Source organism: Microbacterium sp. OVT16B (genome assembly GCF_019969705.1).
GTDB classification, from domain to species: Bacteria; Actinomycetota; Actinomycetes; order Actinomycetales; family Microbacteriaceae; genus Microbacterium; species Microbacterium natoriense.
Genome location: NZ_JAHXZA010000001.1, coordinates 962656 through 1189987 on the forward strand (window position 1 = coordinate 962656; position 227332 = coordinate 1189987).

232 protein-coding genes, 6 tRNA genes and 1 other RNA gene (2 of these 239 running past the window's edge) are annotated in these 227332 nt (G+C 69.0%); 181 read left to right on the top strand and 58 right to left on the bottom strand.

What is annotated here, in order from left to right:
- From LC438_RS04390 to LC438_RS04400, 3 genes are all read left to right on the top strand, one after another.
- Positions 1-255, top strand: partial view of an FAD-dependent oxidoreductase gene (locus LC438_RS04390; protein WP_105673758.1) — the final stretch only. The gene continues 1119 nt to the left of window position 1, outside the view; 255 of the gene's 1374 nt are visible here — the last part of the coding sequence; its start codon lies off the left edge, out of view; the stop codon is at positions 253-255.
- An 81-nt stretch (positions 256-336) separates the two neighbouring features.
- On the top strand, positions 337-1359 hold the full coding sequence (locus LC438_RS04395; RefSeq protein ID WP_146114281.1) for a hypothetical protein: 1023 nt from the start codon (positions 337-339) through the stop codon (positions 1357-1359).
- A 28-nt stretch (positions 1360-1387) separates the two neighbouring features.
- On the top strand, positions 1388-2398 hold the full coding sequence (locus LC438_RS04400; protein ID WP_223585973.1) for an alpha/beta hydrolase: 1011 nt from the start codon (positions 1388-1390) through the stop codon (positions 2396-2398).
- Here LC438_RS04400 and LC438_RS04405 read toward each other — a convergent pair.
- On the bottom strand, positions 2389-3021 hold the full coding sequence (locus LC438_RS04405; RefSeq protein ID WP_105673752.1) for a GntR family transcriptional regulator: 633 nt from the start codon (positions 3019-3021) through the stop codon (positions 2389-2391). The two genes, LC438_RS04400 and LC438_RS04405, sit on opposite strands and share 10 nt — an antisense overlap.
- Before the next feature lie 413 nt (positions 3022-3434).
- Here LC438_RS04405 and LC438_RS04410 point away from each other — a divergent pair, with 413 nt between their 5' ends.
- From LC438_RS04410 to LC438_RS04420, 3 genes are all read left to right on the top strand, one after another.
- Positions 3435-4118: a response regulator transcription factor gene (locus tag LC438_RS04410; RefSeq protein ID WP_181155862.1), complete on the top strand. Its 684-nt coding sequence runs from the start codon at positions 3435-3437 to the stop codon at positions 4116-4118.
- Positions 4115-5146: a sensor histidine kinase KdpD gene (locus LC438_RS04415; protein ID WP_105673750.1), complete on the top strand. Its 1032-nt coding sequence runs from the start codon at positions 4115-4117 to the stop codon at positions 5144-5146. Before LC438_RS04410 ends, LC438_RS04415 begins: the two co-directional genes overlap by 4 nt.
- 84 nt (positions 5147-5230) lie before the next feature.
- The gene (locus LC438_RS04420; RefSeq protein WP_105673748.1) at positions 5231-5767 is read left to right on the top strand and encodes a hypothetical protein; all 537 of its coding nucleotides are present in this window, start codon (positions 5231-5233) and stop codon (positions 5765-5767) included.
- Positions 5768-6655: 888 nt separating this feature from the next.
- On the opposite strand, the gene LC438_RS18910 is transcribed toward LC438_RS04420, so the two are convergent.
- Positions 6656-6874, bottom strand: coding sequence for a PLDc N-terminal domain-containing protein (locus tag LC438_RS18910; RefSeq protein ID WP_105673744.1), 219 nt, complete (start codon positions 6872-6874; stop codon positions 6656-6658).
- Between the two features lie 10 nt (positions 6875-6884).
- Complete coding sequence (locus tag LC438_RS04430; protein WP_223585974.1) at positions 6885-7520, bottom strand: hypothetical protein; 636 nt, start codon at positions 7518-7520, stop codon at positions 6885-6887.
- Positions 7521-7903: 383 nt separating this feature from the next.
- On the opposite strand from LC438_RS04430, the gene LC438_RS04435 reads away from it, so the two are divergent.
- Positions 7904-8041, top strand: coding sequence for a hypothetical protein (locus LC438_RS04435; RefSeq protein WP_181155861.1), 138 nt, complete (start codon positions 7904-7906; stop codon positions 8039-8041).
- Between the two features lie 187 nt (positions 8042-8228).
- Here the strand turns inward: LC438_RS04435 and LC438_RS04440 are convergent, their stop codons facing one another.
- Positions 8229-8663: a hypothetical protein gene (locus LC438_RS04440; RefSeq protein ID WP_105673740.1), complete on the bottom strand. Its 435-nt coding sequence runs from the start codon at positions 8661-8663 to the stop codon at positions 8229-8231.
- Between the two features lie 9 nt (positions 8664-8672).
- Positions 8673-8951: an antA/AntB antirepressor family protein gene (locus LC438_RS18915; protein ID WP_146114279.1), complete on the bottom strand. Its 279-nt coding sequence runs from the start codon at positions 8949-8951 to the stop codon at positions 8673-8675.
- Positions 8952-9059: 108 nt separating this feature from the next.
- Between LC438_RS18915 and LC438_RS04450 the strand changes: the two genes are divergently transcribed.
- On the top strand, positions 9060-9221 hold the full coding sequence (locus LC438_RS04450; RefSeq protein ID WP_181155860.1) for a hypothetical protein: 162 nt from the start codon (positions 9060-9062) through the stop codon (positions 9219-9221).
- Between the two features lie 273 nt (positions 9222-9494).
- On the opposite strand, the gene LC438_RS04455 is transcribed toward LC438_RS04450, so the two are convergent.
- Entirely contained in the window at positions 9495-9983 is a 489-nt protein-coding gene (locus tag LC438_RS04455; RefSeq protein WP_105673738.1) for a YajQ family cyclic di-GMP-binding protein, read from the bottom strand.
- A gap of 186 nt (positions 9984-10169) precedes the next feature.
- Between LC438_RS04455 and LC438_RS04460 the strand changes: the two genes are divergently transcribed.
- The 3 genes from LC438_RS04460 to LC438_RS04470 all read left to right on the top strand — a co-directional run bounded on the left by LC438_RS04460 (position 10170) and on the right by LC438_RS04470 (position 13948).
- On the top strand, positions 10170-11384 hold the full coding sequence (locus LC438_RS04460; RefSeq protein WP_223585975.1) for a maltose ABC transporter substrate-binding protein: 1215 nt from the start codon (positions 10170-10172) through the stop codon (positions 11382-11384).
- Between the two features lie 70 nt (positions 11385-11454).
- Positions 11455-13059 carry an ABC transporter permease subunit gene (locus LC438_RS04465; RefSeq protein ID WP_223585976.1) on the top strand — a complete coding sequence of 535 codons (1605 nt, stop codon included), beginning with the start codon at positions 11455-11457 and terminating at the stop codon, positions 13057-13059.
- A 1-nt stretch (position 13060) separates the two neighbouring features.
- A complete protein-coding gene (locus LC438_RS04470; protein ID WP_105673732.1) occupies positions 13061-13948 on the top strand; it encodes a sugar ABC transporter permease in 888 nt (295 codons plus the stop codon).
- 9 nt (positions 13949-13957) lie between these two features.
- Here the strand turns inward: LC438_RS04470 and LC438_RS04475 are convergent, their stop codons facing one another.
- Entirely contained in the window at positions 13958-15169 is a 1212-nt protein-coding gene (locus LC438_RS04475; RefSeq protein ID WP_223585977.1) for an ROK family transcriptional regulator, read from the bottom strand.
- Between the two features lie 186 nt (positions 15170-15355).
- Between LC438_RS04475 and LC438_RS04480 the strand changes: the two genes are divergently transcribed.
- The 9 genes from LC438_RS04480 (at position 15356) to LC438_RS04520 (ending at position 24655) form a co-directional block, all read left to right on the top strand.
- Positions 15356-17971, top strand: a complete 2616-nt coding sequence (locus LC438_RS04480) for a chitosanase (RefSeq protein ID WP_223585978.1) — start codon at positions 15356-15358, stop codon at positions 17969-17971.
- Between the two features lie 5 nt (positions 17972-17976).
- Positions 17977-19245 carry an MFS transporter gene (locus LC438_RS04485; protein WP_223585979.1) on the top strand — a complete coding sequence of 423 codons (1269 nt, stop codon included), beginning with the start codon at positions 17977-17979 and terminating at the stop codon, positions 19243-19245.
- Positions 19242-20198 (top strand): hypothetical protein, encoded by a 957-nt coding sequence (locus LC438_RS04490; protein WP_223585980.1) that lies wholly within the window; start codon positions 19242-19244, stop codon positions 20196-20198. The genes LC438_RS04485 and LC438_RS04490 overlap by 4 nt, the downstream gene beginning before the upstream one ends.
- A 56-nt stretch (positions 20199-20254) precedes the next feature.
- Positions 20255-20407, top strand: a complete 153-nt coding sequence (locus LC438_RS04495; protein WP_181155858.1) for a hypothetical protein — start codon at positions 20255-20257, stop codon at positions 20405-20407.
- Positions 20408-20522: 115 nt separating this feature from the next.
- Positions 20523-21500, top strand: coding sequence for an ABC transporter (locus LC438_RS04500; RefSeq protein ID WP_105673725.1), 978 nt, complete (start codon positions 20523-20525; stop codon positions 21498-21500).
- Between the two features lie 8 nt (positions 21501-21508).
- Positions 21509-22000: a hypothetical protein gene (locus LC438_RS04505; protein WP_223585981.1), complete on the top strand. Its 492-nt coding sequence runs from the start codon at positions 21509-21511 to the stop codon at positions 21998-22000.
- 54 nt (positions 22001-22054) lie between these two features.
- Complete coding sequence (locus tag LC438_RS04510; RefSeq protein ID WP_181155857.1) at positions 22055-22702, top strand: spermidine/putrescine ABC transporter substrate-binding protein; 648 nt, start codon at positions 22055-22057, stop codon at positions 22700-22702.
- Between the two features lie 127 nt (positions 22703-22829).
- Positions 22830-23825, top strand: a complete 996-nt coding sequence (locus LC438_RS04515) for an ATP-binding cassette domain-containing protein (protein ID WP_223585982.1) — start codon at positions 22830-22832, stop codon at positions 23823-23825.
- On the top strand, positions 23822-24655 hold the full coding sequence (locus tag LC438_RS04520; protein WP_374197865.1) for an ABC transporter permease: 834 nt from the start codon (positions 23822-23824) through the stop codon (positions 24653-24655). The genes LC438_RS04515 and LC438_RS04520 overlap by 4 nt, the downstream gene beginning before the upstream one ends.
- Before the next feature lie 27 nt (positions 24656-24682).
- Here LC438_RS04520 and LC438_RS04525 read toward each other — a convergent pair whose 3' ends face one another.
- Positions 24683-27883: a BTAD domain-containing putative transcriptional regulator gene (locus tag LC438_RS04525; RefSeq protein ID WP_223585983.1), complete on the bottom strand. Its 3201-nt coding sequence runs from the start codon at positions 27881-27883 to the stop codon at positions 24683-24685.
- Positions 27884-28108: 225 nt separating this feature from the next.
- Here LC438_RS04525 and LC438_RS04530 point away from each other — a divergent pair, with 225 nt between their 5' ends.
- The 39 genes from LC438_RS04530 to rplQ all read left to right on the top strand — a co-directional run bounded on the left by LC438_RS04530 (position 28109) and on the right by rplQ (position 56550).
- On the top strand, positions 28109-28585 hold the full coding sequence (locus tag LC438_RS04530) for a DUF2975 domain-containing protein (protein ID WP_105673716.1): 477 nt from the start codon (positions 28109-28111) through the stop codon (positions 28583-28585).
- A complete protein-coding gene (locus LC438_RS04535; protein WP_105673714.1) occupies positions 28585-28806 on the top strand; it encodes a helix-turn-helix transcriptional regulator in 222 nt (73 codons plus the stop codon). Before LC438_RS04530 ends, LC438_RS04535 begins: the two co-directional genes overlap by 1 nt.
- The gene (locus tag LC438_RS04540; protein ID WP_223585984.1) at positions 28803-32504 is read left to right on the top strand and encodes an SCO7613 C-terminal domain-containing membrane protein; all 3702 of its coding nucleotides are present in this window, start codon (positions 28803-28805) and stop codon (positions 32502-32504) included. The genes LC438_RS04535 and LC438_RS04540 overlap by 4 nt, the downstream gene beginning before the upstream one ends.
- Positions 32505-32713: 209 nt before the next feature.
- Positions 32714-33082, top strand: coding sequence for a 30S ribosomal protein S12 (gene rpsL / locus LC438_RS04545; protein ID WP_013584051.1), 369 nt, complete (start codon positions 32714-32716; stop codon positions 33080-33082).
- A 5-nt stretch (positions 33083-33087) separates the two neighbouring features.
- On the top strand, positions 33088-33561 hold the full coding sequence (gene rpsG / locus LC438_RS04550; protein ID WP_045256225.1) for a 30S ribosomal protein S7: 474 nt from the start codon (positions 33088-33090) through the stop codon (positions 33559-33561).
- A gap of 84 nt (positions 33562-33645) precedes the next feature.
- Complete coding sequence (fusA, locus tag LC438_RS04555; RefSeq protein WP_308116172.1) at positions 33646-35763, top strand: elongation factor G; 2118 nt, start codon at positions 33646-33648, stop codon at positions 35761-35763.
- A 148-nt stretch (positions 35764-35911) separates the two neighbouring features.
- On the top strand, positions 35912-37102 hold the full coding sequence (tuf, locus tag LC438_RS04560) for an elongation factor Tu (protein ID WP_105673709.1): 1191 nt from the start codon (positions 35912-35914) through the stop codon (positions 37100-37102).
- A gap of 179 nt (positions 37103-37281) precedes the next feature.
- Complete coding sequence (locus LC438_RS04565; RefSeq protein ID WP_105673707.1) at positions 37282-37494, top strand: hypothetical protein; 213 nt, start codon at positions 37282-37284, stop codon at positions 37492-37494.
- 867 nt (positions 37495-38361) lie between these two features.
- Positions 38362-38670 carry a 30S ribosomal protein S10 gene (gene rpsJ / locus LC438_RS04570; RefSeq protein ID WP_017201594.1) on the top strand — a complete coding sequence of 103 codons (309 nt, stop codon included), beginning with the start codon at positions 38362-38364 and terminating at the stop codon, positions 38668-38670.
- Positions 38671-38678: 8 nt separating this feature from the next.
- Positions 38679-39338, top strand: a complete 660-nt coding sequence (rplC, locus tag LC438_RS04575) for a 50S ribosomal protein L3 (protein WP_105673705.1) — start codon at positions 38679-38681, stop codon at positions 39336-39338.
- 2 nt (positions 39339-39340) lie between these two features.
- Entirely contained in the window at positions 39341-40003 is a 663-nt protein-coding gene (gene rplD / locus LC438_RS04580) for a 50S ribosomal protein L4 (RefSeq protein ID WP_105673703.1), read from the top strand.
- Positions 40000-40323: a 50S ribosomal protein L23 gene (rplW, locus tag LC438_RS04585; RefSeq protein WP_017201591.1), complete on the top strand. Its 324-nt coding sequence runs from the start codon at positions 40000-40002 to the stop codon at positions 40321-40323. The genes rplD and rplW overlap by 4 nt, the downstream gene beginning before the upstream one ends.
- A gap of 20 nt (positions 40324-40343) precedes the next feature.
- Positions 40344-41183, top strand: a complete 840-nt coding sequence (gene rplB, locus LC438_RS04590) for a 50S ribosomal protein L2 (protein WP_105673701.1) — start codon at positions 40344-40346, stop codon at positions 41181-41183.
- Positions 41184-41195: 12 nt separating this feature from the next.
- Positions 41196-41477 carry a 30S ribosomal protein S19 gene (gene rpsS, locus LC438_RS04595; RefSeq protein ID WP_017201589.1) on the top strand — a complete coding sequence of 94 codons (282 nt, stop codon included), beginning with the start codon at positions 41196-41198 and terminating at the stop codon, positions 41475-41477.
- Positions 41477-41875, top strand: a complete 399-nt coding sequence (gene rplV, locus LC438_RS04600; protein ID WP_105673698.1) for a 50S ribosomal protein L22 — start codon at positions 41477-41479, stop codon at positions 41873-41875. The genes rpsS and rplV overlap by 1 nt, the downstream gene beginning before the upstream one ends.
- Positions 41875-42630 (top strand): 30S ribosomal protein S3, encoded by a 756-nt coding sequence (rpsC, locus tag LC438_RS04605; protein WP_105673696.1) that lies wholly within the window; start codon positions 41875-41877, stop codon positions 42628-42630. The genes rplV and rpsC overlap by 1 nt, the downstream gene beginning before the upstream one ends.
- A complete protein-coding gene (gene rplP / locus LC438_RS04610; RefSeq protein WP_105673694.1) occupies positions 42630-43049 on the top strand; it encodes a 50S ribosomal protein L16 in 420 nt (139 codons plus the stop codon). Before rpsC ends, rplP begins: the two co-directional genes overlap by 1 nt.
- Complete coding sequence (gene rpmC, locus LC438_RS04615) at positions 43049-43366, top strand: 50S ribosomal protein L29 (RefSeq protein ID WP_017829202.1); 318 nt, start codon at positions 43049-43051, stop codon at positions 43364-43366. The genes rplP and rpmC overlap by 1 nt, the downstream gene beginning before the upstream one ends.
- On the top strand, positions 43366-43683 hold the full coding sequence (rpsQ, locus tag LC438_RS04620; protein WP_105673692.1) for a 30S ribosomal protein S17: 318 nt from the start codon (positions 43366-43368) through the stop codon (positions 43681-43683). The genes rpmC and rpsQ overlap by 1 nt, the downstream gene beginning before the upstream one ends.
- Positions 43680-44048 (top strand): 50S ribosomal protein L14, encoded by a 369-nt coding sequence (gene rplN / locus LC438_RS04625; RefSeq protein WP_017201583.1) that lies wholly within the window; start codon positions 43680-43682, stop codon positions 44046-44048. Before rpsQ ends, rplN begins: the two co-directional genes overlap by 4 nt.
- A gap of 2 nt (positions 44049-44050) precedes the next feature.
- Entirely contained in the window at positions 44051-44410 is a 360-nt protein-coding gene (rplX, locus tag LC438_RS04630) for a 50S ribosomal protein L24 (protein WP_105673690.1), read from the top strand.
- The gene (rplE, locus tag LC438_RS04635; protein WP_105673689.1) at positions 44410-45000 is read left to right on the top strand and encodes a 50S ribosomal protein L5; all 591 of its coding nucleotides are present in this window, start codon (positions 44410-44412) and stop codon (positions 44998-45000) included. Before rplX ends, rplE begins: the two co-directional genes overlap by 1 nt.
- A gap of 141 nt (positions 45001-45141) precedes the next feature.
- A complete protein-coding gene (gene rpsH / locus LC438_RS04640; protein WP_105673687.1) occupies positions 45142-45540 on the top strand; it encodes a 30S ribosomal protein S8 in 399 nt (132 codons plus the stop codon).
- A gap of 6 nt (positions 45541-45546) precedes the next feature.
- Positions 45547-46083, top strand: a complete 537-nt coding sequence (gene rplF / locus LC438_RS04645) for a 50S ribosomal protein L6 (RefSeq protein ID WP_105673685.1) — start codon at positions 45547-45549, stop codon at positions 46081-46083.
- A 2-nt stretch (positions 46084-46085) separates the two neighbouring features.
- Positions 46086-46445 (top strand): 50S ribosomal protein L18, encoded by a 360-nt coding sequence (gene rplR / locus LC438_RS04650; RefSeq protein WP_105673683.1) that lies wholly within the window; start codon positions 46086-46088, stop codon positions 46443-46445.
- A complete protein-coding gene (gene rpsE, locus LC438_RS04655) occupies positions 46442-47140 on the top strand; it encodes a 30S ribosomal protein S5 (RefSeq protein ID WP_105673681.1) in 699 nt (232 codons plus the stop codon). Before rplR ends, rpsE begins: the two co-directional genes overlap by 4 nt.
- Positions 47140-47325 carry a 50S ribosomal protein L30 gene (gene rpmD, locus LC438_RS04660; protein WP_067121122.1) on the top strand — a complete coding sequence of 62 codons (186 nt, stop codon included), beginning with the start codon at positions 47140-47142 and terminating at the stop codon, positions 47323-47325. Before rpsE ends, rpmD begins: the two co-directional genes overlap by 1 nt.
- Positions 47325-47957: a 50S ribosomal protein L15 gene (gene rplO, locus LC438_RS04665; RefSeq protein WP_105673679.1), complete on the top strand. Its 633-nt coding sequence runs from the start codon at positions 47325-47327 to the stop codon at positions 47955-47957. Before rpmD ends, rplO begins: the two co-directional genes overlap by 1 nt.
- Before the next feature lie 103 nt (positions 47958-48060).
- Positions 48061-49383 (top strand): preprotein translocase subunit SecY, encoded by a 1323-nt coding sequence (gene secY, locus LC438_RS04670; protein WP_223585985.1) that lies wholly within the window; start codon positions 48061-48063, stop codon positions 49381-49383.
- Positions 49380-49976 (top strand): adenylate kinase, encoded by a 597-nt coding sequence (locus LC438_RS04675; protein ID WP_105673675.1) that lies wholly within the window; start codon positions 49380-49382, stop codon positions 49974-49976. The genes secY and LC438_RS04675 overlap by 4 nt, the downstream gene beginning before the upstream one ends.
- 1 nt (position 49977) lies before the next feature.
- Positions 49978-50826, top strand: coding sequence for a type I methionyl aminopeptidase (gene map, locus LC438_RS04680; protein WP_105673673.1), 849 nt, complete (start codon positions 49978-49980; stop codon positions 50824-50826).
- A gap of 125 nt (positions 50827-50951) precedes the next feature.
- Complete coding sequence (locus LC438_RS04685) at positions 50952-51620, top strand: thioredoxin domain-containing protein (protein ID WP_223585986.1); 669 nt, start codon at positions 50952-50954, stop codon at positions 51618-51620.
- A gap of 161 nt (positions 51621-51781) precedes the next feature.
- The gene (locus tag LC438_RS04690; RefSeq protein WP_223585987.1) at positions 51782-53266 is read left to right on the top strand and encodes a choice-of-anchor A family protein; all 1485 of its coding nucleotides are present in this window, start codon (positions 51782-51784) and stop codon (positions 53264-53266) included.
- 161 nt (positions 53267-53427) lie between these two features.
- Entirely contained in the window at positions 53428-53649 is a 222-nt protein-coding gene (infA, locus tag LC438_RS04695; RefSeq protein ID WP_005050493.1) for a translation initiation factor IF-1, read from the top strand.
- Positions 53650-53713: 64 nt separating this feature from the next.
- Positions 53714-53830, top strand: coding sequence for a 50S ribosomal protein L36 (gene rpmJ, locus LC438_RS04700; RefSeq protein ID WP_005050492.1), 117 nt, complete (start codon positions 53714-53716; stop codon positions 53828-53830).
- A 186-nt stretch (positions 53831-54016) separates the two neighbouring features.
- A complete protein-coding gene (rpsM, locus tag LC438_RS04705) occupies positions 54017-54391 on the top strand; it encodes a 30S ribosomal protein S13 (protein WP_047524098.1) in 375 nt (124 codons plus the stop codon).
- A gap of 31 nt (positions 54392-54422) precedes the next feature.
- A complete protein-coding gene (rpsK, locus tag LC438_RS04710; RefSeq protein WP_050722515.1) occupies positions 54423-54821 on the top strand; it encodes a 30S ribosomal protein S11 in 399 nt (132 codons plus the stop codon).
- 124 nt (positions 54822-54945) lie between these two features.
- Positions 54946-55935, top strand: coding sequence for a DNA-directed RNA polymerase subunit alpha (locus tag LC438_RS04715; protein WP_017201565.1), 990 nt, complete (start codon positions 54946-54948; stop codon positions 55933-55935).
- Positions 55936-55998: 63 nt separating this feature from the next.
- Positions 55999-56550: a 50S ribosomal protein L17 gene (gene rplQ / locus LC438_RS04720; RefSeq protein WP_105673667.1), complete on the top strand. Its 552-nt coding sequence runs from the start codon at positions 55999-56001 to the stop codon at positions 56548-56550.
- Between the two features lie 158 nt (positions 56551-56708).
- On the opposite strand, the gene LC438_RS04725 is transcribed toward rplQ, so the two are convergent.
- Positions 56709-58286, bottom strand: a complete 1578-nt coding sequence (locus tag LC438_RS04725) for an AMP-binding protein (RefSeq protein WP_105673665.1) — start codon at positions 58284-58286, stop codon at positions 56709-56711.
- Between the two features lie 104 nt (positions 58287-58390).
- On the bottom strand, positions 58391-59611 hold the full coding sequence (locus LC438_RS04730; RefSeq protein WP_105673663.1) for a PAS domain-containing protein: 1221 nt from the start codon (positions 59609-59611) through the stop codon (positions 58391-58393).
- Positions 59612-59772: 161 nt separating this feature from the next.
- Between LC438_RS04730 and LC438_RS04735 the strand changes: the two genes are divergently transcribed.
- The 8 genes from LC438_RS04735 to LC438_RS04770 all read left to right on the top strand — a co-directional run bounded on the left by LC438_RS04735 (position 59773) and on the right by LC438_RS04770 (position 66278).
- Positions 59773-60801 carry a tripartite tricarboxylate transporter substrate binding protein gene (locus LC438_RS04735; protein ID WP_223585988.1) on the top strand — a complete coding sequence of 343 codons (1029 nt, stop codon included), beginning with the start codon at positions 59773-59775 and terminating at the stop codon, positions 60799-60801.
- 1 nt (position 60802) lies between these two features.
- Entirely contained in the window at positions 60803-61366 is a 564-nt protein-coding gene (locus tag LC438_RS04740) for a tripartite tricarboxylate transporter TctB family protein (RefSeq protein WP_223585989.1), read from the top strand.
- Positions 61366-62913, top strand: a complete 1548-nt coding sequence (locus tag LC438_RS04745) for a tripartite tricarboxylate transporter permease (protein WP_105673657.1) — start codon at positions 61366-61368, stop codon at positions 62911-62913. The genes LC438_RS04740 and LC438_RS04745 overlap by 1 nt, the downstream gene beginning before the upstream one ends.
- Before the next feature lie 123 nt (positions 62914-63036).
- Complete coding sequence (locus tag LC438_RS04750; RefSeq protein ID WP_105673655.1) at positions 63037-63834, top strand: sulfite exporter TauE/SafE family protein; 798 nt, start codon at positions 63037-63039, stop codon at positions 63832-63834.
- Between the two features lie 26 nt (positions 63835-63860).
- On the top strand, positions 63861-64316 hold the full coding sequence (locus tag LC438_RS04755; RefSeq protein ID WP_105673653.1) for a MaoC family dehydratase N-terminal domain-containing protein: 456 nt from the start codon (positions 63861-63863) through the stop codon (positions 64314-64316).
- A complete protein-coding gene (locus LC438_RS04760; protein WP_105673651.1) occupies positions 64316-64714 on the top strand; it encodes a MaoC/PaaZ C-terminal domain-containing protein in 399 nt (132 codons plus the stop codon). Before LC438_RS04755 ends, LC438_RS04760 begins: the two co-directional genes overlap by 1 nt.
- Positions 64714-65844, top strand: a complete 1131-nt coding sequence (locus tag LC438_RS04765) for a UDP-N-acetylmuramate dehydrogenase (protein WP_223585990.1) — start codon at positions 64714-64716, stop codon at positions 65842-65844. Before LC438_RS04760 ends, LC438_RS04765 begins: the two co-directional genes overlap by 1 nt.
- Positions 65845-65876: 32 nt before the next feature.
- Positions 65877-66278: a glyoxalase/bleomycin resistance/extradiol dioxygenase family protein gene (locus LC438_RS04770; RefSeq protein WP_105673647.1), complete on the top strand. Its 402-nt coding sequence runs from the start codon at positions 65877-65879 to the stop codon at positions 66276-66278.
- Positions 66279-66370: 92 nt separating this feature from the next.
- Here the strand turns inward: LC438_RS04770 and LC438_RS04775 are convergent, their stop codons facing one another.
- Complete coding sequence (locus tag LC438_RS04775; protein WP_223585991.1) at positions 66371-67570, bottom strand: pyridoxal phosphate-dependent aminotransferase; 1200 nt, start codon at positions 67568-67570, stop codon at positions 66371-66373.
- Between the two features lie 129 nt (positions 67571-67699).
- Here LC438_RS04775 and LC438_RS04780 point away from each other — a divergent pair, with 129 nt between their 5' ends.
- The 7 genes from LC438_RS04780 (at position 67700) to LC438_RS04810 (ending at position 75459) form a co-directional block, all read left to right on the top strand.
- The gene (locus LC438_RS04780) at positions 67700-68554 is read left to right on the top strand and encodes a PaaX family transcriptional regulator C-terminal domain-containing protein (protein WP_223585992.1); all 855 of its coding nucleotides are present in this window, start codon (positions 67700-67702) and stop codon (positions 68552-68554) included.
- A gap of 190 nt (positions 68555-68744) precedes the next feature.
- Complete coding sequence (locus LC438_RS04785) at positions 68745-69185, top strand: cupin domain-containing protein (protein ID WP_223585993.1); 441 nt, start codon at positions 68745-68747, stop codon at positions 69183-69185.
- Positions 69182-70048: an acyl-CoA thioesterase II gene (locus LC438_RS04790; protein ID WP_223585994.1), complete on the top strand. Its 867-nt coding sequence runs from the start codon at positions 69182-69184 to the stop codon at positions 70046-70048. Before LC438_RS04785 ends, LC438_RS04790 begins: the two co-directional genes overlap by 4 nt.
- Positions 70049-70083: 35 nt before the next feature.
- The gene (locus LC438_RS04795; protein ID WP_223585995.1) at positions 70084-71745 is read left to right on the top strand and encodes an AMP-binding protein; all 1662 of its coding nucleotides are present in this window, start codon (positions 70084-70086) and stop codon (positions 71743-71745) included.
- A 1-nt stretch (position 71746) separates the two neighbouring features.
- Positions 71747-74137: a bifunctional salicylyl-CoA 5-hydroxylase/oxidoreductase gene (locus LC438_RS04800; RefSeq protein WP_105673634.1), complete on the top strand. Its 2391-nt coding sequence runs from the start codon at positions 71747-71749 to the stop codon at positions 74135-74137.
- Between the two features lie 90 nt (positions 74138-74227).
- Positions 74228-74632 (top strand): RidA family protein, encoded by a 405-nt coding sequence (locus tag LC438_RS04805; RefSeq protein ID WP_105673632.1) that lies wholly within the window; start codon positions 74228-74230, stop codon positions 74630-74632.
- Entirely contained in the window at positions 74632-75459 is an 828-nt protein-coding gene (locus LC438_RS04810) for a fumarylacetoacetate hydrolase family protein (protein WP_105673630.1), read from the top strand. Before LC438_RS04805 ends, LC438_RS04810 begins: the two co-directional genes overlap by 1 nt.
- Before the next feature lie 91 nt (positions 75460-75550).
- On the opposite strand, the gene ald is transcribed toward LC438_RS04810, so the two are convergent.
- Positions 75551-76642, bottom strand: a complete 1092-nt coding sequence (gene ald, locus LC438_RS04815; RefSeq protein ID WP_105673628.1) for an alanine dehydrogenase — start codon at positions 76640-76642, stop codon at positions 75551-75553.
- 121 nt (positions 76643-76763) lie between these two features.
- Here ald and LC438_RS04820 point away from each other — a divergent pair, with 121 nt between their 5' ends.
- The gene (locus tag LC438_RS04820) at positions 76764-77273 is read left to right on the top strand and encodes an Lrp/AsnC family transcriptional regulator (RefSeq protein ID WP_105673625.1); all 510 of its coding nucleotides are present in this window, start codon (positions 76764-76766) and stop codon (positions 77271-77273) included.
- A 17-nt stretch (positions 77274-77290) separates the two neighbouring features.
- On the opposite strand, the gene LC438_RS04825 is transcribed toward LC438_RS04820, so the two are convergent.
- From LC438_RS04825 to aceB, 3 genes are all read right to left on the bottom strand, one after another.
- On the bottom strand, positions 77291-77722 hold the full coding sequence (locus tag LC438_RS04825; RefSeq protein WP_105673623.1) for a hypothetical protein: 432 nt from the start codon (positions 77720-77722) through the stop codon (positions 77291-77293).
- 106 nt (positions 77723-77828) lie between these two features.
- Entirely contained in the window at positions 77829-79424 is a 1596-nt protein-coding gene (locus LC438_RS04830) for an isocitrate lyase (protein WP_105673621.1), read from the bottom strand.
- Between the two features lie 30 nt (positions 79425-79454).
- Positions 79455-81101, bottom strand: coding sequence for a malate synthase A (gene aceB / locus LC438_RS04835; RefSeq protein WP_105673619.1), 1647 nt, complete (start codon positions 81099-81101; stop codon positions 79455-79457).
- A 140-nt stretch (positions 81102-81241) separates the two neighbouring features.
- Between aceB and LC438_RS04840 the strand changes: the two genes are divergently transcribed.
- From LC438_RS04840 to LC438_RS04865, 6 genes are all read left to right on the top strand, one after another.
- On the top strand, positions 81242-82693 hold the full coding sequence (locus LC438_RS04840) for a helix-turn-helix domain-containing protein (RefSeq protein ID WP_105673617.1): 1452 nt from the start codon (positions 81242-81244) through the stop codon (positions 82691-82693).
- Positions 82694-82870: 177 nt separating this feature from the next.
- Positions 82871-83977, top strand: a complete 1107-nt coding sequence (locus LC438_RS04845) for an ABC transporter substrate-binding protein (RefSeq protein ID WP_105673615.1) — start codon at positions 82871-82873, stop codon at positions 83975-83977.
- Entirely contained in the window at positions 83977-84774 is a 798-nt protein-coding gene (locus tag LC438_RS04850; protein ID WP_223585996.1) for an ABC transporter ATP-binding protein, read from the top strand. The genes LC438_RS04845 and LC438_RS04850 overlap by 1 nt, the downstream gene beginning before the upstream one ends.
- The gene (locus LC438_RS04855) at positions 84767-85615 is read left to right on the top strand and encodes an ABC transporter permease (protein WP_223585997.1); all 849 of its coding nucleotides are present in this window, start codon (positions 84767-84769) and stop codon (positions 85613-85615) included. Before LC438_RS04850 ends, LC438_RS04855 begins: the two co-directional genes overlap by 8 nt.
- Before the next feature lie 94 nt (positions 85616-85709).
- Positions 85710-87077 carry an NtaA/DmoA family FMN-dependent monooxygenase gene (locus tag LC438_RS04860; protein ID WP_105673609.1) on the top strand — a complete coding sequence of 456 codons (1368 nt, stop codon included), beginning with the start codon at positions 85710-85712 and terminating at the stop codon, positions 87075-87077.
- Positions 87070-87954: a ribokinase gene (locus LC438_RS04865; protein WP_105673607.1), complete on the top strand. Its 885-nt coding sequence runs from the start codon at positions 87070-87072 to the stop codon at positions 87952-87954. The genes LC438_RS04860 and LC438_RS04865 overlap by 8 nt, the downstream gene beginning before the upstream one ends.
- Before the next feature lie 29 nt (positions 87955-87983).
- Here the strand turns inward: LC438_RS04865 and LC438_RS04870 are convergent, their stop codons facing one another.
- Complete coding sequence (locus LC438_RS04870) at positions 87984-88595, bottom strand: PadR family transcriptional regulator (protein ID WP_105673605.1); 612 nt, start codon at positions 88593-88595, stop codon at positions 87984-87986.
- A 104-nt stretch (positions 88596-88699) separates the two neighbouring features.
- Between LC438_RS04870 and LC438_RS04875 the strand changes: the two genes are divergently transcribed.
- Both LC438_RS04875 and LC438_RS04880 read left to right on the top strand, forming a co-directional pair.
- Positions 88700-89212, top strand: a complete 513-nt coding sequence (locus LC438_RS04875; RefSeq protein ID WP_105673603.1) for a flavin reductase family protein — start codon at positions 88700-88702, stop codon at positions 89210-89212.
- Positions 89209-89604: a riboflavin kinase gene (locus tag LC438_RS04880; RefSeq protein ID WP_223585998.1), complete on the top strand. Its 396-nt coding sequence runs from the start codon at positions 89209-89211 to the stop codon at positions 89602-89604. The genes LC438_RS04875 and LC438_RS04880 overlap by 4 nt, the downstream gene beginning before the upstream one ends.
- A gap of 21 nt (positions 89605-89625) precedes the next feature.
- Here LC438_RS04880 and LC438_RS04885 read toward each other — a convergent pair whose 3' ends face one another.
- Positions 89626-90183, bottom strand: a complete 558-nt coding sequence (locus tag LC438_RS04885) for a TetR/AcrR family transcriptional regulator (protein ID WP_105673599.1) — start codon at positions 90181-90183, stop codon at positions 89626-89628.
- A 55-nt stretch (positions 90184-90238) separates the two neighbouring features.
- Here LC438_RS04885 and LC438_RS04890 point away from each other — a divergent pair, with 55 nt between their 5' ends.
- Positions 90239-90943 (top strand): MBL fold metallo-hydrolase, encoded by a 705-nt coding sequence (locus tag LC438_RS04890; protein ID WP_105673597.1) that lies wholly within the window; start codon positions 90239-90241, stop codon positions 90941-90943.
- A 2-nt stretch (positions 90944-90945) separates the two neighbouring features.
- Here LC438_RS04890 and LC438_RS04895 read toward each other — a convergent pair whose 3' ends face one another.
- Positions 90946-92454: a PucR family transcriptional regulator gene (locus LC438_RS04895; RefSeq protein WP_223585999.1), complete on the bottom strand. Its 1509-nt coding sequence runs from the start codon at positions 92452-92454 to the stop codon at positions 90946-90948.
- Between the two features lie 94 nt (positions 92455-92548).
- On the opposite strand from LC438_RS04895, the gene gabT reads away from it, so the two are divergent.
- The 6 genes from gabT (at position 92549) to LC438_RS04925 (ending at position 100810) form a co-directional block, all read left to right on the top strand.
- Positions 92549-93916, top strand: coding sequence for a 4-aminobutyrate--2-oxoglutarate transaminase (gene gabT, locus LC438_RS04900; protein ID WP_223586000.1), 1368 nt, complete (start codon positions 92549-92551; stop codon positions 93914-93916).
- Positions 93917-94061: 145 nt separating this feature from the next.
- Positions 94062-95426: an NAD(P)/FAD-dependent oxidoreductase gene (locus tag LC438_RS04905; protein WP_105673591.1), complete on the top strand. Its 1365-nt coding sequence runs from the start codon at positions 94062-94064 to the stop codon at positions 95424-95426.
- A complete protein-coding gene (locus LC438_RS04910; RefSeq protein WP_223586001.1) occupies positions 95426-96304 on the top strand; it encodes a universal stress protein in 879 nt (292 codons plus the stop codon). The genes LC438_RS04905 and LC438_RS04910 overlap by 1 nt, the downstream gene beginning before the upstream one ends.
- Positions 96305-96307: 3 nt before the next feature.
- A complete protein-coding gene (locus LC438_RS04915) occupies positions 96308-97918 on the top strand; it encodes an APC family permease (protein WP_223586002.1) in 1611 nt (536 codons plus the stop codon).
- 35 nt (positions 97919-97953) lie between these two features.
- Positions 97954-99420 (top strand): NAD-dependent succinate-semialdehyde dehydrogenase, encoded by a 1467-nt coding sequence (locus LC438_RS04920; protein WP_105673586.1) that lies wholly within the window; start codon positions 97954-97956, stop codon positions 99418-99420.
- 25 nt (positions 99421-99445) lie between these two features.
- Positions 99446-100810, top strand: coding sequence for an NAD-dependent succinate-semialdehyde dehydrogenase (locus LC438_RS04925; protein WP_223586003.1), 1365 nt, complete (start codon positions 99446-99448; stop codon positions 100808-100810).
- A gap of 140 nt (positions 100811-100950) precedes the next feature.
- On the opposite strand, the gene LC438_RS04930 is transcribed toward LC438_RS04925, so the two are convergent.
- A complete protein-coding gene (locus tag LC438_RS04930; RefSeq protein ID WP_223586004.1) occupies positions 100951-103746 on the bottom strand; it encodes a hypothetical protein in 2796 nt (931 codons plus the stop codon).
- 49 nt (positions 103747-103795) lie between these two features.
- A complete protein-coding gene (locus LC438_RS04935) occupies positions 103796-105610 on the bottom strand; it encodes an HSP90 family protein (protein WP_223586005.1) in 1815 nt (604 codons plus the stop codon).
- Positions 105611-105803: 193 nt separating this feature from the next.
- Here LC438_RS04935 and LC438_RS04940 point away from each other — a divergent pair.
- The 8 genes from LC438_RS04940 to LC438_RS04975 all read left to right on the top strand — a co-directional run bounded on the left by LC438_RS04940 (position 105804) and on the right by LC438_RS04975 (position 111092).
- Positions 105804-105876, top strand: a tRNA-Trp gene (locus LC438_RS04940).
- Positions 105877-105916: 40 nt separating this feature from the next.
- Positions 105917-106192 (top strand): preprotein translocase subunit SecE, encoded by a 276-nt coding sequence (gene secE / locus LC438_RS04945; protein ID WP_105673576.1) that lies wholly within the window; start codon positions 105917-105919, stop codon positions 106190-106192.
- A 40-nt stretch (positions 106193-106232) separates the two neighbouring features.
- A complete protein-coding gene (gene nusG, locus LC438_RS04950; RefSeq protein ID WP_105673574.1) occupies positions 106233-107264 on the top strand; it encodes a transcription termination/antitermination protein NusG in 1032 nt (343 codons plus the stop codon).
- A 249-nt stretch (positions 107265-107513) separates the two neighbouring features.
- A complete protein-coding gene (gene rplK, locus LC438_RS04955) occupies positions 107514-107945 on the top strand; it encodes a 50S ribosomal protein L11 (RefSeq protein WP_105673572.1) in 432 nt (143 codons plus the stop codon).
- Between the two features lie 11 nt (positions 107946-107956).
- The gene (gene rplA, locus LC438_RS04960; protein ID WP_105673570.1) at positions 107957-108646 is read left to right on the top strand and encodes a 50S ribosomal protein L1; all 690 of its coding nucleotides are present in this window, start codon (positions 107957-107959) and stop codon (positions 108644-108646) included.
- Positions 108647-108829: 183 nt separating this feature from the next.
- Positions 108830-109645 carry an amino acid ABC transporter substrate-binding protein gene (locus LC438_RS04965; protein WP_223586006.1) on the top strand — a complete coding sequence of 272 codons (816 nt, stop codon included), beginning with the start codon at positions 108830-108832 and terminating at the stop codon, positions 109643-109645.
- A gap of 3 nt (positions 109646-109648) precedes the next feature.
- Positions 109649-110323, top strand: a complete 675-nt coding sequence (locus LC438_RS04970; RefSeq protein WP_181155856.1) for an amino acid ABC transporter permease — start codon at positions 109649-109651, stop codon at positions 110321-110323.
- Positions 110310-111092 carry an amino acid ABC transporter ATP-binding protein gene (locus LC438_RS04975; protein ID WP_308116173.1) on the top strand — a complete coding sequence of 261 codons (783 nt, stop codon included), beginning with the start codon at positions 110310-110312 and terminating at the stop codon, positions 111090-111092. The genes LC438_RS04970 and LC438_RS04975 overlap by 14 nt, the downstream gene beginning before the upstream one ends.
- A gap of 128 nt (positions 111093-111220) precedes the next feature.
- Here the strand turns inward: LC438_RS04975 and LC438_RS04980 are convergent, their stop codons facing one another.
- Positions 111221-111874, bottom strand: a complete 654-nt coding sequence (locus LC438_RS04980) for a LysE/ArgO family amino acid transporter (protein WP_105673565.1) — start codon at positions 111872-111874, stop codon at positions 111221-111223.
- 71 nt (positions 111875-111945) lie between these two features.
- On the opposite strand from LC438_RS04980, the gene LC438_RS04985 reads away from it, so the two are divergent.
- On the top strand, positions 111946-112815 hold the full coding sequence (locus LC438_RS04985; protein ID WP_105673564.1) for a LysR family transcriptional regulator ArgP: 870 nt from the start codon (positions 111946-111948) through the stop codon (positions 112813-112815).
- On the opposite strand, the gene LC438_RS04990 is transcribed toward LC438_RS04985, so the two are convergent.
- The 6 genes from LC438_RS04990 to LC438_RS05015 all read right to left on the bottom strand — a co-directional run bounded on the left by LC438_RS04990 (position 112812) and on the right by LC438_RS05015 (position 119036).
- Complete coding sequence (locus LC438_RS04990) at positions 112812-113276, bottom strand: MarR family winged helix-turn-helix transcriptional regulator (protein ID WP_105673562.1); 465 nt, start codon at positions 113274-113276, stop codon at positions 112812-112814. The two genes, LC438_RS04985 and LC438_RS04990, sit on opposite strands and share 4 nt — an antisense overlap.
- A complete protein-coding gene (locus tag LC438_RS04995) occupies positions 113263-114972 on the bottom strand; it encodes an MDR family MFS transporter (RefSeq protein ID WP_105673560.1) in 1710 nt (569 codons plus the stop codon). The genes LC438_RS04990 and LC438_RS04995 overlap by 14 nt, the downstream gene beginning before the upstream one ends.
- Positions 114973-115199: 227 nt before the next feature.
- A complete protein-coding gene (locus LC438_RS05000; RefSeq protein WP_105673558.1) occupies positions 115200-116975 on the bottom strand; it encodes a choice-of-anchor G family protein in 1776 nt (591 codons plus the stop codon).
- Positions 116972-117727 carry a hypothetical protein gene (locus tag LC438_RS05005; RefSeq protein ID WP_146114278.1) on the bottom strand — a complete coding sequence of 252 codons (756 nt, stop codon included), beginning with the start codon at positions 117725-117727 and terminating at the stop codon, positions 116972-116974. Before LC438_RS05005 ends, LC438_RS05000 begins: the two co-directional genes overlap by 4 nt.
- A 5-nt stretch (positions 117728-117732) precedes the next feature.
- Positions 117733-118305 (bottom strand): signal peptidase I, encoded by a 573-nt coding sequence (locus tag LC438_RS05010; protein ID WP_105673554.1) that lies wholly within the window; start codon positions 118303-118305, stop codon positions 117733-117735.
- A gap of 11 nt (positions 118306-118316) precedes the next feature.
- Positions 118317-119036 (bottom strand): acyl-CoA dehydrogenase, encoded by a 720-nt coding sequence (locus LC438_RS05015; RefSeq protein WP_105673552.1) that lies wholly within the window; start codon positions 119034-119036, stop codon positions 118317-118319.
- A 272-nt stretch (positions 119037-119308) separates the two neighbouring features.
- Between LC438_RS05015 and LC438_RS05020 the strand changes: the two genes are divergently transcribed.
- The 5 genes from LC438_RS05020 to LC438_RS05040 are packed head-to-tail and all read left to right on the top strand — an operon-like array spanning position 119309 to position 122295.
- Positions 119309-119926, top strand: a complete 618-nt coding sequence (locus LC438_RS05020; protein ID WP_223586007.1) for a SipW-dependent-type signal peptide-containing protein — start codon at positions 119309-119311, stop codon at positions 119924-119926.
- Between the two features lie 7 nt (positions 119927-119933).
- Positions 119934-120551: a SipW-dependent-type signal peptide-containing protein gene (locus LC438_RS05025; RefSeq protein ID WP_223586008.1), complete on the top strand. Its 618-nt coding sequence runs from the start codon at positions 119934-119936 to the stop codon at positions 120549-120551.
- Positions 120552-120590: 39 nt separating this feature from the next.
- Complete coding sequence (locus LC438_RS05030; protein WP_223586009.1) at positions 120591-121181, top strand: signal peptidase I; 591 nt, start codon at positions 120591-120593, stop codon at positions 121179-121181.
- Positions 121178-121810, top strand: coding sequence for a hypothetical protein (locus LC438_RS05035; RefSeq protein WP_223586010.1), 633 nt, complete (start codon positions 121178-121180; stop codon positions 121808-121810). The genes LC438_RS05030 and LC438_RS05035 overlap by 4 nt, the downstream gene beginning before the upstream one ends.
- A complete protein-coding gene (locus LC438_RS05040; protein WP_105673545.1) occupies positions 121807-122295 on the top strand; it encodes a hypothetical protein in 489 nt (162 codons plus the stop codon). The genes LC438_RS05035 and LC438_RS05040 overlap by 4 nt, the downstream gene beginning before the upstream one ends.
- A 232-nt stretch (positions 122296-122527) precedes the next feature.
- On the opposite strand, the gene LC438_RS05045 is transcribed toward LC438_RS05040, so the two are convergent.
- The gene (locus tag LC438_RS05045) at positions 122528-123208 is read right to left on the bottom strand and encodes a YqaJ viral recombinase family protein (protein WP_105673543.1); all 681 of its coding nucleotides are present in this window, start codon (positions 123206-123208) and stop codon (positions 122528-122530) included.
- A gap of 288 nt (positions 123209-123496) precedes the next feature.
- On the opposite strand from LC438_RS05045, the gene LC438_RS05050 reads away from it, so the two are divergent.
- From LC438_RS05050 to rplL, 3 genes are all read left to right on the top strand, one after another.
- Positions 123497-124474 (top strand): hypothetical protein, encoded by a 978-nt coding sequence (locus LC438_RS05050; RefSeq protein WP_105677540.1) that lies wholly within the window; start codon positions 123497-123499, stop codon positions 124472-124474.
- A gap of 392 nt (positions 124475-124866) precedes the next feature.
- Positions 124867-125355, top strand: a complete 489-nt coding sequence (rplJ, locus tag LC438_RS05055) for a 50S ribosomal protein L10 (RefSeq protein ID WP_105674161.1) — start codon at positions 124867-124869, stop codon at positions 125353-125355.
- A 49-nt stretch (positions 125356-125404) separates the two neighbouring features.
- Positions 125405-125788 carry a 50S ribosomal protein L7/L12 gene (gene rplL / locus LC438_RS05060; RefSeq protein WP_105674159.1) on the top strand — a complete coding sequence of 128 codons (384 nt, stop codon included), beginning with the start codon at positions 125405-125407 and terminating at the stop codon, positions 125786-125788.
- Positions 125789-125902: 114 nt separating this feature from the next.
- Here the strand turns inward: rplL and LC438_RS05065 are convergent, their stop codons facing one another.
- Positions 125903-126910, bottom strand: a complete 1008-nt coding sequence (locus LC438_RS05065) for a LacI family DNA-binding transcriptional regulator (RefSeq protein WP_105674158.1) — start codon at positions 126908-126910, stop codon at positions 125903-125905.
- A 266-nt stretch (positions 126911-127176) separates the two neighbouring features.
- Here LC438_RS05065 and LC438_RS05070 point away from each other — a divergent pair, with 266 nt between their 5' ends.
- From LC438_RS05070 to LC438_RS05085, 4 genes are all read left to right on the top strand, one after another.
- A complete protein-coding gene (locus LC438_RS05070; protein ID WP_105674156.1) occupies positions 127177-128493 on the top strand; it encodes an ABC transporter substrate-binding protein in 1317 nt (438 codons plus the stop codon).
- Between the two features lie 104 nt (positions 128494-128597).
- On the top strand, positions 128598-129737 hold the full coding sequence (locus LC438_RS05075; RefSeq protein WP_223586011.1) for a carbohydrate ABC transporter permease: 1140 nt from the start codon (positions 128598-128600) through the stop codon (positions 129735-129737).
- Positions 129734-130690 carry a carbohydrate ABC transporter permease gene (locus LC438_RS05080; RefSeq protein WP_105674154.1) on the top strand — a complete coding sequence of 319 codons (957 nt, stop codon included), beginning with the start codon at positions 129734-129736 and terminating at the stop codon, positions 130688-130690. The genes LC438_RS05075 and LC438_RS05080 overlap by 4 nt, the downstream gene beginning before the upstream one ends.
- A gap of 54 nt (positions 130691-130744) precedes the next feature.
- Positions 130745-131899: a cystathionine gamma-synthase gene (locus LC438_RS05085; protein ID WP_223586012.1), complete on the top strand. Its 1155-nt coding sequence runs from the start codon at positions 130745-130747 to the stop codon at positions 131897-131899.
- 37 nt (positions 131900-131936) lie between these two features.
- Here the strand turns inward: LC438_RS05085 and LC438_RS05090 are convergent, their stop codons facing one another.
- The gene (locus tag LC438_RS05090; protein WP_223586013.1) at positions 131937-132443 is read right to left on the bottom strand and encodes a hypothetical protein; all 507 of its coding nucleotides are present in this window, start codon (positions 132441-132443) and stop codon (positions 131937-131939) included.
- A gap of 169 nt (positions 132444-132612) precedes the next feature.
- On the opposite strand from LC438_RS05090, the gene LC438_RS05095 reads away from it, so the two are divergent.
- From LC438_RS05095 to LC438_RS05110, 4 genes are all read left to right on the top strand, one after another.
- Complete coding sequence (locus LC438_RS05095; RefSeq protein ID WP_374197866.1) at positions 132613-133971, top strand: multidrug effflux MFS transporter; 1359 nt, start codon at positions 132613-132615, stop codon at positions 133969-133971.
- Positions 133972-133995: 24 nt separating this feature from the next.
- Positions 133996-134628, top strand: coding sequence for a phosphatase PAP2 family protein (locus LC438_RS05100; protein ID WP_223586014.1), 633 nt, complete (start codon positions 133996-133998; stop codon positions 134626-134628).
- A gap of 26 nt (positions 134629-134654) precedes the next feature.
- Positions 134655-135254, top strand: coding sequence for a GNAT family N-acetyltransferase (locus LC438_RS05105; protein WP_223586015.1), 600 nt, complete (start codon positions 134655-134657; stop codon positions 135252-135254).
- A 241-nt stretch (positions 135255-135495) separates the two neighbouring features.
- A complete protein-coding gene (locus tag LC438_RS05110; RefSeq protein WP_223586016.1) occupies positions 135496-136374 on the top strand; it encodes a hypothetical protein in 879 nt (292 codons plus the stop codon).
- Between the two features lie 266 nt (positions 136375-136640).
- Here LC438_RS05110 and LC438_RS05115 read toward each other — a convergent pair.
- Positions 136641-136728 (bottom strand) — tRNA-Ser (locus LC438_RS05115).
- A 59-nt stretch (positions 136729-136787) separates the two neighbouring features.
- Positions 136788-137144, bottom strand: coding sequence for a DUF4406 domain-containing protein (locus tag LC438_RS05120; protein ID WP_223586017.1), 357 nt, complete (start codon positions 137142-137144; stop codon positions 136788-136790).
- 56 nt (positions 137145-137200) lie between these two features.
- Here LC438_RS05120 and LC438_RS05125 point away from each other — a divergent pair, with 56 nt between their 5' ends.
- The 14 genes from LC438_RS05125 (at position 137201) to LC438_RS05175 (ending at position 148634) form a co-directional block, all read left to right on the top strand.
- Entirely contained in the window at positions 137201-137929 is a 729-nt protein-coding gene (locus LC438_RS05125) for a DeoR/GlpR family DNA-binding transcription regulator (RefSeq protein ID WP_105674144.1), read from the top strand.
- Positions 137930-138081: 152 nt separating this feature from the next.
- Entirely contained in the window at positions 138082-139140 is a 1059-nt protein-coding gene (mpaB, locus tag LC438_RS05130; protein WP_223586018.1) for a daptide biosynthesis RiPP recognition protein, read from the top strand.
- Positions 139137-140390, top strand: coding sequence for a daptide-type RiPP biosynthesis aminotransferase (gene mpaD, locus LC438_RS05135; protein WP_223586019.1), 1254 nt, complete (start codon positions 139137-139139; stop codon positions 140388-140390). The genes mpaB and mpaD overlap by 4 nt, the downstream gene beginning before the upstream one ends.
- 32 nt (positions 140391-140422) lie before the next feature.
- On the top strand, positions 140423-141586 hold the full coding sequence (locus tag LC438_RS05140) for an iron-containing alcohol dehydrogenase (RefSeq protein WP_223586020.1): 1164 nt from the start codon (positions 140423-140425) through the stop codon (positions 141584-141586).
- Entirely contained in the window at positions 141583-141711 is a 129-nt protein-coding gene (locus LC438_RS18450; protein ID WP_258132544.1) for a daptide-type RiPP, read from the top strand. The genes LC438_RS05140 and LC438_RS18450 overlap by 4 nt, the downstream gene beginning before the upstream one ends.
- Positions 141712-141754: 43 nt before the next feature.
- On the top strand, positions 141755-141880 hold the full coding sequence (locus LC438_RS18455; RefSeq protein ID WP_258132543.1) for a daptide-type RiPP: 126 nt from the start codon (positions 141755-141757) through the stop codon (positions 141878-141880).
- A 36-nt stretch (positions 141881-141916) separates the two neighbouring features.
- Positions 141917-142024 (top strand): daptide-type RiPP, encoded by a 108-nt coding sequence (locus LC438_RS18735; protein WP_308116174.1) that lies wholly within the window; start codon positions 141917-141919, stop codon positions 142022-142024.
- A 125-nt stretch (positions 142025-142149) separates the two neighbouring features.
- Complete coding sequence (gene mpaM, locus LC438_RS05145; RefSeq protein ID WP_181155880.1) at positions 142150-142935, top strand: daptide-type RiPP biosynthesis methyltransferase; 786 nt, start codon at positions 142150-142152, stop codon at positions 142933-142935.
- Positions 142932-144641 (top strand): daptide biosynthesis intramembrane metalloprotease, encoded by a 1710-nt coding sequence (mpaP, locus tag LC438_RS05150; protein WP_223586021.1) that lies wholly within the window; start codon positions 142932-142934, stop codon positions 144639-144641. The genes mpaM and mpaP overlap by 4 nt, the downstream gene beginning before the upstream one ends.
- Positions 144638-145516: an aminoglycoside phosphotransferase gene (locus LC438_RS05155; RefSeq protein ID WP_146114297.1), complete on the top strand. Its 879-nt coding sequence runs from the start codon at positions 144638-144640 to the stop codon at positions 145514-145516. The genes mpaP and LC438_RS05155 overlap by 4 nt, the downstream gene beginning before the upstream one ends.
- Complete coding sequence (locus LC438_RS05160) at positions 145513-146241, top strand: ABC transporter ATP-binding protein (RefSeq protein ID WP_105674131.1); 729 nt, start codon at positions 145513-145515, stop codon at positions 146239-146241. The genes LC438_RS05155 and LC438_RS05160 overlap by 4 nt, the downstream gene beginning before the upstream one ends.
- Positions 146234-146959: a hypothetical protein gene (locus LC438_RS05165; protein WP_223586022.1), complete on the top strand. Its 726-nt coding sequence runs from the start codon at positions 146234-146236 to the stop codon at positions 146957-146959. The genes LC438_RS05160 and LC438_RS05165 overlap by 8 nt, the downstream gene beginning before the upstream one ends.
- 32 nt (positions 146960-146991) lie before the next feature.
- Positions 146992-147711, top strand: a complete 720-nt coding sequence (locus LC438_RS05170) for a hypothetical protein (RefSeq protein WP_223586023.1) — start codon at positions 146992-146994, stop codon at positions 147709-147711.
- A gap of 29 nt (positions 147712-147740) precedes the next feature.
- A complete protein-coding gene (locus LC438_RS05175; RefSeq protein WP_223586024.1) occupies positions 147741-148634 on the top strand; it encodes a rhodanese-related sulfurtransferase in 894 nt (297 codons plus the stop codon).
- Positions 148635-148652: 18 nt separating this feature from the next.
- Here LC438_RS05175 and LC438_RS05180 read toward each other — a convergent pair whose 3' ends face one another.
- The 3 genes from LC438_RS05180 to LC438_RS05190 are packed head-to-tail and all read right to left on the bottom strand — an operon-like array spanning position 148653 to position 153072.
- The gene (locus LC438_RS05180; protein WP_223586025.1) at positions 148653-150893 is read right to left on the bottom strand and encodes a DUF3488 and transglutaminase-like domain-containing protein; all 2241 of its coding nucleotides are present in this window, start codon (positions 150891-150893) and stop codon (positions 148653-148655) included.
- The gene (locus LC438_RS05185) at positions 150880-152070 is read right to left on the bottom strand and encodes a DUF58 domain-containing protein (protein ID WP_223586026.1); all 1191 of its coding nucleotides are present in this window, start codon (positions 152068-152070) and stop codon (positions 150880-150882) included. Before LC438_RS05185 ends, LC438_RS05180 begins: the two co-directional genes overlap by 14 nt.
- A 12-nt stretch (positions 152071-152082) precedes the next feature.
- Complete coding sequence (locus LC438_RS05190; protein ID WP_105674175.1) at positions 152083-153072, bottom strand: MoxR family ATPase; 990 nt, start codon at positions 153070-153072, stop codon at positions 152083-152085.
- Positions 153073-153179: 107 nt separating this feature from the next.
- Here LC438_RS05190 and ffs point away from each other — a divergent pair.
- The 16 genes from ffs to LC438_RS05270 all read left to right on the top strand — a co-directional run bounded on the left by ffs (position 153180) and on the right by LC438_RS05270 (position 172590).
- Positions 153180-153276: signal recognition particle sRNA small type (gene ffs, locus LC438_RS05195), an RNA gene on the top strand.
- A gap of 42 nt (positions 153277-153318) precedes the next feature.
- Positions 153319-153912 (top strand): rhomboid family intramembrane serine protease, encoded by a 594-nt coding sequence (locus tag LC438_RS05200; protein WP_223586027.1) that lies wholly within the window; start codon positions 153319-153321, stop codon positions 153910-153912.
- Positions 153909-154628: a hypothetical protein gene (locus LC438_RS05205; protein ID WP_181155879.1), complete on the top strand. Its 720-nt coding sequence runs from the start codon at positions 153909-153911 to the stop codon at positions 154626-154628. The genes LC438_RS05200 and LC438_RS05205 overlap by 4 nt, the downstream gene beginning before the upstream one ends.
- Before the next feature lie 4 nt (positions 154629-154632).
- On the top strand, positions 154633-156750 hold the full coding sequence (pta, locus tag LC438_RS05210; protein WP_105674118.1) for a phosphate acetyltransferase: 2118 nt from the start codon (positions 154633-154635) through the stop codon (positions 156748-156750).
- The gene (locus tag LC438_RS05215; RefSeq protein ID WP_105674116.1) at positions 156747-157967 is read left to right on the top strand and encodes an acetate/propionate family kinase; all 1221 of its coding nucleotides are present in this window, start codon (positions 156747-156749) and stop codon (positions 157965-157967) included. Before pta ends, LC438_RS05215 begins: the two co-directional genes overlap by 4 nt.
- An 82-nt stretch (positions 157968-158049) precedes the next feature.
- Complete coding sequence (locus LC438_RS05220; protein WP_374197867.1) at positions 158050-158844, top strand: beta-phosphoglucomutase family hydrolase; 795 nt, start codon at positions 158050-158052, stop codon at positions 158842-158844.
- Entirely contained in the window at positions 158841-161321 is a 2481-nt protein-coding gene (locus LC438_RS05225) for a glycoside hydrolase family 65 protein (RefSeq protein ID WP_105674112.1), read from the top strand. Before LC438_RS05220 ends, LC438_RS05225 begins: the two co-directional genes overlap by 4 nt.
- A 212-nt stretch (positions 161322-161533) precedes the next feature.
- Positions 161534-163942 carry a DNA polymerase III subunit gamma and tau gene (locus LC438_RS05230; protein WP_181155878.1) on the top strand — a complete coding sequence of 803 codons (2409 nt, stop codon included), beginning with the start codon at positions 161534-161536 and terminating at the stop codon, positions 163940-163942.
- Positions 163942-164535 (top strand): recombination mediator RecR, encoded by a 594-nt coding sequence (recR, locus tag LC438_RS05235; RefSeq protein WP_105674109.1) that lies wholly within the window; start codon positions 163942-163944, stop codon positions 164533-164535. The genes LC438_RS05230 and recR overlap by 1 nt, the downstream gene beginning before the upstream one ends.
- Positions 164532-165455, top strand: coding sequence for a DMT family transporter (locus LC438_RS18740; protein WP_105674107.1), 924 nt, complete (start codon positions 164532-164534; stop codon positions 165453-165455). Before recR ends, LC438_RS18740 begins: the two co-directional genes overlap by 4 nt.
- Positions 165456-165569: 114 nt before the next feature.
- Complete coding sequence (locus LC438_RS05245; RefSeq protein ID WP_105674171.1) at positions 165570-166850, top strand: aspartate kinase; 1281 nt, start codon at positions 165570-165572, stop codon at positions 166848-166850.
- 198 nt (positions 166851-167048) lie between these two features.
- On the top strand, positions 167049-168122 hold the full coding sequence (locus LC438_RS05250) for an aspartate-semialdehyde dehydrogenase (protein ID WP_105674105.1): 1074 nt from the start codon (positions 167049-167051) through the stop codon (positions 168120-168122).
- A gap of 87 nt (positions 168123-168209) precedes the next feature.
- Positions 168210-169682 (top strand): malate:quinone oxidoreductase, encoded by a 1473-nt coding sequence (locus LC438_RS05255; RefSeq protein WP_105674103.1) that lies wholly within the window; start codon positions 168210-168212, stop codon positions 169680-169682.
- 7 nt (positions 169683-169689) lie between these two features.
- Positions 169690-170301, top strand: coding sequence for a thymidine kinase (locus LC438_RS05260; protein WP_105674101.1), 612 nt, complete (start codon positions 169690-169692; stop codon positions 170299-170301).
- Positions 170302-170609: 308 nt separating this feature from the next.
- Positions 170610-171308, top strand: a complete 699-nt coding sequence (locus tag LC438_RS05265) for a FadR/GntR family transcriptional regulator (protein ID WP_105674099.1) — start codon at positions 170610-170612, stop codon at positions 171306-171308.
- A gap of 22 nt (positions 171309-171330) precedes the next feature.
- Positions 171331-172590, top strand: a complete 1260-nt coding sequence (locus tag LC438_RS05270) for an alpha-hydroxy acid oxidase (protein WP_223586028.1) — start codon at positions 171331-171333, stop codon at positions 172588-172590.
- A gap of 59 nt (positions 172591-172649) precedes the next feature.
- Here LC438_RS05270 and LC438_RS05275 read toward each other — a convergent pair whose 3' ends face one another.
- From LC438_RS05275 to LC438_RS05295, 5 genes are all read right to left on the bottom strand, one after another.
- Entirely contained in the window at positions 172650-173405 is a 756-nt protein-coding gene (locus tag LC438_RS05275) for an HAD-IIB family hydrolase (RefSeq protein WP_105674095.1), read from the bottom strand.
- Entirely contained in the window at positions 173402-173866 is a 465-nt protein-coding gene (locus LC438_RS05280; protein ID WP_223586029.1) for a VanZ family protein, read from the bottom strand. The genes LC438_RS05275 and LC438_RS05280 overlap by 4 nt, the downstream gene beginning before the upstream one ends.
- Before the next feature lie 67 nt (positions 173867-173933).
- Positions 173934-174010, bottom strand: a tRNA-Pro gene (locus tag LC438_RS05285).
- A 91-nt stretch (positions 174011-174101) separates the two neighbouring features.
- Positions 174102-175043 carry a metallophosphoesterase gene (locus LC438_RS05290; protein WP_105674091.1) on the bottom strand — a complete coding sequence of 314 codons (942 nt, stop codon included), beginning with the start codon at positions 175041-175043 and terminating at the stop codon, positions 174102-174104.
- Complete coding sequence (locus tag LC438_RS05295; protein WP_181155876.1) at positions 175040-177628, bottom strand: transglycosylase domain-containing protein; 2589 nt, start codon at positions 177626-177628, stop codon at positions 175040-175042. Before LC438_RS05295 ends, LC438_RS05290 begins: the two co-directional genes overlap by 4 nt.
- A 78-nt stretch (positions 177629-177706) precedes the next feature.
- On the opposite strand from LC438_RS05295, the gene LC438_RS05300 reads away from it, so the two are divergent.
- Both LC438_RS05300 and LC438_RS05305 read left to right on the top strand, forming a co-directional pair.
- The gene (locus LC438_RS05300; RefSeq protein ID WP_105674089.1) at positions 177707-177931 is read left to right on the top strand and encodes a hypothetical protein; all 225 of its coding nucleotides are present in this window, start codon (positions 177707-177709) and stop codon (positions 177929-177931) included.
- Positions 177928-178386, top strand: a complete 459-nt coding sequence (locus LC438_RS05305; protein WP_105674087.1) for a RidA family protein — start codon at positions 177928-177930, stop codon at positions 178384-178386. Before LC438_RS05300 ends, LC438_RS05305 begins: the two co-directional genes overlap by 4 nt.
- 74 nt (positions 178387-178460) lie before the next feature.
- On the opposite strand, the gene acs is transcribed toward LC438_RS05305, so the two are convergent.
- Positions 178461-180428 (bottom strand): acetate--CoA ligase, encoded by a 1968-nt coding sequence (gene acs, locus LC438_RS05310; RefSeq protein ID WP_223586030.1) that lies wholly within the window; start codon positions 180426-180428, stop codon positions 178461-178463.
- 391 nt (positions 180429-180819) lie between these two features.
- Between acs and LC438_RS05315 the strand changes: the two genes are divergently transcribed.
- The 12 genes from LC438_RS05315 to LC438_RS05370 all read left to right on the top strand — a co-directional run bounded on the left by LC438_RS05315 (position 180820) and on the right by LC438_RS05370 (position 191241).
- Positions 180820-181833, top strand: a complete 1014-nt coding sequence (locus LC438_RS05315) for a TadA family conjugal transfer-associated ATPase (RefSeq protein WP_223586031.1) — start codon at positions 180820-180822, stop codon at positions 181831-181833.
- The gene (locus LC438_RS05320; protein WP_223586032.1) at positions 181827-182723 is read left to right on the top strand and encodes a type II secretion system F family protein; all 897 of its coding nucleotides are present in this window, start codon (positions 181827-181829) and stop codon (positions 182721-182723) included. Before LC438_RS05315 ends, LC438_RS05320 begins: the two co-directional genes overlap by 7 nt.
- Positions 182724-182756: 33 nt before the next feature.
- A complete protein-coding gene (locus LC438_RS05325; protein WP_105674079.1) occupies positions 182757-182954 on the top strand; it encodes a DUF4244 domain-containing protein in 198 nt (65 codons plus the stop codon).
- Positions 182954-183304, top strand: coding sequence for a TadE family type IV pilus minor pilin (locus LC438_RS05330; protein WP_223586033.1), 351 nt, complete (start codon positions 182954-182956; stop codon positions 183302-183304). Before LC438_RS05325 ends, LC438_RS05330 begins: the two co-directional genes overlap by 1 nt.
- Entirely contained in the window at positions 183304-183633 is a 330-nt protein-coding gene (locus LC438_RS05335) for a helicase (RefSeq protein ID WP_105674075.1), read from the top strand. The genes LC438_RS05330 and LC438_RS05335 overlap by 1 nt, the downstream gene beginning before the upstream one ends.
- A 78-nt stretch (positions 183634-183711) precedes the next feature.
- Positions 183712-186546 carry a type I DNA topoisomerase gene (gene topA / locus LC438_RS05340; protein WP_223586034.1) on the top strand — a complete coding sequence of 945 codons (2835 nt, stop codon included), beginning with the start codon at positions 183712-183714 and terminating at the stop codon, positions 186544-186546.
- Positions 186543-187172 carry a dTMP kinase gene (tmk, locus tag LC438_RS05345; protein WP_105674071.1) on the top strand — a complete coding sequence of 210 codons (630 nt, stop codon included), beginning with the start codon at positions 186543-186545 and terminating at the stop codon, positions 187170-187172. The genes topA and tmk overlap by 4 nt, the downstream gene beginning before the upstream one ends.
- Before the next feature lie 49 nt (positions 187173-187221).
- Positions 187222-188379, top strand: a complete 1158-nt coding sequence (locus LC438_RS05350; protein ID WP_105674069.1) for a DNA polymerase III subunit delta' — start codon at positions 187222-187224, stop codon at positions 188377-188379.
- Positions 188380-188414: 35 nt separating this feature from the next.
- Positions 188415-189932, top strand: coding sequence for an alpha/beta hydrolase (locus LC438_RS05355; RefSeq protein WP_223586035.1), 1518 nt, complete (start codon positions 188415-188417; stop codon positions 189930-189932).
- Between the two features lie 51 nt (positions 189933-189983).
- Positions 189984-190059: transfer RNA gene (locus LC438_RS05360), tRNA-Thr, on the top strand.
- 61 nt (positions 190060-190120) lie between these two features.
- The gene (locus tag LC438_RS05365) at positions 190121-190702 is read left to right on the top strand and encodes an isochorismatase family protein (RefSeq protein ID WP_223586036.1); all 582 of its coding nucleotides are present in this window, start codon (positions 190121-190123) and stop codon (positions 190700-190702) included.
- Positions 190699-191241, top strand: a complete 543-nt coding sequence (locus tag LC438_RS05370) for a DUF1697 domain-containing protein (RefSeq protein WP_223586037.1) — start codon at positions 190699-190701, stop codon at positions 191239-191241. The genes LC438_RS05365 and LC438_RS05370 overlap by 4 nt, the downstream gene beginning before the upstream one ends.
- On the opposite strand, the gene LC438_RS05375 is transcribed toward LC438_RS05370, so the two are convergent.
- A complete protein-coding gene (locus LC438_RS05375; RefSeq protein ID WP_223586038.1) occupies positions 191231-191431 on the bottom strand; it encodes a hypothetical protein in 201 nt (66 codons plus the stop codon). The genes LC438_RS05370 and LC438_RS05375 overlap by 11 nt on opposite strands.
- Positions 191432-191456: 25 nt before the next feature.
- On the opposite strand from LC438_RS05375, the gene LC438_RS05380 reads away from it, so the two are divergent.
- A complete protein-coding gene (locus LC438_RS05380; protein ID WP_223586039.1) occupies positions 191457-191978 on the top strand; it encodes a CGNR zinc finger domain-containing protein in 522 nt (173 codons plus the stop codon).
- A 30-nt stretch (positions 191979-192008) separates the two neighbouring features.
- Here the strand turns inward: LC438_RS05380 and LC438_RS05385 are convergent.
- Both LC438_RS05385 and LC438_RS05390 read right to left on the bottom strand, forming a co-directional pair.
- Positions 192009-192081, bottom strand: a tRNA-Lys gene (locus tag LC438_RS05385).
- Between the two features lie 129 nt (positions 192082-192210).
- The gene (locus LC438_RS05390; protein WP_105674057.1) at positions 192211-192870 is read right to left on the bottom strand and encodes a fasciclin domain-containing protein; all 660 of its coding nucleotides are present in this window, start codon (positions 192868-192870) and stop codon (positions 192211-192213) included.
- A 144-nt stretch (positions 192871-193014) separates the two neighbouring features.
- Between LC438_RS05390 and LC438_RS05395 the strand changes: the two genes are divergently transcribed.
- From LC438_RS05395 to LC438_RS05415, 5 genes are all read left to right on the top strand, one after another.
- A complete protein-coding gene (locus LC438_RS05395) occupies positions 193015-194727 on the top strand; it encodes a cytochrome c biogenesis protein DipZ (RefSeq protein ID WP_223586040.1) in 1713 nt (570 codons plus the stop codon).
- A gap of 30 nt (positions 194728-194757) precedes the next feature.
- Positions 194758-195357, top strand: a complete 600-nt coding sequence (gene sigK / locus LC438_RS05400) for an ECF RNA polymerase sigma factor SigK (RefSeq protein WP_223586041.1) — start codon at positions 194758-194760, stop codon at positions 195355-195357.
- Positions 195354-196205, top strand: a complete 852-nt coding sequence (locus tag LC438_RS05405; RefSeq protein WP_223586042.1) for an anti-sigma factor — start codon at positions 195354-195356, stop codon at positions 196203-196205. The genes sigK and LC438_RS05405 overlap by 4 nt, the downstream gene beginning before the upstream one ends.
- A 29-nt stretch (positions 196206-196234) precedes the next feature.
- The gene (locus tag LC438_RS05410) at positions 196235-196864 is read left to right on the top strand and encodes a DNA-directed RNA polymerase subunit beta (protein ID WP_223586043.1); all 630 of its coding nucleotides are present in this window, start codon (positions 196235-196237) and stop codon (positions 196862-196864) included.
- 181 nt (positions 196865-197045) lie between these two features.
- Positions 197046-197930: an aminodeoxychorismate lyase gene (locus tag LC438_RS05415; RefSeq protein WP_105674049.1), complete on the top strand. Its 885-nt coding sequence runs from the start codon at positions 197046-197048 to the stop codon at positions 197928-197930.
- A gap of 197 nt (positions 197931-198127) precedes the next feature.
- Here LC438_RS05415 and pstB read toward each other — a convergent pair whose 3' ends face one another.
- From pstB to LC438_RS05450, 7 genes are all read right to left on the bottom strand, one after another.
- The gene (gene pstB / locus LC438_RS05420; protein ID WP_105674047.1) at positions 198128-198907 is read right to left on the bottom strand and encodes a phosphate ABC transporter ATP-binding protein PstB; all 780 of its coding nucleotides are present in this window, start codon (positions 198905-198907) and stop codon (positions 198128-198130) included.
- A 23-nt stretch (positions 198908-198930) separates the two neighbouring features.
- Entirely contained in the window at positions 198931-200028 is a 1098-nt protein-coding gene (pstA, locus tag LC438_RS05425) for a phosphate ABC transporter permease PstA (RefSeq protein ID WP_105674045.1), read from the bottom strand.
- Between the two features lies 1 nt (position 200029).
- Entirely contained in the window at positions 200030-200980 is a 951-nt protein-coding gene (gene pstC, locus LC438_RS05430) for a phosphate ABC transporter permease subunit PstC (RefSeq protein ID WP_105674043.1), read from the bottom strand.
- 91 nt (positions 200981-201071) lie between these two features.
- Positions 201072-202181 carry a phosphate ABC transporter substrate-binding protein PstS gene (gene pstS / locus LC438_RS05435; protein WP_223586044.1) on the bottom strand — a complete coding sequence of 370 codons (1110 nt, stop codon included), beginning with the start codon at positions 202179-202181 and terminating at the stop codon, positions 201072-201074.
- A 162-nt stretch (positions 202182-202343) separates the two neighbouring features.
- Complete coding sequence (locus LC438_RS05440; protein ID WP_105674041.1) at positions 202344-203324, bottom strand: NUDIX hydrolase; 981 nt, start codon at positions 203322-203324, stop codon at positions 202344-202346.
- On the bottom strand, positions 203321-205486 hold the full coding sequence (locus LC438_RS05445; protein ID WP_223586045.1) for an RNA degradosome polyphosphate kinase: 2166 nt from the start codon (positions 205484-205486) through the stop codon (positions 203321-203323). Before LC438_RS05445 ends, LC438_RS05440 begins: the two co-directional genes overlap by 4 nt.
- Positions 205487-205538: 52 nt before the next feature.
- On the bottom strand, positions 205539-206222 hold the full coding sequence (locus LC438_RS05450; RefSeq protein ID WP_223586046.1) for a response regulator transcription factor: 684 nt from the start codon (positions 206220-206222) through the stop codon (positions 205539-205541).
- Positions 206223-206318: 96 nt separating this feature from the next.
- Between LC438_RS05450 and LC438_RS05455 the strand changes: the two genes are divergently transcribed.
- From LC438_RS05455 to LC438_RS05465, 3 genes are all read left to right on the top strand, one after another.
- Complete coding sequence (locus tag LC438_RS05455; protein ID WP_105674035.1) at positions 206319-206609, top strand: hypothetical protein; 291 nt, start codon at positions 206319-206321, stop codon at positions 206607-206609.
- A gap of 147 nt (positions 206610-206756) precedes the next feature.
- Positions 206757-207359, top strand: coding sequence for an FABP family protein (locus tag LC438_RS05460; protein ID WP_105674033.1), 603 nt, complete (start codon positions 206757-206759; stop codon positions 207357-207359).
- A 1-nt stretch (position 207360) separates the two neighbouring features.
- The gene (locus LC438_RS05465; protein ID WP_223586047.1) at positions 207361-208479 is read left to right on the top strand and encodes a folate-binding protein YgfZ; all 1119 of its coding nucleotides are present in this window, start codon (positions 207361-207363) and stop codon (positions 208477-208479) included.
- A gap of 162 nt (positions 208480-208641) precedes the next feature.
- Here the strand turns inward: LC438_RS05465 and LC438_RS05470 are convergent, their stop codons facing one another.
- On the bottom strand, positions 208642-209472 hold the full coding sequence (locus LC438_RS05470; RefSeq protein WP_223586048.1) for a class I SAM-dependent methyltransferase: 831 nt from the start codon (positions 209470-209472) through the stop codon (positions 208642-208644).
- 37 nt (positions 209473-209509) lie between these two features.
- Between LC438_RS05470 and LC438_RS05475 the strand changes: the two genes are divergently transcribed.
- Positions 209510-210259, top strand: coding sequence for a phosphoglyceromutase (locus LC438_RS05475; protein WP_223586049.1), 750 nt, complete (start codon positions 209510-209512; stop codon positions 210257-210259).
- An 83-nt stretch (positions 210260-210342) separates the two neighbouring features.
- Here LC438_RS05475 and phoU read toward each other — a convergent pair whose 3' ends face one another.
- Positions 210343-211053 carry a phosphate signaling complex protein PhoU gene (phoU, locus tag LC438_RS05480; RefSeq protein ID WP_105674025.1) on the bottom strand — a complete coding sequence of 237 codons (711 nt, stop codon included), beginning with the start codon at positions 211051-211053 and terminating at the stop codon, positions 210343-210345.
- A 199-nt stretch (positions 211054-211252) separates the two neighbouring features.
- Between phoU and LC438_RS05485 the strand changes: the two genes are divergently transcribed.
- Both LC438_RS05485 and LC438_RS05490 read left to right on the top strand, forming a co-directional pair.
- A complete protein-coding gene (locus LC438_RS05485) occupies positions 211253-212482 on the top strand; it encodes a cell wall metabolism sensor histidine kinase WalK (RefSeq protein ID WP_105674163.1) in 1230 nt (409 codons plus the stop codon).
- Positions 212479-213162 carry a response regulator transcription factor gene (locus LC438_RS05490; RefSeq protein ID WP_105674023.1) on the top strand — a complete coding sequence of 228 codons (684 nt, stop codon included), beginning with the start codon at positions 212479-212481 and terminating at the stop codon, positions 213160-213162. The genes LC438_RS05485 and LC438_RS05490 overlap by 4 nt, the downstream gene beginning before the upstream one ends.
- Positions 213163-213229: 67 nt before the next feature.
- On the opposite strand, the gene LC438_RS05495 is transcribed toward LC438_RS05490, so the two are convergent.
- Positions 213230-213766 (bottom strand): DNA modification methylase, encoded by a 537-nt coding sequence (locus tag LC438_RS05495; RefSeq protein WP_223586050.1) that lies wholly within the window; start codon positions 213764-213766, stop codon positions 213230-213232.
- Positions 213767-213901: 135 nt separating this feature from the next.
- Here LC438_RS05495 and LC438_RS05500 point away from each other — a divergent pair, with 135 nt between their 5' ends.
- The 7 genes from LC438_RS05500 to LC438_RS05530 all read left to right on the top strand — a co-directional run bounded on the left by LC438_RS05500 (position 213902) and on the right by LC438_RS05530 (position 221536).
- Positions 213902-214384: a CarD family transcriptional regulator gene (locus LC438_RS05500; protein WP_045255828.1), complete on the top strand. Its 483-nt coding sequence runs from the start codon at positions 213902-213904 to the stop codon at positions 214382-214384.
- 64 nt (positions 214385-214448) lie between these two features.
- Positions 214449-215627 (top strand): 2-C-methyl-D-erythritol 4-phosphate cytidylyltransferase, encoded by a 1179-nt coding sequence (gene ispD / locus LC438_RS05505; protein WP_263294796.1) that lies wholly within the window; start codon positions 214449-214451, stop codon positions 215625-215627.
- An 82-nt stretch (positions 215628-215709) separates the two neighbouring features.
- On the top strand, positions 215710-216300 hold the full coding sequence (locus LC438_RS05510) for a short chain dehydrogenase (RefSeq protein WP_223586052.1): 591 nt from the start codon (positions 215710-215712) through the stop codon (positions 216298-216300).
- Positions 216301-216372: 72 nt separating this feature from the next.
- Positions 216373-217779 carry a cysteine--tRNA ligase gene (gene cysS, locus LC438_RS05515; protein ID WP_105674015.1) on the top strand — a complete coding sequence of 469 codons (1407 nt, stop codon included), beginning with the start codon at positions 216373-216375 and terminating at the stop codon, positions 217777-217779.
- Complete coding sequence (gene rlmB / locus LC438_RS05520; protein WP_105674013.1) at positions 217772-218779, top strand: 23S rRNA (guanosine(2251)-2'-O)-methyltransferase RlmB; 1008 nt, start codon at positions 217772-217774, stop codon at positions 218777-218779. The genes cysS and rlmB overlap by 8 nt, the downstream gene beginning before the upstream one ends.
- An 11-nt stretch (positions 218780-218790) precedes the next feature.
- Positions 218791-219432 (top strand): NAD(P)-dependent oxidoreductase, encoded by a 642-nt coding sequence (locus tag LC438_RS05525; RefSeq protein ID WP_105674011.1) that lies wholly within the window; start codon positions 218791-218793, stop codon positions 219430-219432.
- Positions 219433-219634: 202 nt separating this feature from the next.
- A complete protein-coding gene (locus LC438_RS05530; RefSeq protein WP_223586053.1) occupies positions 219635-221536 on the top strand; it encodes a VaFE repeat-containing surface-anchored protein in 1902 nt (633 codons plus the stop codon).
- Between the two features lie 69 nt (positions 221537-221605).
- Here the strand turns inward: LC438_RS05530 and LC438_RS05535 are convergent, their stop codons facing one another.
- Entirely contained in the window at positions 221606-222913 is a 1308-nt protein-coding gene (locus LC438_RS05535) for a DUF4032 domain-containing protein (RefSeq protein ID WP_105674007.1), read from the bottom strand.
- A gap of 86 nt (positions 222914-222999) precedes the next feature.
- Positions 223000-224106, bottom strand: a complete 1107-nt coding sequence (locus tag LC438_RS05540) for an ABC transporter ATP-binding protein (RefSeq protein WP_105674005.1) — start codon at positions 224104-224106, stop codon at positions 223000-223002.
- A gap of 229 nt (positions 224107-224335) precedes the next feature.
- Between LC438_RS05540 and LC438_RS05545 the strand changes: the two genes are divergently transcribed.
- The 3 genes from LC438_RS05545 to LC438_RS05555 all read left to right on the top strand — a co-directional run bounded on the left by LC438_RS05545 (position 224336) and on the right by LC438_RS05555 (position 226425).
- On the top strand, positions 224336-225289 hold the full coding sequence (locus LC438_RS05545) for a thioredoxin domain-containing protein (RefSeq protein ID WP_105674003.1): 954 nt from the start codon (positions 224336-224338) through the stop codon (positions 225287-225289).
- A 40-nt stretch (positions 225290-225329) separates the two neighbouring features.
- Positions 225330-225402, top strand: a tRNA-Thr gene (locus tag LC438_RS05550).
- Positions 225403-225471: 69 nt separating this feature from the next.
- Positions 225472-226425 (top strand): aldo/keto reductase, encoded by a 954-nt coding sequence (locus tag LC438_RS05555; protein WP_223586054.1) that lies wholly within the window; start codon positions 225472-225474, stop codon positions 226423-226425.
- Here LC438_RS05555 and LC438_RS05560 read toward each other — a convergent pair.
- Together LC438_RS05560 and LC438_RS05565 are read right to left on the bottom strand one after the other, a co-directional pair.
- A complete protein-coding gene (locus LC438_RS05560) occupies positions 226422-227117 on the bottom strand; it encodes a response regulator transcription factor (protein ID WP_105675606.1) in 696 nt (231 codons plus the stop codon). The two genes, LC438_RS05555 and LC438_RS05560, sit on opposite strands and share 4 nt — an antisense overlap.
- A protein-coding gene (locus tag LC438_RS05565; RefSeq protein WP_105675608.1) for a sensor histidine kinase crosses the window boundary here: on the bottom strand, positions 227117-227332 show its final stretch. 1044 nt of this gene lie beyond the right edge of the window; only the last 216 of its 1260 coding nucleotides appear in the window; its start codon lies beyond the right edge, outside the window; the stop codon is at positions 227117-227119. The genes LC438_RS05560 and LC438_RS05565 overlap by 1 nt, the downstream gene beginning before the upstream one ends.

A 227332-nucleotide genomic window follows, 5' to 3' on the forward strand; every position in this document is an offset into this window, starting at 1 on the left:
ATCGGCCACACGAAGTCCGACGCCATGGAGACCGTGCGCCACATCATCAACGACCAGGGCTCATGGTGGCAGCCGGAGGATCCGTCTGAGGAAGCGATCACGGCGCTGCTCTCCGAGCGCGGCGTGAAGTGGACGGACCTCGAGGGCTGGCACCGCCTCGACGAGCACGAGATCGCCCTGGGCGCCCCGCAGGAGCGCGCCCGCGTCAAGGTCGTGCCGCGCGACGAGATGGTGCGGGTCTCCCGGGGCGAGTGATCGTCATCGGTTCGTTGCAGGGGTGCGGCGGGTCGACGGGGGAGCCACATCTAGCATGAAGTCATGCGTCACCCTCGATACTTGGTATTCGGCACGGCCGTGCTCTTCGCACTCGTCGGCTGCGCACCGACTCCTGAGCCCGTAGTGACACGGACGGCGTCGCAACCACCCACACCCTCCGCCACGCCTGCACTCGAGCCGGTGGTGGAGCCTGCGCCGGCCTTCGATGTGACGTGCGCCGATGTGGCTGACGCGGTAGCTGCGGTGATCGGCGAGCCCTCCACGCCTGTGCTGCCGGTCATGTCGACGGTGTCGACCATGGGCTGGATCGCCGGACCGGCGCAGTACATGTTCCAAAGGGCGGGAGGGATTGCGTGCTCTGCAGGCGGATCCGACGATTTCTGGGAGATCCTTCTGTTTCCCGGTGCCGAGGCAGTGATCGCCGGCGTGGACGCCCGCATCGGAGTGCCGATGAGCGAGGGCGGCAGTTGCTCTGCCGACGGATACTGCGGGTTCGAGATCACGGAGGGCGACGTCCATCTCTCCGCCCTCTTCGTGGATCCGGACCTCGATGACTCGACGAGCGCCGGGCTCGATGCGGCTCTGCGCGGCCTCGTCAGGAGCGCTGCCGAAGACACGCGCGACGTCGAGATCGCGAACAGCGACATCGAGGGAGCCCGTTGCGAGCGCTTCGTCACCATCGAGGAGCTGTCGGCTCTTCTGGGAACCGAGGTGAAGCAATTCGCCCACTTCGGAGGCTGGGGTGTGCCCGCAGAGGTCTACAACGTCGTGGACAGAGCGAGCCACTGTCTTTACACCTCACCGGGCGCGGGGTACGAGGTGAGCAACTATCTGCAGATAACCACGCTCCCGGCGGGTCGATGGGCGTTCGAGCGACAGGACGGGGTTCCGGTCGTCGTAGAGGGGGCGGACGAGGCGAAAGCCAGTTCAGGCGAGCTGGGAGAGAGCTTCTTGGACGTGCGTGTCGGCGATGACTGGATCAGGTTCACCACCTACGAAGGAGAGTCAGGCGCGAGGGACCCTCTACCGATCGCGACCAGGATCGTACGCAACCTCACCGTCGGTCACCTCGCTCCGCAGTAGACGGATCGCGGTCGGCTAGCCTGGCGGCATGGCTGACTGGATTCCCGACGTCCTCGGAGAGGAGTTCGCGCAGCTGACGCTCGAACTCGGCGACGACGACGAGGGGCCGGTCGTCGCGACCCTGGTGAGAGCGCTGCCGATCGAGGCGGGGTGGTGGGAGCGGATGCTCGGACGCCGCCGTCCGCTGGAGGACGTCGACGTGCTCTACGTGCACGGGTGGTCGGACTACTTCTTCCAGAAGCGCCTCGCGCGGTTCTGGACGGCGCGGGGTGCGCGGTTCTACGCGCTCGACCTGCGCAAGTACGGCCGCAGTCTGCGACCCGGACAGACGCCCGGATACATCACCGATCTCGCGACCTACGACGAGGACATCGCCGCCGCTCTCGACGCGATGGGTCGCGGGGCGGATGGCGCGGCATCCGCACGTCGCCTGGTGCTGTTCGGGCACTCGACGGGTGGGCTGACGCTGAGCCTGTGGGCCTCACGTCACCAGGGGAGTGCGGATGCCGTCATCCTGAACAGTCCCTGGCTGGAGTTCCAGGTGGCCTCCGTGCGCCCGCTGATCGCCCCCGTGGCGGAGCTGCAGGCGCGGTGGGCTCCCCGCGAGGTGGCTCCCCAGGTCGACCTCGGCTTCTACACCCGTGCGCAGCAGGAGGTCGCCGATCCCGACGACCCGGTCGAGGTGAACCTCGACTGGCGCCCCGTGCAGACCATGGCGGTGCACGCGGGGTGGTTCCACGCGATCCTCCGGGGGCACACGACCGTGGCCGCCGGCCTGACGATCGCGGAGCCGGTCTGCGTGCTGCTCTCGGCGCGGTCCGCGACTCCGACCAGGTGGTCGGACGACCTCACGCGGGCCGATACGGTGCTCGTCGTCGACGACATCGCCCGCGCGGCGCTGAAGCTCGGCCCGTCGGTCACCGTCGAGCGCATCGACGGCGCCCTGCACGACGTCTTCCTCTCGCGTCATGAGGCGCGCGAGGACGCGTACCGGCGTCTCGGCCGCTGGGTCAGCGGGTGGGCAGCGGCTCAGACGTAGTGCATCGCGCGGGTGAGCTGCTCGGCTCTGTCGCCGTCGGCGCTCAGCACGGCGTCGCGGAAGTCGCGGTAGACCTGCTGCATCCGCTCCTCGTCCTCCTGGGGGATCTGCCAGTCCCGGAGGTTGCGGAACAGTGCCATGCCCGTGTCCTGGATCAGCGCGCGGTGCTGAGCGTTGGCACTGCGATCGCTGAGGTAGGAGAACACCGCCCACCGCGACTCGGAGATGCTGCGCGGCTCCTGCGCCTCGTACATCTTCTCGATGAGGCCGGCCACGTGCTCGCGCTCCACCTCGGTCATGCGCGCGACGCCCATGCGCGCCGCGACGCCCGCCTGGTACCCGGCGAACTCGAGGGTCTGCGCCACGATCTCGGGTGTGACCGCGGTGACCTCCGTGTACCTGCTCGGGTACATCGTCACCAGGCCTAGGCGCTCGAGGCGCTGCAGTGCTTCACGCACCGGTGTGCGCGACACATGGAGCTCGTCGGCGACCTCCACGTCGCGGATGCGGTGCCCCGGTGCCAGATCGCCGTTGACGATCTGCGTTGCGATGTATTGGAACACCTCTTCAGCGAGCAGCTGCTTGCTCTCGCCGATGGTGCTGTTCGAACGCTTTCCGTTCATGGATTGCCCCCAGTTGCATGTCCAGATCCCGGACGCCCCCATGATGTGCCCGGAGGGCAACTACATCACGAACTGCGGCCGGATGCCAACACTCCACGCGCAGGCGCTCGGATTACGTCTGCGCGCGGGTTTTCCCCTGATATTTCGTAAAAATCATTTCTGTGGTCGGCGGGCGTTAGGGACGCCCGCCGACCACAGGCGATGGGCATGCACGGAGCTGTCGGGTGCCCGGTCCCCACAGGGCAGGATCCGCGATCCCGAGAACGCGAATCCGAGATCGGCAGCGCGTCGTGCACGCGAACATCGTTCGTCGCTTCCGGATGCGACAGCTTCCAGTCTTGAGCAACTAAACCCGTATATCAGTATGCGATCGCTGGGATCCCTCCATAGGCGCAGCGGAGCATACTGGGAGCGTGTCGAACTCACGTGACGGTCAGCCCGTGGGGCGGGCGCGGCTGCTCTACGTCGAAGACGAGCCCGACATCGCCGAGATCGCCGTCGAGGTGCTCTCCGACGACTTCGTCGTCGATCATGCGGCAGACGGCGAGGCCGGGCTCCGGATGGTTCTCGCCCGTCGTTACGACGTGATCGTCGTCGATCGACGGCTCCCCGGCATGAGCGGCATCGAGCTGATCCGCGCCATCCGGACCGCGCGGCTGGCGACCCCTGTGCTCATGCTCACCGCGCTCGGAGCGGTCGAAGATCGCGTCTCCGGCCTCGATGCCGGAGCCGACGACTACCTCGTGAAGCCGTTCGACTTCGCCGAGCTGCGCGCGCGACTGCGTGCGCTGATCCGCGGCAGGGGCGTCGGCGACCGCAGGGAGATCGGCGACTGGCTCTTCACCCCGGTCGCCCAGGCACTGTACTCGCCCGCGGGCGAGAGGATCCCGCTCACTTCGGCAGAGACCGAGCTCCTCGAGCTGCTCACCTCGAGCCCCGAGCACGTGTTCTCCAGGGAGGAGATCCTCGACAGCGTGTTCCCCGGTGGTGCGGCGGCGACGGTCGACGCATACGTCCACTACGTCCGCCGCAAGTCGACCCCCGAGATCATCGACACGGTGCGCGCTCGCGGCTACCGGACGGGGACTCCCCGATGAGCGGGCGGACGGATGCCGCGATCCGTGCCGACCGCCGCAGGGTGCAGCGTGCGGCGCTCCGAGCCGGAGTGTGGGTGGCGGCGGCATCCGCCGTGGTCGTCACGCTGCTCAGCGTCGTGACGATCGCCGCGCTGTCGGCGTCGTCGCGCCCGGAGCACCCGCCGGAGGGCCCCGGTCCCGGTGGGGGACGACCGCCGGGGCGCGTGATCGAGCTCGGCACGGCGATTCCGATCGCCGTCGCCGTGGGTCTGCTCGGCATCATCGCCCTCGGCGCGACGTCCTGGTATCTCGCGCGCCAGGCGGCCCAGCCGCTGGCCGCAGCTCTCGAGGTGCAGCGCTCTTTCGTGGCCGACGCCAGCCACGAGCTGCGCACTCCGCTCACCACCCTCACCAGTCGGATCCAGCTCGCCGAGCACCGCGCCGCACGCGGGGGCGACGTCGGCGGCGCCCTCGCGGATCTGCGTCGCGATGCGGCGGTGATGGATGCCGTGCTGACCGATCTGCTGGTCACCGCGGAGTCCGCCGGCACGACCGGGGCCGATGCGCACGCCGCCGCTTCCGTCGGGGCCGCCGCGCGCGAGGCGGCCTCCGTCCTCGCCCCGCGTGCCGCGGAGGCCGACGTCTCCGTGGCGGTCGAGGTCGCGGACGGGCTCGTGGTCGCGGCGGACGCCGTCGCCCTGCAGCGAGCGCTGACGGCACTGCTCGACAACGCCCTGCGCTTCGCGCCGAGGGGCTCGACCGTCGAGGTATCGGCGGTCGTCGTGGGGCGGCGCGTCGACATCAGGGTCGTCGACCACGGCCCGGGGATCCGCGGCATCGACCCCGAGCACGTCTTCGACCGGTTCGCGCGAGCGGAGGGCGCGGGGGACAGCAGCGGACGCCGCGGTTTCGGACTCGGGCTCGCCCTGGTCCGTGACCTCGCCCACCGGTTCGGCGGCACGGTCGCGGTCGAGGAGACCTCGGCGTCTGGCACCACCTTCCTGCTCTCGCTCCCCGCAGCGACCGCCACGGATGCGCGGAAGGGCTGAGGCTTTCTGATCACCGGGCTATGAATCCGCCGGACGGGGCCGATTCTTGGTCCTGTCTTGGGGGCGGGCGGCGACAGTGGCGTCATGTCCAAGAACTCAGACAACAGCACCGGTTCATCAGGTGCGGATGCCGAGGCGTCCGCACACCTCGGCTCCGATTCCGCGGCCACATCGCCCGAGCAGGAGACCGTGCCCCTGACGCCGACGGCCTCCGCGCCGCCACCGGCGGCGTCCTACGCCCCGGCCGCAGCGGCCCCGGCGGGCGCGCCGGTCGCGGTGGCCGCTCCACCCGCGGCTCGACGCAACGGGCTCCTCATCCTCGTCGCCGTGCTCTCCGGCATCCTTCTGCTCGGCATCGGGTTCGGGGCGGGCTGGGCGATCTCCGGCGTCGCCCACTCCCACTCCCAGGGCGGCTTCGGGCCCGGCGGAGTGTCCGGCCCCGGCGAACGCCCTGGCGGGTCGGAGGACGGCCGAGGCGGTCCTGGAGGAGGCGGCTCCGGCGGACAGGGGGGTCAGCAGAACGGGCCGCGCGGCGGTTCGACGGACAACGGCGGCACCGGGTCGACGGACGGCGGCGGCACCGGGTCGACCGAGGACGGCGGCAGCGGCACGAGCGGCTGAATCCCGCGCGCTCTTCGCGCGCACGAGAACGGCCGGATGCCGGGGCTCACCCCTCGACATCCGGCCGGTGTCGTCTGCGCGTCAGCGGTAGTTGATGAACTGCAGGTCGAGGTCGAGGTCAGCGCCCTTCGTCGGATAGGTGAAGGGGGTATCGGGCAAGTTTGGTCCTTAAGTTGGATTTCTATCAGCCTCGCTGTCCGAACGGCGGGGCTGTGATGCGGGATCGTTCGAGTGGATTCATGTGCGCGTGTTGCGGCCATTGTGATGACCATGGTGGGAGCGAAGAGTCGTTTCCACTCCCTCCCTGATCAAACGTCGCGCATGTTCATCGAACGGGCAATCAACATCGCGAACCGATACCCCGACTCGATCGCGATCACCGATGACTTCATGTCCTCAGGACCTATCAGCGGTGCCGAATCCATTCCGATCGCTGACCTGAAGGTCGGAAAGCTCCACACGGGCGAGGGAAAGCATCTGCGGGTCAACGGATCTGCGACGCGACACCAGCGAACTGGCTTACCTCGCCACCGCTCTGTAGGGATATCGACGTACTCGTCGGGATGATCCGCCCACGAGGCTCCCAGACGCCGACGTCACCGGCCCGTCTCGCGAAGATACGCAGCAGCAAGTAGGAGCGCTCCGCCCCACCGGGCTCGAGTTCATCACCGCGACGACCGAGACGATCAAAGGTTCCGCGCTGATCAAGACCACCGGCACCTACCAGCGCCGTGACGACGTCCGCGGGGTCGAGGCCGACGACGTGCCCGAGCTCCAAGCCAAAGTGCACGGCGGGTGGCAGCGGCTGCCTGTGCGTGACAGGTAGCCTTGGAACGTAGAAAGACCCCCACCCGCCTTTCCGGCGGTGGGGGTCTTTCTCTTCCCTGTTTAGGCAGAGTCTCTGCTAGGGGCCTTGGGTGCAGCTATGAGCACTGCGATTGCGCCGACTACTGGGAGCAGCAGGATGAGTAGGACCCATAGGATGACCCGCCCTGTGACCCCTTCACGCAACCGCACGATTCTGATCAGAGCCAGGACGTCCAGTGCGATGACTACGACGGCGAAGGCGATGATCAGGAGGACATGGAAAGCGGAAAGGCCGATCATGATCGTCAGCTTAGTTCGACCAGGCCGTGCGGTCCTTGACGAACAGGCTGAGCGTGACGCTCGTGTTGCCAGTCGCGAAGTTGTAGTTCGTCTTCAGGTTGATCTGAGCGGCGCTTTCGCCCGACTGGTACTGACGGACGAGCTCGAAGACGGGCTCAGAGCAGGTCCCCGGCCCGCATCCCCACGTCGTCTGCCCCCAGTTGTACACGCTCGCGTGCCGGTCGTTCTTGGTGTAGGAAGACCGGAACGACATCTCGACCGGGCCAAGCCAGCCGTACACCTTGCAGTTCGTTGCGTAGGTGGTGGCCACCGTCGTGCACCCGTCGACGCTGCGTGCGAGGCTGGACGAGTCAGGGGCGATCGAGCTGACCGCGACCGAGCCGTCGGAGAACCGCGACACGGTGACCTGCTTGGCGCCTTCCGAATGCTCCTCCTGCGAAACAGGAGCCAGCCCGAGCATGGAGTCCAGAGGCGTGCCCTGGTCCAGCTTGGCGAGGAGTTGATCCTGCGTTGCGGCCGGCACGTCGTACTCGGTCCAGACAGCGACCATCGCTGCCTCTGAGGTGCCGTAGGCGTCTTCGTCTGCAGCCGTGGTGTCTGCGAGTGCTGCGGAGGGCAGTGCGCTGGCGGCAACGGCTGCAAGCATGACGCTGGCGGCTGCCGCTGTGACTCGCCGCCACATTCTCTTGTTGTTCATGACGCTATCTCCGATCTGGCCCCTGTTCAGGGCCTCGCAACGAAGCTAACAATTCGACTGGACTAACTCTGTAGGATCTTCGGCCTACAGACAGATCCTGAGACGCCGCCTATACTCGCGCACACGTGGAACTCGCCGCCCGGGAGGGGCGAAGCTCGAGGCCAGGCAGGTAAGCATCGCGGTCACGCTGCGCGCCGCAGATGCCACACCTGGGCGTCCCGCAGCGCGATCATCCCGTTCACGCCCCTAGGCCTCGTGCGGCGCGGACTTCTGCTGTCCGCTGGCCGATGCTCCATGCCGGGCTCTCATCCCTGGATCGGGACATGAGAACGATGTACGACAACCTTGAGCCCGACATCGACATCGCAACAACACCCGACGATGAGCTCGGGCGCATTTGGGTCGAGCGTCACGAAGGAATGTCAGCCGAGCTGATTGAGACCGTGCTTGACGAGATCAACGGCCGATAGCCTCAGCATTTCCAACGGATGGCGAGAATCTGCGCATGAATGAAGAACGCGGCCCGACTGTCCGAGGGGACTGTCTACCGCGTTCACCACGATTTTACATCGTCCACCTGGGCGGTGGATGGACCATCCCGGCAGGGGTCAACGCGGGATCAAAGGTTCCCCGCGAAGGCTGCTCATGACGTGCGTCTTACCTTTCTGGCGCGAGGTAGACCTGCCCTTGCCGGGAGAACCTCCACGGACGGACGGTGCGCCGCGGCGCCCGCGCCACCAGTTCAAGCAAGCGCAGAAGGACGTCCTGACGTCGGTTGACTCGTCCGCTCGCCCAGAGCGCCCCCAGCAGGGCGAACACCACGACGACCCCGGCAACATGACCGATCAACGTTTCGGCTCCGAAGGAGGCGACGATAGCCCACAGAGCAGCGCCGAGGGCGGTCAAGGTCCAGAGGCCTGTCATTGTGTCTCGATCATCGGCCGCCGACAACTGCATCACGGAGATCGCGTAAGTCACGTCATCCAGACGGTACTCGTCATTCTCGTCGAGCCACCTTCGGACCTGGTCACGCCTTTGTTGCGCACGGACATTTGTGAGATCTCGCAGCTCGGCCGCCCTGGAATCGGTCACTCCCGAGCCCTACAAGCTCCGTGCCGTCGTTGGCCCTGCACTGCGGCGGCACGGTCTGACTCCTCGTACGCAGGGCGTCGAGGTAACCGATCCCGGCATGTCCAGCGTCAGAGCGTGATCGGTGGATGGTCGATCACCGGTGCTTTCCGTCAGAACTGACGAACAGTCCTGGCTGTCGACCAACCCATACTCGACCATGCGGGCGAACCACTTCGCGCACTCGGCTGCAAGCGGCCCGCGCCAGGCGCGTTTCTCGTCGAACGTTGCGCTTCGCGCTGATCCGGCCATGGTTTCACCTGGACGCGGTCGCGTGAGGCTACTGGTGCCGGTGTCGCTGGGGTCTGGGATGCTGTCGTTGTCCCGTGCGCAAGGTTCGGGCAGAGGAAGGAACAGGGTATGGCGAAGTTCATCATCAACGAAGACCACACAACGGAGCTGGAAGTCGAGGCACGGAACTACACCCTTGCAAGCGACTTCTTCTGGTTCGCTGCTGAAGACGGCGAGACCGTTCTGGCTTACTCGGCGTCGAAGGTCGTCAGTATCCGTCGCAAGGACTGAACTCGTTGAGCGAAGCCCCGGTGACCTCCATGAGGGCCGGGGCTTCGTTCTGGGCGAAGAGGTGCGCAGTCTCGGTTGCACGCGGCTAACGTACGTGCGCGTCAGCGCCTCGAACGTTCGAGCCCCCTCATCGGAATTCGCTTGCGCGCGGCCCGTGCGCGCACCATACGTGCGCGCGTCACAGGGTTCGACCGGTCGAAAGGTGTCCGCAGAGAGTGATTCTGCGGACACCTCGCGGACTGATTCAGGAAAACCCCTGTTCAGAGCACGTGCCTACCGGTAGTTGATGAACTGCAGGTCGAGGTCGAGGTCGGCGCCCTTGAGGAGCGCGATCACCGACTGGAGGTCGTCGCGGCTCTTGGACTGCACGCGCAGCTCGTCGCCCTGGATCTGGCTCTTGACGCCCTTGGGGCCCTCGTCGCGGATGATCTTGTTGATCTTCTTCGCGTTCTCCGAGGAGATGCCGTCCTTGAGGGAGGAGACGATGCGGAACTCCTTGCCGCTGGCGAAGGGCTCGCCCGACTCCAGGCTCTTCAGCGAGATGCCGCGCTTGATGAGCTTCGACTGGAACACGTCGAGCACGGCCTTGGCGCGCTCTTCGGTGTTCGCGATGATCAGCACCTGCTCGCCGCTCCACGCGATCGATGCTCCGGTGCCCTTGAAGTCGTAGCGCTGCTCGATCTCCTTGTGAGCCTGGTTGAGCGCGTTCTGCGCCTCCTGGTGATCCACTTTCGAGACGATGTCAAAGGAACTGTCAGCCATAGGGAGAAGTCTACCGACACCCTCATTTCCAGGGGAGTTGGAAGCGCTTTCATCTTGATCAGCGCGCAACGACACGGTCACAGGTTGGTATCGACGCACTTTTTCATTGCGGATCACGACGATCCCGGTGCATACTGTAAGCGCTTGCAGTACCGCAGGCCACAGCACTGAGAGAGGCTCACACCAATGAAGGTGAACAAGAGGAGCATCGCTGCCGTCGGCGCGATCGCCATCGTTTCGACCCTGACGCTCGCCGGTTGCTCGACCGGTACCAGCGGCGACTCGTCCAAGGGCGAAGACGCAGGCAGCACCCTGACCGTGTGGGTCGACTCCGAGCGCGTCGACGCGCTGCAGGGCGCAGCCGACTCCTACGAGGAGAAGACCGGCGTCAAGGTCAAGCTCGTCGGCAAGTCCGTCGACGACATGAAGGACGACTTCATCCAGCAGGTGCCGACGGGCAAGGGCCCCGACGTCGTCATGGGCGCGCACGACTGGCTGGGCGAGCTCTCCACCAACGGCGTCATCGCCCCGCTGGAGCTCGGCGACTCGGCATCCGACTACCTGCCCGTCGCCCTCCAGGCAGCGACCTACGACGGCACCGTCTACATGCTCCCGTACGCGGTCGAGAACATCGCCGTGCTGCGCAACGCCGACCTCGTCCCCACGGCTCCGACGAGCTTCGACGACATGCTCTCCAAGGGCACGTTCGTCGTCGAGCAGGGCGCCGAGGGCAACCCGTACCACCTCTACCCGTTCCAGACGGCGTTCGGCGCCCCGGTCTTCGGCACCGACGACTCCGGCAGCTACGACCCGACCGACCTCCAGCTCGGCAGCGAGGGCGGCTTCGCCTTCGCCGACTGGCTCGCGGCCAAGGGCAAGAACGGCACCGGCACGCTGAACACCGACATCGACGGCGAGATCGCCAAGCAGCAGTTCCTCGACGGCACCGCCGCCTTCTGGCTCACCGGCCCGTGGAACGTCGGCGCGGCTGTCGACGCCGGCATCAACGTCGCGATCGACCCCGTCCCCAGCCCCACCGGCGAGACCGCGTCGCCGTTCGCCGGCGTCAAGGGCTTCTTCGTCAGCGCCGAGTCCAAGAACAAGGTCGCGGCCAACGACTTCCTCGTCAACTACCTCGGCACCAAGGACGTCCAGCTCGAGCTCTTCAAGGCCGGCAACGTGCTGCCCGCGCTCACCGCTGCGGCCGACGAGGCGGCATCCGACCCGATCATCGCCGGCTTCCAGGCCGTCGGCGCCGACGCCGTCCCGATGCCGGCCATCCCGGCCATGGGCTCGGTGTGGCAGTTCTGGGGCGTCGCCGAGGCGGCCATCATCAACGGCGCAGACCCGAAGACGACGTGGCAGAAGCTCGTCGACGACGTGACCGCGGCCATCAAGTAAGACACACCCAGCACCATCCTGCCGGGGCGGACGTCACCGTCCGCCCCGGCAGCTCCACGACGGGGACGAGATGACAGACACCGCCGAGCCCACGGCTCCTCCGACCAAGCGCCAGCGTCAGGCCGCGAAGATCGCCGAAGCGGCGTCCACGCCGATCGGCTGGATGCTGCTGAAGATCCTGCTGCTGGCCATCGTCGACGCGATCGCGCTCTACGCGGCCTACGTGCTCTTCACGCACCAGGAATGGCTGATCCTCGGCATCGTGGTCGTGGTCGCCGTCCTCGTCAACTGGATCTACTTCTCCCGCAAGCGGATCCCCGCGAAGTACCTCACGCCCGGCATCATCTTCCTGATCATCTTCCAGGTGTTCACGCTGCTCTACACCGGGTACATCGGCTTCACGAACTACGGCACCGGTCACAACGGCACCAAGGACCAGGCGATCTCCTCGCTGCTCGCCTCCGCGCAGGAGCGCGTCGAGGACTCGCCCACCTACCCCGTGACCGTCGTCGAACAGTTCGGCACCTACGGCCTCCTGGTCACCGACCCCGACTCCGGCGATGCGCTCCTCGGCACCGCCGAGCAGCCGCTGCAGGAGGTCGACGCGGAGTTCGACGGCGACAGGGCCGTCTCGGTCGACGGCTGGACCACGCTCCCTCTCGCCAAGGTCTTCACGCTCTCGAGCGTCCTGGAGAAGCTCTCGGTGCCGTTCAGCGACGACCCCAACGACGGGAGCCTCCGGGCGCCAGACGGGCAGAAGGGGTATCTGTACGTCTCGACGCTCGCGTACGACGCGGATGCCGACACCATCACCGACACCGACACCGACACGGTCTACTCCGACGTCGGCACCGGCGCGTTCACCTCCGACAGCGGCGAGGAGCTGCTCCCCGGATGGCAGACGACGGTCGGCTTCGACAACTTCGTGCGCGCCGTCGCCGACGAGTCCATCCGCGGCCCGCTGATCTCCGTCACGATCTGGACGTTCGTGTTCGCCCTCGTCTCCGTGGCGTCGACGTTCTTCCTCGGTCTTCTTCTCGCGCTCGTGTTCAACAACACCCGGATGCGGTTCCGCAACGGCTACCGGATCATCCTGATCCTCCCGTACGCGTTCCCCGCGTTCCTCTCCGCCCTGGTCTGGGCGGGCATGATGAACGAGAGCTTCGGCTTCATCAACCAGGTCATCTTCGGGGGCGCGGAGATCCCGTGGCTCACCGACCCGAACCTCGCCAAGGTGTCGGTGCTGATCGTCAACCTCTGGCTCGGCTTCCCCTACATGTTCCTCGTCTGCATGGGCGCCCTGCAGGGCATCCCCGAAGACGTGAACGAGGCGGCGGTGATGGACGGCGCGAACCCGTGGCAGGTCTTCCGGCGCATCAAGCTGCCGCTTCTGCTCGTGACGGTGGCGCCGCTGCTGATCTCGTCGTTCGCGTTCAACTTCAACAACTTCAACCTGATCTACATGCTCACCAAGGGCGGTCCCCGCTTCGACGACGTGAGCATCCCGGTCGGGCACACCGACATCCTCATCTCGATGGTCTACAAGGTGGCCTTCACCGGTCAGAACCGCGACTACGGTCTGGCCTCCGCCTTCACCATCCTCATCTTCATCGTGGTGGCGACGATCTCGATCATCAGCTTCCGCAAGACCAAGGCACTCGAGGAGCTGAACTGACATGAGCACCGACATCCTCGCTCCGCGCAAGCGCAGCCTCGGCGCGTGGTTCGCCGACACCGGATGGCGCCACGTCGTCGCCATCGTGGTGAGCGCCTTCGCCCTGTTCCCGCTGCTCTACGTGTTCTCCGCATCGCTGAACCCGAAGGGCACGCTGACCGGATCCAACCAGCTGTTCTCCGCGATCGGCATCGACAGCTACGTGCGCATCCTCAGCGATCCGCAGAACCCCTACGGCCTGTGGTTCCTGAACACCCTCGTCATCGCCGTGGTTACGGGCGCATCGACCGTGTTCATCGGCGCGCTGGCGGCATATGCCTTCTCACGCATGCGATTCGCCGGGCGCCGCATCGGCCTCGTCACGATCGTCGTGGTGCAGATGTTCCCGCAGCTGCTCGCGGTCGTCGCGATCTTCCTGCTGATGTCCACGCTGGGGGACTGGTTCCCCGCGATCGGCCTGAACACGCACACCGGCCTGATCCTCGTGTACCTCGGCGGCGCTCTCGGCGTGAACACCTACCTGATGTACGGGTTCTTCAACACGCTGCCGATGGAGCTCGACGAGGCCGCGCGCATCGACGGCGCCGGGCACGCGCGCATCTTCTTCACGATGATCCTCCCGCTGGTGGCGCCGATCCTCGCGGTGGTCGCCCTGCTGTCGTTCATCGGCACGGTGAACGAGTACGTGATCGCGAGCATCATGCTCGTCGACGTCGACAAGCAGACGCTCGTCGTCGGTCTCACGAAGCTCGTCGCGAACCCCCGCTACGCGGACTGGTCGGCCTTCTCCGCCGGCGCCGTGATGGCGGCCGTGCCGGTGATGATCCTGTTCCTGTTCCTGCAGAGGTACATCGTCGGCGGCTTGACCGCCGGAGCGACCAAGGGCTGACGCGGCGGGTCAGTCGTCGTCGCCCGCAGGCTTCGACTGGCCGCCGCTCACGGTGCTCAGCACCTCGTCCTGCACCCGCTCGAGCGCCAGGCGCAGGGCGCCGTCGAGAACCGGGTTCTCGTCCAGCGCCGAGAGAAGCACGGGCGGCCGTGCGACGACGGCGGCGTGCAGATGGTGCTGCACCAGGCTGCGCAGACGCTCCCCGCCTGCAAGGGCGAAGTCGCCGGCCAGCACGATGAGGTCGGGGTCGACGATCGCGACCACCGCAGACAGGCCGAGGGCCAGTCGGCTGGCGATCTCGTCGAGGGCCGCTGACGCCGCGTCGCCGTCTGCGGCGACGGCATCCGCCACCGCATCCACCGGCGTGGGCGCGTCGAAGCCGTGCTCCGCGAGCACGCGGCCGAGCGCGGGTGCGCCGGCGAGAGCCTGCATGCCGCTCGCGCCGAACTCGTTGGTCAGGCTGCCGACCGGCGCTCCGGGGAGCGGCAGGTCGGAGATCTCGCCCGCGCCTCCCGTGAGGCCACGGTGCACGCGTCCGCCGAACATCAGACCCATGCCGATGCCGTCCGAGACCCAGAGCACCGCGAAGCTGTCGTTCTCCGTCGCGACGCCGTGGGCGCGCTCGGCGATCGTGACGAGGTTCACGTCGTTCTCGATGTCGACGGGGGCGCCGATGCGCTCCTGCAGGGCGGCGGTGAGACCGGCGCGCTGCCATCCAGGGAGGTGCGACGCGAAGCGGAGGCGGTCGGAGGTCGGGTCGATCGCGCCCTGGATGCCGATGACGACGCGGCGCAGGTCGGACGGATCCACGCCGATCGGGGCGCACGCGCCGCTGAGCGCCTCGTGCACCTGCAGGGTCGGGTCGCTGACGTCGCCCTCGGGGGTCGGCAGCGCGAACTCTCCGACCTTCCTGCCGGTGAGGTCGACCACGACGGTCGCGATGCGCTCGGGCGTCACGTCGACGGCGGCGGTGTAGGCGGCCTTCTCGTTGACGCTGAAGAGCTCGGCGGCGCGTCCGATGGCGCCGTCGCGGTTGCCCTCGCTCTTGACCAGGCCGCTGTCGCGCAGCTGCATGAGCAGGTGGGATGCCGTGGGCTTCGACACGGCGAGATGGGCGGCGATCTCGGGGCGGCTCAGCGGGCCGAGATCGAGCAGGAGCCGCAGCGCCGCGCGCGCGTTGATCGCTCTGACGACGCTGGTTCCGGTCGGGGCAGTGGGCACGGAGTCCTCGATGTTCGTGGTCGGGTACTCCGAATCGTACAGACCTTGACGACCAATGAACGCGAGAAGAAGTAATCATCCGACCATTGCGCACGGCAGGCGACTGGGGTATAACTCTTCGTAAAGAATGTTTCCTAACTTTCTGAACCGACCCCCATCGGAGGAACCATGCGTCAACGTCGACCAATGCTCGCGCTGCTGGCAGCCGCGATCGTCATACCCCTCACCGGGCTCGTGGCGACCTCGGCGCAGGCAGCGACCCCCCTCTCGCTGCGCGACCCCGTCAAGCGGGAGATCGCGCAGGAGATCATCACCTCCGCCGAGAACTCGCACCTGAACTGGTACGACTACTACGACTACATCGAGGACATCGACGACGGACGTGGATACACGGGCGGCATCGTGGGCTTCACCTCGGGCACGCACGACATGCTCGTGCTCGTCGAGAACTACACGAAGAAGTACCCGAACAACCCCCTCGCCAAGTACATCCCCGCTCTGCGCAACGTCGACGGCACCGAATCGCACGCCGGACTCGGCACCGCGTTCGAGACCGCCTGGAAGGCGGAGGGCAAGAAGCCCGAGTTCCAGCGGGCGCAGCGCGACGAGACCAAGGTCCAGTACTTCGACCCGTCCGTCAACCTCGCGATCTCCGACAAGCTCGGCCCGCTCGGGCAGTTCGCCTACTACGACGCGGCGGTCGTGCACGGCTTCGACGGCCTGGAGGACATCCGCACCCAGGCGAAGAAGAAGGCGACGACCCCCGCATCCGGCGGCAACGAGACCACGTATCTCAACGCCTTCCTCGACGCCCGCGTGGTCGAGATGAAGAAGGAGGCCGCGCACGAGGACGTCAGCCGCATCGAGAACGCGCAGCGCGTCTGGCTCAACGCCGGCAACCTCAACCTCAACACCCCGCTGAGCTGGTCCGTCTACGGCGACCCCTTCAGCATCCCGACCGACCCGACACCCCGCTGGCCCAACGACGACGGCACCACGCCGACGCCGACGCCGACGCCGACGAGCACTCCGACGTCGACGCCGACGCAGAACCCCGGCACCGCGACGCTGATCTCGAAGAACAAGCCCGTGACGACCTCGTCGTCTGAGGGGTCGGGCTTCGAGGGCGCGAAGGCGGTCGACGGCAACGCGACGAGCCGCTGGTCGAGCGTCGAAGGAGTGGACCCGCAGTGGATCCGCATCGACCTCGGCGCAGGCTCCAAGGTCGACAAGGTCGTCCTGAAGTGGGAAGCCGCGTACGCGTCCAAGTACCGCGTCGAGATCTCCGCCGACGGCACCACCTGGACCACCCTCGCCACAGAGGCCGCGGGGAACGGCGCCACCGACGAGTTCACCAACCTCAACGGCACCGGCCGCTACCTCCGCATCTACGGCACCGCACGCGGCACCTCCTACGGGTACTCGCTGTTCGAGGTCGAGGCCTACACCCTCACCAGCGGCGGCACCCCCACGGCGACGCCCACGCCGACCCCGACGCCGACGCAGACATCCACGCCGACGCCGACCCCGACACCGACCAGCACGGCGAACCCGGCGGCCACCCTCATCTCGAAGAACAAGCCCGCGACGACCTCCTCGGTCGAGAGCGCGGAGTTCGACGGGGCGAAGGCGGTCGACGGGAACGCGACCAGCCGCTGGTCAAGCGTCGAAGGCGTGGATCCGCAGTGGATCCGCATCGACCTCGGTGACGGCGCGAAGGTCAACAAGGTCGTCCTGAAGTGGGAGGCCGCGTACGCGTCCAAGTACCGCATCGAGCTCTCCGCCGACGGCACCACGTGGACCACTCTCGCCACCGAGGCCGCGGGCAACGGCGCCACCGACGAGTTCACCGGACTCAACGGCACCGGCCGGTACCTCCGCATCTACGGCACCGCACGAGGAACCGCCTACGGCTACTCGCTGTTCGAGGTCGAGGCCTACGGCACCGCGGGCAGCACCCCCAACCCCGGCACGGGCTTCACCGTGGTCGCCGCCGGCGACATCGCGGGCCAGGGCTGCACGACCCGAGGCAAGAAGGTGACGGGGGAGTTCCCCTCCGACTGCAAGCACTTCGAGACGTTCGACCGTGCGCAGGCGATCAACCCGGTGTTCTACATCACCCTCGGCGACATGCAGTACGACGACGCGAAGGCGAGCGATTTCTCGACCGTCTACGCCAAGTCCTGGGGCACGGTCAAGGGCAACACCTGGCCGATCCCCGGCAACCACGAGACGTACGACGACTACGACAACCTCGACCCGAAGGCCTACCGGGACTACTTCGGCAACCGTGCGACGCCCCAGGGCAAGATGTACTACAGCTACGACTACTCGAACTGGCACTTCATCGCCCTGGACTCGAACACCTTCACCGACCAGGCGCAGCTCAACTGGCTCGCGGCCGACCTCGCGTCGAACACCAAGCAGTGCGTCGTGGCGTACATGCACCACCCGGCGTTCAGCTCGGGCGATCACGGCAACGAGCCGGCGAGCCAGCCGGTGTGGAAGATGCTCGCGAACGCGAACGTCGAACTCGTGCTCAGCGGGCACGACCACGACTACGAGCGCTTCAACGCCATGAACGCCTCTGGTGCGGCATCCTCGTCGGGCACGGTCCAGATCGTCAGCGGTCTGGGCGGTCATGAGATGCGCGACTTCGGCAACACCAAGGCGAACAGCGCCAAGCGCATCAACACGGCGTACGGGGTGTCGAAGCTCGACTTCACCGACACGTCGGTCACGCACTCGTTCGTCGACATCGGCGGCACCGTGCTCGACACCAACACGATCACCTGCCACTGACGATCATGTACCTCGCCGGCAGCAAATCGCGGCAGGACGACGGAAGCACGGCGGTCCACCCTCAGGTGGGCCGCCGTGCGGCCGGAGTCGGCAGCACCGCGATCGCACTGGGGGCGGTGAGCCTGCTCACCGACCTCTCCTCCGAGATGGTCACGGCGGTCCTTCCGCTGTACCTCGTCATCGGGCTGGGCATGACCCCGCTCGCCTTCGGCTTCCTCGACGGCGTCTACAACGGCGTCACCGCCTTCGTCCGCCTTCTCGGAGGTCACATCGCCGACCGCTGGTCGCAGCACAAGCTCGTGGCGGGCATCGGCTATGCGCTGTCCGCCATCTGCAAGCCGTTCCTGCTGCTGTCGGGGACGTCGACCGTGGCGCTGTCGGCGACGCTCGCCGTCGACCGCATCGGCAAGGGCATCCGCACGGCGCCGCGTGACGCCCTGATCTCGCTCTCGGTGGACGACGCCCATCAGGGGCGCGCGTTCGGCGTGCACAGGGCGATGGACACGGCCGGCGCACTGCTGGGCCCCCTGGCCGCGTTCGGGCTGCTGTGGATGCTGGCCGACGCCTTCGACGCCGTCTTCATCGTGAGCTTCTGCGTCGCCACGCTCGGGGTCCTCGTCCTCATCGCCTTCGTCCCTGGCCGGGGAAACGTCCCCGTCGGGGCCCCGCGCCCGACGCTGCGGGAGACGGTGAAGATCCTCGGTGATCCGGCGTTCCGTCGTCTCCTCATCGCGGCGACGATCCTCGGTCTGGCCACGATCGGCGACGGCTTCCTCTACCTGGGTCTGCAGGACCGGATGCAGTTGGATGCCGTGTTCTTCCCGCTGCTGCCGCTGGGCAGCGCGCTCGTCTATCTGACGCTCGCCGTGCCGATGGGGCGTCTCGCCGATCGGATCGGACGTCGGCTGCCGTTCCTGCTGGGAAACCTCGCCCTGCTCGGCGCCTACTCGACCCTGCTGCTCCCGATCGACGGCCCCGTGCTGCTGGTGCTCCTGCTCCTGCTCCTCGGCGTCTTCTATTCGGCGACCGACGGCGTGCTGATGGCGCTGGCCGGTCCCGGCATCCCGCGCGACCGCCGCGCCGGCGGCATGGCGCTGCTGCAGACCGGGCAGGCCACCGGTCGGCTGTTCGCCGCTGTCCTGTTCGGCGCCGCCTGGACGTTCTGGGGCGTGACGGCGGCGTTCGCCGCGGCATCCGTCGTGCTCCTGGTCGTGCTCCTCGCCGCGGCCGTGCTGATCCGCCCCGAGCGCTCCACTGCGGAGGAGGTCGCGTGACCCCGATGACGAAGCGGATCGCGCTCGTGGGGTCTGCGGCGCTGGTCCTCGCGGTCGTCGGCGTCGGCTACTCGCTGTTCGCCGTGAACCGCGACGGCGCGCCCTCGCACGCCGAGGCCGCCGTCGCTCCGGCGACCGATGCGGGGCTCTACGTGCGCGGCACCGACGGATACGTCGTGCAGCAGGACGGACAGGACAGGAGCGGCACCGGTCTGGAGTGCAGCCGGTTCTACGCGGCCGCGGACACCGCCGTGTGCGTGAGCATCGAGGGCAGCCTGAAGCCGACGACCACCGTGTCGGTGAGGGATGCCGACCTCACGGAGGAGCAGACATTCACCTACAGCGGGGTGCCCTCGCGCGCACGGGTATCGCCATCGGGGCGGATGGTCGCGTGGACGGTGTTCGTGACGGGCGACAACTACGCCGGGACGAACTTCTCCACCAGGACCGGGATGTACGACCGCGAGAAGGACTTCCTCGTCGACTCGATCGAGGGGCTCCAGCTCTTCATCGACGGGCAGCGCGTGCACCGCGTCGACGCGAACTACTGGGGAGTGACCTTCACCGACGACGACAACACCTTCTACGCCACGGTCTCGACCGGCGGCAAGACCTACCTCGTCCAGGGCGACTACGAGAAGTGGACCGCGCACACCGTGCGGGAGAACCTCGAGTGCCCCTCGCTGTCTCCCGACGGGACGCGACTGGTGTTCAAGAAGCGCGTGAACGACAGCGTCGACGACCCGTGGCGACTGTACGTCCTCGATCTGGCGACCATGGAGGAGGAGCCGCTCGCCGAGGACCGCAACGTCGACGATCAGGCCGCCTGGCTCGACGACGATACGGTCGCCTATGCGGTCGGCGACGACGTCTGGTCCGTGCCGGCCGACGGCAGCGGGAAGCCCGTGCGCATCGCCGAGAACGCGTCGTCGCCGGTGATGGTGAGCCGCTGATCGTGATGTCGGCGTTGCGCCGCTCACCGGCGCATCAGCGGTCGTAGCGTGGAGTCATGGCGAAAGTGGGGGGACGCAACCTGGCGATCAGCTGGATCGCCGGGCTCCTGTGCACCGGGGTGATCGCCGTGCTCGTGTGGTTCGCGATCCCGATCGTCCCGGCGATGGCCTCGTTCGTCGGCGACAGCCTCCGCAGCGTCCTGCCCTGAGGTCCTGTCCCGGTACCGCGGAACCCCGGGTCGGCGACACGTCGGCACGCCTCCGGCAGCGCGTGAACACGCGGAGGTACCCTCGCACTGACCACATCCTATGAGAGGCGCCCCCATGAGTGACCCCGAGGTTCCCCGGCCCGAGCAGCCGAACGACGTCGATGACGTCGTCGACAGCGCGAACGCCGGTCTCGACGCCGCCGCAGCAGCGGGTGCGGATGTCCCCGGAGCGGCGTCCGACGCCGCGGAGACGACGGATGCCGCGGCCGACGCCGCCCCCGTCGCCGACCCCGATCTCGCCGCCTTCGAAGAGGCAGAGCGCGACCACCCCGGAACGTTCTCCACTCCCGCGCTGAACGACGTCTACGCCGCCGACGCGGACGAGACCGCGGTGTACACCGCGCCCGTCGCGCACGAGGAGTCGACGATCGCCGATTCCGCCTACGCGTCTGCGGACGACACCGAGACGCGCATCGTCCCGTCCGAGCCCGTGCTCGCCGAAGCTCCGGTCGTCGCCGCCTTCGCGCAGCAGCCCATCTTCGTGCAGGCCCCGGAGCCGCCTCGTGAGCGGGGCAACCGCGGCACGGCCGGCGCGATCGGCCTGCTCGCCACCCTCGCCTTCGCGATCCTCTACCTCGGGGCCACTCTGGGGCTCGGCGCGCTCTCCGGAGACGTCACGGGGAAGAACATCGGCGAAGCCGCCCTCGCCCCGCTGACGACGTTCGGCTTCTGGATCCCCGTCGTGGTCTTCTTCCTCGGCTTCTGGCTGCTGGGAGCGATCATCAACCGCGGTCGCTGGGGTCGCTGGGTGATCTTCGGCATCATCGTCGGCGCGATCGCGTACGGCGGGCACATCCTCGGCCAGCTCGTCGAGGAGCCGTTCTGGCGCCTCACGGCCTCGGAGGGCGCGGAGTTCGTCAACGGCCAGCTCCTGACCCCGCTGGCGATCGCCGCCTTCGTGTTCGCACGCGAGCTGACCATCTGGTTCGGCGCCTGGGTCGCCCGCAGCGGCGCCCGCAAGACCGAGCTCAACGCCGAGGCGCAGCGCGAGTACGAGCGCACGCTCGAGGCGGGCCCGACGCTCTCCCGCTAGGACACGAGATGTCATCGTCAGACCCCCGCAGGCCTCCGTCTGCGGGGGTCTCGGCCGTTCTGGCCCTGGTCATGGCCGTGATCAGCTTCTTCGCGCTCGCCGTGTTCGGGCTCGGGGCGCTGAGCATCACGACGGATGCCGACATCATCTCCATCCGGGGACTCGGCCAGGCACCCGGAGCGGTGGGGATGCTGTTCGGCGTGATCGCGTTCGCCGCGACCCTCGGCCTCGCGCTGCGGGCGCGGCATCCGTCCTTCCTCTCCGTGCCCGTGGTCGCTCTGAGCGCCGCTCTCGTCCACCTGCTCGCGGTGTGGGTCGCCGTGCTCCTCTCGACGAGCGATCTGATCGTCGCGACGGCGGTCGTCGGCGATCTGGTGCGCGGCGGCCCGAGCCTCGTGCTCCTCGCCGCCGCGGCCGTGGCCGCATGGGGTGGCATCGCCCTGCGGCGCACGAGGGCGCAGCATCCGCACTGGCCGTGGGAGGGCGACGACGCCGAGTGACGCCACGACCCGCGAATCTGGTCCGACACGCCCGGCGCGCCGTACGCTTGTGGTGTGGAGCGCTCGCTGGAGACGCAGGTCGACCAGGCCGTCGAGGCCTGGCTGCGCTGGGTGCCGCGCTGGGAGCCGGCCACCCACCGCGGACGCGTCGCGCCCTGTCGCCGGTGCCTCGGATCGCCGGTGCTCTCCGCCGCCGGGATCGCGGCGAACGCCCCGCACGGTGTGCAGCACGGCCTCTCCACCCGCATCAAGGCGATCGTCGACGCGGCGGTGGCCGAGTACACGGCACGCAACCTCCCGATGCTGCAGCGCGAGCTCGACCAGCAGTCCGCACGCAACAGGGCCCGCAGCTACCGGCCGTCGGAGGACCTCGATCCGGAGTTCGACGGACTGCCGCTCGACCCGGAGCCCGTGCCGGGTGCGCCGTTCCTGTTCACGATCGCCGGCATGGCCGATGACGCCGCCGAGGAGCTCCCTCCGCTGCCGCCGCTGAGCGACGAGGCCAAGGCCGCCCTCCGGCAGGAGGTGTCGCTGGCCGACGAGTACGCGAACATGGTCGGGCGGGAGATCTGCGGCATGCTCCTGCGCCACCGCCTGCACATCCAGGCCGCGATCTCTCAGCACGTCGAGCCGCAGATCGAGGCGATGCTCGCCGAGCTCACGCAGTCGCTGGACTCGCCCTTCGGCCCCGACACCGTCTGACCGCGGCCGGTCGGCGGAGCGCGTCGGCATCGCCGACGCCGCACCGCGACGTGCGCCGACAGTGCGCGACAGCGGACGACAGCGACGCGACAGCGCCCTGAAAGCGGGCGAGCGGATGCTGTCTCCCATGACAGAACGCAGCGCAGACTGGGCCGTCGAGGCCGATGGACTCGTGAAGGTGTTCGGGCAGAACCGCGCGGTCGACGGCGTCGACCTCCGCGTGAAGACCGGCACCGTCTACGGAGTCCTCGGCCCGAACGGCGCCGGCAAGACCACCACCATCAACATGCTCGCGACCCTGATGCGTCCGGACGGCGGATCGGGTCGGATCTTCGGCTACGACGTCGTGCGCGACCCGCAGATCGTCCGCCAGCTCATCGGCGTCACGGGGCAGTTCGCATCCGTCGACGAGACGCTCTCCGCCACCGAGAACCTCATGATCTTCGCCCGTCTGCTCGGCCTCGGCCGCAGCGAGGCGAAGACCAAGCAGGAGGAACTGCTGGAGCGCTTCGGGCTCGCGGAGGCCGCCCGTCGTCCGCTCAAGGACTTCTCCGGCGGCATGCGTCGGCGCCTCGACCTCGCGGCATCCCTCATCGCCCAGCCCCCGCTGATCTTCCTCGACGAGCCGACAACCGGCCTCGACCCCCGCACCCGCGGTCAGATGTGGGACACGATCCGCGAGCTCGTCGCGACCGGGTCGACCGTCCTGCTCACGACCCAGTACCTCGACGAGGCCGACCAGCTCGCCGACCGCATCGCCGTCATCGACCACGGCAAGGTGGTGGCCGAGGGCACCGCCGACGAGCTCAAGGCGTCCGTGGGCACGTCGAGCCTGCAACTGCGGCTCACCGACCCCGCCGACACGGCGGACGCGCTGACCGCGATCGAGAGGATCCTCGGGGTCCGCGGCACGCTGTCGCCCGAGGCTGCTCGCCTCACGGCTCCGATGGCCGATGCGAACCGCGTCGCCGACCTGCTCATCACCCTTCGCGAGAGCGGCATCGGCGTCACGGAGCTGAGCGTGCAGAAGCCGACGCTCGACGAGGTGTTCCTCACCATCACCGGTCGCCCGGCGACCGCAGACGAAGACGCAGACACGCAGAAGGAAGAGGTGCACGCATGAGCGCCACCGCCGTCGCGCCCGCCCGCATGATCGTGCCGGCATCCGAGCGCCGCCTGAAGAACCGCACGAGCCTCGGACAGACCGTGCAGAACACCCTCACGATGGCCTACCGCGGCCTCGTGAAGATCCGCCGCACGCCGGAGCAGCTCTTCGATGTGACGCTCCAGCCGATCATCTTCACGCTGATGTTCACCTACATCTTCGGCGGGGCGATCTCGGGCGACGTCGCGTCCTACCTGCCCGTGATCATCCCCGGCATCCTCGTGCAGACCGTGATCACCACATCCGTGGTGACGGGCACGCAGCTGCGCGAGGACATGGACAAGGGCGTGTTCGACCGGTTCCGGTCCCTGCCGATCGCCCGCATCGCGCCGCTGTCGGGTGCGCTGCTCGCCGACACCCTCCGCTACGCGATCGCGACGACGCTGACCTTCACGATGGGCTACATCATGGGCCTGCGTCCGGAGGGCGGCATCGGCGCGGTGATCGTGGCCGGCCTCCTCGTGATCGGCTGCTCGTGGGCGATCAGCTGGATCTTCGCCTTCTTCGGAGTGATCGCGCGCACTGCGTCGAGCGTGCAGGGCATCTCGATGCTCGTGCTGTTCCCGCTGACGTTCCTGTCCAACGCCTTCGTCCCGGTGGACACCATGCCGGACTGGCTGCAGGGGTTCGTGAACATCAACCCCGTGTCGCACCTGGTGACCGCGGTGCGGGAGATCATCAACAACGGCGTCTTCGGCGCTGACGCCTGGCTCTCGATCCTCGGCGCCGCGGTGATCGTCGCGATCTTCGCTCCGCTCACGGTGCGCGCGTACATGCGCAAGGCCTGACCCGGATCCGGACGGCCCCGTGCGGACTCAGTCCGTGCGGGGCTTCTCCAGCATCCGCAGGGCGCGCTCGGCGAGCTCGTCCGATGCGAGGACGGATGCCTCGGCGCGTGCCGCCGCGACCGCCTCCGCGCCCGTGACCTCCGCGGCGCGGGCGAACAGGGTCGTGAGGCTCAGGCTCGGCAGGTCCTGTCGGGCGCCGAGCCTCTCGGCCAGGGCCAGCGCGGCCAGCCCTCGATCCCGCTCCGGTGCGCTCGTGAGCGCCCAGGCCGCCCACCCCGCGAGCACGGTGCCCAGCACGGGGCGGTCGACGTAGACGGGGTTCATGCGGTGCAGCGCCCGCATCCGCGTGCGAAGCCGGGCCGCCCAGCGCGCGACGTCGGCGGGCGGCAGCAGCCCGTCGGAGGCGGATGCCGCGATCAGGCTCGCGACGAGCAGCAGGTACCAGGGGTTCGCGCGCTGGGAGCCGTGGGCGAAGGCGTCGAGGGAGCGCTGGTAGTCGGCGACGGCGCGGTCGCGCTCACCGCGGGCGCGTGCCACCTCCGCGAGCCCGAACCAGCCGAGCGCGGCGTACTCGAGGCCCTGCTGCGTGAGCTCGCCGGTGCGCGAGAGGTCGTCGAAGTAGCCCTCGGCCTCGTCGATGCGCCCGAGGCCGAGCAGCGCGATGCCGCGCGTCCAGTCCTGCTGGACCCGCTCCTCGGCCGCGTCGAAGTCCTCCGCGGCGCGCTTCGCCCTGTCGAGCCAGACGAGCGCGTCGGCGGGTCGGCCAGACTGCCCGGCGATCTGGGCGGACGAGCTCGCGGAGAGCGTGGCGATCCAGCGATCACCGGTCTGCTCGGCCAGCTCCCATGCGCGCTGCGCCGAGCGGGCGGCGCCCTCGGCGTCGCCCATGTTCTCGGCCGTCTGCGACGTCATGAACTCGCCGATGAGTCGTGCGGAGGGCTCGCTCGACCGGCGCAGCTCCTCCAGCGCCTGCATCATCCTCTCCGGCCGGGCGATCTGCACGGCCACCGAGGTGAGCGCGGCCCACCCTGGGCTCAGGACGACGGCGGGGGAGCGGTGCAGTCGGCGCAGCCTGCTGAACGCGCGCAGGCCGCGGGGGTCCTCGCCGAGCAGCGACATCAGCGCGCAGGGCAGGAGCACGCTGACGAGCACGTCGTGCGGCACCGCATGGTCGTCGAGGCGGTCGATCGCCGCGATCATCGCCGCCGCGAACCCGATGAACTCGGTGAAGGAGCCGCGCACGACCCACGACGTCGCGAGCGTCGCGAAGATCCGCACGGCCTCGGCGGAGCGGTTCCCGTCGAGTGCGTGACGCAGCGCGGCGACGAGGTTGTCGTTCTCCGCGCTCAGCTCGCGCAGCGCCTCGGCCGTCGCGGGGGAGTAGGCGCCCAGCAGGCTGGCGCCCGGCATCCGCGAGTAGGCGCTCGCCCAGGAGAGCACGGCATCCCAGGCGGCGTCCTCCGCACCGGAGGAGGCGAGCCTGGTGAGCCCGAACTCGCGCACGGTCTCCAGCATCCGGAACCGCAGGTCCGCGCCGTTGCCCGCCTCCGCGACGACGAGCAGCGACTGGGCGACCAGACGGTCGAGGAGGTCGTCGACGACGGGCTCGTCGAGCACGGCGGATGCCGTCGCCGCGGAGAACCCCGCAGGGAGGAGGGACAGCCTCGTCAGCGCGGTGCGCGAGTCGTCGTCGAGCAGATCCCAGCTCCACTCGATGACCGCCTGCAGCGTGCGGTGGCGCTCGGGGGCCGCGCGATCGCCGCCGGTGAGCAGGGCGAAGCGGTTCTCCAGCCTGGCTTCGATCTGCTCGGCGGTCATGGTGCGCACACGGGCGGCCGCCAGCTCGATCGCCAGGGGGAGGCCGTCGAGGCGCACGCACAGTCGCGCGACGGCATCCGTGTTCAGCCGGGCGTCGGGCCGCACGGCGCGCGCCCGCTGCAGGAAGAGCCGCACCGCCGGTCCCTCACCGTCGTCGGCGCTGAGGGAGGTCAGCGGGTAGACCGCCTCTGCCGCGATCGCCACGGGAGTGCGGCTGGTCGTGAGGATCCGCAGGGTCGGCGCGGACGCGAGCAGCTCCGTCGCCCAGCGCGCCGTCGCGTCGATGATCTGCTCGCAGTTGTCGAGCACCAGCAGCGTCGGGCGCTCGGTGAGCAGCGCGACGATGCGGGTCCGAAGATCGGGCTGGGCGCGCGCTTCGGAGAGACGGCCGCCGGTCGACGCCTCGCTGATGCCGAGGGCCGCGCCGATCGCCGGTTCAAGGTCGGCGTCGGCGCGGATGCTGGCGAGGGCGATGACCGCGACGACCGGGGCGTCGGAGGCCGCCGCCACCGCCTGGGCGAGCCGGGTCTTGCCCAGTCCTCCCGCCCCGAGGATCGTCACGAGGCGCGAGCGCACCAGCAGGTCGCCGATCCCCGCCACGTCGCCTTCGCGGCCGATGAGCTCGTTGGGCGCAGCCCGCAGACCGATGCGGATCGGTGCGGGGGAGCCGCCGGTCTCGCCACGGAGGATCCGCGCGTTGAGGGCGGTCGTGGTCTCACCGGGAGAGGCGCCGAGGTCGTCGCGCAGGCGCGTGCGCAGCGCGGCGAACACCGCGAGCGCCTCCTGCGGTCGACCGGAGTCGGCGAGGGCCGTCATCAGCTGCGCGTGCACGTCCTCGTCGTAGGGCTGCGCGGTCGCGATCTCGGTGAGCTGCGGAACGGCCTCCGCGGCGCGGCCGAGGGCTATGAGCGAGCGCGAGCGCGCGGACCGCAGTCGCCGGTGCAGCGCATCGGACGCCTCGGCGAGGTCGGCGGCCGCGGGGGAGAGCCCGAGGTCGGCGCCGGCGTCTCCCCGCCACAGGGCGAGGGCGTCGTCGAGCAGGGCGAGGCGAGCGGGATCGCCGTCGGGCAGGCGGAGCGCCTCGGCATCCGCCGACCGCGCGATCGTGAGGTCGCAGGAGCCCTGATCGCCGAGCGCATAGCCGATCGCGTCGCTGCGGATCACGTCGGCTCCGCCCGATGCGCGCAGGCGGGAGACGAGCGTCTGCAGCGCGCCGCGCGGATTCGCCGGCTGCTCGTCGCCCCAGACGTCGGCGGAGAGCGCCTCGATGCTGCGGGAGGCCCCGGCGCTCAGCGCCAGGGATGCGAGGAGGGCGCGGGAGGTCGCGCCGGGGATCTCGACCGAGGATCCGTCCGCTGCCGCGACCGTCACGGGGCCGAGCACGGCGACCCGGGGAGCGTGCTGCGTCACCTCGCCAGCATAGGCCGCGCGCGCCGCTCCGCGCGGTCCGTCGACAGGGAGGCGCGCCCTGGGTGCGCTCGCCGGTCCCGGAAGCGACGCCGCCCCGCATCGCGGAGGGGATGCCGGATCCGTATCCTGCGCATCCCCTGGGAGAAGCGCGGCGCGAGTGGAGCGTCGAGTCGGCGATGGCTATCGTTTTTCGATAGATATCCATTGCTGATCGATAGGGTCGTCATGCAGCCTCACGTCACTCGCATCCTCAAGGCGTTGATCGTCCTCCTGCTCGGGCTTCTGCTCGCGAGTCAGATCCTGGTGATCCCGGAGGTCGCGCGCATCACCGCGATCCGCAATCCCGACGTGGCCCAGCTGGAGGTGCCGGGCATCATCGGCGCGGTGCTGTTCCTCGGACTCGTCGAGGTGACGCTGGTGTGCATCTGGTTCCTGCTCTCCCTCGTGCAGGCCGAGCGCATCTTCCGCGTGGAGGCCTTCCGGTACGTCGATGTCATCCTCGCCGCCCTCGTCTCGGCCGGAGCCCTGATCCTCGCCTCGTTCATCGTGATCGTCGCGAGCCGCGCGGTGTCGCTCTCGCTCGTGCTCCTCGCCGTGCTCGGCATCGTGGTGAGCGCGGCGCTCGCCCTGCTCGTCGTCGTGCTGCGCGGACTCCTCCGCAAGGCGCTGGAGCTCGAGCAGGATCTGTCAGAGGTCGTCTGATGCCCATCGTCATCGACCTCGACGTGCAGCTCGCCCGCAAGAAGATGAGCGTGCAGGAGTTCGCCGACGCGATCGGCATCACCCCCGCCAACGTCGCCGTGCTCAAGAACGGCAGGGCCAAGGCCGTGCGCTTCACCACCCTCGACGCGATCTGCCGCGTCCTCGACTGCCAGCCGGGAGAGATCCTGCGCTGGATCCCCGATGAGGAGGAGCAGCGATGACCACGACGGGCACCATGCCGCTGTCGACCTGGGGCGAGTCCGTCGCCAGACACCTGCTCGACGACTCCAGCTGTCCCATCTGCCAGTGGACGCTGTCCGGCGGAACCTGCGCGCGCTGCGGCGCCGATCTGCGCGGGCCCATCTCGGGAGACGTGTGGAAGGCGTCGCAGTCCGCGGCCGCGGCGATGCGCGCCCGAGACGAGCTCCTCCGTCAGGTCCCGGTCCTCTCACTCGCACCGGTCGGCGCGATGCCGCGCCCAGCGGAGGATGCTCCGACCCCGGTCGTGGCCACGGACCTCTCCCCGGCATCCGCTCCCGATCCGCAGAGCAGCGCGACGCTGCAGTCGGTGCTGGCGACGGCGGGGGCCGGTCTGTTCGCCGTCGCGGCGATCGTCTTCACCTACTTCAACCCCGACCTCGCCGACCGTGCGCTGCGCGGGGTGATCGTCGGCCTGGTGACCCTGCTCTTCCTCGGGGGAGCGTGGATGCTCTCCCGTCGCTCGCTGCGCTTCTCGGCGGAGGCGGTCGGCGGCCTCGGCCTGGTGTTCGCGGGGCTCGACATCCACGCCTTCGCGCAGCTCGCCGCCCCCGCGGTGGATCCGTGGTTCACGGCCGCCGCCGTGACCGCCGCCGCCGGTGCGGTGATGCTCTTCGCGGGGCGTCGCCGCGGCATCCGGATCTGGGAGTGGACCGCGGTCACCGCGCTCGCGCTCACCCCGGCGATGCTGGGCCTCGCCGGGGGAACTCCGCTGTCGGCGGTGCTCGGCGCGATCGGCGTCGCCGTGGCCGGAGCAGCGCTGATCGAGTGGGTGCGGCCGCCTCTGGTCGAGCAGACCACCCTCACCGCGGTGCAGCTCATCGCCTCCCTGAGCGCCCTCGTCCTCATGTGGCGGGTGGATGCCGGGAGCGACACCGCGTTCTTCCTCACGATCAGCGGGGTGCTGCTGCTCGTCGCGGTGCACGCCGTCATCGCCGCACGGCGGATGCTCGCCGGTCTCTGGGCGTACGGCGCCGGAGGCACGGGAGCGGCGGCCGTGGTCGTCGCGGTCTTCGCGCTCACCGGGGAGGCGCTGCAGAGCACGCCGTGGCTGTTCGCGATCGTCCCCGCTGCGGCATCCGTCGCGCTCGTGCTGATCGGGGCGCTCGTCCCGCTGCCCCGTGCGGTGCCCCGCGGTCTCGTGGCGGCCGGAGCCCTCACGGTCCTCGCCGTGCCCTCCGCGGTGCTGCTCGGCTTCTCCGCCATGTCGGGCGTCGCCACGGTGGGCGAGTTCGTGCGGGGCGGCGACTCCGGCTACGCGCTGGGAGACACGGCGTGGGGTGTCGTCGTCGGACTCGCCGCGGTGTGCGCAGGGCTGGCCGTCTTCGGCAGGCTTGCCCGCGACCGTGACGGGCTCCGCGGGCTCTCGGTGCCCGCCGCGCGGCTGTCGCTCGTCGCCGCTGCCGTCGCGGTGCTCGTGCTGGGCTGCGCGAAGCTGGTGCCGCTTCCGGCCTCCGTCGCGGTGCTCGCCGCGGCCGTGGTGCTCGTCGCCGCCGCGCTCCGGACGCTCCCGACCTTCGTGTCCGCTCCGGGGGCCAGGCTCATCCTGCTGGTCGCGGCCCACCTGGCGCTCGTCGCCGCGGTGATGGTCGCGTGGCGCGAGACCGCGGCGGTCCCGCTCGCAGGGGCGGGGACCCTGGTCGCGCTGGCCGCGCTCGCCTCCGCGCGTCCGCAGCGGTTCCGCTTCCTCTACGTGGGCGCCGGCTTCGCGTACGCCCTGGTCCTCGTCGCCATCGCGCTCGGGCAGGGCGGCGTCTCCGGGATCGCGCAGCTGTGCCTGACGGCATCCGCCGGCCTCGGCGCCGCGATCGTCTGCACCTACCTCCCGCGGGTCGGAGCGCGCGCCTGGCAGGCCGTGCTGGTCGTCGCGACCGTGCCCTTCGGCATCGGCATCCTGCAGGTGGTCGTCGAGCGCAGCGGATGGACGGCGCTGTCCACCGGTCTGATGTTCGCCCTCGCGATGTCTCTGCTCCTCACACGGCGTCCAGGGCTCACCCTCGCCGTGCGCACCGCGGCCGCGGCGATGCTCGTGCCCGCGCTCGCCGTCGTCGTGGTGTGCCTCGGCGCGCAGCTGCTGACGTCGAGCGGATCCCCGGTGACGCTGCCGATCATCGCCGTGCTCGTCGCCCTGGTGCTGCCGTCGACGCCGATCGTGAGAGCCGCGCTCGTGACCAGGGGGCATCCGGTCGGAACGGCGGATGCCGCGCGCATCGCGATCGAGGCGTCCGCCCTGCTCACCGGGGTGATCGCTGTCGGGCTCGCGCTCTGGCGCGACGCCGCGGGGCTCGGGACGACGTTCCTCGTGCTGCTGATCCTCGGCATCGGCGCGACCGCCGGCGCGGTCTTCGCCGGCCGTCGCCTGCTGTGGTGGGTCGCGGCCGCGTCCTTCACCGGGGCGCTGTGGTGCGTGTGGGGGATGACCGGTGTCGACCTGCTCGAGGCGTATCTGCTGCCGCCGACCCTCGGCGCCGCGGCCGTCGCGACGGTGCTGACCCTACGGGGTCGGCCGGCGACCGGTCTGTACGCCGCGGGTCTCGCGCTCGCGATCGGCCCGCTGCTCGCCATCGTCGCCGTGGTGGAGCCGGATGCCGCGGGCCAGGTCTTCCTGCCCTGGCGGGTCGGCGGTCTGCTGCTCGCCGCCTGGGCGCTGCTCGGGCTCGCGGCTCTGCTCGGCCGCGAGGGCGCCGGGGTGCGGATGCGGCGACTGCGGAGACTGCGCATCCCGACGCTCCTCGCCGCGGGCCTGGCATCCACGGTCGGCACGATCCAGGCCATCCGGATCGGGCTCGGTCAGGACGTCCCGACGCTGCACGGCGCCGCTCTCCTCCTCTCCTGCCTCGGCGTGAGCGCGCTCGGCGCCGCCGTGCTGCTGCTCGCCGCCCGCGGCATCCGAAGGGCTGTCCCCGCGGAGTCCCCTGTGCGATCGAGTCGCTGGCTCGGCGCCCCGTCTGCGCTCGCGCTCGCCGCGGGGACGTGGTTCGCGATCGAGCGCGACTGGTTCTCGATCTGGGCGATGTGGTCGCTGATGCTCGTCTGGCTGCTCGCCGTGGTGGTCGCCGCATCCCGTGCGCGACGCGGGGGGACACTGCTCCCGCCGGTCTGGTTCCTCTTCGCGATCGCGTTCGTCACGGCCGTGGTCGCGTGGAGCCCGCGCGACCTGCGCGTGGAGTGGTTCTCGCTCCCGCTCGGCGCCTTCCTGCTCCTCGCCGGCGTGCTCGGCGGCTCCTCGACGCCGCCGAGCGGCGGTGAGGGGGAGGCCTCCACGAAGAGCCGGCCGACGCTGAACAGCTGGCCAGGGCGGTGGAGCGGATCCTGGGCGCTCCTCGCCCCGGGGATCGTCGTGATGATGATCGCGTCCATCGTCTCGACCTTCACCGATCCGCTCACCTGGCGGGCGATCCTGGTGATGGTGCTGGCTCTCGCCGCGATCCTCGTCGGATCCCGCGGGCGGCTCGCCGCGCCCTTCCTCATCGGACTGATCGTGCTGCCGATCGAGAACGTGTTCGTGTTCTCGGTGCAGATCGGGCGCGGCATCGAATCCATGCCGTGGTGGATCACGCTGGCGGTCATGGGAGCGGTGCTGCTCATCATCGCGGTCACGGCCGAGCGCAGGACGGGGGAGGGCGGTTCGGTGGCCGCGCGTATCAGAGACCTGCGGTGAGCGCACCTCCCATTTGACCGCCACGTTACGCGGCATTACACTTGGTCAGGTGTGTGCACGTCTTGACGTGCGCGCTGGGCGTCGGCTCCATAGCCGGTCCGCCCCCACGGCATACCCACCACCACACAAGCACGTCGGTTCCGGCGTGCCGGTGGGTCATGATGTGAAACCCATCACGCTGTCACCGTGCAGCATTATGAGGAGAGAACGTGCCAACCATTCAGCAGTTGGTTCGCAAGGGTCGCTCGCCCAAGGTCTCGAAGACCAAGGCGCCCGCACTGAAGTCGAACCCCCAGCAGGCCGGTGTCTGCACCCGTGTGTACACCACCACCCCGAAGAAGCCGAACTCGGCGATGCGCAAGGTCGCCCGTGTCAAGCTCCGCAACGGCACCGAGGTCACCGCGTACATCCCCGGTGAGGGCCACAACCTCCAGGAGCACTCCCTGGTCCTGGTCCGCGGCGGTCGTGTCAAGGACCTCCCCGGTGTGCGTTACAAGATCGTCCGCGGCGCCCTGGACACCCAGGCCGTCAAGAACCGTAAGCAGGCTCGCAGCCGCTACGGCGCGAAGAAGGGTTGAGTTAGATGCCTCGTAAGGGTCCCGCACCTAAGCGTCCCGTCGTCAACGACCCGGTATACGGCGCTCCGATCGTCAGCCAGCTGGTCAACAAGATCCTCGTCGACGGCAAGAAGTCCCTCGCCGAGTCGATCGTCTACAACGCCCTCAAGGGCGTCGAGGCGAAGAACGGCGGCCAGGATGCCGTCGCCACGCTGAAGAAGGCGCTCGACAACGTCCGCCCCACCCTCGAGGTCAAGAGCCGCCGCGTCGGTGGCTCGACCTACCAGGTGCCGGTCGAGGTCAAGCCGCACCGCGCGAACACCCTCGCGCTGCGCTGGCTCGTCAGCTACGCCAAGGGTCGTCGTGAGAAGACGATGACCGAGCGTCTCCAGAACGAGATCCTGGACGCGTCGAACGGCCTCGGTGCCGCGGTCAAGCGCCGCGAGGACACCCACAAGATGGCCGAGTCGAACCGCGCGTTCGCTCACTACCGCTGGTAACAGCTTCGCCCGCCCCCGGCCGCCCGCCGGGGGCGGGCACCCCCCTCTTCGCAGTTCGACTGCCAAAAAGATAAGGACACTCCTGTGGCACAAGACGTGCTCACCGACCTGAGCAAGGTTCGGAACATCGGCATCATGGCTCACATCGATGCTGGCAAGACCACCACGACCGAGCGCATCCTGTTCTACACGGGCGTCAACCACAAGCTCGGCGAGACGCACGACGGTGCGTCGACCACCGACTGGATGGAGCAGGAGAAGGAGCGCGGCATCACGATCACGTCTGCCGCCGTGACCTGCTACTGGAACAAGAACCAGATCAACATCATCGACACCCCCGGTCACGTGGACTTCACGGTCGAGGTGGAGCGCTCGCTCCGCGTCCTCGACGGCGCGGTCGCCGTGTTCGACGGCAAGGAGGGCGTCGAGCCCCAGTCCGAGACCGTGTGGCGTCAGGCCGACAAGTACAACGTCCCCCGCATCTGCTTCGTCAACAAGATGGACAAGCTCGGCGCGGACTTCTACTTCACCGTCGACACCATCATCAACCGCCTCGGCGCCAAGCCGCTCGTCATCCAGCTGCCGATCGGCGCGGAGAACGACTTCATCGGCGTCGTCGACCTCGTCGAGATGCGTGCGCTGGTCTGGGCCGGCGACTCCAAGGGCGACGTCACCATGGGCGCCTCCTACGAGATCCAGGAGATCCCGGCCGACCTCAAGGAGAAGGCGGACGAGTACCGTCAGCAGCTCCTCGAGACCGTCGCCGAGACCGACGACGCGCTGCTCGAGAAGTTCTTCGGTGGCGAGGAGCTCACGGTCGCCGAGATCAAGGGCGCCATCCGCAAGCTCACCGTCGCGTCCGAGATCTACCCGGTCCTCTGCGGTTCGGCGTTCAAGAACCGCGGTGTCCAGCCGATGCTGGACGCTGTCGTCGACTACCTCCCGAACCCGCTCGACGTGGGCTCGATCGAGGCGCACGACCCCAAGGACTACGACACGATCATCGAGCGTCACCCCGACGCCAACGACCCGTTCGCAGCTCTCGCGTTCAAGGTCGCCGTGCACCCGTTCTTCGGTCGCCTGACCTACGTGCGCGTGTACTCCGGCCAGCTCGACTCCGGCGCTCAGGTCATCAACTCGACCAAGGGCAAGAAGGAGCGCATCGGGAAGATCTTCCAGATGCACGCCAACAAGGAGATCCCGGTCCCCTCGGTCACCGCCGGCAACATCTACGCGGTCATCGGCCTGAAGGACACCACGACGGGTGACACCCTCACCGACCCCGCAGCGCCGGTCGTCCTCGAGTCGATGACGTTCCCGGAGCCCGTCATCGAGGTCGCCATCGAGCCGAAGACCAAGGCCGACCAGGAGAAGCTGGGTGTCGCCATCCAGAAGCTCGCTGAGGAGGACCCGACCTTCCGCACGGAGCTCAACCCCGAGACCGGTCAGACGACCATCAAGGGCATGGGCGAGCTGCACCTCGACATCCTCGTCGACCGCATGAAGCGCGAGTTCAACGTCGAGGCGAACGTCGGCAAGCCGCAGGTCGCGTACCGCGAGACGATCCGCAAGGCCGTCGAGAAGCACGACTACACGCACAAGAAGCAGACCGGTGGTTCGGGTCAGTTCGCGAAGATCCAGTTCAACATCGAGCCGCTCGAGCTCGACAACGACAAGACCTACGAGTTCGTCAACGCCGTCACCGGTGGGCGCATCCCGCGTGAGTACATCGGCTCGATCGACGCCGGTTTCCAGGATGCGATGAACGTCGGCGTCCTCGCCGGCTACCCGATCGTCGGCGTCAAGGCGACGATCGTCGATGGTGCGGCTCACGATGTCGACTCCTCGGAGATGGCGTTCAAGATCGCAGGCTCGATGGGTCTCAAGGAGGCTCTCCGCCGGGCGAGCCCGGTGCTGCTCGAGCCGCTGATGGCCGTCGAGGTCCGTACTCCGGAGGAGTACATGGGCGACGTCATCGGCGACCTGAACTCGCGTCGTGGCCAGATCCAGTCGATGGAGGATGCCGCAGGCGTCAAGGTCGTCCGCGCGCACGTCCCGCTGTCCGAGATGTTCGGCTACATCGGCGACCTGCGCTCGAAGACCTCGGGTCGCGCCGTCTACTCCATGGAGTTCAACAGCTACGCTGAGGTTCCCCGTGCAGTGGCCGACGAGATCGTCCAGAAGCACCAGGGCGGCGAGTAACACTTCTGGGAGCCGGGTTCCGACCCGGCTCCCAGGTCACCTACAACTTCACATTCCCTCTCTACTAAACTGAGAAACAAAACCCGTAGAGAACCGGTCGCAAACCAGTGCCCGGTCACCTCTACAACGACGTCCTGAGGAGGACCCAGTGGCTAAGGCCAAGTTCGAGCGGACCAAGCCGCACGTCAACATCGGAACCATCGGTCACGTTGACCACGGCAAGACCACGCTCTCCGCAGCGATCTCGAAGGTGCTTGCTGACAAGTTCCCGTCTGACACCAACGTGCAGCGCGACTTCGCTTCCATCGACTCGGCGCCGGAAGAGCGCCAGCGTGGTATCACCATCAACATCTCGCACATCGAGTACGAGACCCCGAAGCGCCACTACGCGCACGTCGACGCTCCCGGCCACGCCGACTACGTCAAGAACATGATCACCGGTGCGGCTCAGATGGACGGCGCGATCCTCGTGGTCGCCGCCACCGACGGCCCGATGGCTCAGACGCGTGAGCACGTGCTGCTCGCCAAGCAGGTCGGCGTTCCCTACCTGCTCGTCGCGCTGAACAAGTCCGACGCGGTCGACGACGAGGAGATCCTGGAGCTCGTCGAGCTCGAGGTTCGCGAGCTGCTCGCCGCTCAGGGCTTCGACGAGGACGCGCCGGTCGTGCGCGTCTCCGCTCTGAAGGCCCTCGAGGGTGACGAGAAGTGGACCCAGGCCATCCTCGACCTGATGCAGGCCGTCGACGACAGCGTTCCGGAGCCGGAGCGCGACCGCGACAAGCCCTTCCTGATGCCCGTCGAGGACGTCTTCACGATCACCGGTCGTGGAACCGTCGTCACCGGCCGCGCCGAGCGTGGCACGCTGGCCATCAACTCCGAGGTCGAGATCGTCGGACTCCGTCCGACCGTCAAGACCACGGTCACGGGTATCGAGATGTTCCACAAGCAGCTCGACGAGGCATGGGCCGGCGAGAACTGCGGTCTCCTGCTCCGTGGCACCAAGCGTGAGGACGTCGAGCGCGGCCAGGTCATCGTGAAGCCGGGTTCGGTCACGCCGCACACCAACTTCGAGGGCACCGCCTACATCCTCTCGAAGGAAGAGGGCGGCCGTCACAACCCGTTCTACACGAACTACCGCCCGCAGTTCTACTTCCGCACCACCGACGTCACCGGCGTCATCTCGCTGCCCGAGGGCACCGAGATGGTCATGCCCGGCGACACCACCGACATGACGGTCGAGCTGATCCAGCCGATCGCCATGGAGGACGGCCTCGGCTTCGCCATCCGTGAGGGTGGACGCACCGTCGGCGCCGGTACGGTCACGAAGATCATCAAGTAAGCATCCGCTTCCTTCGCACAGGGGTCGAGCCTTCGGGCTCGGCCCCTTTGTGTTTCCCGATTCGATGACACTCGGTGTCTCAATCGGTGCACGGGGTTCCGTATACCGGCGTCGACATGCAGAATGAGTGGGTCGGCCTGATCGGTCGGCGCAGAGCACACCTCAGAAGGGGATTCACCATGGGTATCGAGGACGCCGTCAACAAGGGCAAGGAACTCTTCGAGCAGAACAAGGACAAGATCGAAGAGGCGGTCAAGAGCGAGCAGGCCGAGGACATCAGCGACAAGGTCCTCGACGGTGTCGCCGACTTCGCCAAGAAGATCGCCCCCGGCGCGGCCGACAAGATCGACGAGATCCGCGACGGCGCCGACAAGGCCGTCGGCAACGAGTAACCCTCGCGCAGACTCGGAGCGGCGGTCCTTCCTGAGGGGAGGGCCGCCGCTTCTCTGCGTCCGGACGAGATCGGGGAGGAACCCAGTATTCCGGTCTCCGGTATCGCGTTCCTGCGGAGTCATCCCGTACAATGACATCTGACCGTCTGGGGAACTTGCGGTCTGGGACGTCGAAGGGGTTCGACCTCCCGCATCCACGCGGCTCGCCGCGTTCGAACTGGGGAACGATCTTGGGGATCATCGTGCGACGCGCGCACTCTGTGCGCCACAGCGTCTCCCTGCCTGCGCGGCAGGTCATCTGCCGCGCCCTCGGTCGGGGAGCACGGCGTCCCTTCACGCCGGGCTCCTCGCGTTCGGTGTGCCCCCTCGCACTGGACGCCCTCCCCAAGCGGGGCGAGGCATGGGGATGCCTCGCCCCGCTCTCCTGATCCGCCCGCGTCGCGGGCTGCAGAGGCCTGAAGAACGCCGTTGCGACGGCTGCGGCGGAAGCGCGACACGCCCGGGTTTGCAGAAGTGAAATCCGGCATGGCAGAATAGTCAGGTTCGACATTTCGGCGTGCTTCGCGTGCGCTGGATCACCATCACGAGTGTGCATAGGCGGCGTCGTCCCGAATGGGATGGGGCGCAGGGACCTAGGCCGCGTATGGCAGAACACCCCCGACACTCCTCATCGAGGCTTCATCATGCGTGATGGAGGTCGGCATCCGCACGTCGCGAGGCGTGCGGGATGACAGCAGAACAGTGGTGCAGCAGATCGACTCGCAAGAGCCGTTCTCGTGCCGAGGCGCAACCAGCGCCATCGTGCGTCCAATGCCCCAGGATCATCCGGTCCCGGACGGTACGACGCCTAAAGAGAGAGAGCAGACAATGGCGGGACAGAAGATCCGCATTCGCCTGAAGTCGTATGACCACGAGGTCATCGACACGTCCGCACGCAAGATCGTCGACACCGTGACCCGTGCGGGCGCGACCGTCGTCGGACCCGTGCCCCTTCCGACCGAGAAGAACGTCGTGTGCGTCATCCGGTCGCCCCACAAGTACAAGGACAGCCGCGAGCACTTCGAGATGCGCACCCACAAGCGTCTGATCGACATCGTCGACCCGACGCCCAAGGCCGTCGACTCGCTGATGCGCCTTGACCTGCCGGCCGATGTCAACATCGAGATCAAGCTCTGAGGTTCGACATGGCTGACATCAACGCAAAGATTTCCAAGGGCATGCTGGGCACGAAGCTCGGCATGACCCAGGTGTGGAACGAGAGTGGCAAGCTCATTCCCGTCACCGTCATCGAGCTCGCGCCGAACGTGGTCACCCAGATCCGTACCCCCGAGAAGGACGGCTACAACGCCGTGCAGATCGCGTACGGTCAGATCGACCCGCGCAAGGTGAACAAGCCGCTCTCCGCCCACTTCGAGGCTGCAGGCGTCACGCCGCGTCGTCACGTCACCGAGATCCGCACCGCGGATGCCGGCGACTACACCCTGGGCCAGGAGCTCACGGTCGACGCCACCTTCGAGGCCGGCCAGCTCGTCGACGTCGTCGGCACGAGCAAGGGCAAGGGCTTCGCCGGTGTCATGAAGCGTCACAACTTCAAGGGCGTCTCGGCATCGCACGGTTCGCACCGCAACCACCGCAAGCCCGGCTCCATCGGCGCATCGTCGACCCCGAGCCGCGTCTTCAAGGGCATGCGCATGGCCGGCCGTATGGGTGGCGAGCGCGTGACCGTCCTCAACCTCACGGTGCACGCCGTCGACATCGAGAAGGGTCTGCTGCTCGTCAAGGGCGCCGTCCCCGGTGCTCGCGGTCGCATCGTCTACGTCCGCAACGCAGTGAAGGGTGCCTGATCATGGCTGACTCGACTCTCGCGCTCGACGTCCTCAAGGCAGACGGCAAGAAGGCAGGCTCGATCGAGCTTCCCGCCGCGCTGTTCGACGTCAAGACGAACATCCCGCTGATCCACCAGGTCGTCGTCGCGCAGCTCGCTGCCGCACGTCAGGGCACCCACTCGACCAAGCGTCGCGGTGAGGTCTCCGGTGCCGGCCGCAAGCCCTTCAAGCAGAAGGGCACGGGTAACGCCCGTCAGGGCTCGATCCGCGCGCCGCACATGACCGGCGGTGGCATCGTGCACGGCCCGAAGCCGCGCGACTACTCGCAGCGCACGCCCAAGAAGATGATCGCCGCCGCCCTCCTGGGCGCGCTGAGCGACCGTTTCCGCGGCGACCGCATCCACGCCATCGAGTCCTTCGGCATCGACGGCACGCCTTCGACCAAGACCGCGGTGAGCTTCCTCACCAACGTCGTCTCGTCGAAGAACGTGCTCGTGGTGATCGAGCGCAACGACGACGTGACGCTGAAGAGCATTCGCAACCTGTCGAACCTGCACGTGCTGACGTTCGACCAGCTCAACGCCTACGACGTGCTCGTCTCCGACGACATCGTCTTCACCCAGGCCGCTCTCGAGGGCTTCATCGCCTCGAAGACCGGCGCCAACCAGGAGGTCTCCGCATGAGCGAGCAGGCATCTGTTCTCCAGACGGCCCTGAACAAGGACCCGCGCGACATCATCCTGAAGCCGGTCGTGTCCGAGAAGAGCTACGGGCTCATCGATGAGGGCAAGTACACCTTCCTCGTCGACCCCCGTGCCTCGAAGACCGAGATCAAGCTCGCCATCGAGAAGATCTTCGGCGTCAAGGTCGCGAGCGTCAACACTCTCAACCGCGTCGGCAAGGCTCGCCGCACCCGCTTCGGCACCGGCAAGCGCAAGGACACCAAGCGCGCCATCGTGACCCTGAAGTCGGGCACCATCGACATCTTCACGGCAATCGGCTGATCCGGGGGATAAGGACAATCATGGCTATTCGCAAGTACAAGCCCACGACCCCGGGCCGCCGCGGCTCGTCGGTGGCTGACTTCGCCGAGATCACTCGATCGACGCCGGAGAAGTCGCTGCTGCGCCCGCTCTCGAAGACCGGTGGTCGCAACAACCAGGGCCGTATCACGACCCGTCACATCGGTGGTGGCCACAAGCGCCAGTACCGTGTCATCGACTTCCGTCGCAATGACAAGGACGGCGTGAACGCCAAGGTCGCTCACATCGAGTACGACCCCAACCGGACCGCACGCATCGCGCTGCTGCACTACTTCGACGGCGAGAAGCGCTACATCATCGCGCCGAACAAGCTGAAGCAGGGCGACATCGTCGAGTCGGGTGCATCGGCCGACATCAAGCCGGGCAACAACCTCCCGCTGAAGAACATCCCCACGGGTACGGTCATCCACGCCATCGAGCTCCGCCCCGGCGGCGGCGCGAAGCTGGCACGTTCGGCCGGCGTGTCCGTCCGTCTCGTCGCCAAGGACGGCCCCTACGCCCAGCTGCGTCTGCCCTCGGGCGAGATCCGCAACGTCGATGCGCGCTGCCGCGCGACCATCGGCGAGGTGGGCAACGCCGAGCAGTCGAACATCAACTGGGGCAAGGCCGGCCGCATGCGCTGGAAGGGCGTCCGCCCGACCGTGCGTGGTGTCGCGATGAACCCGGTCGACCACCCCCACGGTGGTGGTGAGGGTAAGACCTCCGGTGGTCGTCACCCGGTCTCCCCCTGGGGTCAGGCTGAGGGTCGCACCCGTCACGCCAACAAGGAAAGCGACAAGTACATCGTGCGCCGTCGCAACGCCGGCAAGAAGCGCAAGTAGGAGTAAGAGAAGATGCCTCGCAGTCTTAAGAAGGGCCCCTTCGTCGACGAGCACCTGCTTCGCAAGGTGGTCGTGCAGAACGAAGCCGGCACGAAGAACGTCATCAAGACCTGGTCTCGCCGGTCCATGATCATCCCGGCCATGCTGGGTCACACGATCGCGGTCCACGACGGTCGCAAGCACATCCCTGTGTTCGTGTCCGAGACCATGGTCGGTCACAAGCTGGGCGAGTTCGCGCCCACCCGCACCTTCCGCGGCCACGAGAAGGACGACAAGAAGGGGCGGCGCCGCTAATGGTCGAATCCATCGCACGCGTGCGACACATCCGCGTGACCCCGCAGAAGGCTCGTCGTGTCGTTGCGCTCATCAAGGGCAAGCAGGCCCAGGAGGCTCTCGCGATCCTGAAGTTCGCGCAGCAGAGCGCCAGCGAGCCGATCTACAAGCTTGTCGCGTCGGCCATGGCCAACGCGCAGGTGAAGGCGGATCGCGACGGGGAGTTCCTCGACGAGCAGGACCTGTACGTGGCTAACGCCTACGTCGACGAGGGCACGACGCTCAAGCGTTTCCAGCCCCGTGCACAGGGTCGCGCTTTCCAGATCAAGAAGCGCACGAGCCACATCACGGTCGTGCTCTCGACGCCCCAGACGGCTCCGGCCGCCTCGGGCGACAGCAACAAGAAGGCGAGCAAGTAATGGGACAGAAGGTAAACCCGTACGGCTTCCGTCTCGGCATCACCACGGACCACGTGTCGCGCTGGTTCTCCGACTCGACGAAGCCGGGTCAGCGCTACGCCGACTACGTCGCCGAGGACATCAAGATCCGCAACCTGCTCAAGACGCAGCTCGACCGCGCCGGTGTCTCGAACATCGAGATCGAGCGCACCCGTGACCGCGTCCGCGTCGACATCCACACCGCCCGTCCGGGCATCGTGATCGGTCGTCGTGGAGCCGAGGCCGAGCGCATCCGCGGCGACCTCGAGAAGCTCTCGGGCAAGCAGATCCAGCTGAACATCCTCGAGGTCAAGAACCCCGAGGCCGACGCTCAGCTCGTCGCACAGGGCATCGCCGAGCAGCTCTCTGCTCGCGTGGCGTTCCGTCGTGCGATGCGCAAGGGTCTCCAGGGCGCGCAGCGCGCTGGCGCCAAGGGCATCCGCATCCAGGTCTCCGGCCGTCTCGGCGGCGCCGAGATGAGCCGGTCGGAGTTCTACCGCGAGGGTCGTGTGCCGCTGCACACGCTTCGTGCGAACATCGACTACGGCTTCTACGAGGCCAAGACCACCTTCGGCCGCATCGGCGTGAAGGTCTGGATCTACAAGGGCGACCTCACCGCCAAGGAGCTTGCCCGCGAGCAGGCCAACGCACCGAAGTCCCGTCGTGACGACCGTGGTGGCGACCGCCGCCGCGCGCCGCGCAACGAGGCACCCGTCGCAGAAGGAGCGTCTGCCTGATGCTTATCCCTCGTAAGGTCAAGTACCGCAAGCAGCACCACCCGGGTCGCTCGGGCCAGGCCACCGGTGGCACCAAGGTGTCGTTCGGTGAGTTCGGCATCCAGGCGCTCACCCCGGCGTATGTGACCAACCGTCAGATCGAGTCCGCTCGTATCGCGATGACGCGTCACATCAAGCGTGGCGGAAAGGTGTGGATCAACATCTACCCCGACCGTCCGCTCACGAAGAAGCCGGCCGAAACCCGCATGGGTTCCGGTAAGGGTTCCCCCGAGTGGTGGGTTGCCAACGTCAAGCCGGGTCGCGTCCTCTTCGAGGTCGCCGGCGTGAGCGAGGAACTCGCTCGCGAGGCACTGACCCGTGCCATTCACAAGCTGCCGCTCAAGGCACGCATCATCAAGCGCGAGGAGGGCGACGCGTAATGGCGATCGGCACCAAGGAGCTCGCTCCGGCAGAGCTCGACACGTTCGAAGACCAGCGCCTCGTTGAGGAGCTGCGCAAGGCCAAGGAGGAGCTGTTCAACCTCCGTTTCCAGTCGGCCACCGGCCAGCTGGAGAGCCACGGCCGCATCCGCGCCGTCAAGCGCGACATCGCGCGTCTCTACACCGTGATCCGCGAGCGCGAGCTGGGCATCCGTGCGACGCCCGCTCCCGTCGAGGCTCCGGCCAAGAAGGCGACCAAGTCGAAGGCGAAGAAGGCGGACTCCGCTGACGACGCCGTGAAGGAAGAGGCTGAGTGATGGCCACCAAGAAGGAAGCCGCCGTCGAGGCTGAGCACGCCGCTCACGACGTCCGCGACGAGGATGCCCGCGGGTATCGCAAGTCGCGTCGTGGCTACGTCGTCAGCGACAAGATGGACAAGACCATCGTGGTCGAGGTCGAGGACCGCGTGAAGCACCCGCTTTACGGCAAGGTCATCCGCCGCACCTCGAAGGTCAAGGCGCACGATGAGACCAACTCCGCCGGCATCGGCGACCTGGTCCTCATCAACGAGACCCGCCCGCTGAGCGCCACGAAGCGCTGGCGTCTGGTGGAGATTCTGGAGAAGGCCAAGTGATTCAGCAGGAATCCCGACTCAAGGTCGCCGACAACACCGGCGCCAAGGAGCTGCTCACCATCCGTGTGCTCGGTGGCTCCAAGCGTCGTTACGCCGGCCTGGGCGACACCATCGTCGCGACCGTCAAGGACGCGATCCCCGGTGGGAACGTCAAGAAGGGCGACGTCGTCAAGGCGGTCATCGTCCGCACCAAGAAGGAGGTCCGTCGTCCGGACGGCTCCTACATCAAGTTCGACGAGAACGCCGCCGTCATCCTGAAGAACGACGGGGAGCCCCGCGGCACCCGCATCTTCGGTCCGGTCGGTCGTGAGCTTCGTGACAAGAAGTTCATGAAGATCGTGTCGCTGGCGCCGGAGGTCATCTAATCATGGCGAAGATCAAGAAGGGCGACCTGGTTCAGGTCATCAGCGGTCGCAAGCAGGAGAAGGGCGGCGACCGCGGCAAGCAGGGCAAGGTCCTCGAGATCCTGTCCGGCCAGAACCGCGTCATCGTCGAAGGCGTGAACTACGTCACCAAGCACACCCGCGTCGGCCAGACGCAGCGTGGCACCAAGACGGGCGGCCTCGAGACTGTCGAGGCTCCCATCCACATCTCGAACGTCGCAGTCGTCGACCCCTCGACCAAGAAGCCGACCAAGGTCGGCCACCGGGTCGAGGAGCAGACCAAGGACGGCGTCAAGCGCACCGTCCGCGTGCGTTACGCGAAGAAGAGCGGTAAGGACCTCTGATGAGCAACGCCACTGCCGCGCCGGCTGGCAAGATCCAGCCGCGCCTGAAGCAGAAGTACAACGCCGAGATCAAGAAGGCTCTGCAGGACGAGTTCGGTTACTCGAACGTCATGCAGATCCCCGGTCTGGTCAAGGTCGTCGTGAACACCGGTGTCGGTGAGGCGGCTCGCGACAGCAAGGTGATCGATGGTGCGGTCGACGACCTCACCAAGATCACCGGCCAGAAGCCGATCGTCACGAAGGCCCGCAAGTCCATCGCGCAGTTCAAGCTGCGCGAGGGTCAGGCCATCGGCGCGCACGTCACCCTCCGTGGTGACCGCGCGTGGGAGTTCGTGGACCGCCTGGTCTCGCTCGCACTGCCCCGCATCCGCGACTTCCGCGGTCTGTCGGCCAAGCAGTTCGACGGCAACGGCAACTACACCTTCGGTCTCCAGGAGCAGAGCGTGTTCCACGAGATCGACCAGGACAAGATCGACCGGGTTCGCGGTTTCGACATCACCGTCGTCACCACCGCGAAGACGGATGACGAGGGCCGGGCACTGCTCCGTCACCTCGGCTTCCCGTTCCGGTCGGACGACGCCCAGGCGTAAGCCCGGCATGTGAGAGCCGGATGCTGTGTTCACCCGCAGCATCCGGCTCCCGGCATGCCGTACAATTGAAGATTGCGTGTTCATCGCAGGCCGTCTGTCGTGTAACGGCAGCCGGAACCTCATGACCAAAGGAAAACAACAATGACAATGACAGACCCGGTCGCAGATCTGCTGACCCGTCTGCGCAACGCGAACTCGGCGCATCACGACTCCGTGACCCTGCCGTCGAGCAAGCTCAAGACGCACATCGCCGAGATCCTCCAGCAGGAGGGCTACATCGCCGGCTGGGAGACCTCTGACGCTCGCGTCGGCAAGAATCTCACCCTCCAGCTGAAGTACGGCCCCAACCGTGAGCGTTCGATCGCGGGCATCAAGCGCGTGTCGAAGCCCGGCCTCCGCGTGTACGCGAAGTCCACCGAGCTCCCCAAGGTCCTCGGCGGCCTCGGCGTGGCCATCCTGTCCACCTCCTCCGGTCTTCTCACCGACCGTCAGGCTGAGCAGAAGGGCGTGGGCGGAGAAGTTCTCGCCTACGTGTGGTAATCCGAAATGTCGCGTATTGGACGACTTCCCATCGAGGTTCCCGCGGGCGTGACCGTTTCGGTCGACGGCCGTGAGGTCGCGGTGAAGGGCCCCAAGGGTGAACTCACCCTGACGGTGGCCAGCCCCATCGAGGTCGCGGTCGAGGAGAACCAGGTTCTCGTCACTCGTCCCGACGACGAGCGCGCGTCGCGGTCGCTTCACGGCCTGACCCGCACGCTCATCAACAACAACATCATCGGCGTGACCCAGGGCTACACCAAGGGTCTCGAGGTCGTCGGAACCGGTTACCGCGTGGCTCAGAAGGGCAGCTCGGTCGAGTTCGCCCTCGGCTTCTCGCACCCGGTCCTCATCGACCCGCCCGCCGGCATCACCCTGACGGTGGAGGGCACCAACAAGCTCACCGTCAGCGGCATCGACAAGCAGGCTGTCGGCGAGGCAGCTGCGAACATCCGCAAGATCCGCAAGCCTGAGCCGTACAAGGGCAAGGGTGTCCGCTACGCGGGCGAGGTCGTGCGTCGCAAGGCCGGAAAGAGTGGTAAGTAACCATGGCTCTCAAGTCAAAGTCTGACGCCCGCGCGCGTCGTCACGCCCGCCTTCGCAAGAAGGTCGTCGGCACCGAGGCGCGTCCGCGTCTCGTCGTCAACCGTTCGGCTCGCCACGTCTTCGTGCAGCTCGTCGACGACAGCAAGGGTCACACCGTGGCGTCGGCTTCGACGCTCGAGACCGACCTGCGCACGCTCGAGGGTGACAAGACCGCCAAGGCCCGCAAGGTCGGCGAGCTCCTCGCCGAGCGCGCGAAGGCCGCAGGCGTTTCCGAGGCAGTGTTCGACCGTGGCGGCAACCGCTACGCCGGTCGTGTCGCCGCCATCGCCGATGGCGCTCGCGAAGGGGGCCTGGCACTGTGAGTGACAACAAGGAGAACGAAGTGACCGAAGCGGCTGCTGCCACTTCCGAGACGGCCACCGGCACCACGCAGGCAGAGCCGTCTCAGCGCGACAACCGCCGCGGCGGTGGCCGTGGTGACCGCAACCAGGGTGGCCGTGACCGCAACTCGCGCGACCGTGGTGACAACCAGTTCCTCGAGCGCGTCGTCACGATCAACCGCGTGTCGAAGGTCGTGAAGGGTGGTCGTCGCTTCAGCTTCACCGCTCTCGTGGTCGTCGGCGACGGCAACGGTCTGGTCGGCGTCGGCTACGGCAAGGCTCGCGAGGTGCCCCTGGCCATCTCGAAGGGCGTCGAAGAGGCCAAGCGCAACTTCTTCCGCGTTCCGCGCGTCGGCAGCACCATCCCGCACCCAGTGCAGGGTGAGGCGGCCGCCGGTGTGGTCCTGCTTCGTCCGGCCGCTGCCGGTACCGGTGTCATCGCCGGTGGTCCCGTCCGCGCCGTGCTCGAGTGCGCCGGCATCCACGACGTGCTGTCGAAGTCGCTCGGCTCGTCGAACACGATCAACATCGTGCACGCGACGGTCGCGGCCCTGAAGCAGCTCGAGGAGCCCCGTGCGGTCGCCGCGCGTCGTGGCCTCGAGTTCGACCAGGTCGCACCTGCGCGTCTCGTCCGCGCCGAGGCTGAGGCCATCGCCGCACAGAAGGTAGGTGCCTGATGGCCGCCCGGCTCAAGGTCACGCAGATCAAGTCCAAGGTGAGCGAGAAGCAGAACCAGCGTGACACGCTGCGCAGCCTCGGTCTGAAGCGCATCGGTGACAGCACCGTTCGCCCCGACGACGCGCAGACGCGCGGCTACGTCAAGACCGTCGCCCACCTCGTGAAGGTTGAGGAGATCGACTAATGGCTGAGAAGAACGAAGCCGTCGAGGCTGAGAAGGCCCCGAAGAAGGCAGCGGCCCCCAAGGCTGCCGCCGCGAAGAAGCCCGCTGCGGCAAAGGCTCCGGCGAAGGCCGCGGTCGACGCCAAGGCCGAGGCTCCTGCGAAGAAGCCCGCCGCCAAGAAGGCTGCGCCGAAGAAGGATGCTCCGGCATCCCGCCCCGGCGTCCTGAAGGTGCACCACCTGCGTCCGGTCCCCGGATCCAACACCGCGAAGACCCGTGTCGGTCGCGGTGAGGGTTCCAAGGGCAAGACGGCCGGTCGCGGCACCAAGGGCACCAAGGCCCGCAACACCGTTCGCGTCGGCTTCGAGGGTGGGCAGATGCCTCTGCACATGCGCACCCCGAAGCTGCGCGGGTTCAAGAACCCGTTCCGCGTGGAGTACCAGGTCGTGAACCTGGAGAAGCTCGCGGAGCTGTACCCGGCCGGTGGCGACGTCACCGTCAGCGACCTGGTCGCCAAGGGTGCCGTTCGCAAGAACGAGAAGGTCAAGGTTCTGGGCAACGGCGACATCGCCGTGAAGCTCACCGTCGCGGTCGACAAGGTCTCGGGTTCTGCCGAGCAGAAGATCGTGGCTGCGGGCGGATCCGTCAAGTAACCACTGCAAGAGAGGGGTCGGAGAAATCTCCGGCCCCTCTTTTGAGTTACCCTGGTCTTTCAGCCATCCCTCAGGGATAGGCAACCTTTTCAGGAGGACGTCCTTGTTTAGCGCCATCGCGCGGATCTTCCGCACGCCCGACCTGCGTCGGAAGATCGGTTTCACTCTGGCGATCGTCGCCATCTACCGGCTCGGGTCCAACATCCCCGCTCCGTTCGTGCACTTCCCGAACGTCGAGGCGTGTCTCGCGCAGAACTCCGGTACGGAAGGCCTTCTGGGTCTCGTCAATCTCTTCTCCGGCGGTGCACTGCTGCAGCTGTCGATCTTCGCCCTCGGCGTCATGCCGTACATCACCGCGACGATCATCACGCAGCTGCTCCGTGTGGTGATCCCGCACTTCGAGGCGCTGCACAAGGAGGGTCAGGCAGGGCAGTCCAAGCTGACCCAGTACACGCGCTACCTCACCATCGCTCTCGCGCTGCTGCAGTCGACCACGCTGGTCACCGTCGCGCGCAGCGGGCAGCTCTTCGGCAACACCGACGTCGCCGCATGCCAGAACCTGCTGACGAACGACGTGTGGTGGGCGCAGCTGCTCATCATCGTCGCGATGACCGCAGGCACCGGACTCATCATGTGGTTCGCCGAGCTCGTCACCGAGCGCGGCATCGGCAACGGCATGTCGCTGCTCATCTTCACCTCGATCGCCGCGACCTTCCCCGGCGCGATGGCGCTCATCTGGCAGACCAAGGGCTTCGAGATCTTCCTGATGGTGCTCGTCGTCGGTGTGATCGTGATGGGACTCGTCGTCTTCGTCGAGCAGTCCCAGCGCCGCATCCCGGTCCAGTACGCCAAGCGCATGGTCGGGCGCCGTACCTACGGCGGCACGAACACGTACATCCCGATCAAGGTGAACATGGCCGGCGTGATCCCCGTGATCTTCGCCTCATCGCTGCTGTACATCCCGGCGCTGATCGCGCAGTTCAACACTCCGCAGGACGGTTCGACGCCTGCAGCCTGGGTGACCTGGATAACGGCGAACTTCACCAAGGGCGACCACCCGATCTACATGCTGGTGTACTTCCTGCTGATCATCGGCTTCACCTACTTCTACGTCGCGATCACGTTCAACCCGGTCGAGGTCGCCGACAACATGAAGAAGTACGGCGGCTTCATCCCCGGCATCCGCGCGGGGCGTCCGACCGCCGAGTACCTCGACTACGTGCTCACGCGCATCACGCTGCCGGGCTCGATCTACCTCGGTCTGATCGCGCTCATCCCGCTCATCGCCCTCGCCGTCGTCAACGCCAACCAGAACTTCCCGTTCGGCGGCGCCTCGATCCTCATCATCGTCGGTGTGGGTCTCGAGACGGTCAAGCAGATCGACGCGCAGCTGCAGCAGCGACACTACGAAGGGCTCCTCCGATGACCGCATCCGCTCGTCTCCTGATCGTCGGCCCTCAGGGCTCCGGCAAGGGCACGCAGGGTGTGCGCATCGCCGAGTCGTTCGGCATCCCCGTGGTGTCGACCGGAGACATCTTCCGCGCGAACATCAAGGCCGGCACCGAGCTGGGCCAGCAGGTGACAGCGATCCTCGACGCCGGCGACCTCGTGCCCGACGAGCTGACCAGCGAGATCGTCCGCGATCGACTCGCGCAGGATGACGCCGCCGCCGGGTTCCTGCTCGACGGATACCCGCGCAACACGCATCAGGTCGAGCACCTCGACGAGTTCCTCGCGGGCCGTGGCGAGAGCCTCGACGCGGTGATCCTGCTCGACGTGCCGCGCGACGAGAGCATCTCGCGTCTGGCGCTGCGTGCGACCGAGCAGGGCCGCACCGACGACACCCCCGAGGCCATCGCGCACCGGCTGGACATCTACGAGCACGAGACCGCTCCGATCCTGTCTGTGTACGGTCCTCGCGGCATCGTGGACACGATCGACGGCGTGGGCTCGCTCGACGAGATCACCGAGCGCATCTTCGCGGCGCTCGACGCCCGCGGCCTCCGCGTCGCGGTCTGAGATGTTCCGTCGCTCGATCTACAAGACCCCCGCGCAGCTGCGGTCGATGGTCGAGCCGGGGCTCATCACGGCCGCGGCGCTCGACGCCGTCGCTCCGCTGATCCGTCCGGGCGTCACGACTCTCGAGCTCGACACCGCCGCGAACAGGACGATCCTGGACCGCGGTGCGGAGTCGAACTTCCAGCTCGTCCGCGGCTACCGCCACACGCTGTGCGTGTCGGTCAACGAGGAGGTCGTGCACGGCATCCCCGGTGATCGCGTGCTGGAGGCGGGAGACATCGTCTCGGTCGACGGCGGCGCGCAGTACCAGGGGTGGAACGGCGACAGCGCGCGCACGTTCATCGTGCCCGGCGACGCGGATGCCGAGATCGTCGCTCGCCGCACCGAGCTGTCCCGGGTGACCGAGGGCTCGATGTGGGCGGGCATCGCCGCCATGGCGTCGGTCTCCCACATCGGCGACATCGGCGCGGCCATCCAGGGGTTCATCGAAGACCAGGGGCCTTCGGCCGTCTCCGGAGAGACCTATGGCATCCTTCGCGAGTACGTGGGCCACGGCATCGGCCGGAAGATGCACGAGGCGCCCAGCGTCTTCAACTATCGGACGCCCGACCCCGGCGCCGAGATCAAGCCCGGCCTGGTGCTCGCGATCGAGCCGATGGTCACCGCGGGTGGAGAGGCGACCTTCGTCGAGGACGACGACTGGACCGTCTCGACCGTCGACGGCTCGGACGGCTCGCACTGGGAGCACAGCGTCGCCGTGCACGACGGCGGCATCTGGGTTCTCACCGCAGCCGACGGGGGAGCGGCGGGTCTCGCTCCCTTCGGCGTGACGCCGACGCCGATCGCCTAGGCGCCCCGGACGCGGTCACAACAGCCGCATAGGTTTCTCCAGGCAGAATAGAGTCGTGTGGCGCATCTGCGCCCGAGGACTTCAAGGCGGACTCACGACAGTGGGCCTCGACAGATCGGAAAGCAATGGCAGTCGCGAAGAAGAACACCAACTGGTTCGCGGTCGGCGTGTCCGCGGCCGTGGTCGTCGTGCTGATCGCGCTCGGTGGCGTCGTGTGGTTCATGAACAACCAGGCGACCAGCCCGGGCGCGACTCCCACCAGCAACCAGACGTTCGACGCCAAGACCGGCGCGATCTCGTTCGGTGAGGGCAAGGATGAGATCGCGGTCTTCGCGGACTTCCAGTGCCCGATCTGCAAGAGCTTCGAAGACCAGTTCGGCGCCGACCTCGAGGCGGCAGCCGCCGACGGGCGCATCACGCTCTCGTACCACCCCATCGCGATCCTGGACCGCTACTCGCAGGGCACCGAGTACTCGTCGCGCTCGGCAGGGGCCGCGGTCTGCGTGGCGGAGTCGAACCCCGACAAGTACCTCGACTTCGCCAAGGCGCTGTTCGAGAACCAGCCGGCGGAGAACAGCACCGGTCTGACGAATGCTCAGCTCGTCGACATCGCGAAGCAGGTCGGAGCCGATGACGCCGCCTCGTGCATCACCGACGACACCTACCGCAAGTTCGGCGCGGCCCAGGCGAAGGCGCACGACATCAAGGGGACCCCGACCGTCGAGGTCAACGGCAAGCGCCTCAACCTTCAGGATGCCGCGGACATGAAGACGTTCACCGACCTGATCAGCTGACCGTCGTCCGGGCGCTCCGACGCCTGAACGCACACGTCCCGAAGCGGGCCCGCGAGTTATCGCGGGCCCGCTTCGTCGTGTGCAGGAGCGGCTCCGCCCAGGCGCCGCTCAGATTAGTTAGCTAAGATAACAAAAGTCCATCATGAACCGGGGAGGGAGACATGATGAAGAGCAATTTCGCGCGCCCGAAGCGCGCTGGAGGAGCGGCCGCCGTTGCCGCCGTGGGAATCGCGATGATCGCCGGAGGCGCCGCCCCCGCGGCGTTCGCCGCTCCGCTGCCTGGAGGCATCGGAGCACCGCTGGGGATGTGCACGCCGGACGGCGGGTTCCCGTGGATCGACGGGAGCGCTCCGTGGCAGCCGCAGGTGCATGATACGGGCATCAACACCTACGTCGGCGGCGATCTCACCGTGACCGGATCGGCCGAGGCCGAAGGGCTGGTCGTGGTCGGCGGTGACATGCACATCGACCGCAGCTTCATCGTCGGCATCGCGATCGGATCCGACATCCGCCCCGCGCCGGGAGAGACCCAGCTCCAGGTCGGCGGAGACGTGACGGCGGCCGACGGCGCCGTCCTGCACGTCGGCGACACGTCGAACCCCGGTGGAGCCGTCAGGATCGGCGGCTCTGCGGCTCCTGGCAGCATCCAGAACAGCGGAGCATCCCTGGAGACGGGACTGACCGCCCCGGTGGCGCTGGACCCCCACGGCTCCTTCCAGAGCCGTGTCGAGGGGTGGTCCTCCGCGCTGGGCGACGAGACCGCCAACGGCGTCGTCACCGTGCAGGGGGCCGGCTGGGTCGACATGGAGCTCAGGGGCACCGGCGCCGACGAGCTGCAGGTGTTCGACGTCACCGCGGAGCAGCTCGGATCCGCGAACGCGATCTACTTCCGCAACATCCGTCCGCATGCGCCGATCGTCGTGAACGTGAGCGGCGGCGCCGTCAGCCTGAAGGCCAACGCGTACGACTACAACGACCTGCGGGCGCCGTTCGGCATCGCGATGACGTCGCCGGGAGACGGCGACATCGCCGCATCCATCCTCTGGAACCTCGAGGACGCGACGACGGCGACGATCGGAGGATCCACGCAGATCCCCGGATCGTTCCTGGCTCCCCACGCCGACGCGGAGGTGATCGCCAACACCAACGGGCGCATGTACGTCGGCGGCGACCTCCTCGCCAGCGGCGGCGGCAACGAGATGCACGCCTACCCCTGGTCGGGGACATGCGGTGATGACCCCGATCCCGGTGTGGACGCGGATGCCGGTGCGGACGCGGATGCCGGTGCGGATGCGAATGGTGCGGACGCGGACGCCGATGCGAACGGTGCGGATGCCGGCGCGGATGCGAATGGTGCGGATGCGAACGGTGCGGATGCGGGCGCCGATGCGAACGGCGTGCACGCCGACGCCGGGGCGGACGGGGCGTCTGCGGGCGCGAGCGCCGCTGCCGACGCGAACGCGGCTGCCAGCGCCGCGGCCTCGGCCACGGCGGCAGCGAACGGCGATGCGAGAGGCGCTCACGACGGAGCGCTCGCGACCACCGGCGGCCAGGCGTCGACCTGGCTGATCGGGGGAGGCGCGGTGGTGCTCCTCGGCGGTGTCGTCCTCTTCCTCGCCGCACGCGCTCGGCGCGTCGCGGAGTGACGCATCGGCGGCGGGGGCGCCAGCTTGCCGGAACCCCCGCCGTCGGATACCATAGATCTTTGGTGCCTTGCGCCTTGATTCGGCGTGTCTGAATCGGTGCAGCACCGCAATCCAAATCACCCACCGCAGATCGACCGGTCTGCAGAAGCGTCAGCGAGGCTATGGCTAAGAAAGACGGTGTCATCGAGATCGAGGGCGTCGTGTCCGAGGCGCTGCCCAACGCGATGTTCCGCGTTGAGCTCACCAACGGACACAAGGTTCTGGCAACGATCTCAGGCAAGATGCGGCAGAACTACATCCGCATCATCCCCGAGGACCGCGTGGTCGTGGAGCTCAGCCCCTACGACCTCACGCGCGGGCGCATCGTCTACCGCTACCGCTGATCGGTCGAGAAGTAACACCCCAGGCATCGTGCCTGCCCGGTGAAGACAGCGAACAGGAAAAATCATGAAGGTCAACCCCAGCGTCAAGCCCATCTGCGATCACTGCAAGGTGATCCGCCGCCACGGCCGCGTCATGGTGATCTGCAAGAGCAACCCGCGCCACAAGCAGCGCCAGGGCTGATCCCTAGAGATCTGACACACAACTCAATACAGGTCGCGCGAGCGATGAGGCGTCTCGTCTCTCTTCGCTCGCTCACCGACCGCGACTAGCAGGCAGGATCAGATCCCACTCCGGTGGGGGACACCTCGGGGCGGAGGCCCGGGCACCGATCCTGTTCCACACCTCCACAAAACCCAGGAGAACCGCATGGCACGTCTTGCCGGCGTTGACATCCCGCGCGACAAGCGCGTGGTGATCGCCCTTACCTACATCTACGGCGTCGGCCGTACCCGCTCGGTCGAGATCCTCAAGGCTACGGAGATCGACGAGAGCATCCGCGTGAAGGACCTCAGCGACGACCAGCTGATCGCCCTCCGCGACTACATCGAAGGCAACTACAAGGTGGAGGGTGACCTGCGCCGCGAGGTTGCAGCAGACATCCGCCGCAAGGTCGAGATCGGCTCCTACGAGGGCATCCGCCACCGTCGTGGTCTCCCGGTCCGTGGTCAGCGCACCAAGACCAACGCCCGTACCCGCAAGGGCCCGAAGCGCACCGTCGCAGGCAAGAAGAAGGCCCGCTAAGCGCGGCCCCAGGGACTAGGAGAACATTTTCATGGCTGCACCCAAGGCCGCCGCGCGCAAGCCGCGCCGCAAGGAAAAGAAGAACATCGCGCTGGGCCAGGCCCACATCAAGTCGACGTTCAACAACACGATCGTCTCGATCACCGACCCGTCCGGCGCTGTCATCGCGTGGGCGTCGTCGGGTGGCGTGGGCTTCAAGGGCTCCCGCAAGTCGACCCCGTACGCCGCCGGTATGGCTGCCGAGTCCGCTGCCCGTCAGGCTGCGGAGCACGGTGTCAAGAAGGTCGACGTCCTCGTGAAGGGTCCGGGCTCCGGCCGCGAGACCGCGATCCGCTCGCTCCAGGCCGCTGGCCTCGAGGTCGGCTCGATCTCGGACGTCACCCCGCAGGCGCACAACGGCTGCCGCCCGCCGAAGCGTCGCCGCGTCTGATCCGGCTCATGCGAGGGGTGCCACGGCATCCCTCGCATGCCCGCGTGCGGGCATGACTTCCACAACTCAAGACCTCACCACACCACATGTCATATAGCGGGCATGTGATCGAAAGGAACACAGAGTGCTTATTGCACAGCGTCCCACACTGACCGAGGAAAAGATCGTCGAGAACCGGAGCCGGTTCATCATCGAGCCTCTGGAGCCCGGCTTCGGATACACGATCGGCAACGCGCTGCGTCGCAGCCTGCTGTCGTCGATCCCCGGCGCCGCGGTCACCAGCGTTCGCATCGACGGCGTGCTGCACGAGTTCAGCACCATCCCCGGCGTGAAGGAGGATGTCACCGAGATCATCCTCAACATCAAGCAGCTCGTCGTCTCGTCCGAGCGCGACGAGCCGATCACGGCGTACCTGCGCAAGACCGGTGCGGGCGAAGTGACCGCCGCCGACATCTCGGCTCCGGCCGGTGTCGAGGTGCACAACCCCGAGCTCGTCATCGCGACGCTGAACGACACGGCGAAGTTCGAGCTGGAGCTCACCATCGAGCGCGGCCGCGGCTACGTCTCGGCGACGCAGAACCGCAACGAGTACGCAGAGGCCGGTCAGATCCCGATCGACTCGATCTACTCGCCGGTCCTCAAGGTCAGCTACCGCGTCGACGCCACCCGTGCGGGTGAGCGCACCGACTTCGACAAGCTCGTCCTCGACGTCGAGACCAAGTCGGCGATCAGCCCCCGCGACGCCGTCGCTTCGGCTGCGAAGACGCTCACCGAGCTGTTCGGCCTCGCCCGCGAGCTGAACGTCGAGGCCGAGGGCATCGAGATCGGCCCGGCGCCGGTGGAGGCTGTGAACTCCAGCGAGCTGTCCATGCCGATCGAGGACCTCGACCTGTCCGTGCGCTCGTACAACTGCCTGAAGCGTGAGGGCATCAACACTGTTTCCGAGCTCGTCGCCCTGTCGGAGACGCAGCTCATGAACATCCGCAATTTCGGCCAGAAGTCGGTCGACGAGGTGCGCGACAAGCTCATCTCGCTCGGTCTGTCGCTCAAGGATTCGGTGCCCGGTTTCGACGGCGCCCACTTCTACGGCGGCAGCGAAGACGAGTCCTTCTGACCCACCCGGATTGTCATCTGGCAGAGGCCAGCTGACCCGACCTTTCCTGACCAGGAGTTAGATATGCCCAAGCCCACCAAGGGTCCCCGCCTCGGAGGCGGCCCCGCACACGAGCGCCTGCTGCTTGCCAACCTCGCGGCCCAGCTCTTCACCCACAAGTCGATCACCACGACCGAGACCAAGGCGAAGCGCCTGCGTCCGCTCGCGGAGCGTCTCGTGACGCTCGGCAAGCGCGGCGACCTGCACGCGCGCCGTCGTGCGCTCACGGTGCTGCGTTCCAACAAGGACGCCGCGCACATCCTCTTCAACGAGATCGCGCCGCTGGTCGCCGACCGTGAGGGTGGCTACACCCGCATCACGAAGATCGGCAACCGCAAGGGCGACAACGCTCCCATGGCCGTGATCGAGCTCGTCCTCGAGCCCGTCACCCCCAAGGCGAAGTCGACGAAGAAGGCTGCCGCGAAGGCTGAGAAGCCGGCCGAGGTCGTCGAGGAGGCTCCCGTCGAGGAGGCTCCCGTCGTCGACGAGGCCGCCGAGGCAGGCGCCGAGTCGCAGGCCGAGGGCGAGGCCGCCGAGGCTGCTGCCGCGGACGCCGTCGAGGAGAAGTCCGAGTAAGCACCCGCTTGCTGAAAGAAGCCCGCCGTCCCCTTCCGGGGCGGCGGGCTTCTTCGTGTTCCCGGGGGAACTGCTCCCCTCGCGGATCCGCCGTATGGAGACTGGGGATCGACGGAATCAGCGAGGGGAGCGTGGGGACCGGGCCTGGGGGACCCGTCTCAGGTGCGGATGCGGAGGTCCTTCCGGAGGATCTTGCCGGACGCGGACTTCGGGATGACGTCGATGAACTCCACCTGGCGCACCTTCTCGTGCGGGGCGACGTGGGAGGCGACATGGGCCATGACGGCATCCGCATCCAGCTCCGCGCCCGGCTGCACGACGACGAACGCCTTCGGCACCTCCTGGCCGTCTTCGTCGAACGCGCCGATGACGGCGGCGTCGGCGATGGACGGATGCTCCAGCAGCACGGCCTCGAGCACGGCAGGGGCGACCTGATAGCCCTTGTACTTGATGAGCTCCTTGAGGCGGTCGACGATCCGGTAAATGCCGTCGTGCGTCACGGTCGCGACGTCTCCGGTGTGCAGCCAGCCGTCGGCATCCAGCATCTCGGCGGTCGCGTCCGGGCGGTTCAGGTAGCCGACCATGACCTGCGGCCCGCGGACCCACAGCTCACCCGGTTCGCTCACGCCCTCGGCGGGGACTTCGACGTCGGCGCCGGACTCCGGGTCGACCAGCCGGGCCTCGGTGTTGGGCACGAGCGGACCGATGCTGGAGCGGTCGATGTCGTCTCGCGTCTCCGAGATGAGGTTCACGGCGGGGCTGGTCTCCGTCATGCCGTAGCCCTGCGTGACCGTGCAGCCCAGTCGAGAGGCGACCGCGGAGGCGAGAGCGCCGTCGAGCGGAGCCGCGCCCGAGAACACCACCTTGATCGAGGACAGGTCGTACTGGTCGACGATCGGATGCTTGGCCAGAGCCACCGCGATGGGAGGGGCCACGAACACCCAGGTCGTGCGGTGCTCGGCGATGATGCGCAGGAACTCGGCGAGGTCGAACCGGGGCATCGTCACGAGTCCGGCGCGCTGATGCAGCGCGAAGTTGAGCAGCACGGTCATGCCGTAGATGTGGAAGAAGGGCAGCACCGCGAGCACACGGTCGGTCTCGTCGACGCCGAGAACGGGCTGGCACTGCGACACGTTGGCGACGAGGTTGCGGTGCGTGAGCATGACGCCCTTGGGTCGACCTGTGGTGCCGGACGAGTAGGGGAGCACCGCGAGGTGCGTCGCGGGGTCGAACGACACCTCGGGGGCCGGATGCCCTTCGCCGAGGAGGGCGGGCAGCGAGGGGTGGCCGTCGGCGCCGTCGAGCACGATCACATGGTCGGCGTCGATGCCCAGCTTCTCCGCGGCCGCCTGGGCGCCGGGCAGCAGGGGCGATACCGTGACGAGCCAGGTGGCACCGGCATCCGTCAGCTGATTCGCGATCTCGTCGGCCGTGTAGAGGGAGTTGATGGTCGTCGCGGTGGCTCCGGCGCGCAGGATGCCGTGGAACACCGTCGCGAAGGCGGGGACGTTCGGGCACAGCACGCCGACGACGGTGCCGACCCCGACCCCGCGGGCGGCGAGGGCGCCGGCGAACAGGTCGATCTGACCGACGAGCTGACGGTACGTCGTCGTCGCTCCGCTCACCCCGTCGACGAGCGCGACCGCGTCCAGCCGAGACTCGTCGAGGCCCCCGAAGAGGAAGTCGTAGATCGAGACCTCGGGGATCTCGACATCGGGGTAGGTACTGCGAACCATGAGATCTCCTTCGATCCGGGTCTGCCGGTGGCGCCGTCTGATGCGATCCAGTGTCGCACATTACGGGACCGAGTCCCAGGGGTCAGGTGTTCTCGTCCCAGGGGTCAGTTGTTCTCGATGGTCCGATACCGCGTGCTCGGACGCCCCTTCGTCGAGTAGTCGAGCGCCCTGACCGCCCTGCCGGAGCTCGCGAGATGCTCCAGATACCGTCGCGCGCTGACGCGGGAGATCTGCAGGGCCTCGCCGATCTCGCTCGCCGACGCGTCGACCCGTGATCCCAGGGCGCCCGCGACGCGATCGAGCGTCTCGGCGCTCAGGCCCTTGGGCAGGCCGAAGCGCTGACGGAAGGCGATGATGGCGTCGGCGGCCTCCACGCGGCGCACGACATCGTGCAGCTCGGTGTGGTCGCGCAGCAGCAGCGTCGCCTCGACGCCGGCGCCGTCGACCTCACCGCCCGTGCTGCGGGCGACGAGCACGTGCGAGCCCACGATCACCGGCCGCCCCGTCGCCTCTCCCTCGCGCAGCACCGTGTACAGCTCGTCCCCGAGCATCTCCGCGGCGTCGGCGCCGTCGAGCTCTTCGGCATCCCTCCCGAGGAACCGTGCGGCGGCGTCGTTGGCCAAGGTGATCCGTCCGGCGCCGTTCACCGAGACGACCCCTTCGCTGAGCCGGTGCAGCGTCGTCTCCTGGTTCTTCACGAGCGCCGCGATCTGGTGGGGCTCCAGACGGTAGATGCGCCGGCGGATGACGGACGTCACCCACGCCGAGCCGAAGACGCCGAGCACGGCGGCCGCGAGCATCGCAGAGATCAGCCAGGCGAGCCCGCCGAGGAAGTCGGCGCTCAGATCCTCCTCCAGGATGCCGACCGACACCGTGCCGATGACCTCGCCGTCGTCGTCGCGGATCGGCACCTTCACCCGCCAGGACGGGCCGAGGGTCCCGGTCTGCGTCCCGACGTAGATCTTGCCGGAGAGGGGGATCGACGGATCGGTCGAGACGGGCTCTCCGATCAGGTCGGGATGCGGGTGGGAGTACCGGATGCCCTCCGCATTGGCCACGACGATGTACGCGAGGTCGGAAGCCTTGCGGATCACCTCCGCGACCGGCTGGATGGTCGCAGAGGGGTCCTCGTCGTCGAAGGCGTCGAGCACGGTGGGCAGCTGCGCGACGGACTGGGCGACGGCCTGCATCCTGTCCTTGTACGACTCCCGCAGCGCGTTCTCCTGGAACGCCCCCGCGATGATGCCCGTGGCCAGGGTCACCAGGAACACGATCAGCGCCTGCAGCGCGAGCAGCTGCATCCGGAGCGTCATCTTCGAGGCCACCGGACCATTCTCCTCGCTGCCCGCGTGCGGGGCGACACGGGGGAGGCGCCGCTCGCGACCAATAGTTTCAGAACCGCGACCAATGGTTTCCGAAGCTTGAGCGGCGGCATCCGTCCTTCGAAGGTGGACGGACAGCACCCGACGCTCAAGGAGGAGCGAAGATGAAGAAGACCCGTATCGGCACCCTGACGGCCCTGGCCGCCGCAGCCACCCTGGCCCTCACCTCGTGCGCCGGAGGTGGCGGCTCGACGGGAACCGGATCGGACGACGCCGGAGCAGACGAGGCCTCGACGATCAGCGACCTGAACATCGTCGTCCCCGCCGACCCCGGCGGAGGGTGGGACCAGACAGGACGCGCCCTGTCGCAGCTGCTCACGGAGGAGAAGGTCGTGAGCTCCGCGCCCGTCACCAACGTCGGCGGCGCCGGCGGCACGGTCGGTCTCGCCCAGCTCGCGAACGAGAAGGACGCGAACACCCTGATGGTCATGGGGCTCGTCATGGTCGGCGCGGTGGAGACCAACGCCTCCGCCGTCCGCATCGAGGACATGACCCCGATCGCCCGCCTCACCGACGAGCCGCTGGTCGTCGTCGTGCCGGCGGACTCGAAGTACGACACCCTCGAGGACCTCGTGGAGGACGTCGTCGACAACGGGCAGGGAGTGACCATCACGGGCGGCTCGGCCGGCGGCGCGGACCACATCCTCGCGGGGCTCATGCTCGAAGAAGCGGGGCTCGACGGCTCCGAGATCGCGCAGAAGCTCAACTACACGCCCAACTCCGGCGGCGGCGAGGCGACCTCGCTGATCCTCGGAGGCAAGGTCTCCGCTGGCATCTCCGGTGTCGGCGAGTTCCTGCAGCACATCGATGCAGGCACCATGAAGGCGCTCGCCGTGTCGTCGGAGGAGCCGGTCGAGCAGCTTCCCGACGTGCCGACCATCACGGATGCCGGCTACGACGTCGTGCTCACGAACTGGCGCGGCGTGATCGCCCCCGGAGGCATCTCCGACGGCGACAGGGACGAGCTCGTGCGCATCGTCACCGAGCTGCACGACTCGCAGGCGTGGACGGATGAGCTGGAGACGAGGGGCTGGGCCGACGCCTTCCTCACTGGCGCCGAGTTCGACGACTTCCTCACCGGCAACATCACGGAGGTCACCGCGACGCTGAAGAACATCGGGCTGGTGCAGTGACATGACCCCCTCCGGTTCTCTGGGGACGGGAGGGGACGCCGTGCGGGCGGGCGAGAGCCCGTCCGCACGATCGTCGTCGCTCCCCGTCGGCGAGCTGGTGTTCGCCGTGCTCATGGTCGGACTCGGCGTGTGCGCCGTCGCCGGCGTCTTCGCCATCCACGTGCCCCTCGGTGCGACCGTGGGCCCGAGGGTCTTCCCGATCTTCGTGTCGGCGATCCTGCTGGCCTCGGCCGTCGCGGTGCTCGTCGGCGTGCTCCGCGGCAAGCGGGGCGCCGCCGAGGAGGGCGAGGACATCGACACCAGCCTCCCGACCGACTGGCTCACCCTCGCCAAGCTCGCCGGCCTGATCGTGGCACACCTGCTGCTGATCGAACCGCTGGGCTGGGCTCCGGCCGCCGCCGTCCTGTTCGGCGGCGTCGCGTGGTCTCTCGGGGCGAAGAAGTGGTGGATGGCGTTCCTTGTCGGCATCCTCCTCGCGCTCGTCGTGCAGATCGTGTTCGGCGGACTCCTCGGGCTCTCGCTGCCGTGGGGCCCCGCTCTCGGCTGGCTCGGAAGGATGTTCTGATGGACAGCTGGTCCCTGCTCATGGAGGGGTTCGCGACCGCGTTGCAGCCCCAGTACCTCGTCTTCGCCTTCTTCGGCGTGTTCATCGGCACCGCCGTCGGCGTCCTGCCCGGCATCGGTCCGGCCATGACGGTCGCGCTGCTGCTGCCGCTCACGTACACCCTCGACCCGGCCGCCGCGCTGATCACGTTCGCTGGCATCTACTACGGCGGCATGTACGGAGGGTCGACGACGAGCATCCTGCTCAACACCCCGGGGGAGTCGGCCTCGATCGTCACGGCGATCGAGGGCAACAAGATGGCGAAGCTCGGACGAGGGGCTGCCGCGCTCGCCACGGCCGCACTCGGGTCCTTCGTCGCCGGCACGCTGGCGACGGTCGGGCTCACCCTGCTGGCCCCGGTGCTCGCGCAGTTCGCCGTGAACCTCGGGCCGTCCGACTACGTCGCTCTCATCGTGATCGCCTTCGTCACGGTCGGTGCGCTGATCGGCAGCTCGATCTCCCGCGGGATGCTGTCGCTCGGCGTCGGCCTGTTCCTCGGGCTCGTCGGCACCGATCTGCTCTCCGGACAGCAGCGCTACACGCTGGGGCTGCTGCCGCTGTCGGACGGCGTCGACATCGTGCTGGTCGCGGTCGGGCTGTTCGCGGTGGGGGAGACGCTGTACATCGCGGCGCGGCTGCGGCACGGCGGCGTGGAGGTCATCCCCGTCGCCAGAGGATGGCGCAGCTGGATGACCAAGGAGGACTGGCGCCGGTCGTGGAAGCCGTGGCTGCGGGGCACGGCCATCGGTTTCCCGATCGGCACGATCCCCGCCGGCGGTGCGGACGTCGCGACCTTCCTGTCCTACGCGACCGAGCGCAAGCTCTCGCGGCACCGGAACGAGTTCGGCCGGGGGGCGATCGAGGGCGTCGCGGGGCCGGAGTCGGCGAACAACGCGGCGGCGGCCGGCGTCCTCGTGCCGCTGCTGACGCTGGGACTGCCGACGACGGCGACCGCGGCCATCATCCTCACCGCCTTCCAGTCCTACGGGCTCCAGCCGGGACCGCTGCTGTTCCAGAGCCAGTCGAGCCTGGTGTGGGCGCTGATCGCGAGCCTGTACATCGGCAACGTGATCCTGATCGTGCTGAACCTGCCGCTCGTGGGCATGTGGGTGAAGCTGCTCCAGATCCCGCGGCCGTACCTCTACGCCGGCATCCTGCTGTTCGCCGTGTTCGGGGCGTACGCGCTGCACTACTCGCCCGTCGACATCCTCATCCTGCTCGTGGTGGGCGTGCTCGGCTACTTCATGCGGCGCTTCGGCTACCCGGTCGCCCCGCTCGTCGTCGGCATGATCCTGGGGCCGATGGGAGAAGAGCAGCTGCGCAAGGCGCTGCAGCTGAGCCAGGGCGATCTCACGACGCTCGTCGCGCAGCCCTTCGCGGCGATCGCGTACGGCGTGCTGGCGCTGCTGATCATCGGCGGGCTGTGGCTGCGGCGTCGGCAGCAGCGCTATGAGCAGGCGCTCACCGAGTCGATTGCCGTGCCGGTCAGAGCCGATTCGGAGATCTGACCGCCCAGGATGCCGCGTCCCTCCCTCGCCGATGCGCGATGCGCGTTGCACGGGAGAGACGCGGCGTCCGTCCGGCGCAGGGGCGGCGTCGGACGGAGCAGGGCCCGAGAGTAGGCTGGAACGGTGAACGACGTCCTGGCCCCGAACCGAGGGCCTCGCGCCTACGCATCCTTCATCGGCATCGGCCTCGTCGCCGGGCTCCTGTCCGGCCTCTTCGGCGTCGGCGGCGGCACCGTGATCGTGCCCCTGCTCGTGCTGCTGCTGCACTTCAATCAGCGGCTCGCCGCGGGGACGTCCCTGGCGGCCATCATCCCGACCGCGACCGTCGGCGTGATCTCCTATGCCGTGCACGACTCGGTGGCCTGGATTCCCGCGATCATCCTCGCGGCCGGATCCGTCGTCGGCGCGCAGATCGGCACGAGGCTGCTCCCGAAGATCTCGCAGACGGTGCTGCGGTGGGCCTTCGTCTCCTTCCTCATCGTCGTGATCGTGACGCTGTTCCTCGTGATCCCCTCCAGGGATGCCGTCTTCGACCTGAACTGGCTCAGCGGCGTCTCGCTCGTCGCCCTCGGCGTCGCGACCGGCATCATCGCCGGCCTCATCGGCGTCGGCGGCGGGGTGATCGTGGTGCCGGCGATGATGATCGCCTTCGGCACCAGCGACCTCGTGGCCAAGGGCACCTCGCTGCTGATGATGATCCCCACCGCGATCTCCGGGACGATCGGCAATCTCCGCAATCGCAACGTCGACCTCGTCGCGGCGGGCCTGGTCGGCGTCTCGGCCTGCACGACGACCGCGCTCGGCGCCTGGCTGGCGACCCTGATCGACCCGCTGACGGCCAACATCCTGTTCGCCGCCTACCTCGTCGTGATCGCAGCGCAGATGGCGCTCAAGGCGATCCGGGGTCGCAAGAAGAGCTGAGCACCCCCGAGAAGTAGGATCGAAGGGTGGCAGTGAATCAAGAACTCGTCGGACGGGACTTCCCGCCGACCACCCCGTACCTCGTCGGCCGTGAGAAGATCCGCGAGTTCGCGCGCGCCGTCTTCGCGGATGCTCCGCAGCACACCGATGTCGAGGCCGCGCGCGCCGCGGGCTTCGCCGACGTCGTCGCGCCGCCGACCTTCGCGATGGTCGTGCAGGATCACACGCTGCAGCAGCTGCTGAACCAGACCGACTCCGGCATCGTGCTCGCCCGCACGATCCACGCCGAGCAGCGCTTCACCTACTCGCGTCCGATCGTGGCCGGAGACGAGCTCACGGGCCAGTTGCGCGTGACCGGCATCCGCATGATGGGCGGCAACGCCATGATCACGAGCGAGGCCGAGATCACGGATGCCGATGGCGCCCACGTCGTGACCGCCACCAGCATGCTGCTCGTGGGGTCGGAAGAAGGAGCCGAGTGATGTCGTTCACCGTCGGAGACGTGATCGCCGAGCGCACCGTGCACCTGACCCGCGAGTCGCTCGTGCGGTACGCCGGAGCGTCAGGGGACTTCAACCCCATCCACTACCGCGACGACGTCGCCGCGGCCGTCGGCCTCCCCGGAGTGCTCGCGCACGGCATGCTCACGATGGGTGTGGCCTCCTCCGTCGTGGTCGCCGCCCTCGACCCCGCTGCGCGCATCCTCGATTACGGCGTGCGCTTCACGAAGCCCGTCGTCGTCGACCCGCAGGACGGCGCCGATGTGCACGTGCTGGCCACGGTCGGCGCTGTCGACGACGAGGCCGCGCGCATCGACCTGAAGGTCACGTTCGGCGAGACGACCGTGCTGGTCAAGGCGCAGCTGCGCGTCGCGATCTGATGCGCGAGGTCGAGCCGATCCGCCTGTCCGCCCTCACCACGCTGCACACGGGCGCCGCCCCGGAGCGGATGCTGGAGGCGTCGACAGCCGACGAACTCGTCGAGGCGCTCCGCGACGTGTGGTCCCGAGGAGACGACTGGTTCGTCCTCGGAGGCGGGTCGAACCTCTTCGTCGGAGACGCGCCGTTCGAGGGCACGGTCATCCGCATCCTCACGCAGGGCATCGAGGAGCTCCCGTCGCCGCACGCCGGGCGCATCCGCCTCCGCGCCCAGGCCGGTCATGCGTGGGACGACCTCGTCGCCTACGCGGTCGAGCGCGGCTACGCGGGGCTGGAGGCCATGAGCGGCATCCCCGGCACCGTCGGCGCCGCCCCCGTGCAGAACATCGGGGCGTACGGCCAGGAGGTGCAGGAGACGCTGGTCGAGGTGGAGCTGCTCGACGAGCACGCCGACGAGATCCTCACGGTCCCGGCCTCCGAGCTCGGCCTCGGATTCCGCACCTCGGTGTTCAAGCACCACTACGGCAGCGAACCCCACCGCAGGGCGGTCATCCTGTCGATCACGGTCGACCTGCTCGTGGCGGGGGAGCGCGTCGTGCGGGGCGAGCAGCTGCGTCGGGCGCTCGCGCTCGAGGGCGACGAGCCGGTGCCGTTGCGCTGGGTGCGCGAGCGCATCCTCGCGACCCGCGCCTCGAAGGGCATGCTGCTCGACGAGGACGACCCCGACACGCACGGAGTCGGCTCCTTCTTCCAGAACGCGATCGTGCCGGAGAGCGTCGCCCGTGCGCTCCCGCCGGAGTGCCCTCGCTGGCCCGTCTCGCCCGACCTCGACGCCGTGACCGTGATCCCGCTGGCCTCCTACGACGGGCTGGTCCCGCCGTCGAAGCCGGAGCGCGCGGAGGTCAAGGTGAGCGCCGCGTGGCTGATCGAGCAGGCCGGCATCCGCAAGGGATTCAAGCTGCCGCGGTCGCGGGCGTCCGTGTCGACCAAGCACGCCCTCGCCCTCACCAACCGCGGTGGGGCGACCGCCGCTGAGGTCTCGGAGCTCGCCCGCTTCATCCAGAGCCGCGTGCACTCCGAGTTCGGTCTCGTGCTGCAGCCTGAGCCGGTGCTCGTCGGCGTCGAGCTCTGACGAGCGTCGGTGCGTCGACGTACACTCGCGGGATGAGCGGACTGATTCCCTACCTCCTGTTCCCCGGCAACGCGGCGGAGGCGCTGGCCCACTATCAGGCGGTGTTCGGCGGCGAGCTGCAGATGTTCGACTACGCGACGGCGGGGCGCCACGACGGCCCGCCCGACGCCGTCGCTCACGGTCAGCTCTCCGGTCTCGTCGAACTGGCCGGAGCCGACGCGGGGGCCGATGACGACGCGGTGCAGATGGGCGGCATGTTCCTGTCGCTGCTCGGCACCGCGGATGCCGTCACGCTGACGCGCTGGTACGACGAGCTCGCCGCCGGCGGACGCGTCATCGATGCGCTGCAGAAGCGCCCGTGGGGCGACTGGGACGGCACGCTCGTCGACCGCTACGGCATCCGCTGGCTCATCGGATACCACCCCGAGGACTGAGCGGCCCGGCATCCCGACCCGCTGAACGACGACGCCCCTCCGGTCCACGTGGACCGGAGGGGCGTCGCGTTGCCGGGGAAGACCCCGCCGGCTCAGGAGAACAGGCGCTGGAGGCGCTGCACGCCCTCGAGGAGCTGGTCGTCGCCCAGGGCGTACGACATGCGGATGTAGCCCGACGGGCCGAACGCCTCGCCGGGGACGACGGCGACCTCGGCCTGCTCGAGGATGAGGTCGGCGAGCTCGAGGGAGGTGGTCGGCGTCACGCCGCCCCACGCGCGGCCGAGGAGGCCCTGCACGTCGGGGTACACGTAGAACGCGCCGAGCGGGTTCGGCACGATGAGGCCTTCGATCCTCGACAGCTCCGAGACGATGAGCTGACGGCGGCGGTCGAACGCCTCGCGCATCTTCTCGGCCTCGGTCTGCGGGCCGTTGAGGGCGGCGATCGCGGCCTTCTGGGCGACGTTGTTCACGTTGCTCGACAGGTGCGACTGCAGGTTGCCCGCGATCTTGATGGCGTCGGAGGGGCCGACCATCCAGCCCACGCGCCAGCCGGTCATGGCGTAGGTCTTCGCCACGCCGTTGACGAGGATGGTCTGGTTCGCGGCCTCGGGCACGGCCTCGACGATCGAGGTGGCCTTGACGCCCTCGTACGTGAGGTTCTGGTAGATCTCGTCGGAGATGATCCAGATGCCGTGCTCGACGGCCCATTCGCCGATCGCCTTCGTCTCCTCCGCGGTGTAGACGGACCCGGTGGGGTTCGACGGGGAGACGAACACGAGCGCGGTGGTGCGCTCGGTGCGCGCGGCCTCGAGCTGCTCGACCGTGACCTTGTAGTCCTGGTCGGCGCCGGCGAAGACCTCGACGGGCGTGCCGTCGGCGAGGCGGATCGCCTCGGGGTACGTGGTCCAGTACGGCGCGGGCAGCAGCACCTCGTCGCCGGGGTTCACGACGGCCTGGAACGCCTGATAGACCGACTGCTTGCCGCCGTTGGTCACGATGATCTGACTGGGCGAGACCTCGAGCCCGGAGTCGCGCAGCGTCTTCGCGGCGATCGCCTCGCGCAGCGCCGGAAGGCCGGCCGCCGGCGTGTAGCGGTAGCTCGCGGGGTCGGCCAGGGCCTCGGCCGCGGCATCCACGATGAACTGCGGCGTCGCGAAGTCGGGCTCGCCGGCGGCATACGAGATGACGGGCTTGCCCTCGGCCTTCAGAGCCTTGGCCTTGGCGTCGACCTTGAGGGTCGCGGACTCGGCGATGGCGGACAGCTTGCGAGAGAGAGGTGCGCGTTCGGTCACGGTAAAAGCGTACCCGTGCGAGCGTGGGGGATGAGCGGTCGGATCGCACCAAGAACCGCAGTTCTTTCGCTGCAGCTATCCCGAACGGGCGACGAGTCCGGAGACGCGGAGCCGCTAGGCTCCTTCGACATGAGCGCAGATCTCCCGGCCGTCCGCGCCGACGATGCGGATGACGCCGCCGGCATCCCCGGCGCGGCCGTCAGGCCTCAGCACCTCATCGTCACCGTCTTCGGGCGGTACGTGCGTGCACATGGCGGCGTCATCCAGATCGCCGACCTCATCGAGATGATGGCCGCGCTGGGGGCTGATTCCTCCGCAGTGCGCTCGGCGGTCTCGAGACTCAAGCAGCGCGGCGTCCTCGTGAGCATGCGCTCGGGCGGCGGAGCCGCCTACCGGTTGGCCGACTCGCTCGAAGGTGTGTTCTCGGCCGGAGACCGCCGCATCTTCGAGGAGCGCAGGGCGCAGCCGTCCGATCCGTGGCTTCTCGCGTCGTTCAGCGTGCCGGAGCGGGAGCGGCCGCTGCGGCATCAGTTGCGCCGTCTGCTGCAGCGGCTCGGATTCGGGCAGGTGAACGGCGGGCTCTGGATCGCCCCTGGGCTCATCGCCGACGAGACCCGCATGGCGCTGCGCAGGGCGGGACTGGACGGTTTCGTGGAGCTGTTCCTCGGCGACCGCCTGTCCGAAGACGACCTCGTGCTCGCCGTGCGACGGTGGTGGGACCTCCCCGCGCTCGAGCCGTTGTATCGCGACTTCGTCGAGGGCTTCAGCGGTGTGCTCGCCGAGAAGCTCACCGACGGCGAAGCCTTCGCGGCCCACGTGGGCGCGATCACCCGCTGGCGACGGCTCACCTATCTCGATCCCGGCATTCCCCTCGAACTGCTTCCCGACGGGTGGTCCGGTGTCGAGGCCGAACGGCTCTTCGCTGAGCTGCATCGCCGCCTGGAGCCCGCAGCGGAGCGCTTCGTCACCGCTGTGATGAGCTGAACGAACCTCGGGAGGACCCCGGACGCCGATCACGGCATCCGGGGTCCTCTTCGTTCGCTGTCACTCCGAAACCCTCACATATTGCACTTGTGTGACGATAGTCACGTATGTGACACTTCTTCCATCGGGTTCTTCGGGCCTGTTCGCGGCGCGGATGCCGCGCCCCTCAGACACGAGCGAAGGAGCTTTCATGAGTGAGAACGAACTGCGCTGGGACCGCGTGCCGCAGGTCACCCGGAGCGGTGAGGAGGACACGCACACCATGTCGTCCGGCGGATGCGTCCGCGTCTCGGGGGTGGGCCCCCAGCACACCGAGGCCACGAAGATCTGGTTCGGCAAGGTCTCCAACGAGCCCGGCTATCGCTCCCTCCCGCATCATCACGGCGAAGCCGAGACCGGCGGGTACGTGCTGCGGGGCACTGCAAGGATCTATTTCGGCGATGGCTACCGCGAGTACCTCGACATGACGGCGGGGGACTGGGTCTTCGTGCCTCCTTACATGCCCCACGTCGAGGCGAACATGTCGATCACGGAGGAGCTCGTCTGGCTTACCACTCGAACGCCCGACAACATCGTCGTCAATCTCGACGAGGTCGACGACTCGACGCTCGAGGGGTTCCGCCGCGCATGAACTCCTCTGCCGCGTTCCACCGCGCGATCGCCCTCACCGAGACGGCACCCGAGCACGCCGATCGCGCGTTCGAGGCGCAGCCGCAGCCGGTGCCCTGGCCCAAGGCCTACGGAGGCGACACTGTCGCGCAGAGCGTGGCGGCGGCACTCCGCACCGTGGACGACGACCGTCTGCTGCACTCGGTGCACAGTTCCTTCCTCCGCGGCGTCGATGTCTCGGAGCCGGTGCGGTACGAGGTGGAGCTCATCCGCGACGGCCGCGGATTCTCGACTCGGCACGTCCGCGGCCATCAGCACGGCAAGCTCGCCTTCCTGTCCACCGCCTCGTTCCACGTGCCGGAGGAGTTCCCCGAACACGGTCCCGCACTGCCCGAGGTGCCGTCGCCCGAGGAGCTGCGCTCTTCGGAAGAGGCGCTCGCGGGTCTCGACGGTCCTGACATCGAGTACTGGTCGCACGGACGGAGCTTCGACATCAGGCACGTGCCCGGACCGGTGTACGTCGAGATCGAGGGTGAACGGGTCCCCCACCAGGCCGTCTGGGTGCGCTCCTTCGAGAAGCTCGAGGACGACCCCCGCACGCACCAGCTCGCGATCGCCTACGTGTGCGACTACACGATCCTCGAACCGGTGCTGCGAGTGCTCGGGCTGCCGTGGCGCGCGGAAGGCCTCGTCACCGCGAGCCTCGACCACGCCATGTGGTTCCACGCCCCCGCCCGCGCAGACGAGTGGCTGCTCTACGTGCAGGAGAGCGCCGGCATCGCCGACGGGCGCGGTCTCGGTCTCGGCCGGTTCCACACCGTGGACGGACGGCTCGTGGCCACCGTCGCCCAGGAGGGGATGATCCGCCCGGGTCGTCCGCTCTGAATCCTCAGACCTCTCAACCACCGAAGGGACCAGCAATGGAGCTCTCCCCCTCAGCGCACGTCGACACCTTCACTCGCGACTCGCTGCCTGCGGCCGAACTGTGGCCGATTCTCGAGTTCACCATCCCCGATGTCCAGTATCCGAAACGTCTCAACGCCGCCGCCGAGCTGATCGACCGGGCGGTCGCGCAGCACGGCGCGCGGAGGCCGGCGATCCTCCTCGCAGACGGCGCCTCGTGGAGCTACGGGGATCTGCAGCTCCGAGCGAATCAGTTCGCCCAGGTGCTCACCGAGGATTGCGGCCTCGTGCCGGGCAACAGGGTGATGCTGCGCATGCTCAACGGCCCCTGGACGGTCGCCTGCTGGCTGGGCGCTCTCAAGGCCGGTATGGTCGTCGTCACCACGATGGTGGCCTGGCGGGCACAGGAGGTCGGCAACGTCGCGGAGCGCGTCTCGCCGCGGATCGCGATCGTCGACCACCGCGGCCTCGCCGACGCGGAGGAGGCCTTCGCCGCTCTGGGCGCGCCGCCGACCGTGCTCGTCGCTGGCGGGGAGCGCGACGAGCTCGCTGCGGCGTGCGACGCCAAGCGCGGAGAGTTCGCGGCGGTCGACACCGCCGCCGACGACGTCGCGCTGCTCGGCGCGACCAGCGGCACCACCGGTGTGCCGAAGGTCACGATGCACTTCCATCGCGACATCCTCGCCAACGCCGATACCTTCGCCCGCCACGTGCTGCACCTCGGCGCCGACGACGTGAGCGCGAGCACGGCTCCCCTCGCGTTCACCTTCGGTCTTGGCGGCAATGTCGTCTTCCCGCTCCGCACCGGAGGTGCCATGGTGCTCATCGAGCGCGCGACCCCGCTGGAACTCGCGAAGCTCATCCGTCCGCTCGGCATCACCGTGCTGTACACGGCGCCCACCGGGTATCGCGGCATCATCAAGGCGGGTCTCGCCGACGAGCTCGGCCGCCTCCGCATCGGCGTCGCGGCGGGAGAGCACCTCACACGTTCGACGTTCGAGGCCGTGGAGCAGGCGAGTGGTCTGCGTCTCGTCAACGGCATCGGCGCCACGGAGATGCTGCACGTGTTCATCTCGGCGTCCGGCGACGATATCCGTCCCGGTGCCACCGGCCGGGTCGTTCCCGGCTACCGCGCAGCGATCTTCGATGAGAACGGGCGCGAGCTCGGCGCAGGCGAGTCGGGACGCCTCGGCGTGATCGGCCCCACCGGATGCCGCTACCTCGACGATGAGCGCCAGAGCGTGTACGTGCACGATGGGTGGAACATCACCGGAGACACCTTCGTCAGAGACGAGGACGGGTACTTCACCTACCAGGCGCGCAACGACTCGATGATCGTGACGGCCGGGTACAACGTGGGCGCCCCAGAGGTCGAGGAGGCCGTGCTCGCCCACCCGGACGTGCTGGAGTGCGCCGTGGTCGGTCGGCCGGACGTCGACCGAGGCATGATCGTCGCAGCGTTCGTCGTCCCCCGTGAGGGCCTCGCAGGTTCGGATGCCCTCACCGCGAGCATCCTCGAACACGTCAGAGCGCGACTGGCGATCTACAAGTGCCCCCGCCGCGTCGACTACCTCACCGAGCTGCCCCGCAACCCCAGCGGCAAGGTGCAGCATTTCGTCCTGCGCGAGAGGGCGGCTCTCGATGCCGCCATCGCGCAACCTCTCACCCAAGGAGCCTGATATGCGCGTCGCCGTCATCGGCGGAGGTCCCGGAGGCCTCTACTTCGCCGCACTCATGAAGCAGCTGGATCCCGCGCACGAGGTCACCGTGTGGGAGCGCAACGCCCCGGACGACACCTTCGGGTTCGGCGTCGTGTTCAGCGATGAGACCCTCGGGGGGATCGAGAACGCCGACCCTGTGATCGCCGCGCGTATGGGTGCGCAGTTCGCCCGCTGGACCGATATCGACATCCTTTTCCGCGGGACGACGCACACGATCGGCGGACAGGGCTTCGCCGCGATGGGGCGCAAGGAGCTGCTGCAGCTGCTGCAGCAGCGCTGCCTGGAACTCGGCGTCCAGATCCTGTTCCGCACCGAGGCTCCGGATGCATCCGAGCTCATGGCGGAGTACGACCTCGTGCTCGCCGCGGACGGGGTGAACTCCCGCGTGCGCGCGCAGTTCGCCGATCGCTTCGGCCCCGACCTCGACAGGAGGGTGTCGAAGTACATGTGGCTGGGCACCGATCGCGTGTTCGAGGCGTTCACCTTCGCCGTGCTGCACACTCCGCACGGCATCATGCAACTGCACGGTTACCCGTACTCCGATCAGGGCAGCACCTTCCTCATCGAGATGCACGAGGACGTATGGCGCGAGGCAGGATTCGACGCTACCGAGCAGGAGCTGTTCCCGCCCGGCGTGAGCGACGAGTACGCGGTGGAGAAGATCCGCGGCCTCTTCGCCGACGTGCTGGACGGCCACGAGGTGCTCACCAACAACTCGAAGTGGCTGAACTTCACGACGGTGCGCAATGAGCACTGGCACCATGAGAACCTCGTCATCCTCGGGGATGCCGCCCACACCGCGCATTTCTCCATCGGCTCCGGAACGAAGCTCGCGATGGAGGACGCGCTCGCGCTCGCCGCGTGCCTGCACGAGCAGCCGTCGATCGAGGCGGCGCTCACCGCCTACGAGACCGAGCGGCGCCCCGTCGTCGCCTCCACGCAGCGGGCGGCGCAGGCCTCGCTCGAGTGGTTCGAGCGCATCGGACAGTACGCGGATCAGGAGCCGCTGCAGTTCTCGTTCAACCTTCTGACGCGCAGCCGCCGCATCACGCTCGACAACCTCGCCGTACGCGATCCGGAGTTCGCGCGTGACATCGTGCGCGGGGCTCCGCTCGTCTCGCGCGACGCCGACGAGCCGGCGATGTTCCGGCCTCACCGCATCGGCCGGCTGGAACTGAAGAATCGCGTGATCGTGTCGCCGATGGACATGTACTCCTCGGTCGAAGGTGTGCCGGGCGACTTCCACCTCGTGCACCTCGGTGGCAAGGCCATGGGAGGCGCGGGTCTCGTGATGACCGAGATGGTGTGCGTCTCCTCGGAGGGACGCATCACGCCCGGTTGCGCGGGACTCTACGCCGACGAGCAGACGGATGCCTGGCGCCGGATCGTGTCGTACGTGCACGCTCGGTCGACCGCGAAGATCGGCGTGCAGATCGGCCATGCCGGACGTAAGGGCTCGACCAAGCTCATGTGGGAGGGCATCGATCAGCCTCTCGACGAGGGCAACTGGACGACTATGGCCCCGTCGGCTCTCGCCTACGGGCCGGTGAACCAGGTACCGGAGCAGATCGACCGTGCGACCATGACGCTCGTGCGGGAGGAGTTCGTCGCCGCGACCCGTCGGGCAGCCGACGCCGGCTTCGATCTCGCCGAGCTGCACGCGGCGCACGGCTACCTCATCTCGTCCTTTCTCTCTCCCGTCTCCAATACGAGGGACGACGAGTACGGGGGCTCGCTGGAGAACCGGCTCCGCTACCCGCTCGAGATCTTCGACGCGATGCGAGCGGCGTGGCCCGCCGAGCGCCCCCTCGCTGTCCGGCTCTCCGCGGAGGACTGGATCGACGGCGGGAACACGGTCGACGACGCGGTCGAGATCGCGCGCGCGTTCATCGCACACGGCGCTCACGCGATCGATGTGTCGTCGGGCCAGATCGCCGCTCACGAGCGCCCGCAGTTCGGCCGCAGCTACCAGACCCCGTTCGCCGATGCGATCCGCAACCGTGTGGCGGCCGGAGCGGGTGTCTCCGTCATCGCGGTCGGCGCGGTGTCGAGTCACGATGACGTCAACTCGATCCTGCTCGCGGGACGAGCCGATCTCGTCGCGCTCGGCCGCACGCACCTGTGGGACCCGCAGTGGACTCTGCATGCCGCAGCCGACCAGGGGTACCGCGGCGAGGGCGCCGACTGGGTCGCCCCGTACCGTGCCGGGGCGCGCAAGCCCCCGACCGCGCGGACCGACGCCGTGCGCCCGCGTCTCTCGTTCGTGCGCGACACGTCGAGCGCCGACGAGGCTGTCGCACATCGTCGCTGGACACCCCGGCAGGCGGATGCGCCGGCCCTCGCCCGCTGACCGTGCCGCACGCCGCGGACTCCTCGGCATCCATCAACCTGCATCCGCACCGACACGACACGATCCGCACCGACCATAAGGAGGCCGCACATGCCGCGGCAGATCATCAACCCTGACTCGCTGGTGAAGCCGAGTGGCTTCGCGCACGGCGTCCGCGCCGGGGACTTCGTCTTTCTCGGCGGGCAGACCGCCATGGATGCCGAGGGGCGGATCGTACCCGGCGGCATCGTCGAGCAGTTCGTACAGGCGTTCTCGAACGTGCTGACGACGCTCGAGGCCGCAGGCGGACGTCCGAGCGACCTCGTCGACGCCACCATCTACCTCGTGGACGTCGACGACTACCAGCGCAACGGCCGTGAGATCGGACGGCTCTGGCGGGAGATGGCCGGCACCGAGTACCCCGCGATGGCGGGGATCGGGGTCACCAGGCTCTGGCAGCCCGAGGCGCTCATCGAGATCCAGGGCGTCGCCCACCTCGCAGCCGAGGAGGAGTGATGCGGCTCGCCACCGTGCGCCGCGGCGGCCGCACGCGAGCTGCGGTCGGAGACGACGCCGGCTGGGTGGTGTTGGAGGAGGACGACGTGCAGAACCTCATCGCCGCGCCCGACTGGCGCGAGCGGGCGGAAGCGGTGCTCCGGCATCCGGCCCGCACCGCCCTTGGCGATGAGGTCTTCGCGAATCCCGTGCCTCGCCCGGCGAAGATCTTCTGCTGCGGACTCAACTACCGCGACCACATCCTCGAGACCGGGCGGGACGTGCCCGAGTTCCCGACGATCTTCGCGAAGTTCGCCGACACCCTCACGGGGCCCGCCGATGAGATCCTCGTGCACGACACGGTGAAGCTCGACTGGGAGGCGGAGCTGGCCGTCGTAGTCGGCGCCGAGGTGCGCCGGGTGGACCGGGAGCATGCGCGCCTCGCCATCTTGGGGTACACGGTGTCGAATGACATCTCGATGAGGGACTGGCAGCAGCGCACCCTGCAGTGGCTGCAGGGCAAGGCCTTCGATGCCACGACGCCGATCGGGCCGTGGATCGTCACGGCCGACGAACTGGAGCCCCGCGAGGGGCTGCGCATCACGTGCACTGTGAATGACGAGGTGGTGCAGGACGGAGACACCGCCGAACTCGTGTTCGACGCGGCTGACCTCGTGGCCTACGTGTCGCAGCTCACCGTGCTCCGCCCCGGTGACATCATTCTCACCGGCACGCCGGGAGGTGTGGCACTGGGCATGGCTGAACCCAGATGGCTGCGCGACGGCGATCTGGTGACGACGTCAGTCGAGGGCATCGGCGCTCTTCGCAACACGGTGCGATTCGAATAGCGCCAGGTCGGGAGCGCGGGGTCGTGCGGGCGACGAGAAAGGGCCGGGGAGTCTGCTCCCCGGCCCTTTCTCGTGGTGCTGTGCGACGGTCTCAGGCCGGGAGGCCGTGCGCCTGGGCGACCGCGTCGAGCGCGATGCGCCCGCCCTGGACGTTCAGCCCCTTGGCGAGGGCGGCGTCGTCGGATGCCGCGCGGTCCCAGCCCTTGCCGGCGATCGCCGACACGTAGGGGAGGGTCGCGTTGGTGAGGGCGCGCGTCGCGGTCTCGGGCACGGCGCCCGGCATGTTCGCGACGCAGTAGTAGATCGAGTCGTGCACCGCGAAGGTCGGGTCGTCGTGCGTCGTCGGGCGCGAGCCCTCGAAGCATCCGCCCTGGTCGATCGCGATGTCCACGAGCACGGAGCCGGGCTTCATGGCGGCGACCATGTCGTCGGTGACGAGCTTGGGTGCCGCGGCGCCGGGGATCAGCACCGAGCCGATCACGAGGTCGGCCGTGGCGAGCTCCTCCGCGATGTCGTAGCGGTTCGAGGCCCGGGTCTCCAGAGCCCCGCCGTAGCGGTGCTCCAGCTCCCGCAGACGCGGCAGGGAGATGTCGATCACGGTGACCTTCGAGCCGAGGCCGAGGGCGTTGGCCGCGGCGTGCTCACCGGCGACGCCGCCGCCGATCACGACCGTCTTCGCACGCGGCGTGCCGGCGATGCCGCCGAGCAGCATGCCGCGGCCGCCGTTCGAGCGCAGCAGGGAGTACGACCCCATGGTGACGGAGAGCCGACCGGCGATCTCGCTCATGGGCACGAGCAGCGGCAGGCTGCGATCGGGCAGCTGCACCGTCTCGTAGGCGACCGCGGTGGTGCCGGCATCGACGAGCGCCGTGGTGAGCGCGCGGTCGGCGGCCAGGTGCAGGTACGTGAAGAGGGTGAGGTCGGGGCGCAGGAAGCCGTACTCCTGGGCGATGGGCTCCTTGACCTTGATGAGCAGATCGGCCTGGGTCCAGGCCTCCTCCGCGGTCGCGACGATCTCGGCACCGGCGAGGCGGTACGCCTCGTCGGAGATGCGCGAGCCGAGGCCCGCACCGGACTGCACGATGACGCGGTGCCCCTCGCGGACCAGGCGGTCGGCGCCGGCCGGGGTGAGCGCGACGCGGCTCTCGTTGTTCTTGACCTCAGTGGGCACGGCGATCTTCATCGATCGGATCCTTCCGGGTGGCGGCTGTTTCTGCGTCCACCAGAATCGCAGAAACATCGGCGTTCAGAAAGATTTCCTGAAGACTATTCGACAGGTGCCCCGATCCTGAATAATCATTCGGATGGAGACCTCTTCCGCGGCCCCGCAGCCGAACACTCTGCGAGCCCCCGCCCTCGACCCCGTCGACACGCAGATCGTCCGGCTGCTGGCGGCCGACGGGCGCATGACCAACGCCGAGCTCGCCGTCAAGCTGGGAGTCGCCCCGTCGACCGCGCACGCCAGACTGCGATCCCTGCTCGACAGAGGGGTGATCACCGGCTTCCATGCGAGCGTGGACGAGCGGATGCTGGGCGCTGGTCTCCAGGCGATCATCGGCGTGACGCTGCGCCCGAGCGGGCGGCGGGAGAGCATCGTGGAGTTCGCCGAGAGGGTGCGCGTGCTGCCCCAGGTGATCCAGCTGTTCTTCCTCGGCGGCGACGACGACTTCCTCCTGCACATCGCGGTCGCGGACTCCTCGGAGATGCGCGAGTTCGTGCTGGAGCATCTCTCGGCGCAGTCCAGCGTCGCCTCCACGCGGACGAGCATCGTGTTCGACTACCACCGGAACTCGGTCGCCGCCTCGTTCCGCTGAGGCGGAGCCCGCGGGCGTCAGGCGCCGTAGGAGGCGGGCGCCGCGCAGTAGTCGGCGAAGCGGCGGAACGGATGCCGCGGATCGGTCACCTCGACGAGGGCGTCCGCCACCGTGTGCGGGGGCTCGTCTCCGGCGAGCTGCCAGAGCGCGTAGTTCCACATGCCGCGTGCCGCCTCGCTCAGCAGAGCGCCGGGGCCCGACACGATCAGCACCCGCGGAGACCGCTCGGCGCGGAACGGGGCGACGACGTCCGCGCGGAGCTGCGCAGGGTCCACCTCGTCGAAGTGGGTGCGCACGACATCCTGGCCGGCCGCGCGCAGCGCATCGGCGAGCTCGTCCGCCGCGGCTCGCGAGCGCTCGGCATCCGCTCCCGCCACCGCGAGCAGGCGCGTGCCGCGGGGGTAGAGGTGCAGGAACTCGCCGGCGATGCCGGTCCACACGTCGCTCATCGCTCCAGGCTACGCCCGCCCGCCCCCGGCACGGCGATGCCCCTCACCGGATCGCGGTGAGGGGCATCGTCCTCGGGGCATCCGGATCTGTCGTCCGGACTGGTCGTCAGTTGAACTGGTTCATCGTGTTGTGCTGACCGCCGGCCTTGAGCGCGGCGTCCCCGGCGAAGTACTCCTTGTGGTTGTCGCCGAGGTCGGAGCCCGCCATGTTCTGGTGCTTGACCGTGGCGATCCCGCCGCGGATCTCGCGGCGCTGCACGCCCTTGACGTAGGCGAGCATCCCCTCGTCGCCGAAGTAGCCCTTCGCGAGGTCATCGGTCGACAGCGCGGCCGTGTGGTACGTCGGGAGCGTGATGAGGTGGTGGAAGATCCCCGCGCGGGCGGAGCCGTCGCGCTGGAACGAACGGATCTTCTCGTCGGCCAGCCGCGCGAGCTCGGTGTCGTCGTACTCGACGCTCATGAGCTTGTCGCGATCGTACGCCGACACGTCGCCGCCCTGCTCCGCGAGCAGGTCGTACGCCTGCTGGCGGAAGCTCAGCGTCCAGTTGAACGACGGGCTGTTGTTGTAGACGAGCTTCGCGTTCGGGATGACCTCGCGGATCGCGTCGACCATGCCCGCGATCTGCTCGACGTGCGGCTTCTCCGTCTCGATCCACAGCAGGTCGGCGCCGTTCTGCAGCGACGTGATGCAGTCGAGCACGACGCGCTCCTCGCCGGTGCCGGTGCGGAACTGGTACAGGTTGCTCGCGAGACGCTTCGGGCGCAGCAGCGCGTCGCCGCGCTTGATGACCACGTCGCCGTTGCCCAGATCGGCCTCGGAGATCTCCTCGACGTCGAGGAAGGAGTTGTACTGATCGCCGAGGTCGCCGGGCTCCTGCGAGACAGCGAGCTTCTGGGTGAGCCCCGCGCCGAGCGAGTCGGTGCGGGCGACGATGATGCCGTTGTCGATGCCGAGCTCGAGGAACGCGTAGCGGACCGCGTTGATCTTCGCGAGGAAGTCCTCGTGCGGCACGGTGACCTTGCCGTCCTGGTGGCCGCACTGCTTCTCGTCGGAGACCTGATTCTCGATCTGGATGGCGCACGCGCCCGCCTCGATCATCTTCTTCGCGAGCAGGTACGTCGCCTCGGGGTTGCCGAAGCCGGCGTCGATGTCGGCGATGATCGGGACGACGTGGGTCTCGTAGTCGTCGATCTGCGACTGGATGAACTCCGCCGCGGTCTCGTCGCCGGCGGCACGGGCGGCGTCGAGCTGGGTGAAGAGCAGGTCGAGCTCGCGGGCGTCGGCCTGGCGGAGGAACGTGTACAGCTCCTCGATCAGAGCGGGCACCGCGGTCTTCTCGTGCATCGACTGGTCGGGCAGCGGCCCGAACTCGGAGCGGAGCGCGGCGACCATCCATCCGGAGAGGTAGAGGTAGCGCTTGTTCGTCGACTTCAGGTGCTTCTTGATCGAGATGAGCTTCTGCTGCCCGATGAACCCGTGCCACACGCCGAGCGACTGCGTGTACACCGAGGAGTCCGCGTCGTACTCGTCCATGTCGCGGCGCATGATGTCGGCGGTGTACTGCGCGATCTCGAGCCCGGTGCGGAACCTGTTCTGCGCGCGCATCCGTGCGGCGGACTCCGGGTCGATGGCGTTCCAGGGGGAGCCGTGCTCCTCCTTCAGCGCCCGGATGGCGTCGATGTCGTCCTGGTACTGAGTCATGTCAAGTCCTTCGTGGTGGTGATGAGCGGGTCAGTTGTTCTCGATGAGGTAGCGCGAGTAGGCGCCCAGGGTGAGGAAGGTGGGGAACTCCTCGTGCAGCGCGACCTCCCGGAAGACGTCGGCGGCGTCGTCGAAGCGGTCTCCCGCCGACCGCGTGGCCTGGGCGAGGATCTCCCGGATCAGGCCCTCGACGTACTCCGCGGTGATCGCGGTGCCGTCCTCGGTGGTGCGGTCCTGGTGGATCCACTGCCACACCTGCGAGCGGCTGATCTCGGCGGTCGCCGCGTCCTCCATCAGGTTGTCGATGGCGACGGCGCCCTGCCCGCGGAGCCAGGCCTCGAGGTAGCGGATGGCCACCGAGACGTTGTCGCGCACGCCCTGCGCCGTGATCGGGCGCCCGATGTGCAGGTCGAGCAGGTCGGATGCCGAGACCGACACGTCCTCGCGGAGACGGTCGACCTGGTTCGGCCGGTCGCCGAGCACGGCGTCGAACTCGGCCTGCGCGGTGGCGATCAGGTCGGGGTGCGCCACCCAGGTGCCGTCGAAGCCGTCCGCGGCCTCGCGCTTCTTGTCGGCCGACACCTTCTCGATCGCCCGTGCGGTGACCTCGGGGTCGCGACGGTTGGGGATGAAGGCGCTCATGCCGCCGATCGCGTATGCGCCGCGCTTGTGGCACGTCTGCACGAGCAGTTCGGTGTAGGCCCGCATGAAGGGCACCGTCATGGTGACCTCGCTGCGGTCGGGGAGCACGAACCGGGCGCCGCGGCCGCGGTAGTTCTTGATGATGGAGAAGATGTAGTCCCAGCGACCGGCGTTGAGGCCGGCGCAGTGGTCGCGCAGCTCGTACAGGATCTCGTCCATCTCGAACGCCGCGGGCAGCGTCTCGATGAGCACGGTCGCGCGGATCGTGCCGTGCGGGATCCCGATGTACTCCTCGCTGAAGCTGAAGATGTCGTCCCACAGCTTCGCCTCCTCGCTCGACTCGAGCTTGGCGATGTAGAAGTACGGGCCGCGGCCCGACTCGATCAGAGCCAGCGCGTTGTGCACGAAGTAGAGGCCGAAGTCGACCAACGAGCCGGATGCCGACATCCGCCGACCTGCGCGGTCGGTGAACTCGATGTGCTTCTCGGTGAGGTGCCAGCCCCGAGGGCGCATCACGATCGTGGGCGTCCGCTCGGCGGTCACGCGGTACTCCTTGCCCTCGGGGGAGGTGAAGGAGAGCTCGCCGCGGATCGCGTCGCGCAGGGACAGCTGGCCCTCGATGACGTTCTTCCAGGTGGGGCTCGTGGCGTCCTCCTGGTCGGCCAGCCAGACCCGGGCGCCCGAGTTCAGGGCGTTGATGGTCATCTTCGGGTCGGTGGGGCCGGTGATCTCGACGCGGCGGTCCTCGAGGCCGGGTCCGGGGCCGGCGACGCGCCAGTCGGCGTCCTCGCGGATGTGCGCGGTCTCCTCGCGGAACCGCGGGTCGTGGCCGTTGCCGATCTCGAAGCGGCGGCGCATCCGGTCGGCGAGCCGGTCGTGGCGACGGCCGCCGAAGCGGTGGTGCAGCTCGGTGAGGAAGGCGAGCGCATCCGGAGTGAGGATCTCGTCGTAGCGATCGCGGATGGGACCCGCGACCGTGATCGCCGGACCCTGCTGCGCCGTCTGGATCGGCGCGGTGACGGTGGGAGTGCTCATGATCAGAAGTCCTTTCTTCGAACGATCCGGCTGCGATGCCGTCTGGCTTGAGACCACTCTGTGTGAAGTTCATGACCCGAACTCGCCAAATCCGTAGTGAAGATCGCCGGAAATTCTGTTTCTGTGACAGAATCGCCGACATGACCACCTCAGCCGTCGAAGAAGACGCCGACGCCCTCACGATCGGCCGCCGCATCCGCCAGCTCCGTACCGCGCGCGGGATGACCCTCGACGACCTCGCCGCGGCGGTCGATCGCGCGCCGAGCCAGATGTCGATGATCGAGACGGGCAAGCGCGAACCCAAGCTCACGCAGCTGCAGGCGATCGCGCGCGCACTGGGCGTCACGATCGACGCGCTGCTGGAGGGGGAGCCGCTCGACGAGCGCAGTGCGATCGAGATCGCGCTGGAGCGCGCGATGAAGGGGCAGACTTTCCAGGCGCTGGGCATCGAGCCCTTCCGCATCGCCAAGAGCATGCCGACGGATGCCCTCAAAGCGCTGCTGGCTCTGCATGGCGAGATCGACCGCCTCAAGGACGAGAGGGCGGCGACGCCCGAGGAGGCCAGGCGTGCGAACGTCGAGCTGCGCCACCTCATGCGACGGCAGGACAACCACTTCGCCGACCTCGAGGCCAAAGCGTCCGAGATCCTCACCGCCGTCGGCCACTCCGGCGGTCCGCTCACTCAGCGCACGGCATCCGAGATCGCCGCCTACCTCGGCTTCACCCTGCACTACGCCCCCGACCTCCCGCAGACCACGCGCAGCGTCGCCGACCTCGCCAACGGCAGGCTGTACCTCTCGAGCCGCGCGCAGGCGAAGGGCGATGCCCGCACGGCCGTGCTGCAGGCGCTGTCGAGCCGGATGCTGGGGCACGCAGAGCCGCGCAGCTACGCGGAGTTCCTCCGCCAGCGCGTGGAGACGAACTACCTCACCGGCGCCCTGCTCATGCCAGAGGGGCACGTCGTCCCGATGCTGACGGAGGCGAAGTCGCGCAAGGCGATCTCGATCGAGGACCTGCGCGACGCCTACTCGGTGTCGTACGAGACGGCGGCGCACCGCTTCACGAACCTCGCGACGCGCCACCTCGACATCCCCGTGCACTTCCTCAAGGTGCACGAGTCGGGCACCATCACCAAGGCCTACGAGAACGACGACGTGAACTTCCCGACCGACCGGTTCGGCGCGATCGAGGGGCAGATGTGCTGCCGGAAGTGGACCAGCCGCGTGGTGTTCGACGAGGACGACCGGTTCAACCCGTACTACCAGTACACCGACACCGGCAACGGGACGTACTGGTGCACCGCCCGCGTCGAGGCGTCGAGCGAGGGGCTGCACTCCGTGAGCGTCGGCGTGCGCTTCGACGACACCAAGTGGTTCGTCGGGCGGGACACCCCGCACCGCGGCGTCTCGAAGCACTCGGTCGAGGTGTGCTGCCGTCGCGCTCCCGCCGAGCTCGAGGAGCGCTGGCGCGAGAACGCCTGGCCGAACGTCAAGACCCCCCGCACCCTGCTCGCGACGCTGCCCACGGGTGCGTTCCCCGGCGTCGACACGACCGACGTGTACGAGTTCCTGGAGGCGCACGCTCCGCGCTGACCCGCTCGCGGCATCCCTCCCGTCTCGAAAGATCCCGGTATCGACGTCTGATACCGGGATCTTTCGCGACGGGAGGCGTCATCGCTTCGTCAAAGTTTAGTTTGATCTTGCTTAGTCAATCTTGACTATGTTACTTTCGACGAGCCATCAACGACGAACGGCCGAGAAGGGACCCTCATGGCTACTTCCCCCGCGGAAACCCGAATCCGCATCGCTGCCACCCTGACGTGCGTTCTCGCTGCCACGCTCACCCTCGGAGCATGCTCCGCACAGAGCCCCGGCAGCGGAACCGCCCCCGCAGACGCAGCTGTCGACGCCGACAGCTGCCAGCGGAATCAGGATGCCGGCACCATCACCTACATCTCCGGCTACGGCTACTCGGCCAGCGCCGGTCAGCTCGACGTGTTCCTCGCGAAGGAGCTCGGCTACTTCGACGACCTCTGCCTCGACGTCGAGATCAACGCCTCCGGAGCGAACGGGCAGCAACTCGTGGCATCGGGGCAGGCGCAGTTCACCGCGCTCGGCTCGGCATCCGACGTCATGCTCGCCGCCGCCAACAGCAAGAACCTCACGGCGGTGGCCACCTACGGAACCACCTCGCCCTTCTCGATCTTCGGCAACGAGAAGCTCACGAGCCTGAAGGATCTGGAGGGCGGGTCGCTGGGCTACTTCATCAACCTCACCCCGATCGCCTCCGCCATGCTCGACAACGCCGGCGTCGACGTCTCGAAGGTCGAGATGGTCAAGATGACCAACTACGACCCCACCGTCGTCGTGCGGGAGCAGGTCGACGCGATCGTCGGCTACGCCTCCAACCAGCCGGAGTCGCTCAAGGCGCAGGACCTCCCGTTCAGCGAGTTCCTCCCCGCCGACGAGGGCGTCGAGGGCACCTACAACGTGATGGAGGTCAACTCGCGCTTCCTCTCCGAGCACCGCGAGGTCGCCGCCGACTTCATGCGCGCCAGCCTCAAGGCCCTGCAGTACTGCCTCGACGAGTCGGACGCGTGCATCGACACCCTCGCGAAGCTCGCCGAGGACAACAACCAGGGCGCCGCGTTCCCGCGCGACCAGCTCGCCCGCACCTGGGCCGTCGAGTCGGAGTGGGTGCGCACCAGCACCGGCGGTCACCCCGGCGTGCAGACCGAGGCCATGTGGAAGCCCGAGTACGCGCTCGTCGAGAAGTACGGTGACGTCAAGGGCCTGCCGAAGATCGCCGAGATGATGGACGTCGACCTGGTGGCCGACCTCTACGACGGCGACGAGCTGATCTGGCCGGCGAAGTGATGGCCGCCTCGCAGGGAGCGGGCGTCGAGGTCACCGGCGTCACCAAGACCTTCGGAGTGGACGGGGCGCGGGTGACCGTGCTCGACGACGTCAGCCTCACCATCGGCATGGGCGAGTTCGTCTCCGTGATCGGACCGAGCGGATGCGGCAAGTCGACGCTCCTCAAGGTGGTCGCCGGTCTCATCGACGCGGACTCCGGAACCGTCACGATCGACGGGGAGAGCGTGAGCGCGGCATCCCGCGACAAGAAGATCGGGCTGGTGCCGCAGTCTCCCGCCCTGCTGCCGTGGAAGACCGTGCGCGAGAACGTCGAGCTGCCGCTGCGGATCAACCGCGGCGCCAACGGAGGGCGCGCGCTGCGCGACCCCGAGGAGCTGCTGTCGACGTTCGGTCTCGGAAAGGCGATGTCGAAGTACCCCGGTCAGCTCTCCGGAGGCATGCAGCAGCGCGCCGCCATCGCCAGGGCCTTCGTGTTCGACCCGGCCATCATGCTGATGGACGAGCCGTTCTCGGCCCTCGACGAGATGAACCGCGACCTCCAGCGGATCGCCCTGCTGGAGTTCTGGCAGTCGAACCGCAAGGCCGTCATGTTCGTGACCCACTCGGTGCCGGAGGCGATCATGCTCTCGGACCGCATCGTGGTGATGGCCGCCCACCCCGGCCGCATCGCGCAGGTGATCGACGTGAACCTGCCGCGCCCCCGCACCGAGGAGGCGTACGCGACGGACGAGTTCCGCGAACTGGAAGGCATCGTGCGCGGTGCGCTGCGCGCGCAGACGGAGAAGGCCCATGTCTGAGATGACGATCCGCGACACCACGGCGACCCTCGCCACCGCCCGCCTGCGGGAGACGCCGCGCCGCGGCATCCCCTCCTGGCTGCGGTGGGGAGCGTGGCTGCCCACCCTCATCACCTTCGCGATCGCGGCCACGCTGTGGCAGCTCGTCGCGTGGACGAACCCCTACGTCCTCCCCGCGCTGCAGGACATCGGCGCCAGCCTCGCCGGCGACGCGGGCATGTACTGGTCGAACTTCCTCGTCACGCTGCTCGAGGTCGTGGTCGGCGCATCCGCCGGCATCCTCGCCGGATTCCTGCTGGCCGTGGTGATGGCGGAGTTCCAGATCATCGAGAAGGCGGTGATGCCGCTCGTGATCATCGTGATGGTGACCCCGATCGTCGCCATCGCCCCCGCCCTGGTGGTGGCGTTCGGCTTCGGCATGGTGCCGAAGTTCATCGTCACCGGGCTCGTGGTGTTCTTCCCGATGCTGGTGAACTCGCTCGCCGGCCTCCGCGACGTCGACCAGCGCGCGCTCGACGTGTTCACGACGCTGCACGCCTCGCGGTGGGAGATCTTCCGCGAGCTGCGCCTCCCGGGGAGCATGCCGTACGTGTTCGCGGGGCTCCGCATCGCGCTCCCGCTCGCCGTCGTCGGCGCCGCGGTCGCGGAGTTCGTCGCCGCCGGTCAGCAGGCCGGTCTCGGCTCGCTCGTCACGACGTCGGCCGCGCAGGCCAACCTGCCGGTGACCTGGGCCAGCATCGCCCTGCTCTGCCTCCTCGGCGTCCTCCTGATCGTGCTCCTCGCGGTCGTGCGCAAGCGCGTCCTGTGGTGGAGCGACGGCGAGGTCACCGCGAAGGGCTGACGCCCGCGAACTCCGATCCGGGGGCGGATGCTCCGCTCCCGGGTTCCTCCGGCATGCCCGGAGACCCCTCATCACCCACAAGGAAGGCACGCACATGACCGTCAAGCAGCTGCGCCTCGGCCTCTTCGAGAACGCCCAGGCGAACGACTCCGGAACCGCGACCTGGCGTCACCCCGCCAACGGGCGCTATCTCTTCGACACGCTCGAGTACTGGCGCGACACCGCGCGCATGGCGGAGGACGCCGGCTTCGACTTCCTCTTCCTCGCCGATGCGTGGGGGTGGGCCGACGTCGCGGGGGAGCGCCCCGACATCTGCTCGGTGGAGGGACTCGACCTGCCTCGCCTGGATCCGGCGATCATCCTCGGGGCGCTGATCCCCGAGACCACCCGGCTCGGGCTCGTCGCCACCGGTTCGACGCTGCTGGAGCCGCCGTACTCGTTCGCGCGCAGGATGGCGACCCTCGACATCCTGTCCGGCGGGCGCATCGGCTGGAACGTCGTGACCACCGGCACCGCCGACACGGCCGTGCAGGGGTTCGGTGTGCCGATGGTCGGGCACGACGAGCGCTACCTCATGGCGGACGACTTCATGCAGGTCGTCTACAAGCTGTGGGAGCAGGCCTGGGAGGAGGGCGCGCTGGAGCGCGACAAGTCCGGCCGCTTCGCCGATCCGTCGAAGGTGCACCGCATCGCGCACGACGGCCCGTACTTCCGCTCGCACGGCTACGGCAACACCTCGCGCTCGCCGCAGGGTACTCCCGTGCTGTTCCAGGCCGGGGCGTCGCCCGCCGGTCGCGAGTTCGGCGGCAAGCACGGCGAGGCGATCTTCGTCGGCGCCGGCAGCGTCGAGCAGCTCCGCGCCCACTCCGTCGCGATCCGCGAGGAGGCCGTGAAGAACGGCCGCGCGGCGCGCGAGGTGAAGATCATGTCGGCGTTCGCCGCCGTCGTCGGAAGCACCGAGGAGGAGGCGCGGCGCACGTACGCCGAGGTCGCCGACGCGCAGAACCCCGAGGTCACGGTCGCCTCCTACGCGTGGTTCACGGGCCTCGACCTGTCGTCGTACGCGCCGGAGACGCCGATGGCGGAGCTGAGCACCGAGCTGTCGCAGACCCAGGTCGCGCGCTTCGCCGACAAGACCGTCGGAGACGTGCTGGGCGACTGGCACGCGCACGGCGTCGGAGCGCGGCCGATCGTGGGCACGCCCGAACAGATCGCCGACCGCATGATCGAGCTCGCCGAAGGGGCCGATCTCGACGGCTTCCTCTTCTCGCCGGTGATCCCGCCCGCCTCCACCGCGGACTTCATCGAGCACGTGCTGCCGATCCTCAAGGAGCGCGGCGCGATCGCGGAGCCCTCGAGCGAGCCGCAGTCGCTGCGCGAGCGGCTGATGGGCACGTCGAGCCCCGCTCTGGCGGAGTCGCACACCGGATCGTCGTACCGGGGGTCCCTCTCGCGTGTCTGAGAGCCTCTCCGGCGTCGCCGTGGTGGGGAGCGCGAACGTCGACCTCGTGGTCGAGGTGGCGCGCCCCCCGCTCGTCGGCGAGACGCTGCTCGGACGCGCGGGCGGCCGCTTCTCCGGAGGCAAGGGCCTCAACCAGGCGGTCGCCGCGGCCCGCAGCGGCGCGGACGTCCGCTTCTGCGGGTCGGTCGGCGCCGACGAGGCGGGAGACCTGCTGCGACGGACGCTCGTGGATGCGGGAGTGGCAGCGGGCCTCCGGAGGACGGATGCCGCCCCCACCGGCGTCGCGCACATCCTGGCCCTGCCTGACGGCGACAACAGCATCGTGGTCGCCGCCGGCGCGAACGAGGAGCTCACCGCCGAGGATGCCGTGTCCGGCGTCGCCGGGGCCGCCGTGGTGCTCGCCCAGCTCGAGGTGCCGGCGGAGACCGTCGACGCGGCGCTGCGGGCCGGGCGTCACGCCGGCGCGCGGACGCTCCTGAACGCGGCCCCGGCGGCGGAGTCCGCACTGGCTCTCCTGGCCCACGTCGACGTCCTCATCGTCAACGAGACCGAATGCGCGGAGCTCGGCGGCGCGGATCGACTGCACGCCGCGGGCGCCGAGACCATCGTGCTCACGCGCGGCGGCGACGGGGTCGAGCTGCACAGAGCGGGGGAGCCCGTGCTGCGCATCCCGGCGTTCCCCATCGACCCCGTCGACACGACCGGAGCCGGTGACGCGTTCTGCGGAGCGCTCGCCGCGGCGCTCGCCGCCGGCGTCGCCATCGAGGACGCCCTGGTCACGGCATCCGCTGCCGGGGCGATCGTGGCGCTGCACCGCGGGGCGAACACCGCCGCGCTCGCTCCGGCGGCTCTGGCCGCTCTCGTCGCGACGCGCTGAGCGCCGCGCGCTCAGCGCTGAGGCGCGGGCTATTCCGCTGCAGCCTCGGCCGGGGCCGCAGCGGCGGCCGCCGCGGGCTCCTCACCGGCGAACACGTACTCGCCCTGCCTGAGGCGGTCGAGGAGCTCGAGCAGCCACTGCTTCTCGGCGGTGAGCCGGGCGGTGGAGAGGTCGAAGATCTCGCGGACGTACTTCGGCGTCGTCTCCGAGCGGAGCGTGTCCTGCACGTCGAAGCCGTTGGCGGTGATGATCGCGTCGCTCTTGATGAGGCGGTGCTCGAGGCCCGCGATGACCTCCTGGCGGCTCAGCACGAACATGAACGAGGCGATCGTCATGATCGCCTGGGTGTCGAACGGAGCGACGTTCCAGAGGTTCTCTCGCAGCATCCGCTGCAGCTCCACCTCCCCGGCCGGGGTGATGCGGTAGGTGGTGCGAGCGGGGCGCTTGCCCTCGGTCTCGGTGCCGCTCTCGGCGACGTAGCCGTCGACCTCGAGGGCGCGCAGGGCGTTGTAGATCGAGCCGGGCTGGATGTGCGCCCACTCGTCGACGTGCCAGGTCATCAGCTCGCGTCGGAGGAAGTAGCCGTGCACGGGTTGGAACTGCTTCACGGCGCCGAGGACGACGAGGCGGGTGGTCGACATGCCCTCATGCTAACGGCTCGATCGTCGAGAATCGGCTTGTTTGCATGGTCAAAGTTACGTACAATCTGAACTAGTCAAAGTTGACTAAATGAAAGGAACCCGAAATGACGACTGCGGCGCCCGAAGTCCTTCCCCGCGATATCGCCCTGCGTCGGGCCTTCTCGATCTACCCGACCGGCGTCGTGGCGCTGGCCGCGGAGGTGGAAGGGCGTGCCGTCGGCATGGCGGTCAACTCGTTCACGTCGATCTCGCTGGAGCCAGCGCTCGTGGCGATCAGCGCCGCGCGCACGTCGAAGACCTGGCCGGTGCTGCGGGCCGTGCCCGAGCTCGGCATGAGCGTCCTCGCCGCCCACCACGAGCCGCTGAGCCGCATGCTCTCCTCCCGCGAGGGTGACCGCTTCGGCCAGCACGGGTGGCGCGCGACCGACGGCGGCGCGATCCTCATCGAGGACGCGGCGCTCTGGTTGACCTGCCGCCTGCACAGCACCTTCGACGGCGGAGACCACGAGATCGCTCTGTACGAGATCGCCGACATCAGCGTGTTCGGCGAGGTCGAGCCGCTCGTGTTCCACCAGAGCCGCTACCGCACGATCGCGACCTCCGAGACCGGGGAGTGAACCCGCCGCACCCCCGGTCGATCGCAGGCGAGGTGGTCCCCGGAGACGGCAGGGGGAGGGGGCTCGGCATCCCCACGGCGAACCTCTCCTGCGACGGCGCCGACCTGCCAGACGACGGCATCTACGCGGCCAGGGTGGGGATCGACGGCGCCGATCCGCGGATGCCGGCCACGGTCAGCGTCGGCACGAACCCCACGTTCGCGGGGGAGCGGCCCCGCAGGGTCGAGGTGCACGTGCACGACGTCGACCTCGACCTCTACGGGCGGCGCCTCGACGTCGTGCTGATCGCCGTCCTGCGGCCGACCCTGCGCTTCGCCGACGTGGCCGAGCTCGTCGCGCAGTCGGAGCGCGACATCGCCGGATGTCGGCGGGTGCTCGCCGCGCAGGACTGAGCGGATCCGTCCTGCCCGGGGTCACGCCCCGATGCCGCGCAGCACGATCTCGAGGCCGTGCTCGAATGCGGTGTCGACGTCGCCGCCCTGGCGGAAGCCGCCGTTCTGCTCCATCGTGCTGAAGCCGTAGGCCCACGCCGTGAGGGTGCGCGCGGACGACAGCGGATCGTCGGGGGAGATGCGGCGCACCGTGTCGAGCAGCATGGTCATGAGCGGAGCGATCGTCTCGGGCGAGGGGGTCGCGAGCGGTGCGGGGGCGCAGAACAGCAGCGTGGTGATGTTCGGGGAGCGCGCGGCCAGTGCCCGCAGCGCGCGGGCGGCTCCGGCCAGCACGTCCCGCGGCTCGTCCGACGCCGCCGCGATGGCCGAGATCTCCTCGCCCAGTTCGGTCGCCGCGTCATCGGCGGCGAGGCGCAGCAGCTCGTGCCGGTTCGCCGCGCGCTTGTACAGGCTCGGCGCGCGGACGCCGACGGATGCCGCGACCGTGCTCATGGTGACGGCATCCAGTCCGTCGCGCTCGGCGATGGATCGGATGGCGGCGACGAGCTCGGGAGTGCTCACTCTCTGCGGTGCGGGCATGCCTCCAGCATATGGCTATTGACTGTAGCCATCAAGGCTATGTATCGTAGCCAACATGACCGCACAGCTGCTCCGCATCGGCGACGACATCATCGCCATCCACGCCGTCGTGACCGACGAGGGTGTGACGCTCATCGACGCCGGGCTCTCCGGCGACCTCGGCATCCTCCGCGCCGCACTCCGCGACGCAGGGCGCTCGCTCTCCGACATCCGCGGCATCGTGCTGACCCACGGCGACGTCGACCACATCGGCATCGCCGAGCAGCTGCGCGCAGAGCACGGCATCCCCATCCACATCCTCGGTCTCGACGAGGACCTCGCCACGGGTCGCACGACCAAGAAGGTCAAGGCCGGGGAGTGGCGCCTCGGTCCGGTGCTGCGGTTCCTCTGGAACACGCTGCGCCGAGGGGGACTGCGCACCGTGCGTCCGCTCGAACTCCACGCCGTCTCCGACGGCGACGTGCTCGACCTCCCCGGGCGCCCCGAGTTCATCGCGACCCCCGGTCACACGCGGGGGTCGGCCGCGATCCGCGTGCCGGTCGTCGACGCGCTCTTCCTCGGCGACGCCATCACCACCCGCCACGTGCTCACGGGGGAGGGAGGGGCACGGCTCGCCCCCTTCAGCGAGGACACCGCCGAGACCCGCCGCAGTCTGGAGAGGCTCAGGGGCCTCCCCGAGACCCGCATCTTCCCCGGCCACGGCCCCGAGTTCACCGGCACGGCAGCGGCGCTGCTCGACGCCCTCGACGCGCGCGGCTGACCTCAGTCCCGCGCGGTCTGCAGCAGCGTCCACGCCTCCGCGCGGGCGGGGAAGGATCCCAGGTCGATTCCGAGCAGGACGCCGGCCTGCGAGATCCGCGAACGCAGCGTGTGGCGGTGCACGCCCAGCGCGAGCGCCGCCGGCTCGGCGCGGGCGTCGTGCTCGAGCCACGTCCGCAGCGCGTGCTCCAGGTCGCCGCCCGTCGCCGCGTCGTGGTCGCGCAGCGGTGCGAGCCGGGACTCGGCGACCAGCCGTGCCTCGTCGGTCGCGAGGGCGCTGAGGATGCTCGACCCCACCGTGTCCGCGTAGCGGAAGGCGCCGACGTCGCCCTGCTGGCGCAGCGAGGTCAGGGCCTGCGCGTGCGCACGGGTGAAAGCATCGTACGACTCCGGCTCGGAGACCCCGAGGCGGATGCCGAACCGCGAGGCCACGTCGTCGAACAGGTGCTCGTCTCCGGCGGAGACGCACATCACGACCCCCTCGACGGACTCGGCGACGAAAGACGCCGTGCCGTGGTCTGCGCGGCGGCGCTCCCACCAGTCGACGAGAGGCCCCGCGGGGGCGTCGGAGGCCACGGCGACGACCATCGGCGCCTGCGGGACGCCGCCGAGCACCCTCCTGGCGAGGGCCGGGTCGTCGGTCAGGAGCGAGCCGAGGAGCTGCGTGTGCAGGCGTCTGCGGCTGCGGGCGAGCTGCTCGCTCTGCTCCATCGCGAGGCCGGCCATGGCGATCACCGACGTCACGACGGTGCGCGCCTCGGAGTCGATCGCATCGACGGCGAGGGCGATCACCCCGCGGAGCTGTCCGCCCCGCCCCACGGTGAACAGCATGAACGTCTGTCCGTCGATGCTCAGCGACTGCCCGGCCTCGAGGCCGCGCGTGAGCACCTCGACGACCTGCCCGCCGAGCCCGGAGAGAACGTCGGGTGAGATGCCCTCGCGCGGATGCGACAGGGTGAGCGCGCCTGCGGCGTCGTACATGCCGACCCACGCGTCGAGCCGGCGGCCGAGCTCGGCGATCGTCGCGTCGAGTCCGTGCGGACGCAGCGCGGCCAGGGCCAGCGCCCGCTGCGTGTCGAGGGCCCACGAGCGGCGTGCGTACGCCTGGGCGGCGATCGCCTCCGAGTGCGCCCGCGCGACCGCGATGAACGGGGTGCGGTACGGGACCTCGAACAGCGGCATCCCTCGTGCGGCGCACGCCGCGATCAGCTCCTCGGGGATGCCGGCCCTGTGCACCTCGGTGCCGAAGCCGAGGCCGAGCACGCCGCGGTCGGAGAGTCGGCCCACATAGGTGTCGATGCTCGCCTCGTCGTCGAACTGCGTCCCCGTGGTCAGGAGCGCCAGGTCCTCGGAGAGGAACGGCGTGGGATCGGCGAGATCCGAGCTGTGGACCCAGCGCAGCGGACGGTCGAGCGCGCCCTCCGGCAGGGCCTCCTCGGCGGACACCAGGGCCAGCCCCAGGTCACGGCGGGCGAGCAGCGCGCGCAGCGCGGGGTGCTCCGTGGTGGGCACGGCGCTCCTTCGATGTACAGTCCGGAGAATCTTCTCCACAGATTGTACAGTTCGGCGAATGCAGCGGCATCCGGACCCGGAATACGCTCGCGGCATGGCACTCCTCGACACCGCAGCTGTAGCAGTTCCCCTCGGCGGACCCGAGCTCCCCCAGGAGCGTCGCCTCGTCACCGAGCTCCCCGGCCCCCGCTCCGCCGAGATCCTCGCCCGCAAGGCGGATGCCGTGGCAGCGGGCGTCGGACACACCGTTCCAGTCGCGGCCGTCGCCGCAGGCGGAGGCGTCGTCGTCGACGCCGACGGCAACTCGCTCATCGACCTCGGCTCCGGCATCGCCGTGACCACCGTGGGCAACGCGCACCCGAAGGTGGCCGCAGCCGTCGCCGCCCAGGCGGCGCAGTTCACCCACACCTGCTTCATGGTCTCGCCCTACGAGTCGTACATCGGCGTCGCCGAGGCGCTCAACCGCATCACCCCCGGTGACTTCGCCAAGAAGAGCGCGCTGTTCAACTCGGGCGCGGAGGCCGTCGAGAACGCGATCAAGATCGCCCGCAAGCACACCGGCCGCCAGGCCGTCGTGGCCTTCGACCACGGCTACCACGGCCGCACCAACCTGACCATGGCGCTGACCGCCAAGTCGATGCCCTACAAGAGCGGCTTCGGACCGTTCGCGCCCGAGGTGTACCGCGCCACCGCGTCGTACCCCTTCCGCGACGGACTCAGCGGCGCAGAGGCTGCGGCCCGCGCGATCCTCCAGCTCGAGAAGCAGATCGGCGCAGAGAACCTCGCCGCCGTCATCATCGAGCCGATCCAGGGCGAGGGCGGCTTCATCGTCCCCGCCGACGGGTTCCTCCCCGCGATCGTCGACTGGTGCCGTGCCAACGGCGTCGTCTTCATCGCCGACGAGGTGCAGACCGGCTTCGCCCGCACCGGAGCCATGTTCGCCAGCGAGATCTTCGGCATCGAGCCCGACCTCATCACCACGGCCAAGGGCATCGCCGGCGGACTTCCGCTCGCCGCGGTCACCGGCCGGGCCGAGATCATGGACGCCTCGCACTCGGGTGGCCTCGGCGGCACCTACGGAGGCAACCCGATCGCGTGCGCCGCGGCACTGGCCGCGATCGACGTGTTCGAGAACGACGGCATGATCGAGCGCGCTCGCGAGATCGGCGACATCCTGAAGGCCCGCCTCGCGGAGATCCAGCAGGGCGACGCCCGCGTCGGCGACATCCGCGGACACGGCGCGATGATCGCGGCGGAGTTCGTGGACCCCGAGACCAAGGCTCCGGATGCCGCGCTCACCGCCGCCGTCGCCAAGGCCTGCATCGCACAGGGCGTCATCGTCCTGACCTGCGGCACCTACGGCAACGTCATCCGCTTCCTCCCGCCGCTGTCCATCGGCGATGACCTTCTGAACGAGGGCATCGACGTCGTCGCAGCGGCACTCGCGGCCCACCCTGCGTGAGACGGATCGCGCTCTCGCGCGGTCCAGGCGCACAACGGGTCGCGCTCTCGCGCGGCCCAGGCGCACAACAGACGTCCGGTCGCGACTCGTGTCGGGGGATTTCGAGTCGCGGCCGGCATAACCGTTCCAACGAAGGAGTTGCACCATGGCTGAGATCACCCGTGACGTACTGATCATCGGAGCAGGAGCCGCCGGCACCACCGCCGCGAACGACCTGCGCAAGGCCGGCCTCTCTGTGGCCGTGCTCGAGGCGCGCGACCGCATCGGCGGCCGTCTCTGGACCGACGTCATCGACGGCGCCATGCTCGAGATCGGCGGACAGTGGGTCTCTCCCGACCAGGATGCGCTGAAGGACACGATCGAGGAGCTGGGCCTCGAGACCTACAGCCGCTATCGCGAGGGTGACAGCGTGTACGTCGGCCCCGACGGCCAGGTGCACCGCTTCACGGGGGAGATGTTCCCCGTGTCGGCCGAGACCGAGAAGGTCATCGCCGAGATCACCGAGCGTCTCGACGCCATGGTCGCCGAGATCGACCCCGACCAGCCCTGGGCGCACCCCCGTGCCAAGGAGTGGGACTCGGTCACGTGGGACGCGTGGCTGCGCCAGCAGACCGACGATGACGAAGCCGTGCGCAACCTCGCCTTCGCCACCGGGTCCGCGATGCTCACCAAGCCGACGCACTCGTTCTCGCTGCTGCAGTCGCTGCTGATGGCGTCCTCCGCCGGCTCGTACTCGAACCTCGTCGACGCCGACTTCATCCTCGACAAGCGCGTCGTGGGCGGTCTCCAGCAGGTTCCGCTGCTGCTGGCAGAGCGTCTCGGCGACGACGTCTTCCTGAACCAGCCGGTGCGCACCCTCGAGTGGAGCGACTCCGGCGTCGTCGCGACCACCGACGAGCTCACCGTCAAGGCCCGCTATGCGATCCTCGCCTTCGCGCCCGTGCTCTACAACCGCATCTCCTTCGTGCCGGCGCTTCCGCGCCGCCAGCACCAGATGCACCAGCACATCTCCATGGGCTTCGTCATCAAGGTGCACGCGGTCTACGACCGTCCGTTCTGGCGCGAGCAGGGCCTGAGCGGCACGGCCTTCAGCCCCTACGAGCTGTCGCACGAGGCGTACGACAACACCAACCACGGCGACGAGCGCGGCACCCTGGTCGGCTTCGTCAGCGACCAGAACGCCGACGACCTCTTCACGCTCTCGGCTGAGGAGCGCAAGGAGCGCATCCTCGAGTCGCTGTCGCACTACTACGGCCCCGAGGCCAAGAACCCGGTCGTCTACTACGAGAGCGACTGGGGCACCGAGGAGTGGACCCGCGGCGCCTACGCCGCCAGCTTCGACATGGGCGGCCTGCACCGCTACGGCGCCGACCTCCGCGCGGCCGTCGGACCCCTGCACTTCGCATGCAGCGACATGGCCGGCGCCGGCTACCAGCACGTCGACGGGGCGATCCGCATGGGCCACCTCGCCGCATCGAACATCGTGGCCGCGAGCCGCGACGCCGGCTGATGGCCGGAACCATCGTCGTCGGCTACACGGCGACGGACCAGGGAGCGGATGCCGCGGCTCTGGGCGCGCGCCTCGCGCGCAGCCTCGGCGCCTCCCTGCACCTGGTGATCGTGCTGCCCTCCGAGGGCACGCGCAGCCCCATCGTGCCGCCGGAGCGCGCCTACGAGGACCACATCCGCGCGCAGGCGAAGCAGTGGCTGTCGGAGGCCATCATGGCGCTGCCGCAGAACCTCACCCGCTCGGGGCACGTGCGGTTCGGCGAGTCGTTCGCCGAGGGGCTCATCGCCGCCGGTGAGGAGTTCGGCGCTCGACTGATCGTCGTCGGAGCTGCGGGCGGAGGCCTCTTCGGGCGTCATCGTCTCGGCAGCGTCGCCTCCGAGCTGCTGCACTCGTCCACCATCCCGGTGGCGCTGGCCACCGCCGGCGCCGCACAGGAGGACGACCACGTCGTCCCGCGTGTGACGGTGGCCGTCGGCACCCGGCCGGGCGCCGAGGTCCTGCTCGACGAGGCGACGTCCATCGCCGCCGACACCGGCACCGACCTCCGCCTCGTCTCCCTGGTGCCCTTCGACGTGCCCCCGGGGCTCGACACGGGCGCGATCCGCCTGGTCGGCAACGCCCACGCGCACGACGTGCTCGCGGTCGCGAAGGAGATCCTGCCCGACGACCTCGGCGCCGTGATCGAGGAGGCTCCCGGCGACAGCGTCGAGGACGCGGTCGCGAACCTGTCCTGGCTGCCCGGCGAGGTCATCCTCGTCGGATCCTCGCGGCTCGCGCAGCCGCGACGTCTGTTCCTCGGCTCCACGGCGGCGAAGATGCTGCACGTGCTGCCCGTTCCCATGATCGTCGTCCCGCGCACCCGCGCGGAAGGAGTGTGACCCATGAGCGAGTCGACGAAGCCTCTGCTCCCCACCGGCCCCGGATCCTCCGCATCCGGTGAGGCGGCGCCCGACGCCGAGCATCCGGTGACCGGCGGGATCTCGCGCAAGGGCCTGAGCGTCGGCACCGTGGGCGTGATGGGCGCCCTGGTGATGGGCATCTCGTGCATCGCCCCGGCGTACACGTACACCGCCGGCATCGGCGGCGCAGTGGGCGCCGTCGGATTCCAGGTTCCGGCGATCCTGCTGCTCGGATTCATCCCGATGCTGCTCGTCGCCTTCGGGTACCGAGAGCTCAACAACGCCATGCCCGACTCCGGCACGAGCTTCACCTGGGCGACCAGGGCCTTCGGCCCGTACGTCGGCTGGATGGCCGGGTGGGGTCTGATCGTCGCGACGATCCTGGTGCTGTCCAATCTCGCCGGCATCGCCGTCGACTTCCTCTTCCTGCTGATCTCGCAGATCTCGGGCAACGAGGCCATCGCCGAGATCACCCGCAACCCGTTCGTGAACGTGGCGGTGTGCCTCATCTTCGTCGCTCTCGCCGCCTGGGTGTCCTATCGGGACGTCTCGACCTCGCAGAAGCTGCAGTACGGCCTCGTGGCGTTCCAGATCGTGATCCTCGTGGTGTTCGCCGTGATGGCGATCGTCCAGACCGTCCAGGGCGGTGCCTTCGAGCCGCACATGCCCGAGCTCTCCTGGTTCAACCCCTTCGCGATCCAGGGCGGCCTGTCGGTGATCGTGATGGGGCTCTCCGCATCCGTCTTCATGTTCTGGGGGTGGGACGTCACCCTCACGATGAACGAGGAGGCCAAGGATCCCGAGCGCACGCCCGGACGCGCGGCCATGCTCACGGTGCTCTCGATCATCGCGATCTACCTGCTGCTCACGGTCAGCAGCCTGATGTACTCCGGCATCGGCGACAAGGGCCTCGGGCTCATGAACGAGGAGATCGGCGGCAACGTGTTCTTCGCGCTGTCGGGTCCGGTGATGGGCGGCCTCGCGTTCCTGCTCTCGCTGGCCGTGCTCACCTCCTCGGCGTCGTCGCTGCAGTCGACGTTCATCTCGCCGGCCAGGACCCTGCTGGCGATGGGTCACTACGGGGCGGTGCCCCAGCGATTCGCCGGGGTCAACCCGCGGTTCTTCACGCCGGGATTCGCGACGATCGCGTCCGCCATCGTCGCGGGCGGGTTCTACGCCGTGATGCGCTTCCTCAGCGAGGATGCGCTGTGGGACACGATCCTCGCGCTGGGCATGATGATCTGCTTCTACTACGGCATCACGGCGCTGTCGTGCGTGTGGTACTTCCGTCACCAGTGGTTCGACTCGGGCAAGGACTTCTTCTTCAAGCTCGCGAGCCCCCTCGTCGGCGGAGTCATCCTGCTGGTGCTCTTCGTGGTCACCGCGATCGACAGCCTCGCGCCCGACTTCGGATCGATCGCCATCGGCGCCGATGCGGACGGCGAGGGCGGCATCGGCATCGTGTTCTTCATCGGCGTCGGCCTGCTCGTCTTCGGCGCCGTGCTGATGATCGTCCAGCGGATCGTCAATCCCGACTTCTTCCGCGGCAAGACGCTGAGCGTGGACGCCCCGCCGAGCGCCCGTCGCCGCTGACACCCCTCTGCCCGCACCCCACAGAAAGAGAACCCATGAGCACTCAGACAGAGCAGGCGCTGCTCGACAGCATCCCCACCGGCCTCTTCATCGGCGGTCAGTGGATCGACGGCGAGACCGGAGCCACCTTCGACGTGCAGGACCCGGCCACCGGAGCGGTCATCCGCACCATCGCCGACGCGACGCCCGGCGACGGCATCCGCGCGCTCGACGCCGCCGTGGCGGCTCAGGACTCGTGGGCTGCGACCGCGCCCCGCACCCGCAGCGACATCCTGCGCCGCGCGTTCGACCTCGTGCAGGAGCACAAGGAGGACCTGGCGCTGCTGATGACCCTCGAGATGGGCAAGCCGCTCGCCGAGGCCAGGGGTGAGGTCGCCTACGGCGGCGAGTTCCTGCGCTGGTTCAGCGAGGAGGCCGTGCGCATCAGCGGTCGCTACGGCATCAACCCCGAGGGCACCGGGAACATGGTCGTCTCGCAGCGCCCGGTCGGGCCCTCGTTCTTCGTGACGCCGTGGAACTTCCCGTTCGCGATGGCGACGCGCAAGATCGCACCGGCTCTCGCCGCCGGCTGCACGGTCGTCATCAAGCCCCCGGCACTCACGCCGCTCACCACGATGTTCTTCACCTCGCTGCTCGAGAAGGCCGGTCTCCCGGCCGGCGTCGTGAACGTCGTGCAGACCTCGCGCTCGAGCGCGCTGTCGGCACCGATCATCGCCGACCCGCGTCTGCGGAAGCTGTCGTTCACCGGATCGACCGAGGTGGGTCGCAAGCTCATCGCCCAGGCCGCCGAGGGTGTGCTGCGCGTCTCGATGGAGCTCGGCGGCAACGCCCCGTTCGTCGTCTTCGACGACGCGGATCTGGACAAGGCCGTCGAGGGCGCCCTCGCGGCGAAGTTCCGCAACATCGGTCAGGCGTGCACGGCAGCCAACCGCTTCATCGTGCACAAGGACGTCGCCGCCGAGTTCGGCCGCCGGGTCACCGAGCGCGTCAACGCGATGAAGATCGGCCGGGGCACCGAGGAGGGCGTCGCGATCGGCCCGCTCATCGATGCGGATGCCGTCGCCAAGGCCGCCGAGCTCGTGGGCGACGCCGTCGACCGCGGCGCGACGCTGCTCGCTGGAGGCAAGGCGCTCGACGGCGCCGGCAGCTTCTACGAGCCCACCGTGCTCACCGACGTCGTCGCGGGCAGCGCGATCCTCCGTGAGGAGATCTTCGGCCCGGTCCTCGCGATCGCGACCTTCGAGACCGAGGAGGAGGCGGTCCGCCTCGCCAACGACACCGAGTACGGCCTGGTGTCGTACGTGTTCACCGAGAACCTGCAGCGCGGTCAGCGGATGATCGCCGACCTGGAGACGGGCATGATGGGGCTCAACGTCGGCGTGGTCTCCAACGCGGCCGCACCCTTCGGCGGCGTCAAGCAGTCCGGCGTCGGCCGCGAGGGCGGCCTCGAGGGCATCCACGAGTACCTGTCCACCAAGTACACGCTGATCCCGGTCTCCTGACCGGACGGCTCAGACGAGGAGAGAAATGGTCGACTACGCAGTCATCAACCCCGCCACCGGAGAGACGCTGGCGTCGTTCCCGACGCTGACGGACGCACAGGTCGAGGAGGCGCTCGCCGCCGCCGACAGCGCGCACCGGGAGTGGTCGCGAGGCACCACGGTCGCGGAGCGCGCTGCTCTGCTCCGTCGCGCCGCCGAGCTGCACCGCGAGCGTCGGGAGGAGCTGGCCGACATCTTCGTGCGCGAGATGGGCAAGCCCCGCGAGGCCGCGCTCGGAGAGGTCGACTTCGCCGCCGACATCGCCGAGTACTACGCCGACCAGGCCGAGGCGATCATGGCCGACCAGCCGATCGCGATCCTCGGCGACGGGTCCGCGCTCATCCGCCGTTCCTCCCTCGGTCCGCTCATCGGGATCATGCCGTGGAACTTCCCGGCGTACCAGATCGTGCGCTTCGCGGCGCCGAACCTGATCGTGGGCAACACGATCCTGCTGAAGCCGGCGCCGCAGTGCCCGGAGTCCTCGGCCGCTCTCGAGGCGATCTACCACGACGCGGGCTTCCCGAAGGGCGCGTACCAGAGCGTGCTCGCCACGAACGAGCAGATCGCGACGATGATCGCCGACCCGCGCGTGCAGGGCGTGTCACTGACGGGTTCGGAGCGCGCGGGCGCGGCGGTCGCTGAGATCGCCGGACGCAACCTGAAGAAGGTGGCGCTGGAGCTCGGCGGGTCCGACCCGTTCATCGTGCTGTCGACGGACGACATCGACGCGACCGTCGAGGCCGGCGTCGCCGCGCGTCTGGACAACAACGGTCAGGCTTGCAACGGCGCCAAGCGCTTCATCATCGTCGACGGCCTGTACGACGCCTTCGTGGAGAAGTTCACGGCGGCGATGGCCGCGGTCGAGGCGACCGATCCGACGCTCGACGACACGGTGCTCGGCCCCGTCGCCTCCGAGGTCGCGGCCGAGAACCTGCAGAAGCAGGTCGATCAGGCCGTGGAGCAGGGCGCGACCCTGCTCACCGGAGGCACCCGCGATGGCGCGTTCTTCGCGCCGACCGTGCTCGCCGACGTCACGCCCGAGATGAACGTCTACCGCGAGGAGCTCTTCGGCCCGGCGGCCGTCGTCTACCGCGTCGCGGATGAGGACGCCGCAGTGGCGCTCGCGAACGACACCACGTTCGGCCTCGGCTCGTACGTCTTCACGACGGATGCCGAGCAGGCGGAGCGCGTGGCCGACAAGATCGAGGCGGGCATGGTCTACGTCAACCTCGTCCTCGCCGACAGCCCCGAGCTGCCCTTCGGCGGAGTCAAGCGCAGCGGCACCGCCCGCGAGCTGGGCCACCTCGCCGCGGACGAGTTCGTCAACAAGAAGCTCATCCGCGTCGCCTGACCGGTGTGAGAAGGGGGTGGATGCCGGCATCCACCCCCTTTCTGCGTCTCTGAATGAGGGCGCGCGACGGTACGAGAGCGCGCGACACGACGAGCGCGCACGCCCTGGCACGCGTGCTCGGCCGCACCAGGACGCGCGACTCAGTCGAGGAGAGCGCGGACCTCGGCGGCCTCGGACGTGCGACCCAGGGACTCCAGCAGCGTGCCCAGCTCCAGAGCCGCGACCTCGCGCAGCTGCGGGAACTCCGCACCGTGATCGAGCGCGGCCCGGTACAGCGGCACGGCATCGGCGCCGCGCTCGTTGCCGGCGAGCAGCCGGGCGGCGAACAGCTCGGAACCGCCTGCGGACCCGACGTCTCCGAGTCCTGCGAAGCCGTCGGATGCCGTCAGCGCCGCGGCGACGGCCTCATCGATGCGCCCGAGGCTGCCGAGAGCCCGGCCGCGCGAGTCGGTCACGTCGGCGAGCAGCCATCCGGCGTCGTGCTCCTGGGCGAGCGCCGCCACCTCGTCGAACAGCGCGAAGGCGCGCTCGTCCTGACGTCCGCCGTAGGCCTGGCCGAGGTTGTGGAGCACGTCGGCGAGCGTGCCGATGGCCTCGGGGTCCTTCCGGACGATCTCGGATGCCGATTCGAGCAGCTCGATCGCATCGTCGTGCTCGTCGAACCGGGCCAGGATCTTCGCCCGCTCCAACAGCGACAGCGCCTGGTCTGCGTGCTGCTCGGCCTCGCCGTAGAGCTCGGCGGCGTATCCGTACGCGCCGACGGACTGCCCGAATTCACCCGCTGCAGCGAGCGCCCGCGCGAGCATGGAGGCGGTCATCGCGCGCGAACCCGCAGGGACCTCGCCCTGCTCCTCGCGCTCGAGCACCGTGCCGAAGAGCTCCGCGGCCTCCTCCGCGTCGCCGACCGCGAGCATGGCGCGCGCGAGGCGGAAGTCCGCCCCCGCGCGGTCGCCGTCCTCCTGCTCGGCGATCCGCGAGGTCACGCGGTAGCGGGCCAGCGCCTTCTCGGGGTCTCCTGCGTCCTCCCAGAGCGCTCCCGCGAGCAGGTGCGCCGAACCGAGCGCCGACGTCGCGCCGAGTCCGGCGAGCAGTCGGCACGCTTCGTCGGCGTCCGCCGCACCCAGCGCGTACTCCTCGTTGCCTCCGCGCAGCCTCGCCCGCGTCTGCAGGGCACGGGCGCGGTGGCCGATGCTGAGGTCGTCCTGCGCGAGGAACCGCTCGAGCAGCACGGACGCGGCCTCCAGGTCGCCCTTGCCCAGCACGGCGGACAGCGCGACCAGCGTGGTCGTGTTCGACAGGCGCGCGTCGTCGGCCGTGGCGAAGTGCCGCGCGGCGCGCTCGGCGAGGTCGAGCGCGGCATCCGTCTCGTCGGCCATGAGGTGCAGAGACGCGCGGCTGAGCGCGAGGTCTCCGCGCGACCAGGCGGGGAGGCCGTCATCGGCGCCGAGCTCGCGCTCCAGGCCCTCCGCGCTCTCCGGGGTGTTCAGGCCGAAGGTGGCGAGGCCGAGGCGCTCCTCCAGGTCGGCCTGCGCACTCAGACCCGCTGCACGCAGAGCCTCCAGCCGGGAGGGGAGCACCTCTGCGGCCTTCTCGGCGTGATCGAGGGCGACGAGGATGCCGATGCGCATCGAGAGCAGCTGGGCGCGTTTGGCGGGGTCTTCGCTCTCCAGCGCGCGGCCGAGTGCGTCGAGCGTCTCCTTCTCCGCCCCGTACTGCCCGAGGTTCATGGCGCGCTCGAACCAGCCGTCGGCGTCGAGCGGGGTCGAGGCGGGCGCCGTCTCCACGAAGGCGTCGGAGCGGATCGGCACGTCGTACTGCACGGAACCGAGGGCTCGCATGCGCGCGAGACTGCGGGCGTGGCCGTCGGTGCCGTCGCGCTCGTCGAAGGCGCTCCCGATGCGCTCGGCGGCGGCCCAGGACGCAGCGGCGAGCTCGGCGGCGCTCCAGACGCCCTCGCGCTCGCCGAACAGCGGCACCAGGGCGGCGGAATCCGCTCCCCGCACGGGGGTCTGTCCGTGGCCGGCCGCGGTGACGCGGTCGAGGGCGAGGGCGAACGCGGCCAGCGCGGCGAAGTGCGCATCGACGTTGAGGCCGTCGTGGGCGAGCCACGCGATGTGCCGCTCGACCATGGTGAGCGCACGGGCCTCGTTGCCGGTGATCGCGGCGAAGACGATGTTGTTCGCGACGATGCGGAGGTTGTCGGGGTTGTCCTTGGCGAGGCGGTAGCTGCGCAGGTGGGCGGTCTTGGCGTCATCGGGCCGTCCGGCGCGGAGATACGGCAGCAGTGCGCGCGATAGAGCGTGCTCGGGCTCCTCGCCGCAGGAGAACCCGCCCTCGATCATCTCCTCGACGAGCCGGATGGCCTCGTCGTCACGGTCGGTGTCGGCGAAGAACCCGGCGAACTGGCTGCGCCCGCACGCGTCGCAGTGGCTGTGCTCGTCGCGCGGGGTGGCCTCCAGCTGCACTCTGAGGGTCTCGGCGTCGTCGATGCGGCCGGCATCCCACGCGTCCTCGAAGCGCGCGGTGAGCACGCCGCTGAGGCCGAGGCCGGCCGTGCGGTAGTGCGCCTCCATGTCGTCGAGCACCGCGGAGATCTGCTCCACCGAGAACGCGGGGGAGGAGCGCAGCGCCGAGGCCATCCACTTGAACTGCCACATGAGGTCGGCGCCGCCGTAGTCGAGGTCGGAGGGGAAGCGCTGCGGGTCGGCGTCGTGGTGCGCGAGGCACCAGGCGAACGAGTTCAGCATCACGTCGGTGGCGCCGTTCATGTTCGCGGACGCGGTCTGCCGCATCCGCGCCTCGTACTCGAGCCGCTCGTCGCCGATCTCGAGCGCGAGCGCGACGGCATCCGAGACGAGGGCCTGCTCGGCCGGACCCCAGGGGGTGCGGTCGATCTCCTCGAGCAGCTGCTGGAAGCGCTTCTTGGGACGTGCCATGAGGGTGCCTTTCGGAGGTTCTCTCGATGTGTGCGCGGTGCGGAGGGGCTCAGTAGCCCTCGAAGGGGATCGCGTCGCCCTCGATGCCCGCCGAGAGCGAGACGAGATCGGCGAGTGCGCTGGTCATCAGTGCACGGTCCGCGTCGGACAGCGGATGGTGTCCGGCGAGCAGCGCCTGGATGTAGAGCAGCTGCACCGTGCGGGCGAAGACCGCGTCGTCGTGCACGCGCACGAGCGCCCGCACGACGCGATTCGACCAGTTCAGGCACAGACGCGCGCTGAGATCGTCGTCGCGGGTGGAGGACACGGTCGAGTCGATGCGGTCGAGCACTCCGCCCCACAGCGACCCGGTGATGCCCTTGGTGCGCTTGCGATCGATGGCGCGCAGCACCTCGGGGTCGGCGACGTACAGTCCGGTGAGGTCGGTGCGATCGATCGAGCGGACGACGACGGCGCAGCCGGATGCCGCGAGCACGGAGCCGGCGCGGGACTCCAGCGCCACCGCGGCCTCACGGTCGTCGAGCGGGGGAGGGTCGAGCCTGTCGAGCTCGCCCGTCACGTCCACCTGCTCGATCGTGACCCCCGGATAGAGCTCCGGGAGCAGGCGGACGAGGTCGGCGTCGAAGAGGTAGCCGCCGTTGACCAGGATCTCGGAGCTCGGCGAGATGCCCGCGACCTGGCGGAACTCGTCGACCGTGGCGGCGAAGCGCACGTGCGGATACCTCTCGGCGAGGTCGCCGATGCGCATGGTGCCGTGCGTGGTCTCCAGCGTGAGCCAGCGGGTGATGAACTTCGCGAGCTCCTCGTCGTGCCGCACGAGGGACTTCAGCCCGACCTCGTGGATCGCGACGAACTGCGCGAGACGGTGGGGCTCGCTGAGGCCGAGCTCGAGCACCCAGCGGCGGATGCCGGCGCCGAGCTGCTCCCGGACGCGCTCGAGGGCCGCGTCCTCCACGAGCGACTCACGACTCGCTGTGGGGGCGAGGCCGGTGGAGTCCACCACCGCGCGCACGAAGAACGCCCAGTCCGGCAGCACGTCGTCGACGCGCTCGGAGAGGAGCATGCGCCCCAGGTACATGCGCGTCGCCTGCCTGGCGCCCGGCGGCGGGGCGAAGGGGAGGACGTAGGCGAGGCCGCGGGTGCCGGTCGCGGGCTCCGCGAGCTCGATGACGTCGAGGGGGCCGGCGCCGAGCAGATCGCGACCGTACTGCACCGCGTCCTCGGGGGCTCCGTCGAGGAAGGGTGCAGGGCGGGTGATGTCGATCTCACCGGACGGGGTGTCGACCGTGACCCGCACCGGGAGGAACTCGCCGAACGTCGTCGCGAGTTCGCGCACGGCGGCGGGACGGAGCAGCTCGTCGGCGTCGAAACGCGGCACGAGGTGCACGCTGGTTCCGATCGGCAGCTCCTCATCGATCTCGACGACCTGGAAGGTGCCGTCTGCGCTGCCGGTCCACTCGACGGAGGCGCCGCCGCGCGCGCTGCGGGAGCGGATCACGATCGTGTCGGCCACCATGAAGCAGCTCAGCAGGCCGATGCCGAACTGGCCGAGGTAGTCGCTGCGGGGCATGTCGAAGATGTCGCGCTTGGAGGAGCGCCCCACGGTGGCGAGCAGATCGGCGACCTCGGATGCGGTCAGTCCCACCCCGTCATCGCGCAGGACGAACTCGCCCGTTGCATCCGTCAGAGGGGAGATCGTGATGCGTCCGCCCGCCCCGTCGACGTCCCTGCGGGCCGTGATCGCGTCGCGTGCGTTCTGGAGCAGCTCGCGCAGATAGACGCGGGGGCTGGAGTAGATGTGCCTGCTGAGCAGGTCGACGACGCCGCGCAGATCGACCTGGAACTGCTGCACCTCTGCGCTCACGTGGGCTCCCTCCGCATACACCCGCCTGCCGAGCCTAACAACAACGGCATTCGGAGCAGCGGTTCGAGAGCGCCGCGCGGATGCCGTATGCTGGTGGAGCAGTTGTTGTCTGCAATCTTTCGCTGTGCCCCGATCCACCGATCAGTGCGCGGAGGAGGGCGGCGGATGACGACCCCGAGACCAACCGGTCTCTAGGGCGGTAGCTCAATTGGCAGAGCAGCGGTCTCCAAAACCGCAGGTTGCAGGTTCGATTCCTGTCCGCCCTGCGCGTCAGCGCAACGCTGACACACGAAAGGTACATTCAGGATGGATCAGGACGAACCGCGCGGCGAAGTCGTCGCGGCCGGTGCCACCCGTGAGAAGAAGCGCGGCTTCTTCGCCAGGTTCTTCGGCGGCATCGCCCTGTTCCTCCGCCAGGTCATCGCTGAGCTCCGCAAGGTCGTCACTCCGACCCGCAAGGAGCTGATCAAGTTCACCGCGGTGGTGCTCGTCTTCGTTCTCATCGTCATGGGCATCGTCTACGGACTGGACACCTTGTTCGCGTGGCTGACGCACGTGGTGTTCGGGGTTCCCGGCACCTGATGCCCCGCGGCTTCGGCCGCACACTTGGAGAAGAAACAACGTGTCTGAACGCTATTCCGACGACGCCGACTGGGCGACCGCTGCAGAGCAGTCCAGCGAGGAGGACGAAGCCCAGGAGGGCAACGTCCTCGCAGCGGAGGAGTTCTCGGTCACCTCGGCCGAGCACGTCGCCATCCACATCGAAGATGAGGACGAGAGCGACGACAGCGCTGCAGACGACATCGACATCGACGACCCGGAGGCGGACGCGATCGTGAACGACGCTCTCAACCTGGACGAAGCGGCTGAGTCTGAGGCTGCCGCTGAGGTCCTCAACGATTCCGTGGCCGAGGAGGCCGCCGACCTCGAGGCCGCTGCGGCCGAGGAGGTCACCCCCTACGACGGCCCCGACCTCGGCGCCGACGACGAGCAGGGCGACGAGGACGAGGCATCCGACGAGGATGCCGAGGAGGACCCGTACGAGGCCTTCCGCATGGACCTCCGCATGCTCCCCGGCAAGTGGTACGTCATCCACTCCTATGCCGGCTTCGAGCGCAAGGTCAAGGCGAACATCGAGCAGCGCAAGTCGACGCTCGAGGTCGAGGACGAGATCTACCAGATCGAGGTCCCGATGGAGGACGTCGTCGAGATCAAGAACGGCCAGCGCAAGATGGTCAACCGCGTGCGCATCCCCGGCTACGTGCTGGTGCGCATGGAGCTCAACGAGGACACCTGGTCGGTCGTCCGCCACACGCCCGGTGTCACCGGCTTCGTCGGCAACGCGCACAACCCGACCCCGCTGCGCTTCGAGGAGGCCTTCAACATGCTGAAGGCGCTCGTCGAGGTCAAGGACGTCCCGACCGCCAAGAACATCGCGGCCAAGGGCGGCCTCGCCGTCGCACGCCCCGTGCAGGCCGAGGTCGACTTCGAGGTCGGCGAGACCATCACGATCAAGGAGGGCTCGTTCGCGGGTCTTCCCGGTTCGATCAGCGAGATCAAGCCCGAGAGCGGCAAGCTCACGGTGCTCGTCTCCCTCTTCGAGCGCGAGACCCCGGTCGAGCTGTCGTTCGACCAGGTCACCAAGATGATCTGACATACGCTTCGCTGCGAACGGCCGTCCCTTCCGGGGCGGCCGTTCGTGCGTGTGCCGGCATCCTCTCCGCACGTTCGCGCGCGGCCGAGGGGAGGGCGGAGCAGTCGAGTCGCGATGGGCGTCGGCATCGGGTAGACTCATGTGGTTTGTGTGCCGCTTCGGCGTGCGCGCAGACGACCACGATCCGGAGAGGCCGGATCTGTGGGAGAAGCGGATGCCTCGGCATCCGATTCGACGAAAGGAAAGAGAATGGCACCGAAGAAGAAGGTGACCGGCCTGATCAAGCTTCAGATCAACGCCGGTGCAGCCAACCCGGCGCCGCCGATCGGCCCCGCGCTCGGTCAGCATGGCGTCAACATCATGGAGTTCTGCAAGGCGTACAACGCCGCGACCGAGTCGCAGCGCGGCAACGTCATCCCCGTGGAGATCACCGTCTACGAGGACCGCAGCTTCACCTTCATCCTGAAGACCCCGCCGGCTGCGGAGCTCATCAAGAAGGCCGCAGGCGTCCAGAAGGGCTCTGCCACCCCGCACACCGTCAAGGTCGCGAAGATCACCAAGGACCAGGTCCGTCAGATCGCCGAGACCAAGCAGGCCGACCTGAACGCGAACGACATCGAGGCCGCCTCGAAGATCATCGCCGGCACCGCCCGTTCCATGGGCATCACGGTCGAGGGCTGAGGAGAATAATCATGGCTACCAAGTCCAAGGCTTACAAGGCTGCCGCCGAGAAGATCGAGGCAGACCGTTTCTACACTCCCGCTGAGGCTGTCGCCCTGGCGAAGGAGACCGGATCGTCGAAGTTCGACTCGACCGTCGAGGTCGCGCTGAAGCTCTCGGTCGACCCCCGCAAGGCAGACCAGATGGTGCGCGGCACCGTCATCCTGCCCCACGGCACCGGCAAGACCGCCCGCGTCATCGTGTTCGCCACCGGCCCCGCTGCCGAGGCTGCGATCGCCGCTGGTGCAGACGAGGTCGGCGGCGCCGAGCTCATCGAGAAGGTCGCCGGCGGCTGGACCGCGTTCGACGCGGCCGTCTCCACCCCGGAGCTCATGGGCCAGGTCGGTCGTCTCGGAAAGGTCCTGGGTCCGCGTGGACTCATGCCGAACCCGAAGACCGGCACCGTGACCCCGAACACGGCCAAGGCCGTCGAGGAGATCAAGGGCGGAAAGATCGAGTTCCGCGTCGACAAGCACGCCAACGTGCACTTCGTCGTCGGCAAGGCGTCCTTCACCGCCGAGCAGCTGAACGAGAACATCGGCGCAGCGCTCGAGGAGATCGTCCGCCTCAAGCCGTCCAGCTCCAAGGGCCGCTACATCCAGAAGGGTGCGGTGTCGACCACGTTCGGCCCCGGCATCCCGCTGGACGTCAACGCCATCTGAGCCTGATTCGCTCTCGAAGAGCCCCCGCCGTCACGGCGGGGGCTCTTCTGCGTCCTGGAGTAGGCTGGCACCCCGACACGGAACGTCACGAGATGCGACATATCGCGGACTCGTGCATAGGGTGAGATTCGCTCGAAAACGCGCGCACAGCATCCGCGCTCACGCACCCAGGAGGGTAAGCACATGTCCCGTCGCCTCATCGCCGTCACGGCACTCGTCCTCGCAGCATCCGCTCTCACCGCCTGCAGCGGCTCCACCGCACCGGCGTCGAGCAGCTCGTCGAGCGCGGAGGGCGCCGACTTCGGACTCGTGAAGGACGGCACCCTCACGGTGGCCACGGAGGGCACCTACCGCCCGTTCAGCTTCCACGCCGACGGCGGCACGGGCGACCTGACTGGCTACGACGTCGAGATCATCCAGGCCGTCGGCGACAAGCTCGGTCTCAAGGTCGAGTTCCAGGAGACGCAGTGGGATGCGATCTTCGCGGGGCTGGATGCCGGTCGCTTCGACGTGATCGCCAACCAGGTCACCATCAACGACGAGCGCGAGAAGCAGTACCTCTTCAGCACCCCGTACACGGTGTCGCCCGGGGTGATCGTGGTCAAGGAGGATGACGACTCGATCAGCTCCTTCGCCGACCTCAAGGGCAAGACCACGGCTCAGTCGTTGACCAGCAACTGGAACGACCTCGCCACGGAGTCGGGGGCGAAGGTCGAGGGCGTCGAGGGCTGGGCGCAGGCCGTCGCGCTGCTCCGCCAGGGCCGCGTGGACGCGACCATCAACGACAAGCTCACGTTCCTCGACTACGAGACCACCGACGGTCCCACCGGGCTGAAGATCGCCGCGGAGACCGATGAGGCCGGCAAGCAGGCCTTCGCGTTCACCAAGGACAAGAAGACCCTCGTCGCCGCCGTGGACAAGGCTCTCGACGAGCTCCGCGCCGACGGCACGCTGGCGGAGATCAGCAAGAAGTACTTCGGCGAAGACGTCACCGAGTAGCCGATGGACTCTCCCGACAGCGTCTGGCAGCTCTTCCTGGGTTCGCTGGGGCCGATCGCCCTCGCCGGGCTCACGGTGACGGTGCCGCTCGCGCTGATCTCGTTCGCGATCGGACTGCTGATCGCGGTCGGGATCGCGCTGATGCGGATCTCGGTCAATCCGGTGCTGTCGAACGCCGCGCGGTTCTACATCTCGGTCATCCGCGGGACGCCGCTGCTCGTGCAGCTGTTCGTCATCTTCTACGGGATGCCGTCGATCGGGATCACGATCGACCCGTGGCCCAGCGCGATCATCGCCCTGTCGCTGAATGTCGGCGGCTACGGTGCGGAGATCGTGCGGGCCGCGATCCTGTCGGTGCCGAAGGGGCAGTGGGAGGCCGCGTACACGGTCGGCATGAACCGCTCGCGAGCGCTCACCCGCATCATCCTCCCGCAGGCTGCGCGCGTGTCGGTGCCCCCGCTGTCCAACACCTTCATCTCGCTGGTGAAGGACACATCGCTGGCGTCTCTCATCCTCGTGACCGAGCTGTTCAAGGTCGCGCAGCAGATCGCCTCGACGACCTACGAGTTCATGGCGCTCTACCTCGCCGCCGCGCTCGTCTACTGGGTGTTCTGCCTCGTCCTGTCCTTCGGGCAGGGCGCCCTCGAGAGGAGGCTCGACAGTCGTGTCGCGCACTAGCGGATCCACGCCCCTTCTCGCCGCATCGCAGCTGTACAAGCGGTTCGGCGACAACGAGGTGCTCCGGGGCATCGACCTCACGCTGCACCGCGGCGAGGTCGTCGTCCTGATCGGTCCGAGCGGATCGGGCAAGACGACCGTGCTTCGCTCGCTGAACGGACTCGAGACGCCCGACGGGGGCACGATCCTCGTCGACGGCGGGCCAGAGGTCGACTTCTCCTCGAAGGTTCCGCAGAAGCTGAGGTTCGCACTGCGGGACCGCTCGGCGATGGTGTTCCAGCACCACAACCTCTTCCCGCACCTCACGGTGCTGGAGAACGTGATCGAGGGGCCGTGGCGGGTGCAGGGGCGCCCGAAGGCGGAGGTGATCGCCGAGGCCAGGGTCCTGCTCGCTCGCGTGGGTCTCGAAGACAAGGCGGACGCCCGCCCGCACCAGCTCTCCGGCGGGCAGCAGCAGCGCGTCGGCATCGTGCGCGCTCTCGCCCTCAAGCCCGATCTCCTGCTGTTCGACGAGCCGACCAGCGCGCTCGACCCGGAGCTGGTCGGCGAGGTGCTCCTGGTCATCAAGGAGCTCGCCGACGAGGGATGGAGCATGGTCGTCGTCACCCACGAGCTGAGCTTCGCCCGCGAGGCCGCAGATCACGTGCTGTTCATGGACGGCGGCGTCGTCGTGGAGGAGGGGCCGCCGGCCGAGGTGTTCGGGGCTCCCCGCGAGGAGCGCACGCAGCGGTTCCTGACGCGCATCCTGCGCCCCCTCGACGGCGCCTGACCGCGTTCCGGTCGCAAACCGCGTCGCGTTCCGGTCGCAAACCTGGTCGAGCTGAGGCTGGTTTCGGAGCCGAGTTCGCGACCGGAGCCTTCTGCGCGGCCGGTGGAATCCGAAGTGGAGACTGCGCGTCAGCCGCCCAGGACGGGCAGCACGAGCGAGACGGCCAGCGCGATCATCACGACCGCGATCACGCCGTCGAGGATGCGCCAGGACCGCGCTGTGCGCAGCCAGCGTCCGAGATAGCGCGCGCCGAAGCCAAGGGCGGTGAACCACAGGATGCTGGCCGCGATGGCCCCCGCCGCGAACAGCCACCGCTGCTCGCCGTGCGTGGCGGCGATCGAGCCGAGCATCAGCACCGTGTCGAGGTAGACGTGCGGGTTCAGCCAGGTGAGGGCCAGAGTGGTGAGCGCCACGGGTGCGAGCCGGGTCCGGGTGAGCGTGGTGGGGCCGGCGTCGGAGCCGGATGCCGCGGCGCCCGGTTCGTCCACGGTGAGGTGCTCGCCGCCGCGCCAGGCTCGACGGGCCGCGAGCAGACCGTAGGCCAGCAGGAACAGGGCTCCGGCCCACCGCGCGACGACGACGAGCCACGGCGCCGCCGAGATCACGAAGCCGAGACCCGCGACGCCGGCGGCGATGAGGGCGGCGTCGGAGGCGGCGCAGATGATGACGACCGCCAGCACGTGCTCTCGGCGGATGCCCTGACGCAGCACGAACACGTTCTGGGCGCCGATGGCGACGATGAGGGAGAGGCCGAGTCCGAGACCGGCGAGCACGGTGAGCATGGTTCCACGCTACGAACGCGCAAGCGAAAGCACCAGCGAAGATTCCTTGTGAACCATTAGCATCACTTACTATGCGAATCGATCCCGAACTGGCGGCCACCGTCGCGGCGGTGGCCGACGAGGGCACGCTCGATGCGGCATCCCGACGACTGCGGATCACGCCCTCCGCCGTGAGCCAGCGGCTGAAGACGCTGGAGCAGCAGCTGGGGCGGGTGCTCGTGGTGCGCACGAAGCCCGTGCAGCTCACCGAGGCCGGTGAGGCGGTCGTGCGCCTCGCCCGCCAGGTCGCGCTGCTGGAGCACGACGCGCTCTCGGGACTCGGCCTCGACGAGGAGGGCGCGCGCATCAGCATCCCGCTGGCCGTGAACGCCGACTCGATGGCGACCTGGTTCCTGCCGCCGCTCGCCCGGCTGTCGGCGGAGCACGCGATCGACTTCGACCTGCATCGCGACGATCAGAACTTCACCGCTCGCCTGCTGGAGTCGGGCGCCGTCATGGCTGCGGTCACGAGCGAGGAGGCCCCCGTCGCCGGATGCTCGGTGTCGCCGCTCGGCGTGCTCGAGTACCGGGCGATGGCCGAACCCTCTTTCGCCGCCCGCTGGTTCCCCGAGGGAGTCACCCGGGACGCGCTCGGCGCGGCGCCGTTCGTGGACTTCGACCGCAGGGACACCCTGCAGCACGAGTGGCTCAGAGCGATGAAGGTCTCGCATCAGTCGGTGCCGCGGCACTACGTGCCCGCCTCGCACGACTACGCCCTCGCGGTGGAGTTCGGCCTCGGCTGGGGGATGCTCCCGCTGCTGCAGGGCGCGCACGGGCTGGTCCCGCTCGGAGGCCCGACGCTGCGCGTGCGGCTGTACTGGCAGCAGTGGAACCTGCGCAGCACGCTGCTCGACACGATCGCGGCCGAGATCGCCGCCGAGGCCGGTCGGGTGCTCGGCTAGCGGTTCGGCGTCGCGCCCGAGACCAGAGCGTGCAGCAGGTGCGTGAGGTTGTCGATGTCCGTGACGCTCCAGTCGGTGAGCGTCGTCATGAGCAGGCCCTCCTGCGGCAGCCGGGCCTGGGCGAGACGTTCCTCCCCGTGCGGGGTGAGCCGCAGCAGGAAGGAGCGGCCGTCGCTCGGGTCGGCGGAGCGCTCGACGAGTCCGAGGCCCTCCAGCTCGCGCACCGTGCGGCTCACCTGGCCCTTGTCCGACAGCATCCGCTCCGCGAGCGTCGACACCGTGACCTGCTCGCACCGGGCGATCGTGGTCAGCGTCTTGTACGCGCCGGGGAGCATGCCCGGACTGACCCGGTTCGCGTTCTCCAGGAGCACCCGACGGAAGTTCGTGATGAGCTCGCTGAACTCCGCCTCGAGGGCGCGGACCGCGACGGCCCGCGCCTCAGAGGACTCAGACTCTGCCATCGGATGCTGCTTCGCCGGTGCGGTGGGACACAACCTGCACTGTACCGGTCGGAGCGCCCGCGAGAGCCTCGGCGTCGGCGATCGCGACGTCGGCGGCCTCCTCCACGACACGGTGCTCGTCGTCGGAGCCGGCCTCCGCCTTGGCGCGCTCGCTGGTCGTCATGCGGGTCAGCGGCCTGTTCGGGAGGAACAGGATCGCGATCAGGCTCAGCACGGCCAGAGGGATGCCGATGAGGAATGCGTGCGAGATCGCCTGGGCGTAGAAGTCCTCGACCAGGGAGCGCACGGGCTCGGGGAGCAGACGCACTTCGGGAACCGTGCCGCTGCTGAGCGCGGTGGCGACCTCCTGCGCCTTGTCGCCGGTCTGGGCGATCGCGGCCATCAGGTCTTCCTTGCCGTTCGTGAACAGATCGGTGATCTTGTTCGCGAGGAAGGCGCCCATGACCGAGACGCCGATGGTGCCGCCGAGGCTGCGGAAGAAGGTGACGCCGGAGGAGGCGACGCCGATCTCCGTGGGCTTGGCGACGTTCTGCACGATGAGCACGAGGTTCTGCATCGTCATGCCGACGCCGGCGCCGGTGAGGAACATGTAGACGGAGACGAGCGCGAAGTTCGTGTCGTAGTGCAGCGTCGAGAGCAGGGAGGAGCCGGCGATCAGCAGCACGGAGCCGAGGATCAGGTAGCCCTTCCACTTTCCGTAGCGGGTCACGAGCTGACCGACGACCATCGACGAGATGAGGAGTCCCGCCATCATCGGCAGCGTCATGAGACCGGCCTCGGTGGGCGAGGCTCCGCGCGAGAGCTGCATGTACTGCGCGAGGTAGACGGAGGTGCCGAACATCGCGACGCCGATGGAGATCGAGGCGAGCACGGAGAGGGTGAAGGTGCGTCCGCGGAACAGCGTCAGCGGGATGAGCGGCTCGCGCACCTTGAGCTCGACGATGATGAACAGGATCGTCGCGAGGAGGACCCCGCCGATCATGAGGATCGTCTCGATGCCCCACCAGTCGAAGTTCGTGCCGGCGTTGGTGATCCAGATCAGCAGGAGCGAGACGGCGGCGGAGAGCAGCACGATGCCGACGTAGTCGACCGAGACCTTGCGGGTGCGCTCGGCCTTGATGTGGAGGGTCTTCTGCAGGATGATCAGGGCCGCGACGGCGAAGGGCAGTGCGACGAAGAAGTTCCAGCGCCAGTTGATGCTGTCGGTGATCCAGCCGCCGAGCAGCGGTCCGCCGACGGTGGCGACGGCCATGACCGCGCCGAACAGGCCCATGTAGCGGCCGCGTTCGCGCGGGCTGATGATGTCGGCCATGATGACCTGGCTGAGGGCGGCGAGGCCGCCGGCGCCGAGTCCCTGCACGGCGCGGAAGGCGATGAGCATGCCGGTGTCCTGCGCGAAACCCGCGGCGGCGGTCGCGAGCACGAAGATCACGATCGCGATCTGGATCAGCAGCTTGCGGTTGAAGAGGTCGGCGAGCTTGCCCCAGATCGGGGTCGAGATCGCCGTGGTGAGCAGCGTGGAGGTGATCACCCAGGTGTAGGCGGCCTGGTCGCCGCCGAGATCGTGGACGATGACGGGCATCGAGGTGGAGACCACCGTGCCGGCGATCATCGAGACGAACATGCCGAGAAGGAGCCCGGTGAGGGCTTCGAGCACCTGGCGGTGCGTCATTCCGGCGGGAGAATCCGTGGTCATGCAGAAGGCCTTTCGCAGTCGGAGGGGGATGCTGCGACAGCTCTGGCGCGCACGAGATAGTTGAACTTCGTCAACTATACGCCGAATGGTTGAGATAGGTCAACTACATACGCGAGAGGCGTCGTTTCGTCTCGTCGCTGCGCTCCTCGCTCAACGACCGGGGCAGGGCCCGCGCCCCGCCGGTCGTTGAGCGAGCGCGGCGAGACGACACGTCGGAGGCGCGGGACCTAGGGCAGCGAGATCGGCCCGGCCGACGCGGTGCCCAGATTCACGCTCGTGGGCAGCAGCGCGTCGAGCAGCCCGATGCGCAGCGCCGTGACCTTGTACTCCGCTGTCGCTGTGCTCGTGGCAGGGATGAAGGGCGAGACAGGGGGCGCGTTCGGGCGATCGGGCTGCACGTTCACGTACAGCGAGAAGATCGGAGCGAGCGCGCCGAAGACCGCGGCGACGGCATTCGCGACGACGGGCACGCCGGCGGCGAGCACGCCGTCGAGGGCGGTGACCACGGAGAAGACGTCGTCGACGACGGCCTTGATGACGTTGCGGAGCGTGCCGACGAGGGGATTGAGCAGCGCGAGAACGGGAGTGAGCAGAGCCCCGAGCACGGGGGTGAGGATGCCGAGGTCGACGATCGTGACGCTCACGCCGGCGTTCAGCAGTGACGTGCCGGAGGTGTGCAGCGCGCCGAGGTTCGCGTCGAGGTTGATCTTCACATCGGCGACCTTGATCACCACGTCGGGGATGAGCGGAGGGATCCCGGCGACGGTGGCCTTGACCTCCGCGCTCACGTCGATCTTGACCCTCGGCAGGCCGGCGACCGTGGTGAGAGCGCTGATGACCTGGGTCCGCCAGGCCGTCACCAGGTTCGTCACGCGCGTTCCGATGTTCGTCAGCACCGCGGGCGTCAGCAGGAACTGCGTGTTCGGAGCGAGGTCGTTCAGCCCGTTCGCGCCGTTCAGCAGCCGTGCGAGGTTCACCCTGATCAGACCGTCGCGGGGGCTGAGGGTGACGATGCCGTCGGCATCCGAGAAGCCTGCGAGGAGGGCGGAGACCGCCGGCGCGACCTGCGGGATGTTCGTGACCGACACCCCGGAGCCCGCGGTCGACACGCTGAGGACGCCGAGGTCGAGATGGAGCTGATTGAGCACTCCGGTGATGCCGGACGAGAGGGAGGCCTGCAGTCCGTTCAGCTTGGCCTGGAGCTGGGTGACCGAGGTGTCGACCTGCCCGACGAGCCCGGAGAGCACGGGAGCCGTCAGCGTGAGGTCGAGCCCCGCGATGTCGTAGTCGCGGGCGACGGCGGTCGTTGCGGCCGGTACGTCCCACGTCGCCTCGCGCAGCACATCGCAGCCGTCGACGCGGGACAGGGCCGACACCGCGCCGATGTCGAGCGCGGCGTTCGTCAGGTTCGACGTGATCGCGCTGCCGAGCACGCCGTTCAGCGTCAGCGAGCCCGTGCGCGGCGGGGTGGATGATCCGTACTCGCCGATCGTCGCGATGCCGGACTGGTTGGTCACCGCTCCTGTCGCTCCGGTCGCGAGGCCCTTCGGCGTCACCTGCGAGTACTGCGACAGGGTGCCGACGGCGAAGTCGGGCACGGCTGCCTGGATGGTCGGCAGCGACACCGTCGCCAGGGGAGCGGGGAGGATGCCGACGTTGAGCGAGGTCGCCCTGGTGAACGTCGTCGTCGAACCGGGGTCGAGGTCGTGCGCGTTCTGCGCGGGGGAGTAGGTCTCGGTGAGCGCGCCGTCGATCGCGTCGCGGACGCCGTTGACGGCGGCGACGGTGTCGAGATCGGTGCCGAGCAGAGTGCCGCTGACCTGGCGGCCGGCGGATGTGGCCGAGAAGCCGGTGTCGGTCCCGCACCTCAGCGAGGACGTTCCGACGGGCGCGGCGTGCGCCCACTCGGCGTCCCGCCAGCTCGCCAGAGAGGTGGAGGTCGCCACGGGCACGGCGAGGATCGCGACGGCACCGACGGCGAGCCACGCGCGCAGGCGGTTCACGTCGCATCCTCCGTCGGCTCGGTGCGGCGCAGCATCCGGACTCCGATGCCCGCGCCCACGGCGGCCAGCGCGACCCCGAGCATCTGCAGCAGGGCGACCCCGTCGATGCCGGTGGCGGCGAGCGGTCCGCCGGCGGGCGGAGCGGCCGCGTCCGTGCGGGCGGCGGTGAGGCCGACGCCCACGGTCGCGTCGAGGCCCTTGCCCTCCTCGTCGGCAGGGATTCCGTCGAGCGTCGCCGTGACGAGCATGTGCTGCGCCGATCCGGCGGCGAGATCTACGAGGTAGGTGCGCGGGGAGGAGGCGGATGCCGTCGCCGGGGGCAGCGTCGTCGCACCGCCGGGAGCGGCGCACGTCGGAGTGCCGGACGGCATCCCGGTCCACTCCGTGAGGCACTGCTGGAACACGACCCGCAGACCCTGCGGGTCGCGGGCGAGCTCTCCCTCGGCCGTCAGCACGACCGACAGAGTCGCGGGCCCGGACGGGTCGTCGTGGGCGGCGCGGATCTCCCAGTACCCCCGATCGCCCGGAGACAGCACGAGGGACTCACCCGGGGAGAGCGCGTGGGCGCTCTGCGCGTCGCGGACGATCCACGGCGATGTCTCCAGCGTGAGATGTCCGGGTGACTGGCCGGGGTCGGTGAAGAACGGCGCCGCCTGGGCTGCGGCCGTTCCGGCGAGCACCGCCCCCGCACCCGCGCACACGACGATCAGGGTCCCGCCGACGATGCGGCGGAACCGGTCTCGACGTGTCATGACCGTCATCGTCTGCTCGGCCACAGCACCCAGAGGACGGCGCCGGCGAGCACCAGGCCCAGCACCGCGAGGCCGATCGGCGAGGTCACGGCCGAGAGCACGAACCCGAGTCCGGGGATCGCGAACAGCACGACCCCCGCACGCGTGACGACGTACTGCTCGGCGTCATCGGCGTCGTTGGCGTCCCCGCGCAGCGTGAGCGTCCTGCGGTCCGCCTCCTCGTCTCCGATCGCCACGATCCGGTGGGTCACCAGCTGGTCGTCATGGGCGCGAGGCACGCTGACGACGTCGCCGACGCCGAGGTCTGCGGCATCCGCGGTCCTCTCGATCACCGCGGTGCCCGCGGGCATGGTCGGAGACATCGAGCCGGTGGCGAGGATCACCAGATGGAGGCCGAGCGCCCACGAGGTGACGAGCCAGGCGATGGCGATCGCCCCGACGGCGCCCAGCAGCCACACGAGCACGTTCTGGATCGCGGGGAGGAGGGAGCGGCGCCGACGCGGCCGTCTGGAACGATCGCGTCGGCGCAGTCCCTGATCGACCTCGCGGTCTCGCAGGTCCTCTGCGGTGGAGGTCATAGTCCGAGGGGTCAGGCGGACGCGGCGTCGAACTTCCACGCGGGCGCGATGCTGCGGCCCATGTAGTCGTCGACCGTGGTGATGCCGGACGGCAGCACTCCGGGAACCGTGAAGGTCAGTTCGAAGCAGTAGAAGTTGACGTTGCCGGAGTCCGCCGCGTACGTCTGCGCTGCCGTGCCGCCGCTCGCACCCAGATCGCCGGTCGCGATCGTGGTGTTCGCCACGTTGCCGAAGGTCGCCGCGTTGCACGCCTTCGTGGCGGCGAGGTCGGCGCCGCTCCAGGTGGAGACGCGCACGTCGGTGGCGTTCCACAGGTGGCCGCCGGCATCCGCCACGGTCACGCCGGCCGCGGCGGTGGCGGCTGCAAGGGTGGCAGTGCCGCCCAGCGAGTCCGCCGAGGAGCGCACGGCGATGAGGGCATAGGTCGAGTCGCCGGGCGTGAGATCCGACAGCGTGAAGGTCACGCCGTTGCCCGGGTTCGTCTCGTAGTCCGCCCACGCGGTCGAACCGGGGGCTGCTCCGGATGCCGGAAGGGCGAGCTGTTCGAGCTCGAACGAGGAGGTGCTGATGCCGGGCTCCGTCCCGGCGCCGGCGAAGAGCCATTCGGTGTCGTTCCAGGCCGCGAGGCTCAGGGACGCTCCCACCCCTGCGACGGCGGCCGCGGCGACGATCGCGACGACCTTCCGCGTTCTGTTGTTCGTGGCAGCGCGGCGCGCTCGTCTCGGTTCCATACCGTCCCCCTCAGGACTCATGTGGGCGGAGACCGTGGGTGGGGGCCTCCGTTTCCCCTAAGTTCTAGTGCACCGTCACCGCCGTCGTCCATCGAAACCGGAATATTGGTGAGAAACAGATATTCCGGTGTGCAATCGTGACCTGCATCCCTTGTGGGAGGGCTCCCACTGGGTGATGATGTGGGGGACGAGCGGATGCCGGTCACTGAGGGGCGGCCGTCCACGATGCACTCCGCCGTCGTACACCCGGCATTCCTGAGGGGGAATCTGACATGGCAACAACGGCAACTCAGCGCAAGGTCCTGGCGGTGCTCGCAGGAGGTCTCGTGCTCGGCATCGGCACCGCGGTCACGCTCGCGGCATGGAACGACTCCGAGTTCGCGAACGGCACTTTCACGGCCGGCGCGTTCAACCTTGAGGGATCGGCGACCGGCGACGCGAACTACAGCGACCACAACGTCGACAAGGGCGACACCGCCGCGACACTGGCGTTCACCGTTCCCGTGAGCAACCTCGCTCCGGGAAACATCGTGTACTCGGGCTTCTGGGTGCGCCTCGCCGCCGGCACCACGACGGGCGCGAGCCTCTCGGCCAACGGCACCACGGCAGACGCCGCGGCGACGTCGAACAGCGACCACCTCTCGTACTCGGTGTACCAGCTGGCGCCGGGCGCGACCTGCAACGCGGCCTCCGCGACGGGCACTCCTGTCGCGACGGGTGCGACGCTCGACGTGCAGACAGGCGTGACGCCGATCGCTCTCTCGCAGGGGCCGAACGTGTCGACGGCCGGCACCGCGGTGCAGCTGTGCTTCAAGGTCACCGCCGACGCGAACCTGGAGCAGACCCTCGCGACGACGGCCACCTGGAAGTTCACGGCGACCTCGAACTGAGCCTCTGATGGTGACCCGCAGGGACATGCGGGACGCGAAGCGGCTGCGTTCCCGCCGAATCCGAGCCATCCTCGCGGGTGGACTCGTGCTCGGCGTGGGCGGAGCCGCGACGCTCGCCGCATGGAACGACTCCGAATACGGGGCGGCGACCTTCACGTCGGGCAGCTTCGATATCGTCGGCTCGACGACGGGCACGGGGACGTTCACGAACCACCCCGTCGGCTCGCCGGCCGCGCTGTCCTTCACCGCCCCGTTCAGCGGGATGGCACCGGGCAACACGGTGTACGCGCTGTTCAGCGTCAAGACGTCAGCGAGCTCCGTCAAGGGCAACGTGCAGGTCACGGCCGGCACCACGGGCGGCACGGGTCTCGCGCCCTCCATGACGTACGGGGTCAAGACCATCTCCGGCACCACGTGCGACTCCAGTGCCTACGCGGGCGGCACGGTGGTGGTGGCCGACGGCACGGCGCTGACGGTCGGCGCCGCCTCGGCGCAGGCGCTGCTCGCAGCCGGCGGCAACCAGATCAACTACTGCTTCGCCGTGACGCTGAAGTCCGACGCCCCGAACACGGCGCAGGGCCTCACGGCCATCCAGACCTGGATACTGCTGGGGACGTCGACCTAGCGGATGCCTTCGACGGGAGAGCGGCGGGAGGACGAGACGATGAGCACGGCGGTGACGAGGCGGAGCCTGCGGGGGCAGGAGCCGCCCCTCGGTGCGCCCGCTGCGGCATCCTCTCCCCGCCGCGGACCCGCAAAGGTGCTCGCCGACCTGCTGCTCTGGATCGCCGCGATCGGCGGCGTCGTCTGCATCGTGCTGGTGGTCCTCGCCTACACCGCCGGGATCACACTGATCATGTTCAAGACCGGATCGATGTCGCCGACCATTCCGGCAGGATCCGTCGCCGTCGTGCAGCGGATCCCCGCGGCCGAGGTCGAGGTGGGCGACGTCGTGACCGTGGACCGCGAGGGCGAGCTCCCGGTCACGCACCGCGTGACGACGATCGTCCCCGGGGCGACGGATGCCGAGCGCGTGATCACGCTGAAGGGCGACGCGAACGCCACGGAAGACCCCTTCCCGTACACCGTGAGCTCCGTGCGGACCGTGCTGTTCTCGGTTCCGGGCATCGCCACGGTCATCGTCGCGATGGGCAACCCCTTCGTGCTCGGCGGCATCACCGTGGCTGCGGCCGTGCTCGTCGTATGGGCGTTCTGGCCGCGCGACGGACGGCGGCGAGAGCGGATGCCGACATGAGGAGCCGTGTCGTCGCCGTCGCCGCGCTGGTCGTGCTCGGCTCGATCGGCGCGAGCCCGGCGTGGGCGGCCCCGTCGACGCAGGTCGTGCAGGGGCAGGTGCTGCGGCTGGTGTCCGTCGCCGACTGGGACGCCGCGGCATCCCTGCTGCCCGGAGCGCCCGTGCAGTGGGACGTCGCCGTCAGCGCGGATGCCCCCGACCCCGGCACCGTCACGATCGGGGTGAGCGCGAGCGGAGATGCCTCGCTGGTGGTCGACGCCTCGCTCTGCATGAGCGCGTGGACCCCGAGCGGATGCCCCGGTGGCTCGACGATCCTGCGCACCGGATGGAGCATCCCGCGCGACGGAGCGGAGATCGCGCTCGCACAGATGGCCGACACGGAGGTCGGGCACCTCAGGCTCTCCATCGCGCTCGCCGCGGACGACGAGGGCGGGCGCACCGAGGTCCGTGTCCATGCGCACGGGGCCGGCGAGTCGGCCGTCATCGGACCGGACGGCGGGCTCGCAACCACGGGTATGTCGCCCGTCGTGCTCTGGATCCTCGGCGGAGGGGCCGTGCTCGTCGTGGTCGGCGCGGTGCTCCTCGTCGCGCGTCGGCGGAGGCCGCGCGGAGAGGATGAGGACTCGTGAACGGCCGGCGGCTCACCGCGGGTCTCGCGGGTCTCGCGCTGCTCATCGGTCTGGCGATCGCGCCGCCGGTGCAGCAGACCGAGGCGTACTTCACAGACTCGGAGTACGCGACGGCGACGTTCACCGGCATCACCCTGGCGACTCCCGTCATCACGAGCTGCACGGTCACGAGCTTCCTGGGGACGTTCACCGGGGTCACGATCGTCTGGACCTCGCCGAACGACAAGGTCTTCCAGCGCCTCATGATCAAGACGGTGGTTGTGGACCAGGCGAACATCACGCAGAGCGGGACCGGACCGTACACCTACACCTCTGTCATCTCCTCCGGCCTGCTGAACACCCTCCTGGGGTCCCTCCTCGGCGCCACGAACCCCGTGAAGGTCGACACGTTCGCCGGCACGCAATGGGTCTCGCCCGGGGCGGCCACCAGGACGCTGTCGGTCGGCGGACTCCTCGGGCTCGGCGGCAACAACACCTGCACCTGAGCGACGAGCGATCGTCCGGTCGCGACGGCGCGGCCGGGGAGAGGGTGCGGGTCGACGTCCGTGCTCGCGCACGGCCTCGTCGGAGGACGCTCTCGTGCGTGACGTCGCCGGCGGGGCACGGTCGGCGTCGGATGATGCTGTCGTGCGTGACGCCGCCGTTGGGGCCAGGTCGGTGTCGGGGATGCTCTTGTGCGTGACGCCGCCGGCGGCGCGGATCAGTGCCGGAGACCGCTCAGTCGGCGAGGGCCAGCGCGCGGAACGCGTCGCGCTCGCGGAGCTGCTCGCGACGGCTGGCCGCGGCATCCATCTCCCTGCTCGGCACCTGCTGTCCGGTGGTGCGCCGGTACAGCTCGTCGATGAGGGCGGTGGCGAGTCCGACGAGCTTCGCGATCTCGCGGTCGTCGCGGTCGATCCACACGGACTTCGGCTCGTCGTGCACGGGCGAGAAGTCGACGTGCTCCTCCCACACGAACAGGGTGCGCTCGGCGCCCAGCACGTGCTGCTGCCACCAGATCTGTCGCAGGTAGGTGCGCGGGATGCCGCGGAACGGCTTGTTCGTGGTCTTGATCTCGGCGAGGCGGATGCGCCCGTCGCCGTCCACAGCGATGCCGTCGGGGGTCGCGAGGTGGCGATGCTCGACCTCGGCGCGGAACAGCGCGGACGAGGGGAGGATGCCGTGGGTCGCCGCGACCCAGGCGGCGATCTCGGGCTCGCGCCGACGTCCGTGATCGGTGTAGGCGTTGCCGCCGAAGCGGGGTCCTCCGCCGAGTTTGGAGTCCGCAGCGCGCGCGATCGACCTCTCGCTGGTCAGTCCGGCGACGTCGGTCGCGGTGATCCCGCGCGACCGGGCCCGCATCCACGCGACACGGTCGCGGGAGTCCGCGACGATGCGTGCCTGGAGTTCGGGATTCACCCTTCGACCCTAACCCCGACTTCCGACCCTCCGTCCCCGTACACGCCGCACCCCGGCATCCCTCTCTCGTTCCCTGCCTGTCCTGCCGCGCTGGCCTCGACTTCCCGTGAACTCGACGAGTGCACACGAGATTCACGTCAGGATGCCGTGCACTCGTCGACTTCACATGCACTCGACGGGGCTTCGTTGGTCCTCCACAGGAGTAGGGAGTGAGGGAGTTGTCCACAGAGCGTGAAGGGGTGGGCGAGAAAGGGGTGGGGGAGGGAGCGGAGGTGCGCAGCATGAGGCATGGATGGAACCGCCGGGCTCACTCTCTCGCACCATGTGCGTTCGCGCGCCGACCTGCTCGTGAACGGATGGACCGATCGGAAGATCGCCGGGGCGGTGCGCGACGGAGCTCTCCATCAGCTTCGTCGCGGGTGGTTCATCGACTCGGGGGAACGGGAGAAGCTCTGGGAAGAGGAACGCCACCGCGCTCACGTCATCGCTGTGGCGCGCGACGCTCGTGGCCCGGCCGTCATGTCGCACTCATCGGCGGCGGTGCTCTGGGGGCTTCCGCTCTACGGGATGCGGCTGACGCGCGTGCACATGACGACGGATGCTCCGCATAGGATCTCGAGCTCGCCGGATGTGCGGAGACACGTCTCCCCGTTGCGGGTCGACGACGTGAGTGTCGTCGGCGGCATCCGGTGCACCGGGCTCGCGCGAACGGTGTTCGACCTGATCCGGGAGCTGCCTCTCGAGGCTGCGGTCGCCGTGGCGGATGCGGGGGAGAGGCAGATGGCCTCGCGCGGCCGGGAGTGGGATCAGGATGCTCGCACGTCATGGCGGCAGGGCCTGCGGGAACGCCTGGAGCGCGGGGCCGGCGTGAGGGGAATCCGCCAGGCGCGGTGGGTGAGCGTGTTCGCCGACGGGCGCGCGGAGTCGCCAGGGGAGAGTGTCAGCCGCCTGCAACTGTTCCGTCTCGGGTTCGAGTCGCCCGAGCTGCAGGTTCGAGTCGACGGACCCGACGGCAGGGCGTACTTCGTCGACTTCGGCCTGCGGGGTCTCCGAGCGTTCGGAGAGTTCGACGGTCGGCAGAAGTACGTCGACGCTGCTCTGCGATCAGGGAAGCCCGTCGAGCAGGTGGTCCTCGAAGAGAAGCAGCGGGAGGATTGGATCCGCGGTACCACTCACTGGCGCTTCGCGCGCTGGGACACCTCGCACATCAAGACTCCTCGCGCTCTGGCATTGCGTCTTGCCGCCTTCGGTCTCTCCCCCTCCTAGCCCTTCTTCCTCCCCTCTTCCTCCTCTCCCTTCCTCGCTCCGCTGGCGTCGACTTCATGTGCACTCGTCGACCGAACGAGAAATCCGCGTTGAGAAGTCGTGCACTCGTCGACATCATGTGCACTCGACGAGGGGAGGGAGGGAGGGAAGGGGGGATTTGGGGGGAGGAGAGGGGGTGGGGTAGAGTGGGGGCAACCGAAGACCGCTGGTCATCGTCGTGCGCGTGAGTGCAAGACGGTCGAAGCTCTGCAATGCAGGGGCCCGCGCAGGTGTCACGAACTTCTCTGAGCTCCGTGCGCTTGCGCCGGAGCTCTTCTCATTTTCAGGGCACCGCGTGGTCGAGGCCGATGCTCCACCGTCGTGGAGCATCCCGAACACATCAAGGAGTGACCATGGCGCAGAAGGATGCATCGGTTGCCGAGCTCACGAAGTCATTCGAGAACTCGTCCGCCGTTCTGCTGACCGAGTACCGCGGTCTGACGGTTGCCCAGCTCAAGGAGCTGCGCAACAGCATCCGTCAGGACGCTGAGTACGCCGTGGTGAAGAACACGCTGACCAAGATCGCCGCCAACAAGGCTGGCATCACCGCGCTGGACGACGACCTCAAGGGTCCGTCGGCCGTCGCGTTCGTGCACGGTGACTTCGTCGCCACTGCCAAGGCTCTGCGTGACTTCGCCAAGGCCAACCCGCTTCTCGTGATCAAGTCCGGCATCTTCGAGGGCAACGCCCTGAACGCCGACGAGGTCAACAAGTACGCCTCGCTCGAGAGCCGTGAGGTTCTGCTGGCGAAGGCTGCGGGCATGATGAAGGCCACGATGGGCAAGGCTGCGGCCACCATCGATGCTCTTCGCGAAAAGCTGGAGACCGCAGAGGCCGCGTAAGCGACCGGCGATCTCGTTCAACAAAAACCATCTATCTAGGAGATACATCATGGCGAAGCTCACCACCGAAGAGCTGCTCGAGCAGTTCGCTGGCCTGACCCTCATCGAGCTCAACGACTTCGTGAAGGCGTTCGAGGAGAAGTTCGAGGTCACCGCTGCTGCTCCCGTCGCCGTCGCCGGCGCTGCGGGTGGCGCAGGCGCTGCTGAGGCTGAGGAAGAGAAGGACTCCTTCGACGTCATCCTCGAGGCCGCTGGCGACAAGAAGATCCAGGTCATCAAGACCGTCCGCGAGCTCACCTCGCTCGGCCTCGGCGAGGCCAAGGCTGTCGTCGACGGCGCTCCCAAGGCCGTGCTCGAGGGCGCGAACAAGGAGACCGCCGAGAAGGCCAAGGCTGCTCTCGAAGAGGCAGGCGCCACGGTTACCCTCAAGTAATCCGTCAGGGTCGGCGCTCGCGCTCCGACCCGATCGCGTCTCGACGCTTCAACGAAGGCCCCGGGTTCATCCCCGGGGCCTTCGTGCATGCCGGGGCCGGTTCGTCGACCGGGTTCAGGTGCGCGGCGCGGAGGTCGAGTTGCGCACCACGAGGGCGGATGCCGTGACCACGCGCTCGGGCGGGGAGTCAGGGTTCTCCATGCGCTGCTGCAGGAGTCGCACAGCCTCTGCGCCCTGCTCTCGCGGAGATTGCCTGATGGTGGTCAAGCTGAACATCGCGGCATGCTGATGATCGTCTACACCGATGATGCTCAGCTCGGTCGGCACGGCGATGCCCAGCCGGCGGGCTGCGATGGTGGCCCCGATAGCCACTTCGTCGCAGACTCCGACGATCGCGGTCGGGCGCCGTCTGCGGTCCCCGAGGAGCTCGACGGCGGTCTCGTATCCGCCGGGCATGTTCGGAGTCGCCTCCACGAAGCGCGCGGATGCCGACAGGCCCGCCGCGGAGAGAGCTTCTCGATACCCTTCGGCGCGGAGGGCGTCGCCCACGCTGAGGCGTGAGCTGTCAGCGGACCCCCCGACGAATGCGATGTGCGTGTGCCCGAGATCCAGCAGATGCTCGGTCGCTATACGGCCGGCTGAGACATCATCGATCGACACCGCGCTGGAGTCCTCGCTGTACGCGCCGACGCATACGAGAGGGCTCTCGGAGCGCTGCAGCCTCTCCAGCTCGTGGGCGCTCGGCTGGATGCCGACGGCGATGATCCCGTCGAAGCGGCGCCGCGGCAGCACGGTGTCGAAGAGCTGCTGCCGAGTGGTCGTGCTCTCTTTTATCCCGTAGAGCGCCAGGTCGTAGTCGAGTGCGAGCAGCGCGTCCTGGATGCCGGAGAGCAGCTCGAAGAAGAACCACCGATCCACAGGGGGCATGACCACCCCTACGGTTCCCGTGCGTCCTGTTGCGAGGCTGACCGCGGAGGAATGCCCGACGTAGGCGAGTTCGGATGCGGCATCCTGCACCCGCTTGCGGGTGTCATCCGAGACATAGCCGTTCCCGCTGAGAGCCCGACTCGCCGTTGCCTTGGACACGCCTGCGCGAGCCGCGACATCGGCGATCGTGCTCATCCCCGGTCCTCCTCGACCCTGGTCTGCGTCGGCAGACCCTTGACAGCGTAGCCTTTCGGAGTCCTCGAAGGGAACCGGTTCCACACTTTCGGCGAGGGAGCGCTCCCACAGATCTGGGGGATCCATCAGAAAGGTTGCGAGCTTGTGATAATTCCCGATTGTGTCGGGGCGTTCGCGGCCGGTAGGTTGTCCTGGAATCGGTTCCCGATCGCGCCGTGAGGGGCGCGGTCGAGGTGGGGGCCAGTTACTCGAAGAGGAGAAACCACATGGGTCTGTCACAGCGTTCACGGCGGTTCGCACCGCTGGCACTACTGGGGGTCGCTGGTATCGCGCTCGCCGGGTGTGGGGCACCCGGAGCACCGAGCGGCGGAGGCGGCGGATCGAGCGACAGCAAGACCGTCACGATCTACGGAACGATCGTCGACGACGAGGCGAAGCTCCTCCAGCAGTCCTGGGCCGACTGGGCCAAGGAGAACGACATCACCATCAAGTACGAGGGCAGCCAGGACTTCGAGACGCAGCTCGGCACCCGCGCACAGGGCGGCAACCCGCCTGACATCGCGATCTTCCCGCAGCCCGGCCTGTTCGCCGACTTCGCGAGCCGCGACTACCTCAAGCCGGCTCCGAAGGACGTTGAGGACAACGCCAACAAGTACTGGACGAAGGACTGGGTCAAGTACGGCACGGTCGACGACACCTTCTACGGTGCGCCGCTCATGGCGAACGTCAAGGGCTGGATCTGGTACTCGCCGACGAAGTTCAAGGAGTGGGGCGTCGAGGTTCCCAAGACGCTCGACGAGCTGAACACGCTCACCGCGTCCATCCAGTCGAAGACCGGCACCGCTCCGTGGTGCGCCGGCTTCGAGTCCGGCACGGCCACCGGCTGGCCGGGCACCGACTGGATCGAGGACTACGTGCTCCGCCAGTCGGGCGCCGACGTCTATGACAAGTGGGTCACCGGAGAGGTCCCCTTCACCGACCCCGCGATCAAGGGCGCGTTCGACTCCGTGGGGAAGATCCTGCTCGACCCGAACTACGTCAACGCCGGCTTCGGCGACGTGCGCTCGATCAACTCGACGGCGTTCGGCGATGTGGCTCCGAAGGTGGCGGACGGCTCGTGCGCTCTGACGCACCAGGCGTCGTTCCTCTCAGGCTTCTACCCGAAGGGCACCGACATCTCGCCCGAGGGCGACGTGTGGGCGTTCATGCTCCCGGGCGAGACCGAGGGTGAGACGACGGTCACCGGTGGTGGCGAGATCGTCGGCGCGTTCAGTGACTCCGAGGCCACGCAGAAGGTGCTGGCGTACCTGTCCAGCCCGGAGTGGGCGAACAGCCGCGTCAGCCTCGGCGGCGTGACGAGCGCCAACAACGGCCTCGACCCCGAGAACGCGAAGGACCCCATCCTGCAGGAGACCATCAAGATCCTCCAGGACAAGGACACCACGTTCCGTTTCGACGGCAGTGACCTGATGCCCGGCGCCGTCGGCGCCGGCACCTTCTGGAAGGGCATGGTCGCCTGGATCAACGGCGACTCGACCGATGCGGTCCTGACCCAGATCCAGACCGGCTGGCCCGCCAGCTGATCGGTGACGAGGGCCGCCCCCGTCGGGGCGGCCCTCGTGCTCTCACAGGCCCGTGCATCGTCGCCCGGACCTGACATTCTGTTCTGCGTCATGAAGGGGAATCCGTGACCGCGAAAGATTTCTTCGGATGGATCGGCATGCTCCCGCCGATCCTGCAGGCTGTGGTCGTCGTCATCGCATTCGCGGTGGTCGTCGCCATCATCCTGCTGCTGGTGGACATAGCTCCACGCAAGGGAGCCCTCTACACCGGCGTGCGTCTGGCCATGTGCCTTCTCATCCCGCTCGCCGTGATGTGGTTCTTCCAGTCCTACTACTGGGCTATGGGCGTCGCCGTCGTCGTCGGCGCCGTGTTCTTCCTCCTCGACTTCCGTTCGCGTGACGGGGCGGGGTACCTAATCCAGCTGGTGGCGTTCATGGCGCCGGCGATGCTGCTGCTGCTCGTGGGCCTCATCCTCCCCTCGATCCAGACGATGTACACGTCGTTCTGGAGCTCGACGGGCAAGGAGTTCGTGGGCTTCACCAACTACATCTGGATCTTCACCCAGTCAGACGGCATCACCTCCGTGATCAACTCGATCATCTGGGTGCTGCTCGTGCCGACCGTCTCGACGCTCGTGGGCCTCGCCTACGCGGTGTTCATCGACCGCACCCGCGGCGAGAAGATCTACAAGGTGCTGGTGTTCATGCCGATGGCGATCTCGTTCGTCGGCGCCGGCATCATCTGGCGGTTCATGTACGAGTACCGCGGCGCCGAGTTCAAGCAGATCGGCCTCCTGAACCAGATCCTGGTCTGGTTCGGCGGAACTCCGCAGCAGTGGCTGCTGAACCAGCCCTGGAACAACCTGTTCCTCATCGTGGTGCTGATCTGGGTGCAGACCGGTTTCGCGATGGTCGTGCTCTCGGCATCCATCAAGGGCGTTCCGCAGGAGCTCCTGGAAGCGGCAGAGCTCGACGGCGCGAACGCCTGGCAGCGCTTCTGGTCGGTCACGGTCCCGTCGATCCGCCCCGCCCTGATCGTCGTGCTGACCACGATCTCGATCGCCTCGCTGAAGGTGTTCGACATCGTGCGCACCATGACGGCCGGAAACTACGGCACCTCGGTGCTCGCCAATGAGATGTACACGCAGTTCTCGAAGTTCGAGGCGGGTCGGAGCGCAGCGCTCTCGGTGATCCTGTTCCTCCTGGTGCTGCCGATCGTCATCTACAACGCACGCCAGATCAAGAAGCAGCGGGAGATCCGATGAGCGCCGTGACCACCGATTCTCAGAGCACCCGCGCGATCACGACCGGGGGCAGGCTGGAGGCCTCCGCCGGGCGCGCCCGCAAGCGGCTCTCGCGCCCCTGGGCGTCCATCGCCTCGATCATCATCGCGGTGCTGTGGACCATCCCGACGCTGGGGCTGTTCATCTCCTCGTTCCGTCCGAAGGATCAGATCTCCTCGAGCGGATGGTGGGAGTTCTTCGCCAACCCGCAGGTGACGCTGGAGAACTACGTCGAGGTGCTGCAGTCGGGCACCACTCAGCTGACCATCGTCGAGTCGTTCGTGAACTCCATCGCGATCACGATCCCGGCGACGCTCATCCCGCTGATGATCGCGTCGATGGCGGCCTACGCGTTCGCGTGGATCGACTTCAAGGGACGCAACGCGCTGTTCATCTTCGTGTTCGCTCTGCAGATCGTGCCGATCCAGATGGCCCTGGTGCCGTTGCTCAGCTCGTTCTCGCGAGGGATCAACCTCTTCGGCGTGCAGATCACGACGCCGCTCGAGGCCTCCCAGGGTTACGCGCAGGTGTGGTTCGCGCACACGATGTTCGCGCTGCCGCTGGCGATCTACCTGCTGCACAACTTCATGTCGGAGATCCCCGGCGAGATCATCGAGGCCGCGCGCGTCGATGGTGCATCGCGCGGGCAGATCTTCTTCCGGGTGGTGCTGCCGCTGACGATGCCGGCGATCGCGTCGGTCGCGATCTTCCAGTTCCTCTGGGTGTGGAACGACCTGCTCGTGGCCCTCGTCTTCGCCGACGGGGCAGCGGCGCCGATCACGAAGCTGCTGGCCGAGATCACCGGAACGCGAGGAAACGACTGGTACCTGCTCACCGCGGGCGCCTTCGTGTCGATCATCGTTCCGCTGATCGTGTTCTTCTCGCTCCAGCGGTACTTCGTCCGCGGCCTGCTCGCGGGCTCGACGAAGGGCTGACCCGGACCGTAACGGTGGAGCTCGGGTGGCGAATGCGGACGTAGTCTGAAAGACATGTCCGATCACGCATTCGCCACCCGAGCCATCCACGCAGGTCAGGCGCCGGACCCCACGACGGGTTCGATCATCCCTCCGATCCACCAGGCGTCCACCCACGTCCAGGACGGCATCGGCGGCTTCCGCGACGGCTACGAGTACAACCGTGCGGGCAACCCCACGCGCTCGGCCCTGGAGACCCAGTTGGCCGCGCTCGAAGGCGGCGCGCACGCGCTCTCCTTCGCATCGGGCCTCGCCGCGGAGGACGCGCTGCTGCGCGGCATCCTCAAGCCCGGCGATCACGTGCTGCTCGGCAACGACGTCTACGGCGGCACGTACCGCCTGCTCACCAAGGTGCTGGCGCCGTGGGGCATCGAGACCACGACCGTCGAACTCTCCGATGCCGACGAGGTCGCCGCGGCGATCCGTCCGGAGACGAAGATCGTCTGGGTCGAGACCCCGAGCAATCCGCTTCTCAAGATCGTCGACATCGCCGCGCTCGCCGGCATCGCCCACGACGCGGGGGCCGTCCTCGTCGTCGACAACACCTTCGCCTCACCGGCGCTGCAGCAGCCGCTGTCTCTCGGCGCCGACCTGATCGTGCACTCGACCACCAAGTACCTCGGCGGGCACTCCGACGTGCTCGGCGGCGCCGTCGTGTTCGCCGACGATCGCTTCTACGACCAGATCAAGTTCCAGCAGTTTGCGGTCGGAGCCGTGTCCGCGCCTCTGGACGCCTGGCTGACCAGCCGCGGCATCAAGACTCTCGCGGTCCGGGTGCGCCAGCATTCCGAGAACGCCCAGGCCGTCGCGGAGTGGGCCGCGTCCCGTCCCGAGTTCGAGACCGTGTACTACCCGGGTCTGGCGTCGCACCCGGGACACGAGATCGCTGCCGCGCAGATGAGCGGATTCGGGGGGATGCTGTCGCTCGCCCTCTCCGCGGGTCCTGACGCGGCACGGGCGTTCGCGTCGTCCACCTCGGTCTTCCAGCTGGCCGAGTCGCTCGGGGGAGTGGAGTCGCTCATCAGCTACCCCTCCGACATGACGCACGCCTCTGTGCGTGGCACTGCTCTCGCGGTTCCGGAGAACGTCGTCCGCCTCTCGGTGGGCATCGAGGATGTGGCCGATCTGATCGCGGATCTGGAGCAGGCCCTGGAGAAGATCATCCGCTGAGGCTCTTGGCGCGCGGGTCGTTCCGCGCGGTTTCCGGCTAAGGTTCGACGGGACGAGGGGCTTCGAGGTCATCCTGCGTGGCCTGCACTCTCTGCAGGAACTCCCGGAACTCGCCGAAGCCTGACCCGAGCGCGTTCGCGAGTTCTTCCGGCGACTCGACCCAGACGGTGTCATCGGGTTCGGGGACGTCGTCCTCGCTGTGCGTGCGTCCGACGACGATGTACAGAGGGTCGCCCTGGGGGTTGACGATCATCATCCTCCCGGCGGAGCAGAGACCGTAGATGAAGGCGCACTCGGATGCCGTCAGGGTGGCGTGATCGATCCCACCGCTGACCGCATCCTCCTGGTCGAGCGGGTCGATGTGCAGATCGCTCCAGAATCCATCGAAGGCGAGCCGCTGACCGGACGAGTCGACGATGGCACTGTTGCCGGCCTCCCCCTCCACGTGGAGATCTCTGGCGGTGAGGAACTCTTCGATCCCTGTGCGGTCGGCATCGACGACGTCACCGTCGCCGAGGTTGAAGAAGTGCAGAGAGAAGCCCATAGAGAGATCATGCCAAGTCTCGGCGATGGAGGACCGACCTCGCCCGGGATCGACCATCTGCGACGGCCTGGACAGGTTTCTCGGTGATGAACTCACGGCTGTCGAGCGGTAACATGGAGTCTCGTTGTCGAATCGATTCGACGGCATCCGCTCCTCTCGAAAGCCCTCTGTGTCTGACGCGCCCACGACCGACCCCGCCTCGAACGACCCCGAGCGCACCGCAACGGGGAGCATCCGCGTCCCCTCGGCGACCGGCGCGATCCGCACCCTGGGGGCCAACCCGGCGACCGCGCCGATCATGCTGCACCCCGGGGATTCGATCTCGAATGGCCGTCGCCTTCTCTACATCGTGCTCCTCGGCGCGCTCACCGCGCTCGGCCCGTTCACGATCGATCTGTACCTGCCCGCGTTCCCCGTGCTCGAGCACGACTTCGACACCACGGCCGCGGCGATCCAGCTGACCCTCACGGGCACCATGATCGGCTTCGCCCTCGGACAGCTGGTCGTCGGCCCGCTCAGCGACAAGGTCGGCCGCAGGGTCCCGCTCATCGCCGTCACGGCGCTGCACGTGCTCGCGAGCGTCGGCGCCGCCTTCGCCCCCGATCTGCTCCTGCTCAGCGCCGCCCGCGTGCTCATGGGTGTGGGTGCCGCGGCCGGTGGTGTCGTCGCCATGGCGATCGTGCGCGACCTCTTCGGTGGACGTCGCCTCGTCGTCATGCTGTCGCGTTTGGCCCTGGTCTCGGGCGTCGCCCCGGTGATCGCCCCACTGATCGGATCGTGGCTGCTCACGCTCATGCCCTGGCGCGGCATCTTCGGCGTCCTCGCCGTGTACGGGGTCGTGATGCTGGTCTCCACGATCTTCTTCATCCCCGAGACGCTCCCCGTGGCGCGTCGACAGGACCGCGGCGGCGCCACCGTGCTGCAGCGGTACCGCTCGGTGTTCAGCGATCGGGTGTTCATCGGCGTGCTGATCATCGGCGGCATGACGTTCTCCGGGCTGTTCTCCTACCTCTCCGCCTCTCCCTTCCTCTTCCAGCAGACGCACGGGCTGGATGCGCAGCAGTACGGCCTCCTCTTCGCGGTGAACTCCCTCGGGGTCGTCGCGGGAGTCCAGGTCGCGGCGCGACTCGCCGCCCGGTTCGGGCCGCAGTGGGTCATGGCGTACTCCACCGGCGTGCTGCTCATCGCGGGCATCGCGATCATCGTGACCGACCAGCTGGGCCTCGGTCTGTGGGGCACCGTCATCCCGCTGTTCGTCTTCATGACGGCCTGCGGCTTCACGTTCCCGAACGTGCAGGTCCTCGCGCTCGACCGCCACGGCAAGGCGGCGGGCACGGCGGCATCCGTCATCGGAGCCACCAACTTCGGCGTCGCCGGTCTCATCTCGCCGGTCGTCGGCTGGGTGTCGAAGGGCGCGGGGATCACCGCGACCACGATGGCCTCCGTCATGGTCGGGTGCGCAGCGATCGGCGTGATCGCCCTGTGGCTCATCGTGCGCCCGCGTACGGTCGAGATGCTCGCCCCCTGATCGCCGCTCGGGGAGAATGGTCCGATGAGAAGACGGATGCTGCTGTGGTGGGGCCTCGGTCTGCTCGCCGCCGCCGTGCTGCTCGGAGCCGTGATCGTGTTCGGCTACTCCGAGCCGCCGGGATTCGACACGTGGTGGAACGACTTCGTCTCCGCGCACCGCGGAGAGGCGATGGTCGACTTCGCGATGGTGCTCAACGCCATCGGCGGGGGATGGATCGCGGTCCTCGCTGTACCGCTGCTCGCCGTGCTCGCGCTGCTGCTCGCTCGGCGATGGCGTGCCGCGGTGTTCGCGGCGCTCTGCTTCGCCGCCAGCGCCGGAGCCGTGCAGATCCTCAAGCACCTGTTCGGTCGGGCGCGACCCGACGACATGATCGTGGCGAGCGACTTCGGGTCGTTCCCCTCCGGGCACACCGCCAACGCCGCGACGATCGCGCTCGTCGTCTGGGTGCTGTTCCCGCGGGTGTGGACGGCGATCGCCGGAGCGGTCTGGATCGTCGCCATGGCGCTCTCCCGCACCTTCCTGTCGGTGCACTGGGCCACCGACACCCTCGGTGGCGCCCTCGTCGGAGCGGCGACCGTGCTGCTCCTCGCGGCATGGCTGCTGCCGTGGGTGCAGGGGCTGCGGTCCCCGCGCGAACCCGCGCCGATAGTCTGAAAACCCGAACCCGCTGAGGAGCTCCCGTGTCTGTCATCCGTCCCTATCGCCCGAGCGACCGTGCAGCGATGTACGAGATCTGCCTCAGGACGGCGGATGCCGGCACCGACGCCACCGGCATCCTCTCCGACGATGCGCTCTGGGGAGACCTGTTCGCCGTCCCGTACGTCGAACGGCACCCCGACCTCGCGTGGATCGTCGAGTCCGAAGACGGCCGAGCCATCGGGTACATCGTCGCGACCGACGACACCGACGCCTTCAACACCTGGTTCCGCAACGAGTGGTGGCCGGCGTTCCACGAGAAGCATCCGCGGCCCGACTCCGTCGTGACCCGTGAGGACCGCATGGTCGAGTACGGCTACGGCCGTGCCCCCGGCATCGACCCCAACGCCGCGGAGTACCCCGCTCATCTGCACATCGACCTGCTCCCAGAAACCCAGGGGCAGGGTCTCGGACGTGCGCTCATCGAGACGCTGTTCGCCGAGCTCCGCCGCCGCGGGGTGCAGGGACTGCACCTCGGCATGGACCCCGAGAACACCGGCGCCGCCGCGTTCTACGAGCGGCTGGGGATGACGGAGCTCCCCGCGGCGCCCGGCGGGAAGAGCTACGGGGTGCTGTTCGACTGACGGGGGAGGGCGGTGACGGCGGGACACTGCTCGTCGGTGCGCTCAGAGGTCTCCGAATCCCGCGGAATCAGATACGTGTGGCGGTCCCCAGCGTATGGCTTTCGAACCCGTCATGGGGGACGAAACGGCTGCTGGAGTGGGTGGTGGCGCGTCGATGATTTCGCCACGAACGCGTGTCGCGACTGCCCTCTACAATTTCCGTGAAACTGCACGACGCAACGCAGGTCACTGGATGAGGATCATGTCTACTGAATATGGGCCTTTGGAGCCACAGCCTATCGAGGTTGAAGAGACCAGGGCGTGGAATGAGGCTGCGGTTGGTGCACGCCTCAACGCGGAAGTACTCCTGCGCATCATGCCTCCTCGAGAGGGATCATTCCTGCGCCCTAACTCGGACGATCCGCTCAGGAACATGGCATGGTTCTGCCACGGCCTTCTTGAGTCAGCGGCCGACCACCTGGTCTTATGGGCGGACTACGCGGCTCCGTTGAAATTCCATCCCGACCACGTGACGGTACACGCGCTGCGACCGGTCTTCACGCTGGCGCGAGCCGCCATCGAGTCCGCCTCTCAGGCAATCTGGGTACTCAGCCCGGAGGACCCCAAGGTGCGAGGGGCGCGTTACATCATGCTCGCAACGTGGGACTTGAATGAACAGCTGAAAGCAGCGGTAGATGAAGAAAGCCGCGCCGAGTTGAAGAGCCGCCGAGACTCCATCTTTGCGGCGCTGGGTGTCACTGCTCGAACGTTCCGTCCGCCGAGATATCTGGACATGATTCGTGAGGCGACTGAGTTTCTGAGTCTTGCTGAGCCAGTCTCCATGACGAGCGCTGGCAATGTCGAGCGTGTTTGGAGATGCGCGGCCGCAGCCGCACATGGTAAGCACTGGCCAGAGTTTGAGCTTCATGACCGTACTGAGGTTGATGACGGGCTGTTCTCGTCGGTGCCGAAGATCGGAGCTATGTCAGAGGTCTTGGAGGTGGCAGATTGCCTCCTTAGTGCCAGCGTCGTCCTCTTCGCTATGCACGCTGGGCGTATCGACGACCACAAGAAGCTATGGGACGAAGCTGCCCAGCGGCTCGCCGCGAAAGTGACACCAGCCTCAACCGATTCCCCATAGGCCGCCCCGGAGAACTCCCGAATAGATACCGATCGTGTCGCCAGGGAGCTGGGAAGAGGTCAGCGCCGAGAGAGAGCTCATCCTGAACGGTAATTGGTTCAGCGGGACGAAAGCCCTCGCCCAAGCTCTCGCTTGCTGGGGGTTTGAGCGAACTGCATTAGCGGTGACGGCGGGACTCCGCTCTTCGCTGCGCTCAGGGCTCCCCGAATCCCACAGCACTCAATAAATGACTGAAGGGCCCCACTCCGTGAGGCCCTTCAGTCATTTGGCGGTGACGGCGGGATTCGAACCCGCGGTTGCTTGCACAACACACGCTTTCCAAGCGTGCTCCTTCGGCCGCTCGGACACGTCACCAGGGAACAACCTGAACAGTCTATCCGATCGGCCGGGTGCCCCGTGACACAGGCGAGAGGTCAGGCGGCGGGGACCTCGTCGATCGAGAAGTAGACGGGGATGCCGCGCTCCCGGGCGATCCGCACATCGTTGTCCGCGCCAGACGACTCTCCTGGCAGACGCAGCACCGCATCGCAGTGCTGCAGCAGGCGGGCGGCGACCTCGTACATGACGTCACCGCGCTCCGCCTCCTCATCCGACAGGCCGCGCAGAACCGGCAGCGCCACCCACTCGCCGATCATCGGCACGTGGCCGAGGCGGTGAAGGGGAGCGGCCGACTCCTCCAGACGTTCGAGGTTGCGCGCGATCGCATCCGGGTCTCCGCCCGTGCCGGAGCGATAGGGGCCGGCGATCAGGATCATCAGTGGATTCTTCATGTCGGACACTGTAGCGTTAACCGTGCAAGATCATGCAACAACAGGAAGAAGTGGGAATGCTGGGTGCGCAGCGCAAGGATCATCTCCTGACCGTCCTGCGGAAGAAGGGGAGGGTCGTCGCCAAGGAGGTCGCGGCCGACCTCGGCGTCTCCGAGGACTCGATCCGCCGCGATCTGCGCGAGCTGGCGGATGCCGGCGCCTGCATCCGCGTCTACGGCGGAGCGCTGCCCGTCCCCGAGGCCGACGCCCCGGTGGCCCGGCGGCTCGCTGTCGCGTCGGAGAGCAAGGAGCGCGTCGCGCGCGCGGCCGTGGCGCTGATCCAGCCCGGCTCCACGGTGGTCCTGGATGCCGGGACGACGACGCTCACGATGGCGAGGATGCTGCCGCACGGCGCCGACCTCACCGTGATCACCCCGAGTCCCACCGTGGCGCTGACCGCGCTGGATCATTCGGCCGCCCGCGTGCTCATGGTCGGAGGTGAACTCGATCGGCACTCCCTCGTCGCCGCGGGAGGATTCGCACTCGAGGCGATCGGGCGACTGGGAGCGGACGCGTTCTTCCTCGGCGTGACCGGCATCCATCCGGATCACGGCTGCACGACCGGGCGCCTCGACGACGCCGTCACCAAGCGCGCGATCGCCGCTCGATGCGCCGACGTGTTCGTGCTGGCGAGCGAAGAGAAGATCGGCGCCGTCTCGCGCTTCCCCGTGCTGGGGCTCGATGAGATCACGAAGGTCATCGCGGATCCGCAGGATGAGAACCCGATCCTGCGTGAACTCGGATGAGAGGCGGGATTCCCCTCTAAGTGCCGGTTAATCGACCACGTCCAAGTGCGTATAGTCCTCATATGAGGGGCTTCGACGGAGGATGCGGAGCCCCCTGAATCTGAGTCTCCGTGTTCACGCCCCACGGAGAACGCACTGGGGGGAGCGTGGACATGACGTCTTCGACGACGAGTACGAATCACCGGACGGCGGCCGCCTTCGAGCAGTACGTCAGCGCCCGGCGATCGATCGTGGAGGGAACCGTCTTCTTCCTGGAAGCCGGTGCCCACCTCGACGAGGTCCGCCGGATCTGCACCGGATCCGACATCATCTTCGCGCCGGGCGCCGACATCGGCTCGGACGGTCACGAGGTCGGATACACCGGCTCCTTCCAGGACGCCGGCGATGAGATGCTGCTCGACGGGCGACACGCCTTCGAGCTGCAGGACTACCTGGCGGCGCCCTTCATCTCGATCGTCGGGCTGACCGTCGTGCGGCAGAACTCGGCGGCCGGCCTCGACGCGTTCCTGCAGGACGCCGACACGGCCAGAGCATCCGGTGTGTTCGTGGAGCAGCTCCTCAGCGGTGCGGTGCTCCTGGACTCTCGGGCGTCGTTCTCGGGGCACGACACCGGAGCGGAACTCGTGCGGGTGCACGTGACCGCCGCGGGAGAGTACCGCGACGGCCCGGACGGCGTGCTGCTCGGCGTCATCGGCGATCTGCGGGAGGAACTCGACGCGGCAGCCGCGGCGTCCGCAGGACCCGGCCGAGCATTCGAGCGCATCGTCGCCAGGAGCGAGTTCGACGACGCGGTCGCATCCCGACCATGGCTCGGAAGGTACATCGCGGCGCTCGATCTGCTGCGGCAGTGGGACGGCGCGCGCACACAGCCCGCGATCTCCGGCTTCGGCGGTCATCTCGTCGGGGTGCTCGACGACCGCCGGCGCGCAGCGGCCTCGACGTCACCGGAGGCGCCGTTCCTGGTGACCGGGTTCGACGGCGACTTCGTCCTCGTCGAGCCGAGGACCCGTCGTCGCTTCCGGCTCGGAGCGGATGCCGCGCGCGGGGCCGAATGCCTCATCGCGACCGGAGACGAGGCCCTCGCCGCCGAGATGCTCGCCGAGGATGCCGGCAGCTCGCCCGCGTCGGCCGGCGCTGCCGTCTCCGAGATCAGGGCACGATTCGCCGACGCGGGCGTCGATCTCCTCTCCTTCTCCGGTGCGGTGGCATGACGGGCGGTGCACGGCACGCGGTCTGGCAGAGCCTGACGGCCCGCCGCGCCTGGAACGACCCGTCCGCGAAGGCGACCAGCGCGGAGGGCGTCCGCGTCCACGGCGCCGACGGCGTGGCGCGACTGTGCGCCACGAGCGGCCTGTGGAACGTGCCGCTCGGCTACGGGAACGCCGCCGTGGCGGACCGTGTCGCCGAGGCGCTGCGCTCGGCGTCCTATCTCTCGCTCTTCCGGTCGTCCCACACGTACGCCGAGGAAGCAGCGGAGGCACTGCTCGACATCACGGGGTCCGAGAGGTTCGCGCGCGTGCTGTTCTCGACGTCGGGGTCTGCGGCGAACGATCTGACCATGAAACTGGTCCGTCAGGCGGCCGCGCTGAGGGGGCGCCCCGAACGCACCATCGTCGTCGGTCTGCACGGGGGATACCACGGGCTGACGTACGGTGCGTTGAGCCTCAGCGGCGACGCACTCGGCCAGACGGTGTACTCGGCCGATCGCAGAGGCGTTCGACACGTGTCCGCGGTCGACGGAGGCGCGCAGCTCCGCCACCTGTTCGCCAGGGAGGGGGAGCGGATCGCCGCGCTCGTGCTCGAGCCGCTTCTCGGTTCGGGAGCGTTCCCGCTCGACGACGACTTCCTGGCAGCGGTGGCGGAGATCCGTGCGAGCCACGATATCGCCCTCGTCGCCGATGAGGTGGCCACCGGTTTCGCCCGGACCGGACCCCTCTTCGCCTCCTCGCGATGGCCGGTGGCTCCTGACGTCATGGTGCTCTCGAAGGCGTTGACGAACGGAGCGGCCGCGGCATCCGCCGTCCTCGTGTCCGCAGAGATCTGCGACCTCTTCGACCGTGCCGACGCGGTCTTCGTGCACGGCGAGACGCAGGCGGGAACCCCGGCATCCTGCGCCGCCATCCTCGCGACCCTCTCCGAGTTCGTGAGGATGGACGCCGCCGCGCTCGCCGGCCGTCTCGCAGCCCGACTGGATGGCGCCCTCGCGCGGATCGGCGACCATCCCGATGTCACGGGCGTCCGAGGTGCCGGGTGCTTCCGGGCCATCGTCCTGTCCCGCGACGGGGAGCCGCTGAGCGGCGAGGAGGTGGCCGGTGTCGTCACAGCCGTCCGGCGTGCGGGCGCTCTCGTGCAACCGGGGCCGAGCTGCATCCAGCTGATCCCCGCGTACGTCTACGAGCGTGCGGAGCTCGATGAGCTGGAGACCGCCGTGCTGCACGGCATCGACGAGGCCGCCGCGTGAGGGGCATCGTCGAATCTTCCGGCAGGGTGCGGGTGACCGCCGGCGCCGGTGCCACAGCGGCGGCCTTCACGCGCTTTCCGCGCGGAGACCGCCCGCTGGTCATCCGCGATGCCGCGGTCTCCCACGAGGGCCTCGCGCTGCCGCGGGATGCGATCGATGTCCCGCTGGAGGCTGCCGCCGTCGACTCCGCCATGATCGGGACCCTCGTGGCCGCGGGGAGGGGCGCGACGTCGATCGTCTCGCTGGGCGGAGGGTCGGTCATGGACGCCGCGAAGATCGTGCGGATGCTGCTCGTGACTCCGCAGCTGACCGGCCCGCTGCAGAGCCTCGCGCGGCGGAGCGGTCTGGTGCGGGTGCCGGAGCTGCTCGTGCGGAGGGGACCGGATCTGCCGCTGCTTCTGATCTCGACGACTTTCGGCACGGGCACGGAGACGAGCAGGGTCGCCTGCCTCGCGACGTCGTGGGGACGACGGCTGCTCTCCGGTTCGCGACTGCAGGCCGACGGCGCGGTGCTCGATCCCGTGCACACCGCGACGCTTCCGCGAATGCTGCAGGGCGAGGGACTGATGGAGGTGATCCTCCGCGTGCTGGGACCGGCGGTCGGGAGCGCTCCGAGTCTCGCGGCCGATCACGATGCCCGCGGCATCGTGATGGCCGCGACGGGGCTCGCAGAGCAGCTGCGGGCAGGACGCCTCTCCCCGGAGCAGCGTCTGTTCGCCTCTCAGCTGAGCGCTACCACGCATCGCTCCTGGGCGCTCGTCGGCCGGCGCACGTACGCGGCTCCGCACTGGTACCTCGCGAACGAGCTCTCCTGGGAGACGGGGACGCGCAAGATCCCGGCGACGCTCGCGATCCTGCCGGCGATCTGGCGGCGCATCGCCGACGGCGACACACGCTGGGGGTCGCCAGAGCGGCTGGCGATGTGCTGGACGTGGATGCGCGAGGCGGTGCCGGGGCTCCCGGAGGACGCCAGCGACGGGCTGATCGCCCTCCGATCGAGGTGGGGCCTGCAGACGATTTCCGCCCCGGCGCCGGCGGTCCTCGATGCCGTCGTGGAGCGATGCCTCGCCTCCTGGGGCGCGCCGCTGCCTGCGCTCGGACGCCTCGACCGCGACGCCGTCGCGAGCATCTTCGCAGAGTCCTTCGACGGCTCTGCGATTCGCCCGAGACAGGGAGAGGAGGTGATGGGGAGATGACGAACGACATGGATCTGCTGATCGAGGAGCTTCCGACGATGGACGCGCCCTCCGAGTGGTCCGACTTCGTGAACGGAGTCGGCATGGGGATCGCGATCGTCGTGATCGCCGCCGGCCTCACGTAGCCGTCGGCCGCCCGATTCGACCACCGGAGGGAGGTGAAAGCACATGGAGATCTCGAACGAGCTGCGCTTCGAAGAGCTGGAGTCGATGGACTCGCCCGATTTCTGGACCTGGTACGCCGCGGTCAAGATCGGCGTCGTCCTCGGCCTGATCGGCCTCGCCGCCACCTGAGTCCTCTCGAACGACACCCTCGAAGGAGGTGAGCACATGGACCTGAGTTTCGAAGAGATCGAGACGATGGACGCGCCCGAGCCCTGGTACATCATCGTCGGCGACATCGTCATCCTCATCGGCGCGGTCGTCGCCATCACCTGATGAGCATCACCTGAAGAAAGAAGTCGAGGGCGTAGCGGGTGACACACCCGCTCGACACGGAGAACCGTGCATCCGCTATGCCCCCGACCTCGCATCCAGCATCCCACGCCAGAAAGAAGGCCGCCATGACCACACAGGGTCTGAACCGCGCCGCGGCGCGACTCCTCGCGGTGATCGACCCCGACGCCGTCGTCTCCGACATCTACAGCGAGCGCGGGTCGGAGGTCTACGACGCGATGATCCGCGGGGACGACAGCGAGATCCGCGAGATCCTGCGGATCTCGCGCCGCAGCACCGGGCGCATCCTCGAACTGGCCTGCGGATCGGGGCGACTCAGCCTCCCTCTGGCGCGGTCGGGGCGGGAGACGGTGGCTCTCGACACCTCGCCGCGGATGCTCGCCCTCCTCGAGGAGAAGGCGAACCGGGCCGGGCTCCATGATCTGCGTCCGGTGCTCGGAGACATGAGCGACTTCCGGATCGACGGGGAGTTCGGGTTGATCGTGCTCGCGACGACCTCGATCTCGCTGCTGTCCGCCGCCCAACGACGGACCCTGTACGCCGCTGTCCGCGCGCACCTCGCGCCCGACGGCCTCTTCGTCGTCTCCGCCCACGTGGCCCGGCCCCGTGACGACGACAACGAGGCGCTCGTCGTGTCCACCGGAGACTCGGAGGTGGTGTTCCTCAGCGACGAGGTGGATGCCGCGGCCGGAGTGCGCGACGTGGGAGTCGTCCATCTGCGCCGCGAGGGCGGGGTGCTCCGGGCGGAGGCCTTCTCCTCACGGGTCGCGTTGATCGACGCCGGACAGCTCGAGGCGGAACTCCGGGAGGCGGGGCTCGTCGTCCGTGGCACGCATCCCGTGCGCTTCTCCGAGGGAGCCCGCCGCATCGCGATGATCGAGTGCTCGCTGTGACCTCCGTCCTGCCTCCGCTGCCCCTGACCGCCACGCCGAGGCTCGCGCCGGGGATCACGGTCGACGATCCGCTCGCCGACGCCGGGCAGTGGATCATCGCGCGCGACGGGGCGCCGGCCGTGCGCGTGTCGGAGCCGGTCGCCGTGGTCGCGCGGCGGTTCACGGGAGACCGGAGCATCGCCGAGATCGCTGCCGCACTCGGCGACCCGTGGACCGCCGACGATGTCGGCCTGATCGCTCGGCGTCTCGACGGGGCTGGACTGCTCGCCGCAGACGCCGACACCGGCGGATCGCGCGGCCGCCGCCCGCGTCGGCGCGGTCGACGTCTGCAGTATCGACCTCCGCTGACGCTGCAGTGGAGCGTCGGCGACCCGTCGGCGCTCTTCGCCGCGCTCCGTCCGCTGACGCGCGCCGTCGCGGGGGCGCCCGGCGTCGTCATCGGCGCCGCGGTCGTCGTCGCCGGGGTGGTCGCGACGGCACTCGGCTGGTCCGACATCGTCGCGGTTCTGGAGAGCCCGCTCCCGCTCTCGGTGATCGCGTGGCTTGGGCTGGCGATCGTGCTGACGACGATCGTGCACGAACTCGGACACGGCGCGACGCTCAGCGCCTTCGGCGGAAGCCCGCGGCGCATCGGCGTCATGCTGTTCTATCTCGCTCCCGCCTTCTTCTGCGACGTCACCGACGGCTGGCGTCTGTCGCGCCGCCGTCAGCGGGCCCTCGTCGCTCTCGCCGGGCCCGCGGTGCACCTCGTGTGCGCGGCGGCGAGCATCGTGGCCTCGCGCCTCGTGGTCGACGACTCCCTGCACGCCGGACTCGTCCTGTACGCCCTGTCGTGCCTGGCGATCGCGGCCCTCAACCTGCTTCCCTTCGTTCAGCTCGACGGCTACCTCGCGCTCATGTCCGCTCTCGACTGGCCGCATCTGCGCAGAGACGCGATGACGGCCGCGGGTCACTCGTTCCTCGGGCTCCTCGGAGGCGCCGCACGCTCCACGGGTGCAGCCGATCCTCGTCCCGAGTCCGACGGCCTCCACCGCGCTGGGCGGCATCGCGGCCTGCTCATCGCCTACGGCATCCTGTGCCGGCTCTTCCCCGTCGGGCTCGTCGGGTTCGTGCTCTACCGGTACGCCACGTCGGTCGCAGGTCTCGGGACGGTGCCGGCGCTCTGCTACCTCGCCACACTCGGTCTGGTCGCCGCCGTCGTCTTCCGGGCGCTCCTGCGCGGGGCGAAGGCGCTCGCCGCGTCCGCGCCGAATCCGTGGCGGGTGGCCGCGGCTGCCGTCGCCGGGACCGCCCTGATCGCCGCCGTGCTCATGATCCCGGTGTCGTCGGCCCGCACCGTCGGCTTCGTCAGCGAGGGCGGCGAGGTGCGGCTCGTGGCGTCCGCGGGGGAGACGCTCCCGGAGGCAGGGACCCCTGTGGTTCTCGAGAGCAGCGGAATTCTCATCCAGAGGCGTCTCGGAACCGCGGTGGTCGGCGACGGGGAGCCCCACCGGGGCGAGATCGACCTCGCCGCGCTCGTGCCGGTGACCCCGTCGACCCTCAGGACGGATGGCATCCAGGTCGCCCTGCCCGACGTCCGGAGCGGAGCCCTTCCGCGCTTCGGCAGGGCCCGCGTCGACGGCGATGCTCGATCGCTCGGCGCCTGGTTGTGGCGGACGTTCCTCGACCTCCCCCTCGCCGCGCTCGGATCGGAGGCGCGCGCATGACGGCCGAACCGCACACGTCAGCCCCGGAGAACGAACTGCGGGGGATGCTGCGCTCGGCCCTGGAGAGGGAGCTCGGCGTTCTCGGCGTCGAAGCGAGCGGGACGCCCGTCTTCGGCTGGCGCGACCGCTCCCTCGGCACCGCAGCGTCGCGGGGCGGGAAGGCGCTGTGGCTCCGACTCGTCTGGTCGAGGACAGAGTGGGCCCGCGGATCCTGGTGGACGGGCAATCAGGATGCCGGTGCGATCAGCGGCGTTCGGAAGCCGAGGGTGCTCGAGGTCCGCGAGCAGACCGACGGTCCTCTCACGGTGCGCGCCGAGCTGATGACGCTCGTTCCCGGGCACCCGGCCCAGTCGACCCCGGACCTCCGCGCGGCTCCATCGCTCGACGAGGCATGGTGGAACGCGCTCGCGGGCGGCCTCGATGCGCTCTCCGTGGCCCCGACCGCGCGCAGGGCCGTCGACCCTGACGGCATCCGCCGCCGCATCGCGGTGTTCTTCGGCCTCGACGTCGACACGGACGTCGGCGACTGGCGGGCGGCCCACGGCGACCTGCACTGGAACAACCTGCACGTGGAGCCGTTCGCGATGGTCGACTGGGAGGCGTGGGGGCTGGCGCCGCGCGGCTACGATGCCGCCTTCCTGCTCTGCCACTCCCTTGCGCAGCCCGACGTCGTCGCGCAGATCACCCGGCGCTTCGCGGACGACCTCGACTCCGACGACGGCGTCGTCTCCCAGCTCTACGTCCTGACCAAGCTGCTCACGAGGGCGGATGCCGGAGAGCATCCCCACCTCGTGGCCCCGATCCACCGGCACGTCGATCGTCTGATCGGTCGTGCCACACGCACCCGCCCCCTATCGAGAGGAGAAGGCTCATGACAGCGGTCATCAGCTTCGACGGATTCACCAAGAGCTACGGAGGGGATGCCGTCGTCAGAGATCTCAGCTTCACGGTCGAGTCCGGAGCGATCGTGGGCCTGCTCGGCCCGAACGGTGCAGGCAAGAGCACGGCGATGCGCGGTCTCGTCGGCCTGCTGCATCCGACGGCGGGTTCCGCCACGCTCTTCGGAGCCCCCTTCGCGGCCATGACGAACCCCGCGCGCCGGGTCGGCGTGCACATGGACGGCCTCGGATTCGAGACCGGGATCACCGCCCGTCGGCACCTCGACATCTACCGTCTCGCCGCGGGCATGCCGCGGACCCGTGTGGACGAGGTACTCGCGCAAGTCGACCTCACCGCCCACGCCGGCAAGAGGGTGAAGCGGTTCTCCACCGGCATGCGGCAGCGGCTCGGCCTGGCGACTGCGCTGATCGGGAACCCGGAGCTCCTCGTGCTCGATGAGCCGGCGAACGGGCTCGACCCCGGCGGCATCCGGTGGCTGCGCGGATTCCTGCGGTCCTTCGCGGAGAAGGGCGGCACCGTCCTCATCTCCAGCCACCAGCTGGCCGAACTGGAGCAGACGGTCGACGAGGTCGTCGTGATGCGCGGGCGCAAGCTGTTCGACGGTCCGCTGGAGGCGCTGACGGCCGACGGGGCGACGACTCTCGAAGAGGGGTACTTCGGGCTCATCGACGGCGCCGAGGGAGGGAACGTCCATGTCTGACTTCCTCCGGAGCGAGCTGCTGCGCGGCGTCAGCGGGCTCGCGATGCTCGGGATCTTCTCCTTCACGCTCCTCATCCCCGCGCTGATGGTGACGGTCGGCCCGTCGCTGGACGGACTGACCGATCTCGATGACGGGAACGCGACGCGGATCGTGTTCGGCCTGTTCGCCGCGATCGGCATCACGGCGATGTACCTCGGCAGCTACTCGGTGTCGAGGGAGTACTACTACCACTCCATGTCGCGATCGCTCGTCATCGGATCCATCCGGCGGGTGCTCCTTGCGAAGCTCCTCGCCAGTGCGGTCACCGCCGTGGTCCTGTGCCTCGTCGGGGCGGCGATCTGGGCGGCGGCGTCCGCGGTCCTGCTCTCCTCCGTGGGGCGGAGCCTGCAGATCGACGGGGCGTTCTGGGGGATCGTCGGAGGGTCGGTGTTCGCGGCGATCTTCGGCAGTGCGATCGGGGTGTCTCTGGGCTGGGTCATCAAGGGCTACTACGCGGTGTCCGCGATCGTCCTGCTCGTGCCGATCATGATCGAGCTCCCGCTGCTGTTCAACGTACCCGCCGTCGAGAGGTACCTTCCGGTCGGCGCCTTCGCAGGCGTCACCGGGGCGCCGGTCGACGGGCTGCTTCCGTGGTGGGGGAGCGCGCTCGTGCTGCTCGGCTGGAGCGCCGTCACCGTCGTGCTCGCGGTCGGTGCGGTGCGGCGGCGAGAGCATTGAGCGCCGGCGGGGCGAGGCCGTGGGGCGGCCCGATGCGCGGGCAGGTCGTCCGCGGGGTCTCCGCGGAGCTGCGACGGCTGCGCGGAGACCCCCTGCCCTGGGTGTTCCTCCCCGTCGCGCTGCTCTCGGCGCTGTCGATCGCGGCGTCGTTGCCGAGCGATGTGCGATCGGCGCCGCCCGCCGTCGTCGATGCGCTCGGAGCCACGATGAGCGCATCTCTCGTCGGCGGGCTGGTGATCCTCGCGGCGGTGCTGGGAGCGCTGTGCCCGGCGCTCGCCGACCGATCGGGCGTGCTGGCGCGCGATCATCTCTTCACCTCCGGCGTCGTGGTCCTCGGATCGCGCGCGGTCTCCGCCGTGGCCTCGACGCTCCTGTTCGGGGTGTTCGGGATCGCGATGATCGAGGCGGCGTTCCTCCTCGTCACCGGTCGCGCGCTGTTGAGCGTTCCGGAGGCTGCCGCCGCTGTCGGCATCCTCGCGGCGGCGGGGCTGTGGGGGTATCTCGTCGGTGTGCTGGTGCGCAGCCCGGTCCTCGTGCTGTTCGTCGTGCCCGCGACGCTGTCGCCGGCTCTGCTGCTGTCGGATGCCGCGCCTGACGTCGCGAGGATCCTTCCGCTCAGCGCGCTGCTGTCGGCCGCGGGCCTCGCCGACGGCGGGCTCGCCGCTCCCGTCGCGTCTCTCGTGGCGACAGGGTGGGCGGTCGCGCTCGCCGCCGTCGTGGTCCTGGTGCTGCGTCGCCGCGACCGTCTCTGAAGGGCGTGGTCACGACGTAGGATTCCCTGGTGGCAACCCCCAAGATCGTCCTGTTCTACGTCTTCACCCCGCTCGCCGACCCCGAGGCCATCCGGCTCTGGCAGCGTGACCTCGGCGAGGCGCTCGGCCTCCGCGGGCGGCTCCTGATCTCGAAGGACGGCGTCAACGGCACGCTCGGCGGCGACCTCGTCGCGCTCAAGAAGTGGGCGCGCTCGTTCCGCTCGTACGCGCCCTTCAACGGCGTCGACATCAAGTGGAGCGAGGGGACCGGAGTGGATGCCGAGGGCCGCAGCATCGACTTCCCCAAGCTCAGCGTGAAGGTGCGGGAGGAGATCGTGTCCTTCGGTGCGCCGGGGGAGCTCAAGGTCGACGAGCACGGCGTCATCGGAGGCGGCACCCGGCTCTCGCCGGAGGCCCTGCATGCGCTGATGGACGAACGAGGAGACGAGGTCGTCTTCTTCGACGGACGCAACGCGCTCGAAGCGCAGATCGGACGCTTCCGCGACGCGATCGTCCCCGATACGGAGACCACGCGGGACTTCGTGCAGCTCCTCGACTCCGGAGCCTACGACGACCTCAAGGGCAAGCCGGTCGTCACCTACTGCACGGGCGGCATCCGGTGCGAAGTGCTGTCGAGCCTGATGGCGTCGCGGGGCTTCGGCGAGGTGTACCAGCTCGAGGGCGGCATCGTCCGCTACGGCGAGCAGTACGGAGACGACGGCCTCTGGGAGGGCTCGCTCTACGTGTTCGACAAGCGCGGCTCGGTCGACTTCTCCGACCACGCAGCCGTGATCGGAGAGTGCGCGGGGTGCGGAACGGCGACGAACCGCACGGCCAACTGCCCCGACCTCTCGTGCCGGGTCCAGCTGGTCGTGTGCGACGCATGCGCCGCGGTGCCGTGCCCGGTCCACGTGCACGCCTGAGCGCGGCCGGCGCTCTCGTCAGACGAGCAGCGGGGCCTGCGAGCCGCGTCCGGCGAACAGCGAACGCGGAAGCAGCAGCGCCCTGAGCCGCGACGGCCGATCGACGCTGCGACGCAGCTGTGCGAGAACCTCGCCCAGAGCGGGGGCCAGATCCGCCGGGTCGGCAGAGCGCGCATAGGTCGCGCGCTCGACGGCATCCGTCAGCACCCGCATCGCCTCCGGATCCACGCCGTGCTCGGACACGAGGACGGCGCCGCGCGAGCGGGGCGAATCGGCATCCGACAGCGCGATGCGCAGGTCGATCAGCGTGGCCCGCAGCTCGGTCCACGCGGACGCCGCATCTCCCCGTCGCGCTCGGCGACGTCGCGCCGTGCCGATGCCGAGGCGGATCAGCGCGGGCAGCAGGAGCACGAGCAGCGCTCCGAAGGCGGTGAGCACGACCGGCATCGGGTCGAGCTGACGCAGGGCGCCGGCGCCGCCGGTGTTTCCGCCCGCATCTGTCCGATCGATCTCGGGGCCGCTCGTGGCCTCCGAGGTCGGGGCCGTCGTGGGCGCGGGGGTGGCCGCGCCCCCAGGGCCGGAGCCCGTCGTCGTCGCCGATGCGAACGCCGTGGGGACGCCGAGAGAGGCCGTCGGCTCGAACGGCACCCAGCCGATGCCGGGGAAGATGACCTCAGGCCAGGAGTGCAGCTGATCGCTGGAGACCGAGTAGATGGTCTCTTCGCCGCGCTTCTCGTCGGTGCGCGACCCCGGCAGGTATCCGACGACGATGCGGACGTCCATCCCCAGACTCTGCGCCATCAGGGCGAAGGCGCCGGCGAAATGCACGCAGTATCCGGATCGGACGTCGAGGAACTGCGCGACGGCGTCCGCGCCGGTGCCGTCGAAGCCTTCATCGACCGGCGTCTCCAGAGAATAGGAGAACTCGGTGCGGAACCAGGTCTGCAGCGCGATCAGCCGGTCGTAGTCGCTCGTGGCGTCCGCCGTGACCTCGCGCGCCGTGGTCGGGATGACGTCGGGGAGCTCCAGCGGCTCGTCGTCCGGGTCGACCACCGCCGCGGCCGCTGACACGGCTCTGATCTGCTCCAGCGACGGATTCACCCTGAGCGACGCGACCGTGTAATCGTTGCCGACGGCATCCGCCGTCTTCGAGACGATCGTGCGGTTCTCCGGCATCAGCTTCCAGGCGCCGCTCAGACCCTGGACGCTCGTCGCGGGGTAGGGAACGGGCAGCCACGAGCTCGACATGCGCAGCACGCGGATCGAGGTCGTGATGTCCTTCGCGGCGACGTCCTCCGTCCACTCCGCGGCCCCGAAGCCGTCGCTCAGGGATTGGGTGTCACCGCGATCCGGATGCCAGACCCTGCCGTCGAAGCGGGACAGGGTGGTCAGCCGGAGGTACGGCGCGGTGTTCTCCGCCGTGGCGAGCGTGAGCACCTCGACCGGGTCGGGCTGACGCAGGTCGTTCCCCAGGCGCAGTGACGCGTCGACGCTGACGCCGACGCCCGTGCCGGCGAGGGATGCCGAGACGGGCACGATGGGCGCGATGACGAGCGCCGCGGCGACCGCGGCGGCTCCGGCGCCCACCGCGATGCCCGTGGACACGCGGCGGGGGGACTCGGAGTTGCGTTTCGCGGACTGCCGGAACAGCAGCAGGATCAGGATGCCGAGCATCACGAACCACACGACGTTCGCGTCTCCGAGCGTGACGATCATCGGCGTCGCACCGACGACGGCCACGAGAACACTGGCCAGGACGGCGCTCCGCTGGGCGACGAGCTGGTCGAGGAGGAGCGCGACGAGAGCGAAGCCGGCGCCCATGATCACGCGGAGACCCGGCGTGCTGTCGAGCGGAGCGGTGCCGAACACGACCTGCTCCCAGGCCGTCGCTGCGAGGGCGCCGAACACGGTGAGGGTCGATGAGGTCGGCACGACTCCGAAGATCGCGGTGTCTCCGGCGACGAGCATCGTGAGGACGCCCAGCGCCGCGACCGCCTGCGCGATCATGGCCGCGGTCTCCCGGATCCAGCGCTTCCGGCGGATCAGCAGGGTACGCACGGCGACCCCGACCGCCGCGATGACGAGGACCACCGTGACGACGGCGAAGGACCAGGCGCCCGGCTTGATCACGGAGGTGTAGGGCCACACCGCGACGAAGGCCGCCGCGGCGGCGAGGGCGCCCTGGGCGATGCGGCTCTCGTTCAGCTCGTGGTCGCGGTGCCACGACAGGCGAGGAGCACGGGGCTCAGCGCGAGACATCGCCGACCCCCATCCGCTCGGGGAGCGCGTCCTCCCACGCTTCGGCGAGGTCGGGGCCGAGAGCGGCCACACGCCAGCCGTGGTGGACGGCGGTCTGCTCCACGCCTTCGTCGAGCTCGGCGGCGAAGAGCATGGGCGCCGCGGCGCCGGCAGGGCGCAGCCGTTCGGCCGTCTCCTCGTCGAGGCGCCCGGTGATGTAGACGAGCGGGCCGGGCGGGGTGCCTCCCATGACCGTCGCGAGGTCGCGCGGCTCGCCCCGTGGAGTGACCATCGCGAGAGCGACCAGCAGACCCTCCCTGTCCTCCTCGTGTCCGCGGAGGGTGCCGAGCAGGATGCCCGCGCTGTCGACCACGTCGACCCCGTAGCCCTCCTGCACGAGATGCACCGCGGCGGAGGCGCACAGCGAGACGGCTGCCTCGAAGGCCGGATCGGCGTCCTCACCGGGCGCGGCCCAGCGCGCCGAGCTGCGATCGAGCACGACGAGGGCGTCGGGACTCGACTCCTCCTCTTCCTGCCTGACCATCAGCTGCCCGCGGTGCGCGGTCGCACGCCAGTGGATGCGCCGCATGGAGTCGCCGGCGATGTACCGGCGCGGCGAGAGGTTGTCGCTGCCCTGTCCGAGCCGGCTCGAGGAGGTGTGGGCGGTGCCGCCCGCCGCCCCCACCTTGACGGCGAGCGGGGCGAGCGTGATGATCTCGGGCACGACGGTCACGGTGCGGGTCTCGCCGAAGGCCTGCTCGCGCTGCGCGATGCCGAAGGGGTCGACGGTGCGCAGCACCAGCGGTCCGATCGCCCAGACGCCGCGGCGCACGCCGGTGATGAGGTAGCTCAGCTGCCCGCTCTCGGGCGGGTACTCCCCGGCCGAGTCGCCCGACACCGCATCGGGGAGGACGTCGCGCCACAGACCGTGCGGGATGCGGATCGCGCGCAGATCGAACCGCAGCGTCACACGCGACGTCTCGGCCACCGTGAGGAGATCGGTGGAGATCTGCCGGGCGACCGCGCCGTTGCGCCTCGGCATGTGCACCGCCAGCAGCGAGAACACGGTGAGGGCGAGGAGGAGGATGCCGACGTAGATGAGGATCGGCGCCCCCACGAGGTTCGCCGCGAGCAGGCAGCCGAGACCCGCGATGAGCGCACCTGCGCCCCTGGCGGTGAGGGCTCGACGTCGTCTCATGCTGTCCGCCGCTCAGGCGCGGGACGCCACCGGCACGCGCACGCGCTCCACGATCTGACGCAGGGCCGCCTCCACCGGCTGGGCGCCGGCGCGGTGGGCTCCGCGCGCGGGGAGAAGACGGTGGGCGAGCACCGGGATCAGCAGGGCCGTCACATCATCGGGGATCACGAAGTCGCGGCCGTCGAGGGCCGCCCAGACCTTCGCGGACCTGATGAGCTGCAGAGTCGCGCGCGGGCTCGCACCCAGGTGGAGGTTCGGGTCGTTCCTCGTCGCCTGGGCGAGCGCGACCGTGTACTCCTCGATGGCGGGGGCGACGTGCACCGACCGCGCCCAGGCGATCAGGCCGGAGATGGATGCCGCATCGGCGACGGCCGTGACTCCCGCGAGGGGGCTCACCGCGTCGCGCTGTCGGATCATGAGCGCCTCTGCCGCGGCATCCGGATAGCCCATCGAGATGCGCATCATGAAGCGGTCGCGCTGCGCCTCGGGCAGAGCGTAGGTGCCCTCCATCTCCAGGGGGTTCTGGGTGGCGACGACGAGGAAGGGCTGCGGCAGGGGATGCGTGGAGCCGTCGACCGTGACCTGGCCCTCCTCCATCGCCTCCAGCAGCGCCGACTGGGTCTTCGGGGACGAGCGGTTGATCTCGTCGGCGATCACGATGTGCGCGAACACGGCGCCCTGCTTGAACTCGAACTCGCGATCCACCGGGTTGTAGACGCTCACGCCGGTCACGTCTCCCGGCAGGAGGTCGGGGGTGAACTGGATGCGGCGGACGGTGGCGTCGACGCTCGCGGCGAGGGCTCGCGCCAGCATCGTCTTGCCGACGCCGGGGACGTCCTCGATGAGCAGGTGCCCCTCGGCGAGCAGGCAGACGAGGGCGCTGCGCACGGCATCCGGCTTGCCGTCGATGACCTGACCCACCGAGCCGAGGATCGCGGCTGTCTGCTCCGCGAACTGCTCGGCGGTGATCGAGGTCGTACTCAGGGGGGAGTTCTCCAGCATGCGTTCCCTCTCGCGTGAGCGCAGCGTTGCGCGCGTGATCCGATCGTAACCTCTCTGCAGGTCCCTGAACCTGTTCATCGGCCCTGCTCTCGTCGGCTAGACTTGTCGACGGCTCTCCGCGCGGCGGCATCCAGGCCAATTCCCCCAGGGCGGAAACGCAGCAAGGGTAACCGGGCTCTGCTGGGTGCGCGGAGGGTCTTTTCTTTTGCCCGGCGACTCCTCAGGACGTCCTGCGAGAATCGACGGGTGAGCACCGTGGAGCAGCAGCAGCCGAGAACGCTGAGTCGATTCGCCTCTCCCGTGGCGCTGCTCGCCGTGATGTGGATCGTGCAGCTGGCCGACAGCATCCTCCCCGGCTCGTTCTCCGTCTTCGGCATCCGCTCCTGGGACCCGGCGGGACTCGGCGGCATCGTGCTCGCGCCGCTCCTGCACTCCGGGTGGCCGCACCTGATCGGCAACTCGGTGCCCTTCCTCGTCCTCGGCTGCATCGTCGCGATCGAGGGCCCCCGCAGGTTCTGGGCGGTCACCGCGTTCGCGACGGTCATCGGCGGGCTCGGCACCTGGCTCGTGAACGCCCCCGGCACCCTCACGGTCGGCGCCTCCGGTCTCGTCTTCGGCTACTTCGGCTACCTCGTCGCCAGGGTGTTCGCGCCGGGCCGCGTCTCGCACCGCATCCTCTACGCCGTGGTCGCGCTCGTCGTCATCGGGATCTACGGCGGCACCATGCTCACGGGCATCTTCGGCGCGGGTGCCGGCGTCTCCTGGCAGGGCCACCTGTTCGGGGCCGTCGGCGGTGCGCTCGCCGCGTTCGCCGGACGGCATCCGGACCGCCGCACATGACGAAGACGCGCACAGGGCGCAGGCCGACGGCCCGCCGCTCCTCCGCCCGTGCTCGCCCGCGTCGGCGCAGGCCGTCCCCGCGCCGCCGCGCCCAGCTCCGGTCGCAGCGCAGGCGGATGCTGCGCCGCATCTCGCTGTGGAGCGCGGCGATCGTCGTCGTGGTCGGCGCGGCCGTGCTGATCCCGCTCGGACTCGCCCACGAACCCGCCGTCTACTGCGCGACGGAGCCCGCCGGCTTCCCCGATGCGGGGATCGCCGGCTGGGAGGGGGAGCAGCTGGACAACGCCGCGACCATCATGCTCACGGCATCCGCCCTCGGATTCGGACGCGACGGGCAGATCCTCGGGGTGATGACCGCCATGGGCGAGAGCAGCCTGCGCAACATCGACTACGGCGACTGGGAGACGTCGGGATTCCGCAACCCCGACGGGACCAGGACCACCAGCATCGGGCTCTTCCAGCAGCAGGACTGGTGGGGCAGTGCCGAGCAGCGGATGGACCCGGCGACGGCCGCCACGCTGTTCTACGGCAAGCTCTCGACGCTCGAGGGCTGGCAGCAGATGCCGGCGTCGCACGCGATCCACCGCGTGCAGGTCAACACGGATGCCGACTACTACACGCGGTACCAGGAGGACGCGACCGCCGTGGTCGACGCCCTCACGAGCGGATGCACGGCGCCGGACGCGGGAGCCGCACAGGCGGCGCGTCTAGGCTGAGCCCGTGGCGCAGAGCATCTACATCACCTCGGCCGAAGGCCATACCGGCAAGTCGACGATCGCGCTCGGAGTGCTCGACGCGCTGATGCGCGTCAGCCCGCGTGTGGGCGTGTTCCGCCCGATCGCCCGCTCGGTGGCGGATCGCGATGAGATCCTCGAGCTGATGCTCGCGCACGACGGCGTCCATCTCGACTACGACCTCTGCGTCGGCGTCACCTACGACGACGTGCGCGACGACCCAGAGCGCGCGCTGTCGACCATCGTCTCCCGCTTCAAGGCGGTCGAGGCGCAGTGCGACGCCGTCGTGATCGTCGGCAGCGACTACACCGACGTGGCGAGCCCGGCCGAGCTCGGCTACAACGCGCGCATCGCGGCGAACCTCGCCGCTCCCGTGCTGCTCGTGCTCTCGGGCCGCGACGGTCAGCGCCAGGCGGAGCAGCTCGGCACCACCACGGCCCGCTCGGCCGCCGCCGTCGGGCAGATCGCCGCCCTCGCGCTCGCGGAGCTCGAGGCCGAGCGCGCCGAGCTGTTCGCGGTCATCGTGAACCGCGCCGACCCCGATGCGCTCGACGACGTCGCCGACGCGGTCTCGGCCGTGCGTCCGGCGCGGAGCACGCCGGTGTGGGCGATCCCCGAGGACCGCACGCTCGTCGCGCCGTCGATCCGCGGCATCCTCTCCGCCGTCGACGGACGCCTCATCAAGGGCGACCCCGACCGTCTCGCCCGCGAGGCCCTCACCATCGTGGTCGCCGGCATGTCGATGGTGAACGTGCTGCCCCGCATCACGGAGGAATCGGTGGTCGTGATCCCGGCCGACCGCACCGAGGTGCTGCTCGCCACCCTCCTCGCCGACGCGTCCGGCACCTTCCCGCGCGTCTCCGGCATCATCCTCAACGGTCCGTTCCCGCTGCCGGAGCCGATCGTGCGGCTGCTCGACGGCTTCACGTCGACGGTGCCGATCATCGCGACCGATCTCGGCACCTACGACACCGCGGTGCGCGTGATGGGCGCACGCGGGCGCATCTCGCCCGACTCGAGGGCGCGCTATGACCGGGCGCTCAGCCTCTTCCAGACGCACGTCGACGTCGCCGAGCTCACCACCCAGGTGGGCCTGGCCGAGTCGCGCGTCGTCACGCCGCTGATGTTCGAGTACGGCCTCATCGAGCGCGCCCGCGCCGACCGGCGGCGCATCGTCCTGCCCGAGGGCGACGACGACCGCATCCTCCAGGCCGCGTCCACGCTGCTCGCCCGGGAGGTGGCGGATCTGACGATCCTGGGCGACGAGGCCACGGTGCGCGCGAGGGCGATCGAGCTGGGCGCCGACATCTCGGCGGCGCAGGTGCTCAGCCCGCACGACCCCGAGCTCGTCGAGCGCTTCGCCGCCGAGTACGCGCGGCTGCGCGCGCACAAGGGCATCACGCTCGCGCAGGCCGCCGACACGGTCACCGACGTGTCGTACTTCGGCACCATGATGGTGCACACCGGACTCGCCGACGGCATGGTCTCCGGCGCCGCGCACACCACCGCGCACACGATCCGACCGTCGTTCGAGATCATCAAGACGAAGCCCGGCGTGAAGGTCGTCTCCAGCGTGTTCCTGATGGCGCTCGCCGACCGCGTGCTCGTGTACGGCGACTGCGCCGTCATCCCCGATCCGACGAGCGAGCAGCTCGCCGACATCGCGATCTCCTCCGCGGCCACCGCGCGGCAGTTCGGCATCGAGCCGCGGATCGCCATGCTGTCGTACTCGACGGGGGAGTCCGGTTCAGGAGCCGATGTCGACAAGGTCCGCGCGGCCACGGCCCTCGTGCACGAGCGGGCGCCGGAGCTGCTGGTCGAGGGTCCGATCCAGTATGACGCCGCGGCCGACGCCGCCGTCGCCAAGGCGAAGCTCCCCGACTCGGCCGTCGCCGGACGGGCCACCGTGTTCGTGTTCCCCGATCTGAACACCGGCAACAACACCTACAAGGCCGTGCAGCGATCGGCGGGAGCGGTCGCGATCGGCCCCGTGCTGCAGGGGCTGAACAAGCCGATCAACGACCTCTCCCGCGGGGCGCTGGTCGACGACATCGTGAACACCGTGGCGATCACGGCGATCCAGGCCCAGGGAGGGGCGGCATGAGCGCGATCCTCGTCATCAACAGCGGCTCCTCGTCGCTCAAGTACAGCCTGATCGACATCGAGGGCGAACACGAGCTCGCGAGCGGCCTGATCGAGAGGATCGGCCAGGAGTCGAGCCCGGTTCGGCACACGGTCCGACCGGACACGACAGCGGATGCCGTCGTCACGATGCTCGACGCCGACTATCGCAGCGAGCAGCACATCGTCGACCACGATGCGGCTTTCGCGGTCATGCTCGAGCAGTTCGCCGCCCACGGGCCCTCCCTCGAGGAGCATCCGCCCGTGGCCGTCGGTCACCGCGTCGTGCACGGCGGAGCGCGATTCTTCGCCCCCACGCTGATCGACGCCGACGTCGAGCGCCAGATCGAGGAGCTCGCGGTGCTGGCGCCGCTGCACAACCCGGCCAACCTCGCAGGCATCCTCGCGGCGGAGGCCGTGTTCCCCGATGTGCCGCACGTCGCGGTCTTCGACACCGCCTTCCACCAGACGCTCCCGCCCGCGGCGTACACGTACGCGATCGATGCGGAGCTCGCCCGCGAGCACAGGGTGCGGCGCTACGGCTTCCACGGCACCAGCCACCAGTACGTCAGCGAGGCCGCCGCGGCCTTCCTCGGGCGCGACCTCTCGACGCTCCGCCAGATCGTGTTCCACCTCGGCAACGGGGCCTCCGTCACGGCGATCGACGGCGGCCGATCCGTCGAGACGTCGATGGGGCTCACCCCGCTCGAGGGGCTCGTGATGGGCACGCGGTCGGGAGACATCGACCCCGCGGCGCTGGTGCATCTCGCGCGCCGGGCCGGGTACACGATCGACGCCCTCGACGCTCTGCTCAACACCCGCAGCGGACTGGCGGGGCTCGCCGGGCGCAGCGACATGCGCGACATCCTCGCTGGTCGCGAGGCGGGGGAGGAGGCGGCGACGCTCGCCTTCGACGTCTACGTCCACCGGCTCCGCGCCTACGCGGGCGCCTACATCGCGCAGCTCGGAGGGGTCGACGTGATCTCGTTCACCGCGGGAGTCGGGGAGAACGCGGCGCCCGTGCGCGCCGAGGCGATGGCGACGCTCGGATTCGCCGGAGTCGAGATCGATCCCGCCCGCAACACCGCCCGTGAACGCGGAATCCGGCGCATCTCCACCGACGACTCCCCGGTGACGGTGCTCGTCGTGCCGACGAACGAGGAGCTGCAGATCGCGCGTCAGACCGCCGAGATGCTCTGAGCATCCGCCCGCGCGCCCCACGAGTCCGACACCGGCGTATTCGGGGGTTACCTCACCCGGCCCTCCGCACTACGCTGGCACAGTGGCACGGAGAGGTGCCGACCCCCTCGTCCTTCTCCTGGAGGCTCCTGTGCCCGAAGCCCTTCCCGATCTGCTCGCCGCCGACGGCGTGCTCTTCGACCTCGACGGCGTGCTCACGCCGACCGCCGAGGTGCACATGCGCGCATGGAAGGTCGTGTTCGACGATGTCTTCGCGAAATGGAGCATCGAACCCCCCTACACGGATGCCGACTACTTCGACTACGTCGACGGCAAGAAGCGCTATGACGGCGTCGCCAGCCTGATGCGCAGCCGCAACGTCGAGATCCCGTGGGGTGCGGTCGATGACACCCCGGACGCCGACACGATCTGCGGCATCGGCAACCGCAAGAACGACGCCTTCGCCGCGTCGCTGCGCAGCGAGGGCATCGCGCCCTTTCCGGGCTCCCTCGCCCTGATCGAGCGGCTGAGCGCCGCAGGCATCCCGCTCGGCGTGGTGTCGAGCTCGAAGAACGCGGAGGAGGTGCTGGCCGCGGCCGGCATCCGCTCCTTCTTCCGCATCGTCGTCGACGGCGTCGTCGCCGAGAACGACGGGCTGGCCTCGAAGCCGGCGCCCGACATGTTCCGCGCCGGGGCCGTCGCCCTCGGCGTCGACCCTGCCCGCAGCGTGGCCGTCGAGGACGCGACGTCCGGTGCCGCATCCGCCGCGGCCGCAGGCTTCGCGACCGTGGTCGGCGTCGACCGCGGGACCGGCGCCGACGCGCTGCGCACCGCAGGAGCCACCGTCGTCGTCGACGACCTGTCCGCTTTCGCACCCGACTCCGAGGAGATTGCATGATCGACCGCGACCGCTTCCCCGTCGACCCCTGGCGCCTGATCGAGACGCGCTACACAGAAGACGGGGTGGGTGAGACGCTGTTCGGCGTCGGGAACGGCTACCTCGGACTCCGCGGCAACCACATCGAGGGACGCGGCGCGCACGAGCACGGCACGTTCATCAACGGCCTGCACGAGACCTGGCCGATCCGTCACGCAGAGCAGGCGTACGGCTTCGCCGAGGTGGGGCAGACGATCGTCAACGCTCCGGACGCCAAGGTCATGCGCGTCTACGTCGACGACGAACCCATCTCCTTCGACGATGCCGACGTGCGCGAGTACCGCCGCACGCTCGACATGCGCACCGGTGTGCTGGAGCGGGTCGTCGTCTGGGAGACCCCGTCGGGCAAGCGGGTGCGCATGCGCGACGAGCGCATCGTCAGCTTCGAGGAGCGCCACCTCGCGATCCTCCGGCTCGAGGTCGTCGTGGAGAACTCCGACGCCCCCGTGACGATCAGCTGCCAGCTGCTGAACCGGCAGGACGGCGCGGGCGTCTACGCCGGCACCCCTGTGGAGGCGCAGGGCGCGGGCTTCGACCCCCGCAAGGCCGAGAAGATCGCCGAGCGGGTGCTGCAGCCCGCCGAGCACTGGCAGGACGGCCTGCGCTCCGCGCTGTCGTACCGCGTCGCGGCGTCGGGCATGACGGTGGCCGTCGTCGCCGACCACATCGTCGAGACGGAGAACGAGTACAGCGCCCGCACGCTGATCGAGTCCGACATCGCCAAGAACGTGTTCCGCGTGCAGGCGAAGGCGGGCGTGCCGATCACGGTCACGAAGCTCGTCAGCTATCACACGTCCCGTGGAGTGCCCCCGCGCGAGCTGGTCGACCGCTGCCGCCGGTCGCTCGACCGCGTCGTCGTCGAGGGCGTGGCCGCGCAGTTCCAGCGTCAGGCCGAATGGCTCGCCGCCTTCTGGGAGCGCAGCGACGTGCAGATCGGCGGTCACGACGATCTGCAGCAGGCGACCCGCTGGTGCCTCCTCCAGCTCGCCCAGGCGTCCGCGCGCGCCGACGGCACGGGCGTCGCGGCCAAGGGCGTCTCCGGGTCCGGCTACAGCGGCCACTACTTCTGGGACACCGAGATCTACGTGCTCCCGTTCCTCACCTACACGTCGCCGCAGTGGGCACGCAACGCACTGCGTGCCCGTGTTCTGATGCTGCCCGCCGCGCGCCGCCGCGCCGAGCAGCTGAACGAGGCCGGCGCCCTGTTCCCGTGGCGCACGATCAACGGCGAGGAGGCCTCGGCCTACTACGCTGCCGGCACCGCGCAGTACCACATCAACGCCGACGTGAGCTTCGCGCTCGGCAAGTACGTGCGCGCCACCGGAGACGAGGAGTTCCTGCGCCGAGAGGGCGCCGACATCGCGATCGAGACCGCCAGGCTCTGGGCGACGCTCGGCTTCTGGCGGGTGTCCGACGGCCGGGAGACCTTCCACATCCACGGCGTCACGGGGCCCGACGAGTACACCACCGTCGTGAACGACAACCTCTACACGAACGTCATGGCGCGCTACAACCTGCGCTACGCCGCGAAGGTGGTGCGAGAGATCGCCGCTGACTTCCCGGAGGACTACGCCCTCCTCGTGGAGCGCACGGGCCTCGGCGCCGGCGAGGCCGACGAGTGGGAGCGCGCGGGGGAGGCGATGTTCATCCCGTACAGCGAGGGCCTCGGCATCCACCCGCAGGACTCGCTGTTCCTGGAGCGCGAGGTCTGGGACCTCGCGCACACTCCGGCGACCCAGCGTCCGCTGCTCCTGCACTTCCACCCCCTCGTGATCTACCGGTTCCAGGTGCTCAAGCAGGCCGATGTCGTGCTCGCGCTGTTCCTGCAGGGCAACCACTTCACGCCGGAGGAGAAGCGCGCCGACTTCGACTACTACGACCCGCTGACGACGGGCGACTCGACGCTGTCCGCCGTCGTGCAGTCGATCCTGGCGGCCGAGGTCGGCTACCAGGACCTCGCGCTGAAGTACTTCGAGCAGTCGATCTTCGTCGACCTGCACGACCTGCACCACAACGCGGCGGACGGTGTGCACGTGGCGTCGGCGGGCGGCGTGTGGACGGCGCTGGTGAGCGGCTTCGGCGGCATGCGCGACTACGCGGGCGAGCTCAGCTTCGACCCGCGGCTCCCGGCCGACTGGCCGTCGCTCTCGTACCCGCTGCAGTGGCAGGGCTCTGCGATCCAGGTCACGGTGGCCAGGGACGCGCTGACGGTCGAGGTGCGCTCCGGCGAGCCTGTGCCGTTCACCGTGCGCGGCGCCGCCTTCGTCGCCACGACGGAGGATGCCGTCGTCGTGGCGCTGGCCGATCAGGGGCCCGTCATCGCAGGTCGCCCGACGCTGCGTCAGTTCGAGGGTGCGCGCCGCGAGGACGGCACGCGCCTGTCGGCGTCGGTTCCCGTCATCACGACGTCGATCCCGGTGATCGAGCCGATCGACTGAGCCGCGCACTCCGTATCCGTCGACGCCCCCTCTGCTCGTCGGCGCCGCACCTGGTTGACGACGATCAGGTGGGGCGCCGGCGGCAGGGTGGGGCGTCGTCGTCGGCTCGGGGATGAGCGGATGCCGGGGCGCGGCTGAGCGGATACCGGGCGGGGCGCGAAGTCCCTCGAGGGGGAGCCCCGAGTGTCCGCGGTACGCCGTAGGCTGGTCTGGTGACTACAGCCCTCTATCGCCGCTACCGGCCCGAGTCGTTCGGCGAGATGATCGGGCAGTCCCAGGTGACCGATCCGCTGATGACCGCGCTGCGCGGCGACAGGGTCGGCCACGCCTATCTCTTCTCCGGTCCCCGCGGCTGCGGCAAGACGACCTCGGCCCGCATCCTGGCGCGCTGTCTGAACTGCGCCGAGGGCCCGACCGACGTCCCCTGCGGGAAGTGCCCGAGCTGCATCGAGCTGTCGCGCGCGGGCGGCGGATCCCTCGATGTCGTCGAGATCGACGCGGCGAGCCACAACGGCGTCGACGACGCGCGCGATCTGCGCGAGCGTGCGACGTTCGCACCGAGCCGCGACCGGTACAAGATCTTCATCCTCGACGAGGCGCACATGGTGACGCCGCAGGGCTTCAACGCCCTGCTCAAGCTCGTCGAGGAGCCTCCGGAGCACGTCAAGTTCATCTTCGCCACGACCGAGCCCGAGAAGGTGCTCGGCACGATCCGTTCGCGTACGCACCACTACCCGTTCCGGCTCGTTCCGCCCGCGGCGATGCTGGAGTACGTCGAGAAGCTGTGCACCGAGGAGGGCGTCGTCGTCGAGCAGGGAGTCCTTCCGCTCGTCGTGCGCGCCGGAGGCGGATCGCCCCGTGACACGCTGTCGCTGCTCGATCAGCTGATCGCCGGTTCCGACTCGCCCGCCGGCTCGGAGACCGTGACCGTCGCGTACGAGCGCGCCGTGGCTCTTCTCGGCTACACGCACGCGACCGTGCTCGATGAGATCGTCGACGCGCTCGCTGCGGGTGACGCGGCCGCCGCGTTCCCGGCGATCGACAAGGTCGTGCAGACCGGGCAGGATCCGCGTCGATTCGTCGATGACCTCCTCGAGCGGCTGCGCGACCTGATCGTGATCGCCGCCGTCGGCGCGGGTGCCTCCGCGGTGCTGCGCGGCATCGCCGCCGATGAGCTGGACCGCATGCGCGAACAGGCGGCCTCCTTCGGCTCGGCCCGTCTCTCGCGCACCGCCGACATCGTGAGCGCCGCTCTCGACGACATGTCCGGCGCGACCTCTCCTCGTCTGCATCTCGAGCTCCTGGTCGCCCGCGTCCTCGCCGGGGGAGGTGCGGATGCCGCGGCACCCGCGCCCGTCTCCGCCGCTGCTCGCCCCGCGGCGGCTCCGGCCCCTGCATCCGCGGCTCCCGCTCCTGCAGCCTCCGCCCCTGCTTCCGCTGCTCCGGCTCCTGCGACCCCCGCATCAGCTCCGGCAGCCCCCGCACCGGCGGCTCCAGCGGCACAGACGCCGGCCGTCCAGCCGTCGTCTGCGCCCGTGGTCGCCCCGCGAGGGAGCGGAGCGGGCGAGGCAGAGCGCGGTGAGATCTCCGTGGACTCGGCCGCTCAGCCGGCGCCGGATTCCCCGTCGACGTCTGAGGCTCCCGCCGCGGCATCCGCTCCGGCGCCGTCCGGCCCGGTCACCTTCGAGCGCATCTCGGGGTCGTGGTCGGCCGTCCTCAAGCGTCTCGAAGACATCAGCCGCACGTCCTGGCTGCTCGCCACTGCGGTGCAGCCGCTCGCGTTCGACACCGCGAGCGAGGTGCTGACTCTCGGCTTCACGAGTCAGCACGACGTACAGAAGTTCAAGGGGACGGTTCCGGGTTCCGGTCCGTCCGACCATCTGCGCACGGCGATCGAGCAGGAGCTCGGTGTGACGGTCAAGTACCGCCCGGCCCCCATGCCCGCCGGGGGTGCACCGCGACAGCCCGCGGCCGCCTCGTCGCCCTCTTCTCCGTCCGGCGATGCGCCCGCTTCGGAGCCTGCGTCAGCGGGGTCATCCCGTCCGCAGGTCCGCAGTGATTCCGCCGGTCCCGTCACGGAGTGGGCCGTCGCGTCGATCCCGTCGGCCGGCGGGCAGGGCGCGGCCTCGGGCGGAGGGGCGGAGACGCCGATCCCCGCAGCGTCGACGTCGGCTGCGCCGGTGCCGGTGACCGCGGCGTCGGTTCACGCTGCGCCGACTCCGGCTACTCCTTCTCCGTCCGCGCCGGGATCGACGGCATCCGCTGCCCCGTCCGCGCCCGCGACGTCGGTCTCCTCATCGCCGACCGCGGCATCGCCGATGTCCGTCGATGGGCCCCCGCTGCCCGATGAGCCGCCGTACTACGACGACGAGCCGCCCTACGACCCCGCCTACGAACCGGCGATGTCGAGCGCTCCGCCGCGGCGCCCCGAGCAGAGCGCATCGGCGCCGACAGCGGCATCCGCTGCGCCCGAACCCCGGCGCTCCGCGCCGGCGCCCGTCGTCACCGAGCGCACCCCCGCCGGGGGAGTGCAGCGCTACGGCGAGGCCGTGATCCGCCAGGTGCTCGGCGCGACGTTCGTGCGCGAAGAGCCCTACGAGCCCCCGACGAGGTTCTCCTGATGTACGACGGCATCGTCCAAGAGCTGATCGACGAGTTCGGGCGGCTTCCGGGCATCGGCCCCAAGTCCGCTCAGCGCATCGCGTTCCACATCCTGCAGACGCCGACGTTCGACGTCGCGCGCCTTGCGGAGCTGCTCACCGAGATCCGCGTGCGGGTGCGGTTCTGCGAGATCTGCGGCAACGTGTCCGAGCAGGACCGCTGCGCGATCTGCCGCGACCCCCGCCGCAACCCGGCGCTGATCTGCGTGGTCGAAGACGCGAAGGACGTGGCGGCGATCGAGCGCACCCGCGAGTTCCGGGGGCTGTATCACGTGCTCGGCGGAGCGATCAGCCCGATCGCCGGCATCGGCCCCGACGACCTGCGCATCGCACAGCTGATGACCCGCCTCGCCGACGGCAGGGTCCAGGAGGTCATCCTCGCGACCAACCCGAACCTCGAGGGCGAGGCCACGGCGAGCTACCTCAGCCGTCTCCTCACCACGATGCAGATCACGGTCTCGCGACTGGCCTCCGGACTCCCGGTCGGCGGCGACCTCGAGTACGCCGACGAGGTCACCCTCGGACGCGCCTTCGAGGGCCGGCGCGTTCTGTGAACGCCCACACCGGCTTCACCCGCCGGGGATGGCTCCTCTTCGCGGCGATGTGCCTCCTCTGGGGCGTGCCGTACCTGTTCATCAGCGTCGCTGTCGAGTCCATCTCGCCGCCGGCCATCGTCGCCGGACGCACCCTCATCGCGGCGCTCCTTCTGCTGCCGTTCGCGATCCGCTCCGGCGCGCTCAGAGCCGCTCTCAAGATGTGGCCGTGGGTGCTCGCCTTCGGTCTCGTCGAGATGGCCGGCCCCTTCCTGCTGCTGGGGCATGCCGAGATGACGCTGCCGTCGGGCATGACCGGGCTGCTCGTCGCCACGGTGCCGCTGTTCGCGGCCCTGATCGCCCTCGGCGGCGGCGACCGCGGCGTGCTGCGCCCCGCTCGCGCGATCGGTCTCGTCGTCGGCTTCATCGGCGTCGCGATCGTCGTCGCGGGACCGGGTCTGTTCGGCGGGCACGTGAGTCTGCTGGCGGCCGGCGAAGTGCTGCTCGTCGCGGTGCTCTACGCGATCGCGCCGTTCATCGTGGCGCGCAAGCTCGGCGATGTGCCGTCGATCGGCACCATCACCCTCTCTCTTCTGATGATCGGCATCCTGTACCTGCCGATCGCTCTGCTCACCCAGCACCGGATGCCGACCCTCCCGTCGATCGGAGCGCTGATCGCCCTCGCCGTCATCTGCACCGCGGTGGCGTTCCTCGCCTTCTTCGCCCTGATCCGCGAGGTCGGCCCGGTGCGCGCTCCGCTGTTCACCTACGTCAATCCGGTCGTGGCGATCATCCTGGGCGCCATCGTCCTCTCCGAGCCGCTGACGCTCGGACTCGTGATCGGCTTCCCGCTGATCATCGCCGGATGCTGGTTCGCCGGCACGGGCGGCCGACTCCGCCCCGCGGCATCCGCTCCCGCGCCGCTGCCGCCCGCGCCCTGACGGCCCCGTGATCACGGACGCCCCGAGCCCGGCCCCGTCACATGCGCGTCGGCGCATACGGGGTCTCCGTAGAATGGGCGTGGGCGGATCCGCCCGACATCCCAGGGAGTGAACGTGGCCCTCATCGTGCAGAAGTACGGCGGCTCCTCTGTCGCCGACGCAGAGAGCATCAAGCGCGTCGCCAAGCGCATCGTCGACACGCGTCGCGCGGGGCACGACGTGGTCGTCGCCGTCAGTGCGATGGGCGACACCACCGACGAGCTGCTCGATCTCGCCAACGAGGTCGCGCCGATCCCTGCGCCCCGCGAGCTCGACATGCTGCTGTCCAGCGGTGAGCGCATCTCGATGGCGCTGCTGGCCATGGCCATCCACTCGATGGGCTTCGAGGCGCGGTCGTTCACCGGCAGCCAGGCGGGCATGATCACCGACTCGCAGCACGGCGCCGCCCGCATCGTCGACGTCACCCCCGTGCGGCTGCGCGAGGCTCTCGATGAGGGGGCGATCGTGATCGTCGCCGGCTTCCAGGGCTTCAACCGCGACACCCGTGACATCACCACTCTCGGCCGCGGCGGCTCCGACACCACGGCCGTCGCCCTCGCGGCGGCGCTCGACGCCGACGTGTGCGAGATCTACAGCGACGTGGACGGCATCTTCACCGCCGACCCCCGCGTCATCCCGAAGGCTCAGAAGCTCGACCACATCACCAGCGAGGAGATGCTCGAGCTCGCCGCGAACGGCGCCAAGGTGCTCTACATCCGCGCCGTCGAGTACGCACGCCGCCACGGCGTCCTGATCCACGCCCGTTCGACGTTCTCGTCGTCCGAGGGCACGTACGTTCTGGGCGAGGGCATGAAGAACCCCCGCGAATCCGAGGGAGCAGACATGGAAGAGCCGATCGTCGCCGGAGTCGCCACCGACTTCAGCCAGGCAAAGATCACCGTCGCCGGCGTGCCGGACGTTCCCGGCAAGGCGGCCGAGATCTTCAAGATCGTCGCCAAGTCGGGCGCGAACGTCGACATGATCGTCCAGAACGTGTCCGCGACCGGGCGCACCGACATCTCCTTCACCGTGCCCAAGGCGGATGCCGCCGCGGCGCTCAAGGCCCTGGCGGGCGACCAGACCGAGGTCGGCTTCCAGAACCTCATCCACGACGACCAGATCGGCAAGCTCTCAGTCGTCGGGGCGGGCATGCGCACGCACTCCGGTGTCTCGGCGACGCTCTTCGAGGCGCTGTCGGCCGGCGGCATCAACATCGAGATGATCTCGACCTCCGAGATCCGCATCTCGGTCGTGCTGCGCGACACCGACCTCGCCGAGGCGGCGCGCACCGTGCACACGGCCTACGGGCTCGACGGCGATGCCGAGGCCACGGTCCACGCCGGCACCGGTCGCTGAGACGCCGCTCGCTCGCACGCAATCGCCGGGCCGTCGGCATCCTGACATCGACGGTGTGAAAACCGCCACGACGACCTGGGCGAGTTCCCCGCCGCGGTAGACTCGCGGAAACCCTGACATCGGCGCCAGGCGCGGCATCCGCATCCCGACGCTGCGCCTCGCGCTTCGCACGCAGTACGTACGACGCCAAGGAACATCATGACCCGCATCTCCGACTCAGGACTCTCCGTCGCCATCGTGGGCGCCACCGGCCAGGTGGGCACCGTGATGCGCGAGATTCTCGCCGAGAGGTCCTTCCCGATTCGCGAGCTGCGCCTGTTCTCGTCGTCGCGATCGGCGGGCACGGCGATCGAGTTCGGCGGAGCGACGGTCATCGTCGAAGACGTGGAGACCGCGGATGCCGCGGGCATCGACATCGCACTCTTCTCGGCCGGCGCGACCGCCAGCCGCGCCTACGCCCCGCGCTTCGCCGAGGCCGGCGCCGTGGTCGTCGACAACTCCAGCGCCTGGCGCAACGACCCCGAGGTGCCCCTCGTGGTGAGCGAGGTCAACCCGCACGCGATCGACGAGCGCCCCAAGGGCATCATCGCGAACCCGAACTGCACCACGATGGCCGCGATGCCGGTGCTGAAGGTGCTGGATGCCGAGGCAGGTCTCGAGCGCCTCATCGTCTCGACCTACCAGGCGGTGTCCGGATCCGGTCTCGCCGGAGCGCAGGAGCTGCTCGGCCAGGTCGAGGGCGTGCTCGCCCAGGGCGACACCCTCCGTCTCGTGCACGACGGCTCCGCGGTCGACTTCCCGCAGCCGGAGAAGTACGTGGCGCCCATCGCCTTCGACGTCATCCCGTTCGCCGGCAGCCTCGTCGACGACGGCGACAACGAGACCGACGAGGAGAAGAAGCTCCGCAACGAGAGCCGCAAGATCCTCGAGCTCCCCGACCTCCGCGTCGCGGGAACCTGCGTGCGCGTCCCCGTGTTCACCGGGCACTCGCTCTCCATCCACGTCGAGTTCGCGCGGGACATCACCCCTGCGCGCGCGACCGAGGTCCTCGCAGCGGCGCCCGGCGTCGTGCTCGAAGAGGTCCCCACTCCGCTGTACGCGGCGGGCAAGGACCCGAGCTTCGTCGGCCGTATCCGCGCCGACCAGTCGGCGCCCGAGGGCAAGGGCCTCGTGCTGTTCATCAGCAACGACAACCTCCGCAAGGGCGCGGCGCTGAACGCGGTGCAGATCGCCGAGGTCCTGGCCGAGCGACTGAGCGTCGCGGCGTCATAGCCCGAGAGCATCCTGGCCATGCGGATCCGGTCTGACCGGCCGGTCCGTGTGGTCAGCCGGGTCGTGCCCGCGAACTAGACTGTTCTGGTGACCGAAACCGTCGATGTCGTCTTGATCGGTGGTGGCATCATGAGCGCCACCCTGGGTACCCTGCTGCACCAGCTGCAGCCGGATTGGAAGATCGTCGCCTTCGAGCGACTCTCCGATGTGGCGCAGGAGTCGTCCAACCCCTGGAACAACGCCGGCACCGGTCACGCGGCGCTCTGCGAGCTGAACTACATGCCGCAGACGCCCGGTCAGCCGCTCGACCCGGCCAAGGCCGTCTCGATCAACGAGCAGTTCCAGCAGAGCCGCCAGTTCTGGTCGTCCCTCGTCGAGAAGGGCGTCCTGGACGCGCCGAAGACGTTCATCAACGCGACCCCGCACATGACGTTCGTGCGTGGCGAGAAGGACGTGGCGTACCTGAAGGACCGGTACGAGGTCCTCAAGAAGCAGCCGCTGTTCGACGGCATCGAGTACAGCGAGGACTCCCGGGTCATCAACAAGTGGGCGCCCCTGCTCATGCAGCAGCGCCGCAAGGGCGAGCCGTTCGCGGCGACCCGTGTGCCCGCAGGCACCGACGTCGACTTCGGCGCGCTCACCCACCAGCTCTTCGATCACCTCACCGCCTCGGGCGTCGACCTGCGTCTCAACCACGAGGTCAAGAGCCTGAAGAAGCAGAAGGACGGCGGCTGGCTGCTCGGCTACCGCAACACCCTCGGCCATACCCCGAACCAGATCAAGGCGCGCTTCGTCTTCGTCGGCGCCGGCGGCTGGGCTCTCAAGCTGCTGCAGCGCTCCGGCATCCCCGAGATCAAGGGCTACGGCGTCTTCCCGATCGGCGGCCAGTTCCTCAAGACCTCCAACCCGAAGATCGTCGCGCAGCACCAGGCGAAGGTGTATTCGCAGGCATCCGTCGGCGCTCCGCCGATGTCCGTGCCGCACCTCGACACGCGTGTCGTCGACGGCGAGGCCTCCCTGATGTTCGGCCCGTTCGCGACCTTCAGCCCCAAGTTCCTCAAGCAGGGCTCGATGCTCGACATCGTCACCCAGGTGCGCACGCACAACCTCTGGCCGATGCTGCGGGTCGCCTTCGCGAATCCCGACCTGATCACATATCTGGTGAGTGAGCTGCTGAAGAACCACCGCAAGAAGGTCGAGAGCCTCCGCACCTTCATGCCGACGGCGAAGGACGAGGACTGGACCCTCATCGATGCCGGTCAGCGCGCTCAGGTGATGAAGAAGGACGCCAAGAAGGGCGGGATCCTGCAGTTCGGCACCGAGGTCGTCTCCGCGGCGGACGGCTCGATCGCGGGTCTGCTCGGCGCTTCGCCCGGCGCGTCCACGGCCGTGCCGATCATGCTCGACCTGCTCAAGAAGTGCTTCCCCGAGGAGTACCCGAGCTGGGAGCCGGAGCTGCGTGCCCTCATCCCGACGTTCGGCGAGAAGCTGAACGAGGATGCCGCCGCTGCCGAGAGGTCCACGGCGGCGACCGCCGAGGTCCTCGGCATCAACGCGTAATCGCATCGTGGCGAAGCTCTACTTCCGCTACGGCGCGATGAACTCGGGCAAGTCCACCTCGCTGCTCCAGGCCGCGTACAACTACGAGGAGCGCGGCCAGCACGTGCTGCTCGCGAAGCCGGCGATCGACACCAAGGGCGCCTCCGAGATCTCCAGTCGCCTCGGCATGACGCGTGAGGTCGACTTCCTCGTCGGCGCCGACGACGATGCCCGCGCCCTGTTCGCCGCGCACAACCGCGACAGGGACATCGCCTGCCTCCTGGTCGATGAGGCGCAGTTCCTCACGCCGGCGCAGATCGACGACCTGTTCCGGATCGCGATCGAAGACGGCATCCCGGTGATCGCCTACGGCATCCGCAACGACTTCCTCACGCACGCCTTCCCCGGCTCTGCTCGTCTGCTGGCGATCTCGCACTCGCTGGAGGAGCTCAAGACGATTTGCCGCTGCGGACGCAAGGCGGTGTTCAACGGCCGCGTCGTCGGCGGCCGTTTCGTGTTCGACGGCGATCAGGTCGCGATCGACGAGGGCGCCGAGGGTGCGATCGCGCCCGAGGTCACGACGTACGAGTCGCTGTGCGGCGCCTGCTACCTCCAGGAGTCCGGCGGACGCCTGGGCTGACCGAGGCCCACGCCGTCTGACCCGGGCGTATGCCGGGCCGACGCGGGCCTATGCCGGGCTGTCGGGGTGTATGCCTGGGCTGACGCCCGCTCTGCTCTGCCCTGTTCCGCATCGTGCGCCTCGGTGGCGCCGTCCTCGCGTGATCTCGTCTTCGCGTTCATAACTCCTCATAGACGGCAGCACTCCTGCGCCCGACGGGGCGACAGCGTACGATTCGCGCGTTCTTTGAGGAGTTATGAACGTCGCTTGCGTGGTCTGACCACACGGGATACTGTGGTCAGACCACACACTCGACCTCGGGAGGACGGATGCCGGAGCAGCCGCGCGCCTGGCGCCTCGTGCTGGAGCACATCGAGCGCGGCCTCCTCGACGGTCGACTCGGCCCCGGCGACCGCCTCGCGTCGGAGCGGGATCTCTCCGCAGATCTCGGCGTCGGCCGATCCAGCGTCCGCGAAGCGCTGCGGGTGCTGGAGGTCATGGGGCTGATCCGCACGGCGACGGGCTCCGGGCCTCAGTCCGGGGCGATCGTCATCGCCACGCCGTCCGGCGGACTGTCGACGCTGCTGAGGCTGCAGGTGGCCGCCCACGGCTTTCCGATCGACGATGTCGTGCAGACGCGACTCGTGCTGGAGGCTGCGGTCGTCACGGCACTCGCCGCTGCGCCCGACCGTGACACGGAGGCCGCGCACCGCGTGCTCGAGGCGATGGATGCCGACGGCCTCACCGCCGAGGAGTTCCTCGCCCTCGACGCACAGCTGCACCTCGCCCTCGCCGAGGCGAGCGGGAACTCCGTGATCGCCGCCATGATGGCCGGACTCCGCACGTCGATCGAGTCGTACGTGCTGGAGGGGTCGGCATCCATCGGCGAGTGGAGCGCGATGGCCGACCGGCTGCGCGCCGAGCACCGCGCGATCGTGAAAGCGATCGACGGGGGAGAGGCGGATGCCGCCCGCGCCCTGGTGCACGCGCACATCACCGGCTACTACGAACACGTTCTGGGCCGCTGAGGCCCCCGACCGAAGGAGCACCATGGTCCAGCGCCAGATCCCCAACCCCGTGGAACTGCTCGAACTGATGAAGTTCAAGAAACCCGAGCTGAACGGGAAGAAACGGCGGCTCGACGCCGCGCTCACCATCGACGATCTGCGCACGATCGCGAAGCGACGCACACCCAAGGCCGCCTTCGACTACACGGACGGCGCGGCGGAGGGGGAGCTGTCGCTCTCCCGCGCGCGCCAGGCTTTCCAGGACGTCGAGTTCCACCCCGGCATCCTTCGTCCCGCACCCGACGTCGACACGTCCGTCGACATCCTCGGCGGCCCCTCGGCGCTTCCCTTCGGCATCGCGCCGACCGGGTTCACGCGTCTGATGCAGACCGAGGGCGAGATCGCGGGCGCGGGTGCGGCTGCCGCGGCGGGCATCCCGTTCACGCTGTCGACCCTCGGCACGACGTCGATCGAGGGCGTCATGGCGGCGAATCCGCACGGGCGCAACTGGTTCCAGTTGTACGTGATGCGCGACCGCGAGATCTCCTACGAGCTCACGCGCCGGGCCGCGGCAGCCGGCTTCGACACCCTGCACTTCACGGTCGACACCCCTGTCGCGGGCGCTCGTCTGCGTGACAAGCGCAACGGCTTCAGCATTCCGCCGCAGCTGACCCTCGGCACCATCGTCAACGCGATTCCGCGTCCGTGGTGGTGGTACGACTTCCTCACTACCCCCAAGCTCGAGTTCGCCTCGCTCAGCACCACGGGCGGCACCGTCGGCGAGCTGCTGGACGCGGCGATGGACCCGACGATCAGCTACGAAGACCTCGCCGTGATCCGCGACCTGTGGCCCGGCCGGATCGTCATCAAGGGCGTGCAGAACGTCGAGGACTCCGTGCGGCTGAAGGATGCGGGCGTCGACGGCATCGTGCTCTCGAACCACGGCGGTCGCCAGCTCGATCGCGCGCCGATCCCGTTCCACCTGCTGCCGTCGGTGCGCGAGGCCGTGGGCGACGACTTCACGGTCATGATCGACACCGGCATCATGAACGGCGCCGACATCGTGGCTTCCGTGGCGCTGGGGGCCGACTTCACGCTCATCGGGCGCGCCTACCTCTACGGTCTGATGGCGGGCGGTCGCGCCGGTGTCGATCGCACGATCGCGATTCTGCGCAGCGAGATCGAGCGGACCATGCGGCTGCTCGGCGTCTCGTCGCTCGCGGAGCTGGAGCCCGCGCACGTCACGCAGTTCACCCGCCTGGTCCCCGTCTCCCGCGCGGCCGTCGAGGTGAACGCTCGCTGACCGTCACCGGTCGTCGAGCGACCGGCCGAGATGACACGCGCTGTTGCCGACGCTCGTCCTCAGAGCGTCGGCAGCAGCGCGTCGAGCTTGTCGGCCGTGTCCTCCCAGCCGTCGACGGCCACGGACGGCACGCCGAGGGCCAGCACGGGGTAGTCGTTGCCGCCCTCGTCGAGACGGTCGCCGTAGAAGAGCATGGCGGACAGGGGGATGCCGGTGTGCTCGACGAGCTGCAGCATCCCGTAGGCTTTGTCGATGCCTGCGCGGGTGATGTCGATCGAGGTCGAGCCGCCGGCGCGCACCTCGAGTCCGGGCAGGCGGGCGGCCACGGCGTCGCGCAGGGCGAGGCGCTTCGCGCCGCTGGGGTCCCAGTCGTGCTTGGCGTCGCTCGGAGCCTTCTGCCCGAGGGCGGAGAAGGTGATCTGCGAGCCGCGGTCCTCCAGGATCTCGCCCCACGGCTCCGGCTCCCACAGGTTCAGCCGTTCGGCCTCCTCGCGCAGCGCCGTCAGCGCGGCGGACTTCTCGTCGTCGGTGAGGTCGTGCGCGTAGGCGGCGGCGAAGCCGGTGCCGTCGTAGCGCAGGTAGCGGGTGCCGCACGTGGGCAGCAGGTGCAGGCGCGCAAGGTCGGCGGCATCCGCATCGACCAGCTGTGCGATCACCTGGCTGCGGAACTGCTCCTCGTTGCCGCCGGAGATGATGGCGACGTCGACGCGGCGCAGCAGCGCGAGAAGGAGGTCGGCGATGCGAGGGCTGATGGCGCCCTTCGACGGTGCGAGCGTGTCATCGAGGTCGAAGGCGACGAGGGCAGGCGAGGTCATGATGCTTCCAGGGTAGACGGGCGCGCGGAGACGCGTGACGGGAACGCCCAGCTGCTCAGCAGGCAGAGCGCGACGCCGATCGTGGCGCCGATCGAGTTCGCGATGACGTCGTTGATCGACGGGTCGCGGTTCGGCAGGGCGAGGAGCTGTGTGAGCTCGATGGCGATGGATGCTGCGGGGCCGACGGCGAGCGCGAGCCAGCGCGCGCGGCGGGGGAGGAACACGTAGGCGACGATCCCCACGGGGATGAACACCAGGACGTTGGCTGCGACCTCGAGGGTCGTGAAGTCGAGCGAGGTCCAGCCCAGCCGGTGGACGGCGCCGAGGACCAGGTCGAGCACGTTCGGGATCGACTGCTCCACACGGCGGGGAGTGAGCGCAAGGAACCCGATGAGGGCGAGGAAGGGGATGCCGATCACGAGGGTCGTGATGCGCGCGATGCGGCGCCGTCGTGTACTCACGTGCGTTCCCCCTCGCGTGTGTGCCGTACAGAGAAGGCCGCCCCTGAGGGCGGCCTTCCGGTGTTACTGGTCGGGGTGACAGGATTTGAACCTGCGACCTCTTCGTCCCGAACGAAGCGCGCTACCAAGCTGCGCCACACCCCGTTTTGCAACCCTCCGAGTCTACAAGAGAAGGAGCGGAAACGGCGAATCGGGGCGATCGAATCGACGGGGTGGATCGTGACATGCCCTGCGTTCACGCGCCTTGACGAGCCGTCAGCGTCAGCAGCGTCGCCTCAGGACGGCACGCGAAGCGCACGGGGGCGTAGATCGAGTGGCCGCAGCCGGCGCTGACGTTCAGCGGCACGGTGCGGTGGTCGTGCGTCCACGTGCTCAGGCCCTTCGCCTGCTTCAGCGGGATGTCGCAGTTCGCGACCAGCGCGCCGAAGCCGGGGAGGCACACCTGACCGCCGTGCGTGTGTCCGCCGAAGATCGCATCGGCGCCGAGGTCGGTGAAGCCGTTGAGCACGCGCTGGTAGGGCGCGTGGGTCACACCGAGAACCGAAGTTCCGGCATCCCTCGGGCCGAGGGCGCCGATCGCGTCGGGGAGCACATCGAGGCGGTCCCAGTCGCGGTGCGCGTCGCTCACGCCGAAGAGGTCGACGGTCTCACCGGCGACGGTCAGGCGTGCGGCGGCGTTGTTCAGGTCGGTCCAGCCGAGCTCGTCGGTGAAGAAGCGGTCCATCGCCGCGGTGTCGAGCAGCGGCGACTTCTGGTGCTTCTTCGAGGGGCCCATGAAGTAGCGGAACGGATTGCGCGGAGAGGGTTCCGTCACGTCGTTCGACCCGTGCACGAAGACGCCGGGGATGCCCGCGAACGGCTCGAACGCACGGCGGATGCCATCGAGTCCGTCCCGGTGCCCGAGATTGTCGCCCGTGTTCACGATGAGGTCGGGCTTCAACTGGGCGAGGGACGCCAGCCAGTCCTGCTTGCGGTGCTGCCAGGGCGCCATGTGCGCATCGGAGATGTGCAGCACGCGCAGCGGAGCGGAGCCCGGAGCGAGCGCGGATGCCGTCGCCTCCCGCACCGTGAAGAGGTAGCGCTCGATGCCGATGCCCCAGACCGCGGCGGCAGCGCCAGCGGCCCCCACCGCGCCGAGCGCGATGAGGGCCGGGTGGACCGTGCGAGATGACGTCACTGGCACGAGACCTGGATCGTCGCGCTCTTGTTCGCCGCGGTGCCCGCTGCGGGGTTGGTGCTCGTCACCTTCGCGTTGGGCGGGTTGCAGGTGTTGTCGAACGCCACGGCGCTGAAACCTGCGCCGAACAGTGTGTTCTGCGCATCCGATCTCGACTGCCCGATCACCGCAGCAGGCACGGTCGCGCCCTGCCCGTTGCTCGGGGAGAGCGTGATGGTGGTGCCCGTCGCGGCCTGGCCCGAAGGGCTCTGAGCGGCGACGACGTTCGCAGGCAGATCGCTGTCGACGGGAGAGCTGACCGTCGCGGTGAACCCTGCCTCATCGAGGATCGCCGTGGCCTCCTCGATCGACTTGCCCACGACGTTCGGGACGTCGCTCTGCACCTGACGGGTGAGCTTGGTGTCGGGCTTCGGGAAGGCGTCGCCTCCGTACACCGCGTTGGCCGCGGTCTGGATGGCCTTCGCCATCCCGTAGCGGATGTCACCGAGTCGCGTGCCGTTGGCCCGGAAGTTGTTGAGCGTCTCGCGGCCGTCGATGTTTCCGACCCAGACGACCGTCGCGACCTTCGTGCTCGACTCCGCGAGCATGGTGTGCGACTTCTCGGCCGTACCGGTCTTTCCGATCACGGGGATGCCGTCATTCGGCCTCGCGTTGCCACCGGTTCCGCCGTTCATGACGCCGGCGAGAGCGAATGCTGCGGTCGCAGCCACTTCGGGAGTGAGCACCTGCGTGCACTTGGTCTCGGGGATCGCCTTGTCCTGGCCGTCCTGACCCACCACCCTGTCGATGGCCTTGGGCTCGCAGAAGATGCCGTTGTTGGCGACCGCCGCGTATGCGCCGGCCATCTGCAGGGGGGCGACGCTCTTGGAGCCGAGCACCGATGCGAAGGGAGAGTTGGGGGCCTGGTTGACGTCGGTGCCGCCGACCGTGATGTCGTCGCCGTTGCCGTAGTGGACTCCGAGGCTCTTGGCGACCTCGTTGATGTCGCACAGGTCGAGCTGCTGCGCCATGGCGAGGAATCCGGTGTTGAGCGACTGGGCGGTGAAGCGGGCCACACTGCTGACCGAGCCGCCGCCGTTGCCGAAGTTGTTGATCTTCGTGTTGTTCGTGATCTTGTCTCCGCACGCCGTGAAGGGCGTGAAGGTCTTCAAGCGGCCGTCCAGCACCTGGTTCACGGAGTGGCCCTTGTTGAGCCAGTCGAGCAGGGTGAAGAGCTTGTACGTCGATCCGGTCTCGAATCCGTAGGTGCTGCCACCGTGCGCACGGTCTGCTGCGAAGACCTGAGAGGACTCGCCGGCGGCGAGGTTGGCCGTCGCCGACTCGTTGAACGCAGTGTTCTGGGCCATGGCGATGATACGGCCGGTGCTCGTCTCGATCGATACGCCGGTTCCGCCCACGAGGATGCCGGGCATCGACTGAGGGACGCGCGACTTCACGGCCTCGATCGCCGGGTTCTGCACGCTCAGATCGAGTGTCGTGTAGATCTGCAGTCCACCGCGGCGCAGGTTGGCGCGACGGTCCTCGGGGGAGTCCCCGAAGGCCTTGTCGCTCTCGACGACCGACTTCACGTACTGGCAGAAGTACGCGTTGTCGCCAGCCGTGGCGCATCCCTGCGTGGCGTCGTGGAGCACAGGGGTGATCGGCGTGGCCTTGGCCTCGTCGTGCTGCGCCTGCGTGATCTTCCCATCGATGAGCATGCGCTCGAGCACGTAGTTGCGACGGGTCAGGGTGTCCTTGTAGCCGTCTTCCGCGCTGTTGTGCGCGACGCCGTCCTTGGTGGTGTAGGTGCCTCCGGGGAGGTCGATGCGATAGGTGTTGGGAGCCTGCACCATTCCGGCGATGGTGGCGGCCTGGGCGATGGTCAGGTTCGCCGCGGTCGTCGAGAAGTAGCGGTTCGCGGCGGCCTCGATGCCGTAGACGCGGCCGCCGAAGCTGGAGATGTTCAGGTAGCCGAGCAGGATGTCGTTCTTCGAGTAGTCCTTCTCGATCTGGAGGGCGTAGCGCATCTCGCGCAGCTTGCGCTCGATTCCGTCGCTGCCCGTGGCGACCGCGTAGTTCAGCCAGCACTGGTTGATCTGGTCGTCGTAGTCCTTCGCAGCGGTGTCGACCTTCTGCTCGCACTCCTGGATCTGCACGTTCTTCACGTACTGCTGAGTGATCGTCGACGCGCCGCGATCAGTCGAGCCGGTGACGTTTCCGAAGGCGGCCTTGATGGTCGCTCCGAGGTTCACTCCGCCGTGGGAGTAGAAGTTCTTGTCCTCACTGGCGAGCATGGCGTCGTACATCACCGGAGCGACCTGGTCGTACGAGACCGGGATGCGGTTCTGGTCGTAGAACGACGCGAGCGCGACCGGGTTGCCGTCGGTGCCCTTGGCGTAGATGGTCGACTGCTCCATGGGGGCGTTGACCTTGAGGTTCTCGGGGAGCTCCTCGAAGAGGGTGAGGGCCTTGGAACCGGTGATGCCCGTCATTGCGAGGACGGGGGTGGCGCTGGCCGTGACGAGGAGGCCGGCTACGACGCTGAGTCCGACGAGCCCGAGAAGGCCGCCGAGCACGCTCTTCACCGTGCGATTCTGTTGGGGCATACGCTTGATCGTAGGGGAGTTCCCTGAATACCGCCTTTGACGCGATACGGCACGGATGCCGTCAGAACGAGGAGTGCCATGACCACGTGGGAGTACCTGACCACGCCGCTGCTGATCCACAACACGGCGGCGATCCTGAACAACTGGGGCAAGCAGGGCTGGGAGCTCGTGCAGGTCGTGCAGGGGCCTGAGGGAGGGCTCGTCGCCTACCTCAAGCGCCCGGTGACGGCGGACGCCTCTGCGAACGCCGGTCTGGCCGCCGCGGCCGAGGCCGCCCGCCAGTTCGAAGGGGGCGCGGCATGACCGTCTCCGCCCGTCTCGCCGAGCTCGGCATCCAGCTCCCCGCCGTCGCGGCGCCCGTCGCCTCGTACGTCCCCGCCGTGGTGCACGCGGGCCTCGTCTACACCTCGGGTCAGCTGCCTTTCTCGGGCGGGGCGCTGCCGACGACCGGAAAGGTCGGCGCCGAGGTCACCGCCGAGGACGCGAACCTCTATGCGCGCACCTGTGCGCTGAACGCGCTCGCGGCCGCTGCGGATGCCGCGGGCGGCGTCGACCGCATCGCCGGCGTGCTTAAGGTCGGCGGCTTCGTCGCCTCCACTCCGGATTTCACCGGCCAGCCCGGCGTCATCAACGGCGCGAGCGAGGTGCTGGGCGAGATCTTCGGCGAGGCGGGCCGCCACGCGCGTGCAGCGGTGGGCGTCCCGGTGCTGCCCCTGGACAGCCCCGTCGAGGTCGAGGTCGTCTTCATCCTCGCCTGACGGCATCCGGCATCCTGACAGAACGAGAACGCCCCTCCTGAGCTTTCAGGAGGGGCGTTCTCTTTCCGTTCGGTCTACTTCACCTGCGCGGAGATGATGCTCATGACCGCGGTGTCGGCCAGCGTCGTGGTGTCGCCGACCTCGCGACCCTCCGCGACGTCACGCAGCAGGCGGCGCATGATCTTCCCCGAGCGCGTCTTGGGGAGTTCGCCGACGATGTAGACGTCGCGCGGGCGGGCGATCGCGCCGATCTGCTCGCCGACCCACAGCCGCAGCTGCTGGGCGAGACCCGCAGGATCGTGCGCGGCGAGGTAGCTCTCCTTGATGATGACGAAGGCGACGACGGCCTGGCCGGTCGTCTCGTCCGACGCGCCGACGACGGCGGCCTCCGCCGTGGCCTCGTGCGCCACAAGGGACGACTCGATCTCGGCGGTGGAGAGGCGGTGACCCGACACGTTCATCACGTCGTCCACCCGGCCGAGCAGCCACAGGTCTCCGTCGTCGTCGAGACGCGCGCCGTCGCCGGCGAAGTAGTACCCCTCGTCCTCGAACTTCTCCCAGTAGGTCTCGCGGTAGCGCTCGGGGTCGCCCCAGATGCCGCGCAGCATGCTGGGCCACGGTTCGGTGATGACCAGCAGGCCGCCGTTGCCGTTGCCGACTTCGACGCCCGACTCGTCGACCACGTCGATCGTGATACCGGGCAGGGGAACCTGGGCGGAACCGGGCTTGGTCGCGGTCACCCCGGGCAGGGCGGACACCATGATCGCGCCGGTCTCGGTCTGCCACCAGGTGTCGACGATGGGGGTCGTTCCGGCGCCGATCACCTCGCGGTACCACATCCACGCCTCGGGGTTGATGGGCTCGCCCACCGAGCCGAGCAGACGCAGCGACGACAGGTCGAACTTCGCGGGGATCGCGCGGCCGATCTTCATGAAGGAGCGGATGGCGGTCGGCGCCGTATAGAAGATCGAGACCTTGTGCTTCTCGATGATCTCCCACCAGCGACCCGGGTGCGGAGCATCCGGCGTGCCCTCGTACAGCACCTGGGTCGCGCCGTTGGCGAGGGGACCGTAGGCCACGTAGCTGTGCCCGGTGATCCAGCCGATGTCGGCGGTGCACCAGAAGACGTCGGTCTCTGGGTGCAGGTCGAACACGTACTTGTGCGAGTAGGCGACCTGGGTCAGGTAGCCGCCCGAGGTGTGCAGGATTCCCTTCGGCTTGCCGGTGGTCCCCGACGTGTAGAGGATGAACAGCGGGTTCTCCGCGGGGAAGGCCTGGGCCTCGTGCTCTGCGGATGCCGCAGGCACGACGTCGTGCCACCAGATGTCGCGGTCGTCGTTCCAGTCGACGTCATTGCCGCCGCGCTTGACGACGAGCACGTGCTCGACGGTCTGCTGCTCACCGTCGCCGCGGTCGGCGAGGGCCTGGTCGACGGCGGGCTTCAGGGCGGAGACCTTGCCCTTGCGATAGCCGCCGTCTGCGGTGATGACGAGCTTGGCTCCGGCGTCGTCGATGCGGGAGCGGAGGCTGTCGGCGCTGAAGCCGCCGAAGACGACGGAGTGGATCGCGCCGAGTCGGGCGACCGCGAGCATCGCCGCGATCGCCTCGGGGATCATCGGGAGGTAGATGGCGACGCGGTCGCCGTGGCCGATGCCGAGTCCTTCGAGGACGTTCGCCACGCGCTTGACCTCGTCGGTCAGCTCCGCGTACGTGATCGACCGGGAGTCGCCGGGCTCGCCCTCCCAGTGCAGGGCGACGCGGTCTCCGTTGCCCGCTTCCACGTGGCGGTCGAGGCAGTTGTAGGCGACGTTGAGCTCGCCGTCGTCGAACCACTTCGCGAACGGCGGCGTCGACCAGTCCAGGACCTGCGTGAACGGCGTGTGCCAGTGCAGCAGCTCGCGTGACTGTCCTGCCCAGAACGCCTCGCGATCGGCCGCTGCGCTCTCGTATAGAGCGGGGGAGGAGATGGACTGCGCCACGAACTCCTCGGACGGCGGGAACTGGCGGGTCTCATCGAGAAGATGGTCGATCTGGCTGCTCATCGGCAGGCGCTCCTTTGCGGCAAAGCTGTCGTGCACGGCAAGGCGGTGGGCGGCACGTTCAGGTCAACGAGAATCTAGTCTCGCGCATCTGCACCGCATACTGCCGAAAGTCGGTACTCGTCCTGGTTTTGTCAGGACGGTCGCCTTGCGTACACTCGACCACAGCCGAATTCTCATTCCGGCCTTGGCGTGCCAGATTCCCCCGATCGAGTGCCGCCGTGGGCGGCATCTCGTTCCCCCCGCGAGGTGCCGCCCTTCTTCGTTTGGGAGCGCTCCCTCGTCATGGTGGTCTTCTCTGCACCGATGCGTGTTCGGAGCAGTTGTGCACAGCTCCCGGGGATGAGACCTCTCGGGCGATCTGCGAGCACGACGACAGCCCTAGCGTCGGGGCATGAGCGATCCCTTCATCATCCGTCCACGCGGCGTCGAGCAGTCCGGTGCGGCCGCAGCGTCTACGCCTGGCGGTCCGCTGGTCGTCGATCCGCGGTTCGGTCCGCTCGTCGAGTACTGCGTCGACGAGGAGGTCACCGACATCTTCGTCAACGGCGCGTCCGGCCTCTTCGTCGATCGCGGACGGGGGGCGGAGGCTGCACCAGGATGGGCGGCATCCGAACGCGAGGTCCGCGATCTCGCCGTCGGGCTCGTGGGGCTCGGAGGCAGGCACCTCGATGATCAGGCGCCCTGCGTCGACGTGCGCCTCGACTCCGGCATCCGCGTCCATGCGGTGCTCGCCCCCGTCTCGACGTCGGGCACGGCGCTGTCGATCCGCATCCCTCGTGTGCGAGCAGCCGATCTCGACGCCCTCGCGGCGCTCGGCGCCTTCGACGCCAGGCTGCAGGCGTGGCTGCTGCGGCTCGTCCACGAACGAGCCAACATCCTCATCACCGGGGGCACCGGCACCGGAAAGACCACGCTGCTGTCCGCGCTGCTCGCCGCCGTACCGGAGACGGAGCGGATCGTGACGATCGAAGACGTCGCGGAGCTCCGCCCTCGGCATCCTCACCACGTCGCCCTCGAGGCGCGACAGGCCAATCTCGAGGGGGCGGGCGGTATCAGCCTCGCCAGGCTCGTGCGGGAGTCGCTGCGGATGCGCCCCGACCGGCTCGTGGTCGGCGAGTGCCGCGGCGAAGAGGTGCGCGAGCTGCTCACCGCTCTGAACACCGGGCACGACGGCGGGGCGGGAACCCTGCACGCCAGCGGGCTGAGCGACGTGCCCGCGCGGTTGGAGGCGCTGGGCGCCCTCGCCGGGATGGACGCCACCGCCCTGGCGAGGCAGACGGTCAGCGCGTTCACGGTCGTCCTGCATCTGGCGAGGGCGCCGGGAGGTGCCAGGCGCATCGCGCAGACGGGGAGATTCCTCATGAAAAATGATCGTCTCGACATCGAAGAGGTCATCCCGTGGTGAGGCTGCGGCGCAGGCGCCCCGTCGACACAGGGGCGGATGCCGCGACCTCCGTGCAGACTCTTGCGGTGCTGCTCCAGGCCGGAGCGGTTCCGCTCGTCGCCTGGAGGCACCTGGCGGAGACGGGCGACGCGCATGCGGCCGCCGTGGTGGCGAGGACGGATGAGGGCACTCCGCTCGTCGCGGCGATCGAGGCGGAGGGAGGGGCGTGGCTGGATCTCGCCGCCGCCTGGGAGATCGCGACCACCGTAGGGGCGCCGCTGGCCGAGGTGCTGCGGATGATCGCGGAGACGCTGCGCGACGCGGCTTCGGCCGCAGATGACGTGCGGATCGCGTTGGCCGAGCCCGCCGGCACCGCGAGGCTGCTGCTCCTCATGCCGCTGGCCGGTCTTCTCCTCGGATTCGCACTCGGCTTCGACACCGTGGGCGTGATCGTCGGCACTCCGATCGGCGCGGCGTGCGTCGCGGCGGGTCTGCTGCTGATGCTCGCCGCGCGCACCTGGACGAAACGGCTCCTCGAGCGGGCGAAGCCGGCACCCGGGACGCCGGGCATGGAGGCTGAGCTCGTCGCGGTGGCGCTGGCAGGCGGGGCCTCGGTCGAACGCGCACTGAAGCTGGTGTCCGAGAGTCCCGCCTCGCGCCACGGCGGTCGCGACCGCATCGACACGGTGCTCGCGCTGTCGCGCGCCGCCGGTGTCCCGGCCGGCGAGCTGCTGCGGGCGTCGGCCGCCCAGGAGCGTCACCAGGCGCGGATCGCCGGTCGGCTGCGCGCCGCGGCCCTGTCCACCAGGCTTCTGATCCCACTGGGCGTGTGCTCTCTGCCCGCCTTCATGCTCCTCGGCGTGGCGCCGCTGCTGCTGAGCGTGCTCACGACGACGTCGCTCTCCCTGTGAACGACAGGGACCACACAGAAAGAAAGGAACACCATGACCACCATCCCTCCTCTCACCCGTCGCCGCGCCGCGCAGCTGTTCGGCGACGACACCGGAGCCGCGACCGCGGAGTACGTCATCACGACGATGGCCGCCGTCGCATTCGCGGGCGCACTCATCTTCGTCCTGCGCTCCGACGAGGTGCGCGGCATCCTCACCGACATGGTGCGCCGGTCGTTGACGGTGTCGTGATGCCTCGTCGCCTCGGCGCCGGCTGCGATCGCGGATCCGTCGCCGCCGAACTCGCCCTCGCTCTGCCCGCGGTCGTCCTCACGATCCTGCTCGGTGCGGGAGCCCTGAGCGCCGCTGCGCGCCAGGTGTCGCTGCAGGATGCCGCAGCCGACGCCGCACGAATCCTCGGCCGCGGAGAGGGGGCCGGAGCCGCGGCCGGAGCGGTGACCGCTGCTGTTCCCGGTGCGGGGGTCGCCAGCCGCGACGACGGCGGACTGGTCTGCGTCACCGCGAGCGTCGACGTCGCGATCGGCGGCGTCCTCACGCTGCCGATGCGCGCGTCGAGCTGCGCCCTGAGCGGCGGCCGCTGATGGCCGGTTCGGTGCTGGCCGCCGGCGTCCTCGTCGTCGCGGCCGGGCTGTCTCTCGGGCTCGCCGCCGTCGGCGGGGCGGCTGTGACGGCGCAGCGCGCGGCCGGTGCAGCCGACGCGGCGGCGCTCGCGGCGGCGGATGCAGCCTCCGGCGCCGTCGCGGCGTCGGAGGAGCCCTGCGCCCTCGCCGCGCGCGTCGCGGCGGCCTCCGATGCTGTGCTCACCGTGTGCGTCCTGGAGGGGCTCGTGGCGACCGTCCAGGTCGAGGCGGCGTACGCTGGACTCGCTGCCGTCTCCCGAGCCCGAGCAGGGCCACCCGAGGGGAGTTGACGGCGGAACGTACACGAACCACTGCGACGAACCCATCGCGGTGGTGTGTATGGTGTGCTTCGAAGAAAGGACGCACCCTTGGCTGAAGGCAAGAAGCTCGTCATCGTCGAGTCCCCGACGAAGATGCGGTCGATTCAGGGATACCTCGGCGACGGCTACGAGGTGCTCAGCTCCGTCGGCCACATCCGCGATCTCGCGGACAAGAAGGACATCCCGGCCGCCGACAAGCAGGCGTACGGGAAGTACTCGATCGACGTCGACAACGACTTCGACCCCTACTACGTGGTGTCCGACCGCAAGACCAAGACGGTCGCCGAACTCAAGCGAGCTCTGAAGACGGCGGACGAGCTCCTGCTCGCCACCGATGAAGACCGCGAGGGCGAGGCGATCGCCTGGCACCTGCTCGAGACGCTGAAGCCGAAGGTTCCCGTCAAGCGCATGGTGTTCCACGAGATCACCAAGGACGCGATCCAGGCGGCCGTCGGCAACACCCGTGAGCTCGACATCGACCTCGTCGACGCGCAGGAGACCCGCCGCATCCTCGACCGCCTCTACGGGTGGGACGTCTCGCCCGTGCTCTGGTACAAGGTCAAGACCGGCCTCTCCGCCGGACGCGTGCAGTCCGCCGCGACCCGCATGATCGTCGACCGCGAGCGCGAGCGCATGGCGTTCGTGTCGGCGGACTACTGGGACGTCGAGGCTCTCGCGTCCTCGGCATCCGCCTTCAAGGTGCGGCTGGTGCGCGTCGACGGCGGACAGCTCGCCCGCGGCACCGACTTCGACGACCTCGGAAAGCTGAAGAAGGCCGTCGTCGTCCTCGATGAGAAGAAGGCCGCGGCTCTCGCGATCGCCGTGGACGCCGCCGGCGCCGGCACGGTGACCAAGGTCGAGGCGAAGCCCGGAACGCGCAGCCCCTACGCCCCGTTCACCACCTCCACGATGCAGCAGGAGGCCGGACGCAAGCTCTCCATGAGCGCGAAGCAGGCGATGAGCGTCGCCCAGCGCCTCTACGAGAAGGGCTTCATCACCTATATGCGCACCGACTCCACGGCGCTGAGCACCCAGGCGGTGCAGGCGGCGCGGAACCAGGCGGTCTCGCTCTACGGCGACGCGGCCGTGCCGCTCAAGCCGCGCGTCTACAAATCCAAGAGCAAGAACGCCCAGGAGGCGCACGAAGCGATCCGCCCCTCGGGCGAGACCTTCCGCACTCCGGCCTCGGTCTCCTCACAGCTCGACCGTGAAGAGCAGCGCCTCTACGACCTCATCTGGAAGCGCACCGTCGCCAGCCAGATGTCCGACGCGAAGTACGAGACCACGACCGTCACGATCGCCGTCGACGCCGCCGGGCAGAAGGCCGAGTTCACGGCATCCGGTACTGTCTACACCTTCAAGGGCTTCCTGGAGGCGTACGAGGAGGGGCGCGACGAGAAGCGCAGCGACAGCGACGCGGCCGACGACCAGTCCCTGCCGGCGGTCGCCGTCGGCGATGAGCTGCGGATGACGGACGCCGAGGCCAAGGGCCACCGCACCACCCCGAAGCCGCGCTACACCGAGGCGTCGCTGGTCAAGGCGCTGGAGGAGCACGGCATCGGCCGTCCGTCCACGTTCGCCAGCATCATCGGCACCGTGATCGATCGCGGCTACGCGACCAAGCGCGGACAGGCCCTCGTTCCGACCTGGCTCGCGTTCAGCGTCGTGCGTCTGCTCGAGGAGCACTTCGCCGACCTCATCGACTACGACTTCACCGCGGCTCTGGAAGACGACCTCGACGCGATCGCCAGGGGCGAGCAGAAGCGCGTCGAGTGGCTGAAGTCCTTCTACTTCGGTACGGAGTCGCAGGTGGGGCTGCGTCAGGTCGTCGACAACCTCGGCGAGATCGATGCGCGCGCGCTCAACTCCACGCGCATCACGGACACGGCGACGCTGCGCTTCGGGAAGTACGGCCCCTACCTCGAGGTCGCGAACCCGGAGGCTCCCGACGAGAAGCCGCGCATCGTGAACGTCCCGGAGGATCTCGCGCCGGACGAGCTCACCGCGGCCAAGGCACAGGAGCTCATCGAGGCCCCCGTCGCCGGCGACCGCGTGCTCGGCGAGAACCCGGAGAACGGCAAGATCATCGTCGTCAAGGACGGACGATTCGGCCCCTACGTCCAGGAGAACGACCCGGTGTCCGACGATGCCGGTGTCGACGCGTCGACCGGCGAGGTCGTCGAGGCGCCGAAGCCCACCCGCGGCAAGAGCGCCAAGAAGGACACGGCTCCCAAGCCTCGCACCGGTTCGCTGTTCCGCTCGATGTCCGTGGACACGATCGACCTCGACACCGCACTCCAGCTGCTGAGCCTGCCGCGCGTCGTCGGCGTCGACCCCGAGTCCGGCGACGAGATCACGGCGCAGAACGGCCGGTACGGTCCCTACCTCAAGAAGGGCGCCGATTCGCGGTCCCTCGAGAGCGAATCGCAGATCTTCGACGTCACACTGGACCAGGCGCTCGCGATCTACGCGCAGCCGAAGTACGGCGCCGGCGCGCGTCGTGCATCGAGCGCGCTCGCAGAGTTCGACGCCGACCCCGTCAGCGGCAAGCCGATCCGCATCCGCGACGGACGCTTCGGGGCCTACGTCACCGACGGGGAGACGAACGTCACGATCCCGCGGGGGCAGAAGACCGAGGACATCACGTTCGAGATCGCCGTCCAGATGCTCGCCGACAAGCGTGCGAAGGGTCCGGCCCCGAAGCGCGGCGCTGCGGCGAAGAAGGCCCCGGCGAAGAAGGCCCCCGCCAAGAAGGCGCCAGCGAAGAAGGCGGCGGCCAAGAAGGCGCCGACGGATGCCGAGAAGGCGGCCGCTCGCTCGGCTGCGGCGAAGAAGGCCGCGGCGACGCGCGCTGCCAACGCCGCGAAGAAGGCGGGCTCGTGACCGCAGGTCGCGGGGTCTGGATCACTCTCGAAGGCGGAGACGGCTCGGGCAAGACCACGCAGGCGAACCTGCTCGCGGGCTGGCTGACGGATGCCGGGCATGCGGTGCTGCGCACCAGGGAGCCCGGCGGCTCCGAGGTGGGCGAGCTGATCCGCAACATCGTGCTGCACCACCGCGGAGACATCGCCCCTCGGGCCGAAGCGCTGCTGTACGCCGCGGATCGGGCACATCATGTCGCGACGGTCGTGCGCCCGGCGCTCGACCGCGGAGAGGTCGTCCTGCAGGACCGCTACCTCGACTCGTCCGTCGCGTATCAGGGTGCAGGGCGCGTGCTGGACGGCGACGAGATCCGCGAGCTGTCCCTGTGGGCCACCGAGGGGGCGCTTCCCGATCTGACCGTGCTGCTCGACCTCGATCCGGAGGCCGCGCGAGAGCGGCTCGACTCGGACGACAAGCCGTTCGACCGGCTCGAGGCGGAGAAGACCGAGTTCCACTCCCGAGTGCGCGACGCGTACCTCCGCCTGGCCGACGCCGAGCCCGAGCGGTTCCTGGTGCTCGACGCCGCGGCATCCGCTGATGAGATCGCCGCGGCGATCCGCGTCCGCGTGGAGTCGCTCCTCGGCTGAGCCCTGCCTCCAGGGAGTCGGTGTCGGCGCCGCAGGTTACGCTGAGTACATGCCCCAGACCGTCGCCGCCGAGTTCCCGTGGGGCGATGTGTGGGGGCAGGATGCCGCCGTCGAGACGCTCCGCGGCGCCGCATCCGACCCGGCTGCGCTGTCGCACGCGTGGCTGATCACGGGCCCCCCGGGGTCGGGGAGGTCCACCCTCGCCCACGCGTTCGCCGCGGCGCTCGTGGCCGACACCCCCGAAGACGAGTCGTCCATGCGGCAGGTGCTGGCGGGCACCCATCCCGACGTGACCGCCCTGCGCACCGACAAGGTCATCATCACCATCGCCGAGGCGCGCGCACTCGTCGAGCGCTCCTACTTCGCGCCCTCGGCCGGGCGGTACCGCGTCATCGTCGTCGAGGATGCCGATCGCATGGTCGAGCGCACCTCGAACGTGCTGCTGAAGGCCCTCGAAGAGCCGCCGGAGCAGACCGTGTGGATCCTGTGCGCTCCGAGCGAGGCCGATCTGCTGCCGACGATCCGATCCCGGGTCCGCTCGCTGCGGCTGCGCGAGCCCGACGTCGCCGACGTCGCGCGGCTGATCAGTCTGCGCACGGGCGCCGACGCGGCCGTCGCCGAGCAGTCCGCCCGTCACGCGCAGCGTCACATCGGCATGGCTCAGCGCCTCGCCACAGACGACGCCGCTCGACGTCGTCGCGACGAGACGCTGCGCTCGGTGCTCAGCGTCCGAGGGGTCGGCGACGCCGTGGAGGTCGCCGGGCGCATCATCCAGGCGGCCACGGAAGACGCGAAGACCCTCACGGCCGAGCGTGACGCCGCGGAGCGCGCCTCACTGCTGCGCACCGTGGGCATCGCCGAGGGGCAGGCCGTGCCGCCGGCGCTGCGCTCGCAGCTGTCCGCGCTCGAAGACGATCAGAAGAAGAGGGCGACGCGCAGCCTGCGCGACGGCATCGACCGCGTGCTCACCGATCTGCAGTCGATGTTCCGCGATGTCGTGATGCTGCAGTTCGGTCGCGGCGACGACCTCATCAACCGCGAACTGCGCGCCGAGCTGAGCGCGCTCGCGGATGCCTGGCCGGAGACACGTACTCTGGTCGTACTTGACCACCTTGCCGAGACACGCCAGTCGCTGGAGCGCAACGTCGCACCGCTGCTCGCCCTGGAGAGCTTGCTCGTGACCGTCACGAGCGGGAGGACACCGTGAACAACAGACCGACTTCCCGTTTCCGACGCGCCGCGATGGTGGTCGCTGGGCTCGCCGCGGCATCCGTCATGCTGTCCGGCTGCCTGTACTCGATGATCCCCGAGCAGTCGTCGTCGAAGCCGTCGGCGACCAACGCTCCCGACACCGAGGGCGTCGCTGAGAACCTGCTGCGCTTCTACGGGCAGACCCTCACCTGGACCGAATGCGGCACGGGCTTCGACTGCACCGACGTCACGGCGCCGCTCGACTGGGAGAACCCCGGCGACGGCGAGATCACGCTGTCGGTGATCCGTCACCAGGCGTCGGGCACGGCGAAGGGCTCGCTGCTCACGAACCCCGGCGGTCCCGGTGCGAGCGGTGTCGACCTCATCCAGAACAGCCTCGACTACGCCGTCGGCGCCGACCTGATCGCGAACTACGACGTGATCGGCTTCGATCCGCGCGGCGTCGGCCGGTCGACCGCAGTGACCTGCTTCGACGCGGCGGGCATGGACGACTACCTGTACTCCATCCCCGCGGCTCCCCGCGGAAGCGCCGAGTGGGAGACCGAGCTCCTCGCCGCCCACAAGAAGTTCGCCGAGGCGTGCGAGGCGAACAGCAACGGCATCCTGCCGTTCATCACGACCATCAACGCGGCGCGCGACATGGACCTGATCCGCGGCGTCCTCGGCGACAAGAAGCTGAACTACCTCGGCTACTCCTACGGGACGTTCCTCGGCGCGACCTACGCAGAGCTGTACCCGGAGCGCGCCGGCCGACTCGTCCTCGACGGGGCGATCGACCCCGCCGTCTCCGGACTCGAGGTGAGCGCGACGCAGGCCATCGGCTTCGAGTCCGCGCTGCGTGCGTACATGAAGAGCTGCCTCGACTCGGGGAAATGCCCCTTCAACGGCTCGGTCGATGAGGCCATGACCGATCTCGGAGCGCTGCTCGCGAGCGTCGACGCCTCTCCGCTGAAGAACGGCGACGGTCGGCGGATGGGTGCGGATGCACTGATGACAGGGATCATCGCTGCGCTGTACTCGGAAGACAGCTGGAGCTACCTCACCGATGCGCTGAGCGGAGCGCTGCAGGGCGACCCGTCGATCGCGTTCCAGCTCGCGGACTTCTACAACGGCCGTGAGAACGGCACATACGCCGACAACTCCAGCGAGGCGTTCCGCGCGTACAACTGCATGGACTATCCGGTGGAGGATGACCCCGCGGCCGAGGCCGCGTCGACGGCGAAGATCGCCGAGGGCGCGCCGACCATCGCCAAGTACTGGGACGGCCCGGACTCCTGTTCGGTCTGGCCGTACCCGCCGACCGGCACGCGCGGGGAGATCCACGCCAAGGGTGCGGGGCCGATCCTCGTCGTCGGCACCACCAACGACCCGGCGACGCCGTACGAGTGGTCGGAGTCGCTCGCCAAGCAGCTCGACGAGGGCGTGCTGATCACCCGCGTCGGGGAGGGCCACACCGGCTACAACAAGGGCAACACGTGCGTGGACAAGGCCGTCGAGGCCTTCTTCCTGGACGACACGGTGCCCGAGAACGGCCTGCGCTGCGAGTGATGCCGGCTCGATTCGCGAGCGCGCTCCGAAACAGGTAATATCGGAGACCGCGCCGCTTTAGCTCAGTCGGCAGAGCATTTCACTCGTAATGAAAAGGTCGTCAGTTCGATTCTGACAAGCGGCTCCAGCAGGCCCCGTGATGAAGATCACGGGGCCTTTTGGTTTCCCGAGCGCGTACCCTCGGAATCATGAGCAGAGCGCTTCTCATCGTCGATGTGCAGAACGACTTCACCGAGGGCGGTGCGCTGGCCGTGGAGGGCGGGGATGCCGTGGCATCCGCGATCTCCACGTTCCTGACCGAGCACGCCGCCGACTACCGTGTCATCGTCGCGTCGCGCGACTGGCACGACGCCGACGGCGACAACGGCGGGCACTTCTCCGAACAGCCCGACTTCGTCGACACGTGGCCGGTGCACTGTGTCGCCGACACCGACGGTGCGGCCTACGACCCGCTCCTGGCGACGGATGCCGTCACGCATCACGTCCGGAAGGGGCAGGGGCGGCCCGCGTACTCGATGTTCGAGGGGACGACGGATGCCGGAGAGACCGTGTCCGCGGTGCTGACGGAGTTCGGCGTGCTGAGTGCGGACGTCGTGGGCATCGCCACGGACCACTGCGTGCGCGCGTCGGCCCTGGACGCGATCGCACACGGCGTCCAGGTGCGGATACTCACCGACCTCGTCGCAGGGGTCGCTCCGGAGCCCAGCGCCGCGGCTCTCGCCGAGCTCGCGCACGCCGGCGCCGTGCTCATCGAGAGCGCGGAGGCGTGACCGCGGAGCGCTGCGCACTGCTCCTGCGCGCGGTGAACGTCAGCGGACGCAACAGGGTGCCCATGGCCGAGCTGCGTGAGCTGCTGGGCGCGCGAACGGCTCTGACGACCGTCTCCACGTACATCGCGAGCGGCAACATCCTGTGCGACGCGCCCGCCGACCTCGGTGCGGCGTGTGCGGAGGTGCGGGCGCTGATCGCGGAGGCGTTCGGGGTCGACACTCCGGTGATCGCCCGGAGTCACGCCGAGCTCGAGGTCGCGCTCGCAGAGAACCCGTTTCCGGATGCGGCGCAGGACAAGATGCTGCACGCGATGTTCCTGGAGTCGGAGCCGGCCGAGGGTGCCGTCGACGCTCTGACGGAGCGGCTCGTCGCGGGGGAGCGGATCGCGCTGATCGGCCGGGACCTCTGGATCGACTACGACGAGGGCGGCGTGCAGAACACCAAGCTCACCAAGGCCGTCCTCGACCGTGCGCTCGGGGTGGCCGGCACGGCGCGGAACCTCCGCACCGTGCGCACGCTCACCGAGCTCACGACCTGAGAGCGCGGCTCAGCGCGACCGGCGGCGTCTGCGGATGCGCCTGCACGTCGACTCGACGGACGCCGCACCCGTCGCAGCGGACGTAGAGCACGAGGCCCTCGCTGGTCGGATGCCGCGAGTCGACGAGCCAGGCGTGCTCGTGAACGGGGGCGGTCTGGCGGGGGATCGGAAGTGTGTGCAGGGAGGTCATGCATCCAGCGTGATGTAATGGCCTTATGCATCTCAACCCTTACGGTGAGTACGCGGTCCTCCTGGCGGCATCCCTCGCCAACGACTGGCCGGCCGACCGCGCCGGAATCGAGGCGCGCACGCGGGAGTTCGGGATGACGATGGACTTCCCCGACGAACCCGACGACCACGAGCTGACGCGCAGGGTGATCGACGAGTGGCTGCGCGTCGTCGACGCCGAGCCCGGGCGGCCACGAGCGGAGCTGCTGAACGCGCAGATGGCGACGGCGGCCGCCTATCCGCGACTCACGGATCATCACGATGAGGGCTGGCACCTGCATTACCGAGACGACGGCCAGCGGCTCGCGTTCGTCCTGAGGGCGGTGATCTCCGTGGGCACGGCCCTGCACCTGTCGACCCGGGGCATGTCGCGTCTGCTCCGCTGCGAGGCCGAGCCCTGCACGAACGTCGTGGTCGACGTGACCCGCAACGGGCGACAGCGATTCTGCTCGGTGCGATGCGCGAACCGCGCCGCCGTGCGCCGCCATCGCGCACGCGGAGGAGACTAGTCGCCCGTCGCTTCGCGCTCAGGTTCACGGTGGGCCCCGTGGGGCTCGAACCCACGACCCGCGGATTAAAAGTCCGATGCTCTGCCAACTGAGCTAGAGGCCCGTGTCCTCTCAGTCTAGTGTGCGCGAAAAGGGCCGCCGGCGACTCCCCGCACCGGCGGCCCTTCTTCCCTCTCGTCGTCCTCCCCCGAGGGACGAGAGGCGCCGAGAACCCCGCTCGGCGTCCCGCGCCTTACTGGGCCGGGGGCATCAGCACGGAGTCGATCAGGTACACCGTGGCGTTCGCGGTCTGCACGCCGCCGCAGATGACCTTCGCGTCGTTGACCATGAGGTCGTCTCCGCTGCCGGTCACGGTGAGGTCGGCGCCCTGGACGGTCTTGTGCGTGCCGTCGATGTCGGACGGCTCGATCTGACCGGGGACCACGTGGTAGGTGAGGATCGACGACAGCGTCGCGCTGTCGGTCTTGAGTCCGTCGATCGTCGCCGCGTCGATCTTCGCGAACGCGTCATCCACCGGGGCGAAGACGGTGAACTCGCTGCCGTTGAGGGTGTCGACGAGGTTCACGTCCGGGTTGAGCTGACCGCTCACCGCGGCGACGAGCGTCTTCAGCATCGGGTTGTTGGATGCGGCGACCGCCACGGGGTCCTGAGACATCCCCTGAATGGATCCGGCTCCTGACGGAACCGCGTCGGCGTATGCCGCGCATCCGGGGCCGACGAGATTCGCCGCCGGGTCCATCGTCTCGGGTGCCGACGACTCAGACGACTCCGGCGCCGACGGCTTCGTCGTCTCCTCGGCCGGGGTGCTGCCCATGGTGCAGGCGGAGAGCAGGAATGCGCTCGCCAGCGTGAGGGTGACTGCTGCGGTGACCTTCTTCTTGGTGCTGAACATCTCGAGCTCCTTCAGAACTGGGCCACGGTCCGTCCGTGGCGTCGACATCTGTTCGGAGCCCCTCGCCGATCGGATGGGAGAAAGTTCCGTCCAATCCGAAACGGGGGTCGAGAGCGAACAGAGGGCGACAGAAGCGAGGACCTCATGGACCTGATCATCATCGGCCTGCTCGGCGGGCTCATCACCGGAATCTCACCGTGCATCCTGCCCGTGCTCCCGGTCATCTTCCTCACGGGGGGAGCGCAGTCGGCGAAGTTCGACGGTGAGGTCGTGCCGGCGAAGCGCAGCCGGCCGTACCTGGTGATCGCGGGCCTGGTGCTGAGCTTCACGCTCGTCACCCTCGGCGGATCGCTCCTGCTCGGGCTGCTGAATCTCCCGCAGGACATCATCCGCTGGGTCGGCATCGCCGTGCTGGTCATCATCGGCGTCGGCCTCCTCGTGCCGAGGTTCGAGCGGATCCTCGAGCGCCCCTTCCAGCGCTTCGGCCAGCGGGAGGTCAAGAACCGGGGCAGCGGGTTCGGCGTCGGCCTCGCCCTCGGCGCCGTGTTCGTGCCGTGCGCGGGCCCCGTGCTCGCCGCCATCATCGTGGCCGGCTCCACGGGCCGCATCGGAATCGGGACGATCCTGCTCACCGTGTCCTTCGCGATCGGCGTCGCGGTGCCGCTCCTGGTGTTCGCCCTGGCCGGAAGGGGCGTCATAGAGCGCATCCGCGCCTTCCGCACCCGCGAGCGCGGCCTGCGCATCGCCGCGGGGATCGCGATGATCGCGCTCGCCGTGGGGCTGGTCTTCAACGTCCCGCAGGCGCTGCAGCGCCTTCTGCCCGACTACACGTCATCTCTGCAGCAGGGGCTGGCCGATTCCGATCAGGTGTCGGATGCTCTCGATCTCGGCGGCCTCGTGAACGACGAGAACAAGGATCTCGACAAGTGCACGAACGGCGCCGCCGAACTCGAATCCTGCGGCACGGCGCCCTCGATCAAGGGGATCCAGCAGTGGCTCAACACCCCTGGGGGTGAGGCCGTGGATCTGAAGAGCCTCCGCGGCAAGGTCGTGCTGATCGACTTCTGGGCGTACTCCTGCATCAACTGCCAGCGCTCGCTCCCGCATGTCGTCGCCTGGGATGCCGCGTACCGCGACCTGGGGCTCGAGGTCATCGGCATCCACTCCCCGGAGTACGCGTTCGAGAAGGATCCGGGCAACGTCGCCGCGGGAGTCGCCGACTTCGGCATCGACTACCCGGTCGCCCTGGACAACAACCTCGCGACGTGGACGAACTACCGCAACCGGTACTGGCCGGCGCACTACCTCATCGATGCGCAGGGGACCGTCCGCCACATCTCCTTCGGCGAGGGCAACTACGCCGCGACCGAGAAGCTCATCCGAGAGCTGCTGAAGGACGCCGATCCCGCTGTCCAGCTGCCCGCGGCGACGGATGTGGTCGATGAGACACCGGACGTCGGCTCGACGACGCGGGAGACGTTCCTCGGCTCCTCGAAGGACGTGAACTACGGCGGCGGCACGGAGTACCGCTCCGGCACCCGCGACTTCGCGCTCCCCGACAAGCAGCCGGACGACAGCTTCGCTCTCGGCGGAGGCTGGACGGTGGAGACGCAGTACGCGACGCCGTCCGGCGGTTCCGGCAGCATCCGCCTGAACTATCACGCCGCCGAGGTGCGCATGGTCGTCGCCGGCTCTGGCGAGGTCGTCGTGCGGGACGACAAGGGCAACGAGCAGCGCATCCGCGTCGACGGCACTCCGCGCTCCTACGCCCTGGAGAAGGCGGATGCCGTCGCCCAGGGGTCGTTCACCCTCGAGGTGCCCACCGGAGTGCAGGTCTATTCCTTCACCTTCGGGTGAGGTCTGCACGGGATCGAGAGGAGATGCGGCATGCTGGTGGAGATGGTCATCGACGGGGTGGACGTACCCGAGGACGGAACGGCGCGGGATGCCGTCGCCGATCTCCTCGGGCGCATCGCCGACGGCGACCAGGCGGCGTTCGCCGCGCTCTACGACACCCTGTCGCCCCGCGTGTTCGGTCTCATCCTCCGCGTGCTCGTCAACCGCTCGCAGAGCGAGGAGGTGCTCCAGGAGGTGTTCCTGGAGATCTGGCAATCCGCCGACCGCTTCGCTCCGAACAAAGGGCAGGGACGGACCTGGGTGATGACGATCGCCCATCGTCGAGCGGTGGACAGGGTGCGTGCATCCCAGTCCAGTGCCGATCGCGATGTGCGGGCGGGACTCAGGGACATCGGGGTGGCGCACGACAGCGTCGCCGAGCAGGTCGAAATGGGCATCGAGGGAGAGAAGGTCGTCGATGCGCTCTCGGGGCTACCCGAGGCGCAGCGGGAGGCTCTCGTCCTCGCCTACTACGGCGGATACAGTCAGAACGAGATCGCGGTGCTCGTGGGAGCACCGCTGGGGACGATCAAGACACGGATGCGAGACGGGCTCATGCGTCTCCGCAGCGCGATGGGGGTGACGGCATGAACGAGCAGGAGTTCGCAGAGCTCTCCGCGGCGGCGGCGCTGCACGCGCTGTCTCCCGATGACGAGCGACGGTTCCGCACCGCCCTGGCCGTGCACCCCGAATGGCGGCGAATCGCCCGAGCGGATGCCGAGGCCGCTGCCGCGCTCGCGCTGCCCGTCCCCCCGGTGACGCCTCCGACGGACATCCGCTCGGCTCTCCTCTCCGCCATCCCGGACGCGCCGCAGGGCGACCGGGAGACGGCGTCGGCTCCTCCTGCTCCGACCCCGGCCGCCGAGACCCGTGACAGGACCGATGACGGCGGCCGCGATGCCGCGAGCCGCCCGCACTCTTCTGCGGCTCTCCCGCAGGACACGCCCGCGGGGGACCCCCAGCCGGCTCCCCGTGAACGTCGTCGCGGACTGCGGAACCTCTTCGCGCTCGCCGCATGCCTCGTGCTGCTGGTCGGCATCGGCATGGGCGCGACCGCCCTGAGCTCCTATCTGAACCGGCCGGCGGACGTCGTCGCCCTGGAGCAGATCGAGGCATCAGGCGATGCGCAGCAGGCGGAGGTGCCCGTGGCAGCAGGCGGCAGCGCCACGGCGCACTGGTCGGCATCCCTGGGCAGGGCCGTGCTCGTCACGGAGGGCATCGCCGCTCCGGCCGACGGGCAGACGTACGAGCTGTGGTTCGTGCGCGGGGACACGGCGGTGTCGGCGGGCACGTTCTCCGTGGACGACGGGAAGGCCACCGCGGAGCTGCGCGGTGAGATGAAAGCGGGCGACGCGATCGCCGTGACGGTCGAGCAGTCCGGAGGATCACCCACCGGCGTCCCGACCTCAGACCCGGTCATCGTCATCCCCACCGCCTGAACGCTGCTCGACGCGCGTACCCTGGAGGGATGCCCGAGCAGCACCATCGCCCTGTGCGCCGCCCCACCAGCGCCTTCGACAACATCGTCGGTTCCCACGACCCCGCCGAGGAGACGCGGGTCGCGCACGCGACAGCATCCGCCCTGCTCACCAGGGTGCGTGCCGACGAGAGCGGCGTCAGCGCCGAGCGTCTCGTCGCGTTCACTGCCGAGCACGGCATCGACGAGATCGCGGAGCTGTGGTCGAAAGCCCCCTCCCGCACGCTCCCGGGTGCGCTGTGGCGGCTCTACGTGCTGCAGCTGGCGATCCACGGCGACCCGCAGACGGCGGCGCTGCTCTACGAGCGCGGACGCGTCGAGCTCGCGTCGGCCGACGCGGTCATCGCCGGAGCGCCGGTCCCGGCGAACCCCGACGAGCTCGTCGCCTTGATCGACACCATCCTGCGCGGCGCCTTCCGGGGCGACTTCGCGGTCGCGCTCGACAGGGCGGCTGCGTTCTGCCGCGTGCAGGCGTCGGGCGCGACGCACCTGGCCGACGACTACGAGGTGACGGAACCGGCGAGGGCGAGCGAGCTCACTACGAGGGCGCTGAGATTGAGCGCCTACGGGCAGGACCTGTCCGCGGCCGCGGTGCTGTGGCGGATGGACGCGCTGGCCTGACCGGAGACGTCAGGGCGGAGGAGGTCCGATGGGCCCGGGTATGAGAAGACCGGGCCGCAAGAACGCCTCTCGGCGGAAGGCCGCTCGCAGCGGCAAAAATTGGAGCCCGGGGTTATGCGGCCCGGCCGATCAAGTGTAACGCGATCTCGCCTCCGCTATTCCCGACCTCTAGGCTCGGATCATGACCCGGCGCTTCGCACTCATGATCGATCCCGTCGCCGCATCCGAGGAGCGCGCCGACTTCGCAGACACCTTCACGTTGGTGGATGCCGCGGCCCCCGCGCTCAGCGTGGGCGAGCTCAGCACCCAGCGCGGAGACGGCGTGTTCGAATCGATCGGCGTGGTCGACGGGCACGCGCAGGAGGTCGTGCCGCATCTGGAGCGACTCGCGCACTCCGCGCGGCTGTGCGACCTCCCGGCGCCTCATCAGGAGCAGTGGCGGCAGGCGGTCGCGGTCGCCGCGGCGGAGTGCGGCGAGGGGGAGGCCGTGATCAAGCTCATCCTCAGTCGTGGCGTCGAGCACGGGCCCACGCCGACGGCCTGGGTGACGGCGGCGCCCGCGGCGGACTTCTCGGCCGCGCGCGTGCACGGCATCCGCGTCGTGACGCTCGACCGCGGGTACGACCTGCACGTCGCCGAGCGTGCGCCGTGGCTGCTGCTGGGCGCCAAGACCCTCTCGTACGCGGTCAACATGGCGGCGCTGCGCGAGGCGCACCGTCGAGGTGCGGATGACGCGGTCTTCCTCTCCAGCGACGGATTCATCCTGGAGGCGCCGACCGCCTCGCTCATCCTCCGCTTCGGGGACCGCTTCGTCACGCCGGCGCCGAACGGCGGCATCCTGCACGGGACGACGCAGCTCAGCGTCTACGACCACCTCACGGCCCGCGGTTTCGAGGTCGGGTACGCCGAGATCCCGGCATCCGACCTCGCCACGGCGGATGCCGCCTGGCTCGTCTCGAGCGTCCGTCTCGCCGCTCCGATCACCGCGGTCGACGGGGTGGAGCTGCCCGTCGACTCCGCCCTCACGGCCGAGCTGAACGCATACCTCCTGTCTCCCCGCGACTGACCCCGGGGAGGTCGGGGGCTGATCCCGGAGAGTCGTCGTGCCGATTCCGGGCATAGATTCGGAACCCGTGTCCGAGCACAGCTTCGGAGAGGAACGAAGAAACGCCGTGCAGATCTCACGATCGCACGGCGTTTCTCATCCGGACTCCGAAGCTGTGCCCCCCCCGAGACGGAGGACCGAGCCAGAGCGGCCGGGGCTTATCCGAAGCGGCCGGAGACGTAGTCCTCGGTGGCCTGGACGGACGGAGTCGTGAAGATGCTCGTGGTGTTGTCGTACTCGATGAGCTTGCCGGGCTTGCCGGTGCCGGCGATGTTGAAGAAGGCCGTCTTGTCGGAGACGCGGGATGCCTGCTGCATGTTGTGCGTCACGATGACGATCGTGTACTCGGTCTTGAGCTCGCCGATCAGCTCCTCGATCGCGTAAGTCGAGATCGGGTCGAGGGCCGAGCAGGGCTCGTCCATCAGCAGCACGTCGGGGGAGACCGCGATGGCCCGCGCGATGCACAGACGCTGCTGCTGGCCGCCCGAGAGGCCGGAGCCCGGCTTGTCGAGACGGTCCTTGACCTCGTTCCACAGGTTCGCGCCCTGCAGGGACTTCTCCACCAGCGCGTCGGCGTCGGACTTCGAGATGCGCTTGTTGTTGAGCTTGACGCCGGCCAGCACGTTCTCGCGGATCGACATGGTGGGGAACGGGTTCGGGCGCTGGAAGACCATGCCCACCTGGCGGCGGACGGTCACCGGGTCGACGGTCGCGCCGTACAGGTCGTCTCCGTCGAGGAGCACCTGGCCCTCGACGCGAGCGCCGGGGATGACCTCGTGCATGCGGTTCAGCGTGCGGAGGAAGGTCGACTTGCCGCAGCCCGAGGGGCCGATGAACGCGGTGACGCTGCGCGGCTCGATGTCGAGAGAGACGCCCTCGACGGCGAGGAAGTCGCCGTAGTAGACGTTGAGGTCGTTGACTTCGATGCTCTTGGACACGTGAGGTTCCTTCGGGTTGTGGCTCAGCGGCCGGTCTTCGGGGCGAACACCTTCGCGACGATGCGCGCGACCAGGTTCAGCACCATGACGATGACGATCAGTGTGAGGGCGGCGGCCCAGGCGCGGTCCACGTAGGCCTCGGCGGGGATGCCCTGGTACGCGTACTGCGAGTAGATGAACACCGGCAGCGTCTGCATCCGTCCGCCGAAGAGGTTGTAGTTCATCGCGTCGGTGAAGCCGGCGGTGAGCAGCAGCGGAGCGGTCTCGCCGATGACGCGCGAGATGGCGAGCATGACGCCCGTCGTGATGCCGGCGATCGAGGTGGGAAGCACGACCTTCACGATCGTGAGCCACTTCGGCACGCCCAGCGCGTACGACGCCTCGCGCAGGTCGTTCGGCACCAGACGCAGCATCTCCTCGGTGGAGCGCACGACGACCGGGATCATCAGCACCGACAGCGCCACGGAGCCCATGATGCCCATGCGCACACCGGGGCCGAAGATCAGCGCGAACACGGCGTAGGCGAACAGACCGGCGACGATCGACGGGATGCCGGTCATCACGTCGACGAGGAAGGTGATGATCTTCGACATCCGCGTGCCCCGGCCGTACTCGACCAGGTAGACGGCCGTCATGAGGCCGATCGGCACGGAGATGATCGTGGCGGCGAGCGTGACGAGCAGCGTGCCCATGATGGCGTGCAGCGCTCCGCCGCCCTCGCCGAGCACTCCGCGCATCGAGGAGTTGAAGAACAGCGGATCGATGCGCGCGATGCCGTTGGAGATCACGGTCCAGCCGACCGAGACCAGCGGCACCATCGCGATGAGGAACGCGGAGGTGACCACGCCCGTGACGAAGCGGTCCAGCGCCTTGCGCGGCCCCTCGACGATGCGCGAGGTCACGTAGACGATGATCAGGTAGAGGATGGCGCCGACGACGAGGCTTCCGGCGATGTTGAAGGCGGATCCGGATGCCGCGGCCATCACGCCGAACGGTGCGGCGGCGACGACGAGCGCGATGCCGAGGAGGGCCCAGGGGGTCCAGCGGGGCAGGTGGCCGGAGGAGAGCGATGCGCGCGAGGTCTGGATCGCGCGAGGCGTCTGGGGGGCGATCACGGTCATGTCAGTTCGCTCCCGAGAATTCCTTGCGGCGGTTCACGAACCAGCGCGCGACCGCGTTCACCGCGAAGGTCACGATGAATAGGATCAGACCGGTCGCGATGAGGACGTTGATGTTCGTCTTGTAGGCCTCGGCGAAGGTGAGCGCGATGTTCGCGGCGATCGTCGAGGGGTTCGTCGAGGTGAGCATCTCGATCGTGACGGCCTTGCTCACGGAGAGGACCATGGCCACGGCCATCGTCTCGCCGAGGGCGCGTCCCAGGCCGAGCATCGATCCTGACACGATGCCGGAGCGGCCGAAGGGCAGCACGGCCATGCGGATCATCTCCCAGCGCGTGGCGCCGAGGGCGAGCGCCGCCTCCTCATGGAGGCGGGGGGTCTGCAGGAAGATCTCGCGGCAGATGGCCGTGATGATCGGCACCACCATGACCGCGAGCACGATCGCGGCGGTGAGGATGGTGCGTCCCGTCGGCGAGACGACCCCGCCGAAGAAGGGGATCCAGCCGAGGTTGGTGTTGAGCCAGACATAGACCGGCTGCACCGCGGGGGCGAGTACGAAGATGCCCCACAGGCCGAAGACGACGGAGGGCACCGCGGCCAGCAGGTCGACGACATAGCCGATGGTCTGCGCGAGGCGGCGCGGCGCGTAGTGGGTGATGAAGAGCGCCACGCCGAGCGACAGCGGCACGGCGATGAGCAGCGCGAGGAACGCGGCCCAGAGGGTTCCGAACAGCAGCGGGCCGACGTAGTCCCAGAAGCCGGTCGTCAGCAGTGATGCGGTCTCGTGGTCGGCGGTGAAGGCGGGAATGGACTGCACGATGAGGAAGATCGCGACCGCGGCGAGCGTGATCATGATCATGGAGCCGGCGGCGACCGCCGTGCCGGAGAACCAGATGTCGCCGGCGCGCTTCTTCGCGACGATGCGGGCTGGAGCCTCCGCTGTCGTGGCTGTCATGGGAGCTGCTTCCTGCTCGGTGATGTTCGGGTATCGGGTGCGGACAGACGGTGTCCGGGATGCCGTGGCACCCCGGACACCGTCTACTGGGTCACTTGATGAGGTCGATCGCGGCCTGCGCCTTGGTGCGCAGGTCGTCGGAGATCGGGGCGCTGCCGGCGTTCTTCGCGGCGGCGTCCTGGCCCTCGGCGCTGATGGCGGTCGTGAAGAACGCCTTGGTCAGGGCGGCGACGTTCTCGTCCTCGTACTCGGCGCAGGCGATCAGGTAGCTGACGAGGAGCACCGGGTAGGCGCCCTTCTCGGTCGTGGTGCGGTCGATCGCGAACGCGAGGTCGCCCTCGGTGCGGCCGTCCTCGACCTTGGAGGCGTCGAGGGTGATCGCGGCGCCCTCGGCGGAGTGCGCGACGAACTCGTCGCCGACCTTGACGCTGACCGATGCGAAGTCGGCGGCCTGCGAGGAGTCGATGTAGCCGATGAGGCCCTGGCCGCCCTTGACGGCGTTGGCGACGCCCGAGGTCTTCTCCGCGGACTCGCCGCCGAGCTCGGTCGGCCACTCCTCGACGCTGCCGAAGGTCCAGGCGTCGGGAGCGGTCTGGGCGAGGTAGTCGGTGAAGTTGCCCGTGGTGCCCGACTTGTCGGAGCGGTGCACCGGCGAGATCGCCAGGTCGGGGAGGTCGACGCCCTTGTTGGTCGCGGCGATCGCCGGGTCGTTCCACTTGGTGATCTTTCCGGCGAAGATGCCGGCGATGGTCTCGGGGTCGAGGTCGAGCGAGTCGATGCCGTCGAGCGTGAAGACGATGGCGATGGGGGAGACGTACGCGGGGACCTCGATGAGGTCGGAGCCGTCGACGCAGGCGCCGAAGCCGCCGGCCTTGACCTCGTCGGTCTTGAACGCCCGGTCGGAGCCGGCGAAGTTCACTGCGCCCTGCTGGAAGGACTCGCGGCCTGCGCCGGAGCCGGCCGGGTCGTACTCGACCACGGCGTCGGGGTTGGTCTTCTGGAACTCAGCGGTCCACGACTGGATGGCGACCTGCTGGGCCGAGGAGCCCGAGCCGACCAGCGAGCCCGAGAGAGCGGGGGCGTCGGACGTGGGAGCGTCGGTGGAGCCGCCGGTGCCGCCTTCGTTCGCGGCACAGCCGGCGAGAGCGAGGGCAGCGACGGCGCCGATGGCGCCGATTCGGGCGATGCGGGAGATCTTCACTGTGGATCCGTTCGATCGGGAATGGGAATGGGCCCGGTGCAGGGCACACAGTGACGCTAAGCGCGGCGGTTAACGAGATTCTCCCGCCCAGGTGAACGGAAGGTGAACGGCGGGCGACTCTCTGGATTCCCCTCCAGACGGGTCGCGGCATCCGAACGGGGTTCAGACCTTGGGGATGTGCGTCTCGATCGCGATGATCCCGGAGCCGGGATTGGATGCCGAGAGGTGCACGACCGAGAACGCGGCCGGTTCGAGAGCGGCGGCGCTGCTCACGTAGGAGCCGCGGATGGTGCCGGTCGCCAGGGCGATCTCGGTCAGGAGTCCTGGCAGGACGGGACCGTGGCTGCACAGGACGGCGGGCTTGCCCGAGCGCACGCGCTTGCCGATCACGCTGCGGAGATCGTCGGAGCCGTCCTCCCAGGCGTCCTGGCTGATCTTCGCGGTGAGGATGGGCTTGCGTCCGAGCGCCTTCGCGAGAGGGGCGACGGTGGCGACGCAGCGGACCGCGTCGCTCGTGACGATGCGTCGGACGCCGAAGGCCCGCAGGGGGCCGACGATCGACGCGGCCTGCCGGCGCCCGCGCTCGGTGAGCGGCCGAGCGGCATCCGCCTCGTCCCACTCGGAACGCGAGAGGGCCTTCGCGTGCCGCAGCGCGATCACGGGGAAGGTGCGCAGCACGCCGTCGTCGACGAGCGTGGAGAAGAAGTCGAGGATCTCGTGATCCACCGGGTAGCTCAGACGCGCCCGCGCCTTCTTCACGCTCACCCACTCGATCGCGGCGATCTCGCGGTTCGGAACGAACGTCGAGGCGCGGATCGCGTCCTCCGTCGCCTCGGCCGCCCAGTAGTGCACGACCTTCTGCTTGTTCGAGGGGAGGTGATAGCGGCTGACCCCGACGGGAACTCCGAGCGAGACGCGGATGCCGGTCTCCTCGTGCACCTCGCGCACGGCCGTCTCCGCGAGCATCTCGCCGGGATCGACCTTGCCCTTGGGGAGCGTCACGTCACGGTACTTGCCGCGGTGGATCAGCAGGATGCGGAGCTTGCCGTCGACGATGCGCCAGACCACGGCCCCGGCCGCGTACACGGCCTTGTCCGTCCACTTCGCCCGCGTGGGCGACGACTTCGTCTGCGGAGACGTCATCGAACCGCCCGTGCGCGGCGGCGCCGCTGGATCAACCCCATGGTCATATCCTGCAGGTCGACGAGCGGGTTGCCGTCGGCGTCTTCGGCGTGGCGCTGCCACACTCCCTCGGCCCCGAGGTGCCACGAGCTCGTGCCGGGGTCCATGGCGAGGTCGAAGAACGCCAGCAGCTCCTGCAGATGCTGCGGATCGGTGACGCGCACCAGGGCCTCGACGCGACGATCGAGGTTGCGGTGCATCATGTCGGCGCTGCCGATGTACACCTGGGGGTCGCCGTCGTTCTCGAAGGCGAAGATCCGGGAGTGCTCGAGATAGCGGCCCAGGATGCTGCGCACCGTGATGTTGTCGCTGATGCCCTCCAGATCGGTGCGGAGGCTGCAGATGCCGCGCACCCAGACCTCGACCTTCACGCCGGCCGCGCTCGCACGGTACAGGGCGTCGATGACCTCTTCGTCGACCATCGAGTTGACCTTGATGCGGATGCGCGCCGGCTTCCCCGCCTCGGCGTTCTTGCGCTCGCCGTCGATCTGGCGGAGCAGCCCCTTGCGCAGGTGGAGAGGAGCGACCAGCAGACGCTTGAACTTCTTCTCGATCGCGTAGCCGCTCAGCTCGTTGAACAGGCGCGTGAGGTCCTTGCCGACCTGCGGATCCGTCGTGAACAGTCCGAAGTCCTCGTAGATGCGGCTGGTCTTCGGGTTGTAGTTGCCCGTGCCGATGTGCGAGTAGTGACGCAGGACGCCGTCCTCTTCGCGGATGACGAGAGCGAGCTTGCAGTGCGTCTTCAGTCCGACGAGGCCGTAGACGACGTGCACGCCCGCCTTCTCCAGCTTGCGCGCCCACACGATGTTGTTCGCCTCGTCGAAGCGGGCCTTCACCTCGACGAGGGCGAGCACCTGCTTGCCGGCCTCGGCCGCGTCGATCAGGGCCTGCACGATCGGGCTGTCGCCGGAGGTCCGGTACAGCGTCTGCTTGATGGCGAGCACATGCGGGTCGCGGGCCGCCTGCTCCAGGAAGGCGACGACGCTGGTCGTGAACGACTCGTACGGGTGGTGCACGAGCACGTCGGACTTGCGGATCGCCTTGAAGATGTCGGCGCGCGTGTTGCTTCCGGTGGGCTGGAACGGGACGGCCGTGGTCGGCAGGTGGGGCGCGTAGCGCAGATCCGGTCGGTCGACGCGCGAGAGGCCGAACAGGCCGCGCAGGTCCAATGAACCGGGAAGGCGGTACACCTCCTGGTCGGTGATGTCGAGCTCGCGGACCAGCAGCTCGAGCGTGACGTCATCCATGTCATCCGTGATCTCGAGCCTGATCGGCGGACCGAACCGGCGCCGCATGAGCTCGGCCTCGAGGGCCTGGATGAGGTTCTCGCTCTCGTCCTCCTCGATCACCATGTCCTCGTTGCGGGTGAGGCGGAACGCGTGGTGGTCGAGGACCTCCATGCCGGGGAACAGGTCGCCCAGGTGGTTCGCGATGAGCTCTTCGAGGCGGATGAACCGTGTGATCTCGCTCTTCCCCGGCACCTCGACGAAGCGGGGGAGCATCGGCGGCACCTTGAGGCGCGCGAACTCCTGACGGCCGGTCCGGGCGTTGCGGATGCGGATCGCGAGGTTGAGCGACAACCCGGAGATGTAAGGGAAGGGGTGCGCGGGGTCGACGGCCAGCGGCATGAGCACGGGGAAGACCTGCGCCTGGAAGTACTCCGACAGGGCGGCGCGCTCGTCGGCGGTGAGCTCGTCCCAGTCGGCGATCTCGATGCCGGCATCGGCGAGAGCAGGACGGACCAGGCTCGTCCAGGCCTCGGCGTGCCGCAGCTGCAGGGCGTGCGCCTCGCGCGAGATGTCCGCGAGCGCGTCGACGGGCGAGCGGCCGATGTTGGTGGGCACGGCGAGACCCGTCATGATGCGGCGCTTGAGCCCGGCGATGCGCACCATGAAGAACTCGTCGAGGTTGCTCGCGAAGATCGCCAGGAAGTTCGCCCGCTCGAGCTCCGGAAGGCTCGGGTCCTCTGCCAGCTCCAGCACCCGCTGGTTGAACGCGAGCCAGCTCAGCTCGCGGTCGAGGTAGCGGTGGTCAGGGAGGAGCGAGTCGGGGGACTCGATGGCATCGAAGTCGTCGTCTTCGGAGTCACCGAGACCTGCGTCGGCGAGGGCGGGATCGATCATGGGGTACATCTAAGCACCGAGAGGTGACGCGCGTGTGAACGGAACGGTTCCGTTACCGCGCGGCCACCACGCTGTCGTCGTCGTACACGTTGAACCGGTAGCCGACGTTGCGCACGGTGCCGATGATCTGCTCCTGGTCGCCGAGCTTGGCCCGCAGTCGCCTGACGTGCACGTCGACCGTCCTGGTGCCGCCGAAGTAGTCGTAGCCCCACACCTCGCTGAGCAGCTGCTCGCGGGTGAACACGCGGGAGGGGTGCGTGGCGAGGAAGTGCAGGAGCTGGAACTCCTTGTAGGTGAGGTCGAGCGGCTTGCCGCGCAGCTTGGCGGAGTACGACTGCTCGTCGATCGTGACGCCGGACGCCTGCACGCGCGAGGGCTCGGCGACCTCGTCGTGGCGGGCGAGTGCCAGCCGCACCCTGGCGTCGGTCTCGGCGGGCCCCGCCGTCGACAGCAGCACGTCGTCGACGCCCCACTCGCCCGACACCGCGCTCATGCCGCCCTCCGTGACGACCAGGAGCAGCGGGGAGTCCTGCCCCGCGGCGCGCAGCAGGCGGCACAGGGATTTCGCTCCGACCAGGTCGGCGCGGGCGTCGACGATGACGATGTCGTACTCGGGCGCGTTCACGAGATGGGCCGGCTCGGCGGGGATCTGGCGAACGCGATGGCTCAGCAGCTCCAGCGCGGGCAGGACGTGTTCTGAGTCGGGGGCGCTGGTCAGCACCAGGATCTGGGCCACGCGCTCTCCTCTCGGACGACGGACTTCGCCGTGCCGCCATGATACCGGGCGTCGAAGGTGACGACGTCTTCGAGACGGATGGGTGACAATAGAGCCATGACGGAACCCGCACTCGCGCCGCGCAACGCCTTCGTCGGCGTGTTCGTCGTCTGGGGGGCTGCGCTTCTCGCGTCGGTCGCCGTCGGCGTGTTCGTCCCGGAGGAGTGGCGGGTCTCCTGGCTCCTCGTCGCGTTCGGCGGACTCATCCTGCTCTCCTTCGCCGTGCAGCTCTGGTACGGCAGCACGCAGGGGTTCATCTTCCGCGTCGCGTGCAGCATCACCGGGGCGCTCCTGCTCACGGGGCTGATCTCGGTCGGATTCGGTCTGGCCGCCCTCGTCCCCGCCTGACCGGGGTGCGGTGGGGGTAGGCTGGACGCATGGATCTCGTCGCGCTCGAATTCTTCTTCATCGGCCTCCTGGGTCTCGCGAGCCTCGCCATCGCCTTTGTCTCGGTCGTGGTGCTGCGCAACCTCTTCCGCGGCCAGCGCTGAGCGCATGCTCGAGCTGCCCACCGACCTTCCCGCAGACCTCGCGCCCCTCGCCTGGCTGATCGGCGTCTGGGAGGGCACCGGCGTCATCGACTATCCGGTCGGCGACGAGCGCCTCCAGGGCGAGTTCGCTCACCGCGTGAGCTTCAGCCATGACGGCGGCCCCTTCCTCAACTACGCGGCGACGGCGACCTTCACCGGTCTCGACGAGGTCGCATCGATCCCGCTGACCGCCGAGAGCGGATTCTGGCGGCTGTCGCGACCGGCGACGGATGCGGATGCCGGACCTGCGCTGCTCCCGCCGACGGCGGAGCCCGTCGCTCGCGGCGTCGACGACGTGGAGTTGCTGCGATCGGCATCCGGAGGCTTCCCTCTCGAAGTGTCGCTCGCGCACTCGGACGGAACGCTCGAGCTGTACCTGGGCGAGATCAACGGTCCGCGCGTCGACATCGCCTCCGATGCGATCGTCCGCGGCGCCGGCGCCAAGGAGTACGGAGCGGCGTCGCGCATGTACGGACTGGTCGACGGCCACCTGCTGTGGGCATGGGATGTCGCCGCGCTCGGCACTCCGCTGCGCTCGCACGCCTCCGCGCGCCTGGCGAGGGTCTGAGATGACCGGCTTCGTGGCGATCGCCGGTGCGGTGTCGGGAGAGCACGGGATCGAGCACTTCGGAGACGCGTTCCGCGAGCAGCGGCGCCTCGCCTCGGGAGACGCGCTCGCCCCCCTGGGCGACCGCACCGTCATCGAGGTCTCCGGCCCCGAGCGGCTCGGCTGGCTCGACTCGATCACCTCGCAGGCCGTCGGGCGGCTCGCACCCGGCGACAGCACCGAGCTCCTGGTGCTCGATCCGCAGGGCCGAGTGGAGCACGCGGCCGGTGTGTTCGATGACGGATCGTCGACCTGGCTCATCGCCGACACGGCCGATGCCCAGCCCCTGGCGACCTGGCTCACCCGCATGAAGTTCCGCACACAGGCAGAGGTGACCGTCCGCGACGATCTCGAGCTGGTCGGCTTCGTCGACGGCGGTTCGGCTGCACAGGCGGCGGTGGCCGCGGCGGCAGCTCCGAACGACCTGCCCCTCGTCTGGGCCGACCCCTGGCAGCGCGTCAGCGCTGGAGGGCACCAGTACTCCGAGATCGCGGAGCATCCAGGAGCGGAGCTCGCCTGGCGCGTCGCGATCGTGACGACCGAGGGCGCAGAGGTGCTCGCCGCGTCCGTCGGACCGGATGCCGTGGCCGGCCTGCTCGCGACGGAGGCGCTCCGCGTCGCCGCCTGGCGTCCGCGCTGGGCCGCCGAGGTCGACGAGCGCTCGCTGCCGCACGAGTCCGACTGGATCCGCACGGCCGTGCATCTGAACAAGGGGTGTTACCGCGGGCAGGAGACGGTCGCGAAGGTGCACAACCTCGGCCACCCGCCGCGGCGCCTGGCCGCGCTGCACCTCGACGGCAGCGATGCCGTGCTCCCGGCCGTCGGAGACCCCGTGTTCGCGGGCGACGACGAGGTCGGGCGGATCACCTCGGTCGCTCGGCACCACGAGGACGGTCCCATCGCTCTGGCCATCCTGTCGCGCAGAGCTCCGGTCGGCGATCTCGTCGTGCGGACGGACGGAGCGGACATCGCCGCCTCTCAGCAGGTGATCGTCCCCGCGGACGCCGGCGCCACCGCCGACATCCCGCGGCTCACACGACTGTCGCGCCGCCCCAGCGCACCGGATCCGCGCGACGCCTGAGCCGCATCGTTGCGGGCGCTCAACCGTGGCACCGTTCGGGGCCGTATCGCCCCGGGTCGTTGAGCGAGCGGAGCGAGACGAGACGCGTCGGATGAGGGCTTTCCTCTCGGTCGCTGCGTTCCCTCGCTCAATGACCGAGGGGCGCTCGACGGCAGAGGCCGCTCAACGGGCGAGGAGCGGGGCCACGGCCTCCCAGGGCAGCGTGAGTTCGCCGAGACGCCAGCGGGTCTTACCGCCGAGAACGGGCCAACCCTGATCCTTCAGTGCCGACACCGCGGCGAGGAAGCGCTGCGTCGCGCCGAACGTCGACAGGGCAGCTGCACGGTCCCATTCGCGGTCCAGGTCGACGAGAAGAGCGTGCACGCGCTCGCCAGGGACGTTCCGGTGGATGAGAGCCTTCGGCAGCCGCTCGGCGACGATGCTCGGGCGTTCCAGCTCCGCCAGCCGCAGTGAGATCGTAAAGCGCACAGGCGCCCCGTCCTGCGTCACGTCGACCCAGCTCGCGATGCGGCCGATCTCATCGCATGTGCCCTCCACGAGCAGGCCGCCGGGGGAGAGCCGCGCCGCCATCGTGCGCCAGGCGTCCGGCACGTCGGACTCGTCGTACTGGCGCAGCACGTTCATCGCCCTGATCACGGCGGCGCGGCGTCCTGACGGCAGCGGCACCTCGAAGCCTCCGCGCCCGAACGACACGGCGAGGTCGCGGGGGAATGATGTGCGCCCCGCACGCACGTCATCGAGCTGCTCGGTCGCGAGGGTCACACGGGCGGGATCGATCTCGAGCCCTCTGACCTCGGCATCCGCCCTCACCCGCTGGAGGCGAGCGGCGAGCTCGAAGGCGGTGACGCCGCTCGCGCCGTAGCCGAGATCGACGACGAGGGGGTCGCCAGCGCGGCGGAAGGCGTCGCTCGCGGCGATCCAGCGGTCGTTGCGCCGGAGTCGATTGGTCCCCGTGGTGCCGCGCGTTGGCCGGCCGAGAGGAGATGACGCCATGAGTCAATCCTTCCAGCCCCGCCGATAAACTGGCTGCATGACTGCGACGCGCACCCTGATCCTGCTCCGCCACGGCCGGAGCGAGTGGAACGAACTGAACCTCTTCACCGGCTGGGTGGACGTCCGCCTGAACGAGCAGGGCAAGGCCGAGGCCCAGCGCGGCGGCGAGCTGCTCGCCGAGACCGGCATCCTCCCCGACGTGCTCCACACCTCGCTGCTGAGCCGCGCGATCCAGACCGCGAACATCGCGCTCGACGCGGCCGACCGCCTGTGGATCCCCGTGACCCGCTCGTGGCGTCTCAACGAGCGCCACTACGGCGCCCTGCAGGGCAAGGACAAGGCGCAGACGCTCGAGGAGTTCGGCCCCGAGCAGTTCCAGCTGTGGCGTCGCTCCTTCGACGTGCCGCCGCCCGTGCTCGACGACGACAGCGAGTTCAGCCAGGTGAACGACCCGCGCTACGCGGGCATCGACGGCGAGGTCCCGCGCACCGAGTCGCTCAAGCTCGTGATCGACCGTCTGCTGCCGTACTGGGAGAGCGCGATCGTCCCCGACCTCGAGGCGGGCAAGACCGTGCTCGTCACCGCGCACGGCAACTCGCTGCGCGGCCTCGTGAAGCACCTCGAGGGCATCAGCGACGAGGACATCGCCGAGCTCAACATCCCCACCGGCATCCCGCTGGTCTACGAGCTCGACGAGAACAACGTGCCGACGGGCCCCGGCCGCTACCTCGACCCCGAGGCCGCAGCCGCGGGCGCGGCCGCGGTCGCCGCCCAGGGCAAGAAGTAGCAGCAGCGGAGCTCGACGCCCCACCTGAACGACGACGCCCCACCTGAGTTGAGCACTCAGGTGGGGCGTCGTCGTGAACGGGGTCAGGCGTGGCCGAGGTCGGCCTGCTCCGCCTCCTGCTGCTCGACGGCGAGGGCGATGTCCTCTTCGTCGATCTGCCAGTCGCCGGTCGCGAGGTAGACGACCTTCTTCGCGACGGCCACCGCGTGGTCGGCGAAGCGCTCGTGGTAGCGGCTGGCCAGGGTGGCGTCCACGGTCGCGGTCGCCTCGCCCTTCCAGTTGTCGCTGAGCACCTTGTCGAAGACGTTCACGTGAAGCTCGTCGACATCGTCATCGGAGTTGCGGATGGCGTCCGCGAGGCGCAGATCCTGGGTGCGCAGCAGCTCGCTGAGCGTGCGCGCGATCTCGACGTCCAGCTCGCCCATGCGCTTGAAGGTGCCCTTGAGGCCCTTCGGGATGGCGCGCTCGGGGAAGCGCAGGCGTGCGAGCTGGGCGATGTGCTCGGACATGTCGCCCATGCGCTCGAGCGATGCGCTCACGCGCAGGGCGCTGACGACGATGCGCAGGTCGCGGGCGACGGGCTGCTGACGGGCGAGGATCTCGATGGCCTGCTCGTCCAGCTCGACGGCAAGCTCGTCGATCTTCGCGTCGTCGGCGATGACCTCCTCGGCCAGCGCGACGTCGCTCGTGGCGAACGCGCGGGTCGCCTTGTCGATCGAGACCGTGACGAGGTCCGCGATCTCCACGAGGCGGTTCTGCAGGTCCTCGAGGGACTGGTGGAAGACTTCGCGCATGTTGGGCGCAACCTTTCATTCGGATCTCGACGGCGAGAGCCGCGCGAGAGGGGAGGGCCGCACTCCCGCACAGGCCCGAAGCGATTGTGTGCCCCGAAGGTTAACGAACGGTGCCCAGCACGTGAATAGTACTTCTCCGGATGCCGTGGGCGCCCGGAAACCCGCCGAGCGGCCGGTGAACGCACTCTACGCTGGACTCATGACCCTGCCGCAGATCGCGCTGTTCTCGCTCGCCATCGGGCTGGCGATCGGCGTCGCGCTCTCGCTGCTCGTGGTCTGGGCCTACCGCGCTCGCGCCCGCGTCGTCGAGGAGACGTCGACCATCGTGCCCGACGGCGTCACCGATGTGCTGGGCAGCATGGACGACGCCGCGTGCGTGGTCGACACGTCGGGGCTCGTGCTCGCGGCATCCCACGCGGCGGCGCGCTTCGGCATCGAGGTCGGCGCCACCCTCGACAACGCCGAGCTGCGACAGCTCGTGCGCGGCGTGCGCAGCACCGGGGGCACGGCCACCGAGTCGCTCCGCATCACCCGGGGAGGGCTCAGCCTCGACCCCCGCCTCGTCTCCGCGCGGGCCAGCGTGATCAGCCCGCGGATGTCGCTGCTCATCATCCGCGACGTCACGGAGCAGGAGCGGCTCGATCAGATGCGTCGCGACTTCGTGGCCAACACCAGCCACGAGCTGAAGACGCCGGTCGGCGCGGTGACCCTCCTGGCCGAGGCGATCGAGTCGGCGGCGGACGACCCCGCTCAGGTGCGCATCTTCGCCGCTCGCATCTCCGCAGAGGCGTACCGGCTCGGACAGCTGACGGGGCGCATCATGAGCCTGTCGAGGCTGCAGGCCGACGACGGCCTCGGCGACGTCCGCCCCGTCTCGATCGACGAGGTGATCGCGGCATCCATCGAGGCGCATGCGGTCCAGGCGGACTCCGCCGGCGTCGACCTCGCCCGCGGCGGCGACCGCGGGGTGTGGGTGCGCGGCGACGCGCAGATCCTCATCGAGGCGGTCGGCAACCTCATCGCGAACGCCATCGTCTACTCGCCCAAGGGGTCGCGCGTCGGCGTCGGCGTGCGAGCCGACGGAGGCGTCGTGGAGATCGCGGTCTCCGATCAGGGCATCGGCATCGCCGAGGCCGACAGGGAGCGCATCTTCGAGCGCTTCTACCGCGCCGACGAGGCGCGCTCCCGGCGCACCGGCGGCACCGGCCTCGGGCTCTCGATCGTCAAGCACGCGACGCAGCGTCACGGCGGCGAGGTGCTGCTGTGGTCGCGCCCCGGCCGCGGATCAACTTTCACCGTCCGACTTCCCCGTATCGATTCGCCAGCTGCGGATGCGGGGAAGAAGGAGAAGAAGCGCAAGAAGAAGCGCGAGCGCAAGGCGGCCAAGGCCGCCGACGCGGTCCGCGTTCGAAACGGAGAGACAGTATGACCCGCATCCTCCTCGTCGAAGACGAGCCCGACCTCGCCGACCCCCTGGCCTATCTGCTGCGCCGGGAGGGGTACGAGGTCGAGATCGCCGAAGACGGACCCGGTGCGCTCACGGCGTTCCGCGAGCGCGGAGCGGACATCGTGCTGCTCGACCTCATGCTGCCGGGCATGCCGGGCACCGAGGTGTGCCGACAGATCCGCTCGACGTCCGCCGTGCCGATCATCATGCTCACCGCGAAGGACTCCGAGGTGGACATCGTGGTGGGGCTGGAGCTCGGCGCCGACGACTACATCACCAAGCCCTACTCCTCGCGCGAGCTCCTCGCCCGCATGCGGGCGGTGCTGCGACGGGTCGTGCAGGCCGACAGCGAGCTCGACGAGCGCGTCCTCGACGGCGGCCGGGTGTCTCTCGACATCGACCGGCACACGGTCTCCGTCGACGGAGAGCAGATCAACATGCCGCTGAAGGAGTTCGAGCTCCTCGAGGTGCTCATGCGCAACTCCGGTCGCGTGCTCACCCGGGGCCAGCTCATCGACCGGGTCTGGGGCAGCGACTACTTCGGCGACACGAAGACCCTGGACGTGCACATCAAGCGGATCCGCTCCCGCATCGAGCAGAACCCCGGCGAGCCGGTGATGCTCGTGACCGTGCGCGGACTCGGCTATCGGTTCGAGGGCTGAGCTCCGCGGACACGAGAGAGGCCGGCACCCGATGGGTGCCGGCCTCTTCTGCGTGCGCGGTGCTGCGTCAGTTCGACGGCGCGGGAGCCGCGGTGTCGGTGGGGACGGGCGTCGGCGACGGCTGGGGCTTGTCGGCGGAGGGCACCAGGTCGGAATAGTAGGGGAGCGAGCCGTCGAGGACGGGGATCTGCGCCTTGGTGCCGGTGCTGTCGCCGGACTGGAAGTGCACCTCGACCGTGCTGCCGGGCATGGCGCCGAGGTCGGAGATGCGCAGCGCGTCGTCGGCCTTCGTGCCGAGGCTCACGGTGCTGCCGCCGGGGACCGTCACGGCGAACGGATCGTTGCCGTCGAGCGTGATCGTCATGGTGGCCTTCTCCGTGGTCGGGTTGACGATCGCGGCGACCAGGTTGCCGAGCGAGCCGTCTTCGTTCGCGACGATGAAGGCGTTGCGGACGACCAGCGGGCCGGAGGCGTCGGAGACGTTCACGCCGTCGGACGCCGCATACTCGATCTTGGTCGACTGCGGGGTGATGAACGTGCACCCGGTCGCGCCGAGCAGAACGAGGGCGCTGATGGCGGCAGACGCGACGATGCGCGATTTCACGGGTCCTCCTGAGGTCCGGCGGGATATCCGCCTCCCATTCTATGGGTAAGTCGAGAGCGCCCGTGGATGAGGGGGCGCGAACCTTAGCGCATAATCCCTGTGGTATCCTTGAGGTTGCCGAAAGGACACGTTTTTATGCTTTTTGAGGTTGGCGAGACCGTCGTCTATCCGCACCATGGCGCTGCGACCATCATCGAGGTCAAGGAGCGCATCATCAAGGGTGAGGCGAAGAAGTATCTGAAGCTCAACGTCACCCAGGGTGATCTGATCATCGAGGTTCCTGCAGAGAATGTCGACCTGGTCGGCGTCCGCGACGTGATCGGCAAGGAGGGCCTCGACCACGTGTTCGAGGTGCTGCGTGCTCCGTTCACCGAGGAGCCCACCAACTGGTCTCGCCGTTACAAGGCGAACCTGGAGAAGCTCGCATCGGGTGACGTGATCAAGGTCAGCGAGGTCGTTCGCGACCTGTGGCGCCGTGACCAGGACCGCGGTCTCTCCGCTGGTGAGAAGCGGATGCTGGCGAAGGCTCGCCAGATCCTCATCTCGGAGCTGGCTCTGGCCGAGAAGATCGACGAGGACAAGGCGGGCGCGCTGCTCGACGAGGTCCTCGCCTCCTGAGACTCTTCGTGAAGGGCGGATGCTTCGGCATCCGCCCTTTTCTCATGCCCGGTAGCGTGTGAGCATGCTTCCCGTTCCGCACACCGCGATCATCGTCGTCGCCGCAGGCTCCGGCACCCGCCTGGCAGGGGGAGCGCCGAAGGCCTTCGTCGGCATCGACGCCCACTCGATCCTGCGCCACGCCCTCGACGGCGTGTTCGCGGCGGCTCCTGCGCAGGTCGTCGTGGTCGCGCCCGCCGGATTCGAAGGGGATGCCGAGAGCGAACTGCTCGCCGCCGCCGGCGAGCGGGCCGACCTCGGCCGTATCGTCACGGGCGGCGCGACGAGACAGGAGTCGGTGGCCGCCGGCCTCGCGGCCCTGTGGGGCGATGTGGAGACCGTGCTCGTGCACGACGCTGCCCGAGCGCTCACACCCGCTGCGGTGATCGACGCGGTCGCCGCGGCCGTCGACGACGCCTCGGGCGTGATCCCGGTCCTGCCGGTGGTCGACACCCTGAAGCGGGTCGACGAGCACGGGGTCACCGGAGCCGTCGACCGCTCCGAGCTCGCGGCCGCGCAGACGCCGCAGGGCTTCCCCCGTGCACTCCTGGAGTCGGCTTACGCCGAGGCGCGGACGGCGGGGGTCGAGTACACCGACGACGCCGCCCTCTTCGCGGCCGCCGGGCACGCGGTGCGCCACATCCCCGGGTCAGAGCGCGGCTTCAAGATCACCACACCGGCAGACCTCGAGCGGGCGCGGCATCTGCTCTCGGCACCGATCCGGTCCGCAGGCGCGGTCCGCGTCGGCATCGGCACCGATGTGCACGCCTTCGGAGGGGAGGGCGATCTGTGGCTGGCCGGGCTTGTCTGGCCGGGGGAGCAGCCGCTCTCCGGACACTCGGACGGGGACGCCGTCGCCCACGCGATCGTGGACGCCCTGCTCGGGGCCGCCGGCCTCGGTGACATCGGTGAGCACTTCGGCACGGCGCATCCGGAGTACGCCGGAGCGCATGCGCCGGTGTTCCTCGCCCGCACCAGGGAGATCCTCGAGGCGGCGGGCTTCGCGATCGGCAACGTGTCCGTCCAGTTCCAGGGCAACAGGCCGCGCTTCAGCGGACGCAGATCAGAAGCGGAGGCCGTGCTCTCGGCCGCCCTCGGGGGCGCCCCGGTGTCGGTGACGGCGACGACGACCGACGGCCTGGGCTTCCCCGGACGCGGGGAGGGCATCGCGGTCACGGCGATCGCGATGGTCCACGCCTCCTGAACCACGGGCGCCGCGCCGTGCGGGAATGCCGGACGGCGTCCCCTCGTTGCCCGTTAGCGTGACCACGGCAGAAGGAGTCGAGTTGAAGATCCTCATCATCGGAGCATCAGGGCATGTCGGGCGTGCGGCGCAGGCCGCGCTGGAGGGGCACGAGATCATCGCCGCCTCCCGGAGCGGGAACCCCGCCGTCGACGTGACCGACCCGGCATCCATCGCGCGCCTGTTCGACGAGGTCGGCGCCGTCGATGCCGTCATCGCGGCGGTCGGGAGCGTGCCGTTCGCCCCGCTGTCCGAGCTCGGACGCGACGCGTACGAATCGGCCTTCCGGGGCAAGGTGCTCTCGCAGCTCGACATCGTGCGGATCGGGACGCCCTTCGTGCGCGACGGCGGGTCCTTCACCCTCACCTCCGGCATCCTCGCCAGGGAGCCGATCGCGACCGGGGCTGCGGCATCCCTCGCCAACGGGGCGCTCGAGTCGTTCGTCCTCGGGGCGGCGCCCGAGCTTCCGCGCGGCATCCGCATCAACGCCGTCAGCCCGTCCGTGCTGGAGGACGCGCCGTCGTACCACTCGTCCTTCCCCGGATTCATCCCGGTGTCATCGTTCCGGGTGGGTCAGGCGTACGCGAAGAGCGTCCTGGGCGTGCAGACCGGGCAGGTCCTGCCGGTCGACTGAGGCCGCTCCACGCCGCGTGACGCATTGCGGCGCGCCCAGGCTTCGCGACGGCGCGCCCGGTAGGCTTGTGCGGTGACTCTCCGCCTCTACGACACCCGCGCACAGCTGCTGCGCGACTTCGTGCCCCTCGATCCCGAGAACGTCACGATGTACGTGTGCGGACCCACGGTGCAGTCGGGCCCCCACATCGGGCACGTCCGCGCAGCGCTCAGCTTCGATCTGCTGCGTCGCTGGCTGTCGTACGACGGCACACGTGTCACGTTCGTGAGGAACGTGACCGACATCGACGACAAGGTCCTCGCGAACGCGACGGATGCCGAGCCCTGGTGGGCGCTCGCGTACCGGATGGAGCAGGAGTTCACGAGCGCGTACTCCGCGATCGGCATCCTCCCGCCCACGTACGAGCCGCGGGCGACGGCATCCGTCCCGCAGATGCAGGAGCTGATCTCGACGCTCATCGAGCGCGGACACGCGTATCCGGCGCCCGACGGCTCCGGCGACGTGTACTTCGACGTGCGCTCGTGGGCGGAGTACGGCTCCCTCACGAACCAGTCCGTCGATGCGATGGAGGCGGCGGCCGACGCCGACCCGCGCGGCAAGCGCAACCCGCAGGACTTCGCGCTCTGGAAGGGCGCCAAGCCGGGCGAGCCGGCGGACGCCACCTGGGCTTCGCCGTGGGGACCCGGTCGCCCCGGCTGGCACATCGAGTGCTCGGCCATGTCGCGCCGTTACCTCGGCGACGCGTTCGACATCCACGGCGGCGGACTCGATCTGCGCTTCCCCCACCACGAGAACGAGCTGGCGCAGTCGACGGCCGCGGGCCTCGGGTTCGCGCAGTACTGGGTGCACAACGGTCTCGTGACCGTCGGCGGGCAGAAGATGTCGAAGTCCCTCGGCAACTTCACCCTGGCGTCCGACGTGCTGAAGACGCACGAGCCGCTCGTGGTCCGTTACGCGCTCGCCGCCGCGCACTACCGGTCGAGCCTCGATCTCACCGACGCGTCATGGGCCGAGGCCGAGGCGGCGCTCGGACGGATCCGAACCTTTCTCGAGCGCGCCGCGCGCGTTGTGGACCCAAGCGTGAGGCCCACACTGCCGCCACCCTTCGTCGCGGCAATGGATGACGATCTGAACGTGCCAAAGGCGCTTGCCGTCCTTCACGCGACCGTGACCGCCGGAAACACGGCTTACGGCTTCGCGGGAGATCCGGGTGTTGAGATCGAGAGCACATTCCAAGACGTTGTGGGCATGACCGATGTACTCGGTATCAACCCGCTTTCGTCCGAGTGGGGCTCGAAAGGCGAGGGTGCCACGGCATCCGCTCTCGACGCGCTCGTGCAGACGATGATCACCCAGCGCGCCCAGGCGCGTGCTGACAAGGACTGGGCGGCGGCGGATCGCATCCGTGACGCGATCGCCGCCGCAGGAATCACGCTGGAGGACTCTCCGGCCGGAACTCATTGGAGTATCGATGGCTAAGCCAGGCAACCCCTCAGCGGGCAAGGGCAAGAAGAAGGGCCCGAGCAAGGGCACGGGCGGACTCGGACGGAAGGCCCTCGAAGGCCGCGGACCGACCCCGAAGGCGGAGGACCGCGCCTGGCACCCGGCGGGCAAGCGCAAGGCCGCGGCCGAGCGCTACGCCGCGTCCGGAGGAAAGGGACGGCCGGGCCAGCGCCAGGCCGCTGGTGGGAACCCGAACCGCTCGGCGAGGGCGAAGGACAACACCACCGAGACCGAGTTCGTCACCGGCCGCAACTCGGTGCTCGAGGCGCTGCGCGCGAAGATCCCCGCGACGTCGTTCTACATCGCCCAGCGCGTGGAGATGGACGACCGCGTCAAGGAGATGCTGTCGATCGCCACGCACCGCGGCATCCCGGTCCTCGAGGTGACTCGCCAGGAGCTCGACCGCATGGCCGGGTTCGACGGCGTGCACCAGGGCGTGGCCATCAAGGTGCCGCCGTACGAGTACGCGCACCCGCAGGATCTGCTGGAGAAGGTCATCAGCCGGGGGCAGGTTCCGCTGTTCGTCGCTCTCGACGGCATCACCGACCCGCGCAACCTCGGCGCGATCATCCGCTCGACGGCGGCCTTCGGCGGACACGGCGTGATCCTTCCGCAGCGTCGCTCGGCCGGGGTCAACTCGGCGGCGTGGAAGACGAGCGCAGGAGCAGCGGCGCGCATCCCGGTCGCTCTCGCCACGAATCTCACGACCATGCTCAAGGAGTTCAAGAAGCAGGGCGTGTTCGTGCTGGGGCTCGACGGAGACGGCGACGTGATGCTGCCCGACCTGCAGCTGGCAGACCGCCCCGTCGTGATCGTCACCGGGTCGGAGGGCAAGGGGATCTCCCGCCTGGTCGCAGAGACCTGCGACCAGATCGTGTCGATCCCGATCTCGACCGCCGCCGAGTCGCTGAACGCCGGCATCGCGACCTCCGTCGCGCTGTACCAGGTCTCCACCACCCGCAACGCGAAGAAGTAGGAAGGCACCCCATGGCTCGCATCGTCGTCCTCGGAGGCACCGGCTACGCCGGTCGTCACATCGTCTCGGAGGCGGTGAGCCGTGGGCACGATGTGGTCGCCGTCTCGCGCTCCGTCCCGTCCGACCGGGTGGAGGGGGCCGACTACGTGCAGGGCTCCGCTCTCGACCTCGCGTCGATCGCCGACGCCTTCACCGGTGCCGACGCGGTCGTCTCGGCGCTGTCGCCCCGCGGTGACATGGCCGACAGGGCGTTGGAGGCCCTCGCCAACGTCGTCGCGCAGGTCAGCGGAACCTCCACCCGTCTCGGCGTCGTCGGAGGCGCCGGCGGCAGCCTGGTGGCTCCGGGAGGCCCGCGTCTGTTCGACCTCGACTTCCCCGAGGAGTACAAGCACGAGGCGCAGGTCGGCATCGACTCCCTCGCGCTGCTGGAGGCGACGGATGCCGGAGTCGACTGGTTCTTCATCCACCCGGCCGAGGTCTTCGGCCCCTGGGCGGAGGGCGAGCGCACCGGCAGCTACCGTGATGGCGGCGACGTGATCGTGCGCGACGCGGAGGGCAAGTCGTACATCTCCGGTGCCGACTTCGCGGTCGCCGTGGTCGACGAGATCGAGCAGGGCAACCATCACCGCGAGCGGTTCACCGTCGGCTACTGACGCGTCGCCGCCGGGTCAGCGGGCGGCGCCCATTACGTGATCTGCGTCCTTTGACCCCCAGAGGGGGTCAGGAACCCTTCGTCCGTTGCTGTCCCCTGTTCGCCGCTCCCAGACTGATCGCGAGGGCTCAGTCAAGGGGGAGCCCTCTATTCAGGGGAGAGTGCGCACTCGTGCGCCCGCGTGACAAGGATGCTGACCTATCGTGAAGACGACCGCTTCGACTCGTAAGACGAGAGCGGGGAGGGGCGCTGCGGCGCTGCTGCTCGCACTCACCGCTCTCATACCCGCTGCGTTCGCCGCACCCGCGGTCGCGGCGACCGACATCGCGCCGGGAGACCCGGTCTGGGTGGGGTCGGCTTCGCAGGGCTACTCGGGCACTGCCATCCACCCCGTGTACGTTCCCGTGCCGGCCGACACGGCCAACCCGGGGACGGCCGACTACTGGGCGTACTGCATCGAGCACGATGTCAGCCGCCGCACCGGCACCAGCGCGGTCGTCGGCGACTTCTCGTCCTATCTGGGGGCGAATCTCTTCACCGACCCGGCCGTTCAGGCAAAGGTCCACTGGGTTCTGACGCACTCCTATCCGGCGATCGACCTGGTCGCTCTGCAGACCGCCGCCGGAGTCACGAACCTCAGCGTCAGCGACGCCGTCGAGGCGACGCAGTATGCGATCTGGCGATACACCGACCTGGGTTGGGATGCTGCCTGGGCCTGGGAGACCCCCAACTCCGAGGCGGTGTACTGGTACCTGGTGAACGGGGCCAACGCCGACCAGAATCAGACGCCCCCGACCACGGCGGACATCGACGTCTCCGTCGCCGGCCCTGCGGGCGCCGGAGCGGCGGGCTCGCTCTTCGGACCGTTCACGGTCTCGACGAACCAGGCCACCGCGGCCGTGACCTCGAGCCCCGCCCACGCGTTCACCGACGCGGCCGGGAACCCGATCAACGCCAACGCCGTCGTCGACGGTCAGCAGGTCTTCCTCGATCTGCGCGGCTCGACGGTCGCCGGATCCGCCACGGTCACCGCGACGGTGGCAGGGGCCGACGGCACCGGTCTCCTCGTCTCGACCCCCGTCGTCGGCAGCACCACGCCCACGGCGGCGGCGCACCGTCAGTCGCAGATCCTCGTCGCGGCCTCGACCGCGACGACCTCGGCGTCGGCGCAGGGCGCCTGGGCCGCGGCCGCTGTTCCGGCCATCGGCACGACGCTGACGGATGCTGCGGACGAAGATCACGTCCTCGCCTGGAACGGCGGCAGCCTGATCGACACGATCGCATACACCGGACTGACCGTAGGCCAGCAGTACACCGTCTCCGGTGAGCTCATGATGAAGGCGGACGTCTCCGCGACGGGTATCACGGGGGCGACGACCTTCACGCCGACCGCCGCAGACGGCACGGTCGAGGTCTCGTTCACGGTTCCGAGCGGTTACGCAGGGGAGTCCCTGGTCGCCTTCGAGGCGCTGTACGAGGGGTCGACGGCGACGGGCACTCCGGTCGCGGTCCACGAGGACATAGACGACGTGGATCAGACCGTGGCCGTGGAGGCGCAGCCTCTCGTCCCCGCGATCGGCACGACGCTCCTCGACGGCGCCGACCAGGACCACACCCTGGCCTGGGGCGGAGGAACGGTGATCGACACGATCGCGTACACCGGACTGACCCCGGGCGTGGAGTACACGGTCGCCGGTGAGCTGATGCGCAAGTCCGACGGCTCTGCGACGGGCATCACGGCGACGGCGACGTTCACGCCGACCTCCTCGACGGGAAGCATCGCCGTGAGCTTCACGGTGCCCACCGGTTACGCGGGATCGACGCTCGTGGCGTTCGAGACCCTCTACCTCGGGGCGACGGCATCGGGAACCCCGGTCGCCGCGCACACCGACATCGAGGATGCCGCGCAGACCGTGGTCGTCGAGAAGCAGCCGGCGGCTCCTGCCGGTCCCTCGACCGGCTCGAACGGATCGACGGGCTCGACGGGAGGGCTCGCCGCGACCGGCGGAGCGCTGCCCGTGGTGCTGACGGCGGCGGGAGTCGTCGCGATCCTGCTCGGGACGATCGCTCTGATCCGCCAGCGCCGGACGCGCGACCAGGTCTGAGCACCTCCTGAGACGAGAAGGGCCGGTCGGTGACGAGACGTCACCGACCGGCCCTTCCGGTCTGCGCGGTCAGACGAGGTCGCGCCAGTCGACGTCGTCGTCCTCGTCGTCGGCGATGGGGGTGACCCCGGTGATCACGGGGAGGCTCATGGTCTCGGTCGGCGGACCCATGATGGTCGCCTCATCGCGCCGGTGCCTCAGGACCTCGTTGATGTAGCTCGTGAGCACCTCGGCGAGGGGGACCGACCGGCCCTGCGCCTGCGACAGGTACCACCGGTGCTCCAGAACCTGGTGGAACACCTCCGCCGGTTCGAGCTTGGCACGCAGCTCGTAGGGGATGGCCCGCACGACGGGCTCGAAGACGCGCGTCAGCCACTCGTGCGCGTACATCTCCTCATCCGCCCACTGCTTGGTCGAGCGGGCGCGGAACTCGTCGAGGTCGTTGAGGAGGCGACGTGCCTGGTTCTCCTCGACGTCGAGCCCGGTGAGGCGGATGAGCCGACGCTGATGGTGACCGGCATCCACGACCTTGGGCTGGATCTCCACGACGGTGCCGTCGGAGGTGGTCGACATCGACATCTCGTCGATGTCGAACCCGAGGGCGTTCAGCCGCTCCACGCGCTCGGTGATGCGCCAGGTCTCGGCGGAGGAGAACGACTCCTGGGCGGTGAGCTCGGCCCACAGCGAGCGGTAGGAGGACACGATGCCGTCGGCGATCGCGATCGCGTCGACGCCCCGCTCCAGGCGCCCTCCGGCGGCGAGGTCCATGATCTCCCCGGCGATGTTCGTGCGGGCGAGGTCGAGGTCGTAGGCGCGCTGCCCGTCGGTGAGGCCCTCCTCGTGCAGCTCGCCGGTCTCGGCATCCACGAGGTACGCGGCGAAGGCTCCCGCGTCGCGGCGGAAGAGAGTGTTGGAGAGCGAGACGTCGCCCCAGTAGAAGCCGACGTTGTGCAGGCGCACGAGCAGCAGGGCGAGGGCATCGACGAGCCGCGTGGCGGTGTCGGGGCGCAGCACGCGCGTGAACAGCGCGCGGTACGGCATGGAGAAGCGCAGGTGCGACGTCACCAGCGCCGCGGGGAGCGGCTCGCCGTCGGCATCCGTCCTACCGGCGATGACCGCGACCCGGTCGACGCACGGGACGGCGAGGCGGGCGAGGTTGCCGAGCATGTCGTACTCGCGCCGGGCCATCTCGTCGGTCGTCTCCTTGACCGCGACCACGCGCCCGGACAGGTCGGCGAAGCGCACCAGATGGCGGGAGAGGCCCTTCGGGAGGGACACGATGTGCTCGGACGGCCACTTGGCCAGCGTGGTCGACCAGGGCAGCCCGAGCAGTCCTGGGTCGACGGTGCTGGCGGTGATGCGTAGAGCGTCCTGCATGGTTCTCCTGAGGGGGATGGGTGCCGGGGGAAACGACGCGGCGCGGGGCGACCAGAAGGTCGACCCGCGCCGCGATGCTGCAGAACTCAGGAAGCCGAGACGACCGGCTTGTCGTTCAGACGCTCACCCGACTCGCTGTCGAACGCGTGCACGTGGCCCGCGTTCGCAGCCAGCGTGACGGTCTCGCCGGCGTTGGGGTGGCTGCGGCCGTCGACGCGAGCGACCAGGTCGGTGCGCTTGCCGTTGATCTCGGTGTGACCGTAGAGGTAGCCGTCTGCGCCGAGCTCCTCGACCAGGTCGACGACGACCGAGAGGCCCTTGCCGTCGGCCGGGCCCACGGTGATGTCCTCGGGACGCACGCCGACGGTGACCTGCGAGCCGTTCGCGCGGCCCACGGTGTCACGGTCGAGCGGGACGACCTCGGTGCCGAAGCGCACGCCGCCCTCGGCCAGGTCGGCCGTGAAGAGGTTCATGGCCGGGGAGCCGATGAAGCCGGCGACGAACACGTTGTTCGGCTTCTCGTAGAGGTCACGCGGCGAGCCGACCTGCTGGAGCAGACCGTCCTTGAGGACCGCGATGCGGTCGCCCATGGTCAGAGCCTCGGTCTGGTCGTGCGTGACGTAGACGGTGGTGACGCCGAGGCGGCGCTGCAGCGACGCGATCTGCGTGCGGGTCTGGACGCGGAGCTTGGCGTCGAGGTTCGACAGCGGCTCGTCCATGAGGAACACCTGGGGCTGACGCACGATCGCGCGACCCATGGCGACACGCTGACGCTGGCCGCCCGAGAGCGCCTTCGGCTTGCGGGTCAGGTACTGCTCGAGGTCGAGGAGCTTCGCGGCCTCAAGGACGCGGGAGGCGCGCTCCTCCTTGCCGATGCCGGCGATCTTGAGCGCGAAGCCCATGTTCTCGGCGACGGTCATGTGCGGGTACAGCGCGTAGTTCTGGAAGACCATGGCGATGTCGCGGTCCTTCGGCGGGACGTCGGTGACGTCGCGCTCGCCGATGAGGATGCGGCCGGCGTTGACCTCTTCGAGGCCTGCGAGCATGCGGAGCGACGTGGACTTACCGCAACCGGAAGGGCCGACGAGGACGAGGAACTCGCCGTCTCCGACCTCGAGGTTCAGCTTGTCGACGGCGGGACGCGTGCCGCCGGGGTACAGGCGGGTGGCCTCATCGAAAGTGACAGATGCCATTGCATTTCTCCTTCACCGGCAGGTACGTGCCGGACGATCCGTAGTGATAGAGCGGCGGAGCGACCCGCCGTGACCCGTCGTTGGGTCGGGATCAGTATGACAGACAAACCCGCACCTGGGTATTTCCCAGACTGGCTGGTTAGCATCGAATCCGGCCGCGTCAGCGGCGATCGTCGCGTGAGGCGGCGTTCGGGGCCACCCTGCCCCCGTGAGACTGTCAAGAGGAACGATGTCGAGCGACGAGACGCCGAACGTCCCCACCCCTCGCAATTCGCGTGAGGCCGTGCGGGAGAAGGCACAGCAGGTGCACGCCCAGCAGTCGAGGGCGCGCCTGATGCGACGGATCATCATCGGAGCGGTGGCCATCGTCGCCGTCGGCGCGATCGGCACCGCCGTGACGCTCGCCGTGTCCGCGCAGGTGACCAAGCCGCAGCTGACGCCGAGCGGGCTCGAGGGCGACGGCATCCTCGTCTCCGACGTGACCGCGGCGACCGTGTCCAGCGACGCCCTCGCGACGCCGAGCGCCGAGCCCTCCGAGACCGGCACCGAGGACGCTCCGACTCCGGAGCCGACCACCGCGAACACGGTCGACATCCACATCTACGTCGACTACCTGTCTCCCGACGCGGGAGTCTTCGAGCGCGCGAACGCCCGACAGCTCACCAACTGGATCACCCAGGGCGCGGCGACCGTCACCTACCACCCGGTCGCGCTGCTCACCGCCAGCTCGAACGGCACCAAGTACTCGCTGCGCGCGGCCGGCGCCGCAGCCTGCGTCGCGACGCACTCGCCCGCCCAGTTCTACTCGTTCAACCACGACCTCCTCGAGAACCAGCCCGAGGTCAACAGCGACGGGATCAGCGACTCCAAGCTCGCGGACGCCGCCGCCGCGGTCGGCGTGAGCAGCGCCAAGGCCGTGCGCTCCTGCATCGAGAACCAGGACTACGTGACCTGGGCGAAGGAAGCGACCTCGCGCGCGCTGGAGGGTCCGCTCGTCGGCTCCGACGACCTCGTCCTCACCGCCGCCCCGATGATCGTCGTGAACGGCGAGGCCTACGTCGGCGCTCTCGACGACCCGGCCGAGTTCTCGCAGTTCGTGCTGACCGTCGCCAGCGACGCCTACTACGAGTCGACCGCGACGCCGACGCCGACTCCCACCCCGACCGCCACCCCCGCGCAGTAGTTCGGCGCACCTCGCCGCCATCGCTAAGCTGGTGGCATCCGCCGACTTGGCGCAATTGGTAGCGCACCGTACTTGTAATACGGGGGTTACGGGTTCGAGTCCCGTAGTCGGCTCAGTTCACGGGGATCGCAACACGGCGTCACAGCGGAAATAACCGCCGCCCATCGCCGGTTGTGCCGAGCATGACCCGCATCGGAAACAGTGACCTCGACGTCCTCCCCCTCTCGCTCGGCGGCAACGTGTTCGGCTGGACCGCCGATCGCGACGCCTCCTTCGCCGTCCTCGACGCCTTCGCGGAGGGCGGCGGCGACTTCATCGACACCGCCGACGCGTACAGCGCCTGGGTGCCGGGCAACAGCGGCGGCGAGAGCGAGACGATCATCGGCGAGTGGCTCGCCTCCCGCAAGCCGGAGGGTGTCGTCGTCGCCACGAAGGTGAGTCAGCACCCCGACTTCCGCGGGCTCGCGGCCGCGAACATCCGCAACGCGGCCGAAGCCTCGCTGGGCCGCCTGGGCGTCGACGCGATCGACCTGTACTACGCGCACTTCGACGACGAGACCGTTCCGCTCGAGGAGACGGTGGGAGCCTTCGGGCAGCTCGTCGCCGACGGGCTCGTGCGTCACGTCGCCGTGTCGAACTACTCGGCCGAGCGCATCCGCGAGTGGGTGGAGATCGCGCAGCGCACCGGCGTCGCCCTTCCCGTCGCGGTGCAGCCGCACTACAACCTCGTGCACCGCAACGACGTCGAGGAGAGCATCATCCCGGTGGCGGAGGAGTTCGGTCTCGGACTCGTCCCGTACTACTCCCTGGCGAGCGGATTCCTCACGGGCAAGTACCGCTCGACGGATGCCGACGGCCAGGGGTCGCCGCGTGCCACGGGCGCCGCGAAGTACGCGACCGAGGCAGGTCTGCGCATCATCGACGCGCTGGAGGAGATCGGGAACGCGCACGGCGCCTCGATCGCGGCGACGTCTCTCGCGTGGCTGCGGGCGCAGCCCACGGTCGCGGCCCCGATCGCGAGCGCGAGCAGGGTGGAGCAGGTCGCCGATCTGCTCGCCGGCGCGCGGCTCGAGCTCGCCGCCGACGAGGTGGGGCTCCTGAACCGCGTCTCGGAGTGGACGCCCGCGCGCGCCTAGCTGCTTGGCGCCTCGGCATCGCCTCCGATGCCGAGGCGGTGGGCGAGGATCACCGCATGGATCCGATCGCGTGCCCCGAGCTTCGACAGCACGCGGCTGACATGCGTCTTCACGGTGGACTCGCTCACGAAGAGCGCATCGGCGATCTCGGCGTTGCTGAGCCCCCGCGCGATCGCGAGGAAGACGTCGTTCTCACGATCGGTGAGGGCGCGGAGCAGCTCGGCATCCTCCGCATGCGGTTCCTCGCTCTTCGACGCGCCCAGCTGCGGGGAGACGTGGTCGAGCAGCATCCGCGTGACCCGGGGCGACAGCGCCGCGTCTCCGCGGTGCACCGCGCGGACGGCGGCGATCATCTCGTGGCGCTGGGCGTCCTTCAGCAGGAAACCGCTGGCTCCGGCGCGGATCGCCCCGAAGGCGTACTCGTCGAGGTCGAACGTGGTGAGCACGAGCACGCGGGTGCCGGGATGATCGCGCACGATGGCCTCGGTCGCCGCGATGCCGTCGAGGCCCGGCATCCGGATGTCCATGAGGACGACGTCGGGCCGGAGCGCGGCGGTCTGGGCGATCGCCGTGCGGCCGTCGCCGGCCTCTCCGATCACGACGAGGTCGCTCTCCGCCTCGATCACCATGCGGAATCCGAGCCGGATCAGCTCCTGGTCATCGACGAGGAGCACGCTGATCTGCTCTGTCATCACTTCCTCTTCTCCGAATCGTCCGCTGTCCTGGTGTCGAGGGGAATCGTCGCGCGCAGCCGCCACCGGGAGCCCTCCGCGCGACCGTAGTCGATGCGGCCCTGCACGTGCGCGACCCGCTCGGCCAGCCCCCTGAGCCCGAACCCCGACGGCGCGGTGGAGGGCACGGCTCCGTCGTTGACGATCTCGATCGTCACGTCGTCGGCGGAGTTCTC

Coding starts and splice junctions, on each gene's coding strand:
- rplK (WP_105673572.1), top strand. CDS start 107,514: ATGGCACCGAAGAAGAAGGTGACCGGCCTGATCAAGCTTCAGATCAAC.
- LC438_RS05065 (WP_105674158.1), bottom strand. CDS start 126,910: ATGAGCACGATCGCCGATGTCGCGGCTCGCGCAGGCGTGTCCAAGGCA.
- LC438_RS04820 (WP_105673625.1), top strand. CDS start 76,764: ATGGAGACCTCTTCCGCGGCCCCGCAGCCGAACACTCTGCGAGCCCCC.
- LC438_RS05020 (WP_223586007.1), top strand. CDS start 119,309: ATGGCAACAACGGCAACTCAGCGCAAGGTCCTGGCGGTGCTCGCAGGA.
- ispD (WP_263294796.1), top strand. CDS start 214,449: ATGCTTCCCGTTCCGCACACCGCGATCATCGTCGTCGCCGCAGGCTCC.
- LC438_RS05180 (WP_223586025.1), bottom strand. CDS start 150,893: ATGTCTCGCGCTGAGCCCCGTGCTCCTCGCCTGTCGTGGCACCGCGAC.
- LC438_RS04460 (WP_223585975.1), top strand. CDS start 10,170: ATGAAGGTGAACAAGAGGAGCATCGCTGCCGTCGGCGCGATCGCCATC.
- rplC (WP_105673705.1), top strand. CDS start 38,679: ATGGCTGACATCAACGCAAAGATTTCCAAGGGCATGCTGGGCACGAAG.
- LC438_RS04925 (WP_223586003.1), top strand. CDS start 99,446: ATGGTCGACTACGCAGTCATCAACCCCGCCACCGGAGAGACGCTGGCG.
- gabT (WP_223586000.1), top strand. CDS start 92,549: ATGGCACTCCTCGACACCGCAGCTGTAGCAGTTCCCCTCGGCGGACCC.
- rpsS (WP_017201589.1), top strand. CDS start 41,196: ATGCCTCGCAGTCTTAAGAAGGGCCCCTTCGTCGACGAGCACCTGCTT.
- LC438_RS05365 (WP_223586036.1), top strand. CDS start 190,121: ATGAGCAGAGCGCTTCTCATCGTCGATGTGCAGAACGACTTCACCGAG.
- LC438_RS04805 (WP_105673632.1), top strand. CDS start 74,228: ATGCCGCGGCAGATCATCAACCCTGACTCGCTGGTGAAGCCGAGTGGC.
- rplQ (WP_105673667.1), top strand. CDS start 55,999: ATGCCCAAGCCCACCAAGGGTCCCCGCCTCGGAGGCGGCCCCGCACAC.
- rplB (WP_105673701.1), top strand. CDS start 40,344: ATGGCTATTCGCAAGTACAAGCCCACGACCCCGGGCCGCCGCGGCTCG.
- LC438_RS05185 (WP_223586026.1), bottom strand. CDS start 152,070: ATGAGACGACGTCGAGCCCTCACCGCCAGGGGCGCAGGTGCGCTCATC.
- LC438_RS04795 (WP_223585995.1), top strand. CDS start 70,084: ATGGAGCTCTCCCCCTCAGCGCACGTCGACACCTTCACTCGCGACTCG.
- LC438_RS04515 (WP_223585982.1), top strand. CDS start 22,830: ATGACAGAACGCAGCGCAGACTGGGCCGTCGAGGCCGATGGACTCGTG.
- LC438_RS04965 (WP_223586006.1), top strand. CDS start 108,830: ATGTCCCGTCGCCTCATCGCCGTCACGGCACTCGTCCTCGCAGCATCC.
- LC438_RS04480 (WP_223585978.1), top strand. CDS start 15,356: ATGCTCGCGCTGCTGGCAGCCGCGATCGTCATACCCCTCACCGGGCTC.
- LC438_RS05170 (WP_223586023.1), top strand. CDS start 146,992: ATGCGCGGGCAGGTCGTCCGCGGGGTCTCCGCGGAGCTGCGACGGCTG.
- rplL (WP_105674159.1), top strand. CDS start 125,405: ATGGCGAAGCTCACCACCGAAGAGCTGCTCGAGCAGTTCGCTGGCCTG.
- LC438_RS05335 (WP_105674075.1), top strand. CDS start 183,304: ATGGCCGGTTCGGTGCTGGCCGCCGGCGTCCTCGTCGTCGCGGCCGGG.
- rplE (WP_105673689.1), top strand. CDS start 44,410: ATGAGCAACGCCACTGCCGCGCCGGCTGGCAAGATCCAGCCGCGCCTG.
- LC438_RS04495 (WP_181155858.1), top strand. CDS start 20,255: ATGGCGAAAGTGGGGGGACGCAACCTGGCGATCAGCTGGATCGCCGGG.
- LC438_RS05050 (WP_105677540.1), top strand. CDS start 123,497: ATGGATGGAACCGCCGGGCTCACTCTCTCGCACCATGTGCGTTCGCGC.
- pstA (WP_105674045.1), bottom strand. CDS start 200,028: ATGACCGTGATCGCCCCCCAGACGCCTCGCGCGATCCAGACCTCGCGC.
- rpsK (WP_050722515.1), top strand. CDS start 54,423: ATGGCTGCACCCAAGGCCGCCGCGCGCAAGCCGCGCCGCAAGGAAAAG.
- rplW (WP_017201591.1), top strand. CDS start 40,000: ATGAGCGAGCAGGCATCTGTTCTCCAGACGGCCCTGAACAAGGACCCG.
- rpsG (WP_045256225.1), top strand. CDS start 33,088: ATGCCTCGTAAGGGTCCCGCACCTAAGCGTCCCGTCGTCAACGACCCG.
- rplO (WP_105673679.1), top strand. CDS start 47,325: ATGGCTGAGAAGAACGAAGCCGTCGAGGCTGAGAAGGCCCCGAAGAAG.
- LC438_RS05190 (WP_105674175.1), bottom strand. CDS start 153,072: ATGCTGGAGAACTCCCCCCTGAGTACGACCTCGATCACCGCCGAGCAG.
- map (WP_105673673.1), top strand. CDS start 49,978: ATGTTCCGTCGCTCGATCTACAAGACCCCCGCGCAGCTGCGGTCGATG.
- mpaM (WP_181155880.1), top strand. CDS start 142,150: ATGACCACACAGGGTCTGAACCGCGCCGCGGCGCGACTCCTCGCGGTG.
- rpmD (WP_067121122.1), top strand. CDS start 47,140: ATGGCCGCCCGGCTCAAGGTCACGCAGATCAAGTCCAAGGTGAGCGAG.
- LC438_RS05305 (WP_105674087.1), top strand. CDS start 177,928: ATGACCGTCTCCGCCCGTCTCGCCGAGCTCGGCATCCAGCTCCCCGCC.
- rplD (WP_105673703.1), top strand. CDS start 39,341: ATGGCTGACTCGACTCTCGCGCTCGACGTCCTCAAGGCAGACGGCAAG.
- LC438_RS04855 (WP_223585997.1), top strand. CDS start 84,767: ATGTCTGAGATGACGATCCGCGACACCACGGCGACCCTCGCCACCGCC.
- LC438_RS05455 (WP_105674035.1), top strand. CDS start 206,319: ATGACGGAACCCGCACTCGCGCCGCGCAACGCCTTCGTCGGCGTGTTC.
- rpmC (WP_017829202.1), top strand. CDS start 43,049: ATGGCGATCGGCACCAAGGAGCTCGCTCCGGCAGAGCTCGACACGTTC.
- rplR (WP_105673683.1), top strand. CDS start 46,086: ATGGCTCTCAAGTCAAAGTCTGACGCCCGCGCGCGTCGTCACGCCCGC.
- LC438_RS05085 (WP_223586012.1), top strand. CDS start 130,745: ATGTCCGATCACGCATTCGCCACCCGAGCCATCCACGCAGGTCAGGCG.
- mpaB (WP_223586018.1), top strand. CDS start 138,082: ATGACGTCTTCGACGACGAGTACGAATCACCGGACGGCGGCCGCCTTC.
- LC438_RS04535 (WP_105673714.1), top strand. CDS start 28,585: ATGCCCATCGTCATCGACCTCGACGTGCAGCTCGCCCGCAAGAAGATG.
- LC438_RS05380 (WP_223586039.1), top strand. CDS start 191,457: ATGCATCTCAACCCTTACGGTGAGTACGCGGTCCTCCTGGCGGCATCC.
- LC438_RS05225 (WP_105674112.1), top strand. CDS start 158,841: ATGATCGACCGCGACCGCTTCCCCGTCGACCCCTGGCGCCTGATCGAG.
- LC438_RS05120 (WP_223586017.1), bottom strand. CDS start 137,144: ATGAAGAATCCACTGATGATCCTGATCGCCGGCCCCTATCGCTCCGGC.
- rpmJ (WP_005050492.1), top strand. CDS start 53,714: ATGAAGGTCAACCCCAGCGTCAAGCCCATCTGCGATCACTGCAAGGTG.
- LC438_RS05325 (WP_105674079.1), top strand. CDS start 182,757: ATGACCACCATCCCTCCTCTCACCCGTCGCCGCGCCGCGCAGCTGTTC.
- LC438_RS04790 (WP_223585994.1), top strand. CDS start 69,182: ATGAACTCCTCTGCCGCGTTCCACCGCGCGATCGCCCTCACCGAGACG.
- LC438_RS04780 (WP_223585992.1), top strand. CDS start 67,700: ATGAGCGCAGATCTCCCGGCCGTCCGCGCCGACGATGCGGATGACGCC.
- LC438_RS04760 (WP_105673651.1), top strand. CDS start 64,316: ATGTCGTTCACCGTCGGAGACGTGATCGCCGAGCGCACCGTGCACCTG.
- LC438_RS04405 (WP_105673752.1), bottom strand. CDS start 3,021: ATGAACGGAAAGCGTTCGAACAGCACCATCGGCGAGAGCAAGCAGCTG.
- LC438_RS04850 (WP_223585996.1), top strand. CDS start 83,977: ATGGCCGCCTCGCAGGGAGCGGGCGTCGAGGTCACCGGCGTCACCAAG.
- LC438_RS18910 (WP_105673744.1), bottom strand. CDS start 6,874: ATGATCGGCCTTTCCGCTTTCCATGTCCTCCTGATCATCGCCTTCGCC.
- LC438_RS18735 (WP_308116174.1), top strand. CDS start 141,917: ATGGACCTGAGTTTCGAAGAGATCGAGACGATGGACGCGCCCGAGCCC.
- LC438_RS05155 (WP_146114297.1), top strand. CDS start 144,638: ATGACGGCCGAACCGCACACGTCAGCCCCGGAGAACGAACTGCGGGGG.
- ald (WP_105673628.1), bottom strand. CDS start 76,642: ATGAAGATCGCCGTGCCCACTGAGGTCAAGAACAACGAGAGCCGCGTC.
- LC438_RS04745 (WP_105673657.1), top strand. CDS start 61,366: ATGGACAGCTGGTCCCTGCTCATGGAGGGGTTCGCGACCGCGTTGCAG.
- rplV (WP_105673698.1), top strand. CDS start 41,477: ATGGTCGAATCCATCGCACGCGTGCGACACATCCGCGTGACCCCGCAG.
- LC438_RS05465 (WP_223586047.1), top strand. CDS start 207,361: ATGACCGGCTTCGTGGCGATCGCCGGTGCGGTGTCGGGAGAGCACGGG.
- LC438_RS05275 (WP_105674095.1), bottom strand. CDS start 173,405: ATGACCTCGCCTGCCCTCGTCGCCTTCGACCTCGATGACACGCTCGCA.
- LC438_RS05090 (WP_223586013.1), bottom strand. CDS start 132,443: ATGGGCTTCTCTCTGCACTTCTTCAACCTCGGCGACGGTGACGTCGTC.
- LC438_RS04500 (WP_105673725.1), top strand. CDS start 20,523: ATGAGTGACCCCGAGGTTCCCCGGCCCGAGCAGCCGAACGACGTCGAT.
- LC438_RS05015 (WP_105673552.1), bottom strand. CDS start 119,036: ATGGAACCGAGACGAGCGCGCCGCGCTGCCACGAACAACAGAACGCGG.
- LC438_RS04830 (WP_105673621.1), bottom strand. CDS start 79,424: ATGACTCAGTACCAGGACGACATCGACGCCATCCGGGCGCTGAAGGAG.
- LC438_RS04800 (WP_105673634.1), top strand. CDS start 71,747: ATGCGCGTCGCCGTCATCGGCGGAGGTCCCGGAGGCCTCTACTTCGCC.
- LC438_RS04765 (WP_223585990.1), top strand. CDS start 64,714: ATGCGCGAGGTCGAGCCGATCCGCCTGTCCGCCCTCACCACGCTGCAC.
- LC438_RS04915 (WP_223586002.1), top strand. CDS start 96,308: ATGAGCGAGTCGACGAAGCCTCTGCTCCCCACCGGCCCCGGATCCTCC.
- LC438_RS04785 (WP_223585993.1), top strand. CDS start 68,745: ATGAGTGAGAACGAACTGCGCTGGGACCGCGTGCCGCAGGTCACCCGG.
- LC438_RS04995 (WP_105673560.1), bottom strand. CDS start 114,972: ATGACCACGGATTCTCCCGCCGGAATGACGCACCGCCAGGTGCTCGAA.
- aceB (WP_105673619.1), bottom strand. CDS start 81,101: ATGAGCACTCCCACCGTCACCGCGCCGATCCAGACGGCGCAGCAGGGT.
- LC438_RS05250 (WP_105674105.1), top strand. CDS start 167,049: ATGACCCGCATCTCCGACTCAGGACTCTCCGTCGCCATCGTGGGCGCC.
- rpsJ (WP_017201594.1), top strand. CDS start 38,362: ATGGCGGGACAGAAGATCCGCATTCGCCTGAAGTCGTATGACCACGAG.
- LC438_RS05215 (WP_105674116.1), top strand. CDS start 156,747: ATGAGCGCGATCCTCGTCATCAACAGCGGCTCCTCGTCGCTCAAGTAC.
- LC438_RS05440 (WP_105674041.1), bottom strand. CDS start 203,324: ATGACGTCTCCGCAGACGAAGTCGTCGCCCACGCGGGCGAAGTGGACG.
- LC438_RS05415 (WP_105674049.1), top strand. CDS start 197,046: ATGACCCGGCGCTTCGCACTCATGATCGATCCCGTCGCCGCATCCGAG.
- LC438_RS18455 (WP_258132543.1), top strand. CDS start 141,755: ATGGAGATCTCGAACGAGCTGCGCTTCGAAGAGCTGGAGTCGATGGAC.
- LC438_RS05500 (WP_045255828.1), top strand. CDS start 213,902: ATGCTTTTTGAGGTTGGCGAGACCGTCGTCTATCCGCACCATGGCGCT.
- LC438_RS04400 (WP_223585973.1), top strand. CDS start 1,388: ATGGCTGACTGGATTCCCGACGTCCTCGGAGAGGAGTTCGCGCAGCTG.
- LC438_RS04985 (WP_105673564.1), top strand. CDS start 111,946: ATGCGAATCGATCCCGAACTGGCGGCCACCGTCGCGGCGGTGGCCGAC.
- LC438_RS04530 (WP_105673716.1), top strand. CDS start 28,109: ATGCAGCCTCACGTCACTCGCATCCTCAAGGCGTTGATCGTCCTCCTG.
- LC438_RS04920 (WP_105673586.1), top strand. CDS start 97,954: ATGAGCACTCAGACAGAGCAGGCGCTGCTCGACAGCATCCCCACCGGC.
- LC438_RS05080 (WP_105674154.1), top strand. CDS start 129,734: ATGAGCGCCGTGACCACCGATTCTCAGAGCACCCGCGCGATCACGACC.
- infA (WP_005050493.1), top strand. CDS start 53,428: ATGGCTAAGAAAGACGGTGTCATCGAGATCGAGGGCGTCGTGTCCGAG.
- LC438_RS04740 (WP_223585989.1), top strand. CDS start 60,803: ATGACCCCCTCCGGTTCTCTGGGGACGGGAGGGGACGCCGTGCGGGCG.
- LC438_RS05110 (WP_223586016.1), top strand. CDS start 135,496: ATGTCTACTGAATATGGGCCTTTGGAGCCACAGCCTATCGAGGTTGAA.
- LC438_RS04520 (WP_374197865.1), top strand. CDS start 23,822: ATGAGCGCCACCGCCGTCGCGCCCGCCCGCATGATCGTGCCGGCATCC.
- rplX (WP_105673690.1), top strand. CDS start 44,051: ATGGCGAAGATCAAGAAGGGCGACCTGGTTCAGGTCATCAGCGGTCGC.
- LC438_RS05300 (WP_105674089.1), top strand. CDS start 177,707: ATGACCACGTGGGAGTACCTGACCACGCCGCTGCTGATCCACAACACG.
- LC438_RS04675 (WP_105673675.1), top strand. CDS start 49,380: ATGACCGCATCCGCTCGTCTCCTGATCGTCGGCCCTCAGGGCTCCGGC.
- recR (WP_105674109.1), top strand. CDS start 163,942: ATGTACGACGGCATCGTCCAAGAGCTGATCGACGAGTTCGGGCGGCTT.
- LC438_RS04770 (WP_105673647.1), top strand. CDS start 65,877: ATGAGCGGACTGATTCCCTACCTCCTGTTCCCCGGCAACGCGGCGGAG.
- LC438_RS05265 (WP_105674099.1), top strand. CDS start 170,610: ATGCCGGAGCAGCCGCGCGCCTGGCGCCTCGTGCTGGAGCACATCGAG.
- secE (WP_105673576.1), top strand. CDS start 105,917: ATGGATCAGGACGAACCGCGCGGCGAAGTCGTCGCGGCCGGTGCCACC.
- LC438_RS04980 (WP_105673565.1), bottom strand. CDS start 111,874: ATGCTCACCGTGCTCGCCGGTCTCGGACTCGGCCTCTCCCTCATCGTC.
- LC438_RS05410 (WP_223586043.1), top strand. CDS start 196,235: ATGCCCGAGCAGCACCATCGCCCTGTGCGCCGCCCCACCAGCGCCTTC.
- LC438_RS04690 (WP_223585987.1), top strand. CDS start 51,782: ATGATGAAGAGCAATTTCGCGCGCCCGAAGCGCGCTGGAGGAGCGGCC.
- sigK (WP_223586041.1), top strand. CDS start 194,758: ATGCTGGTGGAGATGGTCATCGACGGGGTGGACGTACCCGAGGACGGA.
- LC438_RS04455 (WP_105673738.1), bottom strand. CDS start 9,983: ATGGCTGACAGTTCCTTTGACATCGTCTCGAAAGTGGATCACCAGGAG.
- LC438_RS05540 (WP_105674005.1), bottom strand. CDS start 224,106: ATGGCATCTGTCACTTTCGATGAGGCCACCCGCCTGTACCCCGGCGGC.
- rlmB (WP_105674013.1), top strand. CDS start 217,772: ATGGCTAAGCCAGGCAACCCCTCAGCGGGCAAGGGCAAGAAGAAGGGC.
- LC438_RS04970 (WP_181155856.1), top strand. CDS start 109,649: ATGGACTCTCCCGACAGCGTCTGGCAGCTCTTCCTGGGTTCGCTGGGG.
- LC438_RS05005 (WP_146114278.1), bottom strand. CDS start 117,727: ATGACACGTCGAGACCGGTTCCGCCGCATCGTCGGCGGGACCCTGATC.
- LC438_RS05010 (WP_105673554.1), bottom strand. CDS start 118,305: ATGACCTCCACCGCAGAGGACCTGCGAGACCGCGAGGTCGATCAGGGA.
- LC438_RS04685 (WP_223585986.1), top strand. CDS start 50,952: ATGGCAGTCGCGAAGAAGAACACCAACTGGTTCGCGGTCGGCGTGTCC.
- LC438_RS05205 (WP_181155879.1), top strand. CDS start 153,909: ATGACGAAGACGCGCACAGGGCGCAGGCCGACGGCCCGCCGCTCCTCC.
- LC438_RS05125 (WP_105674144.1), top strand. CDS start 137,201: ATGCTGGGTGCGCAGCGCAAGGATCATCTCCTGACCGTCCTGCGGAAG.
- LC438_RS04485 (WP_223585979.1), top strand. CDS start 17,977: ATGTACCTCGCCGGCAGCAAATCGCGGCAGGACGACGGAAGCACGGCG.
- LC438_RS04505 (WP_223585981.1), top strand. CDS start 21,509: ATGTCATCGTCAGACCCCCGCAGGCCTCCGTCTGCGGGGGTCTCGGCC.
- LC438_RS05395 (WP_223586040.1), top strand. CDS start 193,015: ATGGACCTGATCATCATCGGCCTGCTCGGCGGGCTCATCACCGGAATC.
- LC438_RS04990 (WP_105673562.1), bottom strand. CDS start 113,276: ATGGCAGAGTCTGAGTCCTCTGAGGCGCGGGCCGTCGCGGTCCGCGCC.
- LC438_RS05485 (WP_105674163.1), top strand. CDS start 211,253: ATGACCCTGCCGCAGATCGCGCTGTTCTCGCTCGCCATCGGGCTGGCG.
- LC438_RS04845 (WP_105673615.1), top strand. CDS start 82,871: ATGGCTACTTCCCCCGCGGAAACCCGAATCCGCATCGCTGCCACCCTG.
- acs (WP_223586030.1), bottom strand. CDS start 180,428: ATGAGCAGCCAGATCGACCATCTTCTCGATGAGACCCGCCAGTTCCCG.
- LC438_RS05100 (WP_223586014.1), top strand. CDS start 133,996: ATGAGAAGACGGATGCTGCTGTGGTGGGGCCTCGGTCTGCTCGCCGCC.
- LC438_RS05295 (WP_181155876.1), bottom strand. CDS start 177,628: ATGCCCCAACAGAATCGCACGGTGAAGAGCGTGCTCGGCGGCCTTCTC.
- LC438_RS05535 (WP_105674007.1), bottom strand. CDS start 222,913: ATGCAGGACGCTCTACGCATCACCGCCAGCACCGTCGACCCAGGACTG.
- LC438_RS05030 (WP_223586009.1), top strand. CDS start 120,591: ATGAGCACGGCGGTGACGAGGCGGAGCCTGCGGGGGCAGGAGCCGCCC.
- LC438_RS05375 (WP_223586038.1), bottom strand. CDS start 191,431: ATGACCTCCCTGCACACACTTCCGATCCCCCGCCAGACCGCCCCCGTT.
- LC438_RS04540 (WP_223585984.1), top strand. CDS start 28,803: ATGACCACGACGGGCACCATGCCGCTGTCGACCTGGGGCGAGTCCGTC.
- pstC (WP_105674043.1), bottom strand. CDS start 200,980: ATGACAGCCACGACAGCGGAGGCTCCAGCCCGCATCGTCGCGAAGAAG.
- LC438_RS04450 (WP_181155860.1), top strand. CDS start 9,060: ATGGCGAAGTTCATCATCAACGAAGACCACACAACGGAGCTGGAAGTC.
- LC438_RS05490 (WP_105674023.1), top strand. CDS start 212,479: ATGACCCGCATCCTCCTCGTCGAAGACGAGCCCGACCTCGCCGACCCC.
- LC438_RS05390 (WP_105674057.1), bottom strand. CDS start 192,870: ATGTTCAGCACCAAGAAGAAGGTCACCGCAGCAGTCACCCTCACGCTG.
- LC438_RS04435 (WP_181155861.1), top strand. CDS start 7,904: ATGTACGACAACCTTGAGCCCGACATCGACATCGCAACAACACCCGAC.
- phoU (WP_105674025.1), bottom strand. CDS start 211,053: ATGCGCGAAGTCTTCCACCAGTCCCTCGAGGACCTGCAGAACCGCCTC.
- rplF (WP_105673685.1), top strand. CDS start 45,547: ATGTCGCGTATTGGACGACTTCCCATCGAGGTTCCCGCGGGCGTGACC.
- rplP (WP_105673694.1), top strand. CDS start 42,630: ATGCTTATCCCTCGTAAGGTCAAGTACCGCAAGCAGCACCACCCGGGT.
- LC438_RS04470 (WP_105673732.1), top strand. CDS start 13,061: ATGAGCACCGACATCCTCGCTCCGCGCAAGCGCAGCCTCGGCGCGTGG.
- LC438_RS04890 (WP_105673597.1), top strand. CDS start 90,239: ATGACCGCACAGCTGCTCCGCATCGGCGACGACATCATCGCCATCCAC.
- LC438_RS04430 (WP_223585974.1), bottom strand. CDS start 7,520: ATGCTTGCAGCCGTTGCCGCCAGCGCACTGCCCTCCGCAGCACTCGCA.
- LC438_RS05445 (WP_223586045.1), bottom strand. CDS start 205,486: ATGATCGATCCCGCCCTCGCCGACGCAGGTCTCGGTGACTCCGAAGAC.
- LC438_RS05355 (WP_223586035.1), top strand. CDS start 188,415: ATGGTGGTCGCTGGGCTCGCCGCGGCATCCGTCATGCTGTCCGGCTGC.
- rpsM (WP_047524098.1), top strand. CDS start 54,017: ATGGCACGTCTTGCCGGCGTTGACATCCCGCGCGACAAGCGCGTGGTG.
- LC438_RS05475 (WP_223586049.1), top strand. CDS start 209,510: ATGACTGCGACGCGCACCCTGATCCTGCTCCGCCACGGCCGGAGCGAG.
- LC438_RS05560 (WP_105675606.1), bottom strand. CDS start 227,117: ATGACAGAGCAGATCAGCGTGCTCCTCGTCGATGACCAGGAGCTGATC.
- LC438_RS04840 (WP_105673617.1), top strand. CDS start 81,242: ATGACCACCTCAGCCGTCGAAGAAGACGCCGACGCCCTCACGATCGGC.
- rplJ (WP_105674161.1), top strand. CDS start 124,867: ATGGCGCAGAAGGATGCATCGGTTGCCGAGCTCACGAAGTCATTCGAG.
- LC438_RS04415 (WP_105673750.1), top strand. CDS start 4,115: ATGAGCGGGCGGACGGATGCCGCGATCCGTGCCGACCGCCGCAGGGTG.
- rpsH (WP_105673687.1), top strand. CDS start 45,142: ATGACAATGACAGACCCGGTCGCAGATCTGCTGACCCGTCTGCGCAAC.
- LC438_RS04565 (WP_105673707.1), top strand. CDS start 37,282: ATGGGTATCGAGGACGCCGTCAACAAGGGCAAGGAACTCTTCGAGCAG.
- LC438_RS05025 (WP_223586008.1), top strand. CDS start 119,934: ATGGTGACCCGCAGGGACATGCGGGACGCGAAGCGGCTGCGTTCCCGC.
- LC438_RS05165 (WP_223586022.1), top strand. CDS start 146,234: ATGTCTGACTTCCTCCGGAGCGAGCTGCTGCGCGGCGTCAGCGGGCTC.
- LC438_RS05035 (WP_223586010.1), top strand. CDS start 121,178: ATGAGGAGCCGTGTCGTCGCCGTCGCCGCGCTGGTCGTGCTCGGCTCG.
- LC438_RS04725 (WP_105673665.1), bottom strand. CDS start 58,286: ATGGTTCGCAGTACCTACCCCGATGTCGAGATCCCCGAGGTCTCGATC.
- LC438_RS05350 (WP_105674069.1), top strand. CDS start 187,222: ATGCCCCAGACCGTCGCCGCCGAGTTCCCGTGGGGCGATGTGTGGGGG.
- LC438_RS05460 (WP_105674033.1), top strand. CDS start 206,757: ATGCTCGAGCTGCCCACCGACCTTCCCGCAGACCTCGCGCCCCTCGCC.
- LC438_RS04810 (WP_105673630.1), top strand. CDS start 74,632: ATGCGGCTCGCCACCGTGCGCCGCGGCGGCCGCACGCGAGCTGCGGTC.
- LC438_RS05070 (WP_105674156.1), top strand. CDS start 127,177: ATGGGTCTGTCACAGCGTTCACGGCGGTTCGCACCGCTGGCACTACTG.
- LC438_RS05555 (WP_223586054.1), top strand. CDS start 225,472: ATGACCCGCATCGGAAACAGTGACCTCGACGTCCTCCCCCTCTCGCTC.
- LC438_RS04825 (WP_105673623.1), bottom strand. CDS start 77,722: ATGAGCGACGTGTGGACCGGCATCGCCGGCGAGTTCCTGCACCTCTAC.
- LC438_RS05330 (WP_223586033.1), top strand. CDS start 182,954: ATGCCTCGTCGCCTCGGCGCCGGCTGCGATCGCGGATCCGTCGCCGCC.
- LC438_RS04870 (WP_105673605.1), bottom strand. CDS start 88,595: ATGTCGACCACCCGCCTCGTCGTCCTCGGCGCCGTGAAGCAGTTCCAA.
- LC438_RS05315 (WP_223586031.1), top strand. CDS start 180,820: ATGAGCGATCCCTTCATCATCCGTCCACGCGGCGTCGAGCAGTCCGGT.
- LC438_RS04875 (WP_105673603.1), top strand. CDS start 88,700: ATGACGACTGCGGCGCCCGAAGTCCTTCCCCGCGATATCGCCCTGCGT.
- LC438_RS05470 (WP_223586048.1), bottom strand. CDS start 209,472: ATGGCGTCATCTCCTCTCGGCCGGCCAACGCGCGGCACCACGGGGACC.
- rpsQ (WP_105673692.1), top strand. CDS start 43,366: ATGGCCACCAAGAAGGAAGCCGCCGTCGAGGCTGAGCACGCCGCTCAC.
- LC438_RS05405 (WP_223586042.1), top strand. CDS start 195,354: ATGAACGAGCAGGAGTTCGCAGAGCTCTCCGCGGCGGCGGCGCTGCAC.
- LC438_RS04905 (WP_105673591.1), top strand. CDS start 94,062: ATGGCTGAGATCACCCGTGACGTACTGATCATCGGAGCAGGAGCCGCC.
- LC438_RS04910 (WP_223586001.1), top strand. CDS start 95,426: ATGGCCGGAACCATCGTCGTCGGCTACACGGCGACGGACCAGGGAGCG.
- LC438_RS05525 (WP_105674011.1), top strand. CDS start 218,791: ATGGCTCGCATCGTCGTCCTCGGAGGCACCGGCTACGCCGGTCGTCAC.
- LC438_RS05160 (WP_105674131.1), top strand. CDS start 145,513: ATGACAGCGGTCATCAGCTTCGACGGATTCACCAAGAGCTACGGAGGG.
- LC438_RS04735 (WP_223585988.1), top strand. CDS start 59,773: ATGAAGAAGACCCGTATCGGCACCCTGACGGCCCTGGCCGCCGCAGCC.
- LC438_RS04930 (WP_223586004.1), bottom strand. CDS start 103,746: ATGGCACGTCCCAAGAAGCGCTTCCAGCAGCTGCTCGAGGAGATCGAC.
- LC438_RS04885 (WP_105673599.1), bottom strand. CDS start 90,183: ATGCCCGCACCGCAGAGAGTGAGCACTCCCGAGCTCGTCGCCGCCATC.
- rpsC (WP_105673696.1), top strand. CDS start 41,875: ATGGGACAGAAGGTAAACCCGTACGGCTTCCGTCTCGGCATCACCACG.
- LC438_RS18915 (WP_146114279.1), bottom strand. CDS start 8,951: ATGGCCGGATCAGCGCGAAGCGCAACGTTCGACGAGAAACGCGCCTGG.
- mpaD (WP_223586019.1), top strand. CDS start 139,137: ATGACGGGCGGTGCACGGCACGCGGTCTGGCAGAGCCTGACGGCCCGC.
- LC438_RS05545 (WP_105674003.1), top strand. CDS start 224,336: ATGTCGAGCGACGAGACGCCGAACGTCCCCACCCCTCGCAATTCGCGT.
- LC438_RS04465 (WP_223585976.1), top strand. CDS start 11,455: ATGACAGACACCGCCGAGCCCACGGCTCCTCCGACCAAGCGCCAGCGT.
- LC438_RS18450 (WP_258132544.1), top strand. CDS start 141,583: ATGACGAACGACATGGATCTGCTGATCGAGGAGCTTCCGACGATGGAC.
- LC438_RS05270 (WP_223586028.1), top strand. CDS start 171,331: ATGGTCCAGCGCCAGATCCCCAACCCCGTGGAACTGCTCGAACTGATG.
- LC438_RS04420 (WP_105673748.1), top strand. CDS start 5,231: ATGTCCAAGAACTCAGACAACAGCACCGGTTCATCAGGTGCGGATGCC.
- rplA (WP_105673570.1), top strand. CDS start 107,957: ATGGCTACCAAGTCCAAGGCTTACAAGGCTGCCGCCGAGAAGATCGAG.
- LC438_RS04860 (WP_105673609.1), top strand. CDS start 85,710: ATGACCGTCAAGCAGCTGCGCCTCGGCCTCTTCGAGAACGCCCAGGCG.